Source organism: Micromonospora sp. 067-2 (assembly GCF_046549295.1).
Taxonomy (GTDB): Bacteria; Actinomycetota; Actinomycetes; order Mycobacteriales; family Micromonosporaceae; genus Micromonospora.
Genome location: NZ_JAJPWB010000010.1, coordinates 113,942 through 343,536, shown reverse-complemented (window position 1 = coordinate 343,536; position 229,595 = coordinate 113,942). Strand labels below are relative to the sequence as shown.

General features: G+C 70.6%; 205 protein-coding genes and 1 pseudogene (2 of these 206 running past the window's edge). 127 read left to right on the top strand and 79 right to left on the bottom strand.

Translation table 11 applies throughout. The features are described 5' to 3' along the window. The 6 genes in view from ACLJN9_RS24890 to ACLJN9_RS24865 are tightly spaced (at most 57 nt apart) and all read left to right on the top strand, a layout consistent with a single transcriptional unit that may run on beyond the window. Window positions 1–230: the 3' portion of an LLM class flavin-dependent oxidoreductase gene (locus ACLJN9_RS24890; RefSeq protein ID WP_410813974.1), read on the top strand. The gene continues 835 nt to the left of window position 1, outside the view; the window shows 230 of its 1,065 coding nt (coding positions 836–1,065); its start codon lies beyond the left edge, outside the window; the stop codon is at window positions 228–230. A gap of 18 nt (window positions 231–248) precedes the next feature. Next, a complete protein-coding gene (locus ACLJN9_RS24885) occupies window positions 249–1,376 on the top strand; it encodes an LLM class flavin-dependent oxidoreductase (protein ID WP_410813972.1) in 1,128 nt (375 codons plus the stop codon). 57 nt (window positions 1,377–1,433) lie between these two features. Next, entirely contained in the window at window positions 1,434–2,366 is a 933-nt protein-coding gene (locus tag ACLJN9_RS24880; RefSeq protein WP_410813970.1) for an amino acid ABC transporter permease, read from the top strand. After that, window positions 2,363–3,127, top strand: a complete 765-nt coding sequence (locus ACLJN9_RS24875; protein ID WP_410813968.1) for an amino acid ABC transporter ATP-binding protein — start codon at window positions 2,363–2,365, stop codon at window positions 3,125–3,127. The genes ACLJN9_RS24880 and ACLJN9_RS24875 overlap by 4 nt, the downstream gene beginning before the upstream one ends. Before the next feature lie 11 nt (window positions 3,128–3,138). Further along, window positions 3,139–4,113: an ABC transporter substrate-binding protein gene (locus ACLJN9_RS24870; RefSeq protein ID WP_410813966.1), complete on the top strand. Its 975-nt coding sequence runs from the start codon at window positions 3,139–3,141 to the stop codon at window positions 4,111–4,113. Next, a complete protein-coding gene (locus ACLJN9_RS24865; RefSeq protein WP_410813964.1) occupies window positions 4,110–4,826 on the top strand; it encodes a GNAT family N-acetyltransferase in 717 nt (238 codons plus the stop codon). Before ACLJN9_RS24870 ends, ACLJN9_RS24865 begins: the two co-directional genes overlap by 4 nt. 66 nt (window positions 4,827–4,892) lie before the next feature. Here the strand turns inward: ACLJN9_RS24865 and ACLJN9_RS24860 are convergent, their stop codons facing one another. Both ACLJN9_RS24860 and ACLJN9_RS24855 read right to left on the bottom strand, forming a co-directional pair. After that, window positions 4,893–6,047, bottom strand: coding sequence for a hypothetical protein (locus ACLJN9_RS24860; RefSeq protein ID WP_410813961.1), 1,155 nt, complete (start codon window positions 6,045–6,047; stop codon window positions 4,893–4,895). 12 nt (window positions 6,048–6,059) lie between these two features. Further along, the gene (locus tag ACLJN9_RS24855; protein ID WP_410813959.1) at window positions 6,060–7,271 is read right to left on the bottom strand and encodes an acyl-CoA dehydrogenase family protein; all 1,212 of its coding nucleotides are present in this window, start codon (window positions 7,269–7,271) and stop codon (window positions 6,060–6,062) included. Between the two features lie 337 nt (window positions 7,272–7,608). Between ACLJN9_RS24855 and ACLJN9_RS24850 the strand changes: the two genes are divergently transcribed. Further along, a complete protein-coding gene (locus tag ACLJN9_RS24850; RefSeq protein WP_410813957.1) occupies window positions 7,609–7,755 on the top strand; it encodes a hypothetical protein in 147 nt (48 codons plus the stop codon). Continuing rightward, complete coding sequence (locus ACLJN9_RS24845; protein ID WP_410813955.1) at window positions 7,752–9,005, top strand: YeiH family protein; 1,254 nt, start codon at window positions 7,752–7,754, stop codon at window positions 9,003–9,005. Before ACLJN9_RS24850 ends, ACLJN9_RS24845 begins: the two co-directional genes overlap by 4 nt. An 83-nt stretch (window positions 9,006–9,088) precedes the next feature. Here the strand turns inward: ACLJN9_RS24845 and ACLJN9_RS24840 are convergent, their stop codons facing one another. Beyond that, window positions 9,089–9,934 carry a DUF2470 domain-containing protein gene (locus tag ACLJN9_RS24840; RefSeq protein ID WP_410813953.1) on the bottom strand — a complete coding sequence of 282 codons (846 nt, stop codon included), beginning with the start codon at window positions 9,932–9,934 and terminating at the stop codon, window positions 9,089–9,091. A gap of 123 nt (window positions 9,935–10,057) precedes the next feature. Continuing rightward, window positions 10,058–10,354, bottom strand: coding sequence for a DUF1540 domain-containing protein (locus tag ACLJN9_RS24835; protein ID WP_410813952.1), 297 nt, complete (start codon window positions 10,352–10,354; stop codon window positions 10,058–10,060). Window positions 10,355–10,644: 290 nt separating this feature from the next. Here ACLJN9_RS24835 and ACLJN9_RS24830 point away from each other — a divergent pair, with 290 nt between their 5' ends. From ACLJN9_RS24830 to ACLJN9_RS24795, 8 genes are all read left to right on the top strand, one after another. Next, on the top strand, window positions 10,645–11,259 hold the full coding sequence (locus tag ACLJN9_RS24830) for a superoxide dismutase (protein WP_410813951.1): 615 nt from the start codon (window positions 10,645–10,647) through the stop codon (window positions 11,257–11,259). Window positions 11,260–11,265: 6 nt separating this feature from the next. Next, window positions 11,266–11,526 carry a superoxide dismutase gene (locus ACLJN9_RS24825; RefSeq protein WP_410813950.1) on the top strand — a complete coding sequence of 87 codons (261 nt, stop codon included), beginning with the start codon at window positions 11,266–11,268 and terminating at the stop codon, window positions 11,524–11,526. Window positions 11,527–11,671: 145 nt separating this feature from the next. Continuing rightward, window positions 11,672–12,514, top strand: a complete 843-nt coding sequence (locus tag ACLJN9_RS24820; RefSeq protein ID WP_410813948.1) for a hypothetical protein — start codon at window positions 11,672–11,674, stop codon at window positions 12,512–12,514. Between the two features lie 191 nt (window positions 12,515–12,705). Continuing rightward, window positions 12,706–13,545, top strand: coding sequence for a helix-turn-helix domain-containing protein (locus ACLJN9_RS24815; protein ID WP_410813946.1), 840 nt, complete (start codon window positions 12,706–12,708; stop codon window positions 13,543–13,545). A 63-nt stretch (window positions 13,546–13,608) separates the two neighbouring features. Further along, on the top strand, window positions 13,609–14,190 hold the full coding sequence (locus ACLJN9_RS24810) for a dihydrofolate reductase family protein (RefSeq protein WP_410813944.1): 582 nt from the start codon (window positions 13,609–13,611) through the stop codon (window positions 14,188–14,190). A gap of 149 nt (window positions 14,191–14,339) precedes the next feature. Further along, complete coding sequence (locus ACLJN9_RS24805) at window positions 14,340–14,753, top strand: VOC family protein (protein ID WP_410813943.1); 414 nt, start codon at window positions 14,340–14,342, stop codon at window positions 14,751–14,753. 58 nt (window positions 14,754–14,811) lie between these two features. Then, window positions 14,812–15,687: an alpha/beta fold hydrolase gene (locus ACLJN9_RS24800; protein ID WP_410813941.1), complete on the top strand. Its 876-nt coding sequence runs from the start codon at window positions 14,812–14,814 to the stop codon at window positions 15,685–15,687. A 96-nt stretch (window positions 15,688–15,783) separates the two neighbouring features. After that, on the top strand, window positions 15,784–16,977 hold the full coding sequence (locus tag ACLJN9_RS24795) for a low temperature requirement protein A (RefSeq protein ID WP_410813939.1): 1,194 nt from the start codon (window positions 15,784–15,786) through the stop codon (window positions 16,975–16,977). Window positions 16,978–17,036: 59 nt separating this feature from the next. Here the strand turns inward: ACLJN9_RS24795 and ACLJN9_RS24790 are convergent, their stop codons facing one another. From ACLJN9_RS24790 to ACLJN9_RS24780, 3 genes are all read right to left on the bottom strand, one after another. Next, complete coding sequence (locus tag ACLJN9_RS24790; RefSeq protein WP_410813938.1) at window positions 17,037–17,669, bottom strand: FMN-dependent NADH-azoreductase; 633 nt, start codon at window positions 17,667–17,669, stop codon at window positions 17,037–17,039. A gap of 318 nt (window positions 17,670–17,987) precedes the next feature. Further along, window positions 17,988–18,590 (bottom strand): NAD(P)H-dependent oxidoreductase, encoded by a 603-nt coding sequence (locus ACLJN9_RS24785; RefSeq protein WP_410813936.1) that lies wholly within the window; start codon window positions 18,588–18,590, stop codon window positions 17,988–17,990. Continuing rightward, window positions 18,587–19,648: an LLM class flavin-dependent oxidoreductase gene (locus ACLJN9_RS24780; RefSeq protein WP_410813935.1), complete on the bottom strand. Its 1,062-nt coding sequence runs from the start codon at window positions 19,646–19,648 to the stop codon at window positions 18,587–18,589. Before ACLJN9_RS24780 ends, ACLJN9_RS24785 begins: the two co-directional genes overlap by 4 nt. 404 nt (window positions 19,649–20,052) lie before the next feature. Between ACLJN9_RS24780 and ACLJN9_RS24775 the strand changes: the two genes are divergently transcribed. After that, entirely contained in the window at window positions 20,053–20,568 is a 516-nt protein-coding gene (locus tag ACLJN9_RS24775) for a TetR/AcrR family transcriptional regulator (RefSeq protein ID WP_410813934.1), read from the top strand. 179 nt (window positions 20,569–20,747) lie between these two features. After that, complete coding sequence (locus tag ACLJN9_RS24770) at window positions 20,748–23,075, top strand: hypothetical protein (RefSeq protein WP_410813933.1); 2,328 nt, start codon at window positions 20,748–20,750, stop codon at window positions 23,073–23,075. Between the two features lie 27 nt (window positions 23,076–23,102). On the opposite strand, the gene ACLJN9_RS24765 is transcribed toward ACLJN9_RS24770, so the two are convergent. Beyond that, window positions 23,103–23,576 carry a MarR family winged helix-turn-helix transcriptional regulator gene (locus tag ACLJN9_RS24765; protein ID WP_410813932.1) on the bottom strand — a complete coding sequence of 158 codons (474 nt, stop codon included), beginning with the start codon at window positions 23,574–23,576 and terminating at the stop codon, window positions 23,103–23,105. A 57-nt stretch (window positions 23,577–23,633) separates the two neighbouring features. Continuing rightward, complete coding sequence (locus ACLJN9_RS24760) at window positions 23,634–24,659, bottom strand: LacI family DNA-binding transcriptional regulator (RefSeq protein ID WP_410813931.1); 1,026 nt, start codon at window positions 24,657–24,659, stop codon at window positions 23,634–23,636. A 213-nt stretch (window positions 24,660–24,872) separates the two neighbouring features. On the opposite strand from ACLJN9_RS24760, the gene ACLJN9_RS24755 reads away from it, so the two are divergent. From ACLJN9_RS24755 to ACLJN9_RS24735, 5 genes are all read left to right on the top strand, one after another. Beyond that, entirely contained in the window at window positions 24,873–25,709 is an 837-nt protein-coding gene (locus tag ACLJN9_RS24755; protein WP_410813930.1) for a carbohydrate ABC transporter permease, read from the top strand. A gap of 86 nt (window positions 25,710–25,795) precedes the next feature. Continuing rightward, a complete protein-coding gene (locus ACLJN9_RS24750) occupies window positions 25,796–26,605 on the top strand; it encodes a carbohydrate ABC transporter permease (RefSeq protein WP_410813929.1) in 810 nt (269 codons plus the stop codon). Between the two features lie 27 nt (window positions 26,606–26,632). Beyond that, window positions 26,633–27,922 carry an ABC transporter substrate-binding protein gene (locus ACLJN9_RS24745; RefSeq protein ID WP_410813928.1) on the top strand — a complete coding sequence of 430 codons (1,290 nt, stop codon included), beginning with the start codon at window positions 26,633–26,635 and terminating at the stop codon, window positions 27,920–27,922. Window positions 27,923–27,949: 27 nt separating this feature from the next. Then, window positions 27,950–29,578, top strand: a complete 1,629-nt coding sequence (locus ACLJN9_RS24740) for a hypothetical protein (protein ID WP_410813927.1) — start codon at window positions 27,950–27,952, stop codon at window positions 29,576–29,578. A 22-nt stretch (window positions 29,579–29,600) separates the two neighbouring features. Continuing rightward, entirely contained in the window at window positions 29,601–32,192 is a 2,592-nt protein-coding gene (locus ACLJN9_RS24735; protein WP_410813926.1) for a CBM35 domain-containing protein, read from the top strand. A gap of 23 nt (window positions 32,193–32,215) precedes the next feature. Here the strand turns inward: ACLJN9_RS24735 and ACLJN9_RS24730 are convergent, their stop codons facing one another. From ACLJN9_RS24730 to ACLJN9_RS24710, 5 genes are all read right to left on the bottom strand, one after another. Continuing rightward, the gene (locus ACLJN9_RS24730; protein WP_410813924.1) at window positions 32,216–32,743 is read right to left on the bottom strand and encodes an SRPBCC family protein; all 528 of its coding nucleotides are present in this window, start codon (window positions 32,741–32,743) and stop codon (window positions 32,216–32,218) included. Between the two features lie 117 nt (window positions 32,744–32,860). Next, window positions 32,861–33,940 (bottom strand): hypothetical protein, encoded by a 1,080-nt coding sequence (locus ACLJN9_RS24725; RefSeq protein WP_410813923.1) that lies wholly within the window; start codon window positions 33,938–33,940, stop codon window positions 32,861–32,863. An 82-nt stretch (window positions 33,941–34,022) separates the two neighbouring features. After that, entirely contained in the window at window positions 34,023–34,847 is an 825-nt protein-coding gene (locus ACLJN9_RS24720; RefSeq protein ID WP_410813922.1) for an oxidoreductase, read from the bottom strand. After that, window positions 34,844–35,410 (bottom strand): TetR/AcrR family transcriptional regulator, encoded by a 567-nt coding sequence (locus ACLJN9_RS24715; RefSeq protein WP_410813921.1) that lies wholly within the window; start codon window positions 35,408–35,410, stop codon window positions 34,844–34,846. Before ACLJN9_RS24715 ends, ACLJN9_RS24720 begins: the two co-directional genes overlap by 4 nt. A gap of 47 nt (window positions 35,411–35,457) precedes the next feature. Beyond that, window positions 35,458–36,423, bottom strand: coding sequence for an SDR family NAD(P)-dependent oxidoreductase (locus tag ACLJN9_RS24710; RefSeq protein ID WP_410813920.1), 966 nt, complete (start codon window positions 36,421–36,423; stop codon window positions 35,458–35,460). Between the two features lie 85 nt (window positions 36,424–36,508). Here ACLJN9_RS24710 and ACLJN9_RS24705 point away from each other — a divergent pair, with 85 nt between their 5' ends. Further along, entirely contained in the window at window positions 36,509–37,420 is a 912-nt protein-coding gene (locus ACLJN9_RS24705; protein WP_410813919.1) for an AraC family transcriptional regulator, read from the top strand. A 35-nt stretch (window positions 37,421–37,455) separates the two neighbouring features. Here ACLJN9_RS24705 and ACLJN9_RS24700 read toward each other — a convergent pair whose 3' ends face one another. Together ACLJN9_RS24700 and ACLJN9_RS24695 are read right to left on the bottom strand one after the other, a co-directional pair. Then, complete coding sequence (locus ACLJN9_RS24700; protein ID WP_410813918.1) at window positions 37,456–39,288, bottom strand: glycoside hydrolase family 15 protein; 1,833 nt, start codon at window positions 39,286–39,288, stop codon at window positions 37,456–37,458. 91 nt (window positions 39,289–39,379) lie between these two features. Next, window positions 39,380–39,952 carry a TetR family transcriptional regulator C-terminal domain-containing protein gene (locus tag ACLJN9_RS24695; RefSeq protein ID WP_410813917.1) on the bottom strand — a complete coding sequence of 191 codons (573 nt, stop codon included), beginning with the start codon at window positions 39,950–39,952 and terminating at the stop codon, window positions 39,380–39,382. A 195-nt stretch (window positions 39,953–40,147) separates the two neighbouring features. On the opposite strand from ACLJN9_RS24695, the gene ACLJN9_RS24690 reads away from it, so the two are divergent. From ACLJN9_RS24690 to ACLJN9_RS24680, 3 genes are all read left to right on the top strand, one after another. Next, window positions 40,148–41,164 (top strand): alcohol dehydrogenase catalytic domain-containing protein, encoded by a 1,017-nt coding sequence (locus ACLJN9_RS24690; protein ID WP_410813916.1) that lies wholly within the window; start codon window positions 40,148–40,150, stop codon window positions 41,162–41,164. Window positions 41,165–41,334: 170 nt separating this feature from the next. Then, window positions 41,335–42,339: a zinc-dependent alcohol dehydrogenase family protein gene (locus ACLJN9_RS24685; protein ID WP_410813915.1), complete on the top strand. Its 1,005-nt coding sequence runs from the start codon at window positions 41,335–41,337 to the stop codon at window positions 42,337–42,339. A 249-nt stretch (window positions 42,340–42,588) separates the two neighbouring features. Continuing rightward, window positions 42,589–43,320: an alpha/beta hydrolase gene (locus ACLJN9_RS24680; RefSeq protein ID WP_410813914.1), complete on the top strand. Its 732-nt coding sequence runs from the start codon at window positions 42,589–42,591 to the stop codon at window positions 43,318–43,320. 180 nt (window positions 43,321–43,500) lie between these two features. On the opposite strand, the gene ACLJN9_RS24675 is transcribed toward ACLJN9_RS24680, so the two are convergent. Further along, window positions 43,501–44,151, bottom strand: a complete 651-nt coding sequence (locus tag ACLJN9_RS24675) for an HD domain-containing protein (RefSeq protein ID WP_410813912.1) — start codon at window positions 44,149–44,151, stop codon at window positions 43,501–43,503. A 282-nt stretch (window positions 44,152–44,433) separates the two neighbouring features. Here ACLJN9_RS24675 and ACLJN9_RS24670 point away from each other — a divergent pair, with 282 nt between their 5' ends. Continuing rightward, complete coding sequence (locus tag ACLJN9_RS24670; protein ID WP_410813911.1) at window positions 44,434–44,949, top strand: CGNR zinc finger domain-containing protein; 516 nt, start codon at window positions 44,434–44,436, stop codon at window positions 44,947–44,949. 60 nt (window positions 44,950–45,009) lie between these two features. Next, window positions 45,010–45,825: a VOC family protein gene (locus ACLJN9_RS24665; RefSeq protein ID WP_410813910.1), complete on the top strand. Its 816-nt coding sequence runs from the start codon at window positions 45,010–45,012 to the stop codon at window positions 45,823–45,825. Between the two features lie 4 nt (window positions 45,826–45,829). On the opposite strand, the gene ACLJN9_RS24660 is transcribed toward ACLJN9_RS24665, so the two are convergent. The 8 genes from ACLJN9_RS24660 to ACLJN9_RS24625 all read right to left on the bottom strand — a co-directional run bounded on the left by ACLJN9_RS24660 (window position 45,830) and on the right by ACLJN9_RS24625 (window position 59,247). Continuing rightward, entirely contained in the window at window positions 45,830–47,125 is a 1,296-nt protein-coding gene (locus ACLJN9_RS24660; RefSeq protein ID WP_410813909.1) for a GAF domain-containing protein, read from the bottom strand. 185 nt (window positions 47,126–47,310) lie between these two features. After that, window positions 47,311–48,651, bottom strand: coding sequence for a M1 family metallopeptidase (locus tag ACLJN9_RS24655; RefSeq protein WP_410814007.1), 1,341 nt, complete (start codon window positions 48,649–48,651; stop codon window positions 47,311–47,313). Beyond that, entirely contained in the window at window positions 48,648–52,562 is a 3,915-nt protein-coding gene (locus ACLJN9_RS24650) for a Pls/PosA family non-ribosomal peptide synthetase (protein ID WP_410813908.1), read from the bottom strand. The genes ACLJN9_RS24655 and ACLJN9_RS24650 overlap by 4 nt, the downstream gene beginning before the upstream one ends. A gap of 274 nt (window positions 52,563–52,836) precedes the next feature. Beyond that, entirely contained in the window at window positions 52,837–54,135 is a 1,299-nt protein-coding gene (locus ACLJN9_RS24645; protein WP_410813907.1) for a discoidin domain-containing protein, read from the bottom strand. Window positions 54,136–54,180: 45 nt separating this feature from the next. Continuing rightward, complete coding sequence (locus ACLJN9_RS24640; protein WP_410813906.1) at window positions 54,181–56,070, bottom strand: chondroitinase-B domain-containing protein; 1,890 nt, start codon at window positions 56,068–56,070, stop codon at window positions 54,181–54,183. Window positions 56,071–56,195: 125 nt separating this feature from the next. Next, complete coding sequence (locus tag ACLJN9_RS24635; protein ID WP_410813905.1) at window positions 56,196–57,350, bottom strand: polysaccharide lyase family 7 protein; 1,155 nt, start codon at window positions 57,348–57,350, stop codon at window positions 56,196–56,198. A gap of 84 nt (window positions 57,351–57,434) precedes the next feature. Further along, on the bottom strand, window positions 57,435–58,175 hold the full coding sequence (locus ACLJN9_RS24630) for an IclR family transcriptional regulator (RefSeq protein ID WP_410813904.1): 741 nt from the start codon (window positions 58,173–58,175) through the stop codon (window positions 57,435–57,437). A gap of 10 nt (window positions 58,176–58,185) precedes the next feature. Further along, window positions 58,186–59,247, bottom strand: coding sequence for a LacI family DNA-binding transcriptional regulator (locus ACLJN9_RS24625; protein ID WP_410813903.1), 1,062 nt, complete (start codon window positions 59,245–59,247; stop codon window positions 58,186–58,188). Window positions 59,248–59,532: 285 nt separating this feature from the next. Here ACLJN9_RS24625 and ACLJN9_RS24620 point away from each other — a divergent pair, with 285 nt between their 5' ends. From ACLJN9_RS24620 to ACLJN9_RS24580, 9 genes are all read left to right on the top strand, one after another. Further along, on the top strand, window positions 59,533–60,801 hold the full coding sequence (locus tag ACLJN9_RS24620) for an ABC transporter substrate-binding protein (protein ID WP_410813902.1): 1,269 nt from the start codon (window positions 59,533–59,535) through the stop codon (window positions 60,799–60,801). 1 nt (window position 60,802) lies between these two features. Further along, the gene (locus tag ACLJN9_RS24615; RefSeq protein ID WP_410813901.1) at window positions 60,803–61,744 is read left to right on the top strand and encodes a carbohydrate ABC transporter permease; all 942 of its coding nucleotides are present in this window, start codon (window positions 60,803–60,805) and stop codon (window positions 61,742–61,744) included. Then, window positions 61,741–62,604 (top strand): carbohydrate ABC transporter permease, encoded by an 864-nt coding sequence (locus ACLJN9_RS24610; protein ID WP_410813899.1) that lies wholly within the window; start codon window positions 61,741–61,743, stop codon window positions 62,602–62,604. Before ACLJN9_RS24615 ends, ACLJN9_RS24610 begins: the two co-directional genes overlap by 4 nt. Window positions 62,605–62,614: 10 nt before the next feature. After that, window positions 62,615–63,382 carry an SDR family NAD(P)-dependent oxidoreductase gene (locus ACLJN9_RS24605; protein WP_410813898.1) on the top strand — a complete coding sequence of 256 codons (768 nt, stop codon included), beginning with the start codon at window positions 62,615–62,617 and terminating at the stop codon, window positions 63,380–63,382. After that, the gene (locus tag ACLJN9_RS24600; protein ID WP_410813897.1) at window positions 63,370–64,956 is read left to right on the top strand and encodes a heparinase II/III family protein; all 1,587 of its coding nucleotides are present in this window, start codon (window positions 63,370–63,372) and stop codon (window positions 64,954–64,956) included. The genes ACLJN9_RS24605 and ACLJN9_RS24600 overlap by 13 nt, the downstream gene beginning before the upstream one ends. Further along, window positions 64,956–67,004: a hypothetical protein gene (locus tag ACLJN9_RS24595; protein ID WP_410813896.1), complete on the top strand. Its 2,049-nt coding sequence runs from the start codon at window positions 64,956–64,958 to the stop codon at window positions 67,002–67,004. The genes ACLJN9_RS24600 and ACLJN9_RS24595 overlap by 1 nt, the downstream gene beginning before the upstream one ends. Then, a complete protein-coding gene (locus tag ACLJN9_RS24590) occupies window positions 66,992–67,735 on the top strand; it encodes a hypothetical protein (protein ID WP_410813895.1) in 744 nt (247 codons plus the stop codon). The genes ACLJN9_RS24595 and ACLJN9_RS24590 overlap by 13 nt, the downstream gene beginning before the upstream one ends. Next, window positions 67,735–68,811 carry a DUF1565 domain-containing protein gene (locus tag ACLJN9_RS24585; protein ID WP_410813894.1) on the top strand — a complete coding sequence of 359 codons (1,077 nt, stop codon included), beginning with the start codon at window positions 67,735–67,737 and terminating at the stop codon, window positions 68,809–68,811. Before ACLJN9_RS24590 ends, ACLJN9_RS24585 begins: the two co-directional genes overlap by 1 nt. A 66-nt stretch (window positions 68,812–68,877) precedes the next feature. Further along, window positions 68,878–69,402, top strand: coding sequence for a hypothetical protein (locus ACLJN9_RS24580; RefSeq protein ID WP_410813893.1), 525 nt, complete (start codon window positions 68,878–68,880; stop codon window positions 69,400–69,402). 75 nt (window positions 69,403–69,477) lie between these two features. Here the strand turns inward: ACLJN9_RS24580 and map are convergent, their stop codons facing one another. Beyond that, a complete protein-coding gene (gene map / locus ACLJN9_RS24575) occupies window positions 69,478–70,284 on the bottom strand; it encodes a type I methionyl aminopeptidase (protein ID WP_410813892.1) in 807 nt (268 codons plus the stop codon). A 76-nt stretch (window positions 70,285–70,360) separates the two neighbouring features. Here map and ACLJN9_RS24570 point away from each other — a divergent pair, with 76 nt between their 5' ends. From ACLJN9_RS24570 to ACLJN9_RS24555, 4 genes are all read left to right on the top strand, one after another. Further along, window positions 70,361–70,627 carry a helix-turn-helix domain-containing protein gene (locus ACLJN9_RS24570; protein ID WP_410813891.1) on the top strand — a complete coding sequence of 89 codons (267 nt, stop codon included), beginning with the start codon at window positions 70,361–70,363 and terminating at the stop codon, window positions 70,625–70,627. 137 nt (window positions 70,628–70,764) lie between these two features. Continuing rightward, window positions 70,765–70,986, top strand: a complete 222-nt coding sequence (locus tag ACLJN9_RS24565; RefSeq protein ID WP_410813889.1) for a hypothetical protein — start codon at window positions 70,765–70,767, stop codon at window positions 70,984–70,986. 61 nt (window positions 70,987–71,047) lie between these two features. Next, window positions 71,048–71,707 carry an MSMEG_1061 family FMN-dependent PPOX-type flavoprotein gene (locus ACLJN9_RS24560; protein ID WP_410813888.1) on the top strand — a complete coding sequence of 220 codons (660 nt, stop codon included), beginning with the start codon at window positions 71,048–71,050 and terminating at the stop codon, window positions 71,705–71,707. 155 nt (window positions 71,708–71,862) lie between these two features. Beyond that, window positions 71,863–73,023, top strand: coding sequence for a low temperature requirement protein A (locus ACLJN9_RS24555; protein ID WP_410813887.1), 1,161 nt, complete (start codon window positions 71,863–71,865; stop codon window positions 73,021–73,023). Between the two features lie 54 nt (window positions 73,024–73,077). Here ACLJN9_RS24555 and ACLJN9_RS24550 read toward each other — a convergent pair whose 3' ends face one another. The 4 genes from ACLJN9_RS24550 to ACLJN9_RS24535 form a co-directional block, all read right to left on the bottom strand. After that, entirely contained in the window at window positions 73,078–73,587 is a 510-nt protein-coding gene (locus tag ACLJN9_RS24550) for a pyridoxamine 5'-phosphate oxidase family protein (RefSeq protein WP_410813886.1), read from the bottom strand. 134 nt (window positions 73,588–73,721) lie between these two features. Next, entirely contained in the window at window positions 73,722–75,173 is a 1,452-nt protein-coding gene (locus ACLJN9_RS24545; protein WP_410813885.1) for a PepSY-associated TM helix domain-containing protein, read from the bottom strand. Window positions 75,174–75,461: 288 nt separating this feature from the next. Then, window positions 75,462–75,848: a hypothetical protein gene (locus ACLJN9_RS24540; RefSeq protein WP_410813884.1), complete on the bottom strand. Its 387-nt coding sequence runs from the start codon at window positions 75,846–75,848 to the stop codon at window positions 75,462–75,464. 102 nt (window positions 75,849–75,950) lie between these two features. Continuing rightward, the gene (locus ACLJN9_RS24535; RefSeq protein WP_410813883.1) at window positions 75,951–76,343 is read right to left on the bottom strand and encodes a hypothetical protein; all 393 of its coding nucleotides are present in this window, start codon (window positions 76,341–76,343) and stop codon (window positions 75,951–75,953) included. Here ACLJN9_RS24535 and ACLJN9_RS24530 point away from each other — a divergent pair. The 7 genes from ACLJN9_RS24530 to ACLJN9_RS24500 all read left to right on the top strand — a co-directional run bounded on the left by ACLJN9_RS24530 (window position 76,333) and on the right by ACLJN9_RS24500 (window position 86,450). Further along, window positions 76,333–78,516, top strand: a complete 2,184-nt coding sequence (locus ACLJN9_RS24530) for a glycoside hydrolase family 52 protein (RefSeq protein WP_410813882.1) — start codon at window positions 76,333–76,335, stop codon at window positions 78,514–78,516. The genes ACLJN9_RS24535 and ACLJN9_RS24530 overlap by 11 nt on opposite strands. Before the next feature lie 80 nt (window positions 78,517–78,596). Then, window positions 78,597–80,891, top strand: coding sequence for an alpha-galactosidase (locus tag ACLJN9_RS24525; RefSeq protein WP_410813881.1), 2,295 nt, complete (start codon window positions 78,597–78,599; stop codon window positions 80,889–80,891). 222 nt (window positions 80,892–81,113) lie between these two features. After that, window positions 81,114–82,799, top strand: a complete 1,686-nt coding sequence (locus ACLJN9_RS24520; protein WP_410813880.1) for an ABC transporter substrate-binding protein — start codon at window positions 81,114–81,116, stop codon at window positions 82,797–82,799. Between the two features lie 73 nt (window positions 82,800–82,872). Beyond that, window positions 82,873–83,859: an ABC transporter permease gene (locus tag ACLJN9_RS24515; RefSeq protein ID WP_410814006.1), complete on the top strand. Its 987-nt coding sequence runs from the start codon at window positions 82,873–82,875 to the stop codon at window positions 83,857–83,859. Window positions 83,860–83,869: 10 nt separating this feature from the next. Next, window positions 83,870–84,784 carry an ABC transporter permease gene (locus tag ACLJN9_RS24510; protein WP_410813879.1) on the top strand — a complete coding sequence of 305 codons (915 nt, stop codon included), beginning with the start codon at window positions 83,870–83,872 and terminating at the stop codon, window positions 84,782–84,784. Further along, entirely contained in the window at window positions 84,781–85,644 is an 864-nt protein-coding gene (locus ACLJN9_RS24505; RefSeq protein ID WP_410813878.1) for an ABC transporter ATP-binding protein, read from the top strand. Before ACLJN9_RS24510 ends, ACLJN9_RS24505 begins: the two co-directional genes overlap by 4 nt. Beyond that, the gene (locus ACLJN9_RS24500; protein WP_410813877.1) at window positions 85,641–86,450 is read left to right on the top strand and encodes an ABC transporter ATP-binding protein; all 810 of its coding nucleotides are present in this window, start codon (window positions 85,641–85,643) and stop codon (window positions 86,448–86,450) included. The genes ACLJN9_RS24505 and ACLJN9_RS24500 overlap by 4 nt, the downstream gene beginning before the upstream one ends. 128 nt (window positions 86,451–86,578) lie before the next feature. Here the strand turns inward: ACLJN9_RS24500 and ACLJN9_RS24495 are convergent, their stop codons facing one another. The 4 genes from ACLJN9_RS24495 to ACLJN9_RS24480 all read right to left on the bottom strand — a co-directional run bounded on the left by ACLJN9_RS24495 (window position 86,579) and on the right by ACLJN9_RS24480 (window position 91,113). Continuing rightward, complete coding sequence (locus ACLJN9_RS24495; protein ID WP_410813876.1) at window positions 86,579–87,733, bottom strand: ROK family protein; 1,155 nt, start codon at window positions 87,731–87,733, stop codon at window positions 86,579–86,581. A gap of 306 nt (window positions 87,734–88,039) precedes the next feature. Next, window positions 88,040–88,849, bottom strand: a complete 810-nt coding sequence (locus ACLJN9_RS24490; protein ID WP_410813875.1) for a GH12 family glycosyl hydrolase domain-containing protein — start codon at window positions 88,847–88,849, stop codon at window positions 88,040–88,042. A 207-nt stretch (window positions 88,850–89,056) separates the two neighbouring features. After that, complete coding sequence (locus ACLJN9_RS24485) at window positions 89,057–90,250, bottom strand: glycoside hydrolase family 27 protein (protein WP_410813874.1); 1,194 nt, start codon at window positions 90,248–90,250, stop codon at window positions 89,057–89,059. Next, on the bottom strand, window positions 90,247–91,113 hold the full coding sequence (locus ACLJN9_RS24480) for a ChbG/HpnK family deacetylase (RefSeq protein ID WP_410813873.1): 867 nt from the start codon (window positions 91,111–91,113) through the stop codon (window positions 90,247–90,249). Before ACLJN9_RS24480 ends, ACLJN9_RS24485 begins: the two co-directional genes overlap by 4 nt. Window positions 91,114–91,328: 215 nt before the next feature. Here ACLJN9_RS24480 and ACLJN9_RS24475 point away from each other — a divergent pair, with 215 nt between their 5' ends. Genes ACLJN9_RS24475 through ACLJN9_RS24465 form a run of 3 tightly spaced genes read left to right on the top strand, consistent with a single transcriptional unit; the run spans window position 91,329 to window position 96,106 of the window. Further along, on the top strand, window positions 91,329–92,378 hold the full coding sequence (locus tag ACLJN9_RS24475; protein WP_410813872.1) for a LacI family DNA-binding transcriptional regulator: 1,050 nt from the start codon (window positions 91,329–91,331) through the stop codon (window positions 92,376–92,378). A gap of 45 nt (window positions 92,379–92,423) precedes the next feature. Further along, the gene (locus tag ACLJN9_RS24470; RefSeq protein ID WP_410813870.1) at window positions 92,424–94,784 is read left to right on the top strand and encodes a WD40/YVTN/BNR-like repeat-containing protein; all 2,361 of its coding nucleotides are present in this window, start codon (window positions 92,424–92,426) and stop codon (window positions 94,782–94,784) included. 29 nt (window positions 94,785–94,813) lie between these two features. Then, window positions 94,814–96,106, top strand: coding sequence for a glycoside hydrolase family 125 protein (locus tag ACLJN9_RS24465; protein WP_410813869.1), 1,293 nt, complete (start codon window positions 94,814–94,816; stop codon window positions 96,104–96,106). 10 nt (window positions 96,107–96,116) lie between these two features. Here ACLJN9_RS24465 and ACLJN9_RS24460 read toward each other — a convergent pair whose 3' ends face one another. Continuing rightward, window positions 96,117–97,088 (bottom strand): acetylxylan esterase, encoded by a 972-nt coding sequence (locus ACLJN9_RS24460; protein WP_410813868.1) that lies wholly within the window; start codon window positions 97,086–97,088, stop codon window positions 96,117–96,119. Between the two features lie 114 nt (window positions 97,089–97,202). On the opposite strand from ACLJN9_RS24460, the gene ACLJN9_RS24455 reads away from it, so the two are divergent. From ACLJN9_RS24455 to ACLJN9_RS24445, 3 genes are all read left to right on the top strand, one after another. Next, window positions 97,203–99,701, top strand: coding sequence for an alpha-L-rhamnosidase N-terminal domain-containing protein (locus tag ACLJN9_RS24455; protein ID WP_410813867.1), 2,499 nt, complete (start codon window positions 97,203–97,205; stop codon window positions 99,699–99,701). Window positions 99,702–99,764: 63 nt separating this feature from the next. Continuing rightward, a complete protein-coding gene (locus tag ACLJN9_RS24450; RefSeq protein WP_410813866.1) occupies window positions 99,765–100,733 on the top strand; it encodes an acetylxylan esterase in 969 nt (322 codons plus the stop codon). A 119-nt stretch (window positions 100,734–100,852) separates the two neighbouring features. Continuing rightward, entirely contained in the window at window positions 100,853–101,896 is a 1,044-nt protein-coding gene (locus ACLJN9_RS24445) for a LacI family DNA-binding transcriptional regulator (protein WP_410813865.1), read from the top strand. Between the two features lie 62 nt (window positions 101,897–101,958). Here ACLJN9_RS24445 and ACLJN9_RS24440 read toward each other — a convergent pair whose 3' ends face one another. Beyond that, on the bottom strand, window positions 101,959–103,269 hold the full coding sequence (locus ACLJN9_RS24440; RefSeq protein WP_410813863.1) for a DUF4038 domain-containing protein: 1,311 nt from the start codon (window positions 103,267–103,269) through the stop codon (window positions 101,959–101,961). Window positions 103,270–103,509: 240 nt separating this feature from the next. Here ACLJN9_RS24440 and ACLJN9_RS24435 point away from each other — a divergent pair, with 240 nt between their 5' ends. The 3 genes from ACLJN9_RS24435 (at window position 103,510) to ACLJN9_RS24425 (ending at window position 106,823) form a co-directional block, all read left to right on the top strand. Beyond that, window positions 103,510–104,559, top strand: a complete 1,050-nt coding sequence (locus ACLJN9_RS24435; RefSeq protein ID WP_410813862.1) for a LacI family DNA-binding transcriptional regulator — start codon at window positions 103,510–103,512, stop codon at window positions 104,557–104,559. A 158-nt stretch (window positions 104,560–104,717) separates the two neighbouring features. After that, complete coding sequence (locus ACLJN9_RS24430) at window positions 104,718–105,680, top strand: zinc-dependent alcohol dehydrogenase family protein (RefSeq protein WP_410813861.1); 963 nt, start codon at window positions 104,718–104,720, stop codon at window positions 105,678–105,680. A gap of 105 nt (window positions 105,681–105,785) precedes the next feature. Next, window positions 105,786–106,823, top strand: a complete 1,038-nt coding sequence (locus ACLJN9_RS24425; RefSeq protein WP_410813860.1) for a LacI family DNA-binding transcriptional regulator — start codon at window positions 105,786–105,788, stop codon at window positions 106,821–106,823. A 2-nt stretch (window positions 106,824–106,825) separates the two neighbouring features. Here ACLJN9_RS24425 and ACLJN9_RS24420 read toward each other — a convergent pair whose 3' ends face one another. Further along, window positions 106,826–107,824: a LacI family DNA-binding transcriptional regulator gene (locus ACLJN9_RS24420; protein ID WP_410813859.1), complete on the bottom strand. Its 999-nt coding sequence runs from the start codon at window positions 107,822–107,824 to the stop codon at window positions 106,826–106,828. Window positions 107,825–107,908: 84 nt separating this feature from the next. Here ACLJN9_RS24420 and ACLJN9_RS24415 point away from each other — a divergent pair, with 84 nt between their 5' ends. Continuing rightward, a complete protein-coding gene (locus ACLJN9_RS24415; RefSeq protein WP_410813858.1) occupies window positions 107,909–109,249 on the top strand; it encodes a GH1 family beta-glucosidase in 1,341 nt (446 codons plus the stop codon). A gap of 52 nt (window positions 109,250–109,301) precedes the next feature. Here ACLJN9_RS24415 and galE read toward each other — a convergent pair whose 3' ends face one another. After that, entirely contained in the window at window positions 109,302–110,330 is a 1,029-nt protein-coding gene (gene galE, locus ACLJN9_RS24410) for a UDP-glucose 4-epimerase GalE (protein ID WP_410813857.1), read from the bottom strand. Window positions 110,331–110,502: 172 nt separating this feature from the next. Between galE and ACLJN9_RS24405 the strand changes: the two genes are divergently transcribed. The 9 genes from ACLJN9_RS24405 to ACLJN9_RS24365 are packed head-to-tail and all read left to right on the top strand — an operon-like array spanning window position 110,503 to window position 119,968. Continuing rightward, complete coding sequence (locus ACLJN9_RS24405; RefSeq protein ID WP_410813856.1) at window positions 110,503–111,681, top strand: inositol-3-phosphate synthase; 1,179 nt, start codon at window positions 110,503–110,505, stop codon at window positions 111,679–111,681. Next, complete coding sequence (locus ACLJN9_RS24400; RefSeq protein WP_410813855.1) at window positions 111,678–112,607, top strand: HD domain-containing protein; 930 nt, start codon at window positions 111,678–111,680, stop codon at window positions 112,605–112,607. Before ACLJN9_RS24405 ends, ACLJN9_RS24400 begins: the two co-directional genes overlap by 4 nt. Next, window positions 112,604–113,746 carry a class I SAM-dependent methyltransferase gene (locus ACLJN9_RS24395; RefSeq protein ID WP_410813854.1) on the top strand — a complete coding sequence of 381 codons (1,143 nt, stop codon included), beginning with the start codon at window positions 112,604–112,606 and terminating at the stop codon, window positions 113,744–113,746. The genes ACLJN9_RS24400 and ACLJN9_RS24395 overlap by 4 nt, the downstream gene beginning before the upstream one ends. A gap of 5 nt (window positions 113,747–113,751) precedes the next feature. After that, a complete protein-coding gene (locus ACLJN9_RS24390; protein ID WP_410813853.1) occupies window positions 113,752–114,741 on the top strand; it encodes a Gfo/Idh/MocA family protein in 990 nt (329 codons plus the stop codon). A gap of 2 nt (window positions 114,742–114,743) precedes the next feature. Beyond that, window positions 114,744–115,571 carry a hypothetical protein gene (locus ACLJN9_RS24385; protein WP_410813852.1) on the top strand — a complete coding sequence of 276 codons (828 nt, stop codon included), beginning with the start codon at window positions 114,744–114,746 and terminating at the stop codon, window positions 115,569–115,571. Next, the gene (locus tag ACLJN9_RS24380) at window positions 115,568–117,055 is read left to right on the top strand and encodes a YcaO-like family protein (RefSeq protein ID WP_410813851.1); all 1,488 of its coding nucleotides are present in this window, start codon (window positions 115,568–115,570) and stop codon (window positions 117,053–117,055) included. The genes ACLJN9_RS24385 and ACLJN9_RS24380 overlap by 4 nt, the downstream gene beginning before the upstream one ends. Further along, complete coding sequence (locus ACLJN9_RS24375) at window positions 117,052–117,948, top strand: sugar phosphate isomerase/epimerase family protein (protein ID WP_410813850.1); 897 nt, start codon at window positions 117,052–117,054, stop codon at window positions 117,946–117,948. Before ACLJN9_RS24380 ends, ACLJN9_RS24375 begins: the two co-directional genes overlap by 4 nt. Window positions 117,949–117,959: 11 nt before the next feature. After that, entirely contained in the window at window positions 117,960–119,186 is a 1,227-nt protein-coding gene (locus ACLJN9_RS24370) for a glycosyltransferase family 4 protein (RefSeq protein WP_410813849.1), read from the top strand. 20 nt (window positions 119,187–119,206) lie between these two features. Further along, complete coding sequence (locus tag ACLJN9_RS24365) at window positions 119,207–119,968, top strand: PIG-L deacetylase family protein (RefSeq protein ID WP_410813848.1); 762 nt, start codon at window positions 119,207–119,209, stop codon at window positions 119,966–119,968. Between the two features lie 22 nt (window positions 119,969–119,990). Here ACLJN9_RS24365 and ACLJN9_RS24360 read toward each other — a convergent pair whose 3' ends face one another. Both ACLJN9_RS24360 and ACLJN9_RS24355 read right to left on the bottom strand, forming a co-directional pair. Then, complete coding sequence (locus tag ACLJN9_RS24360) at window positions 119,991–120,962, bottom strand: GlxA family transcriptional regulator (RefSeq protein ID WP_410813847.1); 972 nt, start codon at window positions 120,960–120,962, stop codon at window positions 119,991–119,993. A gap of 139 nt (window positions 120,963–121,101) precedes the next feature. Then, window positions 121,102–121,476 carry a cupin domain-containing protein gene (locus ACLJN9_RS24355; protein ID WP_410813846.1) on the bottom strand — a complete coding sequence of 125 codons (375 nt, stop codon included), beginning with the start codon at window positions 121,474–121,476 and terminating at the stop codon, window positions 121,102–121,104. 240 nt (window positions 121,477–121,716) lie between these two features. Between ACLJN9_RS24355 and ACLJN9_RS24350 the strand changes: the two genes are divergently transcribed. Continuing rightward, on the top strand, window positions 121,717–122,640 hold the full coding sequence (locus ACLJN9_RS24350) for an alpha/beta fold hydrolase (RefSeq protein WP_410813845.1): 924 nt from the start codon (window positions 121,717–121,719) through the stop codon (window positions 122,638–122,640). A gap of 33 nt (window positions 122,641–122,673) precedes the next feature. Here the strand turns inward: ACLJN9_RS24350 and ACLJN9_RS24345 are convergent, their stop codons facing one another. Then, a complete protein-coding gene (locus ACLJN9_RS24345) occupies window positions 122,674–124,791 on the bottom strand; it encodes an MMPL family transporter (protein WP_410813844.1) in 2,118 nt (705 codons plus the stop codon). A 56-nt stretch (window positions 124,792–124,847) separates the two neighbouring features. Here ACLJN9_RS24345 and ACLJN9_RS24340 point away from each other — a divergent pair, with 56 nt between their 5' ends. From ACLJN9_RS24340 to ACLJN9_RS24330, 3 genes are all read left to right on the top strand, one after another. Then, window positions 124,848–125,300, top strand: coding sequence for a MarR family winged helix-turn-helix transcriptional regulator (locus ACLJN9_RS24340; protein WP_410813843.1), 453 nt, complete (start codon window positions 124,848–124,850; stop codon window positions 125,298–125,300). Between the two features lie 42 nt (window positions 125,301–125,342). Then, window positions 125,343–126,410, top strand: a complete 1,068-nt coding sequence (locus ACLJN9_RS24335) for an ATP-dependent DNA ligase (protein WP_410813842.1) — start codon at window positions 125,343–125,345, stop codon at window positions 126,408–126,410. Between the two features lie 181 nt (window positions 126,411–126,591). After that, the gene (locus tag ACLJN9_RS24330; protein ID WP_410813841.1) at window positions 126,592–129,669 is read left to right on the top strand and encodes a S8 family peptidase; all 3,078 of its coding nucleotides are present in this window, start codon (window positions 126,592–126,594) and stop codon (window positions 129,667–129,669) included. 271 nt (window positions 129,670–129,940) lie between these two features. On the opposite strand, the gene ACLJN9_RS24325 is transcribed toward ACLJN9_RS24330, so the two are convergent. Together ACLJN9_RS24325 and ACLJN9_RS24320 are read right to left on the bottom strand one after the other, a co-directional pair. Continuing rightward, window positions 129,941–131,137, bottom strand: coding sequence for a PP2C family protein-serine/threonine phosphatase (locus tag ACLJN9_RS24325; protein ID WP_410813839.1), 1,197 nt, complete (start codon window positions 131,135–131,137; stop codon window positions 129,941–129,943). A gap of 144 nt (window positions 131,138–131,281) precedes the next feature. Next, window positions 131,282–134,593 carry a S8 family serine peptidase gene (locus ACLJN9_RS24320; protein ID WP_410813838.1) on the bottom strand — a complete coding sequence of 1,104 codons (3,312 nt, stop codon included), beginning with the start codon at window positions 134,591–134,593 and terminating at the stop codon, window positions 131,282–131,284. 274 nt (window positions 134,594–134,867) lie between these two features. Between ACLJN9_RS24320 and ACLJN9_RS24315 the strand changes: the two genes are divergently transcribed. After that, the gene (locus ACLJN9_RS24315) at window positions 134,868–135,284 is read left to right on the top strand and encodes a Fur family transcriptional regulator (protein ID WP_410813837.1); all 417 of its coding nucleotides are present in this window, start codon (window positions 134,868–134,870) and stop codon (window positions 135,282–135,284) included. A gap of 4 nt (window positions 135,285–135,288) precedes the next feature. Here the strand turns inward: ACLJN9_RS24315 and ACLJN9_RS24310 are convergent, their stop codons facing one another. Next, window positions 135,289–136,551, bottom strand: a complete 1,263-nt coding sequence (locus tag ACLJN9_RS24310) for a CobW family GTP-binding protein (protein ID WP_410813836.1) — start codon at window positions 136,549–136,551, stop codon at window positions 135,289–135,291. A 402-nt stretch (window positions 136,552–136,953) separates the two neighbouring features. Between ACLJN9_RS24310 and ACLJN9_RS24305 the strand changes: the two genes are divergently transcribed. The 9 genes from ACLJN9_RS24305 to ACLJN9_RS24265 all read left to right on the top strand — a co-directional run bounded on the left by ACLJN9_RS24305 (window position 136,954) and on the right by ACLJN9_RS24265 (window position 145,527). Next, entirely contained in the window at window positions 136,954–138,279 is a 1,326-nt protein-coding gene (locus ACLJN9_RS24305) for a Y4yA family PLP-dependent enzyme (protein ID WP_410813835.1), read from the top strand. Beyond that, window positions 138,276–139,595: a pyridoxal-phosphate dependent enzyme gene (locus tag ACLJN9_RS24300; RefSeq protein WP_410813834.1), complete on the top strand. Its 1,320-nt coding sequence runs from the start codon at window positions 138,276–138,278 to the stop codon at window positions 139,593–139,595. Before ACLJN9_RS24305 ends, ACLJN9_RS24300 begins: the two co-directional genes overlap by 4 nt. Before the next feature lies 1 nt (window position 139,596). Continuing rightward, a complete protein-coding gene (locus ACLJN9_RS24295) occupies window positions 139,597–140,787 on the top strand; it encodes an aminotransferase class V-fold PLP-dependent enzyme (protein WP_410813833.1) in 1,191 nt (396 codons plus the stop codon). A 112-nt stretch (window positions 140,788–140,899) separates the two neighbouring features. Continuing rightward, complete coding sequence (locus ACLJN9_RS24290; protein WP_410813832.1) at window positions 140,900–141,658, top strand: class I SAM-dependent methyltransferase; 759 nt, start codon at window positions 140,900–140,902, stop codon at window positions 141,656–141,658. Between the two features lie 131 nt (window positions 141,659–141,789). After that, window positions 141,790–142,746: a metal ABC transporter substrate-binding protein gene (locus tag ACLJN9_RS24285; protein ID WP_410813831.1), complete on the top strand. Its 957-nt coding sequence runs from the start codon at window positions 141,790–141,792 to the stop codon at window positions 142,744–142,746. A gap of 1 nt (window position 142,747) precedes the next feature. Further along, the gene (locus ACLJN9_RS24280; RefSeq protein ID WP_410813830.1) at window positions 142,748–143,518 is read left to right on the top strand and encodes a metal ABC transporter ATP-binding protein; all 771 of its coding nucleotides are present in this window, start codon (window positions 142,748–142,750) and stop codon (window positions 143,516–143,518) included. Then, window positions 143,515–144,402, top strand: coding sequence for a metal ABC transporter permease (locus tag ACLJN9_RS24275; protein WP_410813829.1), 888 nt, complete (start codon window positions 143,515–143,517; stop codon window positions 144,400–144,402). The genes ACLJN9_RS24280 and ACLJN9_RS24275 overlap by 4 nt, the downstream gene beginning before the upstream one ends. Continuing rightward, complete coding sequence (locus tag ACLJN9_RS24270) at window positions 144,386–145,225, top strand: metal ABC transporter permease (protein WP_410813828.1); 840 nt, start codon at window positions 144,386–144,388, stop codon at window positions 145,223–145,225. The genes ACLJN9_RS24275 and ACLJN9_RS24270 overlap by 17 nt, the downstream gene beginning before the upstream one ends. Next, window positions 145,222–145,527, top strand: a complete 306-nt coding sequence (locus tag ACLJN9_RS24265; protein ID WP_410813827.1) for a metalloregulator ArsR/SmtB family transcription factor — start codon at window positions 145,222–145,224, stop codon at window positions 145,525–145,527. Before ACLJN9_RS24270 ends, ACLJN9_RS24265 begins: the two co-directional genes overlap by 4 nt. A 6-nt stretch (window positions 145,528–145,533) precedes the next feature. Here the strand turns inward: ACLJN9_RS24265 and ACLJN9_RS24260 are convergent, their stop codons facing one another. After that, window positions 145,534–146,295 (bottom strand): hypothetical protein, encoded by a 762-nt coding sequence (locus ACLJN9_RS24260; RefSeq protein ID WP_410813826.1) that lies wholly within the window; start codon window positions 146,293–146,295, stop codon window positions 145,534–145,536. Window positions 146,296–146,395: 100 nt separating this feature from the next. Further along, window positions 146,396–146,569, bottom strand: coding sequence for a hypothetical protein (locus ACLJN9_RS24255; protein ID WP_410813824.1), 174 nt, complete (start codon window positions 146,567–146,569; stop codon window positions 146,396–146,398). Between the two features lie 212 nt (window positions 146,570–146,781). On the opposite strand from ACLJN9_RS24255, the gene ACLJN9_RS24250 reads away from it, so the two are divergent. Together ACLJN9_RS24250 and katG are read left to right on the top strand one after the other, a co-directional pair. Continuing rightward, on the top strand, window positions 146,782–147,210 hold the full coding sequence (locus tag ACLJN9_RS24250; protein WP_410813823.1) for a Fur family transcriptional regulator: 429 nt from the start codon (window positions 146,782–146,784) through the stop codon (window positions 147,208–147,210). A 23-nt stretch (window positions 147,211–147,233) separates the two neighbouring features. Beyond that, complete coding sequence (gene katG, locus ACLJN9_RS24245) at window positions 147,234–149,510, top strand: catalase/peroxidase HPI (RefSeq protein WP_410813822.1); 2,277 nt, start codon at window positions 147,234–147,236, stop codon at window positions 149,508–149,510. A gap of 97 nt (window positions 149,511–149,607) precedes the next feature. Here the strand turns inward: katG and ACLJN9_RS24240 are convergent. From ACLJN9_RS24240 to ACLJN9_RS24230, 3 genes and pseudogenes are all read right to left on the bottom strand, one after another. Next, window positions 149,608–150,291, bottom strand: a pseudogene (locus tag ACLJN9_RS24240) (NADPH-dependent F420 reductase); the annotation flags it as partial. 30 nt (window positions 150,292–150,321) lie between these two features. Then, window positions 150,322–151,353 carry an LLM class flavin-dependent oxidoreductase gene (locus tag ACLJN9_RS24235; protein ID WP_410813821.1) on the bottom strand — a complete coding sequence of 344 codons (1,032 nt, stop codon included), beginning with the start codon at window positions 151,351–151,353 and terminating at the stop codon, window positions 150,322–150,324. Then, window positions 151,346–151,591, bottom strand: coding sequence for a hypothetical protein (locus ACLJN9_RS24230; protein ID WP_410813820.1), 246 nt, complete (start codon window positions 151,589–151,591; stop codon window positions 151,346–151,348). The genes ACLJN9_RS24235 and ACLJN9_RS24230 overlap by 8 nt, the downstream gene beginning before the upstream one ends. Before the next feature lie 188 nt (window positions 151,592–151,779). Between ACLJN9_RS24230 and ACLJN9_RS24225 the strand changes: the two genes are divergently transcribed. Continuing rightward, window positions 151,780–152,970, top strand: coding sequence for an MFS transporter (locus ACLJN9_RS24225; RefSeq protein WP_410813819.1), 1,191 nt, complete (start codon window positions 151,780–151,782; stop codon window positions 152,968–152,970). Between the two features lie 64 nt (window positions 152,971–153,034). After that, window positions 153,035–153,241 carry a hypothetical protein gene (locus ACLJN9_RS24220; RefSeq protein WP_410813818.1) on the top strand — a complete coding sequence of 69 codons (207 nt, stop codon included), beginning with the start codon at window positions 153,035–153,037 and terminating at the stop codon, window positions 153,239–153,241. A 24-nt stretch (window positions 153,242–153,265) separates the two neighbouring features. Here ACLJN9_RS24220 and ACLJN9_RS24215 read toward each other — a convergent pair whose 3' ends face one another. Continuing rightward, entirely contained in the window at window positions 153,266–153,601 is a 336-nt protein-coding gene (locus tag ACLJN9_RS24215; protein ID WP_410813817.1) for an L-rhamnose mutarotase, read from the bottom strand. A 122-nt stretch (window positions 153,602–153,723) separates the two neighbouring features. On the opposite strand from ACLJN9_RS24215, the gene ACLJN9_RS24210 reads away from it, so the two are divergent. Further along, window positions 153,724–154,488, top strand: coding sequence for a DUF427 domain-containing protein (locus tag ACLJN9_RS24210; RefSeq protein WP_410813816.1), 765 nt, complete (start codon window positions 153,724–153,726; stop codon window positions 154,486–154,488). 101 nt (window positions 154,489–154,589) lie between these two features. Then, complete coding sequence (locus ACLJN9_RS24205) at window positions 154,590–154,940, top strand: DoxX family protein (RefSeq protein WP_410813815.1); 351 nt, start codon at window positions 154,590–154,592, stop codon at window positions 154,938–154,940. A gap of 31 nt (window positions 154,941–154,971) precedes the next feature. Here the strand turns inward: ACLJN9_RS24205 and ACLJN9_RS24200 are convergent, their stop codons facing one another. From ACLJN9_RS24200 to ACLJN9_RS24190, 3 genes are all read right to left on the bottom strand, one after another. Beyond that, window positions 154,972–156,468 (bottom strand): FAD-binding oxidoreductase, encoded by a 1,497-nt coding sequence (locus tag ACLJN9_RS24200; protein ID WP_410813814.1) that lies wholly within the window; start codon window positions 156,466–156,468, stop codon window positions 154,972–154,974. A gap of 219 nt (window positions 156,469–156,687) precedes the next feature. Continuing rightward, window positions 156,688–158,817: a ThuA domain-containing protein gene (locus ACLJN9_RS24195; protein WP_410813813.1), complete on the bottom strand. Its 2,130-nt coding sequence runs from the start codon at window positions 158,815–158,817 to the stop codon at window positions 156,688–156,690. A gap of 110 nt (window positions 158,818–158,927) precedes the next feature. Then, window positions 158,928–161,813, bottom strand: coding sequence for a ricin-type beta-trefoil lectin domain protein (locus ACLJN9_RS24190; protein ID WP_410813812.1), 2,886 nt, complete (start codon window positions 161,811–161,813; stop codon window positions 158,928–158,930). Window positions 161,814–162,063: 250 nt separating this feature from the next. On the opposite strand from ACLJN9_RS24190, the gene ACLJN9_RS24185 reads away from it, so the two are divergent. From ACLJN9_RS24185 to ACLJN9_RS24170, 4 genes are all read left to right on the top strand, one after another. After that, window positions 162,064–162,252, top strand: a complete 189-nt coding sequence (locus ACLJN9_RS24185) for a ribonuclease (RefSeq protein ID WP_410813811.1) — start codon at window positions 162,064–162,066, stop codon at window positions 162,250–162,252. A gap of 87 nt (window positions 162,253–162,339) precedes the next feature. Further along, the gene (locus ACLJN9_RS24180) at window positions 162,340–163,248 is read left to right on the top strand and encodes a hypothetical protein (protein WP_410813810.1); all 909 of its coding nucleotides are present in this window, start codon (window positions 162,340–162,342) and stop codon (window positions 163,246–163,248) included. A gap of 229 nt (window positions 163,249–163,477) precedes the next feature. Beyond that, window positions 163,478–164,548, top strand: coding sequence for a fatty acid desaturase family protein (locus tag ACLJN9_RS24175; protein WP_410814005.1), 1,071 nt, complete (start codon window positions 163,478–163,480; stop codon window positions 164,546–164,548). Window positions 164,549–164,560: 12 nt separating this feature from the next. Continuing rightward, a complete protein-coding gene (locus ACLJN9_RS24170; protein ID WP_410813808.1) occupies window positions 164,561–165,154 on the top strand; it encodes a TetR/AcrR family transcriptional regulator in 594 nt (197 codons plus the stop codon). Here ACLJN9_RS24170 and ACLJN9_RS24165 read toward each other — a convergent pair. Beyond that, window positions 165,136–166,014 carry a diacylglycerol/lipid kinase family protein gene (locus ACLJN9_RS24165; RefSeq protein WP_410813807.1) on the bottom strand — a complete coding sequence of 293 codons (879 nt, stop codon included), beginning with the start codon at window positions 166,012–166,014 and terminating at the stop codon, window positions 165,136–165,138. The genes ACLJN9_RS24170 and ACLJN9_RS24165 overlap by 19 nt on opposite strands. Before the next feature lies 1 nt (window position 166,015). Then, on the bottom strand, window positions 166,016–167,581 hold the full coding sequence (locus tag ACLJN9_RS24160; protein ID WP_410813806.1) for an FAD-binding oxidoreductase: 1,566 nt from the start codon (window positions 167,579–167,581) through the stop codon (window positions 166,016–166,018). Between the two features lie 45 nt (window positions 167,582–167,626). Between ACLJN9_RS24160 and ACLJN9_RS24155 the strand changes: the two genes are divergently transcribed. Then, entirely contained in the window at window positions 167,627–169,153 is a 1,527-nt protein-coding gene (locus ACLJN9_RS24155; protein WP_410813805.1) for a glycerol-3-phosphate dehydrogenase/oxidase, read from the top strand. A gap of 40 nt (window positions 169,154–169,193) precedes the next feature. On the opposite strand, the gene ACLJN9_RS24150 is transcribed toward ACLJN9_RS24155, so the two are convergent. After that, window positions 169,194–169,907 carry an endonuclease/exonuclease/phosphatase family protein gene (locus ACLJN9_RS24150; RefSeq protein WP_410814004.1) on the bottom strand — a complete coding sequence of 238 codons (714 nt, stop codon included), beginning with the start codon at window positions 169,905–169,907 and terminating at the stop codon, window positions 169,194–169,196. A gap of 217 nt (window positions 169,908–170,124) precedes the next feature. After that, on the bottom strand, window positions 170,125–175,581 hold the full coding sequence (locus ACLJN9_RS24145; RefSeq protein ID WP_410813804.1) for a carboxyl transferase domain-containing protein: 5,457 nt from the start codon (window positions 175,579–175,581) through the stop codon (window positions 170,125–170,127). Window positions 175,582–175,846: 265 nt separating this feature from the next. Here ACLJN9_RS24145 and ACLJN9_RS24140 point away from each other — a divergent pair, with 265 nt between their 5' ends. From ACLJN9_RS24140 to ACLJN9_RS24115, 6 genes are all read left to right on the top strand, one after another. Beyond that, on the top strand, window positions 175,847–176,548 hold the full coding sequence (locus ACLJN9_RS24140) for a FadR/GntR family transcriptional regulator (RefSeq protein WP_410813803.1): 702 nt from the start codon (window positions 175,847–175,849) through the stop codon (window positions 176,546–176,548). Between the two features lie 152 nt (window positions 176,549–176,700). After that, window positions 176,701–177,558 (top strand): fumarylacetoacetate hydrolase family protein, encoded by an 858-nt coding sequence (locus ACLJN9_RS24135; RefSeq protein WP_410813802.1) that lies wholly within the window; start codon window positions 176,701–176,703, stop codon window positions 177,556–177,558. Continuing rightward, window positions 177,555–177,971: a hypothetical protein gene (locus ACLJN9_RS24130; protein ID WP_410813801.1), complete on the top strand. Its 417-nt coding sequence runs from the start codon at window positions 177,555–177,557 to the stop codon at window positions 177,969–177,971. The genes ACLJN9_RS24135 and ACLJN9_RS24130 overlap by 4 nt, the downstream gene beginning before the upstream one ends. Beyond that, window positions 177,968–178,738, top strand: coding sequence for an SDR family NAD(P)-dependent oxidoreductase (locus ACLJN9_RS24125; protein ID WP_410813800.1), 771 nt, complete (start codon window positions 177,968–177,970; stop codon window positions 178,736–178,738). The genes ACLJN9_RS24130 and ACLJN9_RS24125 overlap by 4 nt, the downstream gene beginning before the upstream one ends. Before the next feature lie 7 nt (window positions 178,739–178,745). Continuing rightward, window positions 178,746–179,711, top strand: coding sequence for an aldo/keto reductase (locus tag ACLJN9_RS24120; RefSeq protein WP_410813799.1), 966 nt, complete (start codon window positions 178,746–178,748; stop codon window positions 179,709–179,711). 195 nt (window positions 179,712–179,906) lie between these two features. Further along, entirely contained in the window at window positions 179,907–180,266 is a 360-nt protein-coding gene (locus ACLJN9_RS24115; RefSeq protein ID WP_410813798.1) for an MmcQ/YjbR family DNA-binding protein, read from the top strand. A gap of 111 nt (window positions 180,267–180,377) precedes the next feature. Here the strand turns inward: ACLJN9_RS24115 and ACLJN9_RS24110 are convergent, their stop codons facing one another. Then, on the bottom strand, window positions 180,378–180,758 hold the full coding sequence (locus ACLJN9_RS24110) for a YccF domain-containing protein (protein ID WP_410813797.1): 381 nt from the start codon (window positions 180,756–180,758) through the stop codon (window positions 180,378–180,380). A 180-nt stretch (window positions 180,759–180,938) separates the two neighbouring features. On the opposite strand from ACLJN9_RS24110, the gene ACLJN9_RS24105 reads away from it, so the two are divergent. The 7 genes from ACLJN9_RS24105 to ACLJN9_RS24075 all read left to right on the top strand — a co-directional run bounded on the left by ACLJN9_RS24105 (window position 180,939) and on the right by ACLJN9_RS24075 (window position 185,345). Then, window positions 180,939–181,379 (top strand): YbaB/EbfC family nucleoid-associated protein, encoded by a 441-nt coding sequence (locus ACLJN9_RS24105; protein WP_410813796.1) that lies wholly within the window; start codon window positions 180,939–180,941, stop codon window positions 181,377–181,379. Then, window positions 181,379–181,699, top strand: a complete 321-nt coding sequence (locus ACLJN9_RS24100; RefSeq protein ID WP_410813795.1) for a type VII secretion target — start codon at window positions 181,379–181,381, stop codon at window positions 181,697–181,699. The genes ACLJN9_RS24105 and ACLJN9_RS24100 overlap by 1 nt, the downstream gene beginning before the upstream one ends. A 10-nt stretch (window positions 181,700–181,709) precedes the next feature. After that, on the top strand, window positions 181,710–182,411 hold the full coding sequence (locus ACLJN9_RS24095; RefSeq protein ID WP_410813793.1) for a WXG100 family type VII secretion target: 702 nt from the start codon (window positions 181,710–181,712) through the stop codon (window positions 182,409–182,411). Between the two features lie 7 nt (window positions 182,412–182,418). Next, entirely contained in the window at window positions 182,419–183,213 is a 795-nt protein-coding gene (locus ACLJN9_RS24090) for an EndoU domain-containing protein (protein ID WP_410813792.1), read from the top strand. Window positions 183,214–183,215: 2 nt separating this feature from the next. Beyond that, window positions 183,216–183,812 (top strand): hypothetical protein, encoded by a 597-nt coding sequence (locus ACLJN9_RS24085; protein WP_410813791.1) that lies wholly within the window; start codon window positions 183,216–183,218, stop codon window positions 183,810–183,812. 112 nt (window positions 183,813–183,924) lie between these two features. Next, a complete protein-coding gene (locus ACLJN9_RS24080) occupies window positions 183,925–184,272 on the top strand; it encodes a PadR family transcriptional regulator (protein ID WP_410813790.1) in 348 nt (115 codons plus the stop codon). Then, complete coding sequence (locus ACLJN9_RS24075) at window positions 184,269–185,345, top strand: hypothetical protein (protein WP_410813789.1); 1,077 nt, start codon at window positions 184,269–184,271, stop codon at window positions 185,343–185,345. The genes ACLJN9_RS24080 and ACLJN9_RS24075 overlap by 4 nt, the downstream gene beginning before the upstream one ends. 12 nt (window positions 185,346–185,357) lie before the next feature. Here the strand turns inward: ACLJN9_RS24075 and ACLJN9_RS24070 are convergent, their stop codons facing one another. After that, window positions 185,358–185,822, bottom strand: a complete 465-nt coding sequence (locus tag ACLJN9_RS24070; protein ID WP_410813788.1) for a septum formation initiator — start codon at window positions 185,820–185,822, stop codon at window positions 185,358–185,360. Window positions 185,823–185,924: 102 nt separating this feature from the next. On the opposite strand from ACLJN9_RS24070, the gene ACLJN9_RS24065 reads away from it, so the two are divergent. From ACLJN9_RS24065 to ACLJN9_RS24055, 3 genes are all read left to right on the top strand, one after another. Then, window positions 185,925–186,620, top strand: coding sequence for a response regulator transcription factor (locus ACLJN9_RS24065; RefSeq protein ID WP_410813787.1), 696 nt, complete (start codon window positions 185,925–185,927; stop codon window positions 186,618–186,620). Next, a complete protein-coding gene (locus tag ACLJN9_RS24060; RefSeq protein WP_410813786.1) occupies window positions 186,617–187,948 on the top strand; it encodes a HAMP domain-containing protein in 1,332 nt (443 codons plus the stop codon). Before ACLJN9_RS24065 ends, ACLJN9_RS24060 begins: the two co-directional genes overlap by 4 nt. A gap of 69 nt (window positions 187,949–188,017) precedes the next feature. Further along, a complete protein-coding gene (locus ACLJN9_RS24055) occupies window positions 188,018–188,536 on the top strand; it encodes a PepSY domain-containing protein (protein ID WP_410813785.1) in 519 nt (172 codons plus the stop codon). Between the two features lie 61 nt (window positions 188,537–188,597). Here the strand turns inward: ACLJN9_RS24055 and ACLJN9_RS24050 are convergent, their stop codons facing one another. Continuing rightward, entirely contained in the window at window positions 188,598–190,493 is a 1,896-nt protein-coding gene (locus tag ACLJN9_RS24050; protein WP_410813784.1) for an ABC transporter ATP-binding protein, read from the bottom strand. A 98-nt stretch (window positions 190,494–190,591) separates the two neighbouring features. Between ACLJN9_RS24050 and ACLJN9_RS24045 the strand changes: the two genes are divergently transcribed. Then, the gene (locus tag ACLJN9_RS24045) at window positions 190,592–191,143 is read left to right on the top strand and encodes a hypothetical protein (protein WP_410813783.1); all 552 of its coding nucleotides are present in this window, start codon (window positions 190,592–190,594) and stop codon (window positions 191,141–191,143) included. A gap of 41 nt (window positions 191,144–191,184) precedes the next feature. Here the strand turns inward: ACLJN9_RS24045 and ACLJN9_RS24040 are convergent, their stop codons facing one another. Together ACLJN9_RS24040 and ACLJN9_RS24035 are read right to left on the bottom strand one after the other, a co-directional pair. After that, complete coding sequence (locus tag ACLJN9_RS24040) at window positions 191,185–192,393, bottom strand: chitosanase (RefSeq protein WP_410813781.1); 1,209 nt, start codon at window positions 192,391–192,393, stop codon at window positions 191,185–191,187. Between the two features lie 160 nt (window positions 192,394–192,553). Next, a complete protein-coding gene (locus tag ACLJN9_RS24035; protein ID WP_410813780.1) occupies window positions 192,554–193,375 on the bottom strand; it encodes a PIG-L family deacetylase in 822 nt (273 codons plus the stop codon). On the opposite strand from ACLJN9_RS24035, the gene ACLJN9_RS24030 reads away from it, so the two are divergent. Together ACLJN9_RS24030 and ACLJN9_RS24025 are read left to right on the top strand one after the other, a co-directional pair. Continuing rightward, complete coding sequence (locus ACLJN9_RS24030; RefSeq protein WP_410813779.1) at window positions 193,374–194,291, top strand: DUF5753 domain-containing protein; 918 nt, start codon at window positions 193,374–193,376, stop codon at window positions 194,289–194,291. The two genes, ACLJN9_RS24035 and ACLJN9_RS24030, sit on opposite strands and share 2 nt — an antisense overlap. Next, a complete protein-coding gene (locus tag ACLJN9_RS24025; protein WP_410813778.1) occupies window positions 194,282–194,473 on the top strand; it encodes a DUF397 domain-containing protein in 192 nt (63 codons plus the stop codon). The genes ACLJN9_RS24030 and ACLJN9_RS24025 overlap by 10 nt, the downstream gene beginning before the upstream one ends. 68 nt (window positions 194,474–194,541) lie before the next feature. On the opposite strand, the gene ACLJN9_RS24020 is transcribed toward ACLJN9_RS24025, so the two are convergent. Then, on the bottom strand, window positions 194,542–197,352 hold the full coding sequence (locus ACLJN9_RS24020; RefSeq protein WP_410813777.1) for a M14 family zinc carboxypeptidase: 2,811 nt from the start codon (window positions 197,350–197,352) through the stop codon (window positions 194,542–194,544). A 168-nt stretch (window positions 197,353–197,520) separates the two neighbouring features. On the opposite strand from ACLJN9_RS24020, the gene ACLJN9_RS24015 reads away from it, so the two are divergent. Then, window positions 197,521–197,916 (top strand): effector-associated constant component EACC1, encoded by a 396-nt coding sequence (locus ACLJN9_RS24015; protein ID WP_410813776.1) that lies wholly within the window; start codon window positions 197,521–197,523, stop codon window positions 197,914–197,916. 60 nt (window positions 197,917–197,976) lie between these two features. Here ACLJN9_RS24015 and ACLJN9_RS24010 read toward each other — a convergent pair whose 3' ends face one another. Next, window positions 197,977–199,320: a glycoside hydrolase family 18 protein gene (locus tag ACLJN9_RS24010; protein WP_410813775.1), complete on the bottom strand. Its 1,344-nt coding sequence runs from the start codon at window positions 199,318–199,320 to the stop codon at window positions 197,977–197,979. Window positions 199,321–199,425: 105 nt separating this feature from the next. Further along, on the bottom strand, window positions 199,426–199,845 hold the full coding sequence (locus tag ACLJN9_RS24005) for a PPOX class F420-dependent oxidoreductase (RefSeq protein ID WP_410813774.1): 420 nt from the start codon (window positions 199,843–199,845) through the stop codon (window positions 199,426–199,428). A 153-nt stretch (window positions 199,846–199,998) separates the two neighbouring features. On the opposite strand from ACLJN9_RS24005, the gene ACLJN9_RS24000 reads away from it, so the two are divergent. Next, on the top strand, window positions 199,999–200,808 hold the full coding sequence (locus ACLJN9_RS24000; RefSeq protein WP_410813773.1) for an SAM-dependent methyltransferase: 810 nt from the start codon (window positions 199,999–200,001) through the stop codon (window positions 200,806–200,808). A gap of 32 nt (window positions 200,809–200,840) precedes the next feature. Here the strand turns inward: ACLJN9_RS24000 and ACLJN9_RS23995 are convergent, their stop codons facing one another. The 7 genes from ACLJN9_RS23995 to ACLJN9_RS23965 all read right to left on the bottom strand — a co-directional run bounded on the left by ACLJN9_RS23995 (window position 200,841) and on the right by ACLJN9_RS23965 (window position 204,056). Then, the gene (locus tag ACLJN9_RS23995) at window positions 200,841–201,242 is read right to left on the bottom strand and encodes a hypothetical protein (protein ID WP_410813772.1); all 402 of its coding nucleotides are present in this window, start codon (window positions 201,240–201,242) and stop codon (window positions 200,841–200,843) included. Then, window positions 201,239–201,550 carry a hypothetical protein gene (locus tag ACLJN9_RS23990; protein WP_410813771.1) on the bottom strand — a complete coding sequence of 104 codons (312 nt, stop codon included), beginning with the start codon at window positions 201,548–201,550 and terminating at the stop codon, window positions 201,239–201,241. The genes ACLJN9_RS23995 and ACLJN9_RS23990 overlap by 4 nt, the downstream gene beginning before the upstream one ends. A 107-nt stretch (window positions 201,551–201,657) precedes the next feature. Next, window positions 201,658–201,951, bottom strand: coding sequence for a LysE family translocator (locus tag ACLJN9_RS23985; protein ID WP_410814003.1), 294 nt, complete (start codon window positions 201,949–201,951; stop codon window positions 201,658–201,660). 17 nt (window positions 201,952–201,968) lie between these two features. Further along, the gene (locus tag ACLJN9_RS23980) at window positions 201,969–202,172 is read right to left on the bottom strand and encodes a DUF4926 domain-containing protein (protein ID WP_410813770.1); all 204 of its coding nucleotides are present in this window, start codon (window positions 202,170–202,172) and stop codon (window positions 201,969–201,971) included. A gap of 3 nt (window positions 202,173–202,175) precedes the next feature. Next, on the bottom strand, window positions 202,176–203,333 hold the full coding sequence (locus ACLJN9_RS23975) for a WXG100 family type VII secretion target (protein ID WP_410813769.1): 1,158 nt from the start codon (window positions 203,331–203,333) through the stop codon (window positions 202,176–202,178). After that, entirely contained in the window at window positions 203,330–203,647 is a 318-nt protein-coding gene (locus ACLJN9_RS23970; RefSeq protein WP_410813767.1) for a type VII secretion target, read from the bottom strand. Before ACLJN9_RS23970 ends, ACLJN9_RS23975 begins: the two co-directional genes overlap by 4 nt. Then, entirely contained in the window at window positions 203,634–204,056 is a 423-nt protein-coding gene (locus tag ACLJN9_RS23965; RefSeq protein WP_410813766.1) for a YbaB/EbfC family nucleoid-associated protein, read from the bottom strand. The genes ACLJN9_RS23970 and ACLJN9_RS23965 overlap by 14 nt, the downstream gene beginning before the upstream one ends. Window positions 204,057–204,444: 388 nt before the next feature. Here ACLJN9_RS23965 and ACLJN9_RS23960 point away from each other — a divergent pair, with 388 nt between their 5' ends. After that, window positions 204,445–205,221 carry an inositol monophosphatase family protein gene (locus ACLJN9_RS23960; RefSeq protein ID WP_410813764.1) on the top strand — a complete coding sequence of 259 codons (777 nt, stop codon included), beginning with the start codon at window positions 204,445–204,447 and terminating at the stop codon, window positions 205,219–205,221. Here ACLJN9_RS23960 and ACLJN9_RS23955 read toward each other — a convergent pair. Together ACLJN9_RS23955 and ACLJN9_RS23950 are read right to left on the bottom strand one after the other, a co-directional pair. Further along, window positions 205,205–205,693, bottom strand: a complete 489-nt coding sequence (locus ACLJN9_RS23955) for a GNAT family N-acetyltransferase (RefSeq protein ID WP_410813762.1) — start codon at window positions 205,691–205,693, stop codon at window positions 205,205–205,207. The genes ACLJN9_RS23960 and ACLJN9_RS23955 overlap by 17 nt on opposite strands. Next, entirely contained in the window at window positions 205,687–209,010 is a 3,324-nt protein-coding gene (locus ACLJN9_RS23950) for an orotidine 5'-phosphate decarboxylase / HUMPS family protein (protein ID WP_410813761.1), read from the bottom strand. Before ACLJN9_RS23950 ends, ACLJN9_RS23955 begins: the two co-directional genes overlap by 7 nt. A 214-nt stretch (window positions 209,011–209,224) precedes the next feature. Between ACLJN9_RS23950 and ACLJN9_RS23945 the strand changes: the two genes are divergently transcribed. The 4 genes from ACLJN9_RS23945 to ACLJN9_RS23930 all read left to right on the top strand — a co-directional run bounded on the left by ACLJN9_RS23945 (window position 209,225) and on the right by ACLJN9_RS23930 (window position 215,910). Beyond that, a complete protein-coding gene (locus ACLJN9_RS23945) occupies window positions 209,225–211,744 on the top strand; it encodes a DUF262 domain-containing protein (RefSeq protein ID WP_410813760.1) in 2,520 nt (839 codons plus the stop codon). A gap of 432 nt (window positions 211,745–212,176) precedes the next feature. Further along, a complete protein-coding gene (locus tag ACLJN9_RS23940; RefSeq protein ID WP_410813759.1) occupies window positions 212,177–212,851 on the top strand; it encodes a DUF6308 family protein in 675 nt (224 codons plus the stop codon). Between the two features lie 201 nt (window positions 212,852–213,052). Then, window positions 213,053–213,844: an inositol monophosphatase family protein gene (locus ACLJN9_RS23935; RefSeq protein WP_410813758.1), complete on the top strand. Its 792-nt coding sequence runs from the start codon at window positions 213,053–213,055 to the stop codon at window positions 213,842–213,844. A gap of 221 nt (window positions 213,845–214,065) precedes the next feature. After that, on the top strand, window positions 214,066–215,910 hold the full coding sequence (locus ACLJN9_RS23930) for a glycoside hydrolase family 15 protein (RefSeq protein WP_410813757.1): 1,845 nt from the start codon (window positions 214,066–214,068) through the stop codon (window positions 215,908–215,910). Between the two features lie 79 nt (window positions 215,911–215,989). On the opposite strand, the gene ACLJN9_RS23925 is transcribed toward ACLJN9_RS23930, so the two are convergent. From ACLJN9_RS23925 to ACLJN9_RS23905, 5 genes are all read right to left on the bottom strand, one after another. Then, entirely contained in the window at window positions 215,990–216,193 is a 204-nt protein-coding gene (locus tag ACLJN9_RS23925) for a DUF4926 domain-containing protein (protein ID WP_410813756.1), read from the bottom strand. 96 nt (window positions 216,194–216,289) lie between these two features. After that, window positions 216,290–216,631: a hypothetical protein gene (locus ACLJN9_RS23920; protein WP_410813755.1), complete on the bottom strand. Its 342-nt coding sequence runs from the start codon at window positions 216,629–216,631 to the stop codon at window positions 216,290–216,292. Continuing rightward, the gene (locus ACLJN9_RS23915) at window positions 216,628–217,821 is read right to left on the bottom strand and encodes a WXG100 family type VII secretion target (protein ID WP_410813754.1); all 1,194 of its coding nucleotides are present in this window, start codon (window positions 217,819–217,821) and stop codon (window positions 216,628–216,630) included. The genes ACLJN9_RS23920 and ACLJN9_RS23915 overlap by 4 nt, the downstream gene beginning before the upstream one ends. Then, complete coding sequence (locus ACLJN9_RS23910) at window positions 217,818–218,138, bottom strand: type VII secretion target (RefSeq protein ID WP_410813753.1); 321 nt, start codon at window positions 218,136–218,138, stop codon at window positions 217,818–217,820. Before ACLJN9_RS23910 ends, ACLJN9_RS23915 begins: the two co-directional genes overlap by 4 nt. Beyond that, window positions 218,125–218,523, bottom strand: a complete 399-nt coding sequence (locus ACLJN9_RS23905; protein WP_410813752.1) for a YbaB/EbfC family DNA-binding protein — start codon at window positions 218,521–218,523, stop codon at window positions 218,125–218,127. Before ACLJN9_RS23905 ends, ACLJN9_RS23910 begins: the two co-directional genes overlap by 14 nt. Before the next feature lie 321 nt (window positions 218,524–218,844). On the opposite strand from ACLJN9_RS23905, the gene ACLJN9_RS23900 reads away from it, so the two are divergent. The 8 genes from ACLJN9_RS23900 to ACLJN9_RS23865 form a co-directional block, all read left to right on the top strand. Then, window positions 218,845–219,744: an NAD-dependent epimerase/dehydratase family protein gene (locus ACLJN9_RS23900; RefSeq protein WP_410813751.1), complete on the top strand. Its 900-nt coding sequence runs from the start codon at window positions 218,845–218,847 to the stop codon at window positions 219,742–219,744. 121 nt (window positions 219,745–219,865) lie between these two features. Further along, on the top strand, window positions 219,866–222,676 hold the full coding sequence (locus tag ACLJN9_RS23895) for a family 78 glycoside hydrolase catalytic domain (protein WP_410813750.1): 2,811 nt from the start codon (window positions 219,866–219,868) through the stop codon (window positions 222,674–222,676). 251 nt (window positions 222,677–222,927) lie between these two features. Then, a complete protein-coding gene (locus tag ACLJN9_RS23890) occupies window positions 222,928–224,451 on the top strand; it encodes a sugar ABC transporter ATP-binding protein (protein ID WP_410813749.1) in 1,524 nt (507 codons plus the stop codon). Continuing rightward, complete coding sequence (locus ACLJN9_RS23885; protein ID WP_410813748.1) at window positions 224,448–225,509, top strand: ABC transporter permease; 1,062 nt, start codon at window positions 224,448–224,450, stop codon at window positions 225,507–225,509. Before ACLJN9_RS23890 ends, ACLJN9_RS23885 begins: the two co-directional genes overlap by 4 nt. Beyond that, complete coding sequence (locus tag ACLJN9_RS23880; RefSeq protein ID WP_410813747.1) at window positions 225,499–226,554, top strand: ABC transporter permease; 1,056 nt, start codon at window positions 225,499–225,501, stop codon at window positions 226,552–226,554. Before ACLJN9_RS23885 ends, ACLJN9_RS23880 begins: the two co-directional genes overlap by 11 nt. Before the next feature lie 114 nt (window positions 226,555–226,668). Then, on the top strand, window positions 226,669–227,676 hold the full coding sequence (rhaS, locus tag ACLJN9_RS23875) for a rhamnose ABC transporter substrate-binding protein (RefSeq protein ID WP_410813746.1): 1,008 nt from the start codon (window positions 226,669–226,671) through the stop codon (window positions 227,674–227,676). A gap of 116 nt (window positions 227,677–227,792) precedes the next feature. Continuing rightward, window positions 227,793–228,974, top strand: a complete 1,182-nt coding sequence (rhaI, locus tag ACLJN9_RS23870) for an L-rhamnose isomerase (RefSeq protein ID WP_410813745.1) — start codon at window positions 227,793–227,795, stop codon at window positions 228,972–228,974. 38 nt (window positions 228,975–229,012) lie between these two features. Beyond that, window positions 229,013–229,595 carry the 5' portion of a bifunctional aldolase/short-chain dehydrogenase gene (locus tag ACLJN9_RS23865; protein WP_410814001.1) on the top strand. The gene runs 1,451 nt beyond the window's last position, so 583 of the gene's 2,034 nt are visible here — the first part of the coding sequence; it begins with the start codon at window positions 229,013–229,015; its stop codon lies off the right edge, out of view.

Below are 229,595 nucleotides of genomic sequence, written 5' to 3'. Positions count from 1 at the left end.
ACCGCAGCTCGATCCTGGTCGGCAGCCCTCAGCAGATCATCGACAAGGTGCTGCGCTACCACGAGCAGTTCGGCCACGAGGTGATCCACCTGCAGGCCGACTCCGACGGCCTCACCGACAAGCAGCACCGGCAGACCCTGGAGCTGTTCCAGAGCGAGATCGCCCCCGCGCTCCGCCGGGCGATCCCGAGCCGCCCGCTGCACCGACTGCCGACCACCGTCACCGCCTGAAACACGAAAAGGAGCACCATGCCCCCGACGCCACTGTCCGTGCTCGACCTGTCCCCGCTGCCCGCGGGCGGCACTGTCGGCGATGCCCTGCGCAACACCGTCGACCTGGCCCGCCGCGCCGAGGAGTTCGGCTACCGGCGGTACTGGCTCGCCGAACACCACCTCGCCCCCGGAGTCGCCAGCGCCGCTCCGGCGGTGCTGATCGGGCAGGTCGCCGCCGCCACCAGCCACATCCGGGTCGGCTCGGGTGCGGTGCAACTCGGCCACCAGACCGCGCTGGCCGTGGCGGAACAGTTCGGCACCCTGGACGCGCTGCACCCGGGCCGGATCGACCTGGGACTCGGCCGTTCCGGTCAGCGCCGTGCCGAGGCGAAGCAGGAACTCGCCAGCGACGCCCCGCCCCCTCGCGCCGAGGCTCGGGTGGTCGACGGGTTGCTCATCCCGCCGCCGTTCTCGTTCGCGAAACTCCTCGCCTCACCTCGCGCCGCGCTGCACTCCGCGCTGCTGCAACAACCGGGCGCCCGGTCACCGGGTTTCGCCGAGCAGGTCGGGGACCTCCTCGCCCTGCTGCGCGGCGACTACCACGACGCCGACGGCCTCGACGCCCACGCGATACCCGGTGAGGGCGCCGACCTCGAGGTGTGGCTGCTGGGCAGCAGTGGGGGAGAGAGCGCCCAGCTCGCCGGCGCGCTCGGGCTGCCGTTCGCCGCCAACTACCACGTGAGCCCGGCCACCGTGCTCGACGCGGTCGAGGCGTACCGGGCGGCGTTCCGGCCCTCGGCAACCCGGGCCGAGCCGTACGTCATCGTCTCCGCCGACGTGGTCGTCGCACCCGACGACGCCACCGCGAGGCGCCTCGCCGCGCCGTACGGACTGTGGGTACGCAGCATCCGCAGTGGACTCGGTGCGATTCCGTTCCCGAGCCCCGAGCAGGCCGCCGCACTCCCGTGGACCCAGGAGGACCGGGACCTGGTGGCAGACCGGATCGACACCCAGTTCGTCGGCACGCCGACGACCGTGGCGCAGCAGCTGCGAACCCTGCGGGATGTCACCTCGGCCGACGAACTGCTCATCACCACGATCACCCACGCGCACGCCGACAGGGTCGGCTCCTACGAGCTGCTCGCCAAGGAATGGCATGGCTGAGCCGCGCTCACGTCCCTACCGGCCGGGGCTGACGACAACCAGCGTCCGGAGGTATCCGTGAGTCTGCTGTCCAGGCCCGCCGCAGCACCCGAGACGGCTCATCCGCCCACGCTGATCGTGGTGCCCGCCCGGCACCCGGGTCGCTGGATAGCCTCCGCCGCGGCGCTGGTGCTCGCCGCACAGTTCGCCCACGGGCTCGTCACCAACCCGGGCTGGGACTGGCCGACGTTCGCCGGCTACTTCCTCGAACGCTCCGTGCTCCAGGCGCTGCTGACCACTCTGGAGCTCACCCTGGCCGGGGCGGTGCTGGGGTTCCTCGGTGGAATCGCGCTGGCCGCCATGCGACTGTCCCGCAGCCCCGTCCTGCAGGCGCTCAGCTGGACCTACATCTGGGTGTTCCGCTCCGTTCCGCTCATCGTGCAGCTGCTCTTCTGGGCGAACCTCGGCTACCTCTACGACAGTCTGCAACTCGGTGTGCCGTTCGGGCCGGGCTTCTTCCAGGTGCAGACCGCGAACCTGATCGGGCCGTTCGGGGCCGCGCTGCTCGGTCTCACCCTGCACCAGGCGGCCTACGCGGCGGAGATCGTCCGCTCCGGCATCCTCTCGGTCGACCAGGGTCAACTGGAGGCCGCCGCCGCGCTGGGTATTCCCCGACTGCGTCAGTTCCACCGGATCGTGCTGCCGCAGGCGATGCGGGCGATCCTGCCCAGCGCCGCCAACGAGCTGATCAACCTGTTGAAGAGCACCTCGGTGGTCTACGTACTGGCCATCGGCGAACTGTTCTACCAGGTCCAGGTGGTCTACGGCCGCAACGGACGCGTCGTGCCACTGCTGATGGTCGCCACCGTGTGGTACGTCATCCTCACCGCACTGCTGTCGGTCCTGCAGTTCTATGTCGAGCGGCACTTCGCCCGTGGGGCGCTGCGCACGCTGCCCCAGACGCCGCTGCAACGCCTGCGCGCCGGTCTGCGTCGGGTGGTGACCCGATGACCGCCATGGTGGACGTCCGAGGCGTGCACAAGACGTTCGGCACGCACGAGGTGCTCAACGGCATCGACCTGACCGTGCCGGCGGGCAGTGTGACAGTCGTCCTCGGGCCCTCGGGTTCCGGCAAGTCCACGCTGCTGCGGTCGATCAACCATCTGGAGAAGGTGGATCGGGGCACGATCAGGGTGGACGGCCAGCTCATCGGCTACCGCGAGAGCGGCGACCGGCTGCACGAACTCGGTGAGCGGCAGATCCTGCGGCAGCGTGCCGACATCGGCTTCGTGTTCCAGAGCTTCAACCTCTTTCCCCATCTGACCGCCCTCGACAACGTCGCCGAGGCGCCGATCGCCACCGGACGCCGACGGCGTGCCGAGGCCCTGACGTACGCCCGGCAACTGCTCGACCGGGTCGGCCTGGCCGACAAGGCCACCGCCTACCCGAGACAGCTCTCGGGGGGCCAGCAACAGCGGGTGGCGATCGCCCGGGCGCTGGCCCTGGACCCGAAGCTCATCCTCTTCGACGAACCCACCTCCGCGCTCGATCCCGAACTGGTCGGTGAGGTGCTCGACGTGCTGCGGGCGTTGGCCCGCGCCGGCACCACGATGATCGTGGTCACCCACGAGATCGGGTTCGCCCGGGAGGCCGCCGACACGATCGTGTTCCTCGATGCCGGACGCGTCGTCGAACAGGGCCCTCCGGCGCAGGTTCTCGACCATCCCACCCACGAACGCACCCGGGCATTCCTGTCCAAGGTCCTCATCTAAGGAGTCACTCCATGCGTGCTCGCCCCCTCCTGCTCGCCGTTGTCCTGGCCCTTGGCCTGACCGCCTGCGCGGCGCCCAAGGAAACTCCCCGCGCCGCCGCGGCCGCCACCCCCGGTGCCACCCCGTTGGCCGTCAACGACGGCCCCGACCAGAAGCGCATCGTGCCGGCGAAGGTCGACGCCATCGCGGCGCTCCTGCCCGCGGACATCCGTTCCGGCGGCACGCTCACGATCGGGGTCGGCGCCGCCGGGGCGGGCTTTCCGCCACTGGCCTTCACGGCCACCGACAACAAGACCCTGATCGGCAACGAGCCCGACATCGCGGTGGCCGTGGCCGGGATCCTCGGCCTGCAACCGAAGTTGGAGAACACCTCCTGGGAGAACCTCTTCGTCGGCCTGGACAGCGGCAAGTACGCCGTCGGCGCCTCCAACATCACCGTCACCGAGGAGCGCAAGGAGAAGTACGACTTCGCCACGTACCGGCTGGACAACCTCGCCTTCGAGGCGAAGAAGGGTGCGGCCTGGAAAGTCACCGGCCCGAAGGACGTCGCCGGGAAGCGGATCGCGGTCGGCTCCGGCACCAACCAGGAGAAGATCCTCGTCGAGTGGAGCGCGGAGGCGAAGCGGCAGGGCCTGGCACCGGTGGACATCAAGTACTACCAGACCAACCAGGCCACCTACCTGGCGTTGGGCTCCGGCCAGATCGACGCGTACCTCGGGCCCAACCCGAGCGTCGCCTACCACGTGGCCGTGGCCGGTCAGAGCGAGATCATCGGGACCTACTCCGGTGCCGGTGCCGCCCTGCAGGGCAAGATCGCACTGACCACGAAGAAGGACAGCGGCCTGGTCAAGGCGCTCGCGGCGGCCGTCGACGAACTCATCCGTTCCGGCGACTACGGCCGGATCCTCGCCCGCTGGAACCTCGCCAACGAGGCGGGCGACAAGTCGGAGATCAACCCGCCGGGCCTGCCGAAAGAGGGCAAGTGACCGACACCCGTACGGACGAGATCCTGGACAACCCGGTGTGGGCCGCGCTGGCCGGCCCACACCGGGAGTTCGCCGAGACGCACGGCCGGGCCGCCCGCTACCAGACCGACGTCGCGCCGTTCACCTGCGTGCGCGGGGACGACGACGAGGGCGTCTGGGCCGACCTGGCCGCGCTCGTCGGACCCGGCGCGACCGTTGCGGTGACCGGGACGGCCGCGGCGTTGCCCCCCGGCTGGACCGTCGAGAACGAGATAGCCGGGGTGCAACTGGTGGACGTCGGCGTCGAGGCGGCCGAGGATCCGGAGGCGGTGCGGCTGAGCGCCGCCGACCTTCCGGACATGCTCTCCCTGGTCGCCCGCACCCAACCGGGGCCGTTCCTGCGCCGGACCGTCGAACTCGGCACCTACCTGGGCATCCGACGGGGCGGCGCGCTGGTCGCGATGGCCGGCGAGCGCCTGCACCCGCCCGGCTGGACCGAGATCAGCGCGGTCTGCACCGCCCCTGAGGTGCGGGGCCAGGGCCTGGCGACCCGACTGGTCCGGGCCGTCGCGGCCGGCATCCGCGCCCGCGACGAGCGGCCCTTCCTGCACGCCGCCGCCAGCAACACAGGGGCGATCCGACTGTACGAGTCGATCGGCTTCACGCTACGCAGGAATACCACGTTCCGGGCGGTGCGGGTACCGGACAGCACGAAGCCGCTGCGCGTGGCGTGACGCGTCGGGCCCTGACGGACGTCTGTGGTGTGGTGGCGAGGCGGTGGTGCGCGCCACCACATCGCGTCAGGGGATGAGAGTGCGCAGGACCAGGTCGACCGCGCCGGTCAACGCCGGTACGACAAGGACCGCGATGGCGATCAGTGCCAGCGTCGCCCGGCGCGCCGGTGCGGCAAGGACCCGGTAGGCCCAGGTTCCCGCGGACGCACCACCCAGCATCAGCGCAGGCGCGACGCAGGCGGCGAGGGCGAACCAGGCGGGGGCGACGGCGACCCCCCAGACGAGGAAGGTGTGCAACCCGAAGGCCGCGCCCGCGAGCAGGTAGCGCGGTCCGAGGGCGCGGGGGCGTGGCAGCGCGAGGACGAGCGCCGCGGTGAGCAGGGGCAGACCGGAGGTCACCCGCTGGTCTGCCTCGAAGCCGTAACGCTGCGCCTCCGCGCCGGCCGTGCTGGTCAGGCTCAGCCCGACCAGCACGGCGACCACGAACCAGTAGCGCGCCCGCACGTCGACCGCGCGCAGGAACCCCAGGGCCAGCCCCGCCCAGGCCGCGGCGACGAGCACGTACGCCGGGCTGGTGTGCGTCAGGTTCGCCTGCGTGACGATCCGTACCAGGTGCTGGACGTCAGGGTTGACGCCCAGTGCCCCGGAGCTGCCGGCCGCCGAGGCGAACTCCCGGGTCGGGTAGTTCTGCAGCGGCCCCATGAACACCGCGCAGGCGAGCACCGTCAGGTAGCCGAGCAAATAGCGGGTCGCGCTCCACATCGGTCGGTGACCGGTGAGCGCGAGCCGGCACGACCAGAACCCGATGCTGATCAAAGCCAGTGAGCACCCCAGCATCGCGTGCGGGAACGACCAGTTGGTCTCGTCGAGGCCGAACGAGGTGTGCCAGACCGCGTCCGCCGGGCCGGCCAGGGCGATGCCCGCCATGCCCCCGGTGAGCAGGAGCAGGGCGCCCGGGTGCCGGTCACCCAGCACCGGAACCGGCCAGGGCAGCGCGAGGTCCGGCCCGAAACGGTTCCGCAGCACCGGACGCAGGTTGAGGACGGCGACCAGCACCATCGCGACCGCGGCCAGGGTGTAGATGAACACGTGCGGCGGGGAGAAGAACCCATCGAATGGCTGCGTGCGGTGGTATTCGCCGTCCCAGGACCCGCCGACGGCGAGGTCCACCGCGACCACCCACATCACCGCCCAGAGCACAGGCCAGGCGGTGTTCTGCACGGCTGGACCGGGCTAGAGCTGACCGTGGTTGGGGGGCAGGACATCACCGATCTCGTACGCGCCGAGGTGGTGGTATTTCCAGTCGACCGGGTCGTGGACGCTGTGGGTCCGGGCGTTGCGCCAGTGCCGGTGCAGGTCCCAGCGTTCGTCCGTGGCGCTCGTGCCACAGAGCGCGAACAGTTCACTGCCCGCCTCGACGGCCACCTCGCTGGCGAACGCCTTCGCCGCGGCCACGGCCAGCGACCCGGTCGCCGCGGCGGCCGCGTCGGCCGGGACGAGCCCGACCTGTTCGAGAACCCGAGCGGCGTCGGCCAGCAGAGCCTCCGCGGCCCGTACCCTCGCCGCGAGGCGGCCGTAGCGGTGCAGGACGTGCGGGTCGCCGGCCACCGACTCCGCTCCCGCCCGAGTTGCCTCGCTGCTCGGACGAGCCCGTTCGCGCAGGTAGGCGCGGGTGTCGTGGAGCGTGCCGCCGGCGATGCCGGTCTCGATCGCGCCGTGCACCAGTTGGGCTCGCGCGCCGAGTTGCTGTGGCACCGCGTACGCGCCCGCGTAGTCCAGGACCAGCTCGGGGGTGACGGCGACGGCCTCCAGGGTCGTGGTGCCGCTGATCGTGGCCCGCTGCCCCATGACGTTCCAGTCGGTGTCGACGGTGAGTCCGGCCGCGTCCCGAGGCACGAGCGCCAGACGCAGGCGGCCCTCCTCGTCGAGGGCGCTCACCGCGACCCACGCCGCCGTCAAGGCACCGGTGCAGTAGTACTTGCGACCGTCGAGCCTGATCGCGCCGTCACCGTCGGTGCGCAGGCGGGTGGCGAGGTCCTGGGCGTGGCGGCCCCCGCGCTCGGCCAGGGCGGTGCCGATGCGCCGGCCGGCGAGGACGTCGGCGAAGACACGCGCGCGTAGGTCGGGACCACCCCAGACGGCGAGGATGTCGACCACGAGGAAGTGACCCTGCGGCACCTGCGCGATGGACGGATCGACGCTCGCCAGTATGCGGGTCACGTCGGCCAGCGTACGGGGCCCGAGGCCCGGCCCGCCGTGCTCGACCGGGATGGTGATGCCGAGCAGGCCGGAGCTGTCGAGACCGACGAGCGCCTCCAGGGGGACGACGGTCGCGCCGTCGCGGTCCCGCTCGATCACTCCCGGCCGCAGGGCCTCCGCGACCCGGTGTGCCGTCGCCACCGCCTCATCGTGGGTGCGCAGCAGCGCCACGGGATGTTCGGTCACGCGCGCACGTTAGCAGGTCGAGCAGAGCGACCAGTATCGGTCGCGGCCGGGGTCGGGACGGCCGAGCCATAACCTACTCAGATGATGGGATTAGTAGGGTTAAGCATTGACCATGGCCGTCGCCGATGCTGCACTGGGATCATGCACGCCGCGCCTCTGATGACCCGGCGTCGCCACGTGGACTACGGACGCCTGGCGGCGTCCATGTGTCCCCTCCCCGCCTGACGGCCCCTCGCCGGCAACCCTGCCGACCCTCTCGCACCGCACGCACGCCGCAGACCTGCCGCAGGCGGGCAGGCCCGCGTATCCGCAGTTCCTCTCCTCGGGAGAAACCACCATGAGCGACACCCCCGAAACCGGGCCGGCGCCGACGCCGACCGACAACCGCTTTCGCATCAGCGAGGACTGGGCGGCGACCGTCGTCGGTCTCGTCCTGCTCGTCCTGATCCTCACCGGCGTCATCTCGAAGGGGATCCTGCAATGACCACCGCAACTCCGGCTGGCAGCCCGACCGACAGCGCTCCGGCGGCAGCGACCGACAGCGCTCCGGCTGGCAGCCCGACCGACAGCGCTCCGGCGGCAGCGACCGCGCCACCGACCAGCGACCCCGCCACTCCGATCAACGAGACCGACGCGCTCGCGCCCGAGCCGTCGGCCCGCACCGCGTGGCCATGGATCGTCGTCGGCCTCGCGCTCGTCCTGGTGCTGGCGTTTCTCACCAAGTTCCTGGACAAGAACGTCCCCGGCTGGTTGGCCGACACCGACCTGTCACGGGTGGCCAAGTCCATCGAATACCCGATCTATGCCATCGTGATCGGCCTGCTCGGCAACGTCGTCATCACCGTCACCGGCCTGCGCGATCGACTCGCGCCGGCGTTCCGGACCGAGTTCTTCATCAAGACCGGTCTGGTGCTGCTCGGTGTGTCCATCAACCTGTCGTTGCTGGTCACCGCGGCCGGCCCCGCGATTGTCCAGGCGCTGCTGCTGATCACCACCGTGTTCCTGTTCACCTGGTGGCTGGGCGGTGTGCTGAAGCTCGACGACAAACTCCGCGCCCTTCTGTCGTCGGCGGTCTCGATCTGCGGGGTCAGCGCGGCGATCGCCGCCGCCGGCGCCGTCAAGGCCAAGCGCGAGCAACTGGCGTACGCCGCCAGCCTGGTCATTCTCTTCGCGCTGCCGTCGATCTTCCTGCTGCCGTGGCTGGCCGACGTGTTCGGACTGTCGCCGGCCGTGGCCGGTGCCTGGATCGGCGGCAACATCGACACCACCGCGGCGGTCACCGCGGCCGGCACGCTGGCCGGTGACGACGCGCTCAAGATCGCCACGATCGTCAAGGTCACCCAGAACGCCCTCATCGGTGTGGTCGCGGTGGCGCTGACGGCCTACTTCGCGTACAAGGTCGAGCGCAGCACCACCTCGGCCCGGCCCCGCCCGATCGAGCTGTGGCGCCGCTTCCCGAAGTTCGTGATCGGGTTCATCGCGGCGTCGGTGCTCGGCACCATCTTTGCCAACTCGGTCTCGAAGGCGGACAACGCCGCGACCCAGGCGGTCGCCACGAACCTGCGCACCTGGTTCCTCATCCTCGCCTTCGTCAGCATCGGTCTGGAGTTCCGGGTCCGATCCCTGCGCGAGGCCGGTTGGCGTCCGATCGTGGTGTTCGCGAGTGCCACCGTCGTCAACATCGTCGTCGCCCTCGCCCTGGCCGCCATCCTGTTCCGCAACTTCACCCTCTGAGTCGCGGGAGATTCGACTCGTCGGGGCGGTGCGCCCCGAACGGCCCGACGAGTCGACTCTCGCGGGCGGAAGGGCGCTTCCCGTTAGTCGTGGTGGGGGAGAGGGTCACCGGTTCCGAACCGTGCCGCCTCGGCGAGGAGCAGTCGCAGGCCCTCGGCCAGGCCGGCGCCCCTGGTAACCCGCTGCGGGAACGGCAGCCGGACGTCGGTGTGCCCCTCCGCTGCCTCAGCGCGGAGCACGATGCCGTCGGCGTCGACGGCGACGGGCACGACCCGCGCCGATGTGGCGGTCAGCTCCGGGTCGACCAGCGTGGCGAGCTGCTCGAGGATGTCGCTGTGCTGCCGGGTGAGATGCAGCAGGTGGGCGGTTTCGTGGATGGCCAGCGGGTCGGGACGGGCGGCGCGGTACGCGCCGATGCCCACCGTGGTCGCGCCGATGTCACGGGTGAGGCCGACCTCGACCGGTTCGACCGCCCACAGCGCTACCGGCGGCAGGTCGAGCAGAGTCATGACGGTACTGCTGTCGCACGAATCCAGACTGAGCGGGTCGAACCGGCGGGCGGTGCCCAGCACCCGCACCCTGGCCCGGACACGAGCCCGTACGGCGACCGGTACGAGCTGCGTCACGTCGAGGCGTACCGCCCCCGCTCGCCCCCGTGCGGCGACGAGCAGGCCGCCGGTGCGGCTCATCGCGTCGACCGCGAGGACCACCGTGCCGTCGGGCAGGACGGCGTGCGATGTGAGGAGGTCGACCGCCGCGTCGTCAATTCGGAGCCGCAGGGACGGGCTGGCGGCGAGGACGGAGCGTGCCGTCGCGGCGTCTGCGGCGGTGCCCACGCCCGCCACGGACGCCTGCGCTGCCGTGTGGGTGTCGGTGACGGGCGTTACGTGCGACATCTTCGCTGGCCGCCCGGCCGGATGAAACGCCATGTCTGCCCCTTGGCCAGGAAGTGAGGGTGAGTTCGGCCCAGGGACATGACACTAATAGGTAAGGCTAACCTTTGCCAAGCGGCATCCTGCCGGCGCGATCGTCCGTGGATCAGGCCCGCGGCGTCAGGCGGGCTGAAAGGTGAGGCAGTCGCTGGCGGTAGCGCCGGGGCCGACGGTGATGGACTCGGCCGTGCAGGCGAGGTTGGCGTTGTGCACGCACTCCGAGCGTGCGCACGCACCCACGGCGCCGGTCACCTCGGGGATTCCGCCCTGCACCGAGGACTCCACGAACGTCGCGCACGAGGCGGCAGAACCCGTGGAGGCCACCGTGATCGCCGGAGCGTGACAGCCCTTGTCGTTGAAACTGCACGCCGTGGCTGCGCATTCGCGTACCGGGGGCGACTGCAGCAGTGTCTTCATGGTGCCTCCACACTCAGGGACGGTGGGCGAATGAATGTGTCGCCCGCCGTGCTCATATGTCAGTTCATGTTTGCCACGCAGTCGAAAGATAAACCCCGGCGTCCGGCGGCGTCCGGCAATTCGCTTTCGAGTGCGGAGAATAGGCGAACCGTTGTTAGGTGAGCCTTGCTTAACTGGCGGAGTCGCGGGATCAGTGTAGAAATGCGCACCTGTTCCTGGCGACAAACGGACTCTTGTTGCAAGATACTGGCAACAGCCAGATTGAGGCAGCACTGAGAGGGCGTCCCCCGATGACCGTGTACGAACTGCCCGACCTGCCCTACGACTACGGCGCACTCGAACCCGCCATGTCCGGGGAGATCCTGGAACTTCATCACGACAAGCACCACGCCGCGTACGTCAAGGGAGCCAACGACGGGCTCGACCGTCTCGCTGAGGCCCGCGACAAGGGCGACTACGCGACCCTGGTGGGACTGGAGAAGACGTACGCGTTCAACCTCTCCGGGCACGTACTCCACTCGATCTTCTGGAAAAACCTGTCCCCGGACGGCGGTGACCGCCCCGACGGTGAGCTGGCCGCGGCGATCGACGAGCACTTCGGCTCCTTCGACGGCTTCGCCGGCCAGTTGTCGGCGGCGACGAAGGGTGTGCAGGGCTCCGGTTGGGGTGTCCTCGCCTGGGAACCGCTCAGCCGGCGGCTGATCGTGGAGCAGGTCTACGACCACCACGGCAACGTGGGGCAGGGCTCCACCCCGGTCCTGGTCTTCGACGCGTGGGAGCACGCCTACTACCTGCAGTACCGGAATGTGCGCCCGGACTATGTCGACCGGCTGTGGAATCTGGTCAACTGGGCCGACGTCACCGCCCGCTTCGAGGCCGCCCGCGCTGCCAACCCGAAGATCTGACCCGGCGTGAGCGGGTACACCGCCGAGGCGGCCGAGATCGTGCAACGCGCCGCCGGCGTCGTCGCCGCCAAACACCGCGGTGACCTCGCCGGCGCCGAGGAACTCATGTCGGCGTTCGGCACCGAGCAGGCCCGCACCCTCGGCTTCTACCTGCTGGCCGATCTCGCGCTCGGCCTGGTCAAGGCGCAGAGTGGCCAGTCGATGGACGAGCTTGTCCGGGAGCTGTCTCTGCTCCTGGCCGACACCGCCCAGGCGCCACCAGCCTGACCGGCCGTCGGGTCCCGTCCGTCAGGCGGGACCCGACGGCCGTCCACGTCGCGAGCGCTCCCGTGCTTGCGCGAGCAGGATGGCGGCCCGCCGAGCTCGGGGGCCCGGGTAGGGGGCGTGGCAACGTGCTGACACGATGCGCGCCATGGCGGGGGACGTAGCGCGACAGGTCATCACCAGCGGGGGAGGGTTCCTCGGCCGGCGCGCCTGGTGGCGCGTGCTGCGGATGGTCCTGGTGGTGTTGTGGGTCGTCTGGGCTTCGGTGACCTGGTGGTCGGCCCCGCGTCAGGCGAGTACGGCGCAGGCGCGATCGGACCTGTCTGCTGGTCGGATGCTGTCGTACCAGTGGGCCGACGGATGGGACAGCGCCGACCAGTGGGGCTGGACCGATGATCGGGCGCTTCGGTTCAGCGGTCGATCCGGGCCCCTGTTCGTCTGGCGTACGGACAACCGGCGGGTGCACTACACCGAGTTCGACCGTGGCTCCACCGGTCCCGCCCTTCCCGGTCCCGTCCTTCCCGGTTCCTCCGACGCCGGCTCCTCCGACGCTGCTTCCTTCGATCCGGTGACCTACTCCGGCCCGCAGGCCGCCGCCTTCGACCAGGCGTTGCAGTCGGCGAACCTGCAACCGCGTTGGCAGGGCGTGGACGCCCCGCCGCCGGTGCGGGTGCTGCCGATGGTGCTCGTGCTCAGCTTCCTGGTCGTGCTGCTGCTCGGACCCGATCCCGCTCGGGGCAACCGATGGTTCTGGTTCTGGGTGCTCAGCGGGGTGCCGCTCGGCCTGGGACTGATCTGGTGGCTCGCCCGGGAACGACCCTGGCATCCCGCCGTCACGCCACCGCCCGACCCGGCGGGCCGTGACCCGCGGAGCCGGGGGTACGAGGGCCTGCTCATCGCGATAGCGACATCGATCGCGGCGAGCATCCTGCTGTTCGGGCTCAGACAAGCGCTCGGCGACTGGTACGTGCCCTACGACGCCGGCAACTGAACAGCCACGGGTCCTGGACCCCGTGCAGGTACTGCCCCTTCAGTTGAGGCCCCGCAGCACGGTGCGTCGGGGAGCCGCCGACAGGTGGAACGAGAGTCCCGGCGGGGCTGCTCGGATGTCCCGGCCCTTCTCCCGCCAGAGGCTGCTGACGGCGGCGTGATGCCGGATGGGCCGTCGGCGATGATGTCGGCGTGGAGTATGTGTGCAGGGTGCCCGGTCCGCCGCTGGACGGGCTGATCGACGACCTCTACTACCTGGAGGGCGCTCCGCCGTACTCCCGGTTGATGCTTCCGGCGGCGCCCGCGCCACTGCTCATCGTCAACCTCGGGGCGCCCTTTCTCATCCGCGCGGGCGCCGACGTCAAAGCCGTGGAGTTCGCCGACGGCTGCGCGGTCACCACGCCCACCCGTGCGTGGGAGTTCAGCTACCCAACCCCGACCCGGTCCGTGGGCGTCCACTTCAGGCCGTGGGGGCTTGCACCGTTCCTTCCGATGCCCGCGGCCGAGTTGTGCGACCGACCGGCGACGGTGGAGCAGATCTGGGGCCAGCCCGCTGTCGCTGAGTTGCGACACCGACTGACCCTGGCGGACGCACCGCACGAGATGCTGATGGTGCTCGAGGAGGAACTGGTGCGACGGCTGCGGGTGATCGACGGTCTTGACCTGGTCCGCCGAATGAGCAGCGCCGTCGCGGCGACAGGCGGGACAGTGCCGATCAGCGACATCGGTGTGGCGGCCCGCGCCAGCAGCACGTATTTGACGAAGCGGTTCAAGGCCGTAGTCGGTGTCACGCCGAAACGGCTGGCTCGCAGCTACCGCTTCAGCTCCGCCGTGTTGGCGCTCGACGTCGCTGCACCGATCGACTGGGGAGACGTTGCCGCTGGCGCGGGCTACTTCGACCAGGCCCACTTCGTGCGCGAGTTCCGGGAGTTCACCGGGCTCACGCCGACCCGGTACGCCGAAGTCCGGCGGCGATTCCTGCGCGACCATCCCGACCACGTCCTGGACGGCTGGCCGCTCCCGGCCGATTGATTTCGTACAAGAGCGACAGTTCACGGCGCACAAGACTTGGAACTCCGAACAGAGGAGGAACCCATGGGGAACGTGGTCATGAACGCGTCGGTTTCGGTGGACGGTTTCATCGCGGATGAGAACGACGATCCCGGTCCGATCTTCGAGTGGCTGGTCAGCGGTGACGTGCCGTTGGACGACGGTGGCGTCCTGAAGGTGTCGCAGGCGTCCTACGACTACGTCCGGCCGTACTGGGACCAGATCGGGGTGACGATCGCCGGCCGCCACGTCTTCGACCTGACCGAGGGCTGGGACGGGACGCCTCCGAGCGGGGTCGACCACGCGGTCGTTGTGACGCACCGGCCGGCGCCCGAGGGCTGGGCCCCTGAGGCGCCGTTCCATTTTGTCGACGGCATCGAGGCGGCCGTGGCCAAGGCCCGGGAGCTTGCGGGTGACCGTATCGTCGAGGTCGCCGCGGGTGACGTCGGTGGGCAGATGCTTGCCGCGGGGCTGGTCGACGAGGTGCGCATGGACGTCGCACCCGTGGTGTTCGGGGCCGGTAAGCGCTACTTCGGCTCCGTCGACGCGCAGCACCTGCTGGAAGGCCCAGAGGTAGTTGTTCAGGGCAACCGGGTGCTTCACCTGCGCTACCGGGTGCGCCGTTGACCGATTGAGTGGGTACGCGGAGAAGTACCCAGCAAAGCCTTACTACGGCAGGTGGAAGGAGTGTTTCCGACGGCCTGCTCGGGGTAGTAAGCGCGATCTGCTTTCGCGACGGCGGCCGGATCAATCTGGGAACCGAGTGAGAGGTGGACATGGCTGACAGGGCACCTGACTATTTCAAGCCCGCGGACGGGATCTTTCTCGCCACCCTGTTGATCGTCCGTGATATCGATCGGTCACGGGAGTACTACGAGAGGGTCTTCGGCGCCACCTGTGTCCACGAGCGTGATCCGTTGATTCTCCGGTTCCACAACAGCTACATCATCATCAATGTCGAAGGCGGGCCGACTGACGACAAGCCGACCGTGCAGGCAAAAGCGCCAGCCGACTCCAACACGTTGAGTTGCGCGATGAACGTACGGGTCACCGACATCCGATCCCTCTACGAGGAGTGGAAAGCTCGCGGCGCGGAGTTCCTCACCGAACCGAAGGACCACGGGACGGAGATTCGGTGCTACCTGCGTGACCCGGACGGCTATCTGGTGGAGATCGGTCAGGGGCTCTGAGCAGTCGCGACGTATCCGGGGCAGACGGTCGTGATCCACTCGCGGGGAGGTTCGGGACATGTTCGAGGGCTTCGAAGAGTTCGACATCTCCACGTCCGGCACGACGATCCACGGACGCCGCGGCGGCAGCGGGCCACCGGTCCTGCTCCTGCACGGCATTCCCGAGACGCACCTGATGTGGCATCGCGTGGCGCCGCGACTCGCCGAGAACTACACGGTGGTTGCCACGGACCTGCGCGGCTGGGGCGACAGCGGTAAACCGCCGAGCAGCGCCGATCATGAGCCGTACAGCATGCGCGTCGCCGCCCGTGACCAGATCGAGGTCATGCGAAGCCTGGGCCACGAGCAGTTCCGCCTCGTCGGCCATGACCGCGGCGCCCGGTGCGCCTACCGTCTCGCCCTCGACGAACCCGACGCCGTCACCCGGTTGGCCGTCATGGATGTCGTTCCCATCGGTGATGTCTACAACCGTGCCGACAAGGCGTTCAGCCTGTCCTACTGGGTCTGGTCCTTCCTGGCCGCGCCGGCACCGGTGCCCGAGCAGTTCATCGATGCGGCGCCCGCAGTCCTCGTCGACTTCATGTTCGACAACTGGCCGACGGTGAAGGACGCGTTTCCGGCTGAGGTGCGCGCCGCATACGTCAAGCAGTTCAGCGATCCTGCCACGGTCCACGCGATCTGCGAGGAGTTCCGCGCGGCCGCGACGCTGGACTACCAGCAGGACGAGGCGGACCGCGGCAACCGAAAGATCACTTGCCCCGTCCTGTTCCTGTGGAGTCAACAGGGTCAGGTCGCGAAGCTCTATGACGACCCCGTCGGGATCTGGAGGGGGTGGGCCGACGACGTACGCGGCGAACCGGTCCCGGTTGGGCACTTCATTCCCGAAGAGGCGCCCGAGGAGACCGCCCGGCAGCTCCTGGACTTCCTGAGGTAGGGCACTGACGTCGTTGCCCGTATCGACCCCGTCGGGTCGTCAATCGTGGTACCAATGCCCAGAAGATCGACGAAGCTGGCAGAAACGGGCGGGCGCATGTCGACAAGGGCCGCCAAGCTGCTGCGTAAGCCGGGGCAACCGCAGCGGCCGACTCTGCTGGAGCTCTTCTTCGACCTGGTGTTCGTCTTTGCCCTCAACCGGGTCTCACAGCGGCTGGTCGAAGACCTCACTGAGCGGCGGATGGTCCTCGCCGAAGCTGGCGAGACGCTCCTGTTGCTGCTGGCCTTCCTGGTTCTCTGGTTCGTGACGGCGTGGATCACCGACCTGTACGACCCGCAGCGGCCGGAGACACAGTTGCTGGTCTTCGCGGCCATGCTCGGCGCCCTGATGATGGCGGTCGTGGTGCCGCAGGCGTTCGGCGCCGGGAGCCTGGTCTTCGCCGGCGCGTACGTGGCGGTCCACATCGTTCGGGGCCTCGTCCTCGTGCCGGCACTGCGCGGTCACGAAGCGCAGCGTCGAGCGTCGGGGGTGCTCCTCTGGTTCTCGATGTCCGCCGTGCCGTGGATCGCTGGAGTGATCGTGGCGGGTTCGGCACGCGGACTGCTGTGGACGCTGGCGATCGCCATCGACTGCACAGCAATCCTGCTGTTCTACCCCGCGCCCTGGACCCTTCCCGCCCCTCGTCAGTGGCCGGTCCTGGCCGAGTACCTGTCCGAGCGCTACCGACAGTTCTTCATCATCGCCCTCGGCGAGTTGATCCTGACCACCGGCTCGGCCTACAGCGACACGTCGTTCCGCCAAGGCGGAGCCGCAGCGGCGTTCGCGGTCTCGTTCACCACGACCGTGCTCCTGTTCCGCGTCTACCTCTTCCGGGCGGGCCAACTGCTACCCGACGCGATCACAGCTGCTGCCGAACCCACCCGTCTGATCCGGGAGGCGTTTCTCGCTCACGTACTCATGGTGGCCGGCACCGTCACCGTCGCCGTCGGCTACGAACTCGTGATCAAGCATCCGTTTGGGCACACCGACCTGGCCTGGATCTTCGTCATCCTCGGTGGACCGGTCTTGTTTCTGGCCGGACGCGCTCTTGTCGAGCACGCCGTGTTCGCCCGGGTGTCCCGCTCCCGGCCGATCGGTGCACTGGTGCTCGCCGGCGTCTCACCACTCATGATCGTTTTTCCGCCACTGGCCGCGGCGATCACCGCCGCCCTTGTCCTGTCCTGCATCGCGGCCTCGGACACGATCCGTGCCAGGCGGCATCCACCGGAAGCGCCCTCACCACCCCGTTGACAATTTGAGAGGTCGACTACAGAGCCTCACCGCATGGTTGCGGGGACGTGGATGGTGGTTCAGCGGATGGCGAGGGCCCGACCGGCCGCGGCGGCCGCCTCGTGGGCGGCGTTCTTCATGGTCGCCGCAGCCTCGGTGAACTCGTCGAGCGCCGGGTTGATACCGACCAGGGTGAACTCGCGCTCGATCAGGGTGAGGTCGGCGTCCCACAGGTCTGCGAAGATCCGAACCAGGAAGCTGGTGTTGTGGTCCCAGCCCTCGCGTGGTGTACCGGGCGCGTAGGAACCGCCGCGAGTGGTCAGCAGGATGACCGGCTTGCCCAGCAGGAGGCGTTCACCGGGCGAGCCACCGGCGATCAGCAGATCGATCCAGGTCTTCACGTGCTGCGAGACGCCGTAGTTGTAGAGCGGCAGAGCGAGGATCGCGGCGTCGGCGGTCCGCACCTCGTCGGCCAGCGAGCCGGCGAAGGCCAGCGCGCTGCGTCCGGCCTCGGAGCGCTGCTCGGCTGCCATGAAGCCGGCAGCCGCGGCGTTCGCCCAGGTGTCGGAGGGCAGAGGGTCGGTGCCGAGGTGGCGGCGGGTGAACGTGGTGTCCGGCCGTTCAGCGACCCACGCCGCCTCGGCGAGGTCGGCAAGCTCGCTGGAGGCCGACGCCGGGCCCTGGATGCTGGAATCAACGCGTAGGACGTTCATGACGGAGCTCCTGGGAAAAGTGAGCAGGTGTCTTCTGGCTGGCTGTTCGACGAGCGGGCCGCCGGGTGCGACGGGCTGGCGCATCGACGGCCCGCTGAAGGGGTGGTGATCTGGGCGGTGCGGTGGCGGCGTTCTCTGGGTGTGCACGGCGGTGCCTCCGCAGCGATCACCACGTCGAGTTGATGTGTCACCCGAAACGGTACGGCGATGCAGGTGACACGTCAACTCAAGGAGTTGTGACAGCGGTGACAGAGGGCGACGCGTCCGCGCGGCCAGCGGACCGTCGCCCGCGAAGCATCGCTCGCCGACCTGAGTCGGTCAGAGATTCGGTCGATGAACCGCGCCGGCCGACGGATCCGGCCGTGCCTCCGTCGAGTCGTCGCTGATTGCCCGCAGGATCGGCAACACGTCGTTGATGCCGACCTCTATGCGGCTGTAGACCTCGCTGTTGAGGACCAGGGCGCCGTCGAAGTCCCCAGCGTTGGCGTAGAAGCCGACGGGGATGGTGGCCGCCTGGAAGAAGGCGAACAGTGGGCGCAGCGCGTACTCGATCACGAGTGCGTGGCGGTCGCTTCCTCCTGTCGCGACCAGTATCACCGGCTTGTTCGCGAGGCCGTACTGGTCAACGAGATCGAAGAAATGCTTGAACATCCCCGGATACGAGGCCCGATAAACAGGGACGGCAGCCACGAGGATATCGGCAGTCTCGACGGCACGGATCTCCTGCTCGACGTGGCCCGAGATCTCCTCGCGCCGCGTCGCCCCAGTGAATGTCGGCCCGAGCGCGTAGACGTTGACGTGATGAACATCGATGTCGATTGAATTCTCGAGGGTGGTGGTGACGAGGCTCGCAAGGCCCATCGTCCTGGATGTCCTGCTGGGACTGCCGTTCACCACGACGACGCGCAGTGCGCGGCTCATTTCGAACGCCCCGCACGACTCGCCGTTTCGCGTCGGATCACGGGGGCCACCTCCACACCCAGACGTTCTATCGAGGCGAGGTGCTCCCTCTGGGGAAGTCCTCCGAAACCCATCTGGAAGATGGCGCGGTTCGTGCCGTACAACTCGTGATAGGTCATGAGCTTGTCGATGATCTCCTGCGTGCTGCCGACCAGCAGCCCGCCGCGCTGTGTGGCCTGGGCGTCGAACGCCGGCCTTGGAATGTTGAATCCGGCTCCGCGCTGGTGATTGTTCTCCCGCATCCCGATCTGGAAGTAGGGGAACATCGTGTTCCGCGCGCCCTGGCTCGTCGATCCAACGTAACCGTGTGCGTTGATGCTCACCCGCAGGTCGTCCTGTGAATGGCCGGCCGCGGCTCCCGCTTCCCGGTACATCTCGACCGATCGTGTGAACTGGTCGATGGGGCCGAGGAGCAGAGCAAGCGCCATGGGGAGTCCCAGGGAGCCGGTGCGCACGGCTGATGCGAGAGTGCCGCCCACCCCGACCCAGATCGGCAGCTGGCCAAGTGGTCGGGGAGCGATGTCTGCCTTGAGGAGCGCGGTGGTGAAGGCGCCACCCTTCCAGGTCACCGGGTTCGTGGCACGGATGGCAAGGAGGGCGTCGAGCTTTTCACGGAACAGGTCGGCGTAATCCTCCAGATCGTGACCGAACAGGGGAAATGATTCGCTGTACGATCCCCGGCCAACGATTATTTCGGCGCGTCCGCTCGAGATGAGGTCAAGTGTGGCGAAGTTTTCGAACACGCGGACAGGATCTTCGGAACCCAGCACCGTGACGCCGCTGGTGAGCCGGATGTTCTGCGTTCTGGCCGCGATGGCGCTGAGCAGCATGTGCGGAGCGGACGCGACGAAGTCAGACCGGTGGTGCTCGCCCACGGCGAAGACGTCCAGCCCCACCTGGTCGGCAAGGACTGCCTGCTCAATGGTGTCCAGGACGCGTTGCCGTGGAGACGGAGCGGTCCGGGTGTTCAGGTCGGCGGTCAGCTCACCGAAGGTGAGTGCGCCAAGTTCGAAGGACATTGTGGTTCAACCTCCGCGTTCGATGTGGTCTGTTGTGTGCGTGAATCGCAAAAGTGACGCCTATGCGCCTGGAAAACGGCGTGTCGATTCGGCGGCAGGAGGCGGTGCCCGACGAGCCTCGAGAGGCTGGACCTCGGACATCGGCGGTCCTACGAGTTAGGGTGGGTCGTGCACGATAGTCGAAACGGACTGCGGTCCGGTTATATGCCCGAGCGTGGGTGCGCCAGCGGTGGGCTGCGCCACAGGCGGCGGTCAGCACGGGTATCCCAGCTGTGACGGACCGTGCGGGCCGAGGGGCGGCCAACGACAAACCCTCGGACGACGGAGACCCTCGTCCACACCTGCCGCTGCTCGGAAGCCCGGTTGCCGAGCGGCGAGACGCTGCTCGTAACAGGAAGGCGCTGTTGGTCGCAGCCCAGACGCTGATCAGCCAGGAGGGCATCGAGTCCGTGACCATGGATGCGGTCGCGGCGCGAGCGAGGGTCGGCAAGGGAACGGTGTTTCGCCGTTTCGGATCGCGGGAGGGCCTGATGGCCGCCCTCCTGGACTACTCCGAGAGCGAGTGGCAGGATCTGGTGATCTCCGGGCCCCCGCCTCTCGGCCCGGGTGCGCCACCGATGGAGCGTCTGCTCGCATTTGGGCGCTCGCGGCTGCAACTCAACCTGCGCTTCGCGGACCTCATCCGAGCTGCCGGCCGTGCCGGGTCGCCGTCGTACGCCGCCTATTCCTTCGCCGCCATGCACACGCGGTACCTGATGGGCGAGATCGGCGTCTCCGGCGACGTCGCGCTGCTCGCGACAGCCCTGCTGGCACCGCTGGAAGAACCGGTGCTGCATCAGCAGGTGCGAATCGAGGGAATTGCCGCGCACCGAATCCACTCGGCATGGATCGAGTTGGTTCGACGCGTCACCGAGCATTGATTCGGATGCGCTGAGATAGGCGCCGAGGATTTGAATTCAGGAACCGCGGGGCAGGCGTATCCGCAGCTCAGGGGGTTGCTTCTCCGTTGGCGGGGTACGCCCCGTCGGCCACGCGGGCGCGCTCGGATCGGCTGGGCGGGCAGGTGTGGTCGCGTACATGCCTGGGGGGTCGGTGCCGCATGGATCAGCGGGAGGCGAACGGGCGCACCGCAGCGAACGGCGTTGTGGAGCTGCGGGTACACGGGGTGTCCACCGCCGGGCCGGACCATGTGCTGGACCGACCGCATGTGCAGCAGGTGGCGGGCGACGCGGAAGGCGGCTTCTACCGACCGAGGCCCGGCCAGTACGACAGCGCCGGGGTGGGCGGAGTGACGCTCGAGGCCTACCGTTGGAACAACCTACCCTCCCGTAGTGCGTCGCGGACGCTGGCAATGGTCTTCCTGTTGCCATTCATGCTGATCAACGTCGCCATCTGGATGCGTCCGGCCAGCGCCAGACCCGATCCGGTGATCAAGGCATTGTGCCGACTGTTGGCGCTCACCCTGACCGCGACGTATGTGCTGAGCAGCGTGGGGGTCGCGCTGGACGTCGTTGCGTGGAAATGCATGTCCTCGGCCGACTGCCTGGCGGGACGTAGCTGGCTCTCCTGGATCGGAGGACGTCCCGCCGGACTGCGCCTGGCAGTGCTCGCGCTGGCGCCAGCTGCCGCCATCGGCCTGGTGTGGGGGATCAGCGCACGACACGGACGATCCCTCCAGGCGATGCGTGCGTCGGATCGGCCGATCCCGGGCCGCCGGCTCAGCGGTGTCGGTCAGTGGGATGTCGAGCCGCTGGTCGGGCGCCTGCGATCGATCCACGTCGCGGCAGCGTTTGCCACGCTCGACGTCAGCCTGCTCACCGCCCGGGCCGTACTGGGGATCTCGGGCGGGACGCTGGCGCTCGCGGCCGCTACCGGACTTGTGCTGATCGCATGTGTGGTTCTGCTGTGCACGCCGCCCCTGAACGATGATTCAACGCAGCAGGACACGCCTCGGCCGAGTGGTACGACGCGACAGGAACACCGGCTCGACAGGGCAGCCAGCGCGCTCCGCACGATCGCCCTTGGTCTGACCGTCGCGGTGACGGCCCACGTCCTGACCAGCTCCGGTCCCTGGCCTGTGACGGATGAGCTTCCTGGCTACGACCTGACGGTCATCGTGCTGTTCATCGGTCAGGCGGCGCTGCTGGCCGCTCTGGGAGCGGTGCTGCTCCGGCGTCGGCGTCGGCGGACGGATGCCGTACCCCTGCTCGGTCTCGGGTCCCTGGCGGCCGCCGCCGCCGCGATCAGTCTGGAGGTCACGTTCTCCGCCGAACTCATCTACCGGGTGTCCGACGTGCTCAACCGGGACGCGCCGACCGAAGGAACACTCGTCACCAGCCCGCCGCGAGCGTGCACCTGGGCGATCCTCGGGTTCGCCCTGGCGGCGCTTGTGACGTTGGCCGTCGCCGGCGTGGTGGCGCTGGTGTCACGACCGGGACGGATGCGCGCCGCGGCGTCGATCGTTGCCCGCGACTTCCCGGACGCGCCGGGCGACGTCGAGCCGCGGCTGCGGCAGGTACGCAGGACCATCGCCCGTGCCCGGTTCACCGAACGGTTGGTGTCGCTCGCGGTGGTCTACGCCTGCCTCGCCGGACTCGGCATGACGACGGTCGTGCTCGGCCTGCTGAAGACCAATCCGGGCGAGCTGATCCAGCGGTACGTCGGCGTGCCAGCCGCCCTCGTCCACTTCGGCATCGGCGTCGGCAGCTACCTGGTCGCCGCCATCATCGTCGGCCTCCTTCTCGGCGGGATCTTCGCGCACCGTACCCCCGGATTCCGCCGGTACGTGGGTGTGCTGTGGGACCTGGGGACCTTCTGGCCGAGAGCCTGCCACCCCTTCGCGCCGGCGTGTTACGCCGAACGGGCCGTCCCCGAACTCACCCGCCGGATCACCTACCTCGTCGACCGTGGCGACGCCGTGCTGCTCACCGGACACAGTCACGGTTCCGTGCTCATCGCTGCCACGGTGCTGCAACTGCCGCCACGGGTCACCAACCGGATCGCCCTGCTCACCCACGGCTCGCCCCTTCGCCGGCTCTACTCGCGGCTCTTTCCCAGCTGCGTGAGCGACGAGGTGGTTCACGAGATCGCCGACCGGGTCGGCTGGCGGTGGGTGAACCTGTGGCGAGACACCGATCCCATCGGCGGGCAGATCTTCTCGCCGCCGCGGCCCGACCAGTCGGAGCGGGAGGCGGCGGTGGACCGGCGGCTGCGCGACCCGCGCGACGTGGTCGCGCCGCCGGGTGACATCGTCCCGCCAGCGATCAACGGGCACCGTCCCTGCGAACTCGAAGGGGCGTTCGACGATGCGGTGCGTGACCTGGCCGAGCGGCTGCGGTCGGGTCCCCGCACCACGCTCCTGCACACCCTCCGCCCAGCCTCGCACTCCCCGCAGGATCCGGGCTCCCTCGACCTGGGTGACAGGTGAGCAGGCAGCGAGGGTGAACGTCCTACGTCAGGGCACCTGGGCGGACGCGCGGTCCGCTCGCAGGCCGTCGAGGATCGTGGCGGCGATGTCGGCGAACCGGTTGAGTTCTTCGGGCGTGAGGCGGTCGACGAAGAGGCGTCGGACCTCCTGTGCATGGCTGGGAACGGCTTCTTCGAGTGCGGCGAGTCCCCTCTCTGTGATCACCGCGTCCATACCCCGGGAGCCGCACCGTTCCCGAAGGACCAGATCCCGCCTGCTCATCCGGGTGAGTTGGTGGTGCAGCCGGCTCTTTTCCCAGCCCGCCACCCGGCCGAGCTCGTAGAGACGCATCCGCCCGCCGGGAGCCTCGGACAACACCGCGAGCACGGTGTAGTCGGCGTTGGACAGACCGCTGCTGGCCTGGAGCTGCTGCTCGATCCGGGTCCGCAGCAGCTCCACCATCTCGAAGGACACCCGCCATGCCCGGAGCTCGTGTTCCGTCAGGCCGTGCTGCTGCATCATGGGTCCATCGTACTATCAGTTGATGAATCAACCTGGGACGCCAGTTGATCATGTGGGTCACACGGTGGAGGCGCGTACCCTCAGCCGGCAGTCGACGCGGATGATGTCGTGGCGCTGGTCGGCGCCACCGACTGCTTCCAGAAGGAGTCGGCCCGCGGTGCGTCCCATCTCGTGCAGCGGCAGCGCCACGGTGGTCAGAGGGGGCCGTTGGTGCACGGCGAGCGAGCGATCGTCGTAGCCCACGACGGCGATGTCGTCGGGAATTGTCAGGCCCCGCTCGTGGATGGCGGCCATCGCCCCCGTGGCCAGGTCGTCGCTCGCGCAGAACAGCGCGTCCGGAGGTGTGTCACTGCCCAGCATGATGTCTGCCAGCGCGAACCCGTCCTCGGGGGCCCAGGAGGTCGCGTGCTGGACGAATCCTGGCTCGATCGCCATACCTGCTGCGCGCAGCGTGGCCGTGAAGCCCTTCATGCGGTCCGACGTCGCCTCCCAGGAGGCAGGCCCGTTGATGAAGGCGATCCGGCGCCGGCCGATCTCGATGAGGTGCCGGGCAGCCAGCGCCGCGCCACCGTGGTCGTCCGGGAGCACGCTGGGCACCGGTTCGGCAGCACCGTACTCGTAGAGGAAGACGTAGGGGACACCCGGCAGGGGCAACGCCGGCCCGGAGCGTGGGCGGACCCGGTTTCCCGACATGATGATCAGGCCGTCGACCTGCCGATCGACCAGTCGCCGCAGGTGCCGCCGCTCCTTCTCCGGATCGCCGTAGCTGTTGGCCAGGAGCACCGACACGTCGAACGCGGAGGCGGCGTCCTCGACGCCCCGCATGAGCGCGTTGGTGAAGATGCCCTCGAGGTCATCGGTCAGGATCGCGATGGTGTCGGTGCGCCGAGATCGCAGCCCGCGCGCCACCGCGTTCGGACGGTAGCCCAGGCGGGCGATCGTGTCGACGACCCGCTGCCGCACCTCGAGCCCCACGTCCGGCCGGTCATTGAGCACCTTCGACACGGTCGCTGTGGAGACCCCGGCGACGGAGGCCACGTCCCGCATGGTCACGCGGTCGGACTCGCGGCGCGCCGAGACCATCGGACTCCTCATCGTTTACGTAACCGAACCTGCGGCTGACCCTAACAGAAACCCAGGTTCAAACGCTTGACACGAGAGGGACGCCAAGCTGTAACGTGTGGCCAGCGAAATCGATTACGTAAAATGGGAGGACCGGGAATGTCGGTGTCACTACCGTCACGCGGCCGACGACGAGGGCCGAGAGCGCGCCGTCAGCGCCTGGGTCTGTTGTTCGTGGCCCCGGCGGTCCTGCTGGTCTCGGGCATGGTGGTGGCTCCGGTGGTCGTCACGGCCGTCATGTCGCTGTACGAGTGGTCGCTGCTGGGCGAGCGCAGGTTCGTGGGCCTGGCCAACTACCGTCGACTGGTCGGCGACACGACGTTCCTGGGCAGCCTCGGCTTCACCACCTTCTACACGGTCGTCGTCACGGCGGTGCTGTTCGTGGTCGGCTTCGCCCTGGCCTCCGCCGTTCGGCGCCGAAGGCCCGGCGTGGGCCTGCTGCGAACCGCGTACGTCATGCCGGTTGTCATCGGGTTCGCCACCGCCAGTTACGTGACGCTGTGGCTGCTGGACGACCGCATCGGTCTGGTGCCGGACCTCTTGCGGCGGCTGGGTCTGGTCGACGGCCCCGTCTCGGTGTTCAGCACCTTCTCCAGTGCCCTGGTCGTGGTCGTGGTGCTCGTCGTCTGGAAGACGGTCGGCCTGACGATGCTGTTGCTGATGACCGGGATGCAGGCGATCTCGAAGGACTACTACGAGGCTGCCCAGGTCGACGGCGCCAAGCGGACACGCGTGCTGTTCTCCATCACGTTGCCGCTGCTGCGCCCGACCATCGGCCTGGTCCTGGTGCTCACCGTGATCGGCAGCTACCTCGCCTTCGACCAGTTCTTCATCCTCACCCAGGGCGGGCCGGACAACCGCACGATCCCCGTCGTGTACCTGATCTACCGGGCCGGCTTCATCGACTTCAACCTCGGCTACTCGGCAGCCATGTCGATCGCTCTGATGGCCATCCTGCTCCTCCTCACCTCCGTCCAACTGCTGGTGCTGCGCAACCGGGAGGACTCGTGACCGTCCTGATGTCGCCTCCGGCGGCACCGACCGCACCTGCGCCGCCGGCGTCGCGGCGACGACGGCGACCGGAATGGCTGCCGGCCGTGCCCTTCTACACCGTGTGCGGGCTGCTGGCGCTGCTGTTCGTCGCGCCGCTCGGCTGGCTGGTGGTGTCGTCGTTCAAGAGCAGTGCCGAGTTCGCGCAGTCGCCGCCCACCCTGCTGCCGTCCGAGGTGAGCCTGGAGAACTACCGCAGGCTGCTCGACGCCGGGCTGTTTCAGAACGTGGTCAACAGTCTGCTGGTCACCGCCGGGACCGTGGTCGCCGCAACCGTGCTGTCGGTGCTGGCCGGCTACGGCTTCGCGCGGTTCGACTTCCGAGGGCGGGGAGTGCTCTTCCTCGTCATCCTGTCCACCCTGATGATCCCGTTCCAGTCGATCGTGCCGTCCCTGTACGTCATCCTCGACTACCTCAGGCTGACGAACTCCCTCGCGGGGCTCGTCCTCGTCTACACCGTCTTCGCGCTGCCGTTCGGCATCTTCACCATGCGGGCCGCCTTCGCCTCGGTGCCCGTCGCGGTGGAGGAGGCGGCGGTCGTCGACGGTGCCGACGCCCTCACCGCCCTGCGTCGCGTGCTGCTGCCGATCGTCGCGCCGGGTGTCGCCACGGTGGCGCTCTACGCGTTCTTCACCGCCTGGAACGAGTTCCTGGCGGCGCTGATCTTCACCACCAGTCAGGAGAAGTACACGTTGCCGGTGGTCCTGGCGAACCTGCAGACCGGGGCCGGAGGCACGCTGAACTGGGGCGTTCTCGAGACCGGCGCGGTCATCGCCGCAGTGCCCTGTGTCGCGATCTTCCTCATCCTCCAGCGCTACTACGTCGCCGGTCTGACCGGTGGCGCCGTCAAGGGATAGCAACCCCCACCGTCCGAGGAGCCCACCATGTCCATTGTCCTCCGTCGCCGCCTACTCGCGCCGGTGCTCGTCACCGCACTCACGGTCGGTCTCGTCGCCTGCGGCAACTCCGACTCCTCGACGTCGTCCGCCCCCGCCGAACTGACCGGGACCGGCCCCGCGACGCTGTGGGTCCGGGCGGCCGACGAACCGCTCGACAAGGCCCTCGTGGCGGCCTGGAACGAGAAGAACCCCAACCGCAAGATCACCATGCTCACGGTGCCGGACGCCCAGTACGTGCAGAAGTTCGTGCAGGCCGTCCGCGGCGGCGACGCCCCGGACCTGGCGGCCGTCGACATCGCCAACGTCAAGTCACTGACCAGCCAGGGCCTGCTCACCGACCTGACCGCGCAGATCAACGCGCTGCCCTACAGGGGCGCGTTGGCCCCGGCGGGCGTCCAGGTCAGCACGGTCGCCGGCAAGACGTACGCGCTACCGCACCAGCTCGACGTCTCGATGCTGTACTACAACCGCACGCTCTTCCAGCAGGCCGGGCTCGATCCGGCCAAGCCGCCGACGAGCCTGAACGAGGTGGTCGCCGCCGCTCGGAAGATCACCGCACTCGGCGGAGGAAACTACGGCTTCGCGTTCGCCGGGAACTGCGCCGGCTGCAACGCCTACACGCTGCTGCCCTACATCTGGGCCAGCGGCGGCGACATCATGAACGCCGACGGCACCAAGACCACCCTCGACGACCCGGCCGTGGCGGCGGCGCTCGACGCGCACAGGACGATGTGGGACGAGAAGCTCATGCCGGCTGGCGTCAAGGACGACAACGGCGCCACCTGGCTGGCGGGCTTCCAGTCCGGCAAGGTCGGCATGGTCGCGCTGGGCAGCTTCGCCGTCAGCGTCTTCAAGGCCCAGAAGGGCCTGGACTTCGGCGTCACCTCGATCCCGGGCACCTCCGGCACGGCGGCGTTCCTCGGCGGTGACGTGATCGGCATTTCCAAGGGCGCCAAGAATGCCAGGACCGCGTGGGACTTCATCGACTGGAGCATGAGCGAGGACGTGCAGAAGACGATCGTGGCAAAGACCGGCCAGCTCGCCGTCCGCTCCGACGCCGCGGACAACACCTACACCCAGGCCGAGCCGCGGCTGCTCGCGGCCAACAAGCTGATCTCCGAGGCGCGGGTGCCGGTCACCGCCAAGTACAACTCGCTGTTCATCGACCCGACCGGGCCGTACCTGCAGTTCATCCGGGACTGGGTGTTCTCCGGCGACCCGGCCCAGGCAACCGAGAAGGGCAGGAGCGGCTTCAGCAGCCGGCTCGCGTCCTGACCCCCGATCCTCGCAAGGAGAGCACACATGCACGACCTGAGCTTCCGGTGGCCGCACCCCCGCTTCGTCACCTCGCTCGGCCCGGTCAGCGTCCGCGTCCACACCGGTGAGAACGTCTACGGGCTCGACCCGGACGTGCTGCGCGTCGACCGGTCCGGCGGCACGACCACGATCGTCTCCGAGGGGCTGACCTGGGCCGGGGGAGAGCAGCGCGGGCCCGGCTCGGTGCTGCTGCGCATCGTCGACGACACCGACGGCCTACGCGTCGAGGTACGCGCCGCCCACCCCGACGGCATCCGCTGCGTCGCCGTGGTGCTGCACGACCAACCGACCGGCGACGTCACCGCGCTGCGGGAGGGGGACCTGCCTGTCCCGGCGACCGGGCGGGTCGTCACCTATCCCAACGGGTGGTTCGATCTCGCCACGCCGCTGCTCGGGCTGCGCCGCCCGGACGGCGATGTCACGGTGGCCCGCAGCCTGGACGGCGAGGTCCGCTCCAAGCGGTTCGCGGTCGTACCGCACTTCGACGACCCGACCGTGTGCGACTTCGAGTTGATCGCCGACACCGACGCGGCCCGACCCGGCCCGGAGTTCGAGGTCCCGGCGTGGGAACTGCGCCGCGCCGACGAGCTCGCCTCGGTGCTCGCCGCGCACACCGCCCACCTTCGCGAGGTGCACGACCTGCCGAGCTGGGCGGAGCGGTCCGACGTACCCGCCTGGTTGCGCCGGACCGCGCTGGTGGTGTCGCTGCACGGCATGCACTTCACCGGCAAGGTGTTCCTCGACTACGACGGCATGCTGGACGTGCTGCGCCGGCTCGCCGACCAGATCGAGCCGGACCGCATCCTCGCCTACCTGCCAGGATGGGAGGGCCGCTACTACCGGTGGTACGGCCGGTTCGACGTGGACGAGCGGCTGGGCGGCGCTGCCGGCTTCCACCGTCTGGTCGACGGTGCCCACGAGCTCGGCGCCCGGGTGATGCCCATGTTCGGGGCCAACGTGGCCGCCCGGGACCTGCCCGGCTTCGAGACCTGGGCCGCGCCCGGGCAGCTGCTCAACCCGAGCGGGCACACGCCGATCGGCTCCGTCGACTGGGACGCGTCGCGGCACTTCGACCACAGCTGGGGAGCCCTGGTCAACCCGTCGTACGAGCCGTGGCGGCGGCGCATTGCCGAGCAGATCAACCGACTGCACCACGAGTACGAGTTCGACGGCGCCTTTCTCGACATCTCGGCGATGTACAACAACGACCCGCGCGGCAGCACGACCGAGGGTCTGCGCGCGCTGGTCGACCTCATCCGCGCCGGTAGCCCGGATCTGCTGATCGCGGGTGAGGCGTGGTTCGACGCCCTCGGTGGGATCATCCCGCTGGTGCAGGCCGGCCACCGGGACACGGTGCCCACCTTCCACGATCAGCCGGACCCGGAGTTGTTCACCGTCAGCAACCGCTCGTTCGGTCACGTCTGCCTCGGCGACCCCGCGCACGGCTCGACCGGAGTGCACGAGGCCGGCTGGAACGCGCACTGGCGCCTGCCGGTGCGTGAGGGCGTCCTGCCCACGCTCACCGTCGTCGACGACACCCTCACCGCCGCCCCCGACCGGGTCGCCCTGATCGTGCAGGACGCCCAGGAGTACGCCGCGAAATATCTCAGCTGATTCCCCGTCCGGAAGGCTCGCCATGCCCCCGATCGCGAGATCGTTCCTGTCCCTGGCACTTGTCCTGTCCGTCGCCGCTGTCGTTCCGGTCGCCGCCCCGCCATCCCCCGCGCAGGCGGCGACCGCGACGATCACCCGTGCCGCCTACCGCGACAAGACCCTGGCCGCCATCCTGGGCCAGGTCGGCGGTGTGCTCACCGGTTTCGAGTACAAGAGCCCCAACCCGGAGAGCACCGACACCTGCTTCACCCCGACGTACGGGCCGTACTCCGGCGACGCCCCAGCCTCCTGCTGGACGCCCAACAACTACCCCGGCTACGACCGCCTCGGCGCCCCGCACTTCGCGTCGAACGAGACCGGCAGCGACGACGACTACCACGTCGACTTCCTCGACCAGCTCATCCTGGCAAACCACGGCCCCGACCCCACCTTCCAGGACATCAAGGACCGGTGGGTACGTCACAACGTCGGTGACTGGGGACCGGGCGACATCGCCAACGCCGCCATGCGCACCGACGGCCTGATCCCGCCGCTCACCGGGCAGGCGGAGTTCAACCGCCACTACTGGCTGACCGAGCCGTACATCGAGAACGACACCCTCGGCCTGGTCACGCCCGACATGCCGGCGACCGCGCGGGACCTCGCCGGGCGGTTCGGCTCGGTCACCGGCGAATGGGACTCGGTGATCTGGGCGCAGTTCCTCGCGACCATGTACGCCGAGGCGTACCTCGCGACCGATGCCCGCGACGTGCTGACCAGCGCGTCGGCGGTCCTGCCCCGCAACAGTTGGCCGTACGCCGTCTACGAGAGAGCCGTCGCCCTGCACGGGCAGAATCCGACCGACTGGCGGTGGGCACAGGGCCAACTCATGTCGTTTGTGCGCAACGTCTACGGCCAGGACAACGAGATGGCCATCCCGGACCGCAACAACGGCTCGACGATCATCGCCATCCTGTACGGCGGCAACGACTACCTCACCTCGCTGCGGATCTCCTCGCTGATCGGCAACGACGCGGACTGCACCGCCTCGTTCGTCGCCGGGCTGCTGGGCGTCATCAAGGGCATGGCCGGCACGCCTCAACAGTTCAAGGACCGGATCTACCAGAACGGCGCTGGCCGCTACGTCAACGACCTGACCACGGGCTTCCCCCCGAACATCAAGAACGAGTACCCCGGCACCCAGTCCTGGGACGATCTCGTGGCGCTCTACGAGTCGAACACGGCCACGCAGGTCACCGCCCGCGGCGGCAGCGTGAGCTCCACCGCGTTCACGATCAACACGCAGACCGTGGAGCCCAGAAGAACTGTCCAGATCGACAACTACGACTTCGAGCAGGGCAGTCTGGCGAACTGGACCGTGTGGACCCCCGGCACGGACCCGGGTGGCCCCAACGCGTACGCGGAGGGCAACGGCAGCGCGCAGTCCGGCGCCTACAAGGGAACCGTGTTCACCGACGCCGACGTACCCGAGGTCAAGCTCTCCACCACCGTGCGGGGCCTGCAGGTCGGCGCCACCTACCGTGTCAGCGCCTTCGTGCAGGGCAACGGCGCAGCGCGTCTCTTCGCCGACAATCTCCACACCACGACCGTCGACACGTTCTCGGTTCCCAACCGTCAATGGTTCCGGCGCTCCGTCGAGTTCGTCGCCTCCGGAACGACTGCCCAGGTGGGCCTGCACCTGCCGCCCGGTCCCACCGCCTTCGCGGCGATCGACAACATCGCGGTGGAACAGGTGACCGCACCGGCGACAACCCGCTACGAGGCCGAGTCCGCCGCCCGCTCCGGAGGCACGGTGCAGTCCTCCGCGACGGCCTCGAACGGGCAGTACGTCGGCGGGCTCGACGACGCCGGCGACCACGTCGAGTTCGCCGTTGCCGTGCCGTCGGCGGGGGAGTACCGGCTGGCGGTCAACTACGCCAACGCGACCAGCGGCGTCAGCAAGCTCGACGTGCTCGTCAACGGCACCAGGAGATTCACCGCACCCTTCGGTCGCACCGAGGCGTGGGGCGCGTTCTCCCGGAACGTGCAGTTCCTACCCGTCGCCCTGAACGCCGGGAACAACACCATCCGTCTGCAGCGTGACACTGTCGGCCACGTCGAGATCGACTACGCCGACCTCGGTGTCGCCCCGTCGCCCGTCCATGCCGCCGAGCAGGTCGCGACCGTTTCCAACGCCGACTTCGACGCGGGCGGCGCGACCCAGACCCCGGGTGGCTGGAGCACCTGGGCAGGTGCGTCAGGCACCTCGGCGGACGCGGACTTCACCGAGCCCGGTGGCGTCACCGGCGGGTATCGACTCACCCAGCACAAGAGCAGCGCGTACGAGGTGTTCACCAGCCAGACCATCACCGGGCTGACGAACGGAACGTACACCGTCACGGCCCAGGCCACCGGCGGAGGTGGCCACACCGGTGCCTTCCTCAGCGCCAAGGACTACGGGGTCTCGGTGCCGGAACTGACCGCGCCGATCCCGGCGACGGGATGGCCGAACTGGCGCACCGTGGTGGTGCCCGGTGTCATCGTGACCAACGGGCAGATCACGGTCGGCGTCTACTCGTCGGGAAGCGGCGGTCAGTGGCTGTCGGTCGATGCCGTGCGGCTGACCCGGCAGTGAGCCCGCACCGCCACCCGAAGCAGCTAACGGAACTTGCCCGCCACCGAGTGGTCCAGGGTGGTCACCCTGCCCGTCTCCAGTACCTCCTTCAACCGGCGCAGATTGGCGGGCACCTCCTTGGTGGGAGGTTTTCCCAACAGCGCGAGGATCCGGTGTCCCAGCCTCCCCAGCGGTGTCCGCATCACCTCGCGTACCTCGGTCTCGCCTGCCGCCCGGCCGTTGGCGAAGTGGACCTCCCAGTGGGTGCGCAGCCCCGGCAGGGAGCGTGTCTCGTAGCCGATGACCTCGTTCGTACGCTCCTGCGTCACCCTCATCGTCGAGGTCAGTCGGACGCCCAGCGGGCCCTGTATCGTCCACCGTGACTCCGCCGGGCCGACGGGTTCGACGGCCATGACGTCGCCCAGGAAGCCTGGCAGGTTGGCGAAGTTGCGGTAGAACGCGAACACCTCGCGCACCGGTCGCCGGATCGTCACTCGCGCCTCGACCGCGTCGCGTGCTCGTGGTCGCCCTGGTGTCTCCCGCAACGCAGGCTCCCTTCGGATCGGCAGCACGTCGATCTCGTCGCGCCCTGCGTACCCGCTGGCGCAACCGCCATTCCGGCGGGTCTCGAAGCGCTGGAAGGGCGATCGCGCCAGGTCGCGGTCGAACAGCTGGGCAGACCAGCGATGTCAGCGGGTCGCGGCGGAGGTGCGGCTCACCATCAGTCCGGCAGCGTCGACCACCTCGAAGTCGGAGCCGCGCAGGCCGCCCAGCGTGTGCAGCGCGTCGTTGTCCCAGCGTCGGTCGGGTGCACCCGAGACGAACCACGCCGAGCCGTGGTCGGCGACGATGACGCCGTACCGCTGCATCGCCTCGGCGACGATCCTGGCCTGCCGGGGTAGTCGCGCGACGTCGACAGAGCGCTTGAGTCGCAGTCGCTGACCCAGCTGGGGCAACGACGGGTCGGTGCTGCCGGACGCGGAGTGCGAGGCCGGCCAGATCCACCCGGTGCGGGTGCGCGGCACGGTGACCCGGATGGCGTGGTCGATGCGCCCGGCGGCCACCTCGTCGTAGCGGACCAGACCACCGAGGATCGAGAGCCCGGCGGCGTCGGCGGAGGTCCAACCGGCCGGCCGCATGCGGTTGGAACGCAGGTCGAAGACCGCTCCGGACCCCGCTCGCCAGCCGGCACCGGAGGGATGGGCGTCGAAGAGTTCGTACGCGCGGCAGGCGTCGCGGTCCCAGACGATGACGTGCCGGTCTCCGTCGCCGCGCGGCCCGCCCTCGATGGCCGCGGCCGGCGGGACCGGATAGGGACCGGCGTCGCTCTCGTCGCCGTAGGTGAAGGTGACCGGCACCCGCCGCTGCCCGCCGCCGACGACGGTGACCGGTATGCCGATCGGCGCGCCCTGCCAGGTGCCGGAGCCGAAGTCCGCGTGCACGGCGGCGGCCGGACCGATGCTGCCAACGATGGCCGCGGAGCGGGGGTGCACGGGCAGCCGGGAGACGTCGGCGTGCCACACGTTGTCGCCCGGGAACACCCGGCACGCCGCGGCGGGCGGGCTCGGGCGGGCTCCGATGCTGGTCCGTGCGGACGGGCTCGGCGACGCTACGGCCGGCGCGGCGCTCGGCGCCGCCGCCGTGCCCGGGACGGGAGCGCTGGCGGCGGGTGCGGCGGTGCTGGGCCGCTGCGGGGTTGCACAACCTGCCATCAGGACGACGGACAGCATTGCGGTGACGGCGGCACGGCGCGGGATCGGTGCGAGCATCTCGCGCATCCTGCCGCAACGGGGGGACGGCGTCCACCGCGGTGGGTGTCAGTGAGCGCGCCGGCGCGACGGCCGCACCCGGTCAACGGAACTGGAGCCGGTTGACCGTGTCGAAGGCCCGGGCGCCGAGCAGTCGGCGGGTGTGCACCATCGCCCAGGCGGCGGCGGTGACCAGGTACCGGGTGCGCGGTCGGCGGGCCGTCACGGCCCGCTCGATGACCCGGGCCACCGTCTCCGGCGTCGCCGAGAGCAGGCGGTTCGCGTACGACCGGGCCATCACCGCGTCCACGGTGGCGACCATCGGTCGGTACGGCCCGGCCGGGTCGGCTGCGGCGCCCAGCGAGGAGGACGCCACCGCGCCGAAGCCGGTGCGGATCAGCCCCGGCTCGACGATCGCCACGTCCACACCGAACGGGCGTAGCTCCTGGCGCAGCGCGTCGGAAATGGCCTCCACCGCGTACTTGCTGGCGTGGTAATAGCCCCCGGCGGGAAAGACCAGCCGGCCGCCCATCGAGCTGACGTTGACGATCCGGCCCCGGCCGGCCCGGCGCATGCCGGGCAGCACCAGCTGGGTGAGCCGGGCGAGCCCGAAGACGTTGGTCTCGAACTGCGCGCGTACCCGGTCCATCGCGGTTTCCTCGATCGGGCCGTACTCGCCGTAGCCGGCGTTGTTGACCAGGACGTCGACGTGGCCGTGCTCCGCTTCGATCGCGGCCACCGCGGCGCGCATGGAGGCCTCGTCGGTCACGTCGAGAGGGAGGACCCGGGCGCCGGCATCGGCCAGCTCGCCGATCGCGTCGATCGTGCGGGCGGTGGCGTACACGGTGAGGTCGGGGCGGCGGGCGAGCCGACGGACGGTGGCCCGGCCGATGCCGGAGGACGTGCCGGTGATCAGGACGGTGGTCATGCGGGGTCTCCCGGGTGGGGTGGCAGCCCGGCGACGACGAGCGCGACGCCCTCGCGCAGTCGCTGCCGCGGCAGGTCGGGGTCGGTGAGGTCGGCTTCGAGGCCGCGGGTGAGCGCGACCAGCACGTCGGCCACCGCACGGGCCTTCGGCCCGGCGGCAACGGCCAGCGCGCCGACCATCACGTTGGTCAACTCCCGGGTGTACGCCTCGACGAGGTCGCCGGTGAGCTTGGTGCTGGTGTCGAGAAGTTCGGTGGCGTGCCGGCTCTCCCGGTGCAGTCTCAGGGTGAGTTCCAGCTTGGCGGCGAGCACGTCGTGCAGCCGCTGCGCCAGGTCGGCGCCGGGCGTGGCGGCGACCTGGCGGGCCTGGGCGAGTGAGCCGTCGAACAGCCGCTCGGCGAGCTGGCGGTAGGCGTCGTCCTTGTTGCGGACGTACTGGTAGACCGCGGGCCGGGACATGCCGGCCGCCGCCGCGATGTCGTCCATCGTCGTGCGCCGCATCCCGTGCCGGGTGAAGCACTCGTACGCGGCGGTCAGGATCGTGTCCAGTCGGTCGTTCGACATGCTGACAATTGTTGCATGAACTGTCAGGGTGTCAAGACCGCCCGCCGTCAGCGAGAGGCGAGAATCTCCTCGGCGTACGTCCAGAGCCGCTCGGCGGCGGCCGGGTCCATGGCGTGCTCGGCCACGCCCGCGGTGGTTTCGGGGCCGCCCGGCACCGTCTCGGTCTCCTGGTTGTCCTCGAAGTACCGCCCGGTGACACCCTCGAACAGCGGGGAGGCGGCCAGCAACACGGTGGTTGCCGCACCCTGCTCGGGGGTCTTGTAGTGCGGCAGGTCGACGCGGTTGCCCGCCTCGTCCAACACCCCGAAACCGCGCAGCGCCTCGTCGGAGAGGTGGCGTTGCAGGTTGGTGTTGATGACCCCCGGGCTGAGGGCGTTGGCGGTGATCCCGTCCTCGGCCCAGTGGCGGGCGATGCCGACGGCGAGCAGGGCGTCCGCGCTCTTGGACTGGCTGTAGGCGGTCCACGGGTCGTACGGGCGCCGGTCGAACTGCGGGTCGTCGAAGTCGACGCCGGCGCGCAGTTGGGCACCGGAGCTGACCACGACAACCCGGGCCGAGCCGGCGGCGCGGAGATTGTCGTGCAGCCCTCGGGCGAGCGCGAAGTGACCCAGGTAGTTGGTGGCGAGCTGGAGTTCCCAGCCCTCGGGAGTGAGCTGCCGGTCGGCGAGGGCCATGATCCCGGCGTTGGCCACCAGCGCGTGCAGCGGACCGTTCCAGGCGGCGACGAAGGCGTCGACCGAGGTGAGGTCGGCCAGATCGAGGGCGGCGGCCCGTACGCTGCCGCGGCCCGATCCGGCGAACTCCTCGACCACACCGGCGGCCCGGGACGGGTCACGGGTGGCCACGGTGACGTCCGCGCCGGCGCCGGCGAGAGCGCGCACGGCTTCCAGGCCGATGCCGGATGCGCCGCCGGTGACGATCATCCGGCGGCCGGTGAGGTCGACGCCGTCGACGATCTCGGCGGCCGTGGCCCGGGCGGTGAACGGGGTGCTCAGGCGAGCGGTGCTTGTCATGGGGCCAACGCTACGAACGGTAACCCCGGACTGCCTATACTCTAGAATCCGTCACTCTTTAGCGTGCGTCCAAGGGAGGGTTCGGATGGACCCGTTGGAGGACGTCCTGTCGTTGCTCGGGGTGACCGCCCACCTGTCGTCGGGAATGACCGGGGGCGGCCGGTGGGCGGTGCGGTTTCCGCCCCCGGCCGGGGTGAAGTTCAACGTGGTCAGCCGGGGCGGTTGCTGGCTGCGGGTGGACGACGTGCCCGATCCCATCCGTCTGCGCGAGGGTGACTGCTACCTGCTGACCCGGCCGCTGGCGTTCACCCTCGCCAGCGATCTGGACCTGCCGCCGGAACCGGCACCTCCCCTCTTCGCGGCGGCGGTCGAGGGGATCGCCCGTGCCGGCGAGGGCGACGAGGTGCTCCTCCTCGGTGGCGCGTTCTCCTTCAGCGGGCGGGTCCGCACCCTGCTGCTGGACAACCTGCCACCGGTCCTGCACGTACCGGCGCAGACACCGGAGGCGGGCACGGTGCGCTGGGCGGTCAGCGAGATCGACGCCGAGCTGCGCCGGCGGCCGATAGCAGCCACCCTGGTCGCCGAACACCTCGCCGTGGTCATGCTGATCCGGATCCTGCGCCTGCACCTGGCCGGGAACCCGAGTCGGACCACGGGCTGGCTGGCAGGCCTGGCCGACCCGATCGTCTCCGCCGCCCTGCGCGCGATGCACGCCCGCCCGGCATACCCGTGGACGGTGGCCGAACTGGCCCGGAGCGCCGCCGTCTCGCGCTCCACGCTGGCCGCCCGGTTCAAGGACGCGGTCGGCAGGGGGCCGCTGGAGTACCTCACCGAATGGCGCATCGAGTTGGCAGCGGACCGGATCCGGCGGGGGAGCGACAGTGTCGCCACCATCGCCCGGGCCGTCGGGTACGGCTCGGAGAGCGCGTTCAGCGTCGCCTTCAAACGCACCACCGGTTTCTCGCCGCGCGCCTTCCGCAACCGGGACGCGGCCTGAGAGGGCAGGCGTGAGGCGGGTGACCCGCTGTCGGCTCAGCGGCGGGCGTCGAGCAGTTCGTTGAGGCTCAGCGCGGCGCTGATCAGGGAGAGATGGCTGAGCGCCTGCGGAAAGTTGCCGGTCTGCTCGCCGGTGGCGGCCACCTCCTCGGAATACAGACCGAGTGGGCTGCTGTAGGTGAACATCTTCTCCAGCACCAGCGCGGCGTCGTCGAGACGCCCCGACTCCGCCAGGGCCTGGACGTACCAGAACGTGCACATGGTGAAAGTGCTCTCCTGGCCGGGCAGTCCGTCGGGTGAGGCGGTGGGGTCGTGCCGGTAGACGAGGCTGTCGGAGACGAGTTCCGCGTCCATGGCCGCCAGGGTCGACTGCCACATCGGGTCGGTCGGTGCCACGAATCCGACCGTTGGCATGGCGAGCAGCGCCGCGTCCAGGACATCCGTCGCGTAGTGCTGCACGAAGGCCCGGCGTCCGCGGTGGAAGCCGCGATCCATGATCTGTTCGTAGATCTGGTTACGGGTACGCGCCCAGCGACTGGTGTCGCCGGGCCGCCCGCGCTGGTTGGCGAGGCGGACGGCGCGATCGAGGGCCACCCAGGACATCAGGCGCCCGAAGGTGTAGTCCCGGCGACCGCCGCGCGTCTCCCAGATCCCCTCCTCAGGCTGATTCCAGTTCACGCAGACCCAGTCGACCATCCGCTCCGTGTTCAGCCACTCCTCGTGTGAACTGATCAGTCCGTGGCAGTCCGCGTAGTGGAGAGCATTCAGCGCCTCGCCGTAGATGTCGAGTTGCAGTTGGCTGGCCGCACCGTTGCCCACCCGCACCGGTGTCGATCCCCGGTACCCCTCGAGGTGGTCCAGCACCTCCTCGGTGAGATCCGGCGAGCCGTCGACGCGGTACATGATCTGCAGCGGTTCTCCGCTTGCCTCGGCTTCCCGGATCCGATCGTTCACCCATTGCCGGTACTGCCATGCCTCCTCGCTGAAGCCGAGTCTGAGCAGCGCGGAGACGGAGAGCGACGCGTCGCGGATCCAGGTGTAGCGGTAGTCCCAGTTGCGTTCTCCGCCGATCTGCTCCGGCAGCCCGGCGGTGGGGGCGGCGATCACCGCGCCGGTCGGTGCGTACGTCATCAGCTTGAGCGTCATCGCGGACCGCTCGACCATCTCTCGCCAGCGGCCGTTGTAACAGGAGCGGGCGAGCCATTTCCGCCAGTACTCCCGGGTCCGGATCAGCATGTCACTGACCTCGCCGGAGGTGAAAAGCCGCGGCCGGGCAGGCGACACCCCGGTTTCCAGGACCACACCCGACTGCTCACCCTCACGCAGCGTCGCGATCACGCAGAAGCCGCCCTCGCTACGCCGGATCGCCCGCTCCGCGAGCCGCGTCTCCGGGTATTCGACGGTGTTCACCGTGAGGGAGTAGGCCCGGCTGCGGAAGACCTGTCCCTCGAGGTGCATGTCGAGTTCGTGCGGATCCCGACCGTAGTTGAAGCGGGGCTCACACTCGATCCGGAACCGCATGACGCCTCGGACCACCCGCAGCATCCGCACCAGGCGGTGGCGGTCGGTGGTCCGATCACCCGCGATGGGCATGAAGTCGATGAGCTCCCCGACGCCGTCCGCGCTGATGAAACGCGTGATCAGGATCGGCGTGCCGGGCAGGTAGAGCTGCTTGCTGACGTACTCGACGCCCTCGGGCGACACCTGGAAATAGCCACCCCGGTGCCGGTCGAGCAGGCCTCCGAACAGGCTGGGCGAGTCGAACCGAGGAGCGCAGAACCAGTCCAGGGTCCCGTCCGTCCCCACCAGCGCCGCGGTCTGCAGGTCGCCGATCAGGCCGTGTGCCTCCACCGGAGAGTACGAATCCACCAGACCAGCCCCTCGTCGAAGCCGAAGCCGAAGCGGCCGCTTACCCCGAGGCGGATGCGCCACACGCAGCGCCGCTGATCCCGGTGCGAAGTCAGCGCAGCAGACCCTCGAAGGTGACGGTGAAGAAGGCGTCGAACGCCGAGTTCGCGCGATCCGTGCGCGCCATGATGAGAGTGCCCTCCCACGCGCTGAGCAGGAAACGCGCGGTCGCCGCGGGATCGAGGCCGGTGGGTATCGAACCCTGCTGCTGCGCCTGGCCGATCGTCTCCGCGATGGCGTCGGCCCAGACGCCCAGACTCTCTCGGATGGTGGTCCGGATCGTCTCGTTGTGGTCGGCGATCTCGGCGCCGAAGTTGCCGAAGAGGCAACCCCGGGCGATTCCGTACCGGAGGACCTCGTCGCGGAGCTCCTCGAAGTGGCTGCGCAGGCGGGTCAGGGGAGGCACGTCCTGATCGGCCAGGATTGCCAGCGGCCGGGCGGCGCCATACTCCCGCAGCACCACGACAGCGAGCGTCTCCTTGCTGTCGAAGTGGTTGTAGAACGAGCCCTTCGGTACGCCGGCAGCGTCGGTGATGCCCTTCACGCCCGCGGCGTTGAACCCCAGGGTGTGAAACTGCTCCAGGGCCGCTTCGACGATCTCCCCACGCACGCTCCGTCTCGGCATGACTACCACCTCCTCGGCCAAATGTGACCGGTCATCTCGATGCCGTCAAGGTGACGTTCCGTGACAACCACCACGTGACGCGCGGTCTACCCAGCCTTGACGATGACTAAGACGACCGGTCATATTGAGTTGTCGAGGTCGAGCACGCGTTCCCTGCGGACAGTGCTCACCGCATCCACCTCTCAGAGGAGAAACGTGTCCACCTACCGCGCCTTCGAGGTCACCGGCTCCAAACAGTTCGTCCTGGTTGATCGCGAACTGCGGTCGCCGGCGCCCGGTGAGGTCCGGCTCCGCGTCGAGGCGTGCGGGGTCTGCCACTCCGACGTCATCGCCGTCGAGGGCCTCCGCGCCGACCCGGCCCGGCCCATCGTCCCCGGCCACGAGGTCGTCGGCGTCATCGACGCGGTCGGCGTGGGGGTGTCGCGCTGGCGGGTGGGCGAGCGGGTCGGCTTCGGCTACCTCGGCGGCCACTGCACCGAGTGCGACTCGTGCCGCCGGGGCGACTTCGTCAACTGTTCGGACCAGTCGCAGATGGGCAGCAGCACCGACGGTGGCTACGCCGAGGTGGCGTACGTGCGGGCCACCGGCCTCGCCCGGATCCCGGCGGGACTGGCCGCGATCGAGGCGGCTCCGCTGCTCTGCGCCGGCCTCACCACCTTCAAGGCGCTCGAGCAGTTGACGCTCCGGCCGAACTCGCTGGTGGCCGTGCAGGGGATCGGCGGCCTCGGCCACCTCGGTCTGCAGTACGCCGGCAAGCTCGGCTATCGCGTCGCCGCGATCGCCCGGGGCACCGAGAAGGCCGCTCTGGCGAAGCAGCTCGGCGCGGACCACTACATCGACAGCACCAGCGAGGACCCGGCCGCCGCACTGCAACAGCTCGGCGGGGCCGATGCGATCATCGCGACCGCCACGAGCGGCGCCTCGATGTCGCCGCTCGTGGGTGGGCTCGCGCCCCGCGGGACCCTGCTCGTCGTCGGGGTGGGTTTCGACCCGATCACCATCAACACGCTGGACCTCGTCTTCGGCAACCGGAGCCTTACCGGCAGTCTGACGGGGACCCCGATCGAGAACGAGGACAGCCTCGCGTTCAGCGCTCGTCACGGCATCCGAGCGATGATCGAGACGATGCCGCTGAGCGAGGCGCCCCAGGCGTACGACCGCATGATGAGCGGCGACGCCCGGTTCCGGGTCGTGCTGGAATCAGCGGCCTGACCGAGGGCGGCGGTGCCGGCGTGGCCAGCGACCGCCGGTGATCGGGGGCACGAGGCGCCGTAAGCGTCTAAATTATAAAGACCTTTACTTGCCGGTGAAGGCGTGCTAGAAAGTAATAGTCAAAACAAGTTAGCCACTTACGAGTGGCCAGCCCTCTGGAGCTTTGACCCATGAGCCATCTGTTCCTCACCGCCGTCGGCGGCGACCCGACCGAGACCGTCCAGCTCGACGAGAACTCCCAGCTGAGCGTCGGCGACGGGGAGGTCCTCGTCGCCGTCGAGGCCGCCCCGATCAACCCCGCGGACATGCTCTTCGCGCTCGGCTGGTTCTCGGTCTACCCGCAGGTCCCCAGCCCGATCGGGGCCGAGGGCGTCGGGCGGGTGGTCCAGGCCGGCCCGGGCGCCGACCAGGCTCTCGTCGGGCGTCGGGTCGTCATCCTGCCGACCTTCGTCCACGGCACGTGGGCGGACCAGGTCGTCGTCCCCGCCCAGAACGTCATTCCGGTGACCGAGAACGCCGACCCGCTGCAGCTGGCCATGCTTCCGGTCAACCCGGCGACGGCGTACGCCCTGATCAACGACTACGTCACCCTGCGGCCGGGAGACTGGATCGGGCTGAACCTCGCCAACTCCGCCGTCGGGCAGCAGGTCATCGCGCTCGCCAAGCAGGCCGGCGTCAAGACGCTCGCCGTGGTGCGTCGCGAGGACGCCGCCCAGCAGGTGAGGGAGCTCGGCGCCGACCTCGTCGTCCTCGACGGGGACAACCTCGGCAACCGGGTGGCCGAGGCCCTTGACGGCACCCAGCTCCGCCTGCTGCTGGAGGGTACGGGCAGCCCGGAGCAGGTCGCCGAGCTCGTGCGATCGGTGGAGGCCGGCGGCAGCGTCGTCACCTTCGCCTCGGTCACCGGTCAGTCACCCGCTCTCCCACTCGGTGACCTGATCTACCGGGGCGTCTCGCTGCGGGCGTTCTTCGTCCTCAACTGGCTGCGCGACACCCCGCGTGCCGAGCTGGTGCGGATCTACACCGAGCTCGCGGAACTCGTCGAGCGCGGCGTCCTGCGGACCGCGGTCGAGGCCACCTATCCGCTGCGGAAGCACCGTGAGGCCATCGGCCACGCGGCACGGCAGGAGCGCGGCGGCAAGGTCCTGTTCGTCGCCGAGCAGCTCGGCCGGTAGCACGTCCAGCTGCACGACGGCTCGCCGTCCACCAGGGGGTGGACGGCGAGCCGTTTCGCTCGGAGCCTCCGCAAAACCCGTTGGCGAACCACGGCGGCCACTGCTACTTTTCCGCAGGCCGTGCGAGGAAACGAGGAGGTGGTACCCGTGAACGCGATATCGACATGGGTGCTCCTCTCCGGGGTCACGGGCGGGCGACAGATCGTCCGGGAGCGCCGTTAACGACGAGCGCTCCCGAAAGGCACGACCATGCGATTCAGTTCCGAACAGCGCCTCGACGACGGCGTCCTCGAACGCGAGTTCACCCTCGGCGAGATCCCCGGCATCCTGTGGACGCCCGGCTCCGCATCCGCGCCGGCGCCGCTGATCCTGCTCGGCCACCCCGGCGGGCTGCACAGGATGTACCCCCGACTGGTAGCCCGGGCCCGGCTCTCGGCGGCGGAGGGCTTCGCCACGGCCACCATCGAGCTTCCCGGGAGCGGTGACCGACCCCGTTCCGCTGCCGCCGAGCAGGCCCGCGCCGACCTGCGCCGCGTGCTGGGCGCCGGCGAGCCGGTCGACGACGAGATCGTCGAGCGGCTCGTCCGCCCGCTGGTCGACAGGGCGGTTCCGGAATGGCGGGCCGCCCTGGACGACCTCCTCGCACTGCCCGAGATCGGCGGCCCGGTCGGGTACGCGGGAGGGGTGATCGCCATCGGCGTGCGACTGGCGGTGGTCGAGCCGCGCATCTCGGCCGCGCTTCTGTTCGCCGGGAGTTACGTGCCCCGCGCCATGCTCGAGGAGGCCAGGCAGGTCACCATTCCGCTGCAGGTCCTGCTGCAGTGGGACGACGAAGGAAACGACCGGCAGTTGGCACTGGACCTGTTCGACGCCTTCGGCTCCAAGGAGAAGACACTGCACGCCAACATGGGCGGGCACACCGGCGTCCCGCATTTCGAGGGGGACGACGGAAACCGGTTCTTCGCCCGCCACCTGACGTGAGACCGGGCCGTCAGGCCCGCAGCAGACGGTCGGCGAGGTCGCTGGTCGGCGGATGAACAGCCGCCCCGATCGCGGTGGTACCGGCCATCGGCGGTACCGTCCGGTCGGGGCGGCGCGTCTTCGGAGCGACGGTGAGGGTCCCGCTGGTGTCGGCGTGACGATCAGTTCCAGTGGGTCCGGTCACTCCGGCCATGGCGAGTCGAGGATGGTACGGACGAAGTCGCCGCGCCGGAACCCGGGATCGACGTGCTGCAACACGTCGGCCTTGACGTTGCCGAACGTGGTCTCCGGTCGGGGACGGATGCCATCCGCGAAGGCCTCGAGAATGCGCTGCTTGAAGTTCGGCCGCGGATGCAGCGCGGTGACCGCCGCCCGCTGCTCCTCGTCGAGGTCGTCGAAACCGAGGCCCAGGACGTCGTACTCCACGCCCGCGGTCACGAGCGCGACCTCCGGCTCCATGAACTGCGGGATGTTCGGCGTGGTGTGCAGGGCGATCGCCGTCCAGACCCGCCGCACGCTGTCCTCCGGCACGCCGTGTGCCTGCAGGAAGCGGCGCGCCTCGTCGGCGCTGTCCACCTCGAAGCGTCGACCGCTGCCGCGGAAACGCTCGTCGAGCCCGAGGTCGTGGAACATCGCCCCGACGTACAGCAGCTCGGGGTCGAAACTGAGGTCCCGGTTGCGGCCCTGCAGCGCCCCGAAGACGTACACCCGGCGCGAGTGATGGAAGATCAGTTCGCTTGCGCTGTCACGGACCAGTTCGGTCGCCTCCCGGGCGATCCCGGTGTCCGGGATCGTCACGCCTGCCACCTCGCGGCGCTCCTGCCACGTCATGCCATCCACCAACTTCCTGATTCCGCTCGACACCGTCGGCTGGCGCCGCGGCACCTCCCAGCCTGTCCAGCGCCCGCCGAACCGGCCATGGCCGTGCGGACCACAACCCCACAGATACGGCCACGCGCCGGCCGGGGCTCCGCCACTCGCCCACGAATGGCATTCCCCCACACGCCGCACGGATGTGTCGGGGGTGCTATTTGGCGTAGACCCTTACAGGCGGGAGGCTACCAGGGTGATGTAAGGTTCTACCAGAAGTAGCCCTGAGAAGAGGATGTGATCGTGACACCTGAAGCAACGACCGCGATCGTGAACCTCCTCAACTCGCGGCCCCTCTCCTTCAGCTCCGAACGGTTGGACGACGCCACGACCGCTCGGGAGGTGCTTCGCCCGTTCGGGCAGGACGACGGGCCCCCCTCGGCGCAGCTCTTGCGGCAGGTCCGCGCGATCCGCGACGAGCTGGTGGCGCTCGCCGGCGAGCCGGCGAGCACCGAGCGGTGGGCCAACCTCACCGACCGGCTGTCGACGAGCACATTCCGGTACGACTTCTCCGGGCCGCGCGATGTCCGGCCTCACCAGATGACCGGCGACCCGGTGGTCGCCGCAATCGCGCAGGCGGTCGCCGAGCTGGTCGCCGAGGGTCGTTGGTCACGGGTCAAGCTGTGCGCCAACGACAGCTGCCGCTCGGCCTTCTACGACGAGACCCGTAGCCGTACCCAGCGCTGGCACTCCTACGACGTCTGCGGCAACCGCGTGAACGTGGCCGCGCACCGGGCCCGGGCGACCGGGGTCACGTAGGCCACCAGCGCCGTCACGGCGTCACCAAGGCCGTTCGGGGCGTGCCGTCTCTCCGGAGCCGTGGGCAAGCGCCACCGACACAGGCAATACCGTTTCTACCCGGTGCAGGTCACGCCTCCGCAGGGCTTTAATCACCTTGTCGTCCTGCCGGGCCGTGTCTACCGTGCGGTGATGCTCTCGCGACCGCTGACGGTGACCCTCGACGCACACGACCCGAATCGCCTGGCGCAGTTCTGGGCCGGCATGCTCGACCGGGAGGTCGTGGAGGACGCCGGTGCGACGTCGCTGCCCGGCACGGAAACTCAGCCCAGCCTCCGGTTCGTCCGAAGCAGTACGGAAAAGGTGGGGCGCAACCGCATACATGTCCACCTGACCAGCGCCAGCGATGCCGATCAACAACACACGGTGGCGACGGCTCTGCGGCTTGGCGCCAGCCACCTCGACGTGGGACAGCGCCCCGAGGAGGGGCACATCGTCCTGGCCGACCCCGAGGGCAACGAATTCTGCGTGATCGAGCCGGGCAACGCCTTCCTCGCCGGGTGCGGCTTCCTCGGCGAGCTCAGCTGCGACGGGACGCGCGAGGTCGGTCTCTTCTGGAGCGAGGCGCTGGGTTGGCCACTGGTGTGGGATCAGGATCAGGAGACCGCTGTCCAGTCACCGCACGGCGGCACCAAGGTCGCGTGGGGAGGCCCGCCGCTGGCTCCGAAGAAGACGCGGAACCGGCAGCGCCTCGATCTTGCTTCGCTCGGTGGTGGCCAGCAGGCGGAGGTCGATCGACTGGTCTCCCTCGGGGCCACCCAGTTGGAGATCGCCGACGACGGCACCGTCGTGCTGGCCGATCCTGACGGTAACGAGTTCGGCCTGACGGCGGACTGACCAGTCAGCGGTTGCGGTATGCGGTCAGGCCGCCGAGTTCTTCGCTGGCGATGAACACCGACCGCACGTTGAGGATGGCTTCCTCGACGTGGGCGGGGCAGCCCCACGCCGAATCGCCCCACGAATCGGCGACCTTGATCTCAGCCGCCGCGGCGCACCCGCGGCCACCCCCGAGCTCGCAGCGCTCGGGGTGCGGCATGGCGGCCTGAGCGGCCGCGGCGGCGCGCATCCGGGCGGCGAGTTCCGCAGCGGCGGCCGCACGCTGCTCGGCCTCGGCGCGCAGTTCCCGCTCCACGCGTACCACCTTGGCCAGCTCGTCATGGGCTGACCTGGCGCGCGCTTCGGCGGCCGCCTTCGCCTGTTCGATGTGGTGGCGTTCGATGGCGAGGGCAGCGGTGCCGGCGAAGACCCGGGTGAGGGCGAGGTCGCTGTCCTGCGGGACGCGCGGGGTGCGGTGGTACATCGCGAAGGTGCCCAGCAGGCCACCGTCGCGGGCCAGGATCGGGGTGGACCAGCAGGCGGCCAGCCCCGCCTGGTCGGCCAGGTCACGGAAGTCGTCCCAGAACGGGTCGGTGGCGATGTCGGTGACGATGACCGGTTGCCGGCGGTGGGCGGCGGTGCCGCAGGAGCCGACGGCTTCACCGGTGGCGATCCCGTCGATGGCCTGGTTGTAGAAGTCGGGCAGGCTCGGCGCGGCGCCGTGGCGCAGGTGCCGGCCGTCGGGATCGGCGAGCAGAACGGAGACGAGCACCTCCTGCGGTGCGAGACTCTCGATACGGCGAGCCATCCCGTCGAGCACCTCGCTCAGGGGCGCCTGGCGGGCGATCTGCTCCAGCAGGACACGGTGTTCGGTCATCAGCCGCTGAGCATGTTTGACCTGGGTGGTCTCCACGCCGATCACACGGATCCCGGTCACGCTGCCGTCGGCGTCGCGGCGCGGCTCGTAGCTGAAGTCGAAGAACGCCTCCCGCGCGTGCGGGTCGGTGCCCAGCACGACGCGAACGTCACGGCCGGTGTAGGGCTCACCCGTGCGGTGGACCTGGTCCAGCAGAGCGATGAAGCCCTGACCGGCCAGTTCGGGCATCAGGTCCGCGAGCGGGACACCGGTGCGAGCCCGTTCTTCGCCGATGGTGGCGAAGAACGCGGGGTTCGCCGTCTCCACCAGGTGCGCCGGGCCCGAGAGCGACGCGAAGACGGCGGTGGACTGCCCGAACAACGCCCGCAGATCATCCCCCGAGGCTCCCCGCCCGGCGACCGTCGCAGCCGCGGCGGTCGACTGCTGGCCGGGTATCGCCGCCATGTCGTGGCCTGCCTCTCGTCTGCGGATGCGGCACGATCGGTGGTGCGCCGCTCGGTGCCGGTGGCCAGGCTGTGCGAGGACTGACCGGGGCCGTCGGTGCAGCGTACCGGCGTGACGAGCCGGGCGGCGAATGCCACCCGCCGGCGACCAACGACGTCCGGCGTTCGGACACCCGCATCCCGTGGTCAGCGAGGTAACGGTGGCAGCGCCGGGCTGTCGAGCCAGGCGGTGAACAGACCGTCCAGGGGTTCGCGGGCGAAGCGCTGCGCGTGTGACCGGAACTGCGCAGTCGTCACCGTCGCGTGCCGGTGCTCGGCGACCCAGGCCCGCAGCAGCGCGAAGAACGGCTCGTCGCCGACCGCCTTGCGCACGGCGTGCACCGTGAGCGCGCCACGCTTGTAGACCAGCGGGTCGAACATCCGGTCGACGCCGGGATCGGCGACGATGACGTCCCGCGGGCGAGCCGCGACCCAGGCGTGCCACCGCGCGGCCAGGGCGTCCGTCGACAGCTCGCCGCAGACGCCGGACCACAGCCACTCGGCGTACGTGGCGAAGCCCTCGTTGAGCCAGATGTGTCGCCAGTCCGCGACGGTGAGGCTGTTGCCGAACCACTGGTGGGCCAGTTCGTGCACGACGAGCCGCTCGTGGGTGCGCCGCCCGTCGACGTGGTTACGCCCGAAGACTGCCATGCCCTGCGCTTCGACCGGATCATCGAGGTCGTCGTCGGCGACCACCACGACATACTCCCGGAACGGGTACGGCCCGAACTGCCGCTGCAGCGCCGACATGATCTCGCCGTGCCGGCCGAAGTCGTGGGCGACAGCCCTACGCAGTGCGGGCGGGATCGCGGCGCGCTGCACCACCGCGCCGACAGCCAGGTCCACCATCTCGTAGCGTCCGATCTGGACGCTCATCAGATACGGCGAGGTGGGCTCGTGCCGCTCGTACACCCAGGTGGTGCTGCCCGCGCCCCGCCGCCGGAGGACGGGATCCCCGGTCACCAGGACGGTGTACGGGGTGGAGGCCGTCACGGCCACCCGGAAGGTGGCCTTGGCGCCGGGCTGGTCGTCGCATGGGAACCACGACGGTGACCCGTTCGGCTGGCTGGCCACGAGCGCCCCGTCGGTGAGCTCCTCCCACCCGAGGTCGCCCCAACGGCCGGACAGCGGGACGGGTTTCCCCGCGTACCGGATGTCCACCCGAAAGGTGTCCCCGGCGCCGATCGGCCGCTCGGGTTTGACCTGCAGCTTGTCCGGCCGGTGGAGGTACTTCGCGGGGCGCCCGTCCACCCGGACGTCCTGGACGCGGAGCCGACCGAGGTCGAGAGTGAACCGGGACAGTGGCTGTACGGCCACCGCGGTGATGTCGGCCCGGCCGGTGAGCCGGTTCGACACGACCCGGTAGTCGAGGTCGAGGTCGTAGTGCAGCACCCGGTAGCCGCCGTTGCCGTGCTCGGGCAGGTACGAGTCGCTGGAGCGGTCGGCGCCGGTCGTGGCACCGCGCGTCGCCGACACCTTCGGATTCATGCCGGTCGCGCGGCCGGTGCCGGCCAGGTCGTGATCGGGTTGCCCAGCCACCGGCTGTCGCAGGGCACGGCGTCGCCACGTGTCACCAGCGAGCCGGGCCCGACGGTGGTCCGCGCGCCGATGCTCGCACCGGGCAGAACGATGCCGTGCGGGCCCAGGGCTGCTCCCGCGCCCAGGGTCACCTCGTCCATGCTCATCACACGATCATGGAACAGGTGGGTCTGCACCACACAACCGCGATTCACCGTGGCGCCGTCGCCGAGCCGCACCAGGTCGTACTCGGGCAGCCAGTAGGTCTCCAGCCAGACGCCACGGCCGATCTTCGCACCGAGCGTGCGCAGCCACGCCGTGAGCAGTGGCGTGCCGGTCGCGAAGCGGACCAGCCACGGCGCGGCGAGGACCTCGACGAACGTGTCGGCGAGCTCGTTGCGCCACACGAAGGAGGTCCACAGCGCGCGCTCGGCGACCCGGAACCGCCCGACCAGCAGCCATTTCGCAGCCGTCGCGATGGCGGCGGCGGCGACCGCCGCACCCAGCAGCACCGGCCCGGCGGCGAGTGCGGCCGCCCACCACCCGGCGCTCCGCCAGACGAACGCGAGCACGGCCAGGACGCCGATCGCCACGGCGCCGGCACACATCACCGGGACGAGGCGGCACAGCTCGATGGCGGCCCGGGCCAGCTTCAGCCGGGTCGGCGGGTCGAAGGTACGGCTGGTGTCGGCCGCCTCCACGGTCCGGCGCAGAGGCATCGGCGGCGCGCCGAGCCACGACGAGCCCTTCTTCGCCTTGAACGGGGCCGACGACAGGACGCCGACAAGCCCACGCTTGGGCACCGAACGCCCGGGTGCCGCCATCCCGGAGTTGCCGAGGAACGCCTGCTTACCGATACGGGCCGGGGCGACACGCAGCCACCCGTGGCTCAGCTCGTAGGTGGCGATCATGGTGTCGTCGGCCAGGAAGGCCCCGTCGGCGACCGTGGTCATGGCCGGCAGCGCGAGAACCGTGGAGGCCTCCACCCCGCGTCCCACCTTGGCGCCCAGCAGCCGCAGCCACACCGGTGTGAAGAGGCTCGCGTAGAGCGGGAACAGCCCGACGCGGGCCATGCCCATCAGCCGCTCGGTCGTCCACACCTGCCACGCTGTCCGCCCCTGCACCGGGTGGTACCCGGCACGTAGACCGATGCTGAGCGCCCGGACGGCCCCGAGCACCAGCAGCGCGTAGCTCACGAGATAGGCGACGGTTGCCACCGCGACAGCGGCCAGCACAGCGTCGACCGCCGGTCGGTCGGCGAGCGTCCAGCCGAGCAGGGCGAGCGCCGGCAGGGCGGCAACGACGGGAACCAGCCCCAACAACTGGGCGGTCAGCGCGTACGCGAGCGGCCAGCCACGAGCCCCCATCCGCGACCGCGGAGGACGCTCACCCGGCCACTCGGCGGGATCCCTGCCGGCGGGTGCGGCCGGTGAGCCGGCCCAGCGCTGGTTCGCCCCTACGGCGCCGGCCACGGTCGAGCCGGCGGCGATGCGCGCGCCCTTGCCGACCCGGGCGCCGGGCATCAGGGTGCTGCGGGACCCGACCCGGGCGCCCGCGCCGACGCGGACCCTGCCGATGTGGACGACATCGCCGTCGACCCAGTGGCCGGCGAGATCGACCTCCGGCTCGATCGCCGCGCCACGACCGAGCTTCAACAGGCCGGTCACCGGCGGGGCGGAGTGCAGGTCGACGTCGGGGCCGATCTCCGCACCGAGCGCCCTGGCGTAAGTGATCATCCAGGATGCCCCGGCGACGCTGGTGGCGCCGGTCAGCTCGGCGATCCGTTCGGCGGCCCACAGCCGCAGGTGCACACTGCCACCGCGCGGGTAGCTGCCGGGGCTCACCCCGCGGAGCAGCAACCGCGCTCCTGCGGCGGCCAGAGCGATCCGGCCGAGCGGGCTGAACAGCAGCGCCCAGCCCAGCGCCACCCACCACCAGGACACGTCCGGTGCCCAGGGAGTCGGGACGAGCAGCGCGAGGACGTTGCCGAGGGCGGCCAGGACGGTCAGCCAGCGCAGCCCCACCAGCGCGAGCATCGGTACCATCAGCCCGGCCTGGACCAGCCCGGCGTGCCACGGCGTCGGGCGGACCTCCCGGCGTGTCGCCGCCGTGGTGTCGAGCCCGTCGAGCATCGCAGCGAGCCGCGACAGCCTCGGGTGGAGATAGATGTCCGCCACCGAGACGCGCGGGTGCCGGCGCCGGATCCATGCCACCAGTTGCGCGGCGTTCAGGCTGCCGCCGCCGTGGCTGAAGAAATCCGCGTCCGCCTCGGTGGGGCGTACGCCCAGGATCTCCGCCCAGCCGCCAGCGAGCCAATCCTCGGTCGCGGTCAGCTCACCCGCCGCGCCCTCCGCGGTGTCGAGAGGCCAGGGCAGCGCGGCCCGATCGACCTTGCCGGACGTCCGGGTCGGCAGCGCGTCCACCACGGCCAGCAGCGGCACGAGGGCGGCCGGCAGCTGCGCACGGATGCGCAGCGCCGCCGTCGCGGCGTCGAACGCGACATCGTCCTGCGCAACCACGTACCCCACCAGCAGTTGGCTGCCCGCGGCGGTTCGCTGCACCGCGGCGGCCGCGCCGGCGATGCCCGGTAGCGCCTGCAGCGCGGCGTCGATCTCACCCAGCTCGATCCGGCGTCCGCCGAGCTTGACCTGTTCGTCGCCGCGGCCCACGAACAGAAGTCCCTCGGGCTCCGCTCGGACGATGTCCCCACTGCGGTACGCCCGCTGCCAGCCGAGCGCGGGCAGCGCCGCGAACTTCTCGGCGTCCTTGCCCGCGTCCAGGTAGCGGGCGAGCCCCACCCCGCCGATCACCAGCTCACCGGTCTCGCCCATGGCGACCGGAGCGCCGGAGGTGTCGACCACGGCGAGCTCCCAGCCGGCCAGCGGCAGCCCGATGCGGACCGGCCCCTCGCCGGTCATCCGCGCGGCGCAGGCGACAACTGTCGCCTCGGTCGGCCCGTAGGTGTTCCAGACCTCGCGGCCCTCGACGGCCAGGCGCTGCGCGAGCTCCGGCGGGCAGGCCTCCCCGCCGAAGATGAGCAGACGGACCTCCTCCAACGCTTCGACCGGCCACAGCGCGGCGAGCGTCGGCACCGTCGACACCACCGAGATGCGCTGCTCGGCCAGCCACGGACCGAGGTCGACGCCGCTGCGGACGAGCGACCGGGCGGCCGGAACCAGACAGGCGCCGTGCCGCCAGGCCAGCCACATCTCCTCGCAGGACGCGTCGAACGCCACCGAGAGCCCGGCCAGCACCCGGTCCTGCGGGCCGATCGCCGCACTGGCCTCGTCGGCGAGGAACAACCGCGCCTCGGCGTCCACGAAAGCCGCCGCCGCGCCGTGGCTGACCGCGACACCCTTCGGGGTGCCCGTCGAGCCGGAGGTGAAGATGATCCAGGCGTCGTCGTCCGGGCCGGGCCGGCCGCTCCGGCCCGAGGGGGTACGACGGAGCGACACCGCGAGCCCGTTGCCGAGCACCGCGGCGACGTCCGCCTCGGCGAAGACCAGTTCGGCGCGTTCCTCGGGATCGTCCGCGTCGACCGGCACGTACGCCGCGCCCGCGGCGAGCACACCGAGGATCGCCAGGTACAACTCGGCCGTACCGGACGAGATCCGGATGCCCACCCGGTCGCCGACACCGACCCCGTGCCTGACGAGCGACCGGCGTACGGCCTCGACCTCGTCGGACAGAGCGCGGTACGTCAGCGCCGTGGCACCGTTGTCGAGAGCACGGGCCTCGGGGTGTGCGCGCACGGTGTCGTCGAGAACGTCGACAAGCGTGCGGCGGGCCGGGGCCGCGGAGGAACGGAACACCGCAGGGGCCACCGGTGCGGAGGCCGTCGGCGGAGACGCGACCAGCTGCCGATCGTTCGTCACGGTCACCGGGCGTCCACCATCTTCACCTCGCGGGTCAGCGTCGGCCAGGCGTGCGGCATGCGGACCCGCCCTGGGCAGCCCTCAACGCTACGTCGCCCCACGCCGAAGTGACGGCGAAGCAACGGTTTCGTGGCCACCACCACAGGGATTCGAGGAGCGACGCGGAACAGGCGCGAGCGGCGCGCGGTGGTCCCGCCTGCGTTCGGTGTACACCTTCCACGGTGCGCACGGCCAGGGTTGCGGAGCTGGTCGACAGTCTCCGCAACCCGGCCGCGATTTGTCAGGCGGGTCCCGCGCCCGGGGTGACCGTCATGCCGACCGATCCATAGCCTGCGCCGACCTGGTTGTCGCTGTAGAACTTCACGCCGGTCGAGGCCGAGGTGACCTCCATGACCTTGGTCGAGGAGCCCACGAACCTGTTGCGGGTGATCGAGACGTTGTCCGGCCCGTCCAGTTTGATGGCCTGGTTCCAGCTGTCGCCGATCTCGTTGTCCGCGACGATCCAGTTGCGCATACCGTCGGTGCCGCCGCCGGAGTTCCCGCCGCGGCCGTAGTCCTCGACCATCAACCACTGGTGGATGCTCGGAATGCTGTTGTCGCGACCGGGGTTCGCCGGGCCGACGGCCTTGTTGGCGCGGATCTGCACGTCGTCGCTGGCGGTGGGATGCGAACTCGACACCCACGTCTGGATGAAGTCGGTGTGGCTGTCGCCCGGATTTCCCGTCACGAAGTTGATGGCGGTGTTGTAGAGGATCCGGTGACCATTGCCGAAGAACGTGATGGCGTTCAGGTCACCGGGGCCCTTGACGCCCTTGATGTCGTTGTTCTGGATGGTGACGTTGGTGTTGTTGTCGGAATAGATGCCGTACTGCTGCTGGGCGTCGACCCGGCAGTTCTGCACGACCACGTTGTCGGCGTCGATCAGGACGCCGCCGCGGATGGTGTTGCCCTGGCAGTCGTAGACCTTGGGCGCGGTCGCGGTGCCGCCAGAGTTGATCGTGTATTTCGAGCTCTGGTTCGCCACCAGAACCGCGCCGGCCGGAGTCGCCACACCGCCGACGCCGAGAGTCTGCGTGGGTGAACCGCCACCACCGCCGTCGGCACCCAGGACCCCGATTTCGGAGATGCTCGCCCACGCGTTGTCCGTGTTGCCGTGCCCGACGACCCGGAGGTAGCGAGCGCGCCCGTCGGTGAAGTCGTAGCTCTCCGGCCCCGCCGTGCTGCCGCTGCTCGTCGCGCGGGACAACGCCGTGGACCAGGTCGACCCATCCTGGGACAGCTGCACGTCGAAGGTCATGCGGCGTACGTTCCCCCGGTGCCAGGCGATGGACGCCGACCCGACCGTCTGCACCGTACCGAGGTCGGCGCGCAGCCACACCCCGTCTCCCTCGCCGGACCATCGCGTCGCCAGATTGCCGTCCACCGCGTTGCCCGGCACGTTCCCGTCGTCGGAACTGGCTGTCACCCCCACGATGGGCAGCGTCGCCGCCGCGGAGGCGGGTGCCCCCGATGCCACCAGCGAACCCACCGCCACCGTCGCGCCGACGGCGGCCACCACCACTCTTCTCAACCCGATCACCTGTCCCTGCTTTCCTGTCGTCGTGCACGGATGGTCGAACGAGGGTCAGGGCGCGTCCACTCCGACGCCCGCAGGAAGGAGTGGTCCGCGCACGACCGGTGCGCCCGACAACTCGTCGGCGCCGACGTCGGCGGTGCCGGTGCGCGTCTGCCCGTCCATGTCGTCGGTGACGAAGGCGTAGCTGCCGGCCGAGGCGTTGACGGCCGGGCTGCCCGAGCCGATCCGCCGGACCTCGCCCTGTGCCGTCAGCAGCGGGTTGACGACCGTCACGCCGCCGGTGACGCCGGCCGTGGCGCTCCCCGTGGGCCAGGCGATGTTCCCCGCGTACGTCATGTTCTTCGGGGCCTTCACCTCGTTGACGAGTTTGCCCTGCGAGCCGACGACGATGTTGTTGGCGATCACGCTGTCCACGGGGGCGAGGTTGTAGTTCGCTCCGATCTCGATGCTCGACACGTTGTTGACGAAGGTGTTGTTGACCGCTGTCGCCCGGTACACCCGCCAGTGCGAGGACAGCGCGCCGGAGGTGTCCACGTCACCGCCGTCGAGCTGGAGTGCGGCGTCGTACCCGGTGCCGGTCAGCCCTTCGAAGTAGTTGTCGTAGATCTTGTGGTCCTGGCCGTAGACCCGGACGCCGCCGGTGCCGGATCTGCCGCCGCCGAGGAAGAAGTTGCCGTACACCTGGCTGCGGTTGCCGTGGCGCAGCGACATCGCTCCCTGGGAGGTGCGGAAGGTGTTGTACCGGACGGTGTTGTCGTTGCTCTTCACCGAAACGATCTCGGGGTCGCCATCGCAGTTCTCGAACAGGTTCTGTTCGACCGTGGTGAAACCGCTCGACTGGGAGATCGCGCTCCAGCCGACCCGGATGGCCTCCATCTCGTTGGTCGCCCGTGGCCCGATGGTGCGGAAGTGGTTGTGGTCGATGAGGTCGTACTGGGACTGCTGGGTGGACGACCCGTCGATGGTGACGAAGTTGCCGAGCTGGTGCTTCTCCTCGAACAGGTTGTGGTCGATCCGGTTGTGGTGACTGTTGGCACCCTGCACGAGAACCCACTTGAGCGACGTGGACTCGGTGAGCCGGAAGTGGTTACGGGTCAACCGGACGTGATGCGAGCTGGTCAGTTTCAGCGTGTTGCTGTTGGTCCACCTCAGTCCGTCGAACGTGACGTACGAGGAGGTGAGCACCTCCAGTTGTCCACCGCTGATCACGGCGCGACCACGGTTGGCGGCGGCGATCGTGATGGGGGAGGTGGCGGTGCCGTTCCTGGCGTTGAGTTTGCCGATCGAGTAGCTGCCGTCGGCCAGCACGATGGTCTGACCGGCCACCGCGTTGGCCAGTGCCGTGCTCAACTGTGCCGAGGTGCTGACGTTGACGACGGTGCCGCCGGGCGGCGGCGGGGTGGTCGGGTCGCCGCCGGGGCCCTGGACGTCGACCTCCGTGATCGAGGTCCAGGCGTTGGCGGTGTTGCCGAAGCCCACGATGCGCAGGTAGCGCGCCGTGCGGTCGGGGTAGTCGTAGGTCTCTGGCTGGGCGGTGGTGCCTGAGCTGGCACGCCGGGGCACCGCCGTCGCCCAGGACGAGCCGTCGGTGGAGGTTTCCACGGCGAAGGTGGTCTGCCGCTGGTCACCCTTGTGCCAGGCCACGGCCACCGCGCCGAGCGCGACCGGTGAGCACAGGTCGTACCGGATCCACACGCCGTCGCCCTCGGCGGACCAGCGGGTGGCGAGGTTGCCGTCGAGGGTGTTCGCCGCGACGTTGCCGTCGTCGGCGCTCGCGGTCACCGAGCAGACGGCGGGGGAGACGGTCGGTGCTCCGGCGAAGGCACTGTTCGCGTCGCCGGGGCTGATCGAGGCGAGGGCGGGAAGTGCCGCGATGGCGCTACCCAGGATTGTCACGACGGCGATCGCACCGCGCGTGCCGAGCCGTGCTCTGTTCATCGGGGACTCCGAGGGGTGGTGGAGGCGGATGCGCAGGGGTGGGGCCGGGCCGCGGCATCGGCGTTGCGGGATGGCGGCCTCGTGCGGGTGCCGCCCGGGGACCGGTGGCCCCCGGGCGCTGCTGGTCAGGAGTGGCTCAGGCTCAGGCCGTAGATGAGGGTCTGGCCGTAGTTGCTGCTGCTGCACGGGGACGAGTTGGAGCAGTTGGCCTGCGTGTAGGCGCCGGCCTTGAAGTACGCGCCGGAGAAGCTCTTGGTGATGGTGGTCTGCAGGACGTTGTTGTAGTAGGCCTTGATCTGGCCGCCGCTGACCACGAACTTGGCCTGGAACCGGGTCCCCAGCTGGTAGTTGCTGGTGACCAACTTGTGGTGGGTGGTGTCGCCGTTGGTGATGTAGAGGCTGCTGCCCTCCAACCGGAACACCGTCACGTCGTCTTCGGAGTCATGGATCTGTGCCCCGACCAGTTGCGGCTTGGTCGAGGGCAGCGTGGTGAACGCCTCGTCCACGACGAGGGTGTGCGTGCCGGAGGTCGACGACCAGCTCGCGTTGCTCGAACCGTTGTTGGCCATCTCCCGCAGCTCGGAGCGGGGGTAGCCCGATCCGCTGGTGGTGACGCCGTTGACGGCGGCGCGGAACTGGACGGCCTGGCAGTTGCTGGCGGTCGTGAACCACGGCGACACCTGGAAGCTGTCCAGAGCTGGCTGCTTGATCTCGGTCGGGCTCTCCGACGCCCCGGTCGGCAACGTGACCTTCCAGTTGGTCAGGTTGAGCACGTCGGCGGGAACGGAGCAGCTGCCGCCGCCTCCTCCTCCGTCGGCGCCGTAGACCCTGGCCTCGGTGATGCTGTTCCAGTCGTTGACGGTGTTGCCGTAGCCGACGACGCGGACGTAGCGGGCCGCGCGGTCGGTGAAGTCGTAGGCCTCCAGTTGCAGCGTCGTTCCGCTGCTCTGCCGTTGGCCGACGACAGTGGTCCAGGAGCTGGCGTCGGCGGACGTCTGCACCGTGAAGGTGAATGTGCGCCGGTCGCCCTGGTGCCAGGCGATGCCCACCGAGCCGATCTGGGTGCTCGCACCGAGGTCGAAGCGGATCCAGGAGCCGTCGCCCTCGGCCGACCAGCGGGTGCTGAGACTGCCGTCGAGGGTGTTCGCCGGCACGTTGCCGTCGTCGGAGCTGGCCGTCACGGAGGCGATCGGCACCGTGGCCGCGGCCTGGGCAGCGGTGGTGGGAAGGCCGACGCCGATGAGCACCAGCGATAGGGCGAGGATTGCGGTTCGTCGCATTAGCAGCCCCTTCTCATGGAAGTTCGTATATGTGAACTATGCGGCACTAGTGCTGGCCGACCATAGAAGGTGGTGACTGGATGGTCAATGTGGAGCGGCGACATAGTTGTCGGCGACCAGCCCCGCGGCGACGGCGGACATGATCGCCTCGGCGATGTCCCGTGCGCGCGGTGCGGTCAGTCGGCGTACCGCCACCGACACGGCGATCGCGTCGTGCGGGCCGAGCTTGGGCGGCGCCGCCACGGCGACCGAGCAGCAGCTCGCCGTCCCCACGGGGACCCAGTCGACGGCGTACCCCCGTGCTCTGGTCTGGGCGAGGTCGTCGGGTGACGGACCGTTCGGCGGCGTCTCGGCCGGCGGCGAGCCGAGCGTGATCCGGGCCAGCACCGCCCGGCCCAGCGCGGTGGCGTGGGCCGGCGCGTACAGGCCCGCGCCGACCGAGGGTGTCGCCTCGGCTTTCTCGCGGCTGACCAGGCAGATCACCTGATCGCCGGTCAGGCGGCCCAACTGCACGGTGGCGCCGAGCTCGCGGTGCAGCCGGTCCACCACGGGTGTCAGTCGCCGCACCGAGCGGTCGGTGCGCAGGTAGGCGGTGCCGATCCGCAGCGCCTGTACGCCGAGACCGTAGCGCAGGCCGGCGCTGTCGGTCTCCACCCAGCCCCGCCGCACGAGGGTGCGGAGCAGGCCGTGCATGCTGCTCTTGGGAATGTCGAGGTCCCGGGCGATGTCCACGAGCGTGCGCCTCTCGGGTGACACGGCGAGCAGCTCCAGCAGTTCCACTGTCCGGTCTGCCGACTTGACCCGCGGGGCGCCGCCTGTCGTCATCGTCGATTCCTTACTCCCGAGCGTCGGGCGCGCGGCCGGTCGACGCGCGGACGACCAGTTCCGGGCGCAGCAGCAGGGATTGACTCGGGCTGCCGTCCGGGTCGTCGATCCGGGCGACGAGGTGACGGAAGGCGGCGGTCGCCATGTCCGCGATGGGTTGCCGGACCGTGGTCAGAGGCGGTGCCGCCAGGTCGGCGAGGACGATGTCGTCGAAGCCGACCACCGAGACGTCCTGACCGACGAGCAGGCCGGCGTCCCGGATGCCGGCGCTGACCCCGAGTGCGCACATGTCGTTGATGGCCACGATGGCGCTGGGTCGGCCGTCGCCGTGCAGCAGGTCGTGGGCCGCCGTCCGACCGAGGCCGGCGGCGTCGAGATCACCGTACGGTTCGGACTGGTCACCCCCCGACCAGACGATGGCCTCGGCCGGGTCGAGCCCGGCCTGCTCGAAGGCCTCGGTGAAACCGCGGAAGCGTTCACGGCGGTTGACGCTGCGCAGCGAGCCGGAGACGAACGCGATCCGGCGGTGACCGAGCTGGAGCAGGTGGGCGGTGGCGAGATGGGCGCCGACGACGTTGTCGACGCTGATGTTGACCAGCCCACCCGGGTCGCCGGCCTGCGCCGTACGGTCGAACGCGACCAGGCTGAGCCCGTCGTCGACCAGGGGCAGAACGTGTTCCAGCGAGGGCAGGGACGAGCAGAGCACCACGCCCCGGATGCCGTCGGCCCAGAGCTCTTCGAGGTAGCGGCGTTCCCGGCCGGGTTCCCGTTCACTGTTGCAGAGCAGGACGTGGTAGCCGTCGGCGAGAGCCGCCCGCTCCAGGTAGCGGGCGAAGTTGCCCCAGAACGGGTTGGCGACGGACGGGACCACCAGACCGATCACCTGGATCCGGCCCGTGCGCAGTTGGCGTGCCGCCCGGTTGGGGCGATAACCCAACTGGTCGATCGCCGCTTCCACCCGGGCCCTGGTCTGCGGGAGCATCCGCTCCGGGCGGCCGTTGAGAAAGTTCGACACGGTGCTGGGGGAGACCCCAGCCCTTCGGGCAACCTGGTAGATCGTCACACCAGCCACGCCTTGGCTCTCCTGTGTTGCGCGATAGGACCAAACGGAAGAAGTGTATGGGTGCACCGCTGGGACACCGCTCCGGTCCTGCACAGTTAAGCCCGTGTTGCTGGCGCGTGTCCAGCCATTGACAGCCGTCGTGCCCCGATCCTAGCCTTGCTGCATCGTTCTACCAGTAAATCGATGCACCCACGTTCGATCTTCATCAGGCCCGGATGCGGGGCGGTGCCCCAGAGCTGCGGCGTTCCCGCCGCGGGAGGGAAGACCATGATGGCGAACACCAGGGGGCGCGGAATGCGCTCCGCAGCGGCGGTGCTGGCCGTGGCGCTGCTCGCCACGGCCTGCGGTGGACCGGCGCCGAGCAGGAACGGCGACGACACCGATGTGAGCGGCACGGTTCGGCTGCTGACCCCGATCTTCGAGGGCGCCGACGGGCAGAAGGTCCTCGACGAGCAACTGGCCGCGTTCAAGGGCCGCTATCCGAAGGCGACCGTCGAGGTGGACTACACCTCGTACGGCAAGCTCAACGAGAAGCTCACCTCCTCGATCGCCAGTGGACGACCGTACGACGTGATGCTGATGGGCGTCGGCTGGATCCCGCCCTTCGCGGCCAAGGGCGCCCTCGCCGAGCTCAACGAGAACGCCTCCGAGCTGAACCAGCGCTACAACGAGCGGGTCGTCGCGCCCGGCACCTACCAGGGCAAGGTCTACGCCCTGCCGATCATGCTCGACACCCGGTTCGGCATCTACCGCAAGGACTTCTTCGCCGCCGCCGGCCTCACCGCGCCACCCCGTGACTTCACCGAGCTTCGCGAGTACGGGCGCAGGCTGACCGTACGCGGCGCCGGTGGCAAGCTCACCAGGGCCGGGGTCGACATCCTCTCCAACGATCTGCGGCAGACCTTCCTGCCGCTGATGTGGGCCAACGGAGGTGAGCTGTTCACCCCGGACGGCAAGCCGGCGTTCAACAGCCCGCAGGCCGTCGGTGCGCTCCAGCTGATGACCGACATCATCCGCACCGACAAGTCCGAGGACTTCGGCTTCACCCAACCCGGTGCCGCCACCGGTGTCGCCCTGGCTCAGGGCAGAGCGGCCATGATGGTCGGCCACAACAACGTCTGGCAGGCGATCCAGGAGACCGCGCCCGATCTGATCAAGGACGACAAGATCGGCTTCTTCCTGATCGCCAATGAGCGTCCCGCGCTGTTCCAGGGCGGCACGCTGGCCGCCGTGTCGGCCAAGTCGCCGCACCGGGGCGCCGCCAAGGCCCTGGTCAGCTTCCTCGCCGGCAAGGACGCCTCGCTCGCCGCCAACCAGCAGCGCGGCAACGTACCCGCGCTCAAGGACCTCGCCGGCTCCGACTATGTCGCCGGCAACAAGGCCGTGCAGTTCGCCATGGCACACCTGGACGCCGCGTTCTCCGAGGGCGGCGTGCCGGCCTGGCTCGAGATCCGCGGCGACTTCAAGGCGGCGATCGAGTCCGCCCTGCTGGGCAAGAAGACCCCGCAGCAGGCACTCGACGATCTGGCGGCCAAGGCGCAGGCAGCGATCGCCAAGGGCTGACATGACCACCACCCTCGATCCCGTCGGCGTGGCGCCCACGAGCCGGGCGCCACGCCCGCCGAAACGGCGACGCCTCGGCGCCGAACGTCGCCGGGCGGCGTACCTGATGCTGGCGCCCGCCGTCCTCCACCTGGTCTGGTGGATCGGCCTGCCGGTGCTCGCCACCATCGTGCTGGCCTTCACCAACTACGACGTGATCGCGGGCACCGTCGAGTGGGTGGGGCTGGCCAACTTCCGCGAGATATTCGCCGACGACACCTGGAACCTGTCGATCTGGCACACCGTCGTCTACACCTTCTTCACGGTGCCGGTGGCGATGGTGATCGCCGTGCTCATCGCGGTGCTGCTCAACCAGCGGCTGAAGGCGCGGGCGTGGTACCGGGCGGCCTTCTTCATGCCGCACATCACCGCCACCGTCGCCATCGCGCTGGTCTGGATGTGGATGTTCGAGCCCAACCTCGGGTTGTTCAACACCCTGCTGGGCGGCGTCGGTGTCAACGGCCCGGCCTGGTTGTCCGATCCCTCGTGGGCGATGCCCGCGGTGATCCTGGTCAGCGTCTGGAAGGGCATCGGGCTGAAGATGCTGATCTACCTGGCGGCGCTGCAGAACATTCCCACCGAGCTGTACGAGGCGGCGGACATCGACGGCGCCTCGGGGCCGCGTCGGTTCTTCGCCATCACCGTGCCCCTGTTACGTCCGGCGACCTTCTTCGTCTTCGTCGTGTCGATGATCGACGCGTTCCAGGTCTTCGATCAGGTCTACGTGCTGACCCCCGACGGCGGCCCGGCGAACGCCACGACCGTGATGACCTTCGAGATCTACCGGACGGCGTTCAGTGAGTTCCACATCTCGACGGCCTGCGCGCAGAGTCTGGTGCTGTTCGCCTTCCTGCTGGTGCTCACGCTGATCAGTCGCCGGCTGACCGGGAGGGACGACCAATGAGGCCACGGCTCGGTGCCAGCCTGGTGCTGCACCTGCTGCTGGGCGCCGGCGCACTGGCGATGATCGTGCCCTTCGTCTGGATGATCCTGTCGTCGTTGAAGAGCCACGCCGACATCGCCGCCTATCCGCCGGGGCTGCTGCCCACCGAGTGGGTGTGGAGCAACTACCCCGAGGCGCTGAACTACGGGCCGTTCGGGACGTACTTCCGCAACAGTCTGTTGATCGCCGTCGGGCACACGGTGATCAATCTTGCCCTGGCGACGATGGCCGGGTACGCGCTGGCCCGGGTGCCGTTCCGGGGTCGCTCGGTCATCTTCCTCGGAATCCTCGCCATGATGATGATCCCGACCTACACCAAGATCGTCCCGCAGTACCTGATCGCCAAGGGCATGCCGTTCTTCGGCGGAAACGACTACCTCGGCCGGGGCGGTCAGGGCTGGCTCGACTCCTGGTGGGCGCTGATCGTCCCGGGCGCGCTGACCCCGTTCGCCATCTTCCTGTTCCGGCAGTTCTACCTGTCCCTGCCGATCGAGTTGGAGGAGGCGGCGCGGATCGACGGGATGGGCGAGTTCGGGATCTTCGCCCGGGTGATGACCCCGCTGGTGAAGCCGGCGGTCGCCACCGTCGCGCTGATCACCTTCGAGAACAGCTGGAACAACTTCCTCTGGCCGCTGCTGGTCACCACCCGCGACGACCTGCGGGTCATCCAGGTTGGCCTGGCCGCCTTCCAGCAGTCGGAGCGCACCGAGTGGGCCTACCTGATGGCGGGCTCGACCCTGGCCACGGTTCCGATGATCGTGCTGTTCCTCCTCGCCCAGCGGTACTTCGTGCAGGGCTTCGCCACTGCCGGAATCAAGTAAAGGAGCACGTATGGCACTCGACCTGACCGGACGTCGGGCCCTCGTCACCGGTGCCGGCCACGGGATCGGCGCCGCCATCGCCGTGGCCGTGGCCCGCGCCGGGGCGGATGTCGCCGTCCACCACGGGCACTCGGCCGTCCCGGCCGCGGAGGTGGCTGCCGCCATCGAGGCACTGGGACGCAAGACCGTTGTCCGGCAGGCCGACCTCACCCGAACCGACCAGGTGGACAACCTGCTGGACGACGTCACGGGCTTTCTCGGTGGTCTGGAGATCCTGGTCTGCAACGCCGGCGGCATCGTCGGCCGCAGCCCGGTTGCCGAGATGACCGACGAGCACTACCTCCAGGTCGTCGACCTCAACCTGGGCAGCACCTTCCGTACCGTCCGGGCCGCGATTCCGCAGCTACGCGCGGCAGGGAACCAGGGCCGGGTGATCACCATGTCGTCGCTCGCCGCCCAGAACGGCGGCGGCGCGGGCTCCGCGGTGTACGCGGCGGCCAAGGCGGGCGTACGCGGCCTGACGAAGGGACTGGCCAAGGAGTTGGCGAGCACCGGCGCGACCGTCAACGCGGTGGCACCGGGATTCATCGGCGGCACCGCCTTTCACGACACGTTCACCGCGCCGGCCACCCAGGAGGCGATCATCGCCGGGGTGCCCCTCGGGCGGGGCGGGCACCCGCAGGACGTGGCAGGCGCGGTGGTCTGGCTCGCCTCCGACGCCGCGTCCTACATCACCGGCGCCACCATCGACATCGACGGTGGCGCATGGTTCAGGTGACCGGGTCGGCGCCGCCCTCGACCCGTCGGCCGGTGCTGCCGACGGATCGAGGTGGCTGGTGGCACGCCTACGTCTGCCCCGCGCACGGTGTGGAGCTCGACCACGAGGGCCTGCTGTCCGGCACGTTCCCCGAGAGCGGCGCCTCCTGCCGACACGGCTGCCGGATCGACGGACCCGCGATCCGGGGCGCCTGGACCGTCCTGGCGCACCAGGCGTGCGCGCGGCGGATACGAACTCTCGCCCGGTCGCCGCAGGCCGCCGACCGGGACCTGGCCGTCGAACTGCTGACCGAGTACGCCCGGCGGTACGCGCAGCTCGGGGCGGCCGAGCACGACGGCGCCGCCGAGTGGATGCTGCGCGGCCGGCTGTTCCACCAGGCCCTGACCGAGGCCATCTGGGCGGTCACCATCGGGCAGGCCGCACGGGCACTGCGCGAGGTGGGTCATCCGCTGCCCGTGGAGGTGGCACAGCTGCTGGGCGCGCTCGCCGCAGCGGCCGGACAGGCACGCGACGCCCTGATCGCGTCGGGCCGGTTCGACTCCAACTACACAGCGTGGCTCGTCGCCGCGGGCGCGGTCTGCTCGGGGCGGCCCGAATGGCTCACCGGACCGCACGGCCTGTACGCCCACGTGCCGACCGCGATCCGACCGGACGGCTGGGAGTGGGAGGGCTCCACCTACTACCACGGTTTCGTGCTGCGGGCCTACCTGCTGACGCTGCACGCGATGCCGCAGGTCACGGTGCCGGACGGGGTGCGGGCACGGCTCGTCGCGATGGCCGCGGTGCTCGACACCATCACCACCGCCGGCGGTCTGCTACCCGCCCTGCACGACGGGCCGTACGACCGCCCGCCCGCGCGCCACGAGCGGGAGGAGCTGGCCGAGATGCTTGCCCTGCTCGGCGGCGTACCGACCGAAACCCCGACGGTGGCGGTCCACCCCGACGCCGGGTACGCGGTGCTGCGCGCGGCCGGCCTGCACGCCATCGTCGACTTCGGTCCACACGGCGGCTCGCACGGGCACCTGGACAAGCTGGCGCTCTACCTCTACGGCGCGGACACGCCCTGGCAACCCGATCCCGGGCAGGTGCCGTACGCGCACCACGCGTGGCGCCGCCACTACGCCTCGACCGCCGCCCATCCGACCTTCGACGTCGACGGCCTCGACCAGGCCGAGTGTGCGGGTCACCTCATCGGGCAGGACCAGCGGTCGGTCGCCGTCGGCTGCGACACCGCATACCCGGGTGTGTCAGCCCGCCGGGAGCTGACTGTGCGCGACGGCGCACTGATCGACGAGATGACCATCGAGACGGACCGACCTCGCCGGATCACCCTGCACCTGCGACCCGACGTCGACCTGACCGTCCGAGCGGTCGGTGATCGCACGGTGGAGACAACCTGGGCGGGCCGACAGATCCTGCGCGGCGGGCACACCAGTACCGTGCCGGCCGAGATCCTCTGCCGGCCCGGCCCCGGGCCTGCGGACGACCCGCAGCGCGTCCGGACCTGGCTCGACTGGACCGCGCCGGATGCCCGCGCGGTCACCTTCCGTTCCGTCTACCGGATGGGGGAGTGATGCAACCCCTGCTTCTCGGCCCGCGGCTCGACGAGTTGCGGGCAGCGTTGACCACCACCCACGCCGACCAGTGGCGGCGACTGTACGAGCAGTGCGACTCCTACCGGGGGCAGACCCCGCCCGCGGAGCATCCGACCGCGAGCATCACCTACCTCGGCCCCGCCGCGATGAACCTCGCCCTGGCGTACCGGCTCACCGGCCAGCGCGGCTACCTGACCGAGGCCCGGCGCTGGATCGGCGCTGCCGTGTCGTACCCGCACTGGGGTAAGGCGAAGCTGCCCGACCACGACCTGGACGCGGGCTGGCTGCTGCACGGCCTGTCCCTGGCGTACTCCTGGCTGCGGGACGACCTGCCCCGCGACGAGGCCGCCTCGCTACGCGCGAAGCTGCTGCTGCAGGGCCAGCGGATGTACGACTTCGCGGTGCGGACCGAGGGGAGCTGGTGGTCGTCGAGCTACTGGCAGAACCACAACTGGATCTGCTACGCCGGCCTCGCCGCCGCCGGATACGTGCTCGACCAGCGCGAGTGGAGCGACCGGGCTCGCGACAACCTCGGCACCGTCCTGGACCTGATGCCGGCGGACGGCTCCGACTCCGAGGGCGTCGTCTACTGGCGCTACGGCGTCCCCTGGCTGGCGATCCACCTCGACCTGGTCCAGCACGCCGAGGGGATCGACTGGTGGCAGCGGGGTGACTTCCTCCGGCGGACCTTCGACTGGCGACTGCACCAGTGCGCACCCGGCTTCGAGGAGAACCTCGACCACGGCGACTGCCACGACCGCCGCTCCGGGCACAGCGTCGCGCTCTACCACAAGCTCGCCGCCGCCTACCGCGACGGCCGCGCCCGCTGGCTGGCCGACGAGGTGGCGCAGCGGCACTTCTGGCGGGAGGCGTACGCCTCCGGCGTCCGACCCGGCGTGATGCCCGAGGCCGCCTACGAACTGCTCTGGTACGACCCCGGGGTGCCCGCCGTGGACCCGGCGACCGTCGCGCCGACGACCGCCTACTTCCCCGACCTCGGTCAGGTGACGGCACGCACCGGGTGGCACGACGGCGCCACCTTCGTCAGCTTCAAGTCGGCGCCCGGTGGCGGGCACACCGCCTGGGAGACCGCCCACCGACTGCGCACGGAGCGGGGGTGGGACACCCTCAACGCCGGTCACCACCACCCGGACGCCGGGTCGTTCGTCTTCGGTGCGCACGGCGCGTTCCTCGCCGTGGACGACGGCTACTGCAACCGCAAACGGGCCGCGCACCACAACCTCGTCCTCGTCGACGGGCAGGGCTGGGCCGGCGAGGACCGCTACCACGTCTACAAGGACCTGCCGTACGAACGCCAGCCCCGCCTGCGCGACGTCCTCGTCGACGGGGGCATGCTGCACGCGACGTCCGAGTCCGCCGCGATGTTCGCCCCCGACCTCGGCGTACGACAGGTCGACCGGACGCTGGTCTTCACCCCGACCGGTCGGCTGGTGATCCTCGACGAACTCGCCGCCGACGAACCCCGGGAGTGGACCTTCCTCCTGCACTCGGACTGGCCGGCCGACCTCGCCGACGGCGACATCGTGCTGCGCTCCGGCCCGGCGCAGGCGTGGGTGCGGCAATTCGCGCCGAGCGGTGCAACGGTCACCCAGGGCACGACCGAGATCGAGGCCAACCCCACCGCCAGTACGCCGAGCCTGCGGATCGTCCGTACCCTGCACACCACCCGGGTGCGGGTGGGCCCCGCGACGAGCACCCGGATCCTCACCGGCATCGAAGCCACCTCCGCGCTGGCGCCGGCGGCGGCCACCGCCGTCGCGGTGGAGTGCGACGCGGGCAGCGGGTTGCGCTTCGGCGACGGCGAGACGGCGCTGCTCGCCCCGACGACCCGGCACATCGAGGGTGGCGGCGTACGGGCCGACGCCGCCGCGGTGATCCTGCTGCCCGCAGGTGGCGGTCGTCCCGCGCGGGTGGCGGTGGTCGGCGCGGTCCACGTCGAACTGGCCGGTCGGATCCTCCTGAACAGCCCCGAGCCGCTGACCCGGGTGCTGCCGTGGCCAGCGTGAACGAGGGCTCCTCCGCCGTCGGCTTCGGCCCGCGCCGGGACAGCACCCTGCCCGGTGGGCGTACCCGGGTGGGATGGGAGGGGGCCACCCTGCGGATGCTGGAGTTCGTCGCGTACCCGGCCATGGCGGGCTGCGCCGTGCTCCTGCTGTGCGTGGGCGTGGTGACCTGGTTGCCGGCGCTGGCCGCTGCGGCGTACGCCCTGCAACAGTGGCGCGACGACGGCCGGGCGCGGCCCTTCCTCGACACGCTGCTCAGCTTCGGCCACTACTGGCGGCGGCTGTGGCGACACGCTCTCCTGTCGAGCGCTGCCGGCATCGTCCTGGCAGCCAACGTCGGCTTCCTCGTCACCCGGCCAGGTGCCATCGCGGTGGCGCTGCTGGCCCTGCAGGTCGGGCTGGTGCTGGTGCTGGTGCCGTACCACCTCGCGCTGGCGGTGACCGCGGCGCGTGACCCGGGCGGCGACACCCGGCGTTGGTCGCGGGCCGCCCTGGCACTTGCCTTCGCGTCGCCCCGCCGTGGGCTGGCGCTGCTCGCCGTGGCGGTCGCGGCGCCGGTGCTGACCGCGCCGCTGGCCGTCGGCCCGCTGCTGCTCGGCCTCACCCTCCCACTGCTCTGCGGCCTGCGCATCGCGGACGGACTGGTCCAGCGGCCCCAACCGGTCTCCACCGCCACGGATACACCGGCCGACCGTCGACGGCGGCCTCTCGCGAGCGACGAAGGGAAGCACTGATGACACGACGAATGGCAACCGCCGTCGCGCTGACCGTCGGGACCATGCTGGCGGCCCTCCCGGCTGCTGCGGCGCGGGCCACCCCGACCAACCAGGTGTACGTCAGCCCGGCGGGCGACGACAGCGCGACCGGCTCGGCAGGAGCACCGTTCGCGACGCTCCAACGGGCGCTCGACGCCGCGCCGAGCGGCGCCACCGTGCACCTCGCCGCGGGCGCCTACCTGCAGGACGCGGTGACCCGGCAGCCGGGCGTCACGATCACCGGGCCGCGCGGCGCGGTGCTCCGGGGTGCCGGCGGGTCGCGGATCCTGCAGGTGCGGCACGACCGCACCACCCTCTCCGGCTTCACCGTCGACGGTCTGTACGGCGCGCAGGACAGTCGCGACGGCTACCGGGACAAGCTGATCTATGTGATGGGCACGACGCCCGGCGACGGGGTCGACGGACTGCGGATCCGGGGCATGCGGCTGACCAACGCGGGCGGCGAGTGTCTGCGGATGCGCTACCTGATCACCGGAGCCGACGTGGCGTACAACGAGATCGACCGCTGCGGGGTCGACGACTTCGTCTTCTCCGGGGGCGGCAAGAACGGCGAGGGCATCTACCTCGGCACCGCTCCCGAGCAGCAGGGGCTCAACGGCGCTCCGGACGCCCGGGCCGATGTCAGCCGCGACAACCGCATCCACCACAACAGGATCAACACTCGGGGCAACGAGTGCGTCGACATCAAGGAGAACTCCACCGCCAACGTGGTGGAGTTCAACTGGTGTACCGGCCAGGTGGACGACAAGTCCGCGGGCCTGGACGCCCGGGGCTCCGGCAACACCTTCCGGTTCAACGTCGTCACGGGCAACCTCGGCGCGGGTGTCCGGTTCGGCGGCGACCGGCCCACCGACGGCATCGACAACAGTGTCTACGGCAACGTCGTCGCCGGCAACGCCGCCGGCGGGATCAAGTTCCAGGCCACGCCGCAGGGCAGGGTGTGTGGAAACCTGATGTACGACAACGGCGGAGGCGACAGCGTCGGGACCTACCGTGACCTGTTCACGCCGACGGCCTCCTGCGAGGGCAACTGAGGTCGGCGCCGGGATCCCCGCCGTACCGCCGGTGAGTCAACCTGTGGTCTGAGCGAAGATGGTGCCATGGAGTTGGGGTCGTACGTCGAGAACCTGCGTACCGAGTTCGCGGTGGCCGCGGAGGGGGTCGACGCGGACGGCCGGGCGCTGGCCGAGCGGCTCTTCACCCAGTTGGAGGCAGCGACTCGCCTGACCCTGCTCGAGGCGTTGTCGGACGCGGCCGACGAGATCACCAGGGATCTCGCCCCGGGGTCGGTGCACGTCCGGCTGCGCGGGCGTGAGCCCGACTTCGTGGTGACGCCAGCGCGGCCGACGGCCGACGAGACGGGCGGTGACACGGGCCCACCCGTGCTGCCGGCGCCGGTGCTCGCACCCGACGGCGATGAGGGCGGTACGTCGCGGATCAACCTCAGGCTTCCGGACCACCTCAAGGCCAGCGTCGAGGAGGCCGCCGGAAGGGCCGGCCTGTCGGTCAACGCCTGGTTGGTGCGAGCTGTCGCCGGCGCCATCGGGGCGGGCGATCCGGATCGTCGTCCGCCGCGCCGGGCGGATCCGCGCTCCGGTCAGCACTTCACCGGCTGGGCGCGCTGACCCCCGCCGGGAGCAGCGCCCATCGGTGGGCATGATCTCCGCGACGGCGGATGTTGGCCTGACGTGGGTGGTGGTTCAGGAGCCTGTGGCGGGCTTCCTGGCGGGGTCGGGCGGGGTGGGGCGCCGGGTCAGGACCTGGGGACCGGAGGCGGTGATGGCGACCGTGTGTTCGGAGTGGGCCGTGCGGGAACCGTCGGCGGAGCGGATCGTCCAGCCGTCCTTGTCGTACATGATCTTGTCGGTGGAGTGGCAGAACCAGGGTTCGATGGCGATGGTGAGGCCGGGGTCGAGTTTCATGCCGCGTCGGGCGCGGCCGTTGTTGGAGACGTGCGGGGCCTCGTGCATGGTGCGGCCGATGCCGTGGCCGCCGAACTCGGCGTTGACGCCGTAGCCGTAGGAGTGGGCGACCTCGCCGATCGCGGCGGAGACGTCGCCGAGGCGGGCGCCGGGCTGGGCGGCGGTGATGGCGGCCTCCAGCGCGACCTCGGTGGCCTCGATCAACGTCAGGTCCGCCGGGTCGGCGGTGCCGACGATGACGGAGAGCGCGGAGTCGGCGACCCAGCCGTCGATGCCGAGGGCCATGTCGATGCTGAGCAGGTCGCCGTCGCGCAGGACGTAGTCGTGCGGCAGGCCGTGCAGCACCGCGTCGTTGACCGACAGGCACAGCACGTTGCGGAAGGGGCCGCGGCCGAACGACGGGGAGTAGTCCCAGTAGCAGGATTCGGCGCCGCGTTCCTTGATCCGGCGGCGGGCGTGGTGTTCGAGGTCCATCAGGTTGACGCCCACCGCGGCGACACCGCCCAGCTCGGCGAGCAGCTCGCCGACGAACTGGCCGGTCACCGCCATCCGGCCGATCTCCTCGGCGGACTTGAGTTCGATCACGACAGCCTCCCTCTCCAGATGCGGTATTTTTATACCACGCCCGGCCGGGTCGTTTCGGAGGGGCTATCCTGCTGGCATGGTTCGCCAACCACTCACCGCCGAACAGATCGCCGCGGGCCAGCGCCTCGGAGCCGCCCTCCGGATTGCGCGGGCCGGCCGCAGCCTCGTCGAGGTGGCCCTGGCAGCCGGCATGTCCCCCGAGACGCTGCGCAAGATCGAGGCGGGGCGCCTTCCCGCGCCGGCGTTCGGCACCGTGGTCTGCCTCAGCCAGGCCCTCGGCGTCCCCCTCAGCGACCTGGCCGACACCTGGCTGGCCGACATGCGCACCCGCCAGGCGTCCTAGCGCACTCCTGCCTCCGCAAGCCGTGCTCGACGGTGGTGAACCGACGGTGTCCGAAGTGGACCGGCGCGGCGAGTTTCATTCAGACTGATCCATGCTGATGCCGTTTGTGGTCGACGCGCGGCGGGCACAGGCACACCATGGCGAATGAACGAGTCAAGTCGGTCGGCGGTTACCTCATGCGACTTCTCGGCGGAGTGGCGGTCATCATCGGCATCCTCGCCGCCTTCAGTGCTCTCGCCCAGGGCAATCCCGTCGGGTTGGTCCTCGCCGTCGCCTTCATCGCCGGCGGGGCGTTCCTGCTCAAGCGCTCAGGCAGGGGCAGCCGAGCGGGAGAGGCAGCCTCCACGCCACGCGGCTGACGACTGACAGGGGGCGGTCTGGGGGGATCGTCAGCCAGGTCGGTCGATTAGGGTCGGCGGCATGACGCCAGCTCTCGCCGCCAGTGCCTTCGACTCGCTGCGCCTCGACGCCGTGGCCGACCAGGAGGCGCTGCGCCGGGTCTATGAACTCCCCAGCGACGCGGCCGTTCGGAAGCAGATGACCGAACTCACCGAGCAGACCCGGCGGTTGATCGGCTGTTCGTCGCTGGTCCTGGTCGCCAGCGTGGACGCCGAGGGCAACTGTGACGTCACCCCACGCGGCGGCCCCGCCGGGTTCGTCGCCGTCCTGGACGCACGGACGGTGGTGATACCGGACGCGACCGGCAACAAGCGTCTGGACACCCTGCGGAACGTCGTCGCCACCGGGCGGGCCGGGCTGCTGTTCGTCATCCCGGGGCGCACCACGACGCTCAGACTGAACGGCCGGGCGTGCGTCTCGACCCGCCCCGAGCTGCTGTCGCAGTTGACCGCCGTGGGCAAGCCACCGGCCAGTGCGCTGGTGCTGGGAATCGAGGAGGTCTACCCGCACTGCCCCAAGGCGCTGCTGCGCAGCGGGGCGTGGAAGCCGGAGCAGTGGCTGCCGGCGGACGCCCAGCCGACCTCGGCCGAGGTGACGCTGGCCCAGTTGCGGATGCCGGAGCTGACGATCGCTGACATCGAGCAGGCGGAGGCGGACTCGCTCAAGTACCGGTACGAGTGATGGGATGGCTCCCGATGTCGGTGGCCTGGACCGCCTGATTCCAGGTCCGGTACGGCGATTGCGGTCAGCGCAGGGCCGCAAACGTCGAAGATGAGCTGATGGGCCGGGTTTTCAGGTCGCGGCCGGTGCTGGCTACGGAGACACACCGCACGACCTTGTTCGAGATCTTCTTTGATCTGGTGTTCGTCTTCGCGCTCACCAGGGTCACCGAGTTCATGAGCGCGCGCCCTACGCCGGTGACCCTGGCGCAGGGACTCCTGGTGCTCCTGCTGCTGTGGATCTCCTGGCTGGTCTACTCCTGGCTGGGGAACCAGGCCCGGATCGATGTCGGGCTTATCCGTTCCGGTACCACCGTCGCCATGGCGGCCGTCTTCCTCATCGCTCTCGTGATCCCTGCCGTCTGGAAGACCGGTCCGGGTGCGCTGGAGCCGCGCCTGATCCTGGTGCTGGCCTACATCGTGGTGCGGGTGATCCACCTGGGCCTCTACCACTGGGCAGCGGGGGATGACCCACGACTGCGCAGGACCATTCGCCTCTATGCCCTCACCACGGCGCTGTCCTGGATCCCCCTCGTCCTCGGCGCCGTGTTCGGCGGCACCGTCCAGCTCCTGCTCTGGGCGGCAGCGCTCACCATCGACTACTCCGGCGGGTTGGTCGCTTCCCTGCTGAGCGGATGGCCACTCCGCAGCCCCAGCCACTTCTCCGAGCGGTACAGCCTCGTCCTGATCATCGCGCTCGGCGAATCCCTCATCTCAGTCGGCACCGGGGTCGGGGCCCAGTCGATGTCGATCAGTAGACCGATCCTGCTGGCCGCGCTGCTCACGCTCGCCAGCACGGTATGCCTCTACCGGCTCTATGCGGAGAACGCGACGATCGCCGAAGACGCACTCCGGACAACGTCGCGCCGACGACGCGACCGGTTGGCGGGGAACGCCTACAGTGCTGCCCATTTTCCGCTGATCGCCGGGACCATCTACCTTGCCTTCGGGGTCGAACAGTTGCTCGCACGCCTCGCACACGACCACTCTCGCGACACCACCGAGCTGCGCCTGGACTGGATCCCGGCCGTCGCGCTGATCGGCGGGACCGCCCTGTACCTCGCGGGCAGGGCGGCGTTTCTCGGCCTCAGCGTCCGGTCCGTACCCTCGGGACAACTCCTGGCCCCGGTTGTGCTGCTGCTGTTGCTGCCCGTCGGACGGGTCCTGCCCGGCCTGGCCGCGCTCGGCCTGCTCACCGCGTTCCTCGTCCTCCTTGTGGGCTACGAGGAGATCGTCAGACGGAGACGCGGGGCCGGTGTCCGGGAAGAGAACGCCTGATCGGCGTCGTCGAACCGCCCACCGGACGACCGCTGCCGTGGGGCCGGGACATCGTCAGCGACGCCAGATCTGGCGTGGTGCGAACCCGTCACGTCGCAGCCAGTGCTCGGTGTAGACGATCTTCTCCGCTTCGACGACCACGAGGGTGTCCTCGGGTGGCTCGGACAGCAGCCGCCCCCGCTCGGCGTGCTCGTTCTCCCATCGGAACGCCGCCCAGTAGTGCGCACGGTCCGGATGCTCCCGGTCGAGCACCCTGGCCGTTCCGAACAGTTGGGCACCGCGGCTGCTGGCCAGCCCGACCAGCGGCGCGAAGATGCCAACGGACACGCGCGGGTCGGCGGCGATGTTGCGCATCTTCGGCGAGCGTGGCGAGGCGGTGAAGAGCACCGCGAAGCCGAGCGGGTAGTACCGCACCGGTGTGGCCAGCGGGCCGTCCGGACCCGTGGTCGCGAGCACACACATGTTCTGCGACGACAGAAGGTGGAGAAGGCGCTCTTCGAGCCGTTCACGATCGAGCTGCTTCGTCGGCGCGGACTCGGACAGCCACGGATTCGTCAACGGCACACTGCGTCCTTGATCATGGCGAGCACCCTATCCACACAGCCGGCTGTTCGACACCCTTCCTCGGCGGGCAGCGCTCCGCCCCGGCCCACCTGGCGGCGGCCGAGTCGGAGCGGGCTGCCGTAGCCACGACTGCGTCAGTTGCCAGCAGGTGCGGGTGAGGTGGGAACCGCCGCGGGAGGCCGGCGTCGTGACACCAGTCCCACCACGACGTCGATGACGAGGAAGGCCAGCAGGGTGGTGCCGAACAACGGCAGCGCCCAACCGATCGCCACGATCACCGGTACGCCGATCAGCAGCGCCCAGAGCGGCAGTCCGCGGACGCCCCCGCGGGCAGGTGGTGTGCCGGTGAGAGCGCGCCGGTCGGCGCGGGTGGGCCGGCGCTGCCACCACATGCGGTAGCCCCAGACGATGACGCAGAGCAGGCCGAGGGCGAGCGCGGCGAGCAGGATCTGGTTGGTCAGTCCGAAGAGCAGACCCATGTGGGCCTGGATGCCGAGGCTGCTGAGTTTGGCCAGCAGAGGCCAGTCGGCGAAGTCGCTGCGGGTGGTGACCTCACCGGCGGACGGGTCGACGGCGACGCGGTCCTTTGCGATCGGCCAGGTGTTGTCGGTCTGCGTGACGGTCCAGGCGGAGCCCGCCTCCGGTGCGGGAGCGATCTCGACCGGGCCGGCGAGGCCGGCGTCGCGGGCGGCGGTCAGGACCCGGTCGAAGGTGGCGGGGTCGACCACCGTGCCGTGGTTGCCGCCGTGCTGGTGGCCGCCACCGGCCTGCGCCGGGACGGCGGTGAGGCTGGTGGATATCTCCGGGGTGCCGGCCTTGAGCGCGTCGAGGCCGGCACCGAAGTTCGCTCCGGCATAGCGGGACCAGGTCAGGCCGGTCAGCGAGAGGAAGAGCAGGCCGACGGTGAGCCAGATGCCGGTGGTGGCGTGCCAACCCCGGGTGCGGCGAACGCCCCTGGCGGCGGACAGGTCGGGAACGAGCAGGTGCCGGGCGGCCGCGCGGGCGGCACTGCGGCGGCGCCACCACAGGATGACCCCGCCGAGTGCGAGCACCCAGAGCCAACTGGCGGCCAGTTCCGAGTAGTGCCGGCCCACCACGCCCAGATGCAGGTGCCGGTGCAGATCGTCGAGCCAGGTGGTGGACGGCGTGGAGCCGAACCACGTGGTGAGTTGTCCCTTCGACTCGGCTGTGTACGGGTCGATGTAGACCGTGTGCTGCCGGTCGCCCAGGTCGGGCCGGGAGAACACGACCCTGGTGGTTCGGTCGCCCCCGCCCGGTTGCACGGTGGCGATGGTGCCGTCCGGATGAGCGTTGCGGGCGGCGGTGATCTGCTCTGCCAGCGGCAGGGAACGCTCGCCCACCTGCGATACGGTCAGCTGGTCGCCGTAGAGGAGGCCGTCCAGTTGCGGTGTCGCCGTGTAGGCCAGACCGGTCAGCGCGGCGACCACCAGGAACGGCGCGACGAGGACGCCGGCGTAGAAGTGCAGCCGGAGCAACAGCGCGCCGAACGCCGACGTGCGCCGCGTCGGTGAAACGGATGCGTCGGGTTCAGGCGACGACGTGCCGGACCCTTCGGTGAAAGCCATATTTGTCCGATCGGAATCAAGGGGAAGCACCCGGTGGGTGTTCCTCGTGCTGGTGTCTGCCCGGCCTGGCGGTGTGGCATCGGCTCCGCCCGATGAGGTAGTCGCAACGGATGCGTGCGCGGTTCCCGGCAACTTCGCGAAGCATCGACCCGGCCGGATGATGGCCGTGGCGGAACGCCGACGATCCGTCGAGCACGCGGGCGCGGTGCGACCCGGGCCGCGCAAGGCGGTCGCCGGTCAGGCGTCAGCCCTCCGAGAGCGTGTCTGAGGGGGAGTCCGGTCCGACGCTCAGCCGAAGCAGTGAACGGCTACGGCGATGTCGGGAGCATGCTCGGAACCCTCCTGGTAGATGACCCCCAGCTCGACCCGCCTTCGGTCCGAGCGCACGGGATCCTCCCGCCGCCCCGACAGGCAGCTGGGATAGCCACCGACGTGCGGGGTACCGATCGCGTCAGTCCAGGATTCACCGACGACGGAGTAGAACATGACCGGCTCGTCACCATCGGCGTCGAAGGCGATCTGGCTGGTCTCCTCGTTCGACCAGGTCACTGTGCCGGTGAGTCGCTTGGGTGTCACGGTGTGGTCCGGTAGTAGCCGTCCGAGAGCGAAGCCGATCACGAGTCCCGGCACGACGAGCACGGCGAGCACGGCGAGCTGTGGACGCTGCCGGATCAAGCGTCGGAGGGAACTCCACGGCGACATGAGGCGTACGGTACCGATTCCGCAGGATGGTCAACTCCTGGAGGGTTCGGCGGACGGGTCGGCGTTCGGCCCGGTTCAGGCGGGAAAACCGTCCGCGCGCAGCAGTGCGCCCGGAAGCTGGGCGCCGAGTCTCCGTTCGCGCCAGGAGACGGCCGAGGTGAGTTCCGCCAGATCCAGACCGGTTGGCTGCCCCATCCGGTCGAACAGGTAGACGAGGTCCTCGCTGGCGACGTTTCCGGTCGCCGCCGGCGCGAACGGGCAACCACCTGCTCCGCCGAGGCTGGCGTCGAAGGTGGTCACACCCGCCCGGATCGCCGCGACCGCGTTGGCCACGCCGGTCTGCCGGGTGTCGAGCAGGTGCAACCGCAGCGAGGCACCGTGAGGACGCTTTACTTTCGTACCAAAATTTTCTAGGGTTTGGGCCTGCTGGTCCAGGTGCGAGGTAAGGGGCGTCACGGTGCTCGACATTCAGCGGGTTGGACCGGACCGGGCTCGGCCGGCCGACGAGCCGCCCCACGAGCGGCCGGACGACGTGGTCGAGCTGGTCGGGCCGGACGCCATCTTCAACGCGCACCACTCGCCCGTCGGGGCCTTCGCGAGCGTCACCCTCGGCGCCACCGGCGCGCAGGGCGGTCTCGGCATCGGCCTGGAGGGTCCCGCCGGTGCGGACGTGTTCATCGGCGTCGAATCCGTTGACGGCGACCGTTTCGATCTGCTGCCGTTCTTCGACCCGGGGGCCGACGACCGGGCCCGCTACGACGCCCACCTGGTGGGCGCCGGCGGTGACGGGCCGCCGCTGCGTCCCGTGCCGGCCGAGGCGATCACCCGCGAGTTCGGCGCGAGTCGCGACACCTGGCGCAGCGCCGACCTGACATTCAGCCTCTTCTCACCGGTCGGAGCCGTGCCCGACCCGGACGTGCACACCGAGCGGGAGGTGGCCGACGCGCTCCTACCCGCCGTCCTGGCCGAGCTGACCATCGACAACACCACGGGCCACCGGCCGCGTCGTGCCTTCGTCGGCTACACCGGGGCGGCCGTGGACGCGGCGATGTGGCGCGTCGACGGTTGGGACGGCCTCGTCGGCGTCGCGCAGGGTCGCGCGACGGCGCTCGTCTCCGACTCGACCGACGTCCACGGCGGGGTGGGCTTCAGCGTCGGCGGGATCCTGGCCGACGCGGAGGGTGGCGCGGGCCTCGGTCGGATCGGTCTGCTGTGGACGATGGTGCCGGCCGGCGCCCGCCGTACCGTGCGTCTCGCCTTCTGCTTTCATCAGCCCGGCCTGGTCACCACCGGGATCGAGGCCTCCTACGCCTACGCCCGGCACTTCCCGGGTCTGCGGGACGTGGCGGCGCGTGCCCTCGGCGATTTCGAGGCATTGCGGGGCCGCTGGGCCGTCGACGCGGCCGCCCTGACCGCGCCCGACCTGTCGGAGCCGCGGCGGTTCCAGCTCGCGCACGCCGTACGCAGCTACGTGGGCTGCACCCAGTTGCTCGACGACGGCGACGCGCTCCGGTGGGTGGTCAACGAGGGTGAGTACCGGATGATCAACACACTCGACCTCGCCGTCGACCAGGTCTTCTTCGAACTTCGGCACAGTCCGTGGCTGGTCCGCAACGTCCTGGACGCCTTCGCCGAGCGCTACCGCTACGACGACGAGATCCACGCGCCGGACGGGCGGATCGCGCCGGGCGGGGTGGCGTTCACCCACGACATGGGTGTCGGCAACGCGTTCGCGCCACCGGGCCGATCGGCGTACGAGCGCCCGCGCCTCCGTGGCTGCTTCTCGTACATGGCCCACGAGGAACTGCTCAACTGGACCCTCTGTGCCGCGCTCTACGTCGCCCGGACGGGGGACCACCGGTGGCGGGACAGCCGCGCCGAGCTGCTCGGTGCGGCGCTGGAGAGTCTGGCCCGACGGGACGACCCGGAGCCGGCACACCGGACCGGGGTGATGGGCTGGGACACGGCGCGCACGGGCGACGGATGGGAGATCACGACCTACGACAGCCTCGACCCGTCGTTGGGGCGGGCCCGGGGCAGCGTCTATCTCGCCGTCAAGTCGTGGGCCGCGTACGTCTGTCTCGGTCCGCTGCTCGCTGCGGCGGGGAACGCACCGGGCGCGGCGCTCGCCGCCGAACAGGCCCGGCGCTGCGCCCGGACGCTGGTCGCCGCCGTCCGGCCCGACGGGGTCCTGCCCGCCGTCCTCGACGACCCTTCGGTACGCGGTCGGGTGGTCCCTGCCATCGAGGGCCTGGTCTACCCCTGGTTCGCCGGCGTCACCGACGCCCTGGACCCCGCCGGCGAGTACGGCGAACTCGTCGTCGTGCTGCGACGTCACCTCGACGCGGTGCTGGTGCCGGGGATGTGTCTGTTCGACGACGGGGGCTGGCGGCTCTCGTCGAGCAGCGGCAACTCCTGGCTCAGCAAGATCTATCTCGCGCAGTTCGTCGCCGAGAGCATCCTGGGCCGCAGCCCGGGGGAGGCTGGCCGGGTCGCCGACGAGGCACACGCCCGCTGGCTGCGCGATCCGCGCAACGCCCGCTGGGCATGGAGTGACCAGATGCACGACGGACTGGCTCTCGGCAGTCGTTACTACCCACGCGGCGTCACCGCGGTCCTCTGGTTGGAGCCGCCTCGCTGACCGACCGCCGGCACCGCACCGACCCCAGACCCGCGCGGTGATCCCTCCGTGCGCTGTACGCCCCGACGGGAGCACGATAGATGACGCAGACCGCTGTCCCGACTCCGCCGCCGGTCGTCGCGGCGAGGCCCGATGCGCTGGTCCACCTGCGGGCGGCCGGGGTGGGGCTGCTGATCGACCTGCGGGCGGGACATCTCCCCGCCGTGTTGCACTGGGGGGCCGATCTCGGCCCGCTCGACCCTGACGACGCGACGGCGCTGGCGCTGGGCGGGGTGGAGGTAATCGCCTCCAACGCGGCGGACGTGCCGCTGAGGGTCGCGCTGCTTCCGGAACCACACACCGCCTGGATCGGCCGGCCCGGCCTCTCGGGTAGCCGAGCCGGCGCCGACTGGGCCCCGCGCTTCGTCACCACCCAGGCGCGGCTGCTGCCCCCCGACGGCGACGAACGGCCGGTCGGCGGCGCCTACACCGAGCACCTCGGGGCAGCCCGGCTGGTGGTGGATGCCGCCGACACCATCGCCGAACTCGGGCTGCGCATCGAGGTGGAGCTGACCGACACCGGCATGGTGCGGGCCAGGGCCAGCGTGATCAACGAGGGCGAGCCGTACCAGTTGGACGACCTCACCCTCTGCTTCCCGGTGCCGGCTCGGGCCCGGGAGGTCCTCGACTTCGCCGGCCGCTGGGGGCGGGAACGCGCTCCGCAGCGCCGGATGCTGACGGTCGGCACCCATGAGCGGGAGAACCGCCGGGGCCGCACCGGGCCGGACGCCGCAACCATCCTCTCGGTGGGTACGCCGGGGTTCGGCTTCGCCGACGGCGAGATCTGGGGTGTGCACGTCGGGTTCAGTGGCAACCACCGGCACCTCGTGGAGCGCCAGTCCACCGGGCGTCAGGTCATCGGCGGGGGTGAGCTGCTGCTGCCGGGCGAGGTTCAGCTCGGCCGGGGGCAGCGGTACCAGAGCCCGTGGGTCTACGCGGTCCACAGTGTCGGGCTCGACCAGCAGGCGCACCGTTTCCACCGTTTCCTGCGCGCCCGACCGCACCATCCCCGGACGCCTCGACCGGTGACGCTCAACCTCTGGGAGGCGGTCTTCTTCGACCACTCGGAGCAGCGCCTCGTCGAGCTCGCCGACCGCGCGGCCGCGCTCGGCATCGAGCGGTACGTGCTCGACGACGGCTGGTTCCGCGGTCGGCGCAGCGATGCCGCCGGACTGGGTGACTGGTACGTCGACGAGACGGTCTGGCCGGACGGCCTCTGGCCGCTCGTGAAGCACGTCCGTCGTTTGGGAATGGAGTTCGGGCTGTGGTTCGAGCCGGAAATGATCAGCCTCGACTCGGACGCCGCCCGCGACCACCCGGAGTGGGTGTTGCGCACCGATCAGGGCCTGCCCGTCACGGCGCGCAACCAGCAGGTCATCGACCTCTCCAATCCGGAGGTGTACGCCTACCTGCTGACCCGACTCGGCGCGGTGATCGGCGAGTACGACATCACCTACGTCAAGTGGGACCAGAACCGCGACCTGGTCGACGCCGGCTCCGGCCAGCGCCGTCTGCCGGGCGTGCACGGTCAGACGCTCGCGACCTACCGGCTGATGGCCGAGCTGCGGCAGCGGTTTCCCCGGCTGGAGATCGAGGACTGCGCGTCCGGTGGCGCGCGTGTCGATCTGGGCATCCTGCAGCACACCGACCGGGTCTGGGTCTCGGACTGCAACGACCCGCTCGAGCGGCAGTCGATGAACCGGTGGACCGGCCAGTTGGTTCCACCGGAGATGCTCGGGATGCATGTCGCCTCGCCACGGTCGAAGGCGACCCGGCGACTGCACGATCTCTCGTTCCGGGCGGCGACCTCGATCTTCGGGCACTTCGGCGTGGAGTGGGACCTGACCGCTGCCGAGCCGCACGAGCTGGCGGAGCTGGCGGGCTGGATCACGCTCTACAAGAGGTGGCGCGAGCTGCTGCACGGCGGGGAGGTGATCCGGATGGACAACCCCGATCCGTCCTTCTGGGTCAGCGGGGTGGTGGCTCCCGACCGGGGCCGGGCCGTCTTCGCGTTGACCTTCCTGAGCCGGTCCGAGGTGGCGCCACTCGGGACGTTCACGCTGCGTGGCCTCGACCCGGGCCGCCGTTACCGGGTGCGGCCCCTCACGGTGGGTGATCCACTTCAGGGGTACGCGGCACCCGCCTGGTTCGCGGGCGTGCCGACCGGCGCGACGGCGGACGTGGACCGGGTCCTGCCCCTCCCGGTACGGATGCCGGACTGGGCGGCGGCGCCCGGCGTCGTCCTACCCGGACGCGTGCTCGCCACCGCCGGCCTGCAGATGCCCACCTCCTATCCCGAGCAGACGGTGCTGTTGCGGGTCGAGGCGGTCGACTGAGAACGATGCGTGACGCGCCGTCGGCCGGCCGATCCCCGCGGGGACCGGCCGGCTTCGTCGTCCGGGTGTGCTGCCGGGGTGGCTGGTCGGAACATCAACAGGATGCGAACACGAAACATCCCGGAGATAGTTTTGCTGAAAAAGAATGTGAGCTATGATCAGGCTCACACAGCCTCCGGGCCGCCGTCGGTCCGTGTGGGCACCCCCTCTTGAGAGGTCACAATGATCGCAAAGACGCGCCGCCTGGCGGCCGCGATCGTGAGCGTGTCGGCCCTTCTGGTCGCCGCCACCGCATGCTCCTCTTCGAACACGTCGGGTAAGGGCGGTGGCGACGTCACCCTCAACCTGCCCGGCGGGGATCAGAGCACCGAGAACTTCAACCCGTTCTCGCCGACCCGGATCCCCGGCACCGACGGCTTCCTGTACGAGCCACTTTTCTTCTACAACAACATCAAAGGTCTCGCCGACAAGCCGCTGGGCAATCTCGGTGACAGCTTCAGCTGGAACTCCGCCGGCACCGAGCTGACGGTGACCGTGAAGAGCGGCGTCACCTGGAGCGACGGGACGCCGTTCACGGCCAAGGACGTCGCCTTCACCTTCAACACCCGCAAGGACAACCCGGCGCTGCGCACCAGCAGCAACCCACCGGCCGCCGAGGCCGTCGACGAGACCCACGTGAAGCTGACCTTCACCAGGGCGTCGTTCCTGGACGCGCCGGGCGTCCTGGGCAGCACCAACATCGTGCCGGAGCACGTCTGGAAGGCCAAGACCGATCCGGCGAAGGACGCCAACACCGAGCCGGTGGGCACCGGTCCGTTCGTCCTCAAGAGCTACACGCCACAGTCCTGGCTGTTGGCGCGCAACCCGAAGTTCCGCGATGCCGACAAGGTCAAGCTCGCCGGGGTGCGCTTCACCGCGACCGCCGGCAACACCTCGGTCACCGACAAGCTCCTCGCCGGGGAGTTCGACTGGACGCAGGGCTTCATCCCGGACATGACCAAGGTGCTGGCACGAAAGCCGGGCCTGGCGTACGCGGAGTCCGGCAACGGCATCATGATCAATATCGTGACCTGCGCCAACGCGGCGCTGGGCTGCACCGGCCCGCAGACCGACCCGGCCGTCCGCAAGGCCATCTCCCAGGCGATGGACCGTGGTCAGATCAACAAGCTGGCATTCAACGACGTCGGCAAGCCCGTCTCGGCGTCCTACGCCGTGCCCGGCCGCGACGACCAGTTCATCTCCGCGCCGTTCAACACGCCCATCCCGACCACCGCGGACGTGGCCGGCGCCAAGAAGACGCTCGAGGCCGCCGGCTGGCAGCCCGGCCCCGACGGGCTCTACGCCAAGGGCGGCGCCAAGCTCAACCTCACCATCAGGGTGGTCACCGGCTTCACCGACTACATCGCGGCCCTCACCGCCCTCGCACAGCAGCTCAAGACGGCCGGCATCGGGCTCACCCTGCAGCGGGTGTCCTACAACGAGAACCAGTCGGTGACCGCCGCCGGGTCCTTCCAGCTGGCCATGACGGTCCTCGGGTTCGCCCCCGCCCCCGACCCGTACTACATCTACGAGTACTACTTCGGCACCAAGAACACCGCCCGGGTCGGCGACAAGGACGCCTCGTCGCTGGGGAACGTCAGCCGGTTCAGCGACCCCCGGGTCGACGCCCTGGTGGCCCAGGCCGCCGGCACCGAGGATGCCGCGGCGCGGGCGAAGATCTACGCTTCGATCCAGCCGATCCTGGCCGAGAGCCTGCCCTACATCCCGATCGTCAACAACGTGCAGTACGCCCAGTTCAACACCGCCAAAGTCACCGGCTTCCCCTCGGAGTCGGACCCCTACGCCTCGGCGGGCTACGGCAGTTCCCCGGACAACGTCCAGGTCCTCACACGCCTGCGCCCCTCCTGAACCGACCGCACCGCGTCACCCGCTCCCGGGGAGGCGACGCCCGTCGTCGCCTCCCCGGCGACCGAGGAGGTCCCTGTTGCATCTGGTCCGCAAGCTCGCCCAGTACCTGGTGGCGCTCTGGGTGGCGCTGACCCTCAACTTCGCCCTGCCCCGCCTGCTGCCGGGCAACCCGGTCGACACCGTGCTGTCCAAGTTGCAGCAGCAGGGGCCGGTGGACCCGGAGTCCCGGCGAGCCCTCGAGGTGCTCTTCGGCGGCACCGGGGGGCCGTGGTGGCGCCAGTACCTCGACTACCTCGACGGGATCGTCCACGGCGACCTGGGCACCTCGGTCACCTACTTTCCGACGCCGGTCACCACCGTCATCGCCCAGTCGCTGCCCTGGACGCTGGTGCTCGTCGGGACGGTGACGGTGTTGACGTTCGTGCTCGGCACCGCCCTCGGCATGATCGCCGGCTGGCGCCGGGGCACGTGGATCGACTCGCTGATCCCGGTCACCACGGTGCTGCAGTCCATCCCGTACTTCTGGGTGGCACTCATCTTCCTCTACATCTTCGGCGTCACACTGGGCTGGTTCCCGATCAGCGGTGGCTACGACTCGAACGTCTACGTGCCCGAGCCGACGGTCGCGTTCCTCGGCAGCGCCGTGCAACACGCGATCCTCCCCGCGCTGACGATCGTGGTCAGCGCCATCGGAGGCTGGATGCTGGGGATGCGGAACATGATGGTCGCGGTCCGCTCGGAGGACTACGTCGTGGCGGCCGAGGCCAAGGGGCTGCGCCCCTGGCGGGTCATGACGGCGTACGCGGCGCGCAACGCCGTCCTGCCGTCGGTCGCCGGTTTCGCCATCTCACTGGGCTTCGTGGTCGGCGGCTCGCTGGTGATGGAACAGGTGTTCAGCTATCCCGGGATCGGGCGGGCGATGCTCCAGGCGGTCTCCAACAGCGACTACGCGCTCATGCAGGGTCTCTTCCTGGTGATCACCGTGTCGGTGCTGGCGGCGAACCTGGTCGTCGACGTCCTGTACGGGCTGATCGACCCACGGACCCGGGTCCACGCGTGAGGAGCGGCAGATGACCCAGCTGGCGACCGCCGAGACGGCCGTCCCCGTCGACGCCGCGGCGGCACGTGCCCGGCCGCACTGGATCCGGCCGAAGTCCGTGGTCGGCGGTGCGATCATCCTGGCCGTCACCCTCTTCGCCCTGCTCGGCCCGCTCGTCGTGCAGGATCCGCACGCGGTCTCGTCCGACGGCCTGACCGGCCCGAGCGCGGCGCACCTGCTCGGCACCACCAACACCGGCACGGACGTGTTGGCACAGCTCGCGCACGGGGCGCGCGGTTCACTCACGATCGGGCTGCTCGTGGCCGTGCTCATCACCATCCTCACCTCGCTCTTCGGTGTTGTCGGGGCGTACGCCGGCGGGTTCGTGGACGACGCGTTCTCACTGCTGTCCAACGTGCTGCTGGTGATCCCGGGCCTGCCACTGATGATCATCATTGGGGCGTACGTGCAACACAAGAGCCTCTGGATGGTCGCGCTCGTCATCGCGCTCACCGGCTGGGCCGGCGGGGCACGGGTACTGCGGGCGCAGACCCTGTCGCTGCGCAGCCGCGACTACGTCTCCGCTTCCCGGGTCGCCGGTGAGAAGCTGTGGCGCGTCCTGCTCGTGGAGATCTTCCCCAATCTGTTGCCGGTGCTCTCCAGCGGCTTCGTCTTCGGCGTGGTCGGGGCGATCCTGGCCGAGGCCGGCCTCTCCTACATCGGCATCGGCGCCTCGGACTCGATCACCTGGGGCACGATGCTCGCCGACGCGCAGGCCGGACAGGCGTTGCTGCTCGGCGCCTGGTGGTGGTTCGTGCCGCCCGGCGTCCTGATCGCGATCTTCGGCTGCGGCTTCGCCCTCGTCAACTTCGCCCTCGACGAGGTGATCAACCCCCGACTGCGGACCTACCGGATGCCGCGGCAGGCCCGACAGGAGCACCGATGACCACCGCCGAACCGGTGCTGACGGTCCGGGACCTCACCGTCGAATACCGCGGAGCCCGTCCGGTGACCGCGGTCCGCGGCGTGAGCCTGGAACTGGGCCGCGGCGAGATCGTCGGCCTGGCGGGGGAGAGCGGCTGCGGCAAGTCGACCTTCGCGTACGGGATCAACCAGCTGCTCCGCCCACCGGCTCTGATCACCGGTGGCTCGGTCATCTTCCACGACCGCGACGGCACCGAGATCGACGTGCTGGCGCTGCGGGGGCGGGCGCTGCGCGCGTACCGCTGGGACAAGGCGTCGATCGTGTTCCAGGGCTCGATGAACTCGCTCAACCCGGTGACCCGGATCTCGGCCCAGCTACGCGACGTGCTCACCACCCATCGACCGGACCTGCCCCGCAACGCGGTCGACCAGCGCTGCTCTGAGCTGCTCGAGCTGGTCGGCGTCGATCCGACTCGCCGACACAGCTTTCCGCACGAGCTATCCGGCGGCATGCGGCAACGGGTCATGATCGCGATGGCGCTCGCGCTGCGCCCTCAACTGATCATCATGGACGAACCGACCACCGCTCTCGACGTGCTGGTGCAACGGGACATCCTCGCCGAGATCCAGCGCCTGCAGCGTGAGTTCGACTTCGCGGTCCTGTTCATCACCCACGATCTGCCGCTACTCCTGGAGATCAGCGACCGGATCGCCATCATGAAGGAGGGGCTCGTGGTCGAGCTCGACACCGTCGACCGCATCTACACGGCGCCGCAGGAGGCGTACACGAAGACGTTGCTCGCGTCGTTCCCGACCCTCACCGGGGAGCGCGCGGACGCGATCGCCGCCGACGGCCTCGCGGCGGACGGCGCGTCGCGGTGACCGCCGAGCTCGCCGTCGACCGGCTCCACAAGACCTTCACCCTGCGCACCGGGCGTCGCCGCACCCCGTTGCACGCCGTCCGGGACGTCTCCTTCGAGCTGACCAAGGGCAGGACGGTCGCGCTGGTCGGGCAGTCGGGCAGTGGCAAGTCGACGGTCGCCCGGATGATCGCCCGCCTGGAGGAGCCGACCAGCGGCGAGATCCGCCTCGACGGGGTTCCCGCGGGTCGCCGTGGTCGGGCGTTGGCCCGCTACCGCCACGACGTGCAGATGGTCTTCCAGGACCCGTTCGCGTCCCTCAACCCGTTCCACAGCGTCGCCCACCACCTCGCGCGGCCACTTCTGCTCCATCACCGGCTCGACGCCGCCCAGCTGCGCGACCGGGTGGCCGAGCTGCTGGAGCGGGTCAACCTGCCGGCGGACTTCGCCGGCCGCAAGCCACACGAGCTCTCCGGTGGCCAGCGGCAGCGGGTCGCGATCGCGCGGGCGCTGGCCCCCGGGCCGCGCGTCCTCATCGCCGACGAGCCGGTGTCGATGCTCGACGTCTCGATCCGGCTCGGCATCCTGAACCTGCTCGCCCGACTGCAGCGCGAGGAGGACCTGGCGATCCTCTACATCACCCACGACCTCGCCACCGCGCGGCACTTCTCCGAGGAGATCATGGTGATGTACCAGGGGGAGATCGTCGAGCGGGGTCCGGCCGACGACGTGATCCTGCGGCCCCGCGCCGAGTTCACCAAACGGCTCGCCGCCGCCGCACCCGATCCCACCCGCAACCCGCGGCTCGCCGAGCACCGACCGGCCTGATCACGCACGGGTCGGCCGCCGACCCGTGCGAGCCCGGTGGTGCCGGGTCAGCGGCATGGTCCGGCAGTGTCGGGGCGGGACGTCGCCGTGGTCGCGCACCGGCCCGGACGGTGGTCGAAGGCGAGCGGTCAGCTCAGCGCCCACAGATGGATGGCGCTGGCCGCGGCGCCGCGCGCCCACTCGTTGAAGGCGAATGGCTGGACGTCGATCGGGGTCTCCGTGGTCTCCCACGCCTGCGCCTCGTGGAACGCGCGGAGCATGGCGTGTTCGCCGACGACGCCGAGGCGGGCGCCCTCACCTGCGACGACGATCCGCTCGGGATCCACCACATTGGCCACGCTCGCGGCGAGCAGGCCGAGCGCCTCGCCCGCACTGTCGATGACGGCGCGAAGCACCGGGTCGCCGCGCTCGGCGCCACGCAGGACGTCGTCCAACGGCATCGGCTCGCCCGTGCGGCGCTGGGCCGCCGCCTCGATGGCACGGGTCGACAGCAGCGCGTTGGCGCAGCCACGATGCCCTCGCCAGCAGGTCGCCTCGGCCGACATGAGGAACTGGTGGCCGATGCTGCCCGCGCCCCCGTGCAGCCCACCGACGAGCTGGTTGTGGGTCACCAGGCCGAGGCCGACCCCCGCGCCGACCGTGATGACGGCGAGACTGGTGAGGCCGCGTCCCGCGCCGAACCAGTGCTGCGCCTGGGTCAGGGCGTTGACGTCGTTGGCGAGGACCACCGGCCGCTTGGTCGTCTCCTCCACGAGCGCCGCGAGCGGAACGTCGTGCCAACCCAGGAAGTTGGCCTCGCCGACGGTCCGGCCGTCCGGGCTGCGACCGCCGAGGGCGATGCCGATCCCGGTCAGCGGAGGAAACTGACGTTCGAAGTGACGTGCCTCGTCCGCCACGTCGGCGGCGACCTGAGCGGGATCCGTCCCGGTCAGAGGACGCTCGCCCTCGGCGAGCACGGTGCCCCGGAGGTCGGTGACCACCGCGTAGAGGGCAGCTCCGGTCAGCTTGACGCCGAGGAACCGCTCCGAGTGCACGTCGATGTCGAGCGGTCGTGAGGGCCGGCCGATGGCCTGGTTGCGCGCCAGCCCCTCGATCAACCGACCCGAGCTGATCAGCGGCTTTGTCAGCCGGGTCAGGCTCGGGCCGGAGAGGCCCAGGCGGCGGGCCAGTTCCACGCGGGGGAGGGGACCGTGAAGAAGGATCTCCAGGAGGACCCGGCCCGCGCTCTCGGTCATCTCGTCCGGGGCGAGGGCGGCGCCGGTCGGCGGGATCGCGTTGTTCATCTGGTAGTCCCCGTGTGCTGTCGGTCCGGCCCGCCGACGACGCTGCCGGCTCGCCGGACCGGGTTGGCGGCTCGATCCACCGAGCATCCGGAACGACTGGCGTGCGATAAATTCTATCGCAGAATTATTCGGATGGACCGAGCGGATCGCCCACACTCCGGTGCGGGCTCAGCCTGCCGACGCGCGAGGCACCGGTCCGGGCGACGGTCGGCCGCGCGGAGATCCGTCCGGACGAGACGGGATCTGCGCGCTGCCGGGTCGCCGCCCGGACCCACCTCGGAATCGACCGAGGCCGCGCCGCGGCCTCTAGGAGACGGAGACGTTGTAGTCGGTGGTGATGTACTTGCCGGCGCCGCGCCAGACCTCGAAACCGGCCTGCACGCTGATCAGGTACTTGTTGGGGTCGAGCCAGCCGGCGTCGACGGCGTAGCCGAGGAAGTCGCGCAGGTTCATGCTCGCGCTCGTCGTGGTGGCGGTCCGGACGAAGCTGATCACCTGCCACGAGTCGGTGGACCGGTAGACGTCCCAGGTGGCACCGGCGAGGTCGACCGTCGCGACCTTGTTGCTCTCCGGGTGGGCGCCGGCCGTGTAGTCGAGGAAGATCATGACCTCGTCCGTGGGCTGGCTCGAGGGGTTGTCGCTCCAGTCGAGCCACAGATCGTAGATGGCGTCGCTCTTCTGGTCGCCGACCTGATTCTGGAAGGACCAGTTCGTCCAGACGTTCTTGTTCTCCCACAGGTGCACAGGCAGGCCACCGCGGTCGGGATTCGCATAACCCCACTGCCAGCCGACGACGGTGCTGGGGAACGCCTTGATGTGGTACTCGTCCCATTGTTCGGACGACGAGTTCGACCAGCTCAGATCAGCCTGCCAGCCATTCGTGGTGTTGTCGGTGTCGCGCCCCACACACTGCCAGCCGGTGCCCCAGTTGTTGACCGTGTGGCCCCACTTGTTGTTGATGGTCTGGTATTTGCCGTAGAACAGGGACTGCCAGTCGTCGCAGGTGTTGGTCCAGTACGCGTACGCCGGGGTGGCTCCCACCGCCAGAACGCAGAGCATTGCGACCAGCGGCGCACCGATGGCGCGAGCGAACCGGGTCCAGGTTACGTTGACCATGCCGCATTCCTTTCCGCTCGTGACGGGCTGCGGCGCCCATGGCGCGCCGGGGTCCGTTCGAATTGTTCGATGAGGTTCCGTCGTCGTTGGTCGACGGTGAACAGCCATTGACTAGTATTAACGGCTTGTTTCCGGAAGGCTACCGTTGCAAAGCGTTGAACGTCAATGAAATGACTGCATCGAACAATTTGAACAATTGCCTGCCGCTCAGCGGGGCGGATGAATGCTCGTCCGCGCCTCCCCGCGCGGGACGAGGCGGTAGACGGCGCAGCCGTGGCTGGGCAGCCGGGTCGTGAGCGCGCCCCTCGCACCGGCGAGGGTTGGCAGGTCCCCGTGGGTCCAGAGGTCGCGGACGGCGTACTCGCCGTGCAGGCCCAGGTCGCCCAGCGTCGCCACCGCCACGGCGTCCTGCCCCGTCCGGTTGAACAGCGCGACCGCCACGTCGCCGAAGAGCAGCGGCTTGCACCAGATCTCCACACCGTCGCGGGTGCCGGTCCGCCATCCCTGCCGGCCCAGGCCGTCCTGGTTCAGCGCGATCAGCTCGGTGTTGCCGAGGATCGCCGCCGTGGCCTCGTCGAGGGCACGCACGTCGGTGCCGATGATCAGGGGTGCCGCGAGCAGGCTCCAGAGGCTGAAGTGCGTGCGGTATTCGACATCGGTGCAGCCGCCGAACCCCATGTCGCCGGCCACGTGACCCCGGCCGTGCATCCCCACCACCAGCAGGTCGGGGTCGTTCCAGGAGCCGGGGCCGGCGAAGCGCTCCAGGCCACGTTGCAGGTCGAAGCCGATCTCGTCGATGCCGTGCTGGTCGACGCGGTCACCGCCGTTCCACGAGTCGCAGACGTCCCCCGTGGTACGCCACAACTGCGCGCCGGCCTGGGCGGCCCAGAGCCACGGCTCGCGTCCGCCCCACTCGCAGACGCTGTAGACGATGTCCCGACCGGTCGCCTGCAGAGCGCGGCCCATGGCGGTGTAGCGCAGCACCGCCGTCCCGCGGTCCACCGGTGCGTGGCAGTAGTCGTACTTCAGGTAGTCGATGCGCCACGAGGCGAAGGTCTCGGCGTCCCGCTCCTCGTGCCCGAGGCTGGCGACCTCGCCCCCGCAGGTGAGCTCCGCGGCGTCGGAGTAGAGGCCGAGCTTGAGCCCGCGCTCGTGCACGAAGTCGGCGAGTGCCTCGATGCCGCCGGGAAACCGCTGTGGGTGGGCGACGATCCGCCCGCTGCCGTCCCGGCCCCCCTGCCAGTGGTCGTCGATGTTGACGTAGCGGTAGCCGAGGTCACGCAGGCCGGTGCTGACCAGTGCGTCGGCGGTCTGTCGGATGACCGCCTCGTCGACGGTCGGACCGAAGGTGTTCCAGCTGCTCCAGCCCATCGGCGGGGTCGGCAGGTGGGCCAGCGTCATCGTTCGTCTCCCCTGGGTGCGCTGGTGCGGAAGCCGGGTACGGCCGGGACCGGTTCGACGGCTCCGTCGTGGATGGAGGTGAAGCGTGCGAGGTCGATCCCGACCGCCGCGACGAGTCGCCGCGCCTCCGGACCGGTCAGCGCGGCGCGCTCGGCGTCCCGGGCGACGGCAACCTCGCCGGGTCGACCGTGCCGCTCGTGCATCGCGCGCAGCTCGGGCTCGTCGAGACCGGGGTGGGTGACCAGCACCGCCGTACCGATCGGCGCGGCTGCCAACCGGTGCAGCAGGGCCGGGCCGGGCGGGGTCCCCTCGGGCGCCTCGGGCAGGACGGCGCATTCCTCGGCGGGCACCAGCCCCTCCCGTCGGGCCAACGCCACCAGCGCTTCGCGGACCCCCGGCAGCCAGCCGAAACCCATGTGCTCGTCCAGGTAGGTCACCCGCAGCCCGGCCGAGCGGGCGTGGCGCAGCTGGGCCTCGACCTCGGCGAGCAGCTCGGGCAGGGCCGGTGTGCGGCGGTGCAGCTCGGCCGTCGACGACGGAAGGTAGCCCTCGTCGTCGACCAGGGAGGGGACCTCGTGCCCGGGCAGGATCGGCCGCCACCGCGGCGCGACCCATTCGCTGGTGAGGGTCGCGTGTAGGCCCACGCAGACCGGGGGCAGGGCGCTCAGCCGCCGCGCGGCGTCCGCGAAGGCGGGAGCGGGGACCATCACCGAGACGTTGCCGACGATGCCGTTCCGGACGGTCTCGACGATGGCCCGGTTGACGCCGACACACAGGCCCGCGTCGTCGGCCCGCACGAGAAGCCGTCGCCGGGCGGGCGCCGGCGGGGCGGCTGGGGGCAGGGGTACGCCCGGTGGGTTCATGGCTCCTCCGGTCTCCGACATGGTATTGAAATTTCATCGAATTAGTTGCGAACGTCGAGCGGGAGCATAGGTCCGCCAGGCAGGTTCTGGATACCCCTCCCAGCCCGCACGAGAGCGCGGCGTTCGGCAGTATGAGCACTGATCAGCGACTATTGACGAGCATCACGGTGGCGCGTACGTTCACTGAAAACCGTCGAACGTTCGTTGGAGGTGCGATGAACCGCCGCCCCACCCTCCGCGACGTGGCGACGCAGGCGGGCGTCGCCGTGAGCACGGCCTCGCATGTCTTCTCCCGAACGGTCTTCGTGACCCCGGGAACCCGGGCGCTGGTCCTCACGGCCGCCGACCACCTCGGCTACGAGCCGCGACGGCGTAGCCGGCCCCGCTCACCGGTCGGCACCCTCACGGCGCTGGGCGTGGTCACCCGGTGGTCGCACCAGGCCTCGGCGGCCAACCCGTTCTTCGGCCCGGTGCTGCAGGGTGTCGAGCAGGTCTGTCGCGCGCTCGGCATCTCCCTGACCATCGAGGTCGTCCAGCCCGACGGCGACGGCGGCGGCGAACTCCCGGTCATGGTGCGCCGCGGCCGGGTCCAGGGGATTCTGGCGGTCTCCGTCCACGACCCCGACTACCTGCGCCGGCTCCTCGCGACCGGCACCGGCTGCGTGCTGGTCGACCACGCCGTCGAGGAGCCGGCGATCGACTGCGTCCGCGACGACGACGAGCGCAGCGGCTACCTCGCGACCCGGCACCTGCTGGAGCACGGGCACCTCGACCCCGTGCCCGCCATCATCGCGGGGCCGTCGGCGATGACGTCGATCAGCGACCGGGTGGCCGGCTACCGCCGCGCGTTGGCCGAGTTCGACCGCACCGTCGAGCCGGCGTACCTGCGGCTGGAGCACGACCTCAACCCGACCGGCGGCCGGGCGGCGATGGCCGAGCTGCTCGCCCTGCCGATCCGCCCCACCGCCGTCTTCTGCTGCACCGACACCCTTGCCCTGGGAGCCCTCGCGGAGGTGCGGGAGCGGGGGTTACGGATCCCCGCCGACATCTCCGTGATCGGCCACGACGACATCGACCTGGCCGCGCACACCGACCCGCCGCTGACGACCATGCGGGTGGACAAGGGTCTGCTCGGCGCCCAGGCGGTCTGGCACCTCGTGCAGCGGGTCGCCCAGCCCGACCTCGCGGTCCGGGACACCCGACTGCGGGTGTCGCTGATCCCGCGCGGATCGGTGGGCGCCCGCCCGGCCCGACCACACCGCTGAACCACCCGGTCGTCCCGCTTCGCCACCCCCGTCCTGGAGGGAACCATGCCCGTCCGCACGCCCCTGCTTCGCGCCGTCATCCTGACGACCGCCGTGCTGCTCGTCGGCGGCTGCCGACCGGTACCCGCCGGTCCACCCGCCGCCGGTCCACCGCCGCAGACCACCGCCGTCAGCGCGACGCTGCTCGGCACCGGTTCGTCCGGAAGTGCGGCGTCCACGCCGCCCGGCACCCCACACTCGACCGGTACGCGGACGGCGCCGCCGACCCGGGCCGCGTACTCCTTCAGGCCGCTGCGGATGGGGGGCACCGGCTTCGTCACCGGCCTGGTGGCGCACCCGACGAGCCCGGGCGTCGTCTTCGCGCGGGAGGACGTCGGCGGGTTGGTCCGCTGGAACGAGGCGACGCAGGGATGGACCCCGCTGCTCCGCGGCGACCGGGTGCCCCAGCCGAGCGCGGCGGACTACGGGGTGGAGAGCGTCGCCGTGGCGGCCAGCGACGACCGCGTCGTCTACGCCGCCGTCGGCACCGGCGAGGGCGGGCGGATCCTGGTCAGCCGGGACCGGGGTGAGCACTGGTCCGACGGCGGGTTCCGCACCTACATCGAGGGGAACAACGAGTACCGCACCGGCCCCGAGCGGCTCAGCGTCGACCCCCGCGACGCGCGCCGGGCATACTTCGGCTCCCGGACCGCCGGGCTGTTCGCAACCACCGACGGCGGCCGGAGCTGGCGCCAGGTGAGCACCGACCAGATCCCGGCGAGCGCGCCCGGTGACCGCGTCGGCGTCGCGTTCGTGCTGCACGACCCCAGCGGATCCGCGGTACGCGGCCGCAGCCACCGGATCTGGGCCGGCGTCGCCGGACACGGCGTCTACCTGTCCACGAACGGCGGACGCAACTGGACGCTCGCGTACGCCACGACCGAGACGCCCAGCGACGCGAAGATCACCCTGGACGGCACTCTCTACGTCGGCTTTCCGCACACCATCCGCCGCTTCACCCCGGCCGACCACGCCGGTACGGAGGTGAGCGCCCCCTCGGCCGGTCCCGGCTTCCTCCTCGGCGTCGACCCGCACGACGCGTCCCGGCTGATCGCGACGAGCCAGGCCGTCACCCCCGGCAACCTGTTCCGCTCCCTCGATGGCGGCGCCACCTGGGAGACGCTCAGCTACTCGCTGAGATCGACCGAGATCGGCTGGCCGCTGCAGACGACCGAGGGCGGCTACCTCTCCACCGGCACCTTCGTCGTCGACCCCACCCACCCGGGTCGGGTCTGGTTCCCGCAGGGCATCGGAGTGTGGCGCAGCGAGGACGTCTTCGACGCCGACACCGCCGTCACGTGGAACTTCGTCAGCGCGGGTATCGAGGAGGCGGTCACCTACGACCTCGTGGCGCCGCCGGGAGGGGCGCCGATCAGCGCCATCGCGGACCGCAACGGCTTCCGTCACGACGACCCCGACGCGTACCCCGCGCGTACCGTCCTCACCGACGCCTTCTCGGCCGGCACCAGCGTCTCGTACGCGGCGGCGCGACCGTCGTACGTCGCCATGGTGTCCAGCGACACCCGAGCCCAGTACCAGCCGATCGACACCCCGTGGACCACGGCTCCGGCGTCCGGCTACTCCACCGACGGAGGCCGCACCTGGACCCCGTTCGGCGGCGACAAGAGCCAGATCCGGCAGCTGTACGGCGGCAACATCGCCGTCTCGGCCAACGCCGAGAGCATGGTCTGGCAGCCGAGCATCCCAGCACTGGCCAGCGGGGATCCGCAGAACGTGCCGCAGTACAGCACCGACGACGGGCGCAGCTGGACCCCGTCGACGGGGATCTCCGCCGGCACCGGGATCCACGACCTGATCTGGTGGGGAAGCAAGCGGGCACTGGACGCCGACACGGTGACGGCGGGGACCTTCTACCTCTACACCACCCGCAACCACGGCGAGTTCTTCCGATCGACCGACGGGGGTGTCTCCTTCGTCAGGATGCCGGGCACACCACCCACCGGTGACGGCAACGACTCGCACGTCTTCGGCCAGGTGCACGCCGTACCGGGACGTGCCGGGCACGTGTGGTCCAGCAACGCCCAGGGCGGGCTCTCCTACACCACCGACGGTGGTGCCACCTGGACCCGGATCGCGGCCGTCCAGGACGCTCGCGCGTTCGGCTTCGGCGCGCCGGTGCAGCCCGGCGGCTACCCGGCGGTCTTCGCCAACGCCCGCATCGGCGACGTCTGGGGGGTCTACCGCTCCGACGACCAGGGCCAACGGTGGAGTCTGGTCTCCCGCTACCCCGGTGGCTACGCCGCGACGATCACGGTGGTCACCGGCGACCCGGCCCGCCCCGGCCGCGTCTACGTCGGCTTCGGTGGAAACGGCGTGGTGTACGGCGACGTGGCCCGGCGCCGGTAGCCCGTCCGATCGGTCCGAAGGGAACACCGATGGCTCCCCGAGCACTTCCTCCGGCGCTCGCCGCGGTGGCCGACACCGTCGCCGAGCGGCTCGACCCCGGCCTGGCGCGGGTGTTCCACGGCTGCTTCGCCGGCAGCTGGGGCGCGGCCATGCAGCCGCTCGACGACGGCACGGTCTTCGTCGCCACGGGGGACATCCCGGCCATGTGGCTACGCGACAGCGCGGCCCAGGTGCGGCCCTACCTGGTCGCGGCCACCGACCCGCAGGTGTACGGAGAGCTGGCCGGCGTGCTGCGGCGGCAGCTCTCCTACGTCCGGGTCGACCCGTACGCCAATGCCTTCCGAGCACGACCGGAGCGGCCCGACGGTGCCGACGAGCCGCCACCCGGCCCGTTGGTCTGGGAGCGCAAGTACGAGCTGGACTCGCTCTGCGCGCCCCTGCTGCTCGGCTACGCGCTGCATCGGGCCGCCGACCGCGCCGAACACCTGGACGAGGAGTTCTTCCAGGTGGCCGAGGACATTCTCGGGCTGTGGCGGGTGGAGCAGACGCATCCGCAGCGCTCCGACTACGCCTTCCGCCGGGCCGGGGCCTGGCCGGGGGACCAGCTCGGCGGCGGCGGTCGCGGCGGGTCCGTCGCCTGGACGGGAATGACCTGGTCGGGCTTCCGGCCCAGCGACGACGCCTGCCGGTACGGCTACCACGTACCCGCCAACGCCCTGGCCACCGTGGCGCTGCACGCCCTCGCCGAGCTGGCCGCGCTCGACGGTCGTGGTGCGCTGGCGCGCTCCGCCAGCGCCCTCGGCACGGAGATCAGGGCCGGCATCGCCGCCCACGGCACGCGGCGGGTGGCGGGTCTCGGCGCGGTGTACGCCTACGAGGTCGACGGGCACGGCGGTCAGGCGCTGCTCGACGACGCCAACGTGCCCAGCCTGCTCTCCCTGCCGTATCTGGGCTTCTGCGCCGGCACCGACCCGCTCTACCGCCGCACCCGACGGTTCGTGCTCAGCCCCGCGAATCCACACCATGTCGTGGGTCGCTTCGCCAGCGGAATCGGCAGCCCGCACACGCCGGGTCGCCGGGTCTGGCCGCTGGCGCTGACGATGGCGGCGCTCACCAGCGACGACGACGCGGAGCGGCACCGCCTCGCGCGGTTGCTCGCCGCGACCGACGCCGGCACCGGTCGCCAGCACGAGAGCTTCGACGTGGACGATCCGGGCGACTACACCCGGCCCTGGTTCGGCTGGGCCGACGCGCTCTACAGCGAGCTGCTGATGGAGCTGGCGGGCCTGCCCGTACGGCAGTGGTTTCCGGTGCTGCCGTGACGGGCGGCCGCTACTCCGCGAGGCGCTTCGCGACGAACTCCAGCGTCGCCCCGGTGGCGTGCGTCTCGCCGCCGCCGTGGTCCCCGTACGGCCAGACGCGCAGCTGCTTCTCGGCGGGGCAGTGCTGGTAGGCGGCCATGACCGTGGACGGCGGACACACGTCGTCCATCAGCGGGACGGTGACGAGGGTGGGGGCGGTGATCCGGGCGGCGTGGTTGACGGCGTCGAAGTAGGACAGGGTGCGGAAGGTCTGGGCGACCCGGTCGGGATTCGTCCGCAGGTAGCGGGTGATCTCGAAGTACGGGTAGGAGTCGGTCACCTGCGTGGCCCGGCGGTAGTGACAGAGGAAGGGGGCGTGCACGACGGCGGCGCTGAGGTCGGGGAGGAGGCCGGCCACGGTGAGCGCGAGTCCGCCACCCTGGCTGCCGCCCGCCACCGCGACGCGGGCGTCGTCGATCGCCGGATGGGCGCGGGCGGTCTCGACGGCCCGGACGGCGTCGGTCATCAGCCGGCGGTAGTAGTGCCGCCGGGGGTCGCCGAGGCCCCGGGTGAGGAAGCTGTTCGTGACGCCGAGGACCGGCTCGGGCTCCCGGTCGGGGGTGTCGGCCGGGAGCCAGCCGCCCTGCCCCCGGTTGTCGAGGATCAGCGTGGCGAAGCCGGCGGCGGGGGTGGCCGTCCACTGGTACGGGGTGGCGCGGCCACACCCGTACCCGATGAACTCCACGACGCAGGGCACCGGGCCGGCGAGGCCGCGCGGGATGAGCAGCCAGGCCTTGATCCGGTCGCCGGCCCAGCCCGAGAACGTCACGTCGAGGACCTCGACGGTCCGCAGCGCGGTCACCGCCGGCGCGAAGACGGGGTCGAGGTCGTGGCTGCGGGCCTCGGTGAGGGTCTCCTGCCAGAACGCGTCGAAGTCCGCCGGCTCTTCCCGCTCACAGCGGTAGTCGAGGAGCTGCTCCTCGGTGAGGTCGATGATGGCCATGCCGCACGCTACCCAGCACGCAGGTTCCCGCGATAGGGTCGCCGCGGAGTATTTTCATTGAACTTCATTCTGAAAATTCGGGTGGAGTACGTTGCTCGTTCGGATGGGGTGGAAATGACGGAGCGTGCCGGAGTCCGCTGGCCCACCGTCGAGCCCGCGGTGGACCTGACACCCGCCCGCTGGATCTGGGTCGGCGGCGAGCGGGCCCTACCCAACACGGTCGTGCTCTGTCGTCGGGTGCTGACGCTGCCCGGCCCGGTCCGCCGGGCCACCGCCCGGATCAGCGCGGACAGCCGCTACCGGTTGCACGTCAACGGCGAGCGCGCCGGTTGGGGGCCGGCGCCGTGCGACCCCCGGGTGCTCGAGGTGGACGAGATCGAGCTGGGCCACCTGCTTCGACCGGGGCGTAACGTCATCGCCGTCGAGGTGCTGTATCTCGGCGTCGGGGAGGGGACCTACGTCGCCGGCCGGCCCGGCCTCCTGTGCCGCCTGGACGTCGAGCACCCCGACGGTCGCACCGAGACGATCGGCACCGACCAGCGGTGGCAGGTGCGGGTGGACCGGTCCCGCCCGCCGGGTGCGTCCCGCCGCTCCTACCTGCGGGGGTGGCAGGAGGTGACCGACCTGCGCCGGGCGGACCCGCACTGGCTGACCGATCCGCAGCCGGAGCGCGAAGGCTGGCACGCGGCCGTACCGCTCGACGTGCCGGCGTCCCGACCACCGATCGACGGGTCGCTGCGTGACGTGGTCGGTGACGTCGGACCGGTGGCCGCCGGGTCGCTGATCGCCCGGCCGATCCCGCAGATGGACGAGGGACGACTGCTGCCTGCCGTGCGCACCGACGCGGGGCGCGCGTCCTGGACCGCCGACCCCGACGACTGGTTCGACCTGCGGACGCCGGGGCCGCCGGACACCCGATCGCACCCGCTGCCCGACGGTGGCCGGGCCGTCGGCGCTGCCGTCCTGCTGCCGCCCAGCGGGAAGAACTGGTCCTGGTACGTCACCTACCGGTTGGACCGGCAGCGCGTCGGCTGGCCCCGGGTCGAGCTGCACGGACCAGCCGGCTCGATCGTCGAGGTGGTCACCGCCGAGGGGCACGACCCGACCGCGACGGGATGGCTCGACCTTGGCCAGTTCAGCTGGTCGAGGGTCACTCTCGACACCGATCCGATCCGGTACGAACCTTTCGAGTACGAGTGCTGCCGCTGGATCCAGCTGCACGTCCGCAACCCGGACGGGCCGCTGCGGATCGGCCGGGTCGACTTCCGCGCCCGCGAGTACGCGTGGCCCGTACGGCCGCTCGTCTCGACCGACGACGTGTTGCTCGACCGGGTCTTCACGGCCACCCTCAACACCGTGCGCAACAGCGCGCAGGACGCGGTCGTGGACGGAATGGGCCGCGAGCGGCAGCAGTACAGCGGCGACGCGGGCCACCAACTGCACGTCACCCGGCTGCTGTTCGGTGCGGCGGCGCAGTCGGCCCGGTTCGTCCGCGGCTACGCCCGGGGGGCGACCACACAGGGGTGGTTCCTGGACAGCTGGCCGGGCGCCGACCGGCTGGTCCGCCTCGGCCAGCGGGAGGTGGGGCTCACCGCCTGGGGCTCCATGCTGGACCACAGCGTCGGGTTCGTCTTCGACTGCTGGCACCACTACTGGGAGACCGGTGACCGGGCGAGCGTCGTCGCGGTCTTCGGGCCGCTGCGTCGTCTCGTCGCCTACCTGCGAGGGTGGCACGAACGGGCGGGGCTGATCCCGGTGAGCGGGCTCGGTTCGCCGCAGGTCTGGCTCGACCACGACGCGTTCGTCACCCAGCGGGAGAAGAGCTGCGCCTTCAACCTCTACGTCGTCGCGATGCTCCGGTTCGCGTACGCGCCCCTGGCCGAGCTGGCCGGGCAGCCCGCCGAGGCGGCGGCGGCGCGCGACCTCGCCGACGCGCTGTCCGGGCTCGTCCGCACGTCGTTCTGGGCGCCGGGGCCGCAGGCGTACGTCGCGAACCTGCCCTGGGCGGCGTCCCCGGCGGCGTACCGGTTCGACGACCGGTCCCTCGCCACGGCCGTCCGGTACGACCTGGCACCGGGCGGGGCGCTCGCCGCCATGACCGAGCTGCTCGCCGCGCCGGATCCCCGGGTCGGCCTCTCCTACCCGGCGAACGCGGTCTGGCGCTTCCGGGCACTGGCGGCGCGGCGGCGCATCCAGCCCGTCCTCGACGAGCTGCGGCGGCGGTGGGCGTCGCTGCCGTCGGTGCGGGCGAACGGGACCATCCAGGAGATGTGGCACGTCGAGCCGGACAGCGACCACCAGTGGAGCCACTGCGCCGCCGGGCCGCTGATCGCGCTGGTCGAGGGGGTGCTGGGCCACACGATCCTCGCCCCCGGCGGGCGACGGACGCGGCTCGATCCGCAGCTCGGCGACCTCGCCCGGGTGAGCAGCACGGTCGTCACCGCCGCCGGCCCGATGACGGTCCGCCTCGCCCGCACCGACGGTGCGCTGCGGATCGGCCTCGACCTGCCCGCCGGGCTCACGGTGCGGGGCGTCGACGGCGACGGCGTCGAGCTCGCCGTGGCCGCCGGTGCGTCCGCCCGGCGCGTCGAGCTACGCCTCGACCCGTCCTGACCGTCGCCACTGAAACTTCAGCACACCCCGGCCGATCGTCGCGCCGACGTCCTACGCTGCGGCATGGCCACCATCGACCTCACCGAGGCGCAGCTGCACGACTACGACCCCGTACGGGAGGAACCGCCGGACTTCGACGCGTTCTGGCGCGAGACCCTCACCGAGGCGCGCAAACACGACCTCGACCCGGACTTCGTCCCGGTGGCCACCGCGCTGTCCGCGGTGCGGGTTCACGATGTGACGTTCTCCGGCTGGGCCGGTGACCGGATCAGAGGGTGGCTGCTGCTGCCCGCCGCGGCGGGCGAGCCGCTGCCCTGCGTGATCGAGTACGTCGACGTCGACCGCGGCCGGGCGACGCCGTACCAGTGGCTCCTGGCGCCGGCCGCGGGCTTCGCCACCCTCGTCGTCGACAACCGCGGGCAGGGCAGTGACCTGCCCGGCGACACCCCGGACGTCGATCCGGAGCCGTACGGCGGATCCGCCAACGGATACCTCACCCGAGGGCTGGGGGATCCGCGGCGGCACTACTACCGGAGGTTGATGACCGATGCCGTACGCGCCGTCGAGGTCGCCCGCGCCCATCCCGCCGTCGACGCGGAGCGGATCGCGGTCACCGGCGACGGTCAGGGCGGCGGGCTCGCCCTCACCGTCGCCGGCCTCGTCCCCGACCTCGCCGCCGTGGTCGCGAACGTGCCGTTGCTGTGCCACTACCGACGCGCCACGCAGGCCACCAACGCGCAGCCGTACTTCGAGATCACCCGCTACCTGCGTACCAACCCCGACCGGGTCGAGCAGACCTTCGCAACCCTGTCCTACTTCGACGCCGTCAACCACGCCGCCCGGATCACCGCTCCCACCCTCGTCTCCGTCGCACTGATGGACGACGTCTGCCCGCCGTCGACCACGATGGCCGCCTACCGGCACTGCGCGGGTCCCAAGCGGCTCAAGGTGTGGCCCTACGGCGACCACTCCGGCGGTGCGGCCCACGCGGCCGGGGTCACGGCGCAGTTCCTGGCCGAGCACCTTCGGTGAGGCGGCGTCGGCCGCCCCCGCCACCGTGCCCCGGAAGCCGCAACCGACCGCGTTGACGACACCGAGACCCCGTCCTATCGTGTGAAACCCGACCGAACTTCGACGACGCGGAGGGCGGCATGCGCTCGTCGGGCCGCCCCACCCTCCAGGACGTCGCGACGCTGGCCGGGGTCTCGACCGGAACGGCCTCCAGTGTCTTCTCGCGGCGGCAGCCGGTCGCGGCGCGGACCCGGGAGGCGGTGCTCGGCGCGGCCACTCAGCTCGGCTACCGGCCACGGCCGCGGATCGGCGCCACGGAGGTGCCGGGCCTGCGGACCGTCGGGCTGCTCGCCCGGGGTGCCCACTATCCCGGCCCCACCAACCCGCGCCACTCGGCTGTCCTCGAGGGAGCGCAGCGGGCCGCGGCGGACCTCGGCCTCACCACGATCCACGAGCCGCTGCCGGCGGACGGTCCCCATGCCGACCTGCCGCTGGTGGTGCAGCGGCACGCCGCGCAGGGGCTGCTGATCCTCGGCTGGATCCAGCCCCGGCTCCTGACCCGCATCGTCGCCACCGGCATTGCGTGCGTCCTGGTTGATCACACGGTGGAGGGGATACCCGTGGACAGCGTGCGCGCCGACGACGCCCGCGGCGCCGCCCTGGCCACCGAGCACCTGATCAGACTCGGTCACCGGGACCCGGCGCCCGCCCTGATCACCGGGCCGGACGACCTGCTGCCGATCGCCGACCGGTATGCGGGCTACCGGGCCGCGTTGCATGCCAACGGCGTCGGCCTGGACCCGCGCTACGTGCGCCGCACGCCGGATGTCGGGCCGTACGGTGGCCGGCTGGCGATGCGGCAGCTGCTCGACCTGCCCCGCCCGCCGACGGCGGTCCTCTGCTGGAGCGACACCGCGGCAATCGGCGCGCTCCAGTCGCTGCGTGAACGGCAGATCGCGGTGCCGCGCCAGTGCTCGGTCTTCGGCTTCGACGACATCGATCTGGCCGGCCACAGCAGCCCGGCGCTGACCACCGTCCGGGTCGACAAGCGGCTCCTCGGTGCGCAGGGCATCTGGCATCTGGTCCAGCGCATCCGTGAGCCGCAACTGCCGCCACGACTCACCTACGTCGACGTACAGCTCATCCTGCGCGACTCCGTCGCCCCACCGCCGAGCCGCGGCTGAGGTCGCCGTACCGCCGGCACCCGGGCCGAGGTCGCGCGTCCGGCGGCCCGGCGGGCCCGCTGCTACCGGCGTCGGAGCAGGTGGAGCAGGTCGGCCCCGGGCAGCTCGGCATCGAGGACGAGGCGCCCCGACGGGTCGGTGCCCAGTCGGGTGGCGACCGGGCGGCGTCGGTTCAGGTTGACGGTCAGCACGTCGTGCTCCGCCAGATAGGCGGGAAGGAGCACCGGCAGGCCCGGCGGTGCGTAGATCGCCACCGTCGCGAGGCCGGCGGTGGCGGCGGCCCGTATCCGTGGCTGGTCGCCCCCCAGCAGGCGTTGCCGGGGAAGCAGGTCGAACAGGTCGTGCTCCTCGACGAGCCGCCGGACCAGGGCGGCGTCCAGGGCGCCGTCGAGATGCATGGCGTGGTCGACGGGGTACGGCTGGCGGGAGAACGGCGCGTTGCCGAACGCGTCGCCCTGGCGGTGCCAGGACCAGACGCCGTGCGCGCCGTACCCGACTCCGGCGGTGGCGCCGCCGAGCACCGACGACCAGATCGCGGCGCGGACGGCACCCGGCCCGTGCCGACCCGCTCCGCCGACCCTGCCGTGTCCCTCGTGGCACGGCTCGAGGTTGAGCACGGGCCGCGCCGGCAGCCGGCGACTGAGTTCGCCGGCGAGGTCGGGACAGCGGTCGAGGTGGTCGACGTCGTGCCCGGACTGGTAGCCGAGCAGGTCGAGTCGGTGCGTGAGCGATGACGGGGGAAGTTGTCCGGTCGCCGGGTGCGCCGTGACGAGGCTGGTGGGAGCGGCGGCGCGTACCTCGTCGAGGACCTGTCGGTAGCGGGCCGTCTGGGCGGCGTCGGCGTACGCCTCGTCGCCGCTGATCGAGTAGATGACGTCGAGCCCGGCGAAGGCCGCGAGCGCGAGTTGCACGTACGTGCGGGTCTGCGCGGCGTCCATCGGCGCGTGCGGGGTGAGCTCGGCGCCCCAGGTGCCGGGAACGTAGTTGTGCCAGAGCAGGGCGAGCACCGGAGTGAGACCGTGGTCGAGCGCGGCCTCGACCATCAGTCGAGCCCGCCGCAGGTACGCGGCGTCCGGCTCGGCGGAGCGCCGCCGTCCGCCGACGTCGACGGTGAACGGACGACGGTCGCCGGGCCCGACGGACTGGTCGTGCGGGATCGGCAGCACACTGATCAGCAGTGCGGTGAAGCCCTGCGCGCGGCGGAGTGCCAGGTAGTCGGCCCACTCGTGGGGTTCGGCCCGGACGAAGGCGGCCCAGGCGGCGTCGGCGAGCAGGAAGGTCGGTCGCCCGTCGCGCAGCAGCCGGCGGCCGTCTCGGGTGAATGGGCCGGGGCGGGCGGTGGCCACGGGGTGGGTCGGGGCCGCCTGGGTCATCGGTTGGCTCCTGACGACATCGGTTGAGGGGGACCGGACCGGTGCCACCCTGACACCGATCGGCCGGTGGTGGCGATGATCCATCTGAAGATTCAACAAGGGGGGTCCTGCCCGTCGACCGTTTCAATCGGTGTTGTCCTGCTCTGTGGCCGTGCAGCCCTGGCCGTCGTTGCGCCGTCTTCTCGGCACGGCGTACCTTCTCCAATGAACAAGAATGAAGTTTCATTCTGGAGGCGGTGGATGCGTGGCGATGGTCGGCCAACGCTGCACGAGGTGGCGACCCTGGCCGGGGTTTCGATGGGAACGGCGTCGAGCGCGTTCACCCGGCGCCAGCCGGTGGCACGGCAGACCCGCGACGCCGTGCTGAAGGCCGCCGACGTCCTCGGATACCACCCCCGTGGCCGCGCGGCGCCCCTCGGCCGGCCGGTGACCGCGCTCGCCCTGCTGACCGGCAGTGCCGCGTCCCCGCCCGTTCTGCCGGATCCGGTGCACATCGGCGCCCGGAAGGCGGCGGCCGAGCTGGGCGCCACCCTCGTCGTCGGGGCGGCCGGCGACGTCCTGGGCCGGTGGGTTGTGCGACGCGACCGGCCGCAGGGTGCGCTTCTCGTCGGCAACGCGGACCCGCGACTGGCACGGCGGTTGCGCGAGGCGGGGGTGCCCTGCGTGATGATCCAGCACAGCGGGATCGACCAGGCGACGGACGCGGTACGCCCGCACGACCGGCGGGCCGCCTTCCTCGCCACCGACCACCTACTGCGGCTCGGTCACACCGCTCCGCCCCCCGCCCTGGTGCTCGGCCGGGACGGCGCCGCCGTCGACCAGCTCGCCGGGCACCGTTCGGCGCTGCGCCAGCACCAGCGCGATGGTCACGCCGATCACCTGCGGCTGTCGGCCACGAGCACCATCGCCGACGGGCGCGCCGCCGCCGACGCGCTGTTCGCCCTCGTCCGGCCTCCCAGCGCCGTCGTCTGCGGCAGCGTCGCGCTGGCGCGCGGCGTCCTGGCCGCGCTTGCCGCCGGTGGCGTCGCCGTTCCCGGTGCCGTCTCCGTGGTGGCGCTCGACGGCCTCGCCGGGCGGGTACCCGATCCGTCCGACGAGCCCGACGCGGTGGTCGGCCGCGAAACCCCTGGTCCGCAGCCTCTGACGGTCGTGGGCGCGGACCGCCTGCTGCTCGGCGCCGAGGGGATCCGGCACCTCGCGCAGCGTGTCCGGCAGCCCGATCTGCCCCGTCGGGTGACGCTCGTCGACGTCGCGCTTCGCGCCGCCGCCGCTACCGCGGGCTCCCGATGATGCCCCTGGACGACCGGACCCGGTCCTCGCCACGGGTCGTGGTCGGCGCATCCGTCACATGTGAGGCACATGCTCGGCCATGACCTCTCACTTCACGCCGGCAGACGACGTGCTCGGCTACGGTCGCGCTCAGGTGGCTTCGAGATCGGGGAGAGCAGATGAAGGCCGTGAGCATACGAGTGTTCGGGGAACCAGACGGCATGGCGGTGATCGATGTGCCGCCGCCCAGACCTGCGGCCGGTCAGGTGCTCATCGAGGTCGGCACGATCGGCGTCGGCGGCGTCGATGCGGTGATCCGACGCGGCACTCTGAGCGGGTACGGGTTCCGGGAGGGCTTCATCCCGGGCAGCGAGGTGGCCGGGCAGGTGGTCGCCGCCGGTGACGGGGTCGACGCCTCGTGGATCGGGCGGAGTGTGTGGGCGTTCACCGGGACCGGCGGTGCCTACGCCGAGCTCGCGGTGGCTCGGGTCGAGGACGTGACCCCGCTGCCGGAGGGTCTCTCACCGATCGACGCGGTGGCGCTCGGCAGTGCCGGGCCCGTCGCTCATTTCGCGCTCGCCCATGGCCGGATCTCCTCCGGTGAGTCGCTGTTGGTCCGGGGAGCTGCCGGCAGCATCGGCATCATGGCGGTCCAACTCGCCGCGCTCGGCGGCTCGGGCGCGATCGCGGTGACGACCTCCTCGCCCGAGCGCGGGAAGCGACTGCGGGAACTCGGCGCAACGGTCGTGCTCGACCGTGCCGGTAACGGCGGGACGGCCCCTGTCGACGGGTTCGACGTCATTCTCGACGTCGTCGGCGGGCAGCAGATGCCGTCATTCCTCGACCGGCTCGCGGACAACGGCCGGATGGTCGCCGTCGGTGTCGTCGGTGGGCATCCTCCGGCAGACTTCGGCATGGAACTTCTGCGGACCTTCCAACGGTCTCGCTCCTTCGCGACGTTCAGCCTCAACACCGTGCCCACCAGCGAGCGGAACCGGATCCGGGCGGAGCAGTTCGCCGCCGCGGCGGAAGGCAACCTGCACGCTGTCGTGCACGACGTGCTACCTCTGGCCGATGCCGCCGAGGCGCACCGCCGAATGGATGCCGGTGAGGTCTTCGGCCGCATCGTCCTCACCTTCTGAGGACGCGCTGCCAGCGGGCGTCGGCGGCGGTCCCCGAGTTGAAGTTCAGTGAATTAGACTCGGCGCGTACGACCCGGCCCGCGGTGTCGACGATGGGGGGCAGCGGTGACCGAGGCACAACAGCGGTCGACGCTGCGCGCCGTGGCGGAGCGCGCGGGCGTCTCGATCGGCACGGCCTCGGCGGTCTTCTCCGACAAGACCTGGGTCTCGGCGGGAGCCCGAGCGGCGGTCCGCTCGGCCGCCGACGAGCTGGGCTACCGACCGCGCAGCCGCCGCACCCCGGCCGCCGCCGCTCCGCTGGTCAGCAGCATCGGCTTCGTCTCGCAGATCAGCGCGATGTTCGTTCCCACCAGCCCATACTTCGCCTCCGTGCTCTTCGGCGCGCAGCAGGCCTGCGCCCGGCTCCACATCTCCACGAGCTACGAGGTCTTCGACCCGGCCACCGGAGGGTTGCCGCTCTCGGTGCAGCGTCGCCAGGTGGGCGGGCTGCTCGTGCTCAGCCACACCAGCGACCGGGACTTCCTGGGTCGCATCGTCGACACCGGTACGCCGTGCGTGCTGCTGGAACACGAGGTGACCGACCTGCCTGTCGACTATGTCCGCCACGACGACGAGGCGGGGGCGTTCCAGGCCACCGCGCACCTGCTCGACCTGGGCCACACCGACCCGGTGCCGGCGATCATCACGGGCCAGGCCGAGGTGCTGCCCGCCCAGGCCCGGCTCGCCGGCTACCGTCGGGCGCTGACCGAACGCGGCCTGACCGAGCGCCCGGAGTACGTACGCCGGAGCAACTTCGACACCGCAACCGGCGCGGCGCGGATGGCGGAGCTGCTCGATCTGGGTCAGCCACCGACGGCGGTCTTCTGCGCCAACGACGAGTCGGCGCTGGGCGCCCTGGAGACGGCACGCTCGCGGGGTCTGCGGGTCCCGCAGGACGTCAGTCTCATCGGCTACGACGACATCGCCATGGCCGCGCACACGGTGCCGCCACTCACCACGATGGCCGCCGACAAGGAACTGCTCGGCGCGCAGGCCGTGTGGCACCTGCTGGAACGCATCCAGCAACCCCGGCTGAGCAGCCGCGACACCAGCCTCGCGGTGCGGTTGGTGAACCGCGCCTCGACGGCGGCCCCGCGACGCTGACCTCAGGCCGGCGGTCCCGAACTCTCGCGGACCACCAGCGAGGTCGACAGTTCGGTGCGGTGCGCGTCCAGCTCCGCCCCCTCGATCTGCCGCGCCAGCAGCCGTACGGCATCCGCGGCCATGGCCTCCAACGGTTGCCGGACGGTGGTGAGGGCGGGGCTCAGCCAGCGGGCGAGAGGAATGTCGTCGAAGCCGACGAGGCTGAGCTGCTGCGGCACCCGTAGGCCCCGGTCCCGGGCCGCCCGTAACGCGCCGACGGCCTGCTCGTCGTTGCCGCAGAAGATCGCTGTCGGTGGATCGGCCAGATTCAGCAACGCGTGGGTGTGTTCCTGCCCGGCGGGTTCGTTGAACGTGCCGTACCGGATCAGGCTCTCGTCGCTCGGCAGGCCGGCGTGACCCAACGCCGCGCGGTAGCCGTCGACCCGGGCCCTGGTCGACCAGAACTCCCGGGGGCCGCCGATCATCCCGATCCGCCGGTGTCTCAGCCCGGTCAGGTGCTCGGTGGCGACGAGCCCGCCCTCCCAGTTGGTCACCCCCACCGAGGGCAGATCGTCGGTCGGGCCGCCGAGCGGATCGAGCAGGACCACCGGCACCCCGCAGCCGGTGAGCCGGGCACGGTCGGCGGGGTGCAGCGGATCCACGACCGCGACCAGCCCGTCGGTCCCGCGACGCAGGGTCGCCTCCAACCAGTCGCCACGGGTGGCCCGGGCGCGTTCGGTGGAGACCACGACGCTGAGGCCCACCTGTGCCGCGGCTTCCACACTGGATCGCACGATCGAGTCGGCCCAGGAGCTGTGCACGTCACTGAGCAGCAGGTCGATAAGGCCACCCGCCCTCGGTCGGTGTACCGCGTACCCGTGTCGGGCCAGCGCGGCCTCCACCCGGATGCGGGTCGCCTCGGCCACGTCGAACCTGCCGTTGAGCACCTTGGAGACGGTGGGCGCGGAGACCCCGGTCTCGGCGGCGATGGCCGCCAGCGGTGGACGGGTGGATCGGGACATGCTCGTCCTCCATTGACCGGCTGGTTGCCAGAACCGTACCCTGATCTTCGATCGAAAGGCTTTCGATCGGTTGAGGGAGGGCGCATGTTCCGTTTCCCGGAGGGGTTCGTCTGGGGGACCGCCACGGCGGCCTACCAGGTCGAGGGCGCGGCAACCGAGGACGGGCGCACACCCTCCATCTGGGACACGTTCGCCGCGACACCGGGCGCGGTCCGCAACGGCGACACCGGCGCTGTCGCCTGCGACCACTACCACCGGCTGGACACCGACCTCGACCTCATCGCGCAACTCGGGGTCGACGCGTACCGGTTCTCGATCTCCTGGCCCCGGGTCATGCCCGAGCCCGGGCAGGTCAACCAGAAGGGTCTCGACTTCTACCGCCGGCTCGTCGACGGGCTGCACGAGCGCGGTGTCACGCCCTTCGTCACGCTCTACCACTGGGACCTCCCGCAGTACCTGGAGGACCGCGGCGGGTGGGTCGCGCGGGAGACCGCACAGCGCTTCGCCGAGTACGCCGACGTGGTGCACGACGCCCTCGCCGACGGTGTGGCCGACTGGACCACCCTCAACGAGCCGTGGGTGTCCGCCTGGCTGGGATACGGCTACGGGCTGCACGCGCCGGGCCGGGCCGAGCCCGCCGCAGCGCTCGCCGCCACGCACCACCTGCTGCTCGGCCACGGCCTCGCCGCCGAGGCGATCCGACACCGCGACCCCGCCGCCCGGGTCGGCATCACCCTCAACCTGTCCCCGGTCGCCCCGGCCACCGACGATCCCGCCGACCAGGCCGCGGCGCGACGGATGGACGGGCAGCTCAACCGACTCTTCCTCGACCCGCTGCGGCGCGGCCACTACCCGGCCGACGTGGTCGAGCTCTACCGCCCGGTCAGCGACTTCGCCTTCGTGCACGACGGCGACCTGGCGACGATCGCGACCCCGCTGGACTTCCTGGGCGTCAACTACTACCGCCCCAACCTCGCCGCCGACGAGCCAGCCGGCACCGATCCCCTCGCCGCCGGCGTACGCCTGCCACCGGACGTCGCACGCACCGCGATGGAGTGGCCGATCCAGCCCGAAGGGCTCACCGAGATGCTGCTGCGGTTGCAGCAGGAGTACGGGCCGCTCCCGCTCTACGTCACCGAGAACGGCGCAGCCTTCCACGACTACCTCGACCCCGCCGGCCACGTCAACGACCCCCAGCGGATCGCGTACCTCGACGCCCACCTGCGCGCCGCGCACGTGGCCCTCGGGCAGGGCGTCGACCTGCGGGGCTACTTCGTCTGGTCCCTACTGGACAACTTCGAGTGGGCCGAGGGGTACGGCAGGCGCTTCGGCCTCGTCTACGTCGAGTACGGCTCCCAGCGCCGCGTGCCCAAGGCCAGCGCCGGGTGGTACCGCGACGTGGTCAGGGCCAACGGGCTGACCTGACGGTGCGGCCGGTGGGGTCGGTTCGGCAGTGGTGAGCTGACTGCCGGCCGGTTCAGCTGGCCAGCCGGTGCGGCAGCGGCGCGAGGTCGGGCAGCAGCCGCTCCCGCCGGCTGTGCCACGCCAGCGCGTCCCGGATGCCCGAGGCCAGGTCGTGCTCCGCCCGCCAGCCGAGCAACTCCCAGGCAAGGGCACTGCGGGTGTACGCGCCGGCGGAGTCGCCCGGCCGCCGTACCGCCTCGACCGTCCGGACCGGACGCGCGATCACCTGGTTGAACGCCGCGACCAGCTCCCGCACGGTGGTGCCGGTTCCGGTGCCCAGGTTGATCGCCCGGTGCGGGCAGGCGCCGGGGGGAAAGAGGTCGTCGAACCGCTCCAGCCCGCGGAGGTGGGCCGCGGCGAGGTCCCAGACGTGTACGTAGTCACGCAGGCCGGTGCCGTCCCGGGTGGGCCAGTCCGAGCCGGTCACCGGGAAGGGCGTTCCGGTCAGGTGTGCCTCGACGAGCCGGCCCAGGGCGTGCGTGGGGGCCGGAACCTGCAGACCGGTTCGCAGCAGCGGGTCCGCTCCCACCGGATTGAAGTAGCGCAGGGACAGCACCCGCAGCGGGCTGCTCGCGGCGACGTCGGCGAGCATCCGCTCCACCACCATCTTCGTGGAGGCGTACGGGCTGGTGGCGTGCAGCGGCGACGCCTCGTCCACGGCGAGGCCGCGGTCCGGCGCGTAGATGGACGCCGACGAGCTGAAGATGATCCGGTGCACCCGGTGAGCGAGGAGCCGGTCGACGAACTCGAGCGTCGCCGACACGTTCGCCCGGTAGTAGTCCACCGGCCGGGCCACCGAGTCCGGCACCACGATCAGCGCCGCGCAGTGCACCACCGCGTCGATGTCCGGATGCCGTCGCAGGACGTCGTCGACCACGTCGGCGTCGGCGATGTCGCCCTCGTGGAAGATCCGCCCGTAGCAGAACTCCCGCCGACCGGTGGTCAGGTTGTCGAGAATGACGGGGGTGTGGCCGGCGTCGATGAGCCGGGTCGCGATGGTGCTGCCGATGAATCCGGCTCCCCCGGCGACGAGGACCTTCACGAGCCAACCTCCCCTGGTCGTGCCCGCCTCCACCTGCATCTTCACCGGAACCGACAGCGCGGCGACGGGAATTGCCCGATCCCGCCGGATCGACGAACTCCCATGACTGGTCCGGCGTTCAGCGGGAACACGGCGGCCCGGATCAGAGAGACCGGCGGGGACTGGGGGAAGCGTGACGGGTCGACGGGTTGGGGTAGCGGTGGTCGGGCTGGGTGGTGCGGTCGCCACCACCGCGGTTGCCGGTGTGGAGTTGCTGCGGCTCGGGACGGGGGACATGTCCGGGCTGCCGCTGGCGGGTCGCACCGATCTGGTGCCGTACGAGGCGCTCGTCTTCGGTGGTTGGGATCTCGCCGTGGACGACCTGGCCAAGGCCGCCCAGGTGCACCGCGTGGTCGAACCGGCGCACCTCGAGGCGGTCGCCGAACCGATGCAGGAGATCCGACCATGGCCGGCGGTCGCCGATCCGGCGTACTGCCGCAACGCCAGCGGCGCCAACGTGGTGCCGGTCGGGCCGCTGCGCGGCCGGGTCGAGCACCTCCGCGCCGACCTGCGCCGTTTCCAGCAGACGCAGGGGCTGGATCGTGTGGTGGTCGTGAACCTCGCCTCGACCGAGGCCCGTCCCGACCCGGGCGCACCGGTGCTGGCCGAACTGGACGCGTTCGAGGCGGGTCTGGACCACGACGACGCGGCGATCACACCCGGCCTGCTCTACGCGTACGCCGCGATCCAGGAGGGCTGCCCGTTCGTCAACTTCACCCCGAGCCTCGGCGCCGAGGTGCCGGCCCTGCTGCAACTGGCGCGGCGGCAGGGTGTGCCGGTCGCCGGCAAGGACGGCAAGACGGGTCAGACCCTGGTCAAGACGGTGCTGGCGCCGGCGTTCCGGTCCCGTGCACTGACCGTCGAGGGCTGGTACTCCACGAACATCCTCGGCAACCGGGACGGTCAGATCCTGGACGATCCCTCGTCGCTGGCGAGCAAGCTCGACACCAAGGGTTCGGTCCTCAACCAGATCCTCGGCTACGACGTGGACGACCACGTGGTGCGCATCGACTACTACCGGCCGCGGGGGGACGCCAAGGAGGCGTGGGACAACATCGATCTGATCGGCTTCCTCGGCCAGCGGATGCAGATGAAGATCGACTTTCTGTGTCGGGACTCCATCCTCGCGGCGCCGCTCGTGCTCGAACTGGTCCGGTTGATCGACGAGGCCGCCCGTCGCGGCGAAGCTGGCGCGCAGGAGCAGCTCGGATACTTCTTCAAGGCGCCCACGACCAGCGACGGCCGGCCTCCCGAGCACGCGCTGCACGCTCAGGAGCGGATGCTGCTCAGCTGGTTGGACCAGCCGGCATGACCACCGAGCTGGTCGCTGTCCCAGCGGACCGGCTGGCCTCGGTGCCGACGCTGTTCCGGGAGGTGGGCGACCTCAAACGGGTCCGGGTGGCGCACGCTGTCGGCTCCGCCGCCCAGCGGGCCTTCGTCCGTGCCTGGTCGGCGTTGGTGGCCGGCGCCGACGTGGGTGGCGTCGCGGCCCGGGAGTGCGCCGCCGCGGTCGCCGGGGCCCGGCTCGGCGGCCTGGATGCCGCGAGCCTCGTCGCCTGCGGCCTGAGCGCCGCGCAGACCGAGACGATCCTGCGCCGGGCGATCGACGACCTGGCCGTGGACCTGCACCCGGTCACCGCCCGGTGGCTGGACTCCGCGCTACCCGCCCTGGTTGCGGCGCAGCCGATCGGAGCCGGGAAACCGCCGTCCTTCGTGACCGCGCTGTGCGACCAGCCCCGGGCCGGCGCGACCGCCCCGGGCCGGCCCCGACTCGTCGTCGAACCCGCCGAGAACCACGCCGAGCACTGCTGGGCCGTCGCCGTCTACGCCGCTCTGCTCGCCGAGGACACCGGCGCCGACCCGGGCGACGCGTTCCTGCTCGGATTGGCCCACCACCTGCACAACGCCCGGATGCCCGACGCGGGCTTCGCCGGCGAACAGCTGCTCGGCGCGTACCTCGACGAGGTCGTCGACCGGCTCACCCGCGACGAACTGGCCGACCTGCCCGAGCCGCTCGCCGCCCGGACCGGCGCGGTGCTGGCGCACCGGGCGGCTGCGGAGACACCGCTCGGGCAGGCGTTCCACGCCGCCGACGTCCTCGACCGGGTGCTCCAGGTGCACCATCACGCCCGTGCCGCCGCCTTCACCGTGGAGCAGGCGCTCGTGGATTTGGAGCTGGTGCACGACGGGCCGGTGCTCGGCTACCACCGGGACGTGCTGCGGGCGGCCGGATTGTGACCGCCGTCGGCGCTCCCGTCGCGGTGACCTGGCGCGGCCCGGACGGCGCACCGCTGCGTGCCGACACCGCCCACACGCTGACCGACGGCGAGCGTCGCTGGCCGGTGGTGGAGGGGATCCCCTGGCTGCGGCCCGCCCGCGACGAGTTGCGGGAGCGGGCGGTCGCCGCCCTCGACCGCGCCGACCCGGACAGCGCCGCCGTGGTCCTGCTCGCCGACGCCGACGACTGGTGGGACGCCGCCCCACCCGCTCCGGCGCGGCTGCGCGCGGCCCTGCGGGCGCGGACCCTCAGCGAGGCCGTCGACCTGCTCGCCCTGGGCCGCGTCGGCAGATACTTCCAGCACCGCTGGAGCGACCCGAGCTGGCTGGCCGCCCTCGCCCTCACCGCCGCCCACCCTCCGGCGAGGCGGCCGGTGGTCGACCTGGCCTGCGGGGCCGGTCACCTGCTGCGCCACCTGGTTCGGCACGGGAACCCCGGGGCCACCGGCGTGGACGTCGTCTTCGCCAAGCTCTGGCTGGCCCGCCGCTTCGTGCTGCCGCCGGCCGCGCCGGTCGCGCTGGTCTGCGCCGACCTGACCGCCGGTTGGCCACTGCCCACCGGGGGTACGCCACGCCACGTCGCGTGCCACGACGCGCTGTACTTCCTGCCGGACAAGCCCGCCTTCGTCGCGGCCGCACTCGACCTCGCCGGCCCGGGCGGCGCGTTGCTGCTCGGTCACCTGCACAACGCGCGGCACCCGGCCGGCCGGGCCGGGCTGCCGCTCGACCCGGACGGCTGGACCGCGCTGCTGCCGGGGGCCACCGCGTACGCCGAGGAGGAGCTGACCGGCGCCGCCGTAGCCGGACGGACACCGGCTCCGGCCGATGCCGCGGCCCTGGCCGGCACCGAGGCTCTCGGGCTGGCTCGCGACGAGGCCGACGCGGCCGCCGACCCGGCGCTGGTGCTGCCGCCGGCCGGCAGCACCCTGCGGCGCAACCCGCTCTACGGCCACGACGGCACCCGGCGCTGGCCGGACGAGCGGTGGGCGACCGAGTACGGCACCCGGGCCGCCTCCTACCTGCCCGGGCGCTGGCCGGACACACCGGGACCGGACGCTGCGCGACGCCGGCTCCTGCTCGACCTGCCCGAGCGGTGGTGAGCGCGGTGGACGACGCGTCGGGCTGGGGAATCGTCGGCTGCGGCTGGGTCGCCCGCGAGTACGTCGCCCCGGCGGTGCGCGCGAGCGGCGGTCGACTGGTGGCCGCCTGCGACCGGGACGCCGACGCCGCCCGGGCGCTGGCCCCCGAGGCGCTGGCCACCACCGACCTGGACGCGCTGCTCGACCACCCCGGCGTCGAGGCCGTCTACGTGGCGACCCCCAACCACGCCCACGCCGACGTGGTCGCCGCGGTGGCCAAGGCCGGGTTGCCGGTGCTGTGCGAGAAGCCCCTGGCCGCCGACCTGTTCGAGGCCCGCAGGCTCGTCAGCGCCGCCGACGGGGTGCTCGCCGGTGCCGGGTTCGACCAACGCTTCCACCCCGCCCACCGGCGCATCGCCGAGCTGGTCGCCGCCGGTGACCTCGGAACGGTCACCGCCGTCCGGATCGTCTACGGCTGCTGGCTGCCGCCGGGCTGGAGCCCGGACGGCCGTACGCACGACAACTGGCGGGTCGACCCGGCCCGCTCCGGCGGCGGCGCGCTCATCGACCTGGCGCCGCACGGGATCGACCTGGTGGGTGTCCTGCTCGGCGACGACCTGACCGAGCTGACCGTCCGCACCCAGCGCCGGGTGCACGCGTACGACGTGGACGACGGGGCGGTGCTGCTGGGTTCGACCGGCGGCGGCGTTCTGGTGCAGGCGCACGTGTCGTTCAACACCGCCGATCCGTTGCCCCGCCGCCGGTTGGAGGTCGTCGGCACCCACGCCCAACTCGTCGCGGTGGACACCATGGGTCAGACCGCCGGCGGCACCCTCACCCGTCTGGACGCGGCGACCGGCGTCGCCGCCGACGTGCCGTTCGACGCCGCCACCGGCCCCTTCACGGCCCAGCTGAGCGCCTTCTCCGCCGCCGTCCGGGGCGCGCCCTGGCCCTGGCCGCTGGAGCGCGACCTCCGCCTGTACGAGCTGCTGTGCACCGCCGCCGGAAGGAGCTGACCATGCCGTTGCAGCCGTACGCCTGCGGCAACTGCGGGTTCTGGCAACGGTGGTTCGCCGCACCACCGTTCTGCCCGGTCTGCACCGACGTCCGCAACGCGCTGCCCGAGGACGGCTGGGACTTCGCCCGCGCCGACGACGTCGCGGCCGGCCGGGAGGCACGGTGGGCGGAGGTGACCCCCGGAGTGACCGGCTACTGGTGCGAGCCGCAGCTGGGGCTCGGCAGCACCGGCTGGGTGATCGAGACGCCGGCCGGCCCCGTCGGCTGGGAGGCCGCCGGCTGGTATCCGCCGGCGGCGCTGACCCGGCTACGCGCCGCTGGTGGCCTGGTGGCGCTCGGCGCCAGCCACGTGCACGGCTACGGGGCGCTCTGGCAGCTCCAGGACGAGCTGGCTCCGCCGGTGCTCGCCATCGGCGTGGACGACCTGGTCTGGACCAAGGCCTTCCGGGTCACCTGGCCGATCGACGACCGGCACGAGCTGGCGCCCGGACTTGTCGTGTACAACAGCGGCGGCCACTTCCCGGGGCACAACGTGCTGCACGACTCCCAGCGGGGCATCCTCTTCGTCGGTGACCTGATCAAGGTGGACCTGGCCGGTACGACCCCGGTGGGGCTCTCCTGCCACAAGGCGTACCACGCGCAGGTGCCGCTGTCGCACGCCGAGGTACGCCGCGCCCGTGAGCTGGTCGAGCAGGTCGACTTCGAGGCTGTCGCCACCCCCTTCGAGTACGCCGCACCGGTTTCCCGCAAGCAGGTGCTCACCCTGTTCGACCGGCAGCTCGCCGGGCAGCCGGTGGCCGGACCGATCCCGATCGAGGAGTTGTCATGACCGGAGCGTTGCGTCCTCCCGCGGTCACCGTCGCCGCGCCGTCGATCGCCGACCGGCTCGCCGACGCCCTGCCGCCGGGAGAGGTGGGGGACTTCGACGTCAGCGCGCTGGACCGGCTCGGGCTGCCGGTCGTCGCCGCCGACCATCTTGGCGACGGCTGGCCGCGCGCCGTCGCCTTCGGCTACGGGGGGACCGCCGAGCAGGCGCGGATCGGCGCGTACGGCGAGCTGGTCGAGGACCTGCTGCTGCACCGCCACCTGCGCGCGCTGACTCTGCGCCACGCCTCCCTCACCGAGTTGCGGCGTGAGGTGGGCCCGACCGGCGTGGTCGACCCACGGTCGCTGGTGCTGCCTGCCGGGACGGTGGTCGACGACGACCAGCCGCGCTCCTGGCTGCCCACGGTGCGCTGGCGTACCGGTGAGACGGTGCTGGTGCCGGCGGAGTTCTGCGCCACGTCCGACGCCGACCTGCCCGGGCAGGACCCCACGGAGCGGCTGGTCACCGTGATCACCAATGGTGCCGGCGCCGGCGACACCATCGAACGGGCCGTCGCGCACGGCCTGCTGGAACTGCTGCAGCGCGACGGAAACACCACCGCGTTCCGGGCGATGGACCGGGGCATCGTCATCGACCTCGACGCGGTTGCCGACCCGGTCACCCTGACCACGCTGGACCGGCTGCGCAGCGCCGGAATCGAGGTGTTGGCGAAGCTCGCCAGCACCGCGTTCGGAATGGCCGACGTGCACGTGGTCGGCATCGACGCGGACCCACGGACGCCACCACTCACCGTGACCGCGTGCGGAGAGGCGGTGCACCCGGACCGCGAGACCGCGCTGCGCAAGGCGCTGCTGGAGTACGTCTCCTCCCGCTCCCGGAAGGTCTTCGCCCACGACCCGATCGACCGGGTGCGCCCGGTCGCGCCGGAGGCGTACTGGCAGCGTGAGTTCGCCCGGCCGCCCGCGCCGCAGGAGCCACGCGCGCTCGACGCCATGCGGCGCTGGACGCGGCTCGACGGCCAGCGGCTGCTCGCCCTGCTGGAGCCGACCGTGCTGGCCCAGCGCGAGAGCGTTGCCTTCTCGGCGTTGCCCACCGTCGCACCGGGCAGCCTGGACGAGCCGCCGGCCCTGCTGGACGAGCTGCTGCGTCGGCTCGCCGACTTCGACGTCCTGGTTGTCGCGACCCCGAGTGACGACGCGGCCGTCGCGGTCAAGGTGATCGTGCCGGGCCTCGAGGCGGAGACCATGTCCTACGGCCGGATCGGCGCCCGAGGCGTCGCGCGGCTGGGCGAGCGGGACTCGCCCCTGGTGGGGTACGGGCCCCCACCGCGCGTCGGCACCGCGGCCGTGATCCTCGACGAGGCCGGCCGGGAGCGGCTGGGTGGCACCGCCTGGTTCGACCTGGCGGGAGCCGCGCAAATCGTCGGCCCGCTCTATCCGCTCTACCGCGAGCCCAGCCGGCACGCCGTCGCCCGGAGCGGACGATGACGCTTCGCTACGCCTACAACACCAACGGACTCACCTCGCACCGCCTTTCCGACGCGCTCGACCTGCTGGCGGATGCCGGCTACGACGGGGTCGCCCTCACCGTCGACGTCGCCCACCACGACCCGTACGCCCCGGACCTGGCCGGCCGTACCGAGCAGTTGGCCCGCCGGCTGTCCCGGCTGGGCCTGGCCAGTGTCGTGGAGACGGGTGCCCGGTTCCTGCTCGACCCACGCCGTAAGCACCACCCGACCCTGGTCGCGCCCGACGAGTCCGACCGCGCACGGCGGCGCAGCTTCCTACGGACCTGTGTGGACGTCGCGGCCGGCCTGGGCAGTGAGGCGGTGTCGTTCTGGGCCGGGGTGCCGCAGCCGGGACTGGATCGCGATCGAAGCTGGCGTTGGCTGGTCGACGGGGTCGCCGACGTGGTGGATTACGCGGCCCGGCGGGGTGTGGTCTGCGCGTTCGAACCCGAGCCCGGGATGCTGGTGGACGACTGCGACGACTGGGCGCGCCTCGCCGCCGAGGTGCCCGGCCTGACGCTCGCCCTGGACACCGGCCACTGCCTGGTGTCCGGCCGGCACAGCCCGGCCGAGGCGGTGTACGCGTTCGGCCCCCGTCTGGGTGCCTGCGCGGTCGAGGACATGCCGCGCGGCAAGCACGAGCACCGGGCGCCGGGGGAGGGCGACATGGACTTCCCGGCGGTGCTCGGCGCCCTCACCGACGTCGGGTATCCCGGGCTGGTCAGCGTCGAGTTGTCCCGCGACGCACACCGGGCCGACACCCTGGTGCCGAGCGCCCTGGCCGCGTTGCGCGCCGCCGAGCGGAAGGCCGCGTTGCGCGCCGCCGAGCGCCAGGGCGACGCCGGTACGCGGGTGCGGGCGGGCGCGTCGTGAGGATCTGCTTCGTGTCCCGCCGGTACTGGCCCGCGGTGTCCGGCATGAGCGCGTACGCCGAGAACCTGCTGCGGCACCTGGTGCGGGCCGGTCACGAGGTCACCCTGGTGTCGCAGTACCGGGGCGACGAGGCCGGGCGGGCGATCTACGGTGGTGGGCCGCCGCCGCCGGACCGGGTGCCCCACGGGGTGCCGGTGCACGCCCTGGAGGCGCGCGGTGAGCAGGCCGTCTCCCGGGGCGAGCCGGCGGACTTCGAGGCGGACGTGACGGAGATGACCGCGACCGTCCTGCGGCTGCACGCCGAGCGCCCGTTCGACGTCCTGCACGCGCAGTACGCGTACCCGAACGGGTTGGCGGTGCTGCGCGCCGCCCGCGCGGCCGGCCTGCCGGCGGTGGTGTCGGTGCAGGGCGGCGACGGGCACTGGGTGGGCACCTGCTGCGACACGCACCGCGACCTGGTGCGTGCCGTGTTCCGGCACGCACCGGCGCTGCTCATCGGCTCCCCGTCGTTCGCGGCCGAGGTGTCCGCCCGGCACGGCATCGACCCGTCCCGGTTCACCGTCGTGCCGGGCGCCACCGACGCCGAGCGGTTCGCGCCGGCACGCCCGTTGGGTCGGATCGGCGAGCCGGTCGTGCTGCTCTACCACGGGCGGGTGGACGCCCGGAAGGGCGTCCTGGACCTGCTCGACGCGGTGGCGGGCCTGCGCGCGCAGGGGGTGCCCGTCCGGCTGGTGATCTCTGGCATCGGCCCCGACCTGGAGCTCACCGCCGCCCGGGTCGCCGAGCTGGGTCTCGCCGCCGACGTGGACCTGCTCGGCATGGTGGGGTACGACCGGGCACACGAGGTGTACGCCGGAGCCGACATCTTCGTCAGCCCCACCTACGCCGAGGGCTTCTCGAACACCATCCTGGAGGCGATGGCGACCGGCCTGCCGGTGGTCTCCACCGACGTCGTCGGGGTCCGCGACTGTGTGCGCCCGGAGGAGAACGGACTGCTGGTGCCGGCCGGGAACGCCGAGGCGCTCGGCAGGGCGGTACGCCGGCTGATCGACGACCCGGCGCTGCGTCGCCGCCTCGCCGTGCAGGCCCGCCGCGACGTCGAGGAGCGGTGGAGCTGGCCTGTCGTGGCCGGTCAGATCACCGACGTCTACCAGGGACTGTCCGTCGACGTACCGGAGATCGTCGATCCACCGGTGGACCCCGGGTGTCGCTTCCTCGCCGCCCCCCACCTCCTATGAGCCGCGTTCGCGGTCGTGCGGTGGCCGTGAGTCCGCACCTGGATGACGCGGTCTTCTCCGTGGGCGGCACGCTCGCCGAGCTGGTCGACGCCGGCTGGCGCGTTCAGGTGGTGACCTGCTTCACCGCGACGGTCGCCGAGCCGTCTCCGTTCGCCCTCAGCACCCAGCTCGACAAGGGGCTGCCGGCCGAGGTGGACTACATGGCGCTGCGGCGTGCCGAGGACCGCGCCGCCTGCGCCGTCCTCGCCGCCGAGCCGGTCCACCTTCCCTTTCCGGAGGCGCCGCACCGCGGCTACCGCAGCGCCCCGGAGCTGTTCGCCGGCGTACGCGCCGACGACCGGATCGGGGCTGCGCTGCGGGATGCGTTGCGACTGTCCGTCGCGGCGGCCGACCTGGTGCTCGCCCCGCAGGCCCTCGGCGGGCACGCCGACCACCGGATCGTCGCCGAGGCGGTTGCCGACCTCACCGACGCCGCGCTGTGGTGGCGCGACGTGCCGTACGTGCGGCGCGCCCCGCGGGAGTCGCCGTGGCGGGTCGTGCCGCGCGGCCCGGACCTGGCGTTGCCGATCGGGGACCAGCTCGACCGCAAGATCAGAGCTGTGCGGTGCTACACGACGCAGCTCGGCTTCCAGTTCGGTGGGGCTGCCGAGGTGGCACCGGTGCTGCGCGATCTGGCGGTGGCCGAGGGAGAGCGAGGTGGGGCTGCGGAGCCGGTGGAGCTGCTGCGCTGTCCGAGTCATGTCCCGTCGACATTCCCGACGGCCGCGATACGCCTCGGATGAGCAGGACACCCGGACCTGTCGACTATGGGGTCGGTGCGCCGGCGGTGCTGCGGAAGCGCGCGCGGTAGGTGGTCGGTGAGACGCCGAGGTGCTGGTGGAAGGCGCGTCGCATGGTTTCGCCGGAGCCGAACCCGGCCGTCGCCGCGACCGTCTCCACCGGGTCGTCGCCACCCTCCAGCAGCGCCTGCGCGGCCTCCACGCGGACCGACTCGACGTACTGGCCGGGGCTCAGTCCGGTGTGCGAACGGAACAGGCGGGTCAGGTGGCGGGGGCTGACGCCGACGCGGTCGGCGAGCCGCTCGGTGGCGTGGTCGGCCGCCGGGTTCGCACTGACGTCGTCCATCGCGCTACGCAGGACGGCGTGCGGAGCCGTCCGGCGGGTCAGGCGGGCACTGAACTGCGACTGCCCGGCCGGCCGGGCCATGAAGACGACCAGGTCCCGAGCGACCTCGCGGGCAAGGTCGGGGCCGTGGTCCTCCTCGACGATGGCCAGCGCGAGGTCGATGCCGGCGCTCACCCCGGCGGAGGTGATCAGCGCACCGTCGCGGACGAACACCGGATCACTCTCCACCCGTACCGCCGGGTAGGCGAGCGCCAGATCCGCGGCCAACTTCCAGTGGGTGGCGGCCCGGCGTCCGTCGAGCAGCCCCGCTTCGGCCAGCAGGAATGCCCCGGCGCACACCGAGGCCACCCGACGGGTGCGTGCCGCCAGTCGTGCCACAGCGGCCACGACCGGCTCGTCGCGGACCGCGGCACGCCAGTCGCTGCGCCCCGGCACCACCACGGTGCCCAGCCGCTGCGGCAGATCCGCGAGATCCCCGTCGACACCCAGCCGTACGCCCGAGGAGGTGCGCACGTCGGCGCCGTCGACGGAGACGACCCGCACGTCGTAGCGGGCGCCGTGGCCGTTGGCCGTCGTGAACACCTCCGCCGGCCCGGTGACGTCGAGAAGTTGCACCTCGTCGAAGACGAGGATCGTCACGGGGTGCCGCATGCACCACCCACCTGCCCCATCGTCGGTACCGAACAGCTGGCGCCGGCGGCCCTGCCCAGTCTGCCCGGCCACCGGTGCGGGGGCCATGACCGTACGGACCAGATACCCACAGATCCGGCCAGCAACGGGGCAGACTCCCTCACTCGACCTTGGTGAGGAGTGGCTTGCCCTTCTCGACGACGTACGTGGCCAGTTCGACCGCGACGCCGTTGCCGACGTTCTTCGCCTGGTGATGGACGCCGTAGGGCACGGTGAGAGCGTCACCGACATTGCACACCACTGGCTTCTGGCCGTCGAGGGTGTATTCCAGCGAGCCCTGGAGAACGCAGATGATCTCTTCGCCGGGATGGAAGTGCTTGAACGGCGGCGAGTCCGGTGTGAATTCGACACGGGTCTGGATGACCTCACGCCCGGGAATGCTCAGGTCGTGCTTCTGCAGATCGATGCGCCACAATCCCGGTGCGCTCTCGACCGCCGTCGGACTGATGCCCTCGGGTCGTTCGTTTCCACTCATCACGGCCTCCTCTGAGCCGTCGTGCCGACGGCGATCACTCCGGTCGGTAGGTCCACTCGCAGGATAGGTGGCCGCCGGTCGGCCAGGGGGAGGACCGTCGAACGAGGGTGACGCCGACGCGCCGATACCGCGTCCGCGCCGCAGCCCGTTTATCCGCTATCAACTCCCGGTCCGCGGGCCGATCGCTAGAGTCGTGAGGTGGCAGGTGCGCCGGGCTGGTATCCGATCTGAGGAGCACTCGTGGACGACAACCGCGCCGGGGTCGGCTCGACCGGCTTCCCGGGTGACCTGCGACAGATCGATGCCGGGGTCCTCAACGTCGGCTACGTCGACGCCGGTCCGCCCGACGGGCCGCCTGTCATTCTGCTGCACGGCTGGCCGTACGACATCCACAGTTTCGTCGACGTCGTGCCGCTGCTGACCGACGCCGGCCGTCGGGTCATCGTGCCGCACCTCCGCGGCTACGGCACGACCCGGTTCCTGTCCGGGGATACGGTCCGCAATGCCCAGACGGCAGCTATGGCTCTCGATGTCGTGGCACTGATGGATGCCCTCGGCGTGGAGCAGGCGACGCTGGCCGGGTTCGACTGGGGCGGCCGTACGGCCAACGTGCTCGCCGCGTTGTGGCCCGAGCGCGTCACCGCTCTGGTCGCGGTGAGCGGCTATCTCGTCGCTAGCCAGGATTCGGGTAAGGTTCCGCTCCCTCCGAGCGCCGAACTGTCCTGGTGGTACCAGTACTATTTCGCCACCGACCGTGGCCGCGAGGGTTACCGGAAGAACGTCCACGATTTTGCCCGGCTGATCTGGCGAACGGCCTCCCCGAAATGGGATTTCGACGACGCGACATTCAATCGCAGCGCGGCCTCCCTGGACAATCCCGATCACGTCGACATCGTCATCCACAACTACCGGTGGCGCCTGGCCCTCGCTGCCGGCGAGGCGCGGTACGACGACATCGAGCGACGACTCGCCGACAAACCGACGATCGAGGTGCCCACCATCTCCCTGGAGGGGGACGCCAACGGCGCGCCCCATCTGGAGCCCAGCACCTACCGCAAGCAGTTCTCCGGTCGGTACGAACACCGCACCGTCAGCGGCGGCGTCGGGCACAACCTGCCCCAGGAGGCGCCGCGCGACTTCGCCGACGCGGTGCTGCAGGTCTGACCGCCCGGCGGCAAGGTGGCACCGGGCCGCCGGTCACGGCTGCGGCGCGGCGTCGGGCTCGCGCGGCATCGGTGCAACGCGCAGGAGCCTGGCCAGGCCGCGGGGGATCGACCAGTTGAGGTCGCCGAGCAGGACGACCAGCGCCGGGGCGAGCAGGGCACGGACGATCAGGGCGTCGATCGCGATGCCCAGCGCCAGCGCCGTCGCGAGGATCTTCACCTCGACGGCGGGGACGGTGGAGAGCGCGACGAACGCCAGGAACAGGATCAGTGCCGCCGAGGTGACCAGCCGGCCGGTACGGGCGATGCCGTCGATGACCGCCCGCGGTGTCGAGCCGTGCTCGTCGTAGGCCTCGCGCATCCGGGCCAGGATGAAGACCTCGTAGTCCATGGACAGCCCGAACAGGAACGCGAACACGGCGATCGGCACCCAGACCGTGAGCGCGCCGCTGCCCGCACTGCCGAACAGCAGTTCGCTGCCGACGCCGTCCTGCCAGATCAGCACGGTGATGCCGTACGCCGCCCCGATGGACAGGACGTTGAGCAGGAGCGCCTTGACCGGCAGCCACAGCGACCTCAGCGCGCGGGCCAGCAGCAGGAAGGTGACCACGACGATGACCAGGAGGACGAGGGGAGCGTTGCCGTAGACGGCGGTGACGAAGTCCGCGTCCTCGGCCGGTCTGCCGCCGACCCGTGCGCCGGGGATGTCGGCCGCGGTGTCGCGTACCCCGGTCAGTGCCGCACGGCCGGTGGGCGCGGTCGGGTCGCCGGTCACCCAGACCTGGATCAGCTGGCCCGCTGACGTGCTCCAGCCGGGGCCGGTGGGAGCTACGGCTGCGGCGACGCCCGGCAGTGCCGCGAACCGGTCGGCCGCGGCTGCGGCATCCCCGCCGCGCACCAGCACCTCCAGGGGGCGCAGAACACCGGGGCTGAGACCGGAACGGGTGATGTCCGCCGCGGCGGTGCCGGCCGGCGTGGTGGAGTCGTACGCGTCCAGTCGGGGCGAGCCGAGCCGGAGCCCGAGCAGCGGGGCAGCCAGGAGCAGCAGCACGGCGGTACTGGCAAGCGCCACGAGGATCGGCCGGCGGACCGCGGCGGTCGCGATGCGCCGCCAGGCCGGACTGCTCGGGTCGGTGACCTGTCGCCGGGGCCACTGCAGGCGGGTCCCGACGCTGGCCAGCAGGACCGGCACCAGCGTCGTGGCGGTGGCGACGCTCAGCAGCGGGATCAGCAGGCCACCGAGGCCGATGCTGCGCAGGAAGGGCAGCGGTACGGCGACCAGGGCGGCCAGCGAGACCGCGACGGTGATGCCGCTGAAGACCACCGAACGCCCGGCGGTCGCCATCGCCTCCTCGACGGCCGCGGTGCTGTCCCGGCCCCGAGATCGTTCCTCCCGCCAGCGCATGACGATCAACAGTGAGTAGTCGATGGCCACGCCCAGACCGATGAGGGCGACCAGATACTGCACCACGAACGACACGTCCGTGACGGCGGTGAGGGCGAGCAGGCAGAGGAACGTGGCCAGGATGGAGATCGCCGCGACCAGCAACGGAACGGCGGCCAGCAGGGAGCCGAAGACCACCGCGAGGACGATCAGGGCACCGAGCCCGCCGAGCACCACCTCGAGAAGAACGCCACGCCGGCCACCGCCGCCCGAGGTCTCCTCCAGGACGGTGGCGCCCGTGACAGCCAGTGGCTGACCGCCGACGTCGGTGCGGGCGGCGGCGGCCTGGATCGCCGGCAACGCGGCGGCGTACGGCTCCGGGCCGGGCACGACCGGCGGGTAGACCAGCGCCACCAACGTCCGGCCGTCGGCGGCGGCGAGATACGCGGCGTCGGCCGGGGTGACGAGCCGGCTGCCGGGAACCGCGGCGGCCACCGTGCCGACCTGCTGCTCGAACGCTGTCCGGGCGGCCTCGTCGACGCTCGCCGTGCGGCCGACCAGGACCAGCGGATCGATCGCGCCGCCGCCTCCGGATACCCGGGTGATGAGCTGGTTCGTCTCGTACGCCGGCTGCCCGGGCAGGGCGAACTCGTAGCTCAACGCGTCGACCGTGCGCGGGGCCAGCAGGCCGCCGCCGACGGCGATGGTGAGCCAGCCGACGACCACGAGTGTGCGGTGCCGAAGGATCCAGGTCGTCCACCGTCGCATTGCCCCGCCTAGGTATAAGGAGCCTTATGGTCCGTCAGGAACCTTATACTGCCACCGTGGCAGATGTCGATCCCGGGTGGTCCGGTGGTGACCCCGGTGCCGTCATCGGGTGGACGCTGGTGCGGGCCCATCACCAGGTGGCCCGGTTGTTCACCGAGACCCTGGCTGCGGCCGGCCTGACGCCGGCCCAGTTCGGCGTCCTGGTGCAGCTGGCCTCCGAGCCGGCCCTGAGCCAGGCCGAGATCGCCCGCCGGGTGCTGGTCACCCCGCAGAGCATCGGCGAACTGCTCACCTCGGTGCAGCGTCTCGGCCTCGTCGACCGCACGCCCGCACGCCCGGGCCGGGCCACCACGGTGACGCTCACCGTCGCCGGCCGGGCGGCGCTCGACCGGGCCACCCCCCTGGTCCGCGACCTCAACACACCGCAGGCGCTGGGCCTGACCCCGCAGGAGGGCGCCACCCTGAACACTCTGCTGCACAAGGTGCTGCGCGCCACGACCGACCCGTGACAACGGCGTGCGTCGCCCGCTTTCTGGGGGACGATGCAAGCCATGGACCTGCCCGTCATGCCTCCCGTCCTGCCCATGCTGGCCAAGCCCGTCAGTGAGATACCTGCTCGGCAGTTCTACGAGCCGAAGTGGGACGGCTTCCGGGCGGTGATCTTCCGCGACGGCGACGACGTGGAGATCGGCAGCCGTAACACCAAGCCGATGACCCGCTACTTCCCCGAGGTGGTCCAGGCTGTCCTGGCGAACTTTCCCGAGCGGGCCGTCATCGACGGCGAGATCATCGTCGCCGACACCGGTCGCAACACCCTCGACTTCGAGGCTCTCCAGCAGCGCATCCACCCCGCCGCCAGCCGGGTGAGGCTGCTCGCCGAACAGACTCCGGCCAGCTTCGTCGCGTTCGATCTGCTCGCCCTGGGCGACGACGATCTGACCGAGCGGCCCTTCATCGAGCGGCGCGAGCTGCTCGACCGGGCCCTGGCGGACGCGGAGCCGCCGATCCACACCACCCCGATCACCCGGGACGAGGACACGGCCCGACGGTGGTTCAGCGAGTTCGAGGGCGCCGGCCTCGACGGGCTCATCGCCAAGGACCCCGAGCTGACCTACCAGCCCGACAGGCGGGTCATGACCAAGATCAAGCACCGGCGCACGGCCGACTGTGTGGTCGCGGGCTACCGGTTGCACAAGTCCGGTGACGATCGGGTCGGCTCGCTGCTGCTGGGCCTCTTCGACGACGGCGGCACGCTCGTCTCCGTCGGCGTCATCGGCGCCTTCCCGATGGCCGTTCGGCAGGAGCTCTTCGTCGAGCTGCAGCAGCTCGTCACGACCTTCGACGGTCATCCGTGGAACTGGGCCGCGCACGAGCAGGGTGAGCGCACCCCGCGGCGCAACGAGCAGAGCCGTTGGAACGCCGGCAAGGACCTGTCGTTCGTCCCGCTACGCCCCGAACGCGTGGTCGAGGTCCGCTACGACTACATGGAGGGCGAACGGTTTCGGCACACCGCACAGTTCGAGCGCTGGCGGCCCGACCGCGAGCCGCGTTCCTGCACGTACGCCCAACTCGAACGACCGGTCCGCTTCAACCTCGCCGACGTGCTCACGAGCGACTGACCGGCTCCCGAAACCGCTGGACCCCGTCCGCTGATGACACGAAAACCACTCGTAACGTTACGAGTTCATTTCGGAGATCACGGAAGGGTAAACCGTTCTTCTCCGCTGTCGTTTCCCACTCCTAGGTTTCGTCCGCTGGCGCCACCAGCGGCGGCCGGCACCGAAGTGGAGGACGACAGACGTGCCACTACCCAACGCGCACCTGCCCGGCTGGATCAAGCGAAGGCCGGTCGGCATCCTGGCCGCCGCCGCGCTGGCCGCGGCTGGTCTGGTGACCGCGCCCGGGGGTGCCGCCGCGTCGGCCCCCTCCACCAGCGTGGGTCCGACCACCCGCTACCTGGTGCAGCTCGCCGACCAACCACTGGCCAGCTACCCCGGTGGCATTTCCGGCCTGGCCGCGACGAAGCCGGCCGACGGCGCCAGGCTCAACCGCAGTTCCAGTGGCGCCCGGGCCTACCAGGAACACCTTCGCCAGGAACGGGCGGCGGTGCTCAGCCAGGCTCAGGTCCCCGCCGGCCAGACCCGGGTCACCCTGGAGACCGCGTTCAACGGCTTCGCCGCCGACCTGACCAGGGCGCAGGTGGCGCGGCTGCGTGGCACGCAGGGCGTCAAGGCCGTGTACGCGGACGTCACGGTGCACACCCTCGCCTCGCACACCACTCCCGACTACCTTGGCCTGACCGGCCGGGGCGGAGTGTGGCAGCAGCAGTTCGGCGACGTCCGTCACGCCGGTGAGGGCGTCATCGTCGGCGTCATCGACACCGGTTACTGGCCCGAGAGCAGGAGCTTCGCACCGTTGCCCAGTCCGCGGCCGGACCAGGCGGTCATCGACGCCAAGTGGAAGGGCACCTGCGACGTCGGCGCCGAGGCGCAGGTCGCCTGCAACAACAAGGTGATCGGCGCACGCTGGTACAACGACAGCGGCATCGCCGACATGTTCCCCGACGAGTACTCCTCGCCGCGGGACCGCAACGGTCACGGCACGCACACCGCGAGCACCGCGGCCGGTGACAACGGTGTGCCCGCCTCGATCGGTGACCAGTCCCTGGGCGCGATCTCCGGCATGGCTCCGGCCGCCCGGCTGGCCATCTACAAGGCGCTCTACGACAACGGCGCCGGCTCGGCAAGCGGCAGCGGGGTCGACATCGTGCACGCCATCGACGACGCGGTGGCCGACGGCGTCGACGTCATCAACTACTCCGTCGGCGATGACAACGACACCTTCACACCGATCGAGCAGTCGTTCTTCAACGCCGCCGCGGCCGGCGTGTTCGTCTCCGCAGCAGCTGGCAACTCCGGCCCCGACGCCGGCACGGTCGACAACTCGACGCCCTGGGTGACCACGGTGGCCGCGAGCACCACCGACGAACAGTACGGCCGAACCCTCACCCTCGGTAACGGCAAGAAGATCATCGGGGTGGGCGTGGGCTCCGCCACCGCAGGGCCGGCGCCGCTGGTCTCGGCGAAGGCCGGCGCGCTCGACCCCGGCGACACGCAGGGCGCCGAACTCTGCGCCGATGGCCAGCTCGATCCGGCCAAGGTCAAGGGCGCGATCGTGTTCTGCCTGCGCGGCGTGATCGATCGGGTCGCGAAGAGCGCCGCCGTGGCAAAGGCTGGCGGCATCGGCATGGTCCTCTACAACAACACCGTCAACTCCCTGGACGCCGACATCCACTCGGTGCCCACCGTGCACATCACCACCATCGACGCCCCGGCCGTGGCCGACTACATCGCTGCGGGCGGTGCGACGGCGGCGATCTCGGCGGGCACCCTGACCAGCGTCGAAGCGCCGCAGATCGCCGGTTTCTCGTCGGCGGGCCCGTCGTACCTCAACGACCGGGACCTGCTCAAGCCGGACATCAGCGCGCCCGGCGTGGATGTCGCCGCGGCCTTCTCCCCGGCCCTCGGCGGGCAGAACTTCGCTCTCGAGTCGGGCACCTCGATGGCGACGCCGCACATCGCCGGCATCGCCGCCCTGCTGCGGGCCAAGCACCCGACGTGGTCACCGGCGGCGATCCGCTCGGCGATGATGACCAGCGCCGTGGACACCACGGACAGGGGCAACCCGATCAAGCTGGGGAACACCGACGCCACGCCACTGAACTACGGCGCCGGCCAGGTCCGCCCGGGCGGGGCGTTCGACCCGGGACTGGTCTACGACTCCACCTCCCAGGACTGGCTGAGGTATCTGTGCGGGCTGGCCGCGAAGGGCGCCCAGGTGCCCTCGGACGACTGCGCGACGACTGGCGCGATCGCGACGAACCAGCTCAACTACCCGTCGATCTCGATGGGCAACATGATCGGCACCCAGACCGTCACCCGCTCCGTCACCAACGTCACCGACCGGACCAGCACCTACACCTCGGTTGTCAAGGCGCCTCCCGGCTACAAGGTCAAGGTCACTCCCGCGAAGCTGCAGATCCGGGCCGGCCGCACCGCGACGTTCAAGGTCGAGATCACCAACCGGACCGGCGCCGTCGACACCTGGGCGGATGGCTCTCTGAGCTGGAACGACCGCTCCCAGCACCACGTCCAGATCCCCCTGGTGGTGCACAACACCGGCCTGATCGCACCCGACTCGGTCGACGGAACCGGCGCCTCCGGCACCTCCCGGATCAGCGCCCAGGTCGGCTACCAGGGCAAGCTCGTCAGCCAGCTGTACGGTCTGACCGCCGGCACCAGCACCACGACGACGCTGCGCGGCGACGCGCCCATCTGGGACTTCAGCTCGCCGGACAACCTGCCGAACCCGTTGCCGGCGTCGCTCTACCGCGGCACGGTGCACGTGCCGGCCGGCACGGTGAACCCGCAACTCCTGGTCACCGGGCAACTCGCACACTGCGACGCCATCGACTGGAGCGTCGACCCGCTGCCACCGTGCGCGGAATACATGATGGAGGTCTACGACAGCACCGGCAGGCCCTTGGGCAACCCGTACGGCGGCCCGACCGGCGCCACCTTCGCACTGCCGGGTGCCGGTGACTACACCTTCGTCATCGAGCAGCTCTACGTGCTCAACGCGCCGGCTGGCGAGGGCACCAACACGTACACCATCACCACCCTGCTGCCCGGTGTGCCGGGCACCTCGTCCGGCAGGCTGACCATCGATCCCAGGCAGCGCACCGTGCAGGCCGGTGCGACGGCGAACCTCACGCTGCGCTGGTCGGGGCTCACCCCCGGCCGCCTCTACGTCGGCGCACTGGTGCTCAGCGACGGCAACGCGCCCATGAAGACCATTCCGATCAGGGTACGGCCGTGAGATCTGGTCGACGGTCGCGCGGCACGGCGACGGTCTGCCTTCCGACCCGGCCGGCTGACACCGGGGCCTGAGCGGACGGGCAGGGGACACCACCGAACGGCGGTGCCCCCTGCCCGACAGCAGGTCACCGGGCCGGCCCGGACCTCTAGGCCACACCGGACAGGAAGTCTGCCGCGACCGCTGGCACCTACGGTGCTGCCGCGCCCCGGCTGTGGGCGACGGGCGGATGCGGTGGCGCGACGTTTCCCGCGGGTGGTCGGAACAACCAGCGTCAGGGGAGGGGTCGAGTCGGGCCGTGCCACTGGAGGAGCAGGACGGTGGCGTCGTCCTGGAGGCAGTCCTGCTGGTGGGCGAGGATCGCGTGCACCAGCCGGCGGACGGTTTCGGCGGCCGGAAGCTCCTCGGCGAGAGCGCGGGTGGCGAAGTCGACGAGGCGGTCGAGGCCGAACGGGGTGCCGGTGTCGTCACGAGCTTCGGTGATGCCGTCGGTGTAGAGCAGCACCTGATCGCCCGGTTCCAACGCGTGTCGGATGACGATCGGCGGCCTGCGGTCGCCCAGGGTCACGGGTAGGGCGGTCGGCGTGGGCAGGACCGTCACGACGCGGCCGTCCCGCAGGACGATTCCGCTGGGATGACCCGCGGAGATGACCTGCAGCACGCCGGTGTCCTGGTCGAGCTCGGCGAGGACCGCGGTGATCAGACCGTGCCGGTCGTGGGCTCTGATCGCGTCGTCGAGGTGGTGGTAGGTGGCGGTCAGGTCGACGCCGCCGCGTCGTGCGTTGCGGTAGGCGGCCAGCGCGATGCACGCCAGCACGACCGCGCGCATTCCACCGGAGGAGCCGTGCCCCACCGCGTCGAACAACGCCAGATGGGCGGTGTCCTCGTTGACGGCGTAGTCGAAGGCGTCGCCACCGACGTCGTAGCAGGGCTCGAGGATTCCGGCGATGGTGGTGCGGCTGGTGGCGAAGGTCAACGGCGGAAGCTGTGCCCGTAACATCTCCGCCGCCAGCCGCATCGGCTCACGGCGGCGGAGCTGTTCGATGGTGTCGCTGTACAGGTCGCAGGTAACCACCAACTCACCGACCAGCGCCGCGATCGTCGCCAGATCGGCTACCGCCTGCTCGCCCAACGACTGCTCGGCGGCAACCTCCAGCACCCCCATGCGCTCGCTGCCGTCCAGCAGCGGCACCCACAGCACCCGCCCACCGTCGGGTGCCTCGTCGAACGTCGGGGCCAACGTGGAGTACGCGTGGCCCGCCACGGAGCCGTCCACCATCATCCGGGTGCGCCGCGGAGCGTCGCCGCCCTGCAGGGGCAGCAGCTCGCGCTGCTGGTGGTCGACGACGTAGATCACCAGCGAGGTGACACCGAGTAGCGTGGCGGCCTGCATGACCATGCCCGAAAGGTCTTCCGGGCGCGCCCGGTATCCCTGACGGATCAGTTGACGGATCGCGTCGAGGGTGCTCACCGGACCTCCTCGCCCGGCGCGATCACCGGCTCGTGCGCCGATTCAACCAGACCAGAGGGCCATGGACGAATCCTGCCCCTGTCCTGACGTGCGGGAGCCCACCCCCGAAGGATCGGGGATGGGCTCCTGCGAGCTACCGGAATGTCAGCTGACGGTGCCGATGGAGACGGCGCCGCGGCCGACGACCGCGCCCTCGATGGTGACGATCGCCAGCTCGCCGAAAAGCTCGCGCCCAGCACCCGGGGTGGACTGGGCGGTCACGGTGCCGGTGAGGGTGGCGGTGGCGCCGTTGGGCAGGGCCAGCGGGGTGCTCGGAGCGGCGAGCGTGCCCAGCGACGGGGCCGAGAACGAGTCCCGGTAGTCGTAGGCGGTGCTGGTGCCCGGCCCGTCGACGGCGTATCCGTCGACGACGACCCGGTAGGTGCCGGCCGTCGGATTGGGGACGGTGACGCTCTCCTCGGAGTCACCGTCGGCCGACTGGTCGAGCTGCTTGTCGCCGAGGAAGACCGTCAGGTCCAGATCGGCGCCCAGGTTGGCGGTGTTGCCGATCTGGGCGGTGAACCTGGTGGCTCCGGCAGGGACGTCCACCAGGTATTCCTGCTGGGCGCCCTCGGCGATGGTGGGTCGCTCGGCGTGCACGCTGGACAGCGGACCACCCTGACCGGTCACCGCGACCGGGCCGAAGGTGTTGGTGAGCGTCCAGCTCGCGGGGGTCGGCACACCGGCGGCGACCGACGGAAGCTCGATCACGGACGGCTCGACGGCGACACCCTGCACCCGGGCCCGCAGTTGGAACGGGTTGTTCAGCGCCGGCGTGGTCCGCCGCGACTCCACCTCGATCTCCCAGACCCCGGCGACCGGGTTCTGGTAGTCCCGTTCCTGCGGCTTGCAGACCGCGGCGTCGGAGAAGTTGGTGTAGCAGGCGGTGCTCGCCGTGCTCTCCACCGGTACGCCGTACGGGTTGATGGCGATGAACCGGGTCTGCGACCCGGTGGCGATGCCGGACAGGTTCACCTGCAGCGCGCCAGCGCCGGCCGGCACGGTGACGAAGTACGAGCTGAAACTGTTGCGCGGCACCGAGCCCTCGGTCGAGAACGCGTAGCTTGGCTTGGTGACCTCGTTGGCGGCCACCACGACGGCGGAGACCTCGAAGTCGATCACCGAGGTCTTCGGGTCGTCCACGGTCAGGATCGCGCCGTGCGCGCCGAGGGACTTCGGCTTGGCGGTGATCGAGATCGAGACGGCCTTGTTGAGCGGCAGCGCGACCGTCTTACCAACGGTGAAGGTGCCGTCGTTGCCGCGCAACGCCAGCTTGTGGCTGACGGTGCCGGCCGGCCCGTTGGTCCGGGTGACCTTGACCTGGTAGGTCCGGCTCTGGCCGACCTTCTGCCCGCCGTCGGCGGAGGTGCAGCGGTTGTAGACGCCGGCACCGCGGTTCGGGTTCGGAACGAACCTGCTCAGGTCGCGGTCGTAGCGGGTGAGATTCTCCGACAGCTCGGTGCAGACCGGGGAGTCCGAGACGTACGAGCGGGTCTCGATGGTCTTGTTGAGCAGCTTCCACGCGCCCGGCACGTTGAACAGGCCGTAGCCCTGCGCGTACGTAGCGACACCGTCGATCGGCTTCGCGGAGGTGTAGATCGCCCGGCGCAGCGCTGCCGGTGTGACACCCTTGTCGGTGGCCTTCGCAGCGGAGAGCAGCAGCGCGGCGGCGCCGGTGGCCTGCGGGGAGGCCATCGAGGTGCCGTTGAGCATCTGATAGCCCGGCGGCAGCGGATAGCCAGCCTCGGCGACCGCGACGCCGGGCTGCCAGGTCGGCGCGGTGGAGATCGCCGAGCCGGGGGCGGCGATGTTGGGCTTGAAGCCGCCGTCCTCACGCGGGCCGCGGGAGGAGAAGTTGAACAACGCGTTCTTCTTCTGCACCACGGAGCCGTAGTTGGCCAGCCAGGTGTCCTTGCTGATGCTCGCCGCGACACTGACGACGTTCTCGGCGACGGACGGGTCGCCGACGGTGTTCAGACCCGGGCCGGAGTTGCCGGCCGAGATGAACAGCTGTACGCCGTAGGTGTCGATCAGGTCGTTGTAGAGCTGCGCACGGGCGTTCGCGCCGTCGTTGAGCGTCGGGAGCCCGCCGATCGACATGTTGACCACGTCGACGTGACGGTTGATGACCAGGTCGGCCATACCGGTGGTCAGCGCGGCGGCGGTGCAGCCGCCACCCCACGAGCAGGCCCGCGCGGAGACGAGCTTGGCGCCCGGGGCGGCACCGTCGAAGGCGGTGTTGCCGAGCATGTCGTTGGCGGCGGTGATGCCGGCGACGTGCGTGCCGTGGGTCGCCTCGATGATGCCGATGTTGACGTAGTCGGCGTACGGGCCGGGCGTGCCGTCGCCCGGGTTGGTGTCGACGTCCTCGCGGTACTCGACCACGAAGGGCATCTGCTCCCGCACGGCCGTGGCCGGGTTGTCGGTGCCGAAGTGCCCGACGTCGAACCTCTCCCCGTACGGGCGCATCAGCGCCTCGTCGGTGAAGCTGTTGTCCTGGTCGACGTCCACCCAGATGTCGTGCGTCACCGGGTTGTAGAGAACCCCCCACGCGTCGGTCTTGTCCCCGTCCCGGTTGACGTCGCCGCGCGGGTCGCTGTCAGCGGTGATCGACTCACGGAAGAGGTTGAACCTGTACGCCCCGGCGGGAGCGGTCCAGGTGACGCCTTCAGACGTGAACGTCGGGCCGGTGACCTCGGTGGTCATCCGTCGCCACGTGCCGTCGCTCTCGGTCACCGGGTCCGTCGCGGTGACCCAGTCGACGATCTTGCGCTCACCGGTCGTGGTCGTCTGCAACGCCGGCTGGTCCAGGTCGATGCCGGAGTCCATGATGCCGATGGTCACGCCCCGGCCGTCCCACTGCGGGTGGGCCGCCTTGAACGACTCCGCACCGGTCTCGTTGGTGGGCATGTACGGGTTGACCGCGCCGGTGCCCGCGCCGGGTCCCGCCAGCGTGGCGGCCTGCTTGGCGGCCTTGGCGCCGTTCGGGGCGACCTCGGGAGCCGGGTCCGGCAGCTTGATCGTCTCGTCGAGGTCGACCGCGGAGACGCCCGGCAGCGTGGCCGCCCTGAGCACCTTCGCCGTCGGCACCGTCGCCAGGACGTAGCCGATCTGGTCGAAGCGACGGTTGACGGCGCCGCCGAGGGCCTGCACGGCGGCCGCGACGTCCCCGGCCGCACCCTTCTCGGTGGCGACGATCAGGGTCACCGTCGGCGCGTGCTTCGCCTCGGCCTGGGCGAGGAGCTTCGCGTCGTGCGAGCCCAACGCCTCAACGGGGGTGGCCGGAGGGGTGTCGGGTGCGGAGGGAGCGGCGCTCGCGGTGGCGGCACCACCCGTCACGGTCAGGGCACCTGCGGCCAGGACCGATGCGAAGAGCGCGGCAGAGGTACGCCTGCTCGGGTTGCGGGGTCTACTCACGTTCTCTTTCCTCCAGAGAACAGGGCCCTGTTGGTGCAGGGCACGTGTGAGCGAATCCTTCGCGGTGTTGGTAGTCAATGTCGATAGATGTCGCTACGTTGTAATCTCTCCGTGACGTTGCTCCGTACGTTCCCGGCCGCCAGGGCGATGGCCGGCCTTTGAGGACCGACGACGGGTGCGGCGGCGGTGACGGTGCAGCCCGCATAATGGTCCGACCGGCAGCACGGGGGCGCGTCGGAACCGAGCAGGCCGGCGGCGGCCGCAACAGGGGAGGATGGCGGCCACGGTGAACCAGGCCATGCCGAACGTGACCCGTAACACCCGCCAGCGCGGGGAGGTCCTGGCGCTGTTGCGCGAGATAAGGGGCTTCCATTCGGCGCAGGAACTGCACCACATGCTGCTGGCGCGCAAGGCCGGTGTCGGCTTGACCACCGTCTACCGGACGTTGCAGTTGCTGGTCGATGCCGGCGAGATCGACTCGACCCGGCTGCCCGGCGGCGAGCAGCTCTTCCGCCGTTGCAGCCAGAGCAAACACCACCATCACCTGGTCTGCCGCGACTGCGGGCGCACCGTCGAGGTGGCCGGCCCGGCCGTGGAGCGGTGGGCCGACCAGGTCGCCGCCCAGCACGGGTTCACCGACGTCGGCCACACTCTGGAGATCTTCGGCGCCTGCGCCGACTGTGCGCGCTGAGCCGTCAACGGTCGAGCGGGGCGAGCGGGAAGCAGTCGGCGAATGGGTCGTCGTAGCCGCGCCAGACGTCCTCACCGTCGGCGAGTTCGGCATCGGTGAGAAGGCAGTCGGCGAGGACGTGTCGCAGGTCGATCGGATCGAGGTCGAGGCCGATGAAGACCAGGTGCTGGTGACGGTCGCCGTAGTAGGGGTCCCACTCCATGGCGGCGGCCAGCCGCCGTTGGACGGAGGCGTCGTCCCAGTGCGGGTCGGGTGTGGCGACCAGCCACCGGCCCAGTGACCCCATGCCGAGGCCACCGCCGGCGAATTCCCAGGCCACCACGGTGGAGGGTTGGCTGGCCAGCCAGAGGTGGCCTCGGGAGCGGATGACCTCGGCGTTCACGGCTTCGAGCCGGTCGTGCAGCCGCCGAGGGTGGAACGGTCGGCGGGAGCGGAAGACCGCGGAGACGACGCCGCAGTCGGGCTGCGGCTCGTGCACGCCGAGCGCGTACCCCTCCAGGCCGCGGGCCAGCACGCCCGGTGTCTCGGGCCGGTGCCGGTTGGTGTCGCGAAGGTGCCGGGACAGTTCGCCGGCGTCGACGACGTCGGCGCCGACGTGGACCTGCGTGGCCCAGGGCGCCATCCGCTGCAGGAGGACGGACAGTCGGCTGGTGTCGAACGGGCCCTCGGTGGAGTTGCCCCAGAGCACCAGGGTGTCGGCGTACTCGATCTGGCGGACGACGACGTCGGCCAGTGCCCGGTGGTCGTCGTCGGCGGCGTGGATGTCGAGGTCACGTAGGTCATCGGTGCTGGCCAGCCCGTCGAGGAGGTGCTCGGCGTCGACCACGGTGACATAGGAGTCGATCCGGAGGAGGTCGGTGATCGGAGCACCGTCGATGAGGCAGTGCGCGCAGGCGGCGGCGACCGTCTCCGGTTCGACCACCTCGGGGAGCATGAGCACCAGGTCCCGGTCGGGATGGCTGCGGGCGAGTCTGGCCAGGGTCGGTAGGACGTCCTCGCGCAGCGTGCAGGAGACGCACCCGTGTCTCAGGTCGACCCGCTCGTCGGACAGCAGGCCGCTTCCACTGCGGATCACCCGGCGCACCACACCGTCGCGGATGCCGGTCAGGTCGTGTCGGACCAGCAGCAGCGACGGGTCGGCGGCGAGCAGCGTCCGGGCCACCGCGAAGGTGGCCGTCGGCCAGAAGCCGCAGAGCACGGTCAGCGAGGGGCGGGCCTGCGGCTCCACGACCGCGATGTCGGCCGGTGCCTGGGGTGATGACGGCATCGAAGTCCTTCTTCCGTAATGAAAACCATTTCCATCATAGGTTGGCCGGGAGCCCGGGCGTGCGGAGGGGTGTCACTGAACTGTCGATAAATGCATTGACCAACATATATTCATATGCACAACGTGCAATGTGGTGGACCGCCTCGGATCGTTTCTTGGGCACCCCTTGGCGGGTGTGGGAATATCGGTTACGTTGAGGGAAGCCACGGCTACAAGGGGTTCTCGGTTTGGCGGGAGTGGCGCTGGTCCGTGGCACCACGACTCACACCGGGAGTCCCTTTGCCCCTCCAGCTGTCTCCACGAATCGGGCCGATAATGCGGTCGGCGCTCGGGGAGCACGCCCTGTTGACACAATTGTCCACAGCGTTGGGATCGCCGCTGGGAGTGCTCTTTCCTCAACAGATGGCGGCCAACGTCGCCGCATTTCGCGCCGTCCTCTCCCGTCATCGACTCGCTGGTCAGATCTTCTACGCGCACAAGGCCAACCGATCGAGTGCCCTGGTCCGCGAGATCGCGGCAACCGACGCGGGCGTCGACGTGGCGTCGCTGGCCGAGCTGCAGCACGCGCTCGGTTCCGGGCTCGTGCCGGAGCGGATCATGGCGACCGGGCCGAAGAACTCCGACTTCCTCTGGCTGGCCGCCCGTACCGGGGTCATGGTCAGCGTCGATTCGGTCAGCGAGCTGGTGGAACTGGCCGCACTCGTCACCGATCGGGCGTTGCCGCGCGTACGGGTGCTGGTCCGGTTGTCCGGCTTCGCCTCGGCGAGCGCTCAGGTCCGCAGCCGCCGCAGCCGTTTCGGCGTGTCGGCTGCGGCGGTGGGCCAGGTCCTCGACGTGCTGGGAAAACATGTCGACGCCCTGGATCTGGTGGGGGTGGCCTTCCACCTCGACACCATCGAGCTGCCAGAGAAGATCGTCGCGCTGGAGGGCTGCCTCGGCGCCCTCGACGAGTGCCGTCGGCGCGGGCTGAGGCCCTGGTCGGTGGACATCGGCGGCGGGTTCGGCGTGGACTACCTCGCCGACGGCGCGCAGTGGGAGCGGTACACGTCCGCCTTGACGGAGGCGGTGCTCGGCAAGCGGGCACCGCTCACCTGGAACGGGCACAGCTACGGCCTGCGCGCCGAGGGAGGCGTCGTTCGCGGTTCCCTGAACCTCTACCCCGCGCACCGACCCGTCTCGGGAGCCGCGTACCTCGACCGGCTGCTGCGGTCCACGGCGCCCGATCAGCGCCGACCCCTCGGAGGACTGCTGCTGGACAACATGTACGAACTGCACGTCGAGCCGGGTCGGGCCCTGCTCGACCAGTGTGGTCTGGTCCTGGCCACCGTCCTTGAGGTACGCGACGAGGACAACGGCGACACGATCGTGCGCCTGGACTGCAACGCACGCGACGTCAGCACCGAGGAGCACGGCGTGCTGATGGACCCGGTCGTCGTCCACCGGACGGCCCCGGCCGGTGCCGGGCCCGTCGGGGCGTACCTGTTCGGCAACCTCTGCCTCGAAGCGGATCTCATCACCCGACGCAAGGTCTTCCTTCCCACCCGGCCCCACATCGGCGACCTGCTGGCCTTCGTCAACACCGCCGGCTACCTGATGGATTTCAGCGCCACGCAGGCGCTGAGACAGCCGATCGGCCGCAAGGCCGCCCTGTACCGCGACGGAGGCGCGTGGCGGTGGTGCCTCGACGAGCAGTACTGGCCCGTTCGCCACGGCCCGGAGGCAGCGTGAGATTCGAGACCATGACCGATGCCATCGGCAACACCCCGCTGGTCCGCATCGACCCCGCCGTGCACGGCCTACGGAACATCGACCTGTACGGCAAGATGGAGTTGCTCAACCCGTTCGGCTCCCTCAAGGACCGCGCCGCCTGGAACATGGTCCGGCCCCTGCTCACCCAGGCCGCCGACGGCGGTGAGACCGTGGTCGAGCTTTCCAGTGGCAACACCGCCAAGGCTCTCGCCGTCATCGCCGGCATGCACGGTCTCAGGTTCCGGAGCGTCACCAACCGCATGAAGGTCGCCGAGATCAAGGACCTGCTGCTGGTGCTCGGTGCCGAGATAGAAGAACTACCCGGCCAGGCCGAGTGCCTCGACCCGACCGCATCCGACGACCCGCTGACCCGGATGCACCACAGGCTCGCCACCTCCGGTGACGGCTACCTGCACACCGACCAGTATTTCAACGAGCTAAACGTCGACGCGCACCTGAACGGCACCGGCCCGGAGATCGTGAAGGACCTGGACGGCAGGGCCCCGGACTACTTCATCGCCTGCGTCGGAACGGCCGGCTCCTCCACCGGTGTGGCGGCCGCGCTGCGCCAGCACAATCCCCAGGTACGCATCGTCGGGCTGGTCGCGGACAAGTCCGACTTCATCCCGGGCATCCGCACCATCGACGAGGTGCACGAGGTCGGTCTCTTCGATCCCGACGTCTACGACGCCGTCGAGACGATCACCGCCGATGACGCCATCGACGGACTGACGACGCTCGTCCGCCGGTGCGGCACGCTCGCCGGGCCGACCGGTGGCGGTGCCTACCAGGGCGCCGTACGCCATCTGCGCGCGGTCGACCCCGACCTCACCGAGCGCCGCACGGCGGTCTTCATCGTCTGCGACCGCGTCGAGAGCTACATGAGCTACCTGCGGGAGCGGCGCCCCGAGCTCTTCGGTCGACCGCCGCGGCGTAACTCCATTCGCACGGTCACCGACGCGGAGGTGACGGGAGCGGCCACCGTGACCGTCGCGGAAGCCCCGCGGTGGATCGCCGAGAGCAGGGGGCTGGTGGTCGACCTGCGCAGCCCGTTCGCGTACCAGGCGCTGCACATCGACGGCTCGATCAACATCGTCGACGAGCTCTTCGCCGAGCTGCTGCACGGCGGGCTGCCCTTCGGCCGCCGTCAGCCGGTGCTGCTGGTCTGCCCGGTGGGGGAGAAGTCTGCCCGTTACACCGCGCTGCTGACGCGGATGGGCCATCCGGCGGTGCGGTCGCTCGCGGGTGGGATCATCGCCTGGCGCGACGCCGGTGCCGTTCTCGTCAGCGACTGACATGGACGCGCTGGACGAACTGCGTCCGTGGCAGGAGGGGCTGCGCGCCCAGTTCCCGCTCATCACCGCCAATCCCGACGTGGCGTACCTGGACAGCGCCGCCACGTCGCAGAAGCCGCAGGCTGTCCTGGACGCGGTCCTGACCTATCTGACGACGGGCAACGCCAACGCCGCCCGCGGCACCTATCCCTGGGCGAACCGGACCACCAGCCGCATCGAGCTGGCCCGGGACCGGTTGCGCCGCTTCCTGGACGACCCGGCGCCGGAGCGTTCGGGCGTGCACTTCCTCAGTGGCACCACCGAGGGCCTGCGCGCCGTCGCCCGCGACTGGCTCGTTCCGCACCTGCGCGGAGGTGACGAGATCATCGTGCCCTTCGCCGATCACGCCGCCAACAACGCACCCTGGATCGAGGCCGCGGATCTGCTGTGCCGACAGGGCATCACGATCGGTGTCCGGGCGATGCCCTACGACTCCGCGCACGACTACGACATTGGCCGGCTCGCCGCGATGGTCAGCGACCGGACCCGCCTGATCGCCGCGACCCACGTGCACCACGTCTACGGCAACGACATGAACGTGCACAGGCTGCGCGCGGCCGTCGGACCGAGCATCCCCATCTGCCTCGACGCCGCACAGGGCGTGGGGCATCTTCCGTTGTCCACCGCGGCGACCGACGTCGACTTCGTGGTGTTCTCCGGGCACAAGGCCATGGCTCTGCCGGGCACCGGTGCGATCTGGGCACGCAACGAACGCGGTCCGGCGTTCGCGCCGGCCGGCTGGAACGGCTCTCCCAACACCAGCGGCATCGTCAGCCTGGCCGCCGCGCTGGACTGGCTCGACGCCGCCGGGGTGGCCCGCATCGCCCGGTGGAACACCGGGCTCGCCGCGCGGCTCACCGACGGGCTGCGCACGCTGTCCAGCTTCGAGGTGCTGGGCTGTCAGAGCAGTCTGGCCGCCGATGCCCCGGTCCAGCAGCGCGAGGGCATCGTCGCCTTCCGCCACCGCTCGATCGGCTCGAACGACCTCGGGTTCATCCTGGCCGCGCGCGGGCTGATGGTCCGCGCGGACGGTCACTGTCAGGGCGGCCAGGGCGAGAAGACGGCATCTGTACGGGTGAGCCTGCACGTGTACAACACGGCCGACGAGGTCGACCGGCTGCTGACGGTGCTGGTGGAGCTCGACCACGATTGACCGACACGTACCGCGATACGCCGGTTCTGCCGCCACGGGTCGCCTAACCTATCGGAAATGGCTTCCGTTACCGTCTGGACCCTCTATCCGCGTGTCGTCCCGGAGTGCACCCATGGCAATGACCACCGGCGCACTCGGCGCCGTTCTCGACCGCAGCCAGACCGTGCGGTGGCGCCGGACCTGGGACCAGATCATGGGTCGATTCGTGCCGAACCTCGCCACCCTCGAGGAGACGCTGTGCCGTGCCGCCGAGGCTGTCCACGGCCGGACGCCCGAGCGGGTGCTCGATCTGGGTGGCGGCCCTGGACTGCTCGCCGAACGGATGGCTCGGCGGTGGTCAGACGCTGCTGTCACCCTCATGGACATCGATCCGGTCCTGCTGGCGCTGGCGCGCGGCGCGCTGGCAGGCGAGGTGCGGGCGCTGGAGGGTGATCTGACGTCACCGCACTGGGTCGACCGTGCCGGCGGCAACCACTGCCTGATCACGGTGGTCATGACCATGCACTACCTCCCACCGGCCCAGGTGCGGGCGTTCTACGGCGACGCCCGCCGCTGCCTGGCCCCCGGCGGTCTGCTCGTCGTGGCCGACCTCATGCCCGACGACGGTCTCCCGTCCCTGATGAGCTCACTGGACCCGCCGTCGGACGAAGCTGCCGCGCGGTTGGACTGGGCGCGGTGGTGGAACGACATCGGGGAGGTGGAGGCGCTGCGACCGCTGGTCGCGGAACGTTCCACGATCTTCGGGCACCCTCCGGTCGAGTTCACCGCTCCAGCGTCGTGGCACGCCGCCGCCGCAGGCGAGGCCGGATTCGGCGAGGTGGGGACCCTCTGGCGATGTGGCAGGCACGCGGCGCTGGCCGCCGTGGCCTGAGCTGCGAGATCGCTTCCCGGCGCGGTGTGGCCCCGGTGGGGAGCGGGCGGGGGAATCCATGGTCACCTCGCAATTAGACGATAATTAGTGAAAACGATTACCGTTCCTGATCTCAGGAATGGAGTGTTGACGTGAAGCATGGGCACCGTACGTTTCTCGCCGCGGCGACCGCCGCCGCGCTCGTCCTCAGCGGATGCGGCTCGGGTGACAGCGACGCCGAGGGGGGCAGCGCCTCGCCCGGTACCCGGCTCGCCGTGGCCGCCACGACCCCCGAGGTAGCCGACTTCGTCCGCACCATCGGCGGCAGCGACGTCACCGTCACGCAGATCATCAAGCCGAACGTGGATCCGCACGACTACGAGCCCACCCCCGCCGACATCCAGGCGATCGGCGCGGCCGCCATCGTCGTCAAGAGCGGCGTCGGCCTCGAGAAGTGGCTCGACCAGACCATCGAGTCGGCCGGCTTCAAGGGCGCCGTCGTGGACTCGAGCCAGGGGGTGGCACTGCGCGAGGGCGCCCACGAGGAAGGCGAGAGCGAGGCCGGGGAGCACGACCCGCACATCTGGCACAACCCGCAGAACGCCAAGACGATGGTCACCAACATCGAGAAGGGCCTGTCCGCGGCTGATCCCGCGCACGCCGCCGCCTTCACCGGCAAACTGAAGACCTACTCGGCCGAACTCGACAGGCTCGACGCCGACAACGAGGCCGCCTTCGCCAAGATCCCCGCTGGTCAACGCAAGCTCGTGACCAACCACGACGCCTTCGGCTACTACGTCGACCGGTACGGGCTGGAGTTCGTCGGCTCGGTCATCCCCAGCCTCGACACCTCCGCGGAGCTGAGCGCGAAGCAACTCAACGACCTCGTCGCGAAGATCAAGGCGACCGGTACGAAGGCCGTCTTCACGGAAACCTCGCTGCCACCCAAGAGCGCGGAGGCCATCGCCAGTCAGGCCGGCGTCAAGGTCATCGGCGGCGAGGACGCCCTCTACGGCGACAGCATCGGCGCCGAGGGCACGCCGGAGGGCACCTACCTCGGTGCCGAGCGGCACAACACCCAGGTCATCGTCACGGCCCTGGGCGGCTGACATGGGCGATGTCGCGGTGGCCGGCGCCGCCCTTCGCTACGCCGGGGTGAGCGTCGGCTACCACGGCACGCCCGTCCTCACCGACGTCGACCTCGATCTTGCCCCCGGGCAGCGCCTGGCGCTGGTCGGCCCGAACGGCGCCGGCAAGTCCACGCTGATCAGGTCGATCCTCGGTCTGGTGCCGGTCCTCGCCGGCACGTCCACCGTGCTCGGGCGTACACCGGCCCAGGCCCGGACCAGCACCGGCTACGTCCCCCAGACCGACTCGCTCGACGCCGACTTCCCGGTGACCGCCGCCCAGGTCGTCCTGATGGGTCGCTATCGGCGCATCGGCTGGTGGCGCCCCACCCGGGGCGCCGACCGGCGCGCGGTTCTCGAGGCACTCGACCGTCTCGGCCTCGCCGATCACGCGGGGAAGCACTTCGGCGTGCTCTCCGGAGGCCAGCGTCAGCGGGTCCTGCTGGCCCGGGCCATCGCGGCCGAGCCGCGGCTGCTGCTGCTCGACGAACCGTTCAACGGCGTCGACGCTCTCAGCCAGGAGGCAATCCTGGCCGTCCTGCGCGAGCTGAGCACCGTCGGGACCACGCTGGTGATCAGCACCCACGACCTGACCGTCGCGCGGGAACTCGCCGACACGGTCTGCGTGCTCAACGGTCGGCAGTGGGCGGTGGGCCCGCCGGCCGAGACGTTGACCGCCGACACGCTGCGCCGCGCGTACGACGGGCACGCCATCGAGCTGAGAGACGGCCGGACAGTGCTGGTGGAGCCGTGATCGCGCCGTTCGCCGTACCGTTCATGGGGCGAGCCCTGGCGGAGCTCGCGCTGCTCGCCCTCATCTGCGGACCGGTCAGCGTCTTCGTCTTCACGCGCCGCCTGTCGTTCGTGTCCGACGCCCTGACGCACACCGTGTTTCCCGGCGTGGTCGTCGGGTTTCTGGCCGGTGGCATCGAGGGCATCGCCGTCGGGGCGCTGGTCGCCGGCGTCGTGACCGCGGTGGTGCTGACCCTGCTGACCCGTGGTGGGGCGCTGTCCGACGACGCGTCCACCGCCGTGGTGCTCACCGCCATGTTCTCGGTCGGCGTCGTGCTCGTGTCGAGGCGCCCGTCGTACACCTCGGATCTGACGTCGTTTCTCTTCGGGCGCATCCTGACGGTGACGCCACGTCAGCTCGCGGAGACCGCCGCACTGGCGGTCGTCATCCTCGGGCTGCTGCTGATCCATGCTCGGGCGCTGATCTTCCGGACCTTCGACCCGGTGGGGGCGGCGGCGGCCGGCTTCCGGATCCTCTGGCTCGACCTGTGGCTCAACATCATCGTCGCCCTCGTGGTCGTCGCCGCCGTGCGGGCCGTGGGCACCATCCTCGTGGTGGCACTGCTCGTCGTGCCGGCCGCAGCCGCTCGCATGCTCACCGCACGACTGTCGATGATGGCGGTGATCGGCACCGGGCTCGTCCTTCTCGCCGCATACGGCGGTCTGCTGGTCAGCTGGACCGCCTCGGTCGACTACGGCATATCCCTGACCTCGGCGTCCGCCGTCGTCCTGTTGCTCGTGGTCGCGTACCTGTCGCTGCTCCCGCTGGGTGCGCTGCGTTCGAGGCGCAACCGCAGTCAGGCTGTCCCCCATCCAAGGAGATCGCCCCATGAACTGGTGGGATGACGCGCTGCACCGCGCCACCGCCGAGGTGCTGCTCGTCGGTGCGCTCGCGGGCCTCATCGGCGTCCAGGTCGTGCTGCGCCGGCTGTCCTTCTTCACCATGGCACTGACCCACGCCACGTTTCCCGGGGTGGTGGCCGCCTCCATCATCGGCGTCAACATCCTCGTCGGCGGTGTGGTCGCGGGCGCCATCGTCGCGCTGGGTGTCGCCGCGCTCAGTGCCCGCAGCAGCCAGAACGCCGCCGCGGCGACAGGCGTGATGCTCTCCGGTGGTTTCGCGCTCGGTGCCGGGCTCGTCGCCACCCAGGACGGCTTCAGTCGGGACCTGACGTCATTCCTGGTCGGATCGATCCTCACGGTCAGTCCACAGGATCTCGTGACCACCGCGGTGGCGCTCGTCGTCGTCGCGGCCGTCCTGCTGGCCTGCGCCCGCCCACTGCGGTACACCGGCTTCGACCGCAGCGGTGCACAGGCGGCCGGCTTCAGCACCGGGGTCTGGGACGTCGTACTGCTGCTCACCGTCCAGGTGGTGGTCGTGACGATCGTCCCGGCCGTCGGCACGATCCTCGCCCTCGCCCTCGTGGTGGCGCCCGCCGCGGCGGCACGCCAGTGGTCCCACCGGCTGACCGTCATCACCACGCTGGCCGTCACGTTCGGTGCTTTCAGTGGCCTCGTGGGCCTGTACGCCTCCAGTCGTTGGAACGTCGCCGCCGGCGCGAGCATCACCCTGACCGCCACCGGGGTCCTGGCGCTGTCCACGGTGCTGTCCAGGGTTGTTCGGGCCAGGGTGCCGGCGGTCGTCGGAGCCCCTGCGGTGACGGCATGAGCACCGCACGCCCCGACGAGACCGGGGCCACCCTGGACCGCGCGATCGTCGTGCTGCGCGGCATGGCGTACGAGCACCGACTGCGGATTCTCGTGCTGCTGCGGGCCGGCGAGCAGACGCCGGCCTCGTTGGCCCGGGCCCTGTCCACGGACGCCACGATCATCGCCCGTCACCTGCGGTTCCTCAGGGACGCCCGACTGATCCGGCGTGAGCGCCGGGGCCGGACGGTCACCTACCTGCTGCACTCCGAAGCCACGAGGCGACTCATCGGGGAGGTGCTGCACCACGCCGAGTCGGCCTGAGGGCGGCTACCGCTGCCAGACGTCGATGGTCTTCACGCCGTCGCGTACGACCCGATCCAGGATGCCGGGGTTGCCGCTGCTGCCCTCCCAGCCCTGGTCGTCGAACACGGTCACTGCCGCACCGACACGTGCCGCGGCCGTCTGGACGGACTCGGTGCCGCCGACGCGCTCTCCGTTCAGGCTGGTCGCCGGCCACGTTCGAGTCAGCACCAACGCCTCGTCGCCGACGCCGGGCAGGGCCTTGACCTCGACCTTGACGCGGTTTCCGGCCTGGTCGTAGGAGGGGCACGCCGCCAGGGCGCTGCGGAGCCGGCGCATGTAGTCCGAGGCGCCGTCACCGTCGAAGCTGAAGATGGTCTGGTGGATCATGCCCTGCGGCACGTTGCTGGCGGGTTCGTCGGGCTTCTTGTAGGTGACGGTCATGGCGGCACTCGCGGTGACCTGTCGACCTCCGGTGCCGAACTCGTTGCCGCACAACGTCGGTAGGGCATCGGCGACGGGCGTCGCCCGCCGGGGGGACTTCCGCAGCTCGGTCGGCAGTTCCACGAAGGCGGACGCCGGAATGGTCGCCGGGGTGCTCGCGCTCGGAGACGGCTGGTCGGTCGGTGTCGTCGGTGCCGGTGCCGGCGCGCTCGCCGGTGGCGCGGTCGACGGCACCGCATCGCCGGGGTCCCCGCCGTCGGTGCAGGCGGTGGCGAGCGCGACAGTGCCGAGCAACGGCAGGATCAGCGCCCGCATCCGTCCTGCGCGGACGGCCGGTCGTGGCATGTGGCGGGTCATCATCCCTCGTCTCTGCGCAGGCAGCGATGCCGGCGCCCTCGGACACCTCTGAACACGCACCCGGTCGCTTCGGTGGAAACGGGCGCGTCTATGCCGGCTCGCGTACACCGCCGGCGTTGCCACCGTCGTCCGGCATCGGTTCGACCGGGGCCTGCGGCAGCTCGTCCGGCGAGTCGGGCAACAGGACGCTGGCGTCGTCGGGCACGGGCTCACGCGGATCGATGGGCGGATATTGTGCGGGATCGAGATCCGGTCCAGTCATCAAGCGAGTATGCGTCGCCGTCTTCTCTGGCGCTCGTCGAGCCGCAGGAGAAAGCATCCCACCGCACTGCGTCATCACCGGCAGCGACACCCCGGCGGATACAGTCAGCCGCCATCACCCCCGTCCCCGTCCCCCGTCCCCCGTCCCCCGTCCTCCGGGTGGAGGACGCGGAAGACTTGATTGATTCCAGAAGAGCCGAGTATGGTCTTCCCGTGACGTCCGACTTCGAGACCCAGCTCAGGGCGGTCTCGTTGCGCGTGACCCGGCCCCGGTTGGCGGTGCTCACCGCGCTGCGTGACCACCCGCACGTCGACACCGACACGGTGATCGCGCTGGTGCGCGCGGGTCAGCCCACGGTCTCCCACCAGGCGGTGTACGACGTGCTGCGGGCACTCACCACCGCCGGTCTGGTGCGGCGTATCCAACCCGCCGGGGCGATCGCCCGGTACGAGTCCCGGGTGGGGGACAACCACCACCATGTCGTGTGCCGCTCCTGTGGCGCGATAGCCGACGTCGACTGCGCCGTCGGCCATGCTCCCTGTCTCACCGCCTCCGATGACCACGGTTTCGTGGTCGATGAGGCGGAGGTCGTCTACTGGGGCACCTGCCCCGACTGCGCGGCCGAACGCACCGCCCAGTGATCCGCCAGTTCGGAAGGAACCAGATGAGCGACATCCAGGACAATCGCCCCTCCAGCGCCCAGGGAGTTGACAAGGAGGCGGCGGCCGGCTGCCCCGTCGCGCACGACTCGGTGACCGCGCACGGCAGCGAGAGTGAGAACCCGGCGATCGACTCGCCGACCCCCAAGACCGGCGGTCGTCCGCACTCCAACCGGGACTGGTGGCCCAACCAGCTCGACCTCTCGGTGCTGCACGCCCACTCGTCCAAGGGCAACCCGCTGGGGCAGAGCTTCAGCTACGCCGACGAGTTCGCCAAGCTCGACGTCGAGTCCCTCAAACGGGACATCGTCGACGTGCTCACCACCTCGCAGGAGTGGTGGCCGGCCGACTTCGGCCACTACGGCGGCCTGATGATCCGGATGAGCTGGCACGCCGCGGGCACCTACCGCATCGAGGACGGTCGTGGTGGCGCCGGTGACGGCGGTCAGCGGTTCGCCCCGCTCAACAGCTGGCCGGACAACGCCAACCTGGACAAGGCCCGCCGGCTGCTGTGGCCGGTCAAGCAGAAGTACGGCCAGAAGATCTCCTGGGCCGACCTGCTCGTGCTCGCCGGCAACGTGTCCCTGGAGTCGATGGGCTTCAAGACCTTCGGGTTCGGCTTCGGCCGGGTGGACGTCTGGGAGCCCGAGGAGATCTTCTGGGGTCCGGAGGACACCTGGCTCGGCGACGAGCGCTACGCCTCGGAGAAGGAGATGGCGGCCGGCGTCGGTTCGACCGAGATGGGTCTCATCTACGTCAACCCGGAGGGCCCCCGCGGCAACGCCGACCCGCTCGCGGCGGCGCACTTCATCCGCGAGACCTTCCGCCGGATGGCGATGAACGACGAGGAGACCGTCGCCCTCATCGCCGGCGGCCACACCTTCGGCAAGGCCCACGGTGCCGGCGACGCCGACGGGCACGTGGGTGCGGAGCCCGAGGGTGCGTCGCTGGAGGCGCAGGGTCTCGGCTGGCTGAGCACGTACGGTAGCGGCAAGGGCGCGGACACGATCACCAGTGGTCTCGAGGTGACGTGGACCGACGTGCCGACGCAGTGGAGCAACCGGTTCTTCGAGATCCTCTTCGGCAACGAGTGGGAGCTCACCACGAGCCCAGGCGGCGCCAAGCAGTGGGTCGCCAAGGACGCCGAGGCGATCATCCCGGACGCCCACGACCCGTCGAAGAAGCACCGGCCGACGATGCTCACCACCGACCTGTCGCTGCGCGTCGACCCGGCGTACGAGAAGATCTCGCGCCGCTTCCTGGAGAACCCCGACCAGTTCGCGCTGGCGTTCGCCAAGGCCTGGTACAAGCTGTTGCACCGCGACATGGGTCCGGTCAGCCGCTTCCTCGGGCCCTGGGTCGCCGAGCCGCAGCTGTGGCAGGACCCGGTGCCGGCCGTGGACCACGAGCTCGTGGGTGACGACGCCATCGCCACCCTCAAGACCACGATCCTCGACTCCGGCCTCACGACCGCCCAACTGGTCTCCACCGCCTGGGCCTCGGCTGCCAGCTACCGGTCCACCGACAAGCGCGGTGGCGCCAACGGCGCGCGAATCCGCCTCGAGCCGCAGCGCGGCTGGGAGGTCAACCAGCCCGAGCAGCTCGCGACGGTGCTGGACACGCTCGAGGCCATCCGGCAGGAGTTCAACTCCGCCGGCGGCGCCACGATCTCGCTCGCCGATCTGATCGTGCTGGCCGGGTCGGCCGCCGTCGAGAAGGCGGCACGGGACGCCGGCGTAACGGTGACCGTGCCGTTCCGCGCGGGCCGCACCGACGCCACCCAGGAGCAGACCGACGTCGAGTCGTTCCGGGTTCTCGAGCCGCGCGCCGACGGGTTCCGCAACTACCTGCGTGCCGGCGAGAAGACCCAGCCGGAGGTGCTGCTCATCGACCGCGCGTACATGCTCAACCTGACCGCGCCCGAGCTGACCGTCCTCGTGGGCGGCCTGCGGTCCCTCGGGGCCAACGTCGGCGGTTCTGCGCACGGCGTCCTCACCGACCGGCCCGGCGTGCTCAGCAACGACTTCTTCACCAACCTGCTCTCACCGGGCACCCGGTGGAAGGCGTCGGAGTCCGACGAGCACGTGTACGAGATCCGGGACCTGGCCACCGATGAGGTGAAGTGGACCGCCAGCGCGGTCGACCTCGTCTTCGGCTCCAACTCCCAGCTGCGGGCTCTCGCCGAGGTCTACGCCAGCCAGGACGCGCGCGACAAGTTCGTGGCCGACTTCGTGGCAGCCTGGACCAAGGTCATGGAACTCGACCTGTTCGACGCCGCCTGATCCGGCTCTCACCGACGAGCCCCGGTCGATCGACCGGGGCTCGTCGGCAACCGGTTCCGGGTCAGGGCTGCGCCGTGTCGGGTGGATCGTCGGTCGATCAGGCTCTTGCCGCGGCGATGATCCGTCCCCGCTCCGACTGAGGAAAGCGGTCGAGCATGGCGCGGATCTCGTCAGCACTCACGTTGGCGCCGAACACCTCACTACCCGGTTCGAGTCGTACGCCCTCGACGAGAGGGCCGGCGACAACCGGATCGAAGCCGAGCGCGTCCACAAGAGACGCGGCGGTGCCGAGATCGGCGGCGTCGTCGCCGGCGATCGCGATGGCCTTGCGCCCGACCGTACCCGCCGGCCGGGCCTCGTCCTCGAGATCGTGGTAACCCATGTGGTTGAACGCCTTGACCACCCGGGAGTCGGCGAGGAACGCCTGAACGACCTCGCTCGACGAGGTGCGCGGGTCGGTGAGGTCGTCGCGGATGCCGTCGACTTCCCACCAGTAGTTCATGGCGTCGACGACGAGCTTGCCGCGCAGCGCCTCCGCCGAAACAGCGCGGTACTTGCCGAGCGGAAGGGCGAGGATCACGACGTCGGCGTCGGCTGCCGCGTCGACGGCTGTTGTCGCGACCGCGCCGGGCGTGAGCACCTCGACGGTGAGCGCGATCTTCGCCGGGTCCCCCGAGCCGGCGACGAGCACCCGGTAGCCGGCGGCGACCGCCAGCCTGGCGAGCACCGTGCCCACCTTGCCGGCGCCGAGGACAGCGATGGTCCTACCGTTCATGTCTTCCTTCCGGGTGGCGCGGCTTTCGAGGGAGGGTCAGCTGGCCAGGATGTCACGGACCAGGGGAATCACCGTGGTGCCGTACAGCTCCACCGCTCGCATTCGGGCACTGACCGGCTGTGCTCCCGCCGTGTAGATCAGGTCGAAGCGGCCGACGCCGACGCTGCGAATGGCCCCAGCCATCCGGCGGGCCACGGTCTCCGGTGAGCCGATGTAGAGGGAACCGTGCTCGACCTCGGCGTCGAACTCCTGGCGACGGATCGGCGGCCAGCCCCGCAGCCCACCGATCCGGTTCCGCATGACCCGGTAGTGGGGCCAGTACAGCTCCTTCGCCTCCTCGTCGGTGTCGGCGATGAAGCCGGGGGAGTGCATCCCGACCGGGTGCGCCGTCGTGCCGAGCTGCTCGGCTGCCCGCCGGTAGAGCTCGATGTAGGGCGCGAACCGCTCGGGAGCCCCGCCGATGATGGCGAGCATGAGCGGCAGGCCGTACCGGGCGGTGCGGACGACCGACTGGGGCGAGCCGCCGACGCCCACCCAGGTGTTCAGGCGCCCCGACTCCGTCTTCGGAAAGACGTCGGCGTTCTCCAGAGGAGCCCGCGTCGTGCCGCTCCACGTGACCGGCTGCTCGTCGAGCAGCTTCACGAACAGCTCGATCTTCTCCTCGAACAGCATGTCGTAGTCGCTCAGGTCATAGCCGAACAGGGGAAACGACTCGGTGAACGAGCCGCGACCGAGGATGACCTCGGCCCGGCCGTGCGACAGCGCGTCGACTGTGGCGAAGCGTTGGAAGACCCGGACCGGGTCGTCCGAGCTCAGCACGGTCACCCCGGAGGCGAGCCGGATCCGGGACGTACGGGTGGCGATACCCGCCAGCACGGTCTCCGGGGTCGATACCGAATATTCGGGCCGGTGGTGCTCGCCGAGGGCGATGACGTCGACGCCGAGTTGGTCGGCCAGCACCGCCTCGTCGACGACCTGCCGGATGGCCGCCGCGTGGGAGATGGGCTTGCCGGAGTCGTCGTCCGGCACGTCGCCGAAGGTGTCGAGGCCGAACTCGAGATCAGACATGGCTGCGCTCCTTCGCCAACAGCTCCCGGACCCGCGGCGCGACCGCGCTGCCCAGCAGCTCGATGGTGCGCGCCCGCGCCTCGCGAGGCAGGTGCATGATGTCGTACCTGAGGTCGAACCGGCTCAGCCGCAGGTCGTGGGCCATCGTAGCGATCTTGTTCGCGACCGTCTCCGGTGACCCGACGAACAGCGCCCCGTGGTCGACTTCGGCCTCGTAGTACCGCCACCAGGTCTCCACTGCCTCCTCGTCGGTGTCCGCGACGAGGCCGAGCGGGTGTTGCCCGATCGGCTGGACAGTATGCCCGGACTGCGATGAGTGGACCGCCCAGCTCGCATGTGACGGAGCGCATCGGGTACGCCGCTGCGGATCGCCAGCCAGCCGAGTGGCCAGGCCGATCACTGTCAGAGCAGGCGAGGAGCACCGACATGGGGATCGCGGGGCGGGCACGACTCTCACCGGGGGTCTCCCTGGTGCTGCTCGCGTCGATTCTCGTGTCGTTCCTGGCCGCATCGGCGGCCCCGACCCCGCTCTACGGGATCTACCAGGAGCGCTGGCACTTCTCACCGGTCACGACCACGGTGGTGTTCGCCGTCTACGCGCTCGCGGTGCTGGCGTCCCTGCTCACCTTCGGCAGACTGTCCGACCATGTGGGCCGACGGCCGGTCCTGGCCGTCACGATCGCGGTGCAGATCGTCTCGCTGGTTGTCTTCGTCCTCGCCGACGGCGTTCCCACACTGCTGACCGCCCGCATCCTGCAGGGGCTCGCCACCGGCGCCGCCACCGGTGCCGTCGGTGCCGCCATGCTCGACATCGACCGCGCCCGCGGCACGCTCGCGAACGCGATCGCCCCCGGCGTCGGAACCGGCAGCGGCGCTCTGCTCTCGGCCCTGCTCATCCGGTTCCTGCCCGCGCCGACGCGACTGGTGTACGTCGTCCTCCTCGTGATCCTGCTGATCCAGGCCGCCGGGGTCGCGCTGATGCCGGAGACGGTCACGCCGCGGGCCGGAGCGCGACGCAGCCTGCGGCCGGACATCAGCCTGCCCCGCGCCGTACGCGGGCCGGCGCTGGTCGTCATTCCGGTGCTGTTCGCGGTCTGGGCGTTGGCCGGCTTCTTCGGGGCGCTCGGCCCGGCACTCGTGCGCGCCCTCATGGCCACGTCGATCGTGGTGGGGGGTCTGGTCCTCTTCGTCTTCGCCCTCTTCGGGGCGATCGCCGTCCTCGTGCTGCGCAACACGGCCGCGAAGACCGTGATCCTGACCGGGATCGTCGCCCTCATCCTGGGCATGCTCGTCACCCTGGTGTCGGTCATGGCTCGGTCCGTCCCCGGGTTCTTCGTCGGTCTGGCGCTCGGGGGCGTCGGCTTCGGCGGCGGTTTCCAGGGCAGCCTCAAGACGATCATGCCGTTGGTCGAGGCCCACGAGCGCGCGAGCGTGCTCTCCCTGCTGTACCTCGTCTGCTACGTCGGCTTCGGCCTGCCCACGGTGATCGCCGGCTTCCTCGTGGTCTACGCCGGCGGTCTGCCACGGACCGCCGACGAGTACTCCGTCGCCGTCATCCTCCTGGCCCTCGTGGCCCTGCTCGGGGTGCGCAGGGCCACGAGGATGGCATCCGACTAGGCCGGGAAGGCAGGCGTTCGACGGGGCGCAGACAGTAGCGTGGTGATCGGGAGAGGAGAGCGCGATGAGCCGCGAGAGTGCCGGTGGCGGGCGCGTCGAGGGCGGTCCGACGTCGTTCGGTTCCGCGGGTGACCTGGCGAGCGCGCTCCGACGCGCGGCCGCCGCCCACGGTGAGCACGAGAAGCGCATCGGCGAGGCCGACGCGAACTGGCCCGACTGGTACGCGACGTACATGGTGAGCGAGCAGTCCGGGGCGAAGCCCCCGCAGTGAGCGGTGCCGGAGCCGCTGGCGCGTTCAGCCGTCCTTGTCGGCGAGGTGCCAGACCTCGGGCACCGGGGTCCACCAGTCGTCGCTTTCCCCCGTGGCCAGCGACTGCTGGCACGGCGCGGTCAGCGTCCACCACTCCTGTGTCTGCGGGTCGGCGGCGATGCGGGCCTGGTCGGCGTCGTGGTCGTCGCCGACATACTCGTAGTAGCCGAACAGCAGGTCGTCGTGGAGGAAGATGGTGAAGTTCCGGATGTTCGCTTCCCGCAACGTCGCCTCGACGGCCGGCCAGACGGCGGAGTGCAGCCGAAGGTAGGTTTCCCGGTGCTCCGGTCGGAGCCGGATGACCATGCCGTGTCGTTGCATTTCCGCCTCCGCGATATTCCGCCGCCGCGATCCTACCGGCCCGTCCAGCCCGGTGGCCGGCGAGGCTGCGGCCCTGCGGATCGTCCGGAACACGCGAAGCCGCTGCCGAACTGGGGGACACGATGTCGGACTTTCCGAAAGCGAACGGCCCGGACGACCGCATCGAGCCGGTGCCCCGCCGAATCCGCGCCTACCTGGCCGGCGAACTGGTGTTGGACACCCGGCGGGCGCGGTACGTGTGGGAGTGGCCCTACTACCCCCAGTACTACGTCCCGGTCGACGACGTGAACCGCACCATCCTGATCGACGAGCACCGCACGGAGCGGATCCGGTGTGGCACCGGACGTGTGCACGGCCTGCGGGTCGGCGAGACGTCCCGTCCGTCGTCGGTCCGGTGGTACGGCACCGACGCACTGCCCGGCCTGGACGACACCCTCCGGTTCGAGTGGGCCGCCCTGGACAACTGGTTCGAGGAGGACGAGGAGGTCTTCGTGCACCCCCGGAATCCGTACGCCCGGGTGGACGCGATCCGGTCCACCCGCCACGTACGTGTGGAACTCGACGGGGTCGTGCTGGCCGAGTCGGCGTCGCCGGTGCTGGTCTTCGAGACCGGTCTACCGACCCGCTACTACCTCAACCAGACCGAGGTCAACCTCGGACACCTTGTGCCGTCGAGGACCACGAGTTCCTGCCCGTACAAGGGTCGAACGAGCCGCTACTGGTCGGTGCGGGTCAACGGCACGCTCCATCCCGACCTGGCGTGGTCCTACAGCTACCCCACCGCCGCGCTCCTGCCGATCGCCGGGCTGATCAGCTTCTACAACGAGAAGGTCGACCTGATCGTCGACGGCGAGCGACTGAGCCGGCCCGAGACGCACTTCTCCTGACCGCGGGGTGCGCTCCGCGCGTGGCGGAGCCGCCAGGGTGGCGTGGTCACGTTTCCGGGGGCGGCCACGTCGTAGAGGCGAACAACCACAGAGGAGGACCCTTGTTCGCCGCCTACGTCACGGTCACCATCGTCGCCTCGGTCGTCAACGGCATCGCCGCCGTCACGTACCTGATCGGCCATGCCTATCCACAGGCGCAGGCGGACATGAAGCGTGTGCCACGGTCCTGGCTACCGGTGTTGGGCTCGTTGCTCGCTGCGGGCTCTCTGGGGTTGCTGGCCGGTCTCGCCGTGCCGGCGTTGGGGACACTCGCCGCCGCCGGTCTCGTGCTGTACTTCATCGGCGCGCTCGTCGCGCATCTGCGAGTGGGCTCCCGCCAGCTCGTGGGATGGGCGGTGTTCTTCTCCACCGCGGTGGCCGCACTGGTTGTCAGCGTGAGCTACCACCGCTGACCACGGCCGAGCGGCGCCACGGCAGATGGTGTCAGAACGCGGGTGGGATGCTCTGCTCGTACTGGAAGACGTTGTGCGGGTCGTACTTCGCCTTGATCCTGCGTAGCCGGTCGACGTTCCGTCCCCAGTAGGCGCGTTCCCATTCCGCCATTCCGATGTTCGGCACGTTGACGTACGCGCCGTTCACGTACGGTCGCAGGGCCTGGCTGAATTCGGCGATCCAGGTCTGGGCGATCGGGGTGGTGGCGTCGCCGCTGTCGGGCTCCCCACGAGTGCCCCAGCCGGCACCCGGCTCGGAATAGAACAGCGCGTCGCGGTGCGGGAAGGCCGAGCCGCCGAAGGGCTCGCTCGTCTGGGCTCCCGTGCCGAATGCCTGGGTGAAGAAGTTGCTGTCCTCCGACGGCGCGTCCTGCATGAAGGCCCGGATCGTGCTGATCGCTCTTCGCGGGAACGGCTCGCTGGTGAACTGCGAGAAGAACTTCCAGTTCGCCGGTTCGTCCTCGTTCGGAATCTGGAACCCGGCATAGGTGTCTCCCCAACCACCGGTCTGCACCGTGACCTCGGGGCTGCCGATGGAGAGGATCGGTTCCAGCAGATGCTTCGCCTCCTCGGCCGATCCGTCCGCGAGCACCCCGAACAGCAGGATCTGGGATTTGTGGATCTCGAGTTGGGTGCCGAGGCGGTTGTCGGCGAACGGTGCGGTGCGCTGCCAGGTGTCGAACACCCCGTGCAGGTCGTCGAGGCCATCCCAGGTCGCCTGCAGGTAGGCGACGCCGCTCAGCGGAGCGGCCTTGTAGGTGAGTGAGGTGACGATCCCGAAGTTGCCGTTTCCCGCACCTCGTAGCGCCCAGAGCAGGTCCGGGTGGTGCCACGGGTCCACCTCGATCGCCTTCGCGCCATCGGCGCCGGCCGCCACGACGATCTCCGCCCCGATCAGGTTGTCGCAGGCCATGCCGAGGTAGCGGGTGAGGAAACCGAAGCCGCCGCCCAGGGTCGCGCCGGACAGACCCACGCTTCCCTCCGTGCCGGTGGTCACGGCGAGGTCGTACCCGCCGAGCGTGGTCACCGCCTCCAACTGGTTGAGCCCGGCGCCGACCTTCGCGGTGCGGGAGGCGGTGTCGATGCGTGTCGACTTCAGTTCGCTGACGTCGATGACGATGCCGTTGTCGACGTTCGACCAGCCCTCGAGGCTGTGGCGGCCACTTCGTACCCGCAGCGCCACGTCGTTCTGCCGGGCCCAGGTGAGGGCGTTGACCACATCCCGGGTCTCCTGGGCGAAGACGATGACCAGCGGATAACGGACGAAGAGTTCATCCCAACCGAGGCTCGCACTCGCGTAGTCGGGATTGCGGGGACGGACGATGCGGCCGGTCAGCTCCACCGGCGGATAGGTGTCACCGGACGACCAGCCCGGTCCGTCGGCCGCGATCGCCGGTCCGCCGGCCGCGAGAAGGCCCGGAAGGACAACCGTCCCCGCGCCGACGGCCGCCGTCGCCCTGAGCATCTCGCGACGAGAAAGATCACGCATGGTCGGAGCCCTCCCGATCGGGTCACGCCCGGTGTTCGACCGGGAGAACCCATGCCCTCCGGCTGGCGCGAGACCCACGCTATTACGGGGGCCCCGAGGGAATATCCGAGATCTTGTCGCGGAACCCGGTCGGGTGATGCCGGTCTGCCGCGAGGGCCGATCGCTCGGTGAGGGGCGAGCGGCCCTCGCGGGAGCGGGCCGGGGTTGACAGGGCGGGGATCAGCTGCCGAGGACCTCCAGCTCCCAGAGCGAGTAGCCGTACGCGGGCAGGGCGCGTTGGGTGCCGAGCACGCGCAGGTAGCGGCCGGTGGCCGAGATCGGGATGTCGTCGACGCCACCGTCGCCGGTGGTCGTGGAGTGCACCGGCGACCAGGTGGCGTTGTCCGGCGACACCTGAACCTCGTACGACCGCGCGTACGCCGCCTCCCAGGTCAGCCGGACCCGGTTGAGCGTGCGGGTCGCGCCCAGGTCCACGGAGATCCACTGAGGGTCGGCATACGCGCTGCCCCATCGGGTTGCCGGGTTGCCGTCGGCCGCGTTGCCCGCCAGGTGCCCGCTGCCGGGCTCGACGCTGGACGCCGTCACCGGCCTGCCCCGGGAGAGCAGGGTTGCGCCGACGGGGGTGCCGTAGACGTTGAGGTCCCACAGCGAGTAGCCCCACTGGGTGGCCCGCTGGGTGCCGTAGACCCGCAGGTAGCGGCCGGTGCCGTTCACCGTGAGGTCGTCGACGCCGCCGTCGGAGGTGGTCGTGGTGTACACCGGCGACCAGGTCGCGTTGTCCGGCGACACCTGCACCTGGTACGCCCGCGCGTACGCCGTCTCCCAGCCCAGCCGGACCCGGTTGACCGCGTACGTGGCGCCGAGGTCGACCGAGATCCACTGCGGGTCGGCGTAGGCGCTGCCCCACCGGGTGCCCGCGTTGCCGTCCACCGCGTTGGCCGCCACGTGCGCGCTTCCCGGCTCCACACTGGACGCGGTCACCGGTCGACCTCGGGCCAGGTCGGCGGCGGGCGGCTCACTCGGCCCGTCGGTCCTGACCCGCACGTTGCGGTAGTTGATGTCGCGCCCGGCGCCGTCGTTCTGCAACCCGACGTAGCCGCTGGCGATGGCCCGACTGCTGACGTAGTCGTTGATCTTCACGCCGTTGAGCCAGATCTCGACCCGCTGGCCGTGCACGCCGATCTCGTAGGTGTTCCAGGAGCCGGGCGGGTTGAGGGCCGCGGCGCGGGCGGCCTGGTTCGGGGCCTGGAAGCTGTACACGCTCCCGGTGGTGCGCGACGGATCGGCGTCGGTGGCGTCGATCTGGATCTCGTGGCCGGCGCTGACCGGGCCCCACGGGTCACCCTGCGGGTCGGGGAAGCCGACAAAGACCCCGCCGTTGTCGTCGCCGGGCATCATCCAGTCGACCTTGAGCGAGTAGTTGCCGAAGGCCCGCACCGGATACCAGAGCAACCCCATCCCCCCGTACGACGAGAGCGTTCCGTCGGCCAGGGTGAAGCCGCCCGGGCCGGCCTGCCGCCACTGGGCGAGACTGGCCTGGGTGCCATCGAAGATCGGCGTGTAGCCGGGCTCCGGCCGGCAGTCGGCCGCCACCGCGCCGGCCGCCACCCGGATCCCGCCGAGCAGCATCCGGGTGAAGTTCGGGTCGCTGTAGCTCTCCTCGGTGTGACCGAGACCGGTGTACCAGGCCCGTCCGCCGCCGTAGCTGTGGCACCAGGTGATCGGGTGGTCGCCACCCATCGAACCGCCGCTGTACGACGACTCGTCGAGGCTGGCCAGCACCTTGACCGCCGAGCGGGGGTTGGTCCGGTAGTTGTACCACTCGTCGGTGCGCGTCCACGTCGACGGCAGGTGCGCGGTGGAGGCGTTGGCCCGGTCCTCGACCCGGATGGTGGCCTGCTGGGGTGCCGGATGCGAGGCGAAGTAGCCGCCGACCAGACCGCCGTACCACGGCCAGTCGTACTCGGTGTCCGCGGCGGCGTGCACCCCCGCGAAACCCCCACCGGCGGCCATGTACGCCTCGAAGGCGCTCTGCTGGTTGGCGTCGAGCACGTCACCCGTGGTGTTGAGGAAGACAACCGCCTGGTACTGGGCGAGGTTGGCGGACGTGAACGCCGCCGCGTCCTCGGTGGCGGTGACGGTGAAGGCGTTGGCCGCCCCGAGCTGCTGGATCGCGCTGATGCCCTGCGGGATGGCGGAGTGACGGAAACCGGCGGTCTTGGAGAAGACCAGCACCTTGGTCAGCGGTGCGGCTTCGGCCGGGCCCGGAATCGTCGTCGCCGCACCGGCGGTGACGACGAGCCCGGCGACCACGGCGGCAACCGTGGCGGTGATGGCGCGTCTGCGCATGGGAACTCCCTGATCGAGGTTGGGCGTGGGGGCCGTCGGTCGGTGCGACGGCCCCCGGGTGCTCGTCCGGCGCCGGCACCCCGAGGTGCCGGCGGGTGGAAACGGTCGGGTCAGGGCAGTGTCCAGTTCTGCGCAGCGGTGCCGTTGCAGTCGTAGATCTGCAACTGCCGCCCGTTGGTGGTGATGGAGGAGGGGATGTCGAGGCATCGGTTGGCCTGCGGGTTGCGCAGACTGCCGTTGGGACCGGACACCCACTGCTGCGCACCGGTGCCGTTACAGGTCCACAGGTGGATCGGCGTGCCGTTGGTCGTGCCACTGGACTGGACGTCCAGGCACTTGCCGAGGCTACGGATGGTGCCGTCGCCGGGAAGTGTCCACTGCTGGTTGGTCGCCCCGGTGATGCAGTCCCAGATCTGGATTCGGGTGCCGTCGGTGGTGCCGCCGGCGTTGACGTCGACGCACTTGCCCATGCCCCGGATCGGGCCGGTGCGGGTACCGCCGGTCGGGGTGCTCACCCCGGCGCCGGTGAAGGTGTAGCTGTCCAGGTCGAGCAGGGCGCCGCCGGTGCTGCCCGTAAAGACGACGTAGAGGTCGTGGGTGTTGTCGTCGGGCTTGGTGACCGTGGCGCTGACCTCGGTGTAGGTGTCCCAACCGCCGGTGTTGGGCACGGTGAGCCGGGCGACTTCGGGGCCGGTCGGCGAGTCGTACCGGAACGAGACGACGTTGCCGGCCTTGTCCGACGAGACCCGGGCCCGGACGCCGGTGATCCCCTTCAGGCTTACCGCGTGGTGCCGGACGTACTCACCGTTCTGGACGTCGCCGAGCCGCCGGCCACCCTCGGCGCCGCTCGCGTTGATCACCTGGGGTCCGTGCAGGGAGACGTAGTGCTCGGCCTGCCACTGTTTGGGCCAGAGGTTGACGTCCTTCTCCGCGGTCAGCGGCACCGAGCCGGCGGCGCCCCGGTCGGTGTAGCCGGCCCGCAGCAGGAAGAAGAGCACCGAGTCCGGCCCGGCGTGCACCGGCCCGGTGTTGACGGTGAAGCCACAGCCGGTGCCCTGACCCTCCTCGTGAGCGTGTTCCTGGTGGCCCAGGGCAGCCCGGATCACCACGTTGCCGCACGGGATCGCGCCGTCCTGCGCGTCACTGGCGGTGGCGGTGGCGCTCAGGTTCTCGTCCCAGGAGAACAACCCGCCGTTGGGGATGCCGTTGAGGGAGACGGTGGGCCGGTTGTTGCCCACCACGACGGCCACCTGAGTGGTGCCCGACCGGCCGGTCCCGTCGGACACGGTCAGCCGGGCCCGCTTGTCCCCGTTGCTGGCGTACGTGTAGGTGGGGTTCGCTGCGGTGGAGTCGACCGTGCCGTTGCTGTCGAAGTCCCAGGCGTAGGTCAGCGGGTCGCCGTCCGGGTCGGTGCTGCCGGCGCTGGAGAAGCTGACCGTCAGGGGGCTGAGGCCGTTGTCCGGGGTGGCCGAGGCGACCGCGGTGGGGGACCGGCCGCCGGCCACATAGTTGATCTTGTAGAGCCCGGCGGCGGCGTCACCGGAGAAGTAGCCGTTGCCGTACTCCAGCAGGTAGAGCGACCCGTCCGGGCCGAACTCCATGTCGATGGGGTGGACGAACGACATGCCGGCCAGCACGGGCTCGATGACCGTCGGATTGCCGGTACGCGCGTTGCCGTTGTCGAACTGGACCTCCTTGACCCAGTTCCGGCAGTACTCCGTGATGATCAGTTTGTTGTCGTAGTACTGCGGCCACTTGACGTCCGAGGTGAGGTTCGGGTCGTAGTGGTAGACCTCGGCGTGGTTGGGTGAGCCACAGCCACCCGGGCTGTCCAGGGCCGGCCACTCGCGGCTGCCGCCGTGCTGCTCCCAGACCAGGGCGCCCCTGGTCGGCGGCAACTGCTGCAGCCCGGTGTTGCGCGGCGAGTTGTTCACCGGGCCGGTGCTGCCGCCGCACGGAAACCAGCCGCGCGGCGCGTTGGCGGCGAAGTCCCAGTCGTTGTAGGCGACGTTGGGCCCGCCGCAGTACGGCCAGCCGTGGTTGCCCGGCGCGGTCGCGCGGTTCCACTCGTCGTACGCCGCCGGCCCCCGGTTGGCGATGGTCGCGCCCGCGTCCGGCCCGACCTCGCCCCAGTAGAGGGTGTTGGAGTTCGCCTTGTCGACCCAGACCCGGTACGGGTTTCGCACACCCATGACGTAGACCTCGGGGCGGGTGCCGCTGGTGCCCGGCGCGTAGAGGTTGCCCGTGGGAATGGTGTACGTGCCGTTGTCCTCCGGGTGGATGCGGTTGATCTTTCCGCGCAGGTCGTTGGTGTTGCCCGAGGTCCGCTGCGCGTCGTACTGCGCGTCGCGGCTGGTCCGCTCGTCGATCGGCGCCATGCCCGCCGAGTCGCCGCCGGAGTTGGTGTTGTCGCCGACGGCGAAGTAGAGGTTCTCGTTGGTGTCCCAGGTCATCGAACCGGCCGAGTGGCAGCACAACCGCCGTTCGGTCGGCCACTCGACGAGTTTCGTCTCGCTCGCCGCGTCGAGGACCAGCGTGGTCGGGTTGAACGTGAACCGTGAGATGCGGTTGACCAGCGGCGTCGCGACCGGGGAGTAGAACAGGTACACCCAGCGGTTCGAGGCGAACCTCGGGTGCAGGGTGATGCCGATCAGCCCGTCCTCGAACCGCGCGTCGAGCTGGAGGGTCAGCGCGACGGTGGTGCTGCGGGTGGCCGGGTTGTAGAGGCGGACCTGGCCGCCGCCGGAACTGGTGCCCCGGTTGATGTAGAGAACCTTGCCGTCGGGTAGGACGGACAGCTCGATCGGCTCTCCCATCGAGAGCCCGCCGTCGAGCTTGACCTTCTCGAACTGGTTGGTCGGGGGCGGTGCCGCCACCGCGGGCGGTGCGGCGGTGGTGACCCCCACCAGGGTCGGCAGCAGACTGGCGAGGGTGGCCAGGACGACGGCCGCGACGATGCGCGGGCGTGGTCTACGAATCGGCGGTGTCACCTTCATCGACGCGATCTCCTCTGGATCGTCCGTGCGAATGGTGTCTCGCGCCCCGGGACCTGCCCCGGTCTGCCCTTGTCCGCCGAAACGCGGGCGACGTCGAGATGGATCGGAGGCGGGTCCACCATGGCCGGCTCGTGCGACGGCCCGTTGGACATCGACCCAGATCTTTGACAAGCAGTTAACATCGGACATCTGGCCGGGTCAATCCCACGGGACCGTTTGCCTTCCACGGGCGTGGGGTATCTGGGCGGTCATGACCACGCCTGAGCAGAGTCGACAGCAGCAGGAGCGGGCACTCGAGAGAGGAGAGGTGTATCAGGACGCCGAGGGACATTCCACGGCAGACCCGGGCGCCGGCGCCGAGCACGCCGACAGTGAGGCCGACCGCAACGCCGAGCAGCTGAGGCAGGGCGAGGTCGGCCCGGGAATCCCGGAGCAGTAGACCCGGGCCTCCCACTCTGGCGACGCCGGAGGTCCACGGCGTTGGTGCGCCCCGGCTGCTGTCACTGCTCGTGACATGATTGCGCCCATGGGGAAGCAGCAGGACGTCGGCGGGCCCGACCGTCACACCGGGTCAGGTTCCGCCGACTACCGCGAGATCGGCGCCGAGCCCGACGCGCGGCTCGCCCTCGCGCAGGACCCCGCGACGCCACAGATGACCCTCATTGATCTGTCGTCCGATCGGTCGCCCCTGGTCCGTCGGGCGGTCGCAGCCCGGGCCGACGCACCGGCGCAGGCACTGCGACCGCTGACCCGCGATGCCGACCGCCAGGTCCGGGAGGCCGTGGCGAAGAACCCCTCGACCTCGATCGCCAATCTCGTGCGCCTGGTCAAGGACGCCGACCGCTGGGTCCGCTGGGCGGTCGCCAGCAACCCGGCCTGCGACGAGTCGGTCCGCCGGTTGATGGCGGCGGCACCCGACAAGGAACTCCGGGGCCTGCTGGCCGAGATGCGGGCCATCGAGCCCGACCTCGCCGCCAGGCTGATCGACGACATCTCACCCGAGGTACGCGAACGACTCGCCACCCACACCCACGACCCCGAGGTGATCACCGCGCTGATGGCCGATCGCACCGTCCGCGTCCGCAAGGGGGTCGCCCGCAACCCGCGGACCACCGCGGCGCAGCGCAGCGCCCTCGCCCAGGACCCGGTGGTCGACGTCCGTGCCGCGCTGGTCCGTGCACTCGAGCTGGACGAGTCGGATCTGGAGCGGCTGGTCGACGACCGCTCGGTGCAGGTCCGGCTGGCGGTGGCCAGGTCCGAGGTCGTCCCGGCGCACATCCGGCAGGCCCTCGAGCAGGATCCCGACGAGATGGTGGCCAGCGCGGCGCGGGACTTCCGCCCGGGGTCCGGTGCCTCGCCGGTGGTACGCGCTCCACGCCTCGGTCACCGGCGTGCCGCGTCCGGCCCCGGTCGGCCGGGTAGCGCCGCGCGCTGAAAGCCCGGCGCGGGCGGGGGCGATGATCACCAGCGCGCGGTGGACAGCCAGTCGACCTGAAACGCCGCGAGGTCCTGCTCACCGCCCCTCCGACGCGTAATCTCATCAGCGGGGCCGCCGCGAGTCGGCCGAACGCAGGGGAAGCGTCAACGGCTCACGGCCCGCCTGCCCGGCTGGTCGCGCCGACGCCGCTGAAGAGATCCGGCGGCCAGGGACCAGCGGGAGCCACATCGTGAGCGACATCAGTCTTGGCACCGACCGCCACCGGGGCAGTGACTACGCCGAGCTTTCCCGGCAGGTCCGTGCCGCGGGTCTGCTCGAGCGGCGTCCCGGCTACTACGCGCTGCGGATCGGCCTCGTCGTCGGCGCCCTCGCCGGCCTGGGGGTCATCTTCGTCCGGCTGGGCCAATCCTGGTGGCAGCTCGCAGTGGCGGCGGCCCTCGCCGTGGTCATCGCGCAGGCCGGGTTCGTCGGCCACGACGCCGGCCACCGGCAGATCGCCCGCTCGCGTCGGGTGAACGACCTGATCGGCATCGTGCACGCCAACCTTCTCACCGGGATCAGCTACGGCTGGTGGGTGGACAAGCACAACCGGCACCACGCCCACCCGAACACCGAGGGTAAGGACCCGGACATCACCGTGGCGCCCCTGTCGTTCACCACGGCACAGGCTCGGCGACAGCGCGGCGTGGGCGCGCTGATCGTGCGTCACCAGGCGTACCTCTTCTTCCCGCTGCTCCTGCTGGAAGGTCTGCACCTGCACGCCATCAGCCTGGGAGCCGTTCTCGGCCCGCGTCGGCTCGCCCGTCGAGGGGTTGAAGCCGGGCTGCTGGCCCTGCACCTGGGCGGCTACCTCGCCGCCGTGTTCCTGGTCCTGAGCCCCGCGCAGGCGGTCGCGTTCATCGTCGTCAACCAGGGACTGCTGGGTCTCTATCTCGGCTGCTCCTTCGCCCCCAACCACAAGGGCATGCCGATCCTCGACGCCGACGACAACCTCGACTACCTGCGGCGACAGGTGGTCACCTCCCGCAACGTCCGAGGCGGGAGGTTGCTCGACGCCGTACTCGGTGGGTTGAACTACCAGATCGAGCACCACCTGTTCCCGAGCATGCCGTGCCCCAGTCTGCGCCGGGCCCGGCCCCTGATCCAGCGGTACTGCGCCGAGAAGAACATCGGCTACCACGAGACCAGCCTTGCTCGCTCCTGGGCCGAGGGGTTGCGTCACCTGCGCGACATCGGGCAATCCGAGCCACAGCCGGCCGGACGGAGCGGACGCGACGAGACCACCCGGCGCCTGTGATAGACAATCCGCGTGGTGCAGGTGAGCCAGTCCAGCGAGCGCAGCGTCGACGACGCGGTCCTCGACGCTGCCCGTGACTGTGTGCTGGCCTACGGCGTGCGGCGTACCACGATGACGGATGTGGCGCGACGAGCCGGCGTGTCACGGATGACCGTCTACCGGCGCTGGCCGGACGTCCAGTCCCTGATCGGCGACCTGATGAACCGGGAGTGGCATCGGGTGCTGGTGGCCGCGGCGGGCACCGAGACAGGCGGCTCGGCGCGGTCCCGCCTGGTGTCGCGGGTGGTGGCGGTGGCACGGGAGTTACGGGACCATCCGCTGCTGTGCAAGATCCGTGACGTCGATCCGGAGGTGCTGCTGCCGTACCTTCTCGACCGGCGGGGCGCCGGTCAGGACGAGATGGTGCAGTTCCTCGCGGCGGCGCTGGCCGACGGACACGACGACGGCTCGATTCGGCCCGGCGGGCCCGATCTGATGGCCCGCGCGGTCTTCCTGACCACGCAGTCCTTCGTGCTGTCGGTCCGCACGGTCGCCGACGACGTGCCGTTGGCCGAGTTCGACCGGGAGCTGGCCCGATTGGTCGACGGCTACCTGCGACCGGACTGACCGGCGATCACCCGCAGCGCCCGCGGACGGATCTCGACGCGTACCTCGTCGGTCCGACCGACCGGGTCGCCGTCGCCGTACACGGTCATCGGACGGTTGGCGCCGACCGTGACCGACGTGCCACGGTAGGAGACGACATGCCCGCGTCGTACGTGCCGGCCGGTGCGCATCTGGCGCAGCACCACCGGGAACAGCAGCTTCGGGGCGTGGCCGATCACCACGACGTCGAGGGTCCCGTCGTCGGGCTGCGCCGCCGGAGCGACGTGCAGGCCCCCGCCGTAGTAGCCGCAGTTGGCGACCACCACCGTGTAGGCGTGCCGCTGCTCGGTGCGGCCGTCGACGGTGATGGTGTACCGGGTGCGCGGCCAGCGCAGCAGCGCCCGTAGCCCGGCGGCGGGATACACGAGCGGCGCGGGCAGACGCGACCGGTTGGCCAGTTCGTTGGCCACCGCGTCGACGCCGACGTAGACGCTGCCGACGATGGTCCGCCCCGCGACGCGCAGCACGTCGAGGTGCCGTGGCGATCCGTGCAGCAGCAGGTCCGCGACCGCCGCAGGGGAGTGCGGCAGGCCGAGCTGGCGGGCGAGGTCGTTGCCGCGACCGGCGGGAATGACGCCGAGGAGGCCGCCGGTGTCGGCGACCGCGCCGGCGAGCAGCCGGATCGTGCCGTCGCCCCCCGCGGCAACGACGACCTCACCGTCGGACACCGCCGCGGTGGCGCACCGGCGGGCCTGCTGGGCTGTCTGCGTGTACTCGACCCGTATCCGGGCGTCGGCGGCACGGAGCAGGTGGGCCACCGGCATCAGACGGGACAGTCCCCGGCGGGCGGTGGGCCCGAGGATCACGACGAAGGACCGCACCTCACGGCACCAGGATGCCGGGGTTGAGAATGCCGGCCGGGTCCAGCTGCTGCTTGACCGCCCGGAGCAGGTCCACGGCGACGTCGCCGATCTCGGCGGCGTACCAGGCTCGGTGATCGGTGCCGACACCGTGGTGGTGGCTGATCGTGGCACCCGCCGCGGCGATCGCGTCGCTGGCCGCGGCCTTCGCCCTGCGCCAGCGTTCGATCGGATCCGACCCGGGGGAGCAGATCACCGTGAAGTACAGGGAGGCCCCGGTCTCGTAGACGTGGGAGACGTGTGCCAGTACCAGCGCCGCATCCGGCAACGCCCCGAGGATGGCCTGCCGGACCCGGTCGTGCACCTCCGGCAGCGCCGACCAGTAGGCCGCGGTCTCCACGGTCTCCGCGAACGCTCCCGCGTCGAGCAGCGCGTCGCGCAGGTACGGGGCGTCGAAGCGGTGCCGCGCCCACTGTCGACCCGACTCTTCGCCCAACGGCACGCCACCGTGCGCGGCCAGCACGGCGGCGGCCGCTTCGACGGTGGGGCGCACGTCGGCGCCCTCGTACCCGGCGATCAGCTGGCAGCCGCCGTCGGAGCGTCCGGATCCGGTGGCCCCGATCATGGTCTCGGCCTCGTCGGACAGCCGCAGCACCGTGGGCCGTGGCCCGTCCTGTGCCAGCGACCGCACGGCGTGCAGGCCGTCGGCGAACGACGCGAACCGCCAGCCCTCGTAGTGCGACCGCGCCGGCAGGGGTCGGATCCGGACGGTCACGTCGGTGATGACGCCGAGGGTTCCCTCGCTGCCCAGGAACAGGTGCCGCAGGTCGGGACCGGCGGCCGAGGCGGGGGCGCGGCCGGTCCGGATGGTGCCTCGGGGCGTGGCGATCGTCAGTGCCGTGACCATGTCGTCGAAGCGGCCGTAGCCGGCCGATGCCTGGCCGGACGAGCGGGTGGCGGCGAAGCCGCCGATGGTGGCGTATTCGTAGGACTGGGGAACGTGGCCCATGGTGAACCCGTGCTCGGCGAGCAGTTCGGCGGCCCGGGGAGCGCGGAGCCCTGCCTGCAGCGTGGCGGTCCGCGACAGGGGGTCGACGGCGACGAGGCCGTTCAACCGGCCCAGATCCACGGCGACGTGACGCGTCGCCGACGGCGTCAGCCCGCCCACGACCGAGGTGCCACCGCCGAACGGGACGACGGCCACGCCGAACCGGGAACAGATGTCGAGGATGGACAGTACCTCGGCGTGGTCGCCCGGTCGCAGCACCGCCTGCGGGGCGGCCGGCACCCGGCCCTGCCGGTGACGGAGCAGATCCGGTGTGGACATGCCCGAGCCGTGTCGTGCCCGTGCGACCCGGGTGGTGAGCACGTTGTCGGGTCCCAGCGCCCGCCGCAGCGCGCCGAGGACCGCACCGTCCAGCGCACAGTCCGCTACGGCCACCTCGGCCAGCGGTACGACCGGCGGCGGGGGTGCCAGATCGAGAACCTGCGCCAGCAGTGTCGAAGCGGTGTCCGGCAGCGTCTTCGCGTTCGTTCCGGCGCCCCAGCGGGCCCATCCCACGGTCGAGGCTTCCCCTTCGAGATTCATGTGTGACAGAGTGACATTGAACGTCACTGCATCGCAAGGAGGCGTGTGAAAACCTCGCTGACCGTCGCCCGACGGGAACGGGACCTCACCGAACTGGTCGCCGGCGCTCGCGTCGACGTCCTGGTCGTCGGGCTCGGCGTCACCGGCGCCGGGGTGGCGCTCGACGCCGCGAGCCGTGGGCTGTCAGTCGTCGCCGTCGACGCTCACGACCTGGCCAACGGCACCTCGCGCTGGAGCTCCAAACTGATCCACGGTGGCCTGCGGTACCTCGCACACGGTCAGGTGGGCATCGCCTACGAGAGTGCCGCCGAACGCCACCTGCTGCTGACCCGCACCGCGCCGCACCTGACGCGCCCCCTGCCGATGCTGCTCCCCGCGACGGCGTACACCGGTCGGTGGCAGGCGTGCGCCGCGGCCGCCGGCCTCCGGGCCGGAGACCTGCTGCGGACCTGTGCCGGGACGTCCCGACGGACCCTTCCCGGCACACGCAGGCTCGGCTCGGCCGAGGCGGGTGCGATCGCACCCGCGCTGCGGCCGTCGGGTCTCAGGGGAGCACACCTGTCCTGGGACGGCCAGCTCTGCGACGACGCCCGACTCGTCGTCGGCCTGGCGCGAGCGGCCGCGGCGCACTCCGCCCGCATCCTGCCCCGCTGCCGGGCGGTGAGCCTGCACCGCGAGGGCGCCACCATCGAGGACACCCGCACCGGGACACGCATGGACATCGCCGCCCGCGCGGTCATCAACGCCACCGGCGTGTGGGCCAGCAGCCTGACCCCGCACGTACGCCTTCGGCCCTCCCGGGGAACCCACATCGTCCTGTCCGCCGCCCGCCTCGGCGGACTCTGGGCGGGCCTGACCATCCCGGTCCCCGGCGAGTTCACACGGTACGTCTTCGCCCTGCCCCAGATCGACGGCCTGGTGTACGCCGGACTCACCGACGAACCGGTGGACGGAGGTGTCCCCGACGTGCCGCAACCCACCGACGCCGACATCGCGTTCCTGCTCGACGTTCTCAACAGCGTCCTGGACCGGCCCCTGCGACCCTCCGACGTCCTCGGTGCCTATGCCGGGCTGCGACCGCTGCTCGACGACGCCGACGGCCGAACCGCCGACCTCTCGCGCCGACACGCCGTCATCGACGACCCCGACGGGATCATCAGCGTGGTCGGCGGCAAGCTCACCACCTACCGTCGGATGGCCGAGGACGCCGTCGACACCGCCGTCCGGCAGCGCGGCCTCCACGCTGGTCCGTGTCGCACCCGCCGCCTCCCACTGCCCGGCGCGGCGAGCAGGGCGCAGCTGGCCCTGGTTCCCGCACCACGCCGGCTCATCCACCGGTACGGCACCGAGGCCGTCGACGTCCTGTCCGAGGCGCCCGCAGAGCTCCGCCAGCCGATCAGCCCCGACATCCCCGTCACCGGCGCGGAACTGCTCTGGGCCACCCGGCACGAACTCGCCCTCACCGTCGACGACCTGCTCGACCGACGTACCCGGATCGGTCTCGTTCCGGCGCACCGCGAGGCAGCACTGCCGACCGCGCGAGACGTCCTCACCCTGGCCGCCGAGCGGTGAGCTCCACCCACCACCCTCGGTCGTAGCCAGGAGGGTGCCGTCACGGCGGTGCGCCTCCCCCGATCGTGAGTGTGGCCAGCAGCCCCGGATGGTCGGTCGCGCCGTGCATACCGACCGACCGGCCGCAGCAGATCCTGGCGTCGGTCGTCGCCATCACGTGTTGCAGCGCGCCGTCGTCGATCCGCAGGTAGCCCGACGGCACGCAGGACCGCACGTCGGGGGTGCCGCCGCGGCGGAGGTTGAGATCCCCGAGCAGCACGGTCGGCGCGTACCCGGTGTTCCTGCGCATCATCGGTGCCACCGAGTCGACCAGGTGAGCGCACTGGGCGAGCGCGACGGTGACGCTGGTGGCCGCCAGGTGTGTGGTGCAGGCGTGCAGCACACCGGGGACGTCGACGCAGAGCCAGGCTCGCTCCTCGGGGTCGGTGACATCCTGCATCGGATAGATCCCGCTGTGCACCGTGTGCCGCGTGCGCGCTGCCGCGAGGTGCGTCAGCAGTCCGATGCCGTACGGCTGGCCGTTGCGGCATCGGGTGGCGGCGCCGGAAGGGCGGTCCCCGGCGGCCTTGAAGGCGGACACGGCCCTGTCGTCAGTGTGGACCTGCGCGAACGCCCGCTCGAGGGTCGTCACGTCGTCCTGACAGATCTCGTTCAGGGTGACCAGATCCGGTTTCTCCGCGCCGATGGCCTCGGCGGCTTCGGCCACCGACCGGCCCGTGTAGCAGGCGGCGCGGCCGCTGTTGCACAGATTCATCTGGAGCACCCGCACGACCATGGAGGCGGCTGTGTCGGCCGCCGACGAGCCGGTCACCGGCGAGTCCGCGGGCAGCGTGACTGCGGCGATCAGGCAGACGACAGCCAAGGCCCGGCGCGGACGTCGACGCCCGGCGGTCGGGGTCGCCCCCGAGAGGGGACGACCCCGACCGATGCTCCGGTGGGTGATCACTGGCGCTGCCCGCACCTCCCACCATCTAGCCCAGACGGGACTCGATGGCCTCGATGATGCGTGGACGCAGCTCGGCGGCGCGGATGACGGCGTCCACGGAGCCCACCTCGACGGCGCGCTGGATGTTGTGCACACGATCGAACTCCGCGGCGACCTCCCCGAGCTTCTCCGCCCTAACCGACGACCGCAGCTCGTCGAGCTCCGCGGTCAACGCCGCGCGTTCCGTGCCGGTCGCGGCCCCGGCGCGGGCCTCCACGTCCCGCACCCGGGGGTCGGCGGCCGTCCGGGCGTTCACGTCGGCGGAGAACACCACCGCCGCGGCGGGGGCGCCGCCGAGCACCGAGGCGAACGACCCCTCCAACGCCAGCACCGTCATGCTCGGGTTCAGCGCCTTCGAGAACACCACGAACGCGCCGCCGTGGTAGCGGGAGATGACACAGAAGACGATGGGCCCGCGGAAGTTCACGATGGCCCGGCCGATCTCCGCGCCGTACTCCAGTTGCAGCTTGCGCATCGACTCCGGTGAGCCGTCGAAGCCCGACAGGTTGGCCAGGACCACCAGAGGCCGGTTGCCGCTGGCCGTGTTGATCGCCCGCGCGGCCTTCTTCGACGACCGCGGGAACAGCGTGCCAGCCGTGTAGGTGTCCGGGCCGTCGGTGGGGGGGAAGCCCCGCCGCGGCACCGACCGTGACTCGATGCCGAGCAGGCACACCGGGATGCCGCCGAGGTGTACGTCCTGCACGACCGCGGTATCCGCGTCCGCCATGCCCGCCCAGCGCTCCAGCACGGGGTGGTCCTGGTCGGCGAGCGCCCGCATCACCGTCCGGATGTCGAAGGGCTTCTTGCGGTCCGGGTTGGCGGTGGCGGAGAAGATCTCGCCGACCGTGGTGAAGGAGCTGCCCGACACGTCGTGCGGGAAGGCGGAGATGTCCCGGTCGGCGGGGTCGGTGGTGCTGGCCCGTCGCGGCGCGTCCTCACCGGGCGCGACGTACGTGTGCTCGTAGTGCGACATCACCACGTCGCGGGCGGCGCTCAGGTTCGGCGCCCAGTACTGCGCCTGCCCGTTCGGCCCCATCACCCGGTCGTAGCCGCCGATACCGAAGTTGTCCTCGGCGGACACGCCACCGGAGAAGTCGAGAGACTGCTTGCCGGTGAGCACCATCGCCGAGTCCGGTGTCATCACCAGGATGCCCTTGGTGTGCATGAGCATCGTCGCCTCGGCGTTCCAGTACGGCTGGGCGCCGACGTTGATGCCCGCGACCACGATGTTGATCTCACCGCCGGCCTGGGTGAACTCGACGATCCGCTTGAGGGCCGAGGCCACCCAGTCCATGTTCTCCGTACCCGAGGTCATCGAGATCCGTGCCCCGGCGGACAGCGCCCACCACTCCAGTGGCACCCGCATCTGCTCCGCGAGGTCAAGGGCGGCGATGACACGGCGGCACTCCGGCTCGGACAGGGCGCCCAGCGACTTCGTCGGGTCACCGAGCAGCACGACCCGGGTCACGCCCTGTGGGTGCCGCGCGGTCGGCGTGTTGACCACGCCGGCGACGATCGCGGCCCTGTTGCGCCCCTTCGGTCGGCGTACCGGCACGAGCGCGTGGTCGTCGTCGAGGTCGTGCTCGACGAACTCGCCGAGCATGCCGGTCAACTCGTACGGGTAGACCGTGTTGCGGCTGTTCGCCCGCAGCACCTTCAGCCGGTACTCGTCGAGCGGTTCGACCGGATCGACCGGCGGCTCGCCGACCGTCAGGCGGGCGCCCGTGGCGTCGAAGGAGATCCGTACCGCGATCTTGGTCAGCTCACCGGTCCGGCGGTCGCGCTGCCGCGCGATGAAGAGGATCTCCTCCAGCCCTGCGCCGGCGGTCGTCGGACGCACCCGCCCGGCGATCATCTCCATCTCCTCGCGGGTGAGCTCGCTCGGCGGCCAGACGTAGACCACGATCCGGTTGGTGTTGAAGCGCGTCTTCGACGGCCGCCGGGACTGGGCGCGGCGGATCGAGTCGAGGCAGGCGGCGATGGCGTCCTCGGTCGTCGGCAGCGCGACGAGCCGGCCGTCCTGCTCGCGCAGTTCGGTCAGGTCCCGCACCTGCGCGAACGCGACGAGGCGCTCGTCGGCCGGGTTCTCCCGTGCCACGCACTGGAAGAGATAGACCTCCTCGTCCGACGACGGCAGCCGGGTCAGGTCGAACCTGTGCAGCCGCTCCAGCTGCATCCGCTGCGCGATGTACGGGTGCAGACCCCGGATCAGTCGGTCCTCGATCATTCCGGTGCCCGACGGACGGAAGGTGAAGTGGTGGTGCATCACCGCCCCGCCGCGACCCGCCACGGTGGCGGTGAGCCGCCGGACCTGAGGCGGCAGCGGGTGCGCGGTCACGACCTCGAGCAGCGCGGCCGCCATCGCGTCGAAGTCCTCCGGCTGGTTCTCCCAGCCGAGGTAGATGTCGACGTCCACCGCATCCTCGTCGATCGCCAGTTCGGCGAGCCCGCGTAGGGCGCCGCCCAGCGCGTCGAAGCTCACCGCGGCGGAGACCACGCTGGAGTCGGCACGCTCGGCGACGACGAACACGCAGCCCGCCGCGACACGGGTGCGCACGCCGGTGAGCGACTTGTTGCCGTAGTACCGCCGGGTCAGCACCTCCAGCATGACGGCGTTGTCGAGGTGGTCGCGAACGAGCCGCTGACCGAGCAGCCGTACCAGTGGCTCGGTGCTGCGAACCATCTGCGCGATGCGCTCGGCGCGGTCCGCCGAGTCCGGGTGGGCGTCCAGGTGACGCAGATGCCCACGGACCTCGGCGTAGACGCGGGCGCGGTTGCGGCGCAGCAGCGGCTGGGCGAACCAGGCGAAGACCACGCCGCGGGCCAGGTCGGCGACCACCGGGAAGCGGACCTGCGTCGCGGCGACCAGCCGTTCCAGCGCGAGGCCGGCCGGCTCGCGCAGCGCCTCGTTCGGCGGCGGCTCCTGCAGCCACGAGCGCAGCAGTGTCGCGACGACCGTGGCGTCGGCGGACGCGCGCTGCTGGGCGAGGAAGATCCGGAACACGGCGGCTTCGAGGGCCGCGGAGCGGTCCAGTTCGGTGACGCCGTAGTGCCCGAGCGCCTTGGCGAGCTTGGCCTGGAAGGCATCGGGCAGTCCGGCCCGCTCGACGTCGAGGCTCTGCAGGTAGGTGTGGAAGTATTCGCGGGCGCTGTGCGCGTGGGCGCCGCCGTCCTCGCCCGTGGGCCGGTTGCGGCTCAGCTCCGTGAGGTCGGCGAACACGTCGACGAGGTCGAGTTCCGCGGCCAGCGGACGGTGGCCGTCCTCGGTGGCCGCCCGCCGCGCCGTGAGGTACTCGTCGAGCACCCGACGGTCGTCGTGCGGGTCGACGTCGAAGCCGAGCAGCAGGCCGCGCAGATCCTCCTGGCCGCGTCGGCTGCGCTGGTACGCCGGGACGGCCTCGTCGGCGGCGGGGAGGTCCAGCTCGACGGCGGCGGCCGCCGGGACGTCCGCGGTTTCCGGGGACTCATCGACGAGCGGCTCCAACCGCAGCAGCGGTGCGCCCGCCTCCACCTGGCTGCCCACCGAGACGGCGCACTCCTTCAGCCGCGCCCTGAACGGCGCCCGCAGGACCGTCTCCATCTTCATGGCCTCCAGCACCAGCACCGGTGCGCCCGCCTCGACCTCGGCGCCGACCTCCAGTGGCGTGGCGACGACCAGCGCGGGCATGGGGGAGCGGACGACGCCGCCCTCGTCGCGGCTGACCCGATGCGTGACGCCGTCCACCTCGACCAGGTGGGTCGGCCCGTACGTGCCGGTGAGCAGGCGGTAGCGGATGCCGTTGACGACGATCTGGCCGGTGTGCCGGTCGAAGCGGTCGAGTTCGACATCGGCGGTGTGCACGGCCGCGCCCACTTCGATGCCGACGCGGAACCGGTGTGCGCCGACCCGCGCCACCCGCATGCGGTAGCCGACGCCGCGCAGTTTGAGGTCCAGTGGACGGCCGCTGGAGTGCTGCACCTGCGGGCGCCCGCCGGACGCCGTCGACAGCAGTCGCTGCCGCTCGACGCGCTCCTCCTCCTCGTACGTCTCGATGGCGGCAGCCGCCAGGGCGACCGCGGAGTGCCGGTGCGCGACGAGCCTGCCCTCGCCCCGGACGCGGTCGATCCAGCCGGTGTCGGCGCTGGCGTCGATCACCTCGGGCTGGTCGAGCAGGTCGAGGACGAAGCTCTTGTTCGTCGCGCCGCCGTCGATGATCACCGTGGTGTTCGCCATGGCCCGACGCAGCCTGCCGAGTGCCTCGTTGCGGTCGCGGCCGTACGCGATGATCTTCGCGATCATCGAGTCGAAGTCGGCCGGGATGGTGTCACCCTCGCTGACGCCGGTGTCCACCCGGATTCCCGGGCCGGCGGGCAGGTCCAGTCGAGCGATACGGCCCGGCGACGGTGCGAAGTCCCGATCCGGGTCCTCGGCGTTCAGTCGGGCCTCGATGGCGTGCCCGCGCTCCGCCGGCGGCTCGCCGTCGAGTCGGCCCCCCGCCGCGACGTGCAGCTGCGCCTTCACCAGGTCGAACCCGGTCGTCAGCTCGGTGATCGGGTGCTCGACCTGCAACCGGGTGTTGACCTCGAGGAACGCGAACAGCTGGTCGGAGGGGTGGAAGAGGAACTCGACGGTCGCCGCGCCGCGGTAACCGACCGCCACGGCCAGCCGCTCGGCCGACGTCTTGAGCTCGGCCGCCTGCGCCGGGCTCAGAACCGGCGACGCCGACTCCTCGATGACCTTCTGGTTGCGTCGCTGCACGGAGCAGTCTCGGACACCGAGCGCCCACGCGGTGCCCTGCCCGTCGGCGATCACCTGGACCTCGACGTGCCGAGCGCCGGTGACCAGGCGCTCCAGGAACACGATGCCGCTGCCGAACGCCCGCGCCGCCTCCTGGCTGGTGCGTTCGTACGCGTCGGCGAGCTCCGCCTCGTTCCTGATCACGCGGATGCCGCGCCCACCGCCGCCGGCGGTCGCCTTCAGCATCAACGGGTAGCCGATCTCGGCGGCCGACGCCCGGGCGGCATCCAGCGTCTCGACGGCGCCGCGGCTCCACGGCGCGACCGGCACGCCGACCTCTTCGGCGATCAGCTTCGAGCCGATCTTGTCGCCGAGTTGGCGCATGGCCTCCGCGCTCGGCCCGACGAACGTGACGCCGATCTTCTCGCACAGCTCCGCGAACGCCGGGTCCTCGGCGACGAAACCCCAGCCGACCCACGCGGCGTCGGCCCCGGTCTCCGTCAGGGCGCGCTCCAGCACCGCGAGATTGAGGTACGGGCGGGCGGACGCCGGACCGAGGTCGTAGGCGATGTCCGCCTCGCGCACGAAGGTGGCGGTGCGATCGACGTCGGTGTACAAGGCGACGGTCTCGATCTGGATGCCGGTCTCCGCGGCCAACTCGCGGACCGCGTGGATGAGCCGCATGGCGGCCTCACCACGGTTGACGATGGCAACACGGTTGAACACCCGACTGACCCCTTTGGTAGACCATGATCCGTTGCCGCGAGACGACGGCCCCCGGCAGTGATCACCCTTCCGTCTGCCAGCGGCCAGCGCCATGGCGCAACCACCGAACCAATCGCCCCTCAGTTGTAGGAAACCAACAAAAGTTTTTGGGTCTTCGAGCGGTCGGGCGACGTCGAGGAGTGCCTCACTCGAGGGTAGTGGGACCTCGGTGCGAGTCCGGCACGAAGGTACGCTGCGAGACATCGGATGTCCGGGAGGAGGCAGGGTGCCGGTCACCGACGAGGCGATCGACAAGATCAAGGCGATGATCGTCCAGGGGGAGCTGAGCCCGGGCTCCCGACTGCCCAGGGAGGCCGATCTGGCCGAGCGGCTCGGCCTCTCCCGCAACTCGTTGCGGGAAGCGGTGAAGGCGCTGTCGCTGATCCGGGTGCTGGACGTGCGGCAGGGTGACGGTACCTACGTGACGAGCCTGGAACCCGCCCTGCTGCTGGACGCCATCGGGTTCGTCGTCGACTTCCACCAGGACGACACCGTGCTGCAGTTCCTGGAGGTGCGCCGCGTTCTCGAGCCGGCCGCGACGGAGTTGGCCGCGATCCGGATGACCGACGGGGAGATCGTCGGCCTGCGGGCGATTCTCGCCGAGTTGGGGGAGGCGCCCACGGTGGAGGCGTTGGTGGCCAACGACCTCCGGTTCCACAATCACATCGCCGCCGGGGCCGGCAACACCGTGCTGTGCTCGTTGATCGACAGCCTTTCCGGGCCGACGGCGCGGGCGCGGATCTGGCGTGGCCTCACCCAGGAGGGGGCCGTGCGGCGCACCCGGGAGCAGCACGAGGCGATCTGCGAGGCGATCGAGGCGCGCCAACCCGAGGTGGCTCGGGCCTGGGCGACGGTGCACGTCGCCGGTGTCGAGCAGTGGCTCCGCAACGCGCTCGGCGGCCCCGGGCCGGCGTTGCCGCCGGCCTGACATCCCGGCCGCGTCCTGCCTCCTGGGCGCTACCGCATCGCGAAATCATCGGATGTCTTTCCTCTGATTCCTCCGCCTTCCCTTGAAACGGATTCGCAACTCGACTATAAAAACGGGGTAACAGATCCGATGTTTAGCCGGAGGTTGTGAGAGTGAAGCTGCTTCGAGTGGGGGCGATCGGCCAGGAACGACCGGCGGCGCTGGACGCCCAGGGCCGGCTTGTGGACCTCTCCGACCTGGTGGCCGAGATCGACGGGGCCTTCCTCTCCGGTGATGGTGTCGAGGCGGTGCGCAGCGCGCTCGAGGGTGGGCAACTGCCCCTGGTGACCGACCCGGCACCCCGGATCGGCGCGCCGATCGCCCGGCCCGGCAAGGTCGTGTGCATCGGGTTGAACTACTCCGACCACGCCGCGGAGACCGGTGCGCAACCGCCCGCGGAGCCGATCCTGTTCCTGAAGGCGCCGAACACGGTGGTCGGCCCCGACGACCAGGTGCTGCTTCCGCGGCGGAGTGTCAAGACCGACTGGGAGGTCGAACTCGCGGTCGTTCTCGGGCGCACCGCACGCTATCTGGACACTGACGAGGCCGCGCTGGCCTGCGTCGCCGGTTACGCCATCTCCAACGACCTGTCGGAACGAGAGTTCCAACTCGAACGCGGCGGCCAGTGGGACAAGGGCAAGTCCTGCGAGACGTTCAACCCGCTCGGCCCCTGGCTGGTCACCGCCGACGAGGTGCCCGACCCGCAGCAGCTGGGCCTGCGACTCAGCGTCAACGGCACCCGCCGACAGAACGGCAACACCAGGACGATGATCTTCGGTGTCGCCGGGGTGATCCGCTACGTGAGCCAGTTCATGGTCCTCGAACCGGGCGACGTCATCAACACGGGCACACCGGCCGGCGTCGCGCTCGGACAGCCGGAACCAAAGCCCTACCTGCGGCGCGGTGACGTCATCGAGCTCGAGATCGACGGCCTCGGCGCGCAACGCCAGACGGTGCAGGAGGCGGCATGACCGCGAGGATCGCCAGCCTACGGACGTACGACATCCGGTTCCCCACCTCCCGGGACCTGGACGGCTCCGACGCCATGAACCCGGACCCGGACTACTCGGCGTCGTACGTCGTACTCGGCACCGATCACCCGGACGGGCACGGGGGCCACGGCTTCGCCTTCACCATCGGCCGGGGCAACGACATCCAGACCACCGCGATCCGCGCCCTGGAGCCGTACGTCGATGCCAACCAGCGGTGGGACGTCGGTCAGGCGATCGCCTGGGTCCGGGAGCTCATCCACCCGGTGGTGATCCGCAACGGCAACTACCTGGCTCCCACCGCACCCGGGTTCAGCGCCGACCTCCGGCCGCAGACCCTGATCGACTACGCCTTCCCGGACGGTCCCGTGTGGGGGGAAGGGAAAGCGGCATGAGTGCCGAGTTCGCCGGCCTGCGCGCCGTCGTCACCGGGGGCGGTTCCGGCATCGGTCTCGCCACCGCTGTCCTGTTCGCCGAGCGGGGCGCTGCCGTCGCGTGCCTCGATCTGGACCCGTCGGGTGTGCCGGCCCCACTGCGCGGGATCGTCTGCGACGTCGCGGACGCGGATGCGGTGACCCGGGCGGTCGCCAGGGCGGCGCGTGACCTCGGCGGCATCGACGTGCTGGTCAACAACGCCGGTACCGGCGCACAGGGCACCATCGAGGCGAACACCGACGACGAGTGGCACCGCGTCCTCGACGTCAACGTGGTGGGCATCGTCCGCGTCACCCGGGCGGCCCTGCCGCACCTGCGGGCGTCGACCCACGCGGCCGTGGTCAACACCTGTTCGATCGCCGCCACCGCCGGCCTGCCCAGCCGCGCGCTCTACAGCGCCACCAAGGGTGCGGTGCAGGCGTTGACCCTCGCCATGGCCGCGGACCACGTCGCCGAGGGGATCAGGGTCAACTGCGTCAACCCCGGCACGGCCGACACCCCCTGGGTGCGCCGGCTGCTGGCCACCGCCGACGACCCGGCCGCCGAACTGGCGGCGCTGTGCGCACGTCAGCCCATCGGTCGGCTGGTTTCTGCCGCCGAGGTCGCGACCGCGATCGCCTACCTGGCCAGCCCGCTGGCCGCGTCCACCACCGGAACCGTGCTCGCCGTCGACGGCGGTCTGCACGGGCTCCGTCTGCGGCACTCCGCCGCTCCGACGCAGGACTGAGGAAACGATGCGGACTGAGCGGCTCGGCCGGTCATCGGTCCAGGTGACGGCCCTCGGCTTCGGTGCGGCCGGCATCGGCAACCTGTATCGGGCGATGGACGACGACACGGCCGACCGTGCCGTCGACGCCGCGTGGCAGGCCGGCATCCGCTTCTTCGACACCGCCCCGCACTACGGCCTCGGGCTGTCCGAGCGTCGGCTCGGTGCGGCGCTGGCGAAACGCCCCCGCGACGAGTTCACCGTCTCCACGAAGGTCGGCCGGCTGCTGGCGCCCGCGCCGGAAACCGCGCACCTGAGCGACGAGGCCGGATTTCACGTGCCCGCCGACCACACCCGGCGGTGGGACTTCAGCGCCGACGGCGTACGCCGGTCGTTGGAGTCCAGCCTCGAGCGTCTGCGCCTGGACCGGGTCGACGTCGTGCTGATCCACGATCCCGACGAGCACTGGCGCTCGGCTGTCGACGAGGCGTATCCGGCGCTGCACGAGCTGCGCGACCAGGGTGTCGTGGGCGCGATCGGGGTCGGCATGAACCAGTGGCAGATGCTCGAGCGGTTCGTGACCGAGACCGACGTCGACACCGTCCTGCTGGCCGGGCGGTACACGTTGCTGGACCAGTCGGCGGCGCCCAGTCTGCTGCCCCGGTGCCGGGACCGGGGGGTGTCCGTGCTGGCCGCCGGCGTGTTCAACAGCGGGGTGCTCGCCACCGACGACCCGGGCCGGATGTACGACTACCGGCAGATTCCCGAGGCAGTGCACGGCCGCGCGACCCGGATCGCCGAGGTGTGCCGATCGCACGGGGTCGCGCTGCCGCAGGCGGCTCTGGCCTTCACCGCGCGGCATCCGGCCGTCGCGTCCCTGGTAGTCGGCGCGCAGACCGCCGCGCAGATCACCCGCAACGTCGAGCTCGCGGGCGTGCCAGTGCCCGACGCGCTCTGGGCAGACCTCGCCGCCGAGGGGCTGGTGCGGCGGTGATCGTCGACGCCCCGCACCACCCCACCTCGCGCGGTGACCACGCGACGCCCCCTCCCACTCCTGTGGTCGTCGGCCACGGCGGTGCGCGGTCTGGGCTTCGATGCTGCGGTCCCGACCGGATCCGACCGCGGTCGCGGACGCGGTACAGCGGCTAGCCTGTGCGTATGCGAAGCGCAGCGCCCGGGAGCAACATCGATGGCTGACGCCGACGATGTCCGACACCTGGCGCTGACGCTTCCCCACGTGGTCGAGATCGACAGCGCGGGCTTCGACTTCCGGGTCGCCGACAAGGGGTTCGTCTGGTCCTACCCCGAGCGGAGACCCGGTCACCCGCGGGTCATCCGGACCGACATCGCGGTCCTGTACGTCGGTGACGAAGCCGAGAAGCAGGCCCTGCTGCTCGGAGAGCCCGACGTCTTCTTCACCACGCCCGCGTACCACGGCCTGCCGCTGGTGATGCTGCGGCTGGAGCGGGTGAACGTCGACCGACTGGGGGAACTCGTCACCGACGCGTGGCGCATGCGTGTGCCGGAGTCACTCGTCGGCGGGCAGTAGCACCGGCGACGCCTGGACCTCGGGGCGGCCTTCCGCTGGCCCGATCGGGGCGTGCGGCCCCAACGTCGGGGCCCGGTGGCTGGAGGGCGTGGACGGCTCGAACCACGAGCGTCACGGTGCGTCGACGACCTCGCGACCGAGCGGCCAGAACGCGGCCGGCACGAGCTTGAAGTTGGCGATGCCGAACGGAATCCCGATGATCGTGACGCAGAGGGCGATGCCGGCGACGATGTGCGACAGCGCGAGCCACCAGCCGGCCAGCACCACCCACAGCACGTTCGCCAGCCCGGAGCCCACGCCCGCGCCGGGCTTGGACACCAGCGTGCGGCCGAACGGCCACAACGAGTAGACGGCGAGACGCAGCGAGGCGATGCCGAAGGGGATGGTGATGACCAGGACGAAGCAGATCAACGCGGCGAAGCCGTAGCCGATCGCCAGCACGATGCCGCCACCAAAGATGAGCCACAGGACGTTGAGTACGAAGCGAATCACCCCTCCAGCATGAGCGACGCTCACCACCCGCCGGTGCCGGCCTCGGCCCGGCCGGTCGCGCCGATGTGGAGTCTGGGGAAGAACTCGTCGTCGGGGCGTGGGCGACGGAAGGGTCGGCGGGGTCCCCGCGTTGTCGACCGTTTGTTAGACTCGGCCATTGATGATCATGGTGGGGGAGACATGACTGGCGGCATGCCGGGCGGTGGCGGTGTGCTGGACCCGGACGGCGCGATGGATCGGGTCTCGGCCTGGAAGGGGCGCATCGACAAGCTGGCGGCCGACACCAAGGCCATGAGCGACCGCTACCAGCAGCTGCGGGTGACCGCGGCCGACGGCAACCGGTTGGTCGAGGTCACCGTCGATTCCGTCGGCGCGTTGGTCGACCTGCGGCTCAGTCGGCAGATTCAGCGGGTCGAGCCCGATGTCGTCGCCAGGACGATCATGAACACGATCCGCGAGGCCCGGGAGCAGGTGGCCGACCGTTCGCAGGAGATCATCGCCGAGACCGTGGGGACCGAGTCCGCGGCGGCGCGCGAGATCGCCGAGCGGGTCGGTCAGCAGTTGCGCGGTCCGCACCTGGACACGGAGATCGACGACGACCGCCGCTGGGGGCGAGCCTGATGGACGACGGGTTCGCGGTCGAGGCGGAGGAGATCCGTACGCACGCCCGCAACGTCGACGCGCTGGCGGAGCGTTTCGCTGCGGTCAAGGCCGCCAGCGCGCACATCGCGCAGGATGATGCGGCGTACGGGTTGCTGTGCGGCTGGATCTCCGCGGTTCTCGAGGGCAAGCACACCCGGCAGGATGAGCTGTTCGCCGAGGTGGAGGAGAATCTGCGGCTGGCCGCCACGGGCCTGCGCCAGACCGCGGACAGCTACGACGCGGTCGACGAGGACAACGCCACCCTGGTCAACGGGGTGGGAAGCCAGTTGAGCCGGTGAGGTCGGCGCGATGACCGACATGTCGCTGGTCGCCGACGTCACGTCGACCCGGGAGGTCTGGACCGGCGCCTCCCTCGCCGACAGCGTCGAGAGCCTTGTCGACGCGATCAGGAGTGAGGGCTGGGTCGACGATCTGCTGGCGGGTGCCGCGTTCGGGCTCGACGTCGCGGCGAGCGTACTGGACCCGTTCAGCGCGCTGCTCGCCAACGGTCTGGGCTGGGCGATGGAATACTTCGAGCCGCTGCGGGAGATGCTCGACCAGCTCACCGGCATGCCCGACGTGGTCCGTTCGCACGCCGCCACCTGGGACAACATGGCCACCGAGCTGCACAGCATGGCCAACGACCTGCGGTCGCGTCTCGATGCCGACCTGCCCCAGTGGTGGGGGCAGGCCGCGGTGGCCTACCACGGGTTGATGGACCACAACGTCGAGGCACTCGGCGGGCTCGGCGCTGTCTCCGCCGCGATGGCGGCGGCCACCGAGGGCGCCGGCAATCTGGTGGCCTTCACCCGCGACATCGTGCGCGATCTCATCGCCGACCTGGTGGCGCGCGTGGTCGTCTGGGCGGTCGAGGCCATCTTCGTCGTCACGATCCCCGTGGTCGCCGCGCAGATCGTGGCGGCCGTCGTCAAGTGGGCCGGTCGCATCCTCATGTACGTCGGTGCGCTGATCACCAGCCTGACCAACCTCACCCGCATCATGAACGGCTGAGGCGTCCATGGCGAAGCCCGGAAAACCCGGCGGCGGCAGCGGCGGCACGGGCAGCGGGGGTGGCGGCGGTGGCGGTGGCGGTGGCGGTGGCGGTGGAAAGCCTCCGAAGAGCTATGGCGGTATCAACGCGGGTAAGGGCATCTCCAGCGCGCAGCATGCCACCGGGCAGGCGTCGAAGCAGGGACACCCGCCCGGTGTCGCGGGCACGGGTCCCAACAGCTCCAAGCCGGCGAAGCCCACCCCGCCACCCGCGCCGACCAGACCGCCGACCTCCGACGGCATCCACCACAGTGACGCGTCGAGGAAGCACATCATCGAGGGCGACGGCGGCCGGCAGGGTGGTCACCTCGCGGGCAGCGGCTTCTCCAACAAGACGGAGTTCCCGCAGAGCTGGGACGAGGCGAAGATCCTCGACGCCGCGCACCAGGTGACGCAGCAGGGTCCGCCGTCAAAGGGGCCTTATCCGACGAAGGACGCGGATGGCAACCCGGCGTGGGCCTACGACTACGTCGGGGTGGTCGATGGTGTCGAGGTCAAGACGACCGTGCTCGCCGACGGTGAGATCCGTACGGCCTTCCCCCCGGACAGGTCGAACCCGGGCGTCATCAGCAACCCGGCAGCACCGAACCCCGCTCCGCAGGGAATCCCGAATGCCGTCCCGCCCCGTTACAGTAATCCGGCTGTCGGCGGTGACGGCAGTTGGACCTGGGAGGGCCCGAAGGGCAACCGGATCATCCGGGTGGTCGAGGACGCCAACGGCAACGTCACGACGACCGATCTGGGCGAGTACAAGAAGAAGTGAACATGATGGATGCGAAGACCTACGCGACGGTCACCGAGATGTGCCGGCGGCTCGCCGGCCGGCTGTCCGACGACGTTCTCGGCACGGTGCGTGAGAACTATGCCGCGGGCGAGTTCGACCTGGCCGACAGCACACTGCTGCTGAGCCTGGCGTACTACGGCGTCGGCGTCACCGTCGAGGAACAGGCCCTGCTGCGGTCCTTCCTCGGTGACCCCGACGGCCCCGACCTGGCCGAGGTGCCGATCATCGCCGACGTGCCGGCGCCTCCCTACCGGTTCAGCCCGACCGGTCCCGAGGATGCCCCCGACCCGACCCGGGCGGACGCTCTGCTGGCCGCCGACGCCCCGCGCCGACACGGTCGCGTCCTGCACCGCGCCTGGCGGGCCCCACTCGACGGCGCACCCGACGCGGCGGCGTGGTCGTACGTGTTGCAGGTGGCCGAGGGCACCGACGAGCTGTCGACGTACTCCGGCGTGATGGCGCAGCTGTGGATCTCGCTGAAGCAGAAGTGGCCAGTCGAGGTCGTCGCCGACAACTCGTCGCGGACGCCCTACCAGGACGCCGCCCTGGCCGGCGCGTCTCCGGTCTGGCGCGCCTGAGGCCCGGTCCCCGGCAGCTGCACGGCTCACGACCCGCCGCCCTCTCGACCGTCCGGTCGACGGGGACACCACGACCGTTGCACATACCGGTTATCTGTATATGCTTCTCGCTATGAGCGACAGCCCGCTCCGGGAGCCGACGTTCCTGGTGCTCACCGCACTGGCCGAGTCCCCCAAGCACGGCTATGCCGTCATCGAGGACGTTCTGCGCATCTCCGATGGCCGGGTGCGCCTGCGCGCCGGCACCCTCTATGCCGTCCTCGACCGGCTCCGCCTCGACGGCCTCATCGAGGTCGAGCGCGAAGAGGTGGTGCAGTCCCGGTTGCGCCGCTACTACCGGCTCACCGCACCGGGGGTGCGTCGGCTCGCGGACGAGGTCGCCCGCCTGCGCCACAACGCCGACGCCGCCAGCCTGCGGCTGCGCCGCGGCGGCCTGCGCACCGAGGGGGGAGCGGCGTGAGCGCCGACGACCTGGAGCGTCGATACCGGCGGCTGCTGGCCGTCTATCCGTGGGAGCACCGTCGGGCGTACGAGGACGAGATGCTTGCCGTCCTTGTCACCGGCGCTCGGCCGGGCCAGCGAAGGCCCGCCGCCGGTGACGTGCTCAATCTGGTCGGCGCGGGGTTGCGGGCTCGGCTGCGGGTGGGCGCACGGGGGTTCACCGAGTCGGCCTGGGCGGACGCGGCGGTCGTGACGGGCCTGCTGGTCGGGCTCGTCCTGCTCGCCCTTGCCGGGAAGTCGCTGCTCGACCAGATGATCCAGGATCCGAGTCTGCCGCCGGAGTTCGGGCCCGGTCACGCCGACCCCGTCGACTGGCTGCGGGTCGCCGGCTGGGCGGCCGTCTGCGTGGCCGCGTTGGTCGGGCTGCGCCGGGTGGCCGCCGGGCTGGCCTGGGCCGGCGTGGTCGGCTGGGGCGTACTGGTCGCGCCGCAGGCCGCCGACAGCCCGACGTACGTGGTGCAGGCGCTGCCGCAGTTCGCGCTCGCCGTCGTGGCGGCCGCCGCGCTGACCGTGCCGGTGCCGCGTCACCGGTTGCTAGCGGTGCTGGGTGTACGCCGGTTGGCGGCGCTCCTGCTCGCGCCGGCCGCGGCGGTCGGGTTGTTGGAGGTCAACCGGGTGACCAGTCCCATCTTCGACGCTGACGACGGTGGCTCCTACCAGGTCCTCTATGACCTCCAGGCCAGCAGCGAGCTGGTCATCTGGCTCTACGTCGCTGGTCTGGCGGCCGCCGGTCTGGCCCTGCTGGTCGCTCTGGCCACCCTCGGCCCGGAGATACGCCGGCGGATTGTCGTCATGCTCCTGCCGGTCGCCGCGCTCGCCTTGGTGATCGACAGTGCCCTGGCCGGCTGGTTCACCTCCACCATGCACATGGGACACGCCATCCCTCTGGTGCCAGCGCAGTGGGCGGTGCTGATTCTCGTCCCTCCGGTGACGTTCCTGGCCGGGGCACTGCTCGTCCGTCGCCGGGAGGAGACGCTGCGCATGGTCGCCCTCGGTCGGGCGGCCGATCGCGAGCTGCCGGCGGGTCGGTAGACGCGAGGGCGGTCAGTCGTCGGCGACGGCCACCGGCTCCGAGCCGATGCAGCGCACCTTCAACTCGTACTCGCCGGCCGACCCCTCGAACGTGACCTCGACATCGTCGTCCGGGCCCCGATCCACGTCTCTGACCCGGTAGCCCTGCGCGGGTGCCCAGGAGACGAGGCGTACCCCGCCGACACCGCACTCGGCCACGGCCGTGCCGCCTCCCGTGGCGAGAACCCGGCGGACCCCGGAGCCGGCACTCGGCGCGGCGCTCGACGTGGCCGGCAGGGCCGACCCGGCACTGGGCCTGCCGCCGGGCGTCGGCTCGGGCGCGGCGAGCGCCCGTTCGATCTGCGCCTCGCTGCGCACCCCACCGGGGGTGCCGGTGATGCTCTCGCCCACCAAGCGGATCGCGCCCAACCCGATCAGGGTGGCCACGGCGGCGGTGGCCAGCCAGCCGGTGGCGACGAGGATCGAACGACGGCCCATCCGCCCACTATCCCCGATCCAGGGTTGGGGCCGGCACATCCGGACGCTAAGGCACGGTTAACGCCGGCCCCGGCCCTGGCCGCACCGGTTAGCCTGCCTGCTGTGGCGCGCCTACTGCTCATCGAGGACGATCTGACGATCCGTACGCCGCTGATCCGGGCGTTGCGGGAACGCGGGCACGCGGTGGCCGCGGCCTCGACCGCGATGGCCGGGCTGCGGGACGCGCTGGAGGACCGGCCCGACCTCGTCGTCCTCGACCTGGGCCTGCCCGACCTGGACGGGCGCGAGTTGCTGCGGATGCTGCGCGCGGTCAGCTCGGTGCCGGTGATCGTGGCCACGGCGCGCGACGACGAGGCCGAGATCGTCCGGGTGCTCGACGCGGGCGCCGACGACTACGTGGTCAAGCCGTTCACCGCGGCACAGCTCGACGCCCGCGCGCGGGCGGTGCTGCGACGGGGACCCTCCGGGGTCGGTGCCCGGGCCCCGTCGCTCGTCGTCGGCGGCCTGCGGATCGACCCCCGCGCCCGGCAGGTCACCCTGGACGGGGTGACGGTCGAGCTGACGCCCCGGGAGTTCGACCTGCTGCACCACCTCGCCGGCCGGCCCGGTCAGGTGGTCACCAAACGTGAGCTGCTCACCGAGGTCTGGCAGATCCCGTACGGCGGCGCCGACAAGACCGTCGACGTGCACCTGTCCTGGCTGCGCCGAAAGCTGGGTGAGAGCGCCCAGCAGCCCCGCTACCTGCACACCGTGCGCGGTGTCGGGGTGCGACTGGAGGCACCGGGGGAGCAGCGGTGAGGGCGCGTCTCACGTTGCTGGTCGCTGCGGTCAGCGTGCTCACCCTGATCGCGTTCCTGGTGCCGCTGGCACTGCTGGTGCGCACCGTCGCCGAGGACCGGGCGACCGTCCGGGCCACCGCCGACGCGCAGAGCCTGGTGCCGGTGGTCGGCACCGCCGACGCGGCGACCATCCGACTCACCGTCGAGCAGCTCGCCGCGGAGTCCGGTCGACCGGTGAGCGTCTTCCTGCCGGACGGCACGGTGCTCGGCGCCCTGGCACCCCGTACGCCCGCCGTGGCCCTGGCCTCGCGGGGGCAGAGCCTCACCGGGGAGTCGGCGGCCGGCCGGGAGGTGGTCATCGCGGTGCAGGGCCGGGCGGACGGAACCGGGGTGATCCGGACCGTGGTCCCGCGCCACGAGTTGACCAGCGGGGTGACCCGGGCCTGGGTGGTGCTGGCCCTGCTCGGTGTGGTCCTGGTGCTGATCGGGCTGGCCGTCGCCGACCGGCTGGCGCGCACCCTGGTCCGGCCGATCAGCGACCTCTCCGCCGTGTCGCACCGGCTGGCGAACGCCGAGCTGGACGCCCGGGTCACCCCGGCCGGCCCGGCGGAGCTGCGCGAGGTCGCCGGCGCGCTCAACCACCTGGCCGGTCGGATCCAGGTGCTCCTGGCGCAGGAGCGCGAGCAGGTCGCCGACCTGTCGCACCGTCTGCGGACGCCGTTGACGGCGCTGCGGCTGGAGGCGGAGTCGCTGCGGGACCCGGACGACGCGGTCCGGATCACCGCCGCCGCCGACGGCCTCGAACGGGCGGTCACCGGGTTGATCCGGCAGGCCCGGTGGCGCCGCGCACCGGTGGCGGGACCGGTCGCCTCGGACGCGGCGGGGATCGTCGCCGACCGGGTCGCGTTCTGGTCGGTGCTGGCCGAGGACACCGGCCGGGCGCTGACCCTCGACCTGGCCCCCGGCCCGCTCCTCGTCGGTGTGCCCGCCGACGACCTGATCGCCGCCGTGGACGCCCTGCTCGGCAACGTCTTCGCGCACACCCCGGACGGCACGGCGTTCGCCGTCCTGCTCGCCCTGGATGCGGGCGAGGTGCTGCTCACCGTCGCCGACGAGGGGCCGGGAGTGCCGGGAGGAGCGGTCCGCCGGGGTGCCAGCCCGGCCGGGTCGACCGGCCTCGGCCTGGACATCGCCCGGCGTGCCGCGCAGGCGGCCGGAGGACGGTTGGAGCTGCGTACCGGGTCGGAGGGCGGGGCGCGGGTGCTGCTCCGGCTTGGACCGCCGGCGACGCCCGGGGCGACAGGCGGTGGGGCCGCGCCCGCCGAGGACGGCTTAACCCGCCCTTAGCGTTCGGACAGCGCGCCACTATCCCGTTGTGGCCGATCCTCGGGAACAACCGAGGAAAGGTGGACACCGATGAAGCGCAACTCTCTGCTCCTGGCGTCGGTCGGCGGGGCGGCGGTGCTGGCGGTGGCCGGGGTCGCCGTGGGCGTCAACGCCGCCGACGGGGCGCGGGCCGGCGGTACGACACTCGCCGCCGCGACCGTCGCCCCGACGGCCACGGACGCGCCGGACGACAGCGCCACCAGTGGAACGACCCCGACGCCGGACAGCGGTGCTCCGTCGAGCGGTGCTCCGTCGAGCGGTACGCCGTCGAGCGGCGGTTCGCCGGCGGGTGGGGCGGTCGACCAGCAGCGCGCCGGCGAGATCGCCCTCGCCAGGGTCGGCGGCGGACAGATCGTCGAGGTCGAGGCCGAGCAGGAGCACGGCCGGCCGGTCTGGAGCGTCGAGATCGTCGCCGGCGGCATCGAGCACGAGGTGGACGTCGACCGGGAGAACGGCACGGTGGTCAAGGCCGAGCAGGAGCCGGTCGACGACGACGGTGACGACCGGAATGACGACGATGACGACGACAGGTCCGGCGACGACGACTGATCGCCGGGTGCCGCCGCCCGCCCCGGTGCAACCGTGGCGGGCGGCGGCACGACAGCGTCCCTCAGACGCTCGGCACGCGTTCCTTCGGGATCGCCGGCTCCTCCTGGTCGAACTGGGTCCGGTACAACTCCTGGTACCGGCCACCGGCGGCGAGCAGGTCGTTGTGTCGCCCGCGTTCGACGATGCGCCCGTCCTCGACGACGAGGATCTGGTCGGCCGCGCGGATGGTGGACAGCCGGTGCGCGATCACCACGCTGGTCCGACCGGCCAGGGCTTCGGCGAGGGCGTCCTGCACGGCGGCTTCCGAGGTGGAGTCGAGATGTGCGGTGGCCTCGTCGAGGATGACCACACGGGGACGGGCCAGCAGCAGCCGTGCGATGGTGAGCCGTTGCCGTTCCCCGCCCGACAGTCGGTACCCGCGTTCACCGACGACGGTGTCGAGCCCGTCCGGAAGTGAGCGGACGAGGGCATCCAACCGGGCTCGCCGCAGGACGTCCCACAGCTCGTCCTCGGTCGCGTCCGGCCAGGCGAACACCAGGTTGGCGCGGATGCTCTCGTGGAACAGGTGGCCGTCCTGGGTCACCACCCCGAGCGCCGTCCGGATCGACGCGGCCGACAGGTCGCGTACGTCCACGTCGGCGAGCCGTACCGCGCCGTCCTCGACGTCGTACAGGCGCGGTACGAGTTGGGCGATCGTGGACTTGCCCGCTCCGGAGGAGCCGACGAGGGCGATCATCTGCCCCGCCTCGGCGCGGAACGAGACGCCGTGCAGCACCTCCTCGCCGCCGCGCGAATCGAGTTTCGCCACGTCTTCCAGCGACGCGAGCGACACCTTGTCGGCCGACGGGTAGCCGAACCGTACCGCGTCGAACTCCACGGCGACCGGCCCGTCGGGCAGCGGCCGGGCGTCGGGGGAGTCGAGGATCAGCGGCTTGAGGTCGAGGACCTCGAACACCCGCTCGAAGCTCACCAGCGCACTCATCACCTCGACACGGGCGCTGGCCAGCGACGTCAGCGGCGCGTAGAGGCGCGACAGGAGCAGCGCGAGCGCGACCACGGTGCCCGCGTCGAGGCTGCCCCGCAGGGCGTAGATGCCGCCCAGCCCGTAGACCAGTGCCAGCGCCAGCGAGCCGACGACGGTGAGCGCGGTGATGAACAGCCACTGGAGCATCGCGGTGCGGATGCCGATGTCGCGTACCCGTCGTGCCCGCGCCGCGAACTCGGCGGACTCCTCGGCCGGCCGCCCGTACAGCTTCACCAGCGTGGCGCCGGGCGCGGAGAAGCGTTCGGTCATCCGGGTACCCATGGCCGCGTTGTGCTCGGCCGCCTCGCGCTGCAACCGGGCGAGCCTCGAACCCATCCGGCGGGCGGGGAGGACGAAGATGGGCAGCAGTACCAGCGCCAGCAGTGTGATCTGCCACGAGAAGCTGAGCATGACCGCCAGCGTCAGGATCAGCGTGACGGTGTTGCCGACCACACTCGACAGGGTGTCGCTGAAGGCCCGCTGCGCCCCGATCACGTCGTTGTTCAGGCGGCTGACCAGCGCGCCGGTGCGGGTCCGGGTGAAGAACGCCACCGGCATGCGCTGAACGTGGTCGAAGACGGCTGTCCGCAGTTGGACGATCAGCCCCTCGCCGATGCTGGCGGACAGGAATCGCGTCACCAGGCCCAGACCCGCCTCGGCCAGGGCGATCACGGCGATCAGCACCGCCAACCGGATCACGACGCCGCTGTCGGCGCCGTCGACGATCGCCTCGACCACCCGACCGGCGAGCACCGGCGCCGCGACCGTGAGGACCGCCGTCACCACGCTCAACAGCAGGAACCGCATGATCGCGGTACGGTGCGGCCGCGCGAACGGCCCGATGCGTTTCAGGGTGGCCCGGGACAGTGGTCGTTCGTCCTGCGCGTTCATCGCGTGGCGCAGGGACATCCACGCGGTAACTTCCATGCTCATGCCGTACCTCCGCGAAGGAGGCTAGAACCTCGTGCGGGGTTGAGGTCAAGACGCCGCGCGGCAGGCATAGGCGGTGCGCCGTCGGGTAGCTGTCGTTCATGGTGCGGTATACGAAGCCCGACCTCAGAGAGCAGATCAAGGAAGAGATCACGGCATCCGACAAGGGCGGTAAGAAGGGGCAGTGGTCGGCACGCAAGGCGCAACTGGTCACCCAGGAGTACAAGCGACGCGGTGGGGGATTCGAGGGCCCCAAGGACGAGCGGCAGAAGTCCCTGCAGCGGTGGGGCAACGAGAAGTGGCAGACCAAGGAGGGCGACACCCGGGCACGCCACGGTGACACGACGAGTCGGTACCTGCCCAAGAAGGCCTGGGAAAAGTTGTCCGACGACGAGAAGCGCGCGACCGACACCAAGAAGCGCGAGGCGTCACGGACCGGCAAGCAGTACATCGCCAACACCGGCCCCGCCAAGCGGGCGCGCAGTGACGTCACCTCGGCCGGGCAGCTGTCGGACCTGTCGGTCGCCGAGGCGGCCAAGCATGTCCGCGGCCTCGACACGCGACAGCTGAAGGTCGCCCTGCGCAACGAACGCGACGGCAAGGCTCGCAAGACGCTCATCCAGCGGCTCGAGGCGGAACTCAACCGACGCTGAGACCGCCGGGCGCCGCCCGTCGCCGTCCGCCGAGCAGGGATCTAGCCGATGCGGAACTGCTGGCCGTAGACGGCGAACACCAACGGCGTGTTCAGGTTGAGGTTGCCGTTGGTGAGAAAGACCCGCTGGGCGGTGTCGACGCGCGACGTGTCGGAGTGGGCCTCCTCCTTCTTCATCTCGACGACCCGCTCGTCGAGAAACGCGTTCAGCCAGGCCCGCTCGTCGCCGCCCTGCGCCGGGGGCTTCGCCCGGGTGAGGGCCCGGCTGCGGATCTGACGCATGCCCTCGTACCCGTGCATGACCGCGGCGTCGTAGTAGGCGAACTGGCCGAGCGCCCGGACCTGGTCGTTCTTGCCGTCGCGTACCGAAGGGTTGAAGTAGACCCGGTCCCGCTCGGCTTCCTGGGTGGCCCGGAACGTCGTGTCGTTGGCCGCGGCCCGCCAGTCGCGGGGGAAGTTGGGGTCGAGGCCCGCGTGCGAGGGGGTGCCGTCGACGGCGCGCAGCGCCGGCAGGTACGCGGCCAGCACGTTGCCCGGCTTGGTGCGGGTGTACGCCTCGACGAGTTGCAGCATGTCGCCGGTGCCGGAGCAGAAGCCGATGATGCCGGCGGTGTAGCCCCGGCCGTCGCCGATGTCCTCGATGTAGGAGAACTGCGCCCGCCAGTCGAGCGAGGAGTTCTCCGCCGCCGAGACGAGCTGCATGGCGACGTCCTTCTTCGCCGGGTCGTCGAGGTTGGCGCCGGCCGGGGTGGTGGGCGTGGGGGTGGGCGTGCCGCCGCCGGGCAGGGTCCAGCGCTGGTTGGTGGCGCCGGAGCAGCTCCAGATCTGCAGGCGGGCGCCGTTGGCCGTGCTCCGGTCGGTGACGTCGAGGCACCTGCCGGAGCCGGTGTTGACCAGTGAACCGTTGCTGGGCGTCCACTTCTGGGCGGCGGTGTTGTTGCAGTCGTACAGCTGCACCTTGGCGCCATTGGCGGTCGAGGCGGCGGTGACGTCGAGGCACTTGCCGAGTGCCCGGACGGTGTTGTCGGCGTTGCCGACCGTCCACGTCTGGGCCGCGCTGCCGTTGCAGTCGTACAGCTGGACGGGTGTGCCGTTGGCCGGGTTGGCGCCGGCGACGTCGACGCACCTGCCACCGAGGCCGGTGATCGGGCCGGCGGTCGCGGCGCTGGCCGGCGGCAGGCCGTAGCCGACCGCCGCGACGCCGATCAGCAGCGCGCCCACGGCGTAGGCGGCTGTCCTGGTGCGGACCATGATGCTCCTCGGGGAAGGGGCGGCGTGCCGCCGGCCGGGTGGTGGCCCCCGTGCGGCGGATCGGCCCGGGTGGGCGCCGCGAGCATCAGGAAACTCTGTTAACAAATAGCAGTACGTCTATTCATGTGTCAATCCGTGACAGTTGCCGGCTCGGCTCGCGTCAGCGCAGCCCGGCGAAGAGGTCGTCCTCGGGTAGCGGCGCGTCGGTGGTGTCACGGACGCGGACGAACGTCTCCACGCCCATCAGTTCGGTGAACCGTTCCTGGCCCAGTTGCAGGAAGAAGATGTTCTCGGTCTGGCTGGCGTGCGCGGCCAACGCCTCGAACTTCTGCGGGCCGTAGCTGCGCGTGTCGACCCAGGTGCTGATCTCGTCGTCCGGCAGGCCGAGCTGCGGCGTCGACTCGTCCAGGTCGTCCCACTCGACGCCAAGTTCCTGCATGACCCGGCCGAACTCGGCGAACGCCGTGCTCGGCACGGTGGTCCAGTAGACCTTCGCGGGGATGTCCGACTTCGCGACAGCGGCCATGGTGATCCGGTGAGCCTGGATGTGGTCCGGGTGGCCGTAGAACCCGTTCTCGTCGTACGTGACGATGACGTCCGGCCGGTACTGCCGGATCAGTTCCGCCAGCCGGTCCGCCGCCTCGTCCACCGGCGTCGTCCAGAACGAGCCGGGCTGCTCGTTGGTCGGCCAGCCCATCATCCCCGAGTCGGCGTAACCGAGAGTTTCCAGGTGGGTGACCTTCAGCGCCGCGCAGCTGACCTCCAGTTCGGTGTGACGCATCGCGACCACGGCGGCGGGGTCGTGCCCCGGGTCGCCGGGCTTGACGCCACCGGGGCCATCGCCGCATCGCCCGTCGGTGCAGGTGACAAGGACCGTCGTGATCCCCTCCGCCGCGTAGCGGGCGAGGACGCCGCCGGTGCTCGTCGCCTCGTCGTCGGGGTGGGCGTGTACCGCCATCAGGGTCAGGGATCGCTCAGCCATGCCCTCACCCTACGAGGGCCGCCGCCGTCGACCGCCGCCGTATCCGGCAGTCCGCCCAATTCAGTCTCGGGTGGCAGCCGCCTCCCCCTTGAGATCGTCGAACCGACCGCCACTGAACCGGTCAGATTGGCCGGTGTCACGCTCAGGTTCAGCTCGGCCAGGTTGCCGGCGGCCTCGGCCTGGAGTGTCGTCAGGTGGGCGAGCAGCGCCGGGCGGTCGAGCCGGTACTCCGCGAGGAGACGAAGCTTCGCCGCCGAGCAGGGCCAGGCGATGCCGCACGTCCCGCAGCGCCACGTCGGACGGGCGGGTCGGTGGTCGGACCTTCGGCGGGTCATCGGGGCACCCGCACCGGATTCCGGCGGACGGGTCGTCGGGCAGCCGGCCGAGCAGGCGAGGAAGCAGATGCTTTCAGCCGTCCCTGGTTCCGGGCCTGTTGCAGACGGAGAGCTACGGTCGCGCGGTCATCCGCTGTGACGACACGTTGAGCGATGGCGAGGTCGAGAAGCGGCTCGCGAACCGGATCGACCGACAGGCGATCCTGACAAAGGCGAACGCGCCGCAGTTCATCGCCGTCATCGCCGAGGGGGTCTTACGCCGCGCCGGTGCAAAGTTCCGCGACATCATGGCGGGGCAGGCAAAGCAGTTGACCACCCTCGCGGAGCGGCCGAACATCAGCGTTCACGTGTTGCCGGACGAGGTCAGCATGCACGTCGGTCTGACCGGGCCGTTCAGCCTGGCGCGCCTGCCCGACCACAAGTGGGTGGGGCAGATGGAAAACCAGCTCGGCGGAGTGGTCGTGGACCGCGACGTCGATGTGGATACTCTCGTGTCGAGGTGGGAGACGGTGCGCAACGAAGCGTTGCCCCGCCGCCAGTCGGTCGAGCTGATGAGGGAAGTGGTGACGTCATGGACCTGATCGGCGCTACGTGGCGTAAGTCGACGCGGAGCGGCTCCGGCGGCGGCGACTGTGTCGAGGTTGCGAGCAACCTGCCCGGCGTCGTCGGCGTACGGGACTCGAAGGATCCGGCAGGGCCGGCGCTGGTCTTCGAGCCGGCGTCCTGGCGGGCGTTCGTCTCCGAGGTCGCCGGCCGGCCGTAACCCATCCCAGAGCGCGCGAAAGCGCCCGTCCCCAACCTGGAGACGGGCGCTTCGCTGTGCGAGATTCGTCAGCCCACCACCGACCGCAGGGGCACCTTTGCGTCGCGTAGCGCGCGTACCAGACCACTCAGGAACGGGTGTTCGTCGGCCTGGAGTCCCTGCGGGTTGGGGATCACCAGGTAGGCCGAACCGCCCGTCGTCGACGCCTGTGCGCCCCGGGTGAAACGTTCGACGATCGCGCGGGTACGCGGCAGGTCGGTCGCCGCCACCTCGATCCTGATCGGCCGCCATCCGCCGCCCAGGTCCGGTGTCACCGGCGCGGCCGCGGCGCTGGCGCGCGCCGCGTCGACCCCGGGCGAGCGCCGGGCGTCCGGCGCGGTGGTCGCGCCCGACCCCGGGTAGAGCAGCGCGTTGGCCACCAGGTGCAGACCATTCTCGTTGTACGCCCGGAAGAGCGGGTTGAACGCGAACAGCACCGCCCGACCGGCGCCCGTCGGTTCGTCGACCACGGCCGCCGTCCCCCTCAGGGCGTCCGCGCCGACGGTGTAGCCGTTGGCCCAGAACGTGTCACCCGTCGGGTAGCTGAGCACGTTGGCCCCGGTCGTGCTCGGATTGAGGATCGGGTCGCTGTTGTTGAACTCGAAGTCCTCCGCCGGGCGGCCCAGAGCGACCGGGCTGGCCTGGTCGACGTCGACCCGCAGGTGTGAGCCGATCACCAGGTAGTCGGCCGGCTTGGTCTTCTCGGTGGTGGAGGTGAGCCCGGCCGCGCGGGCCACCCGGGTGCCCTCGTTGCGCAACCCGACGTACGTGTGGCCCTGGGCGATCCAGGCGCGCAGGTTGGCCTGCCCGGCAGCGGTCAGACCGCCGGTCGGGCTGCTGCCGTCCGGCACCAGCAGCACCGTACGTCCGGTGAACGCCCCGGTGTTGTCGTTGATGTCGGCCGTGGTGACCGGGGTGAGGCTCAGCCCCCACCGCTTGCCGAGCACGTACCGGGCCTCGCCGTGGGAGCCCGACGTGGTGGAGATGCCGGTGCCCTGGAAGAGCCCCACGTCCGGACGTTCGAGTCGCGTGCCGGTGGCCCGCCCGCCCGGGGTCAGGGTCACCCCGAACGATTGGGCCAACTCGTCGACGGCACGGCTGAGCCGGGTCGCGGGCAGTGCGACCGCGCTGGTCTGCGGGTTGCGCACGAGCGGCACACCGCGGCCGAGCAGCGCGAAGGTGAGCTCCGCGGCCGCCGCGGAGTCCAGCGGGTACGTGTACGAGCCCCAGGGCCACGCCGGTGCGGTGCGGCCGCCGGAGATTTTCCGGACCAGCTGGGCCTTCGGCCGGACGTTGTCCGCGGTGTAGATGGTGGACACGCCCATCAGCAGCGGGTTGCTCCAGGACGACACGTCGTAGAAGTAGGGGAAGGGGACGTACGGGTCCTCACCCATGATCGCCTGGATCCAGTGCTTCTGCGGCTGGTCCATGGGGATCCAGTACGCGCCCCTGGGAACTGTCACGTTGGTGGCCGTCCGCCCGCCGAAGACCCGCGCGGTCGGCACCCGGGTCGGCCTCTGCACCTCGTACACCTCGACGTCCATCCGGCGCAGCCGCTCCACGAGCTGACGGACGTCGGCGAGCTGCCGGTCGGGCAGCAGGAAGTACGAGCGGACCGTGATGTCCGGCACCGGGAACTGGACCTCGTTGGTGGGCTGGACCACCTCGTTCGGCTCCAGCGTGCCCGCCCGGCCCTGCGCCAGCGCGTCGGTCCAGATGGTGAAGTAGCCGGTCAGCACCTCACGCTTGTGCGCGGCGGCCCAGCCGAGCGTCGCCCACTGGGTGTTGAACTGCTGCTGGACCCGGTCGGGCACCGCCGACGCGCTGCCCTTCTCGTAGGTCATGCCGGCAGCGCCGAAGCCGGTGGTCGGCACGGTGTCGCCGTAACCCATGAAGAACATGTCGTACGTGTCGTAGTTGAAGTAGCACTCGGTGGTGACGGTCTCGTCGCAGGCACCGTTGAAGCCGAAGCCGGCCTTGTTGGCCTCGCCGATCCGGTTGATCCAGTCCACCGCCTCACCGGCGATCTCGTGGTGGATGGGGTCGGCGTTGGGTGGGAAGAAGTACTGCCGGCCGCCCATCTCGTGGGCGTCGACGAAGACCTGCGGCGGGTAGCGGCGCAGCAGTTCGAGCTTGCCGTCGGTCTCCTGCTGGGTGCGGGCGAACCAGTCCCGGTTCATGTCGAACCCGAACTCGTTCTGCCGACGGGTGGCGTCGCGTCCATCCGGGTTCTGTGTCGGAACGATGATGGTGACCAGGTTGTCGTTGCGCTGGGCGACCTCGCAGGACAGGCCGGCGGCCAACTCGTACAGCGTCTTGAGCGCGGCGTCGGTGCCGCTCTTCTCGCCGCCGTGCACGTTCGCGGTGACCCAGACGATGGCCGGGCTGTCCTTCGCGGTCCGGGCAGCCGTCCTCGGGCTGGTCCGGCGGGGATCGCGCAGGTCGCGGACGTCGTCGGCGATCCTGCGCAGCGTGGACGGCCGCACATTGCGCTCGTTGGAGACCACCGCGTACGGCAGCGGCTGGCCGAGCACGCTGGTCGCCATGACGCCGGTGACGACCCGGTCGGAGGCGCGGTCCACGGCTGCGAGGTATCCCCGGACCTCGTCGTTGGTGACGACCCGGACCTGCCCCACCCCGAGCGGGAAACCGAGCACGGCCTCCGGCGTGGGCACCGTGCTCAACCGGGCGGCCGGGTCGTTGCTGCAGGTGGAGGGGCGGGTGGCGCTCGCGGCCGTGCCGCTGAGCAGGGGAGTCATGCCGAGGAGCAGCGTGATCGCGGCGGCGCTGGCCAACCGCCTCGGAGGGACCATCCGGAACGGACGCATCGATCGGGCCATGTCTCGTGTTTCCCTTCTCGGGAAAAGCCTCGCAATGGCCGGAGCCTATGAATCGTCGATGTCCCGGTCAAGGTCTGATCGACCATCGTGATTGTCCGGGGCTGCCCGGGCTGACGATGGCTGGCAGGATGACCGTGTGGGATTTTCCTCGCCCGGAAGGAGGAGACGTTGCCCGCGTCTCAGGAGACGATCACGCTCTCGGTCCATCCGGATGTTCCCGCCGGCGATACTCGACGGTCGCTGGCGTCGTGGCTGCGCAACGAGGACCGGCTCCGTGCAGGGGTGACCGCCGCGCCCGCCGCAGGGTCGACGGCGTCACCCGACGAGATGCCCGGGAGTGTGACGGACGTGCTGGTGGTGGCCGTTGGCGATGGCGGCGCCGTCCTGGTGCTGGTCCAGGCGATCGCCGGCTGGCTGGCCCACCGCCGCGAGGACGTGACGGTGCGACTCACCGGACCGGACGGCTGGTCGGCCGAACTGGACGTCCACCAGGCCCGCGACATGGACCAGGTGACGGCGCTCATCGAGGCCGCGATACGCGCCGTGGCACCGCCGCAGGAATAGGACGGCCCGCCGCCGACCGGAAACTACGGTCGGCGACGGGCCTGTCGAGCGGCGGTACGCCTACCAGGTGGTCAGGCCGAGGCCGATCGTCCTGGTCAACGTGGCATTGTCGTCGTCACCGTCCAACGACCAGATCATCGCTCCGCCCAGGCCGGTGCGGCGGATGTAGAGCGTCTTCTGCAGCACGACCGCAGGATCGTCGTACGTCCAGAACGTCGTACCGTCGAACAGCCAGGCGTGCCCGGCGCGGAGGTCGCGGTGCACGGTGTAGCCGTTGCCGGCCAGGGTCTTGAGCTTCTTGTAGTCCTCGTAGCCGGCCTCGAAGGTGGCCGGCGCGGGCGCGGCGGCCGGCTTGAACAGGCCGTTTCCTCCGCCGGTGATGCCGGTCCAGCCCCGTCCGTAGTAGGGGATGCCCAGCACGAGCTTGTCGCGGGGCGCGCCACGGGCGAGCCAACCGTCGATCGCGACCTCGACGGAGAAGTCCGGGTTGTCCGGCGAACCCGCCGGCACGCGCAGCGCCGACTGCTGGTTGGCCACCGCCTCCCAGCCGCCGTGGAAGTCGTACCCCTGCACCGTGGCGAAGTCCAGGTACTTGAAGATCTTGCGGCCGTCGTACCCGGCGTCCATGGTTGCCGGGTTGGCCGGCAGGAACGCGGTCAGCGGGTGGTGCGCGCGGGTCTTACGCCCGTACGCGTCGAGTTGCCGGCGGAACTCGGCGAGCAGCTTGGTGAAGTTCTCCCGGTCCTCGGGGCGGATGACGTTGCCCGGTTCACCGGCCCAGTTCGGCCACTCCCAGTCGAGGTCGACGCCGTCGAAGACACCGGCACCCGCCCCCGGGCCGCCGGCGGCACCGTTCCCGCCCGGCAGGTTGCCCTTGAGGTAGAGGTCGATGCAGGACGCGACGAACGCCTTGCGGGAGGCGTCGGTGCGGGCGGCGTTCGAGAAGTACGTCGACCAACTCCAGCCACCCAGCGAGATCAGCACCTTGAGGCCGGGGTGCTTGGCCTTGAGCTTGGCCAGTTGGCCGAAGTTGCCGTTGAGCGCCTGCCCCGGGGCGTCGGCGACGCCGTCGACGCTCTCCTCCGCCGGGACGGGGCGCTGGTAGTCGGCCCAGGCGTCGCCCTCGGCCGGTCCGCCGTCCACATAGCAGCGCCCGTCTTCGCTGACGTTGCCGAACGCGTAGTTGATGTGGGTGAGGCGACTCGCCGCCCCCGAGGTCTCGAGCTTCTTGACCGGGAAGGCCCGGCCGTAGATGCCCCACTGGGTGAAGTAGCCGACCCGGTGGTAGCCGGCCCGGCGGTTGGAGCTGTCGGCCGCGCTCGCGGCGGTGGGCGGCGCGGCGGTGACCAGCATCGTCGCCAGGGCGACGACGGCGGTCAGACGGCGGTGGCGGAACTGTCGCATCGGCACTCCCGTGCGGAACGGAGCGGAATTAGTAAAGACACTTATCTGATTGATGAAGTTAAGCCGATCGCGCGCCGTGGTCAAGAGCCGCCCGCCGCCACGAGGTCAGCCGACCTGGTCGTTGTCCTTGAGCGCGCCCCAGCCGTGCCAGCGGTCGATCTCGATCCAGGCGCTGACCCGGGCGCGCTCCCGACGGGGGTACGCATTGCCCGTGTAGTGCCGGGACAACCGGTCGATGTCCGCGAGGCCCTCGTCCGCGCGCAGGTCGGCGACGTGCCCGATGATGCTGACGTGGGTGTACCAGCCGGCCTCGTCCAGCACGGTGAGCGAGACCCGAGGGTCGTTACGGACGTGGTCCAACCGGCAGCGGCCCTCGTCCATGTTCACCAGAATCCGTCCGTCGTCCCACAGGTACCAGGTGGCCGCGGACACCGGCTGGCCGGTCGCCTGAAGAGTGGTCATGACGGCCGGGTTCGGCTTCTGCAGCATGGCGATCGCGGGTTCGGGCAGCGGCGGCTTGGACATAGGGTCTCCTTCTCGCGTCAGGGTTACCTCCGCACGTTACGCACCTGCCGGCGCCGCTGTCGGACCCGCGCCGGACGCGGGTCGTCACGGCGTGAGAGCGACCATCGTGGACGCTATGCTGCGGGCTCGACGGCGGGGGAGAGGTGGTCGGTCATGACCCAGGCGGAGTCCGGGATCGGATTGCAGCCCGACACGCCGAACGCGGCGAGGATGTTCGACTACTACCTGGGCGGCAAGGACAACTTCGCCGCCGACCGCGCTGCGGCCGCCATGGTGCTGCAGGTCGCGCCCTGGATGCCCGAGGCCGCCCGGCAGGGTCGCGGCCTGATCGCCCGCACGGTCCGCCACCTCGTGCAGGAGAAGGGCATCCGGCAGATCCTCGACCTCGGGTCCGGCCTGCCGACGCGCGACAACGTGCACGAGATCGCCCACCGCATCGACCCGGGCGTACGTGTCGTCTACGTCGACAACGATCCGGTGGTCTGCGCGCACGGGCGCGCCCTGCTCGCCGACGCGACGACGGTGTCGGTGGTCCAGGCGGACCTGCGCCAACCCGAGCAGGTCCTCCACCATCCGGAGATCAGCGGTGCCATCGACTTCGGCAGCCCGGTCGCGGTGCTGATGATGTTCGTCCTGCACCTGGTGCCCGACGAGCAGGACCCGCAGCAGGCCGTGGCGGCCTACCGCGACGCGCTCGCCCCCGGCAGCTACCTGGCGCTGTCACACGCCAGCAGCGACGCGCGACCCGACCTGATGGCACGGATATCGGCCATCTACCAGCGGGCGAACACCCCGTTCGTGCCGCGCAGCCACGCCGACATCTCCCGGTTCTTCGGCGACTTCACCCTCGAGTCGCCCGGGTTGGTCAACATGTGGCCGCACGTCGAGCCGCCGGCCACCGAGGACCCCGACGTCGCGCGCAGCGGCTACAGCGGCGTCGCTCGCAAAACCGAGCGGAGCTGACAGACACCGGATGTCGGCCAGTCCCGGTGAGGTCAGACCTCGATGATGGGCCAGTCGTCGCCGAGCACCTTCCGTACCTGATCGGCGCGGGAGGTGATGAGGCCGGCAGCGCTGCTGATCGCGACGAAGGCCGCGTGGCCGGCTCCGAGGCGGCCGGCCTGCCGGGCCATGCCTCCGATCACCGGGCAGTCGTCGGCCCGGTCGACGTGCAGGGCCGGTGTGACGACCCGTACGGCCGGGTTGCGGCGCACCATCGAGAGGTACTCGTGCTCGGTGTGGTCGAGCAGGCTGTATGCCTCGAGCAGGCAGACCAGCGGCACGGCTACCGTCGCGTCGGCGTCGGCCGCCTCCACCATCGCCGCACCGACGGCGTCGACACCCTGGGCGTAGGCCATCAGGGCGCCGGTGTCGAGCACGTAGACCGGTGCGCTCATGCCGCACCGGGCCGGTCGAAGTCGGTGCGGACCTCGTCGACCGGGCGCTCCAGCAGCTCCGCCACGCGGGCTATGGCCGCCTCGCGCATCTCCGGCGTCACTCGGCGGGCAGCGAGCCGGCGTGCCGCCCCCTCCGGGTCGTAGGGGAACTCGCCGTGGCCAGCCGCCCGCAGAGCAGCTCGCATGTCGTCAGACATTCGACGGCGACGTAGCGCCTCGGTCACGTAGGCGGAGACCTGGCGAGCCGGAAGAGCGTCCAGTTGTTCGGCCACGTCATCAGGAACGGAAATCGTCACACGCCGACTCATACTTCGGAGCCTAGCAAAGTATGAACTCGCCGTCGGTAACCACGCGCTGGCACTCGATCGATGCTTTCAGCGAGCGGAGTCTCTGTGGTCGTCCAACGGTGATCGGTTCAGAGACGTGTCGCGGCGAGCCGCACGCCCAGCCCGAGAAGCGCGACTCCGCTCACCGCATCGATGGTGCGGCGTACCCGGGGTCGCTCCAGCAGCCGTCGCATCGCCGCCACCAGGTTGGCGACGCCGAAGAACCACACGAGGGCGACCGAGGCGGCCACCGCAGCCAGCAACACCGCGTCGACGACCGTCGCGTCCGGGCGCAGGAACTGCGGCATCAGCGCCAGGAAGAAGATGGCCGCCTTCGGGTGGAGCACGTTGCACAGCAACCCCTGCCGGAAGGCCGCCGCCAGCGTCGTTCGCGCTACCGTTACCGCTGGCTGCTGGCAACGGGACCAATTTGTTCCGAGGTAAGGGCAGCGGTGCAGATCGTCCGCCCGTCTTCGTCTGCGAACTCCACTTCGTACGCAATCCTGGGCGTCTGGAAGACGTGGACGATGGTGCCGACGGCTCCTGCGGCCAGGCGTTCCTCCGGGAGAGCTTCCTTGAGCTCAACCACGTCGTACAACTGCAACGGTCATCCTTGCTTTGGCGGGAATGAGACGGTGAGCATGCGTGGCACAGAAGCGCTCTCTTCGAGCATCCACGCGGTGCGAATGATGATAGTCCCGGTAGGGCCGGTCAGCGGGAGGTCGACGGACCAGCGCTGACCGTACTGGTCTGCCTTTCCGAGTATCGGCGTGCCTCGCTGCACACCGTCTCGGATCTGCTGCTCAATTGCGGCGGCGTCATCAGGACCGAACCCGGTGGCAGCGTTGATGACGTGATACTTGTTCTTCCCGACGGGGTGCTCCGGATTCATCGCGTAGGCGGTGATCTTCCTCGAGTCGATGTCAGGATTGCTGAAGTCGGGCCGGGCAGGCTCGCCGGGAGACCGGGGTGGTTCGGGTTCGCGTGGCGGAGGGGCCGAAGACCGACTGTTGAGCCGGCTCAACGCCTGCTTGAGTTCCTCGATGAGGTAGCCGAGGCGGCGGATCTCCGGCATCAGTCGACGCAGGCTGGACAGCAGTCCGCGCAGCAGCCGTGCGATCCGCGCTCCCCAGGACGCCACCAATGTCGTGACCTGTTCCACGACCAGTGGCGTGGCCAGGCCGGCGGTGGCGAGGAGTTCGCCCGCGTACCCGATGAGGCGGGAGACGCAGGTGGCGATGGCGTCGCGGACCAGTAGTCGGACGGCGGCGACCAGGCCGGCGGCGCCCTCGGTGATCGCGGCCATGGTGTCGGCACCCTGGGCGAGGCCGGTGATGGCCTGCCGTTGTTCGCCTGCCCAGGAGCGGTAGGCGGGCCCCGCGCTACCGCCCCAGCCGGCGACGTCGTCGCGGACGGCGGTGGCCAGGTCGGCGGCGTCGTCGCGCAGGGAGGCGGCGACGTTGCGCCAGGTCTGTGCGTGGGCCGTGATCTGTGCGGGGTCTCCGGCGAGCCAGTCGAGCGCTTCGCTGAGCGGCTTGACGTGCTCGATGAGCCAGGCGATGCCGTATTGGAGTAGCGCGCCGACCGGGTCGGAGACGAGGGCGAGGGCGTCGAGGCCGGCGCTGACCACGCCGAGGCTGCCGTCGATCCAACTGCCGGTGCGGACACCCTGGGCGATCAGTTCGATGTCCTCGCAGATCCAGATGCCAGCCCACCCGCGGGGGGCAGCCTCGGAGGCCGGGGCGACGAGGGGGTTGACCGTCACGTGCCCCGCGCCCGTTGCAGAAGCTGTTCGGCGCGGGCGTCGGAAGCCCGGTAGTGGTCCGCGCTGGTGCGTAGCTTCCCGGCGGTGTCGCGCACCGATGCTGAGGCCGCGCCGATGATGTCGACCAGGGTACGGTGCAGCCCGTCCAGCAGGATGGGCATGATCGCGCAGAGTTGCCCGTAGGCGTCGGCGCTCAACCGGACGTGCTGACCGGCCTGGCAGGCGACCTCGAGGCTGTCGGCGTTGCGGTCGATGCGTGCGGCGTGGGACGTGAGGTCGTCCGGGTCGACCTGGATGCCGTCACCGCTGGGCATCCGTCGGGCCTTCGTTGGAGCCGAGTCGGCGCTGGTAGGAGTCGATGAGCGCCGGTCCGGACGGGTCGCCGTCACCGAGGGTGTCGGCGGTCGTCTCGGTGAGCCGCTTGAGCAGGTCGGCGTGCGCGGCCCTGGCGGTGTGCATGATCTGGCGAGCCGTCTGTGCCGCTGAATGCTGCCGGATCCGCTCGTCGAGCCGCAGGTCGGTCAACAGGCCGGACGAGTCGACGGTTACCTCGACCGTGCGGTCGGGGCTGGTGGCGTTGCCGGTCAGGGTCTGCAGCTGGGCGGACAGGGCCTTCGCCCGGGTCGCTCGCTCGGCGAGGGACGACTCCCACTCATCGATCCGGCGACCAGCCGCATCCAGCGCAGCTTCATCCGCCCACACGTCGACCCTCCCCAGGGACATCGGCGACCATCCCCGCCGGGACCGCCGCCACGTTACCAACCGGTGGCGCTCCGTGTTGCCCCCGCACGTCTTACTCCTCTGATCGGGCGGTCCGTTGTGAAGGCCGTTGCTGACATTGATTCGTCGGCATCTCGACGGCGTTACAGGATTCCTCGTACTGCCATAGGCCTGTTCGGTCGTCGAGGTGGGTTGGCTCATCGAGATGGTGCGGCGTGGCCTCGATCCGTCAGAGGGTTGTGATCCCCGGTCGTAGCCTCGTCGCCTCGCGTGGACGGTCAGAGGCCAGGGGCATTGCACCCGACGCAGTGTCTCCAGTGCCCCGGGGATCTGGCCTCAGTCGGGCGGGGGTGCGACGATCCTGACCGACGCCGAGGGCAGGGAGATCTGAATGGACGACAGCGTGCGCCTGCTGCGGGACCTCGCACGGGAGGTGGCCCACCTCGGTGGAGTCGAGCTGCTGCGCCGCTTCGGCAACCACGGTCGGATCGACTACAAGTCCTCGCGTACCGACCCGGTAAGTGCGGCTGACCGGGCGTCGGAGGAGGTGATCGTGGACCTTCTCCGACGGCGGCGGCCCAGTGACGGCATCCTCGCCGAGGAGGGCAGCGACCAAGATAGCGGCTCGGGGTTGCGCTGGGTGATCGACCCGCTGGACGGCACCGTCAACTACATCAGCGGCATACCGTTCTGGTGCGTCAGCGTCGCCTGCGAAAGGGCGACCCCGGGCGGCTGGGCTGCGATGCTCGGAGTGGTCCACGACCCGGTGCACGACGAAACGTTCCATGCCGTGTCGGGTGCCGGCGCCTGGTTGGGGGAGCGGCAGCTACGGCGGACCGGCCGGACCGGGCTGGACGAGGTCATTCTCGCCACCGGCTACGCCTACGACATCACGCATCGTAAAAGCCAGGCCGCCATGGTCGCCGATCTCGCCCTCGACGTGCGAGGCGTACGGATGCTCGGCTCCACCGCCCTGGCGCTGGCCTGGATCGCGGCCGGCCGGATCGACGCTTACGTGGAGGACCGGGCGTCCCCCTGGGACTGGGCAGCCGGCCGGGTTATCGCTGCCGAGGCGGGCGCGTCGGTGGAGCCTCTTGACACCGGCGTGCTCGCCGCGCCCCCGGCGCTGGTCGGCCAGCTGCGCTCTCGCATCAGGACCGCCGGTTGAGCAGCAGTTCGTAAACGGCGCGGTCCTTGCCCCGGCCCTTGAAATCCGTTGTCACCTGCACACCGTCGAACTCCCGCTCACCGGGGACGTTGCGGAACCCGAGCGTGAGCCACGTCCGGTGCGCCGCCCGGTTCTCCGGCTCGGAGGTCAGGTACAGCCGGCGGCAGCCCCACTCGGCCGCGCGAGACCGCACCGAGTCGAGCAGCAGCCGAGCCACTCCGCGGCGACGGAAGTCGGGATGGCTCATCACATCCTGCACGTACACGTCGGCCGGGTCGTCCTGGCTGCGAAAGGCGATCACCGCACCGGCCAGCACGCCCCCGTCCACCGCCACGGGGCACGTCGACGAGAACAGCCTCGCGTACAGCCAGTAGTCCGACGAGGTGCGCGGCCGCACGTAAGGCTCTCCCAGCGCCATCAGACGCTCCACGTCGCCGATCAACTCCGGCCGCAGCGCGCTCGCGATCACCATGCCTCCTCACCCGGGCGGCGCACCGCCGCGACCAGTTGCTGAGCGACCAACTCGGGATCCAACCCCTCGGTAACGCTGCGGCCCACGATCAGGATGTCCCAGTCAGCGCTGGTCAGAACGTCCCGGTCACTCGGCCCGAAACCGCCCGACACGGCCACCGGCAACCGCGTCCACGACCGGATGGCCTGCACCCGCGCCAGCGGGCGGCGGGTGCCGACGCCAATGTCGATGTTCGTGGTGATCGCGAAGGCGTCGACCCCGGCGCGCTCCATGTCCCGAATCCAGGACTCCGACACGGCGGTGCCCGGCACGTCCAACATCACCGGTACGCCGAGCCGGCGTCCCGCCTCGGCAGCGGCCGCCACACTGGCTACGCTCGCCGGCCCAATCAGGAAAACCACATCCGCACCTGCACCGGCGGCGAGCACCACCTGCTCCCGCCCCCAGTCCGCGGACATCATCTCCGCAACAACGACGACCTCCGGGACATCGCGTTTGATGCGTTCGATCGCCTGAACCCCGTGCTGCTTCACCAAAGGGTCACCGACCTCGACGAAATCCACGCCGGCGCGTGCTGCCGCCCGACCCACCGCCACAGCCTGATCGAGGTCGGTGAGGTCCAGCGCGACCTGGATCGTCCGGGCACCCCTCAGCCGCCGAAACGCCTCGCGCAAAACCGGCGCGTCCCAGGGCACATCGGCCGCCCGATCGCGCTCCGGGTCGAGCGCCTCCGCCTCGCGCCGCACCAGCCACGACCCGGCCTGCCGTCCCCGGCCGGCGAGGCGACGCCGGTCGTTCGCGTTCAGCGTGGTCCACCCGGTCCGCGACTCCCGCAGCAGATCGAACAGCGCCTGCTCCGTCACCGGACCCACCGACGCTGGACCAAACGCTGGAACCAGAAGCCGTAGCCGCTCCAACAGCACACTGACCTGCCGGGGCGGCGCTGCCCACGTCGGATCAGTCGCCAATAACCGTGCCGCCCGAGCCAGCAGATCGGTGCCCGATTCCGCCAGGAGCGCCTGCAACACGCTTTCCCGGACGTGCCAGTTCGGGTCGATCAACAGCCGCGCCATCACGTCGGCACCCGTGGGTGGCTGCGCCGCCCGCAACGCTCGGGCAGTAGCCGCCCGGACCTTGTAATCGGCGTCGTCGCAGAGCCGCTCCAGAACCTGCCCCACCGCCGACGGGAACGGCGCGTCCTTGTCCCGGGCGCCGTCGGCCAACGCAGCGCGCACCCGCCAGTCCCGCGAGGCCAACAGGTTCTCCAACCGGTCGTCCTCGCCGTTCGAGAAGAGGTACCAGTGCCGGGCGACGAACGCCGCCAACTCGCCGGTGATCGACTCACCTGGGACGAGCCAGCGATCGAGTTGTGCCTCGGCGGGATGAGCGTCGATAGCCAGCCGGACAGGCTGCCAGACCTGCGAACCGTAGCGGTCGAGGACGCGCAGCAGCCACGGCCGGAAGCCGGCGCCGAGCGCGATAGCCGTACGGTCATGGCCGAGCACGCTGCCGGTCAGATCGATGTCATGTTCGCGGACCGCCCTATCCGCCGCCCGGCGTAGAACGACGTCGGTGACGAATCGTGCATCGGTCAGCGCGAGGAGCAGTGGCACGGTGACCCGGGCGTCCACCGTCGGAGCGGTGAGCACCGCCGTGACTGTGGCCGGAGCGCTGCGGTCGAGTGCGAGCGCGGTCAGCTCGCAGACCGACCGGGCCGCCGCCGACGTGACTGCCTGGGCGGCCAGCGCGTTGAAGGCCGCCGTCACTACAGAGACGGATCGGGACTCCCGCATACGCCGGCTGATCACGGTAGCGAGGGCGAACTCGCGGATCACGTCGTGGCCGAACTCGATCCGGCCGCTGACCGGCGAACGGATCAGCAAGGGCGCCAGCGCCTTTGGGATCTTGTCCGGCGGAACGTCGCTCCGCAGCGCCTGTGGCACCAGATCCGGACGTTCTCGTTCCGCCGCCCGCGCAAGGTCGTCCACCGTGTCCTCGCGGGGCGCGATGGCCCGCACACACCTGTCGATCAGGTCGTACGCGTTGGTCTGCCCCCAACCGATCTCGCCTCCCGCCCGCAGCAGCCGCAAATGCAGCGGGACACGAACCAGTTCACGTACGACGGCGGGCAGCTCCGAGAACGCCGGATCAGCCGGCCGCCGCGATGCATCCCAGGCCCGACTTGCCTCGACCCTGCTCCACCTCGACAGGCGGTAGGAGGCCGTCGCGCGCAGCGGCGCGTACATCGAGGCGGCCAGCACCGGAAAAGCGCTCACGTCGATCTCCGGCGGCGTGCGGACCACCAGCATGAAGCACAGTTGCGTCTCCACCACCTCGCGCAGCAGCGCGTCGACTTCCTGCGCGACAATCGTGAGCTGATCCGTGTCCCGGATGCCGTCGATCACGACCACGCAGGAACGGTCCACGTCACGTACCGCGGCCTCGACCGCCAGCGATGGCTCATCGGTGGCTGGCAGCGACGCGTACCGCAGGATGCGCGCCGCCGGCGATCCATCCTGGGCCAACCAGTGGTCGGCGACGTGCAGCTGAAAGTCCGCCGCACCGCTCATCCCCGCGGCGACATGCTGGACGAGTCGTGACTTGCCGCATCCGCTGGCCCCGGTCAGCAGGTAGACCCGCGCCGTGGAGCCGAGGAAATCCGTCACGCTGCGGACCCCGTCCATCGGCTGCTGGTACGGCGGCACCTCGTCGCGATCGGCGCTCAACGCCGCGAGCAGCGCATCCGTCCGCCGGCGGGAACCCGGGCCGAGGGTCCCGCCGGACCGTGCGATGTCGGGGGGCCGGGCTCTGAGGTGCTGGGCGATCACGTCGACGTGCTGCTCGATGAACGCCAGCCGCAACTGCTGCACGAGCGGGCCCAGGCTGCTGTCCCGGGCGAGGGAGTGGGAAACCATCGCCTCCCACAGGGCAGAGCTGAACGCCACCGCAAAGGTGACCGGATCGACATCCACGGCGGAGAACGTCTCGTCCTGCGGAAGTCGACTGCGGAATCGACCAGCCCAACGGTCCAGGCTCACTGATCGGCTCATCCCGCCTCGCACCAGGCCCGGCTGCACGATCCACCGAGGCACGCCGTTCTCGGCGAAAAAGTCCAGACAAACCAGCTCCAGCAACTCCCGGGTCGGCTCGGCGACATCCGGCGCGGCGACCGCCAACGCCTGCTGCAGCGCGGCGCGGCAGACCTCTTCGAGCTCGCGGTCGAGAGCGGGCGTACGGACAGCGGAGGTCGCCCGTCGACCAGCGGCGATACTGAGGCTGGTCAGTATCTCCGCGGCGAACTCAGCGATGAGTGACACACCAATCCCGATGGCTGATGCTCCGTGTGCGTACCGCGCTGGACCCTAACGTCCATTGCGGACGTAGTCCATCGATCAACTGGTCCGCTGCGGGCCCTGGGACGCGCCGATCCGCCGAGGCCGACCAGAGCAGTCGCGTTTCTGACTGAGGCGTTGATCCGATTCGAGCGTCTGGTTGGCTGGCCGGATTAAGCCGGGGACGACGGGAGCACACATGGTTGCGGCACACGAGACGACGCTGCGGGAGCTGCTCGAAGGCGCGAAGCAGTATCGGGTGCCGCTGTACCAACGGACATACTCGTGGACGGATTCCCAGCTTGGAAGACTCTGGGAGGACATCCGGAAGCTGGCCGAGGAGCGAATTGAGAGCCCGAACCTTACCCATTTCATCGGCTCACTGGTGCTTGCGCCCAGTCCCACGCTTGGGACCTCGGTCTCTGAGTTCCTGGTGGTGGATGGCCAGCAACGTCTGACCACACTCTCCATTCTGCTCTGCGCCATCCGCGATCACCGGGCGAGGCATGAGGACCCGGGCCACCGGGACCGCATCGACCAGGAATACCTGATCAACAAGTACAAGCCGGCTCATCGGTTGAAGCTCGTTCCCACCCAAGCCGATCGCACTGCCTACGAGGCATGCCTGGAGGCCACGCCCCAGGCCGGCGGAAGCGACCAGGTGGGCGCGGCCTACCGGTTCTTCGCGGCCCAACTCGTCGCCGTCGACGACCCGGAAGACTCGCTGGATATCGAACGCATCGAGGACGCCGTCATCTCGGGGATGGCGCTGGTCTCGGTCGTGGCGCAGAACGGCGACAACGTGTACCGGATCTTCGAGTCGCTCAACAACACCGGATTGAAACTCACCCAGGCCGACCTGCTGCGTAACTATCTGTTCATGCGCCTGCCCAGTCGTGGCGATGCGGTCTACGACTCGCTGTGGTTCCCGCTGCAGAAGCAGTTGGACGCCGGGGAACTGGAGCAATTGTTCTGGCTCGATCTGGTGCACCGGAACCCCGAGGTCAAGCAGACCGACACCTACGTCGGCCAGCAGGCAAGGCTCAACGGCCTGCACACCGAGGAGGAAATCGAAGCCGAGGTGCGCCGGTTCTGCCGCCTCGGCGCCCTCCTGCGGATCATCCTGCACCCTGAGGAAGAGCAGGACCCGGAGGTACGGCGGCGGCTGGCCCAGCTCAACGCGTGGGACACCACCACCGTCCTGCCTCTGTTGCTGCACCTGCTGGACCGCCGCAAGCAGGGGACGGCAACCTCGGAGCAGATCGCCGCGGCGATGCTGTACGTCGAGAGCTACTTCATCCGGCGCTTGCTGATCGGCCGCGCCACCGCGAGCATCAACCGGGTCCTGCTGCGCATCGTGACCGACATGCGCAAGGACCTGCCGGTCGACGACGCGGTTCGGGCATATCTGTCGGTCGGCCGGAAGTACTACGCCACAGATGCCAGCCTGCGCGAAGCGGTGCGGTCCATCCCGTTCTACCTCAACGGGCGTGCGACTCAGCGCAAGCTGGTGCTTCAGTGGCTGGAGGAGTCGTACGGCAGCAAGGAACCGGTGGCGCCGGCATCGCTGACCATCGAACACGTCATGCCTCAGAGCCCCACCGCGGAGTGGAGGCAGATGCTGGGCGAGGACCTGCAAGGCGAGGAAAGTGTCGCCGAGGTGCACGAGGCGCTGGTTCACACGTTGGGCAACCTCACTCTCACCGGTTACAACGCGGAATTAAGCAATAGCTCCTTCCTGGTCAAGCGGGCTCAACTCGGTAAGAGCGGGATCGCCCTCAGCCGGGAGATCGCCGGCCAGAAGCGCTGGGGACGCCCTGAGATCCACGCGCGTGCCGACGGGCTCGCAGAGCGAATCATCGCTACCTGGCCCGGGCCTACCGTGGAGGCGGGCAACAAGTCCGAGGTGCCCTGGGACGTCATGAACACAGCGCTCGCCGCGCTGCCCGCCGGCTCCTGGACCGCGTACGGTGATCTGGCCGCGCTGATCGGCACGCACCCTGTCTCTGTCGGTGCCCGGCTGGCCAACCATGCCGCACCGAACGCGCACCGGGTGCTCCAGGCCGAAGGCGTGCTAGCGCCGAACTTCCGCTGGCTCGAGCCGTCGCGTACCGACGACCCGCACGACTTGCTGCACGATGAGGGGATCGAGTTCGACAAATACGGACGGGCCAGCCAGGCTCAGCGCATCGGTGTCGAGGAACTGGCCCAACTTGCGGGCATGCCGCAGCAGGACGGGTCCCGTCAGCTCCTCCGACCACGGTCCCGACACAACAGCCCGTTGGATGACCGGTTCCTCGAGCAGTTGAGGGACCTTCAGGACGCACAGGTCGCACACGGCACGGTCGCGGTGCTTGAAGCCTGGGCAGGGATGGGCGGCACGCCGCTCTACGGCTCCGGCGGCGAGACCTCGTGCTTTCTGATGGCGCGTGGAAAGGACCACGAACTCGGCAATATCTGGCCCGCGACGATCTATCCGAGCGGGAAATTCGAAATCGTCTTTCAGCACCTGAGCACCCGGCCACCGTTCGATGACATCGCGTTGCGGGAGCAGTTCCGCCAGCGGCTGAACGAGCTCGCGGGGGTGAAGATTGCAGCCGCCAAGCTCGCGCTCCGCCCTGGATTCCCTCTGGACGTGCTCGTCAACGTCGAAGCTCGCGAGGCGCTCATCGAGCACCTCCGCTGGTTCTACGGCCAAGCCGCACAACCCGAGGTCTGATCCTCGCCCTACCCTTCGGCCTCGCCCTCTCCATCGCGCGACAACCGTTGGATACCCTCGTGCTCAGCTCACCTTGGCCAACAGCTTCTCGCAGGCTTCGAGGTTCTGGAGAAGCCCAATCGAGGCCGGCATACGCAAGGCGATGGAGAAGTTCCAACAGCTCGCCATCGCCAAGGCCCACCATCATGCGAGCGATGAAGGGTCTCGAGTTCCGCTGCGTAGCGATGGTGGGAGCCACGGCGCGGGCAGTGGTATTCGCGAAGGAGGTGACTCCGACCGAAGTGGACCAGGTACAGCACGACAGCGACATACCCCGGGAGCGCTGCTTGCTCTTCGTCGTCAGCACCTTAGCTCGGGAGACGCTGCACGTGTCGTGGAGCGGTCACCCCAGTCCGTTCCTGTCCAGCACGTCAGCCTGATCGAAGGAGAAACGTGAAGCAGCCGCTGGCCCTCGCCGGGATCCTGGCCGTCCTGGAGGATCCTCAAACGGTTTCCGATCTGCGGCGCTACTACTTGCCGGCCGACGGGAAGGCATTTACCGGAGGGCAGTTCGAGCGGCTCGGCGGTGGCGGTGACCGTCAGGAAGCAGCGAACGAATTCAACGCCGACGACCTGCTCGCGGTGGAACTGCTCAGCGTCCAGATTCCGCCCTTCCGAGCGCTCGATCTGCTGCAGGGACAGCTCGGCCGGGACATTGCCGCAGAGCTGACAGCGATTCCGGTCGACGTCGAGTTGGGCTCTGACGCGGCTCTACCTCTGATCTCGAATGACAGTCCTGCCGGACGCGCTTGGCGGATGCTCGAGAATGCAAACGGCCTGGGCTGGGTCACGGCCGGAAAGCTACTGGCTCGAAAGCGTCCGAAGCTCATACCGGTGTACGACGGGGTCGTGTCCTGCGCCCTCGGGACAGGCAGCGGATTCTGGAGATGGCTGCATGACAACCTGCGCAAGGACGACGCCATCCTGGCGCGGCAACTCGACGCCTGCCGCCGAGAGGCCGACCTGCCCGCAGCGATCAGCCGGCTGCGGGTTCTCGACGTCGCCGTCTGGATGCGCCACCGCAACAACCATCACGGCTCCGCCTGCCTCGGCCTGCGGCTGCCCTGAATGATGGAGGGAGACCACCGTGTCGGAGGGAGGACCTGGAATGCGTACGCCATCGGGTCTTCTGCGACCTGCTGATGCCCGGCGGCCGGCGCTGCCTGCTCCGCGCCGACCACGACGGCGCCTGCGCCGGCCGCCTGCGCCGCTGACAGCGGCCAGCCGCGGCCAGCGCGCCGTGCGGCAGCCTGCGGCTACTGTGCGTTGATGAACACGCCCCCGCTCGATCGCGAACTGTTGGAGTTCGCGGTCGGGTTGTCTGAGCGGGCGGGCAGCCTGGCCGCCGAGCGATTCTTCGCGGCTGACTTCGCGACGGCAATCAAGGCGGACGGGAGCGAGGTCACCGAAGCTGACCTCGCCGTCGAGGCGCTGATCCGTCACGAGCTGGCAGACCGATTCCCTGCGGACGGGATATACGGCGAGGAGACCGGTTCCACGGCCGGCACCTCGGGTCGGCGGTGGATCATTGATCCGATCGACGGCACCAGGTACTTCGTGTACCGGATCCCGATCTTTGGCACGAATCTTGCCCTGGAGGATCAGCACGGACCGGCTCTCGCCGTGGTCAATCAGCCGGTGGCACGTCAGTTGATCTACGCAGGCCGTGGCTGGGGTTGCCGTGTCCGTACTGACGGCAGAGATGTGGCGCCAGCGCTACGGGACACCCCTGACCTGGCCGAGGCGCGGGTGGAACTCGTCAATCCCGCCGGATGGCCCGCCGAGATCCTGCTCATGCTGCATCGCCACACGCGAATCACCGGCCATCTGGGGGGCATCGGCGGTCTGCTCACCGGAATGGTGGACGCGGTGGTGATCGCCGGCCACGAAATGGGTTACGAGGACCTCGCGCCATTTCCGGTGATCCTCGAAGAGGCTGGCGGCAGGGCGACGGATCTTCGCGGTAACCCGCTACTCACCGGGGACGGTACAGCGCTTCTGAGCACCGGACGCCACCACGAGGCCCTGTTGGACATGCTTGCGCCAGTGCTGCCTGGCTGAGTGTGGGCACACTCCGGGATCCGCGGCCGCGGGCAACGGGCAATCGGCACCCCAAGACCTGGAAGCCCGGGCCTAGCGCAGCGACCAACCGGTCGTTGGCTTACCCCGAGGTCCGTCGCCGGGTCGTCGCGATGCTCTGCGCCCTGCCGCCGCGCATCGGGCTGTCAGGTGAGAGTCGGTTTGTCCCGGGTATCCAGCCGGCTCCGACACAGGAGGTTGTCGTGCAGACGTACCCGTCGGTGGATGATCACGGCCTGATCGGAGACCTGCAGACCGCCGCGCTGATCAGTCGGGACGGCACCCTCAACTGGTTCTGCGCGCCTCGGTTCGACTCACCCAGCATCTTCGGTGGACTTCTCGATGGCCAGCAGGGCGGCTTCTTCCGAATCTTCCCGCCAGACGTCAAGTACGTCAGTAAGCAGCTCTATCTACCCGATACGCCTATCCTCATCACCCGCTTTCTCTGCCCCGACGGCGTGGGTGAAGTCATCGACTTCATGCCGGTCGTCGGAAGCGAACCCACCGACCGGCACCGTATCGTGCGGCTTGTCCGGATCGTGCGGGGGTCCCTACGCCTCCGGCTGGAATGCCGACCCCGCTTCGACTACGGGCGTCAGTCTCACACCGTCGACCTCACCCCCGACGGCTGCACGTTTCGCAGCCGCGACCTGACGGTCAACGTCGACGTCATCCGGTCCGGTCACCGTCTGCTCAAGATGCGGGACCTCCACCGCGACGAGCGTGATGTCTGGGGCGAGGGGGTCTTCCACGAGGGCGATGTGGGAGGCGCGATCATCGACGTCGCCGCCAGCGGGCTCGACCGGCAGCCCCGGGTCGTCGAAGCCGACGAGGCGAACAACCTCTTCGAACAGACGCGCGACTACTGGAGGGACTGGCTCGGCAGGTCCACCTACACCGGCCGGTGGCGGGAGATGGTGCGGCGGTCGGCCATGACGCTCAAGCTGATGACCTATGCGCCGACCGGTGGTCTCGTCGCCGCTCCGACCACCGGCCTTCCCGAGCAGATCGGCGGTACCCGCAACTGGGACTATCGCTTCACCTGGATCCGCGATGCCTCCCTCTCGGTGCGTGCCTTGCTCGACATTGGCCTGACCGAAGAGGCCCGCGGATATCTCGACTGGCTCAAGGCACGGTTCCGCGACATCGGCGCCTCCGGTGGGCCTTTGCAGATCATGTATCTCGTCGACGGTGGCCGGGACATCACCGAGTCCACCCTGGAGCATCTTGAGGGATACCGACGTTCGAGCCCGGTGCGTATCGGCAACGCCGCCGCTGGGCAACTCCAGCTCGACACCTACGGCGAGGGGCTGAACTGTCTGTACGTCGCCGACACCCACGGGCTGCACATCTCCCACGAAGGGTGGCGCGACGTCGTTCGCACGCTCGACTGGCTGTGCGACAACTGGAACCAACCCGAGGACGGTATCTGGGAGACCCGCGGAAGTCGACAGGACTTCACCTACGGACGGCTGTTGTCATGGGTCGCCTTCGACCGCGGCCTCCGCCTCGCCGCGCGCCTCGGCCGCCCCGCCGACACCACCCGCTGGGCCGCTGCCCGCGACGCCGTCTACCAGCAGATCTTCGACCGCTGCTTCCACCCGGGCCGCCGTGCATTCGTCCAACACCCGGCCAGCGACGTCCTCGATGCCAGCCTGCTGACCATGCCCGCCCTGGGATTCATCGCGCCGGACGACCCGATGTGGCAGTCCACCCTCGCGGCCGTGGACCAGGAGCTGGTCTCGGACAGCCTGGTCTACCGATACAACCCCAACGCCTCACCCGATGGACTGCCGGGTGCCGAGGGCACGTTCACGATGTGCTCCTTCTGGTACGTACAGGCGCTCGCCGAGTCGGGCCGGCTCGACGACGCCCGACTCATCTTCGACAAGATGCTGACCTACAGCAACCATCTCGGCCTCTACGCCGAGGAGATCGATTCCACCGGCGGACAGGTGGGCAACTTTCCGCAGGCATTCAGCCACCTGTCTCTCATCACCAGCGCGACCACCCTCGACCGTCTCCTGGACCAGCGGCTGGCACGCTGACGGGCGCCTCCTCGGGTCTCCGACCGTGCTCGACCTGAAGCGGAGCGAGATGGCCTGTGTCTCTGTCTGGGCGCTCTCGTTACCGCTGGCTGCGGGCGACGGGACCAACTTGTTCCGAGGTGAGGGCAGCGGTGCAGATTGTTCGCTCGTCCCCGTCTGCGAACTCCGCCTCATACGCGGCCCTGGGCGCTTCGAAGACGTGGACGATCGTGCCCACCACTCCGGCGGCCAGGCGTTCCTCCGGGAGAGCTTCCTTGAGCTCCACCACGTCGTACGGCTGCAACGGTCATCCTCGCGTAGGCGGCAACGAGATGGTGAGCATGCGAGGCACGGGAGCTTCCTTTAGGCGATCAGCGGCTGTTGAATTGTCCGCCGTCGACTATGGGGGATCCTCAGGTCCTGCGAACTCGCCAGAGTAGGTGGCTTTCACCAGCTCTTGGAGATGACGGATGACATCGGCTTTGTGTTCGGTGTCCGGCAGTTGCCGCTCACCAGCCGAAATCAGGCCTTCACGCCAGTGGTTGACGACCTCCTGCCTGGCGGCGGCGGGCAGGTCGTCAATCCACAAGGTTCCCAGGTTGTGATCAACAATTTCCTGCAGGTGGGCTGCGGCCTGCCTGTCCGAAAGGCGGGTAATCAGGAAGTCTAGGGTCCAGTCGAACAACCCCCCCGTCGCGGTCCAGTCGACCCCGGGTTTAAAGACGATCAGGCCAGCCATCATTTCCCCACGATAAATACTCGCGGACCGAGGCTCCGGTCCCCAATGAACTGTTCAATCCGAGCGACCTGCTCCGGGGAGAACTTCGAAACGTCCACCGGCACAAGGTCCGCCTTATCCAAGTGTCGCTCGATCTGATACTGCAGCTGGGGCCACTGCCGGTCAAAGAATTGCCCGGGGAAGTTGCCCACCGCATCATAGGTCCGTCCGGCGTCGTCGACCCAGTCGGCAGAGGAGTCTGCCGGAGCACGAGTCAACCTCACGCCCTGTTCCTGCTCCAGCCGGACCGCAGTATCCGCTTCGCCCGGTCGGAACCTGCCCGTCGCCGGGTCCATGCCAAGATCGTGAACCCGCTGTTCCTCCGCGCCGGGACGCGATGAAGATTCGCGAGGTGACTCAGGTTCCGGGTTCCTCCGACTCGGTCGCGACTGACCTTTTTGAAGTCGGCTGAGTAGCTGCTTCAGCTTCTCGATCAGGTCGCCCAGTCGACGTACCTCCGGAATCAGCCGCCGCAGGCTGGCCAGCAGCCCCCGCAACAACCGCGCAATCCGCGCACCCCACGACGCGACGAGGGTCGTCACCTGCTCCACGACCAGCGGCGCGGCCAGTCCGCCCGTGACGACGAGTTCGCCGGCGTACACGATGAGGCGGGAGACACAGGTGGCGATGGCGTCGCGGACCAGCAGTCGGACGGCGGCGACCAGGCCGGCGGCACCCTCGGTGATCGCAGCCATGGCGTCGGCACCCTGTGCGAGGCCGGTGATGGCCTGCTGCTGTTCGGAGGACCAGGCCCGGTAGGCGGGGCCTGCGATGCCGCCCCAGCCCGCGACGTCGTTGCGGACGGCGCGGGTCAACGCGCCGGCCTCCTCGCGCAGGGATCTGGCGACGTTGCGCCAGGTCTGGGCATGTACGGTGATCTGTGCTGGATCACCGGCGAGCCAGTCCAGCGCCTCACTGAGCGGCTTGACGTGTTCGATGAGCCAGGCGATTCCGTACTGCAGCAGTGCGCCGACGGGGTCGGAGACGAACGCGAGGGCGTCGAGACCTGCGCTCACGACACCAAGGCTGCCGTCGATCCAACCGCCGTTGCGTACGCCTTGCGCGATGAACTCGATGTCCTCGCAGATCCACACACCCGCCCAAGCGCTGGGCGGGGTGTCCGCTGCGGCGGCGACGAGCGGGTTGGACGTCACCGCTGCTGCCGCACTCCGTCGAGCAACTGCTTGGCGTGGGCGTCTGATTGTCGATAACGGTCCGCTCCGGTCCGGAGCTTCCCGGCGGTGTCCCGCACGGAACCGGCCGCGGCGCCGATGCCATCGATCAAGGTCCGCTGCAGGCCGTCGAGCAGCATCGGCATCATCGCGCAGAGTTGCCCGTAAGCGTCGGCGCCCAGCCGGACGTGTTGGCCTGCCTGTTGGGCGGTGGCGAGGCTACCGGCGCAGCGATCGAGGCGTGCGGCGTGGGCGGTCAGGTCGTCCGGGTCGACGTGGATGCCGTCACCGGCGAGCATCGCTTGCTCCCTGGTCGTGGATCAACCGGTTGCGGTACGAGTCGACGATGGCCCGGGCGCTCGCGTCGTCGCCGAGCGACTCCGCAGTTGCGCTGGCGACCTGCCGGAGCAGGTCGGTACGTGCGGCTCCGGTGGTCTCCAGGATCTGCTGGGCGGTGTGCGCCGCGGATTGTTGCCGGATGCGTTCGTCGAGCCGCAGATCGATCAGCAGCCCGGCCGAGTCGACGGTGACGCCAACGGTCCGGTCGGCGTTGCGGGCGGTGCCGGTCAGATCCCGCATCCGTGCCGACAGCGTTTTCGCTCGTTCCGCCCGCTCGGTGAGCGACGACTCCCACGCGTCGAGCCGGCGTCCCGCCGCGTCGAGCGCAGCGTCGTCCGCCCACATGTCGACCCTCCCAGGGACCACCACCGACGACAGCCGGCGGGATCACCGGCACGTTACCAACTGATGGCGCTATGTGCATGCCCCGACCGTTGGGCCGGTCGGAAGGGACGCCGCACCGAACATCGCTAGGTGCCCGGATTCGAAGCGCGCGTCGATCAGGTCGAGGACGGTTGTCCCCGTGACGAGCAACAATCCGCACGCCGACATGGCCGTGCGGACCGGTGTCGGACGGGCCGCTTGACTGCGCCAGGTGCTGCCACTGGCACCGGGGACCGCACCCCCGTGCGGGGAGCCGTGCACCTCCGGAGAGAGGATGGGTGCATGACCGATTCCGCACTTCCCAGGCGTGTCGTCGTCACCGGGGCCACCGGCAAGCTCGGCTGGGCCGTGGTCACGCACCTGCGCGCCGTCGGCCTCGACGTGCTGGCGGTCGACCGCGCCGGCGGGCGCGACCCGCGCGACGTCGAGGGGGAGTTCCTCCTCGTCGACCTCACCGACTACGGCCAGGTGGTGGAGGCGTTCACCGGCGGCGCCGACGAGCACGCCGGCGGTGTCGACGCGGTCGTGCACCTGGCGGCCGTCCCGGCCCCGGGGCTCCAGCCCAATGCCACCACCTTCGCGAACAACTCGGCCGCGACGTACAACGTCTTCGCGGCCGCCCGGGCGGCGGGCATCAAGCGGGTGGTGTGGGCGTCGAGCGAGACGGTCCTGGGGTTGCCGTTCGACAGCCCGCCACCGTACGCGCCGGTCGACGAGGAGTACGCGCCGCGCCCGGAGTCGACGTACTCGTTGAACAAGGCTCTCGAGGAGGAGATGGCGCGACACTTCTGCCGCTGGGACCCGGAGCTGGTCATGGTGGGTCTGCGGTTCTCCAACGTGATGGACGTCGAGGACTACGCGCCGTTTCCCTCGTTCGACGCGGACCCGCAGCTGCGCCGGTGGAACCTGTGGGGCTACATCGACGCCCGCGACGGCGCTCAGGCGGTCGAGCGGGCACTGGCCCACGACCAGCCGGGTGCCGACGTCTTCGTCATCGCCAACGCCGACACCGTCATGAGCAGGTCCAGTGCCAGCCTGATGGCCGAGGTCTACCCGGGTGTCGAGGTCCGCAAGGAGTTGGGCGAGCACGAGACCCTGCTCAGCATCGAAAAGGCGCGACGCGTGCTGGGTTACGAGCCGCGGCACTCCTGGCGGGACCACGTGGACCTCACCGGCCGCTGAGGAAGCCCGAGCAGCTCGCGAAACTACTCACGGCAATCGCAAACCAACCGCAGTGAACATCTTCACGTGGTGACAACGAGCGCGTAGCCTGCCTGAAACGATTCAGTTAGCGGAGGCCCGCATGACTCGTCATCATCTCGGATTCCGACCGGCACCCCGGCGGCGTCGAACAGCAGTGCTCCTGGCCGCCACGACGGCCGTCGCGATCGTCCTCGGCGGCGCCACACCGGCGCTGGCATCCCGGGGCCACGCTCCCGGCGCGCCGGTGTCGCTGACGGTCGGCGACCGCACCCGCCCGCTCAACGTCGAGGGCATCCCGCGGTTCGGCTGGCTGCCCCGGGACGCCGACCCCGGGGAGACGCAGACCGCTTACCAGATCACGGTCACCGCCACCGGGGCCGACCGGATCTGGGACTCCGGCAAGGTCAGATCCGACCAGCAGTCCTACGTGTCGTACGCGGGACCCGCCCTGCGCCCCGGGGCGGCGTACGAGTGGACGGTCCGTACCTGGGACCGCACCGACCGGCCGTCCCGGAAAGCTACCGGCGCCTTCGAGACCGGCATCGCCGACACCCAGTGGGAGGGCGCCAGCTGGATCCGGCGCGCCACCACCGAGGCCGACGACTACACCCTCGCCCGCGTCGAGGTACGCCCCAACGCCAGCCGCGTGGTCCGGGCCCGCGCCTACACGGCCGCCGACCACACCTACGAGCTGTACCTCAACGGCACCCGCGCCGACCGGGGCACCTCGTTCGCCTATCCGGGGGAGGACTACTACCAGGCCGCCGACGTCACCAGGCTGGTGAGAGCCGGCAGACCGCTCGCCATCGGAGTGCGCTACCACTGGTACGGCAGCGGCCAGGGCCGCCCGGCCGGCGCCCGTGGCCTGCTGCTGAAGTTGGTCGTCGAGCACGCCGACGGCACCAGGGAGGTGTACGGCACCGACGGCTCCTGGCGGGTCGCCCGGGACACCCAGTTCGTCGCGGACGCGGAGCGCCGCAACGGCGAGGGTGACCGGGTCGAACGGCAGGACGCCCGCGGCGAGGTCGCCGGGTGGCTGCGGCCCGGCTACGACGACAGCGCCGCCGGGTTCAGCGCCGCCGAAGTGCTCGGTGCGCATCCGACCGCGTCGTCGCCGCACCTGATCGGGCAGGAGACCCGACTGGCCGAGACCACCGTCGCGCCGGTCGCGCTGCGCACCGCCGCCGACGGTACGGTCGTCGCCGACTTCGGGGTGGTCATCCCCGCTCGCCCGGTCGTCCGGTTCGACACCGGCGTGGCCGGGCGCGCGGTCGACCTGCGGGCCGGCTACACCCTCACCGACACCGGCCGGGTCGCCACGTCCACCCTGGAAACCCAGGGCACCACCATGAGCTTCCCCTACCTGCAGAAGGACGGCCCGCAGGAGTTCCGGGCCTTCACCCACCTCGGCTTCCGCTACCTGGAGATCCCCAACGCCGGCGAGAAGATCTCCGCGCGCGACGTCTCCGCCGTCGTCGTGCACACCGACACGCCCGCCGGCCGGGAGGCGAGCTTCACCAGCTCGAACGCGACCCTCGACTCGGTGTGGACGATGATGAAGCGCTCCGCGATCTACTCCGTCCAGGAGGCGTTCGTCGACACCCCCACCCGGGAGAAGGGCCAGTTCCTCGGCGACGCCGCCAACATCTCGTACGCCACGATGGGCGCCTTCGGCGAGCGCGACGCCACCCAGCAGGCGCTGCGCGAGTTCCTGCGCTCGGCCGCCCGCTACTGGACCGCCGAGGCCGATCGTGGCCGCTACAACGCCGTCTACCCCAACGGTGACGGCAAGCGGGACATCCCCGACTACTCGCTGATGTTCGTCGACTGGGTGTGGCGGTACTGGACCGAGACCGGCGACCGGGAGCTGCTGGCCGAGGCGTACCCGGCCATCCGCGACACCGCTGACTACGTCCTGCGCCACATTCCGGCTACCGGCCCCACCGCCGGCCTGGTCACCAACCTCTCGGGCGGGAGCGGTGGCTACCGCTACGGCATCGTCGACTGGCCCGAGCCCGGCCGCTTCGGCTACGACATGAGCACCGCCGCCCGGACCACGATCAACGCACAGGGCGTCGACGTGTTGCGCACCACCGCACGGATGGCCGAGGCCCTCGGACGGCCCACCGACGAGGTGACCGCGTACGACGGCCGGGCCGCGGACCTCACCAACGCGGTCGACACCACGCTGCGCGCCGCCGACGGCAGCTACGTCGACGGCCTGTCGGCCACCGGCGAGCGCAGCGGTCACGCCGGGCAGCACGCCACCTCGTACGCCATCGCCCACGGGCTGGCACCACGGGCCGACCTGCCGGCGCTGGCCGACCGCATCGCGTCCATGGGCATGAAGCAGGGTCCGATGACGGCCCACTGGCTGCTGAAGGCGCTCGCCGACGCCGACCGGCCCGACGCGGTGCTGCGGCTGCTGACCAACCCGGACGACCTGGGCTGGGCGAACATCCTCGCTCAGGGAGGCACCTTCACCTGGGAGGCCTGGACCCTCGACCCCGGCAGCAACTTCAGCCAGTCCCACGGGTGGGGGGCGCAGGCCGTGGTCGACGTGCAGGAGACCCTGCTCGGTGTCCGCACCGCCAGCCCGGGAGCGGCGGCGGTCGACATCGTCCCGCCGGCGGTCGGGCTGGACCGGGCGAGCGGCACGGTGCCGACCCAGCGTGGGCCCGTCCGCCTGGACTGGCGGCGCACCGGTGCCGGCGTGCGCGTCGACCTGGACGTGCCGGTCAACGTCACCGCCCGGGTCGCACTGCCTGTCGTTCCCGGACAGTCCTACCGGGCTGCCGGCCCGAGCAGGGCCACCTTCGTGGGGATCGAGGACGGCCGCGCCGTCTTCCAGGTGGGCTCCGGCCGGTCGAGCTTCCACCCGGTCGCCGGTCCGGCGGCTCGACCGCGCTGACGCGCAGTGGCGGGGGAGTCGGGCGGGCAACCGTCCGGCTCCCCCGCCGACCAGCAGTTGGCCTCCCCTAAAACGTTTCACCGCATTGACCAGTGGGCCGCGCGTCCGACCACCGGCTGGGCGGATCGGTCCGGGCGGGCCTGGGAGCCTCATCCGTAACAGGGAAGAAATCATGGCGAGACTCTTGACGGTCTCGAAGATCTGCCCATACGGTCCATGGAGTACCCGTGAAACGATTCAGGAGGGATCGCATGGCGGCCGACGCACCCGGCACGGACGGCGCTCCGCTGCTGGCACTCGACGGCGTGACGAAGTCCTTCGGGGCCGTCGCCGCGCTGCGCGGGGTGCACCTGAAGCTGCTGGCCGGTGAGGCACACGCCCTGGTCGGCGAGAACGGGGCGGGCAAGTCCACCCTGGTGAAGATCCTGGCCGGCGCGCACCCGCCGGACTCCGGCACGATGACCCTGGACGGGCAACCGCTGCGGCTGCGCGGCCCCGCCGATGCCCGGGCCGCCGGCATCGCGGTCATCTACCAGGAGCCGACGCTCTTTCCGGACCTGTCCGTGGCGGAGAACATCTTCATGGGCAGGCAACCGCTTCGCGGCCTGCGTCGCATCGACACCGCGGCGATGAACCGAGACGCCGAGCGGCTGTTCCAGCGGTTGGGCGTCCGTATCGACCCGACTCGCCCCGCGCGAGGGCTCTCCATCGCCGACCAGCAGCTCGTCGAGATCGCCAAGGCCATCTCGTTCGACGCCCGCGTCCTGGTGATGGACGAACCCACGGCCGCATTGTCCGGTGTGGAGGTCGAACGGCTCTTCACGGTCGCCCGGTCGCTCTGCGAGCGTGGCGCGGCCGTGCTGTTCATCTCACACCGGTTCGACGAGGTGTTCGATCTGTGCCACCGCGTCACCGTGCTGCGCGACGGCGCCTGGGTGTCCAGCGACCGCGCCGCCGACCTCACCGTCGACGAGGTGGTGCGACGCATGGTTGGCCGGGACGTCTCCTCGCTCTATCCGAAACAGGACGCCGAGCTGCGGGACACCCTGCTCGAGGTCCGTGGGCTGACCCGCGTCGGCGTCTTCACCGACGTGTCGTTCACCGTTCGGGGCGGCGAGATCGTCGCGCTCGCCGGGTTGGTCGGCGCCGGGCGCAGCGAGGTCGCCCGTGCCGTCTTCGGCGTCGACCGCCACGACGCGGGCGAGGTGGTGGTGGCCGGCGGAACCGTTCCGCCGGGCAATCCGGGCCGAGCGATCGCCGCGGGCATGGCGTTGGTCCCCGAGGACCGGCGGCAGCAGGGTCTGGTCATGGAGCTGTCGGTGGAGCGCAACGCCACCCTGGCCCGCCGCCGGGCCCTGAGCCGGCTCGGCCTCCTGGTCGGCGGCGCCGAGCGTGCCGAGGCCCGCCGCTGGACGAGGCGGCTGCGGGTGAAGGCCTCGCGGCTCGGCGCGCCCGTGGCGACCCTCTCCGGGGGCAACCAGCAGAAGGTCGTGCTCGCCAAGTGGCTCGCCACCGAACCACGCGTGTTGATCATCGACGAACCCACCCGTGGCATCGACGTCGGCACGAAGTCCGAGGTGCACCGGCTGCTGTCGGAGCTGGCCGGCGAGGGCCTGGCCATCCTCATGATCAGCAGCGAGCTGCCGGAGGTGCTCGGCATGGCCGACCGGGTCCTGGTCATGCACGAGGGGCGGTTGGTCCGCGAGCTGTCCCGCGCCGAGGCGGACGAGACCTCCATCATGTTCGCCGCCACCGGCCAGGGCGCGACCGCATGAGCCGCACCGACGCCGGCGCGCCCGAACGGGCGGTGGGGACCGCGCCGACCGACGCCGGCCGGCCGCGCCGCAGCCTGACCGGACGGCTGCTCGCCGTACGCGAGCTGAGCCTGTTGATCGCGCTCGGCCTGCTGGTCGGAGTGACCACCGTGCGCAACGACCGGTTCCTGAGCGGTCAGAGCGTCAAGGACCTGCTGCTGGGCTGCGCGATCCTGGTGATCCTGGCGGTCGGCCAGACCCTGGTCGTCGTCACCCGCAACGTCGACCTCTCCGTGGGCTCGATCCTCGGTCTGGTCGCGTTCGCCACCGGTTCGCTGTTCCTCTCCGCGCCCGGTACGCCCTGGCCCGTGGCACTCGTCCTGGGTGTCGCGCTGGGCGCGCTGTGCGGCGCGGTCAACGGTGGCCTGATCGCGGTGGCCCGGGTGCCCGCTCTGGTGATCACGCTGGGCACCCTCTACGCCTTCCGCGGCGTCGACTACTACTGGGCGTCCGGCAGCCAGATCAACGCCGCCGACATGCCCCCGTCGTTCCTGCGGCTGGGCAACCAGACCGTGCTGGGCGTACCCGTGCTGTTCCTCGTCGCGCTCGTCGTCGTCGGCGTCGTCGGGTTCTACCTGCGCTCCTACCGCAGCGGCCGCGAGTTGTACGCGATCGGTTCCGAGCCGGCCGCCGCCCGGCTGTCCGGCATTCCGGTCGGGCGGCGGGTGTTCGCCGTGTTCGTCGCCAGCGGCGCTCTCGCCGGCCTCGCCGGTGTGCTGTACGCGGCCCGGTTCGGCACCCTCGACGCGGCCGCCGGTACCGGCCTGGAACTCCAGGTCGTCGCCGCTGCCGTGGTCGGCGGGGTGGCGATCTTCGGGGGCAGCGGCAGTGCCTACGGCGCGGCGCTCGGCGCCGTGCTGCTGACCACGATCGGCAGCTCGCTCGCCGTCCTGCGCATCGACCCGTTCTGGCAGCAGGCCGTGGTGGGCGCGCTCATCCTCGCCGCCATCGGGCTGGATCGGCTCCTTGCCCTGCGGGTGGCGGCCCGGCTCCGAGGGAGAAGCGCACATGGCGCATGACAGCCTGTACGCCGCGCCGCCCGCCGCCGAGGCCGAGCCCGGTGCGGGCCGCCTCGCCAGCCTGCGAGGGCTGCTCGGCTCCTGGGACGCGGTGATCGTCGCCGCCCTCGTGGTGGCCGTGCTGGTCGCCAGCCTGACCGTCGACAACTTCGCCACCGGCCGCAACGCCCAGTTCCTGCTGCTGGACCTCGTGCCGTTGGCGTTTCTCGCGCTGCCGATGACCCTGATCGTGATCACCGGCGAGATCGACCTCTCGGTGGCCAGCATGGTTGGCCTGTGCAGCACGTTCATGGGGCAGCTCTGGCTCTCCAGTGGGCTGTCGCTGGAGCTGATCTGCGTCCTCGTGGTGCTGCTCGGCGCCGTCCTCGGCGCGGTGAACGGCCTCTTCGTCACCGGCTTCGGTCTGCCGTCGCTGGCGGTGACCATCGGCACGCTCGCCCTCTACCGGGGGCTGTCCTTCGTCGTGCTCGGCGACCAGGCGGTCGCGGACTTCCCGGCCGACTGGACCGCCGCCGTGGTGCGCAACGTTCCCGGCACGTCGATCCCGATCGTGGTGGTCCCGGTGCTGCTGCTCGCGGTGATCTTCGGGGTGGTGCTGCACGCCACCGCGGTCGGTCGCGCGCTCTACGCCATGGGCAACAACGACCAGGCCGCCACGTTCACCGGCGTCTCGGTGGCCCGGACGAAGTTCTGGCTCTTCGTGGTCTCCGGTGCGGTGTGCGGGCTGGTCGGCATCTTCTGGACCCTGCGCTACGCCAGTGCCCGCGGCGACAACGCGACCGGTCTGGAGCTGACCGTGGTGACCGCTGTGGTACTCGGCGGCGTCTCGATCTTCGGCGGTCGGGGTGCCCTGCTGGGTGTGCTGGCCGGGGCGCTGCTCCTCGGCGTTCTGCGCAACGCGCTGCAACTCGCCGACGTCGACGCCAACGCGCTGACGATCGTCACCGGCGCCCTGCTCATCGCGTCCGTCGTGCTGCCCAACGCCGTCGCGGACGTCCGCGCCCGGCTGCACCGTCGGCGACAGCGGCATCCCGCCGCTTCGTGACGGCCCCCGCGCACCAACCACCCCCGAAAGGATGACGATGTCCGCGTACCGCAGAGGCCTCCGTGTCGGGGCCACCAGCCTCACCCTCGCCGCACTCCTGCTCAGCGCCACGGCATGTGGCGGCACGACCCGGACAACGCCGGCAACGACGGCGGCGCCGGCAACCGGGCGAGCGGCGCCGCGAATCCCGACGCCGCCCTGAAGGAAGGGCTCAAGATCGCCTTCCTGCCGAAGCAGCTCAACAACCCGTACTTCACCGTCTCGGACAACGGCGGCAGGGACGCGGTCACCGAGATCAAGGGCGAGTTCAAGGAGGTCGGCCCCTCCGAGGCCAGCGCCTCGTCCCAGGTCAGCTACATCAACACCCTGTCGCAGCAGGGCATGGACGTCATCGTCACCTCGGCCAACGACCCGAACGCGATCTGCGGGGCGCTCAACCAGGCGAAGACGGCCGGCGCGAAGATCGTCACCTTCGACTCCGACACCAAGCCGGAGTGCCGGCAGATCTTCGTCAACCAGGTGACGGCCGAAGGCATCGCCGAGAACCAGGTCAAGCTCATCTCGCAGCAGATCGGCGGGGAGGGCGAGATCGCCATCCTCTCGGCCACCGCCAACGCGACCAACCAGAACGCCTGGATCGCGCTGATGAAGGAGGAGCTGAAGAAGCCCGAGTACGCCAGGATCAAGCTCGTCACCGTGGCGTACGGTAACGACGACGACCAGAAGTCCTTTCAGGAGACCCAGGGCCTGCTCCAGTCGTACCCCAACCTGAAGGGCATCATCTCCCCGACCACCGTCGGTGTCGCGGCGGCCGGCCGCTACCTCAGCGGATCGCAGTACAAGGGCAAGGTCAAGCTGACCGGGCTGGGCACCCCGAACCAGATGCGCCAGTACGTCAAGGACGGCACTGTCGACGCGTTCGCCCTGTGGAGTCCGGCCGACCTCGGCTACCTCGCGGCGTACGCCGGAGCGGCACTGGCCTCCGGCCAGATCACCGGCGCCGAGGGCGACACGTTCAAGGCCGGCAAGCTCGGCGAGTTCACCGTCGGCAGGGAGGGCGTTGTCGTCCTCGGCCCGCCTACCGTCTTCGACAAGGACAACATCGACAAGTTCCAGTTCTGACCGCCCTCCCGATCGGTGCGGCCGGCGTCGCACCGATCGCGAGTCGAACGACTTCACGGCGGCGCAATCCACCGCGCCGCGTGCGACGCGGCTCACCGCAGAGACGGGGGACCTCCATGACGCAGCCCGACGCGCAGACCCTTGGGCGGGTCACGCGGGCCCTTCGCGCCCAGCGGATCGAGACCCCGTCCTGGGCGTACGGCAATTCCGGCACCCGGTTCAAGGTGTTCGCGCAGGAGGGTGTGCCGCGCGACCCGTACGAGAAGGTCGCGGACGCGGCGGTGGTGCACCAGCTCACGGGGGTGGCGCCGAGCGTGGCGCTGCACATTCCGTGGGACAGGGTGGATGACTACGCCGACCTGGCCGCGTTCGCCAAGGAGCAGGGCATCACGTTGGGTGCGATCAACGCGAACGTGTTCCAGGATGACGACTACCGGTTGGGCAGTGTCACGAACCCGGATCCGGGGGTGCGGCGCAAGGCGATCGGTCATCTGCTGGAGTGTGTGGACATCATGGACGCCACGGGTTCGCGGGACTTGAAGCTGTGGTTCTCCGACGGCACGAACTATCCGGGTCAGGATGACATCCGTGCTCGGCAGGATCGGCTGGCGGCGGCGTTGCGGGAGACCTACGATCGGCTCGGCGTCGACCAGCGGTTGTTGTTGGAGTACAAGCTGTTCGAGCCGGCGTTCTACATGACGGATGTGCCGGACTGGGGTACGGCGTACGCGCACTGCTTGGAGTTGGGCGAGCGGGCGCAGGTGGTCATCGACACGGGGCATCACGCGCCGGGTACCAATATCGAGTTCATTGTGGCGGTCCTGCTGCGTGCTGGTCGGTTGGGTGCGTTCGATTTCAACTCGCGTTTTTATGCCGACGACGATCTGATGGTGGGTTCGGCGGACCCGTTCCAGCTGTTTCGGATCATGGTGGAGATCGTGCAGGCTGGCGCGTTGGTTCCGGAGGCTGGTATCGCGTTCATGTTGGACCAGTGTCACAACATCGAGCCGAAGATTCCGGCGATCATCCGGTCGGTGCTCAATGTGCAGGAGGCGACGGCGAAGGCGTTGCTGGTGGACGCGTTGGCGTTGGCTGCCGCGCAGCGTGCCGGTGATGTGTTGGGTGCCAATGCGGTGGTGATGGATGCGTACAACACCGACGTGCGGCCGTTGCTGCGGGAGTTGCGTACCGAGCAGGGTCTGGACCCGGACCCGATGGCCGCGTACGCCCGCTCCGGTTATGACGACAAGATCCGAGCCGAACGCGCCGACGGCCAGCAGGCCGGCTGGGGCGCCTGACCACCACCACAGAGACACAGACTGGGGACGTGAAGACGATGCAATCCGAGGTTCAGGCGCTGATCGCGCGCAGCAACCGGCTCGGTGCCGATCCGACGACGACGAACTACGCCGGGGGCAACACCTCCGCCAAGGGAGCGGACACCGATCCGGTCACCGGCGGCCCCGTCGAACTGCTCTGGGTCAAGGGCTCCGGCGGCGATCTCGGCACCCTCACCCCGTCCGGTCTGGCCGCGCTGCGGCTGGACCGGCTCCGCGCCCTCGTCGAGGTCTACCCGGGAATCGACCGGGAGGACGAGATGGTCGCGACGTTCGACTACTGCCTGCACGGTCGGGGCGGGGCCGCGCCGTCCATCGACACCGCGATGCACGGCCTGGTCGACGCCGCGCACGTCGACCACCTGCACCCCGACGCCGGCATCGCGATCGCCGCCGCCGCGGACGGGCCGGAGCTGACCAAGGAGATCTTCGGCGACCGGGTGTTGTGGGTCCCGTGGCGGCGCCCCGGCTTCCAGCTCGGCCTGGACATCGCCGCGGTGGCACGGGCCAACCCGCAGGCGATCGGCGTGATCCTCGGTGGGCACGGCATCACCGCGTGGGGCGCGACCAGCGACGAGTGCG

Bases quoted from the DNA above. Each gene is read 5' to 3' on its own strand.
- ACLJN9_RS24385 (WP_410813852.1), top strand. From the start codon at position 114,744: ATGCCGTTGCAGCCGTACGCCTGCGGCAACTGCGGGTTCTGGCAACGG.
- ACLJN9_RS23920 (WP_410813755.1), bottom strand. From the start codon at position 216,631: ATGATGGCTGGCCTGATCGTCTTTAAACCCGGGGTCGACTGGACCGCG.
- ACLJN9_RS23955 (WP_410813762.1), bottom strand. From the start codon at position 205,693: ATGGTGATCGCGAGCGCGCTGCGGCCGGAGTTGATCGGCGACGTGGAG.
- ACLJN9_RS24315 (WP_410813837.1), top strand. From the start codon at position 134,868: ATGGCGGCCACGGTGAACCAGGCCATGCCGAACGTGACCCGTAACACC.
- ACLJN9_RS24545 (WP_410813885.1), bottom strand. From the start codon at position 75,173: ATGGCTTTCACCGAAGGGTCCGGCACGTCGTCGCCTGAACCCGACGCA.
- ACLJN9_RS24160 (WP_410813806.1), bottom strand. From the start codon at position 167,581: ATGAATCTCGAAGGGGAAGCCTCGACCGTGGGATGGGCCCGCTGGGGC.
- ACLJN9_RS24455 (WP_410813867.1), top strand. From the start codon at position 97,203: ATGACGGAGCGTGCCGGAGTCCGCTGGCCCACCGTCGAGCCCGCGGTG.
- ACLJN9_RS24875 (WP_410813968.1), top strand. From the start codon at position 2,363: ATGACCGCCATGGTGGACGTCCGAGGCGTGCACAAGACGTTCGGCACG.
- ACLJN9_RS24660 (WP_410813909.1), bottom strand. From the start codon at position 47,125: ATGGCGGCGATACCCGGCCAGCAGTCGACCGCCGCGGCTGCGACGGTC.
- ACLJN9_RS24735 (WP_410813926.1), top strand. From the start codon at position 29,601: ATGCCCCCGATCGCGAGATCGTTCCTGTCCCTGGCACTTGTCCTGTCC.
- ACLJN9_RS24200 (WP_410813814.1), bottom strand. From the start codon at position 156,468: ATGCGTGATCTTTCTCGTCGCGAGATGCTCAGGGCGACGGCGGCCGTC.
- ACLJN9_RS24715 (WP_410813921.1), bottom strand. From the start codon at position 35,410: ATGTCGAACGACCGACTGGACACGATCCTGACCGCCGCGTACGAGTGC.
- ACLJN9_RS24120 (WP_410813799.1), top strand. From the start codon at position 178,746: ATGCGGACTGAGCGGCTCGGCCGGTCATCGGTCCAGGTGACGGCCCTC.
- ACLJN9_RS24780 (WP_410813935.1), bottom strand. From the start codon at position 19,648: ATGTCCTTCGAACTTGGCGCACTCACCTTCGGTGAGCTGACCGCCGAC.
- ACLJN9_RS23990 (WP_410813771.1), bottom strand. From the start codon at position 201,550: ATGAGTCGGCGTGTGACGATTTCCGTTCCTGATGACGTGGCCGAACAA.
- ACLJN9_RS24190 (WP_410813812.1), bottom strand. From the start codon at position 161,813: ATGAAGGTGACACCGCCGATTCGTAGACCACGCCCGCGCATCGTCGCG.
- ACLJN9_RS24375 (WP_410813850.1), top strand. From the start codon at position 117,052: ATGACGCTTCGCTACGCCTACAACACCAACGGACTCACCTCGCACCGC.
- katG (WP_410813822.1), top strand. From the start codon at position 147,234: ATGAGCGACATCCAGGACAATCGCCCCTCCAGCGCCCAGGGAGTTGAC.
- ACLJN9_RS24520 (WP_410813880.1), top strand. From the start codon at position 81,114: ATGATCGCAAAGACGCGCCGCCTGGCGGCCGCGATCGTGAGCGTGTCG.
- ACLJN9_RS24440 (WP_410813863.1), bottom strand. From the start codon at position 103,269: ATGACCCAGGCGGCCCCGACCCACCCCGTGGCCACCGCCCGCCCCGGC.
- ACLJN9_RS24480 (WP_410813873.1), bottom strand. From the start codon at position 91,113: ATGAACCCACCGGGCGTACCCCTGCCCCCAGCCGCCCCGCCGGCGCCC.
- ACLJN9_RS24380 (WP_410813851.1), top strand. From the start codon at position 115,568: ATGACCGGAGCGTTGCGTCCTCCCGCGGTCACCGTCGCCGCGCCGTCG.
- ACLJN9_RS24635 (WP_410813905.1), bottom strand. From the start codon at position 57,350: ATGCGACGAACCGCAATCCTCGCCCTATCGCTGGTGCTCATCGGCGTC.
- ACLJN9_RS24600 (WP_410813897.1), top strand. From the start codon at position 63,370: ATGGTTCAGGTGACCGGGTCGGCGCCGCCCTCGACCCGTCGGCCGGTG.
- ACLJN9_RS24415 (WP_410813858.1), top strand. From the start codon at position 107,909: ATGTTCCGTTTCCCGGAGGGGTTCGTCTGGGGGACCGCCACGGCGGCC.
- ACLJN9_RS24560 (WP_410813888.1), top strand. From the start codon at position 71,048: ATGACGCCAGCTCTCGCCGCCAGTGCCTTCGACTCGCTGCGCCTCGAC.
- ACLJN9_RS24035 (WP_410813780.1), bottom strand. From the start codon at position 193,375: ATGGCTGAGCGATCCCTGACCCTGATGGCGGTACACGCCCACCCCGAC.
- ACLJN9_RS24400 (WP_410813855.1), top strand. From the start codon at position 111,678: ATGACCACCGAGCTGGTCGCTGTCCCAGCGGACCGGCTGGCCTCGGTG.
- ACLJN9_RS24020 (WP_410813777.1), bottom strand. From the start codon at position 197,352: ATGGCCCGATCGATGCGTCCGTTCCGGATGGTCCCTCCGAGGCGGTTG.
- ACLJN9_RS24360 (WP_410813847.1), bottom strand. From the start codon at position 120,962: ATGCGGCACCCCGTGACGATCCTCGTCTTCGACGAGGTGCAACTTCTC.
- ACLJN9_RS24840 (WP_410813953.1), bottom strand. From the start codon at position 9,934: ATGGCGTTTCATCCGGCCGGGCGGCCAGCGAAGATGTCGCACGTAACG.
- ACLJN9_RS24595 (WP_410813896.1), top strand. From the start codon at position 64,956: ATGCAACCCCTGCTTCTCGGCCCGCGGCTCGACGAGTTGCGGGCAGCG.
- ACLJN9_RS23885 (WP_410813748.1), top strand. From the start codon at position 224,448: ATGAGCCGCACCGACGCCGGCGCGCCCGAACGGGCGGTGGGGACCGCG.
- ACLJN9_RS24030 (WP_410813779.1), top strand. From the start codon at position 193,374: ATGCCCTCACCCTACGAGGGCCGCCGCCGTCGACCGCCGCCGTATCCG.
- ACLJN9_RS24465 (WP_410813869.1), top strand. From the start codon at position 94,814: ATGGCTCCCCGAGCACTTCCTCCGGCGCTCGCCGCGGTGGCCGACACC.
- ACLJN9_RS24305 (WP_410813835.1), top strand. From the start codon at position 136,954: ATGGCGGCCAACGTCGCCGCATTTCGCGCCGTCCTCTCCCGTCATCGA.
- ACLJN9_RS23880 (WP_410813747.1), top strand. From the start codon at position 225,499: ATGGCGCATGACAGCCTGTACGCCGCGCCGCCCGCCGCCGAGGCCGAG.
- ACLJN9_RS24565 (WP_410813889.1), top strand. From the start codon at position 70,765: ATGGCGAATGAACGAGTCAAGTCGGTCGGCGGTTACCTCATGCGACTT.
- ACLJN9_RS24180 (WP_410813810.1), top strand. From the start codon at position 162,340: ATGGGGAAGCAGCAGGACGTCGGCGGGCCCGACCGTCACACCGGGTCA.
- ACLJN9_RS24435 (WP_410813862.1), top strand. From the start codon at position 103,510: ATGCGTGGCGATGGTCGGCCAACGCTGCACGAGGTGGCGACCCTGGCC.
- ACLJN9_RS24820 (WP_410813948.1), top strand. From the start codon at position 11,672: ATGGCGGGGGACGTAGCGCGACAGGTCATCACCAGCGGGGGAGGGTTC.
- ACLJN9_RS23900 (WP_410813751.1), top strand. From the start codon at position 218,845: ATGACCGATTCCGCACTTCCCAGGCGTGTCGTCGTCACCGGGGCCACC.
- ACLJN9_RS24830 (WP_410813951.1), top strand. From the start codon at position 10,645: ATGACCGTGTACGAACTGCCCGACCTGCCCTACGACTACGGCGCACTC.
- ACLJN9_RS24265 (WP_410813827.1), top strand. From the start codon at position 145,222: ATGAGCACCGCACGCCCCGACGAGACCGGGGCCACCCTGGACCGCGCG.
- ACLJN9_RS24580 (WP_410813893.1), top strand. From the start codon at position 68,878: ATGGAGTTGGGGTCGTACGTCGAGAACCTGCGTACCGAGTTCGCGGTG.
- ACLJN9_RS24355 (WP_410813846.1), bottom strand. From the start codon at position 121,476: ATGAGTGGAAACGAACGACCCGAGGGCATCAGTCCGACGGCGGTCGAG.
- ACLJN9_RS24710 (WP_410813920.1), bottom strand. From the start codon at position 36,423: ATGACAAGCACCGCTCGCCTGAGCACCCCGTTCACCGCCCGGGCCACG.
- ACLJN9_RS24345 (WP_410813844.1), bottom strand. From the start codon at position 124,791: ATGCGACGGTGGACGACCTGGATCCTTCGGCACCGCACACTCGTGGTC.
- ACLJN9_RS24095 (WP_410813793.1), top strand. From the start codon at position 181,710: ATGACCGACATGTCGCTGGTCGCCGACGTCACGTCGACCCGGGAGGTC.
- ACLJN9_RS24510 (WP_410813879.1), top strand. From the start codon at position 83,870: ATGACCCAGCTGGCGACCGCCGAGACGGCCGTCCCCGTCGACGCCGCG.
- ACLJN9_RS24805 (WP_410813943.1), top strand. From the start codon at position 14,340: ATGGCTGACAGGGCACCTGACTATTTCAAGCCCGCGGACGGGATCTTT.
- ACLJN9_RS24195 (WP_410813813.1), bottom strand. From the start codon at position 158,817: ATGCGCAGACGCGCCATCACCGCCACGGTTGCCGCCGTGGTCGCCGGG.
- ACLJN9_RS24535 (WP_410813883.1), bottom strand. From the start codon at position 76,343: ATGTCGAGCACCGTGACGCCCCTTACCTCGCACCTGGACCAGCAGGCC.
- ACLJN9_RS24870 (WP_410813966.1), top strand. From the start codon at position 3,139: ATGCGTGCTCGCCCCCTCCTGCTCGCCGTTGTCCTGGCCCTTGGCCTG.
- ACLJN9_RS24745 (WP_410813928.1), top strand. From the start codon at position 26,633: ATGTCCATTGTCCTCCGTCGCCGCCTACTCGCGCCGGTGCTCGTCACC.
- ACLJN9_RS24610 (WP_410813899.1), top strand. From the start codon at position 61,741: ATGAGGCCACGGCTCGGTGCCAGCCTGGTGCTGCACCTGCTGCTGGGC.
- rhaI (WP_410813745.1), top strand. From the start codon at position 227,793: ATGACGCAGCCCGACGCGCAGACCCTTGGGCGGGTCACGCGGGCCCTT.
- ACLJN9_RS24790 (WP_410813938.1), bottom strand. From the start codon at position 17,669: ATGAACGTCCTACGCGTTGATTCCAGCATCCAGGGCCCGGCGTCGGCC.
- ACLJN9_RS24505 (WP_410813878.1), top strand. From the start codon at position 84,781: ATGACCACCGCCGAACCGGTGCTGACGGTCCGGGACCTCACCGTCGAA.
- ACLJN9_RS24795 (WP_410813939.1), top strand. From the start codon at position 15,784: ATGTCGACAAGGGCCGCCAAGCTGCTGCGTAAGCCGGGGCAACCGCAG.
- ACLJN9_RS24270 (WP_410813828.1), top strand. From the start codon at position 144,386: ATGAACTGGTGGGATGACGCGCTGCACCGCGCCACCGCCGAGGTGCTG.
- ACLJN9_RS24695 (WP_410813917.1), bottom strand. From the start codon at position 39,952: ATGCCGAGACGGAGCGTGCGTGGGGAGATCGTCGAAGCGGCCCTGGAG.
- ACLJN9_RS23905 (WP_410813752.1), bottom strand. From the start codon at position 218,523: ATGTGGGCGGACGACGCTGCGCTCGACGCGGCGGGACGCCGGCTCGAC.
- ACLJN9_RS24430 (WP_410813861.1), top strand. From the start codon at position 104,718: ATGAAGGCCGTGAGCATACGAGTGTTCGGGGAACCAGACGGCATGGCG.
- rhaS (WP_410813746.1), top strand. From the start codon at position 226,669: ATGTGGCGGCACGACCCGGACAACGCCGGCAACGACGGCGGCGCCGGC.
- ACLJN9_RS24220 (WP_410813818.1), top strand. From the start codon at position 153,035: ATGAGCCGCGAGAGTGCCGGTGGCGGGCGCGTCGAGGGCGGTCCGACG.
- ACLJN9_RS24255 (WP_410813824.1), bottom strand. From the start codon at position 146,569: ATGACTGGACCGGATCTCGATCCCGCACAATATCCGCCCATCGATCCG.
- ACLJN9_RS24770 (WP_410813933.1), top strand. From the start codon at position 20,748: ATGGATCAGCGGGAGGCGAACGGGCGCACCGCAGCGAACGGCGTTGTG.
- ACLJN9_RS24705 (WP_410813919.1), top strand. From the start codon at position 36,509: ATGGACCCGTTGGAGGACGTCCTGTCGTTGCTCGGGGTGACCGCCCAC.
- ACLJN9_RS23965 (WP_410813766.1), bottom strand. From the start codon at position 204,056: ATGTCCCTGGGGAGGGTCGACGTGTGGGCGGATGAAGCTGCGCTGGAT.
- ACLJN9_RS24235 (WP_410813821.1), bottom strand. From the start codon at position 151,353: ATGTCTGATCTCGAGTTCGGCCTCGACACCTTCGGCGACGTGCCGGAC.
- ACLJN9_RS24885 (WP_410813972.1), top strand. From the start codon at position 249: ATGCCCCCGACGCCACTGTCCGTGCTCGACCTGTCCCCGCTGCCCGCG.
- ACLJN9_RS24000 (WP_410813773.1), top strand. From the start codon at position 199,999: ATGACCCAGGCGGAGTCCGGGATCGGATTGCAGCCCGACACGCCGAAC.
- ACLJN9_RS24130 (WP_410813801.1), top strand. From the start codon at position 177,555: ATGACCGCGAGGATCGCCAGCCTACGGACGTACGACATCCGGTTCCCC.
- ACLJN9_RS23895 (WP_410813750.1), top strand. From the start codon at position 219,866: ATGACTCGTCATCATCTCGGATTCCGACCGGCACCCCGGCGGCGTCGA.
- ACLJN9_RS24025 (WP_410813778.1), top strand. From the start codon at position 194,282: ATGGACCTGATCGGCGCTACGTGGCGTAAGTCGACGCGGAGCGGCTCC.
- ACLJN9_RS24800 (WP_410813941.1), top strand. From the start codon at position 14,812: ATGTTCGAGGGCTTCGAAGAGTTCGACATCTCCACGTCCGGCACGACG.
- ACLJN9_RS24210 (WP_410813816.1), top strand. From the start codon at position 153,724: ATGTCGGACTTTCCGAAAGCGAACGGCCCGGACGACCGCATCGAGCCG.
- ACLJN9_RS23890 (WP_410813749.1), top strand. From the start codon at position 222,928: ATGGCGGCCGACGCACCCGGCACGGACGGCGCTCCGCTGCTGGCACTC.
- ACLJN9_RS24640 (WP_410813906.1), bottom strand. From the start codon at position 56,070: ATGAACAGAGCACGGCTCGGCACGCGCGGTGCGATCGCCGTCGTGACA.
- ACLJN9_RS24070 (WP_410813788.1), bottom strand. From the start codon at position 185,822: ATGGGCCGTCGTTCGATCCTCGTCGCCACCGGCTGGCTGGCCACCGCC.
- ACLJN9_RS24785 (WP_410813936.1), bottom strand. From the start codon at position 18,590: ATGAGCCGCGCACTGCGCGTCGTCGTGGTGAACGGCAGTCCCAGCAGG.
- ACLJN9_RS24725 (WP_410813923.1), bottom strand. From the start codon at position 33,940: ATGCTCGCACCGATCCCGCGCCGTGCCGCCGTCACCGCAATGCTGTCC.
- ACLJN9_RS24845 (WP_410813955.1), top strand. From the start codon at position 7,752: ATGACCACCGCAACTCCGGCTGGCAGCCCGACCGACAGCGCTCCGGCG.
- ACLJN9_RS24475 (WP_410813872.1), top strand. From the start codon at position 91,329: ATGAACCGCCGCCCCACCCTCCGCGACGTGGCGACGCAGGCGGGCGTC.
- ACLJN9_RS24420 (WP_410813859.1), bottom strand. From the start codon at position 107,824: ATGTCCCGATCCACCCGTCCACCGCTGGCGGCCATCGCCGCCGAGACC.
- ACLJN9_RS23935 (WP_410813758.1), top strand. From the start codon at position 213,053: ATGAACACGCCCCCGCTCGATCGCGAACTGTTGGAGTTCGCGGTCGGG.
- ACLJN9_RS24525 (WP_410813881.1), top strand. From the start codon at position 78,597: ATGACGCAGACCGCTGTCCCGACTCCGCCGCCGGTCGTCGCGGCGAGG.
- ACLJN9_RS24445 (WP_410813865.1), top strand. From the start codon at position 100,853: ATGCGCTCGTCGGGCCGCCCCACCCTCCAGGACGTCGCGACGCTGGCC.
- ACLJN9_RS24010 (WP_410813775.1), bottom strand. From the start codon at position 199,320: ATGCGACAGTTCCGCCACCGCCGTCTGACCGCCGTCGTCGCCCTGGCG.
- ACLJN9_RS23945 (WP_410813760.1), top strand. From the start codon at position 209,225: ATGGTTGCGGCACACGAGACGACGCTGCGGGAGCTGCTCGAAGGCGCG.
- ACLJN9_RS23910 (WP_410813753.1), bottom strand. From the start codon at position 218,138: ATGCTCGCCGGTGACGGCATCCACGTCGACCCGGACGACCTGACCGCC.
- ACLJN9_RS24080 (WP_410813790.1), top strand. From the start codon at position 183,925: ATGAGCGACAGCCCGCTCCGGGAGCCGACGTTCCTGGTGCTCACCGCA.
- ACLJN9_RS24765 (WP_410813932.1), bottom strand. From the start codon at position 23,576: ATGATGCAGCAGCACGGCCTGACGGAACACGAGCTCCGGGCATGGCGG.
- ACLJN9_RS24280 (WP_410813830.1), top strand. From the start codon at position 142,748: ATGGGCGATGTCGCGGTGGCCGGCGCCGCCCTTCGCTACGCCGGGGTG.
- ACLJN9_RS24675 (WP_410813912.1), bottom strand. From the start codon at position 44,151: ATGACGTGGCAGGAGCGCCGCGAGGTGGCAGGCGTGACGATCCCGGAC.
- ACLJN9_RS24310 (WP_410813836.1), bottom strand. From the start codon at position 136,551: ATGCCGTCATCACCCCAGGCACCGGCCGACATCGCGGTCGTGGAGCCG.
- ACLJN9_RS24630 (WP_410813904.1), bottom strand. From the start codon at position 58,175: ATGACGACAGGCGGCGCCCCGCGGGTCAAGTCGGCAGACCGGACAGTG.
- ACLJN9_RS24655 (WP_410814007.1), bottom strand. From the start codon at position 48,651: ATGAATCCGAAGGTGTCGGCGACGCGCGGTGCCACGACCGGCGCCGAC.
- ACLJN9_RS24760 (WP_410813931.1), bottom strand. From the start codon at position 24,659: ATGGTCTCGGCGCGCCGCGAGTCCGACCGCGTGACCATGCGGGACGTG.
- ACLJN9_RS24335 (WP_410813842.1), top strand. From the start codon at position 125,343: ATGGACCTGCCCGTCATGCCTCCCGTCCTGCCCATGCTGGCCAAGCCC.
- ACLJN9_RS24225 (WP_410813819.1), top strand. From the start codon at position 151,780: ATGGGGATCGCGGGGCGGGCACGACTCTCACCGGGGGTCTCCCTGGTG.
- ACLJN9_RS24680 (WP_410813914.1), top strand. From the start codon at position 42,589: ATGCGATTCAGTTCCGAACAGCGCCTCGACGACGGCGTCCTCGAACGC.
- ACLJN9_RS24570 (WP_410813891.1), top strand. From the start codon at position 70,361: ATGGTTCGCCAACCACTCACCGCCGAACAGATCGCCGCGGGCCAGCGC.
- ACLJN9_RS24085 (WP_410813791.1), top strand. From the start codon at position 183,216: ATGATGGATGCGAAGACCTACGCGACGGTCACCGAGATGTGCCGGCGG.
- ACLJN9_RS24115 (WP_410813798.1), top strand. From the start codon at position 179,907: ATGGCTGACGCCGACGATGTCCGACACCTGGCGCTGACGCTTCCCCAC.
- ACLJN9_RS24215 (WP_410813817.1), bottom strand. From the start codon at position 153,601: ATGCAACGACACGGCATGGTCATCCGGCTCCGACCGGAGCACCGGGAA.
- ACLJN9_RS24055 (WP_410813785.1), top strand. From the start codon at position 188,018: ATGAAGCGCAACTCTCTGCTCCTGGCGTCGGTCGGCGGGGCGGCGGTG.
- ACLJN9_RS24090 (WP_410813792.1), top strand. From the start codon at position 182,419: ATGGCGAAGCCCGGAAAACCCGGCGGCGGCAGCGGCGGCACGGGCAGC.
- ACLJN9_RS24740 (WP_410813927.1), top strand. From the start codon at position 27,950: ATGCACGACCTGAGCTTCCGGTGGCCGCACCCCCGCTTCGTCACCTCG.
- ACLJN9_RS24125 (WP_410813800.1), top strand. From the start codon at position 177,968: ATGAGTGCCGAGTTCGCCGGCCTGCGCGCCGTCGTCACCGGGGGCGGT.
- ACLJN9_RS24850 (WP_410813957.1), top strand. From the start codon at position 7,609: ATGAGCGACACCCCCGAAACCGGGCCGGCGCCGACGCCGACCGACAAC.
- ACLJN9_RS24260 (WP_410813826.1), bottom strand. From the start codon at position 146,295: ATGCCACGACCGGCCGTCCGCGCAGGACGGATGCGGGCGCTGATCCTG.
- ACLJN9_RS24810 (WP_410813944.1), top strand. From the start codon at position 13,609: ATGGGGAACGTGGTCATGAACGCGTCGGTTTCGGTGGACGGTTTCATC.
- ACLJN9_RS24460 (WP_410813868.1), bottom strand. From the start codon at position 97,088: ATGGCCATCATCGACCTCACCGAGGAGCAGCTCCTCGACTACCGCTGT.
- ACLJN9_RS24585 (WP_410813894.1), top strand. From the start codon at position 67,735: ATGACACGACGAATGGCAACCGCCGTCGCGCTGACCGTCGGGACCATG.
- ACLJN9_RS23960 (WP_410813764.1), top strand. From the start codon at position 204,445: ATGGACGACAGCGTGCGCCTGCTGCGGGACCTCGCACGGGAGGTGGCC.
- ACLJN9_RS24050 (WP_410813784.1), bottom strand. From the start codon at position 190,493: ATGAGCATGGAAGTTACCGCGTGGATGTCCCTGCGCCACGCGATGAAC.
- ACLJN9_RS24490 (WP_410813875.1), bottom strand. From the start codon at position 88,849: ATGGTCAACGTAACCTGGACCCGGTTCGCTCGCGCCATCGGTGCGCCG.
- ACLJN9_RS24470 (WP_410813870.1), top strand. From the start codon at position 92,424: ATGCCCGTCCGCACGCCCCTGCTTCGCGCCGTCATCCTGACGACCGCC.
- ACLJN9_RS24100 (WP_410813795.1), top strand. From the start codon at position 181,379: ATGGACGACGGGTTCGCGGTCGAGGCGGAGGAGATCCGTACGCACGCC.
- ACLJN9_RS24105 (WP_410813796.1), top strand. From the start codon at position 180,939: ATGACTGGCGGCATGCCGGGCGGTGGCGGTGTGCTGGACCCGGACGGC.
- ACLJN9_RS24685 (WP_410813915.1), top strand. From the start codon at position 41,335: ATGAGCCATCTGTTCCTCACCGCCGTCGGCGGCGACCCGACCGAGACC.
- ACLJN9_RS24485 (WP_410813874.1), bottom strand. From the start codon at position 90,250: ATGACGCTGGCCCACCTGCCGACCCCGCCGATGGGCTGGAGCAGCTGG.
- ACLJN9_RS23970 (WP_410813767.1), bottom strand. From the start codon at position 203,647: ATGCCCAGCGGTGACGGCATCCAGGTCGACCCGGACGACCTCACGTCC.
- ACLJN9_RS24450 (WP_410813866.1), top strand. From the start codon at position 99,765: ATGGCCACCATCGACCTCACCGAGGCGCAGCTGCACGACTACGACCCC.
- ACLJN9_RS24495 (WP_410813876.1), bottom strand. From the start codon at position 87,733: ATGAACAACGCGATCCCGCCGACCGGCGCCGCCCTCGCCCCGGACGAG.
- ACLJN9_RS24150 (WP_410814004.1), bottom strand. From the start codon at position 169,907: ATGAATCTGTGCAACAGCGGCCGCGCCGCCTGCTACACGGGCCGGTCG.
- ACLJN9_RS24295 (WP_410813833.1), top strand. From the start codon at position 139,597: ATGGACGCGCTGGACGAACTGCGTCCGTGGCAGGAGGGGCTGCGCGCC.
- ACLJN9_RS24605 (WP_410813898.1), top strand. From the start codon at position 62,615: ATGGCACTCGACCTGACCGGACGTCGGGCCCTCGTCACCGGTGCCGGC.
- ACLJN9_RS24045 (WP_410813783.1), top strand. From the start codon at position 190,592: ATGGTGCGGTATACGAAGCCCGACCTCAGAGAGCAGATCAAGGAAGAG.
- ACLJN9_RS24620 (WP_410813902.1), top strand. From the start codon at position 59,533: ATGCGCTCCGCAGCGGCGGTGCTGGCCGTGGCGCTGCTCGCCACGGCC.
- ACLJN9_RS24005 (WP_410813774.1), bottom strand. From the start codon at position 199,845: ATGTCCAAGCCGCCGCTGCCCGAACCCGCGATCGCCATGCTGCAGAAG.
- ACLJN9_RS24615 (WP_410813901.1), top strand. From the start codon at position 60,803: ATGACCACCACCCTCGATCCCGTCGGCGTGGCGCCCACGAGCCGGGCG.
- ACLJN9_RS24290 (WP_410813832.1), top strand. From the start codon at position 140,900: ATGGCAATGACCACCGGCGCACTCGGCGCCGTTCTCGACCGCAGCCAG.
- ACLJN9_RS24720 (WP_410813922.1), bottom strand. From the start codon at position 34,847: ATGACCACCGTCCTGATCACCGGCACGTCCTCCGGCATCGGCCGGGCC.
- ACLJN9_RS24835 (WP_410813952.1), bottom strand. From the start codon at position 10,354: ATGAAGACACTGCTGCAGTCGCCCCCGGTACGCGAATGCGCAGCCACG.
- ACLJN9_RS24185 (WP_410813811.1), top strand. From the start codon at position 162,064: ATGACCACGCCTGAGCAGAGTCGACAGCAGCAGGAGCGGGCACTCGAG.
- ACLJN9_RS24040 (WP_410813781.1), bottom strand. From the start codon at position 192,393: ATGGTCCGCACCAGGACAGCCGCCTACGCCGTGGGCGCGCTGCTGATC.
- ACLJN9_RS23995 (WP_410813772.1), bottom strand. From the start codon at position 201,242: ATGAGCGCACCGGTCTACGTGCTCGACACCGGCGCCCTGATGGCCTAC.